Origin of the sequence: Lonepinella sp. BR2271 (genome assembly GCF_051851515.1) — a bacterium.
Lineage (GTDB): Bacteria > Pseudomonadota > Gammaproteobacteria > Enterobacterales > Pasteurellaceae > Lonepinella.
Genome location: NZ_JBPDVF010000002.1, coordinates 1 through 226,902 on the forward strand (window position 1 = coordinate 1; position 226,902 = coordinate 226,902).

Here is a 226,902-nt window from a genome sequence, read left to right on the forward strand (position 1 = left end):
CCGCTTCGATCACTTTCTCTTTTTCTTCTGGCGTTAAGTTTGCCGGATCTTTCACCGGTGTCGCGTCTGGATCGACAGGTGTTGTGTAGTCTGTGATCGACGCTTTGCTCACGGCTGTCGTGGCTGGAATTTTGTCAGTTGAGCCATCTGGATAGGTTACTGTTACTGTACCGTCAGTACCCACTTCGACTTTTGTACCTTCTGGGAAATCTGGGTTCGCTTTTTTAACAGCTTCTTCTACCGCAGTTTTTTCGTCTGGCGTTAAGTTTGCCGGATCTTTCACTGGTGTTGTTTCTGGATCTTTCGGCTCAGTGTAGTCTGTGATTGGCGCTTTGTCGGCTGCTTTCTCAGGCGCAATGGTATCCGTTGAACCATCTGGGTAAGTCACGGTGACTTCACCATTATCCGCAACGGTTACTGTTGTGCCTTCTGGGAAATCTGGGTTCGCTTTTTTAACTGCTTCTTCTACCGCTTTTTTCTCTTCTGGCGTTAAGTTTGCCGGATCTTTCACCGCAATGACTTCTGGCGGGTTCGGTTCTGTTTTTTCAGCAGTCGTCCCTGCCCCTGACCCATTTGGTGAGCTTGGGTTAGTTGATGAAGAAGAACCACTGCTACTACCACTGCTGGCTGCAATGGCAATGCCCGCAATGGCGGCCACGCCGGCGGCAATCCAGCCCCAATGTGGTAAATAACCGGCAACAATCGCCTCACCACCTAAGACTTCGGTGGCCAGCATGCTGTCATTTAGTGCAGCAATGGCGCTGGCGGATTCGCTGTTGGCGGGGATATAGGCGTAATATTGTCCGTTTTCGGCCAAGCCTTGAATTAAAGCCGGATCATTATAATAATCCGCGATAATTAAATCTTCATCTTGTGAATTTTGGAAAGTGATGTGTAAATCATCACCTACGCGTTTGGTCACAATTTGTTGTGGTGCCACGCCGGTATCTTGGTCAAGCAATTCATAAACGGCATTGCCACCAACATGTTGAATTTTCACCGCTTGATTGGCCACGTTTTTGGCCACTTCAACGGTCTGAGTATTACCTTGGGTTTTAACTTTAAGTAAAACGCTCATAAACATCTCCTGAATTTATTTGTTCATAAAGTAAAAGTGAGTAAAAAGGATTTCTTCAAGCATAATATTGATTGAAAAAAGGGAATAAAAAACGATCTTCGCCTAACAGGGAAGATTGTCGGCATATTTTCTGGCATAGAAAAAAGGTGAAATTTTTTGACAGACAAACCGAAAGCGTACTTGCCAATAAAGGAAGTGCCAGAAGTTGTGCTTGCTTGCTTGCTTGCTTGCTTGCTTGCTTGCTTGCTTGCTTGCTTGCTTGCTTGCTTGCTTAGAGTTTGCGTTCCGATCATAAAATGTGTCAAATGTTTTTCAGTTAAATTTTGCTAAAAAAAGAGTTAAACATCCGACCATTGTATACATATTCTCCAATTTCTCAAACTAATTTTTAACATTTCGTTTACTAAATGGTTAAATTTTAGACAATATAGAGGAGGGCAAGTTGTGTTCATTCAACACACAAAAAACGTGGTTTTTGTTAGGTTAATGCAAGTACTGTTCTATATGTGGCAGTTTAAAAGGGGGATGGGGCATAATGTCTATTAATGTGATTTGATTATCTTGTTTGATGTAATGAACCACAAATTCACTGACCCAATCGCCTTGGCTTGATTGGCGATAATAAGGAATACCGATATGGTAATGCCATAGATTATGTTGCTTGGCATAGCGGATTTTAGCTTTACGGTTTGGATCTGTGCTTGGCACTTGATCTGATGATTTATTGCGTCCTTGTAAGCCTGTGAAACCGTGTTGTTCTACATGTTTGGCAAAATCAAAGACTTTCTCACGATCTGTACGAATAAAATCTCTTAGCTTTTGTGAAAATGATGGGGCGAATGTTACGTTCATACGCTTTTTAACCATTCATCAAAAGATTCAAAATTTTCTAAAGCAGATGGTGGTACAGGTACGGCATTTTTGGCCGACGCCACTGCTTTTTTCATCCGTTCTAAATCGTAGTTAAAATCACCGTTAGCGTAGCTTGGTTGAGCAAGCACGGTCACAAAATTTTGTTGTTTATCCACAATGCTGAGCGGTTCGCCTTGTTTAATGGCATGTTGTACATTGCTCGGTAAGGTGGCGATATCTAGGTAAATCATGGCATTTCCTCTTATGTTGGTCATATTATGGACATTCTGTCAATTTTTTTAGGTTAATGCAAGTATCGTTCTCCTAATAGCACGTTCATTTAAACGCACCGCTTAACCATTGTTCAAAACTCGCTACATCCTGCAAAGCATGAGTTGGCATAATGGCTGATTTGGCATTGAGTGCGTGGTTCATGCTGTTGATGTCGTAATCAATCTGTGTTTCTTGTTGATTGATTGGTTTGCCATTTTGCAAAAAGCAGATATTTTCGCCGTGGGCAATAGCGTTTTGTACCTTGCTAGGTAAGGTGGCGATATCTAGATAAATCATGGCATTTCTCCTTATATTGGTCATATTATGGACATTCTGTCAATTTTTAGCGATTAAGTCAAGCGGATACTGGTTTTATTTACAAGAAAAATATTCAACCCACAAAAAACCGCGATTTTTCACCGCGGTTTTGGGGAGTTTGGCGGAAAGCCGATTTTATCGTTATTCCGTTTGCTGTTTCATAAAATCTTCGTTGATTTCAATTTTGGCTTTGGCGCGTAAGGATTTGAGTAAATTCACCTGTCCATCCGTGGCTTTATTACGCGCCACTTGCAGATCAAACTGACGGCGCACGGCCTCCTCAATTTGGGCATTTTCAATGTTATCTAACGCCACAATTACCACGTCACCGCTGTTGGTTTTGGCGGCTTGATAGGCTTTTTTACCGGCGTCGGCTTTCATGGCAAAAATCACGTCATTTAAGGCGGGATCTTTATTTTCCGCATAGACCCATGTTTCTTGCTCACCAAATTTCACGTTATCCGGCAAGGTGCCGTTCTCATTTAAGGCTTTCACGGCATGTTCAGCTTGGGCTAACACCGCTTGCTCCGCTTTTTGGCGTGTTAAGAAAGTGCTAATTTCCGCTTTGGCCTCGTCCAAGGTTTTGGTGCCTTGAGCTTTGTGGTCAAGCACGCGTACCACGATAGAATGTTGGTCGCCCACGTTCATGGGTTCAGAGTTCATGTTGCCTTGTGAAATTTCACCATCAAAAATCGCGCTGATCACCACAGGGAAATTCAATGCTTTGGGTAGCGCATTGCGTGGGAAATAATCGGTTTCTTGAATGTCTGCGCCAATCACGGCAGCCGCGGATTTCAATGAGCCTTGATCTTCAAAGGCTTTTTCCGCCACTTTTTTCTCTAGGGTATAGAATTGGGTGTTTAATAACTCTTGGCGTACTTGCGCGACCACTTTGTCTTTCACTTGTTCCAATGGCAACACCGTCGCAGCTTTGCGATCTTCGACTTTTACAATATGATAATTGCCGTCTACGTTAATCGGCGTGCTGTATTTACCTACGTCGACAAGGGTGGCGGCATCTTCAAATGCTTTTGGTAAATCGCCATTATTTAACCAACCTAAATCCCCGCCTTTTTCGCCGGTTAATTTATCGGTGGATTTGGCTTTCGCCAAGGTGGCAAAATCTTCGCCCTGTTGTAAGGCCTCATAGGCATCTAAGGCATCTTTTTCGTTGGCAAATTGGATATGTGCCAAATGTTGTTGCGCTTGGGTACTGAATTGATCTTTATTGTCTTGATAATATTGTTGAATTTCCGTATCCGTCACGCTAACACTTTTTTCTATGGTGGCTTTGGTTAAATCCACATATTGCACTTTGACCAATTCTGGCACAATAAAGGCGGATTTGTTGGCGTTGTAATAATCGGCCACTTCTTGTTCAGTCACCGTTTGTTTATTAAGTTCGTCCGCTAAAGATAAGTGAGCTAAACGCACTTGACGTTGTTGGAAAAATAATTGGGCAAAGTCTGCTTGGGTTTTAGGTAATAAAAATTCCGTTTCCGCCAAGCCACTTTGTAATTGTTCTAAACGCAAGGCTTCACGCAAATATTGGGCGTACATATCCGCCGTCATGCCGTTATTTCGCAATACTTGCTGATAGGCGTCATTGCTGAATTTGCCGTCAATTTGGAACATGGGGGTTTGGACGATTTCCTGTTTAATGCGGTCGTCACTGACGGTTAAATGTAAATCCGCCACATATTGACTTAATAATTGCTGATCAATTAAACGATTTAACACGTTGGTGCGTAAACCTTGGTTAAATTCTGGGGTGTCGGCCACCGCGGCGAATTCCGCGCCCAATTGATTACTCATGCGTTGATATTCATCATTATATTGCTGTTGGAACTGCTGTTGTGATACTTCTTCACCGTTTACTTTGACGGCGGAAGTGTCGGCGGTGGCACCGAGATAGCCATACATACCGGTAATCACAAATGACACGGCGATAAGCGCCATAATGGCTTTTGCCATACCACTGTTTGAGGCGTGGTGCATTTTTTCCATGAACATGGGCATTAATCCTATTGTTATCTAAAGTTATCTAAAAATATGATGAATTATAAACGAAACGGCGCGGAAAAAAAACGCCTAGAAAACACCGCACTTTACCCAAAGCGCGGTGTTTTCCGCGACAGATTAATTCACCGTTGGCGCAATTTTATTGGTGTTTCGGCTACGTGGCACCTTGACAACATTCACTGGCGACAGTTTAACCATTTCCACGCCCGCGGGTGGGTTTTGTAAGGCAATGGTTAACACTTCATCAATATTTTCCACCGCATGAATGGTCAAGCTGTCTTTTGCGTTGCTTGGAATTTCTTCCAAATCTTTCACGTTATCTTTCGGGATAATCACGGTTTTAATCCCACCACGGTGGGCCGCCAGTAATTTTTCTTTTAAGCCACCAATCGGCAAGACTTTGCCTCGCAAGCTGATTTCACCGGTCATGGCCACATCTGCGCGGACAGGGTTGCCGGTTAAGCAAGACACCAAGGCAGTACACATGGCAATGCCGGCGCTCGGGCCATCTTTCGGGGTGGCGCCGTCGGGGACGTGAATGTGCATATCGCGTTTTTCGTGGAAATCATTGGCAATGCCTAATTTTTCCGAACGCGAACGCACCACGGTCATGGCCGCTTGAATACTTTCTTTCATCACATCACCAAGCGAGCCAGTGAAAGTGAGTTTGCCTTTACCTAGCACGGAGGCGGTTTCAATGGTGAGTAAGTCACCGCCCACTTCTGTCCATGCAAGGCCGGTCACTTCGCCCACGCGGTTTTGCGTGTCGGCCAAACCGAAATCAAAGCGTTTGACGCCAAGATAATCATGTAAATTATCGGCGTTCACCGTCATGGATTTCAGTTTTTTATCCAGCAATAAATGTTTCACCGCTTTACGGCAAATTTTAGAAATTTCACGTTCCAAGCTACGCACACCGGCTTCACGGGTGTAATAACGGATAATATCTAAAATGGCGCTGTCCTCAATGACTAACTCACCCGCGTTTAAGCCGTTGCGTTCCATTTGTTTGGCGAGCAAATGCCCTTTGGCAATGTTCAGTTTTTCATCTTCGGTATAACCGGATAAACGAATCACTTCCATACGGTCTAACAACGGCGCCGGAATATTCATGGAATTGGAGGTGGCCACAAACATCACATCCGACAAATCATAATCCACTTCTAAATAGTGATCGTTGAATTTGGTGTTTTGTTCGGGATCCAATACTTCCAACAAGGCCGAGGCGGGATCGCCTCGGTTATCCATGGCCATTTTGTCAATTTCATCTAACAAAAACAGCGGATTTTTGACGCCCACTTTGGCCATTTTTTGAATCAATTTGCCCGGTAATGAGCCGATATAGGTTTTGCGGTGGCCGCGAATTTCCGCCTCATCACGTACGCCACCTAAGGCCATACGCACATATTTGCGCCCTGTGGCATTAGCAATAGATTGCCCGAGGGAGGTTTTTCCCACCCCCGGTGGCCCCACTAAACAAAGAATCGGGCCTTTTAATTTGTTCAAGCGCGTTTGTACTGCGAGATATTCTAAAATGCGCTCTTTCACGCGTTCCAAACCGAAATGATCCGCGTCTAACACTTGTTGCGCTTTGGCTAAATCTTTTGTCACTTTGCTGGTTTTATGCCAAGGCACTTGCAACATCCAGTCCACATAAGCGCGAATTACCGTGGCTTCGGCAGACATAGGCGACATCATTTTGAGTTTTTTCAGCTCGGCTTCCACTTTTTCTTTAGCCTCTTTCGGCAGTTTGGCCTCGTCTAATTGTTTGGTCAGCAAGTCAATTTCGCTGTCATCCGCACTTTCATCATCTTTGCCCAATTCTTTGCGAATGGCTTTGATTTGTTCGTTCAGATAATAATTGCGTTGCGTTTTTTCCATTTGCTCTTTGACTTTGGTGCGAATGCGTTTTTCCACTTGCATTAAGTCCGTTTCGCTTTCCATGGCACCAAGCAAATATTCCATCCGTGCTTGAATATTCGGCTGTTCTAACACCGCTTGTTTATGGCGTAAGGCAATGGGTAAATGGGCGGCTAAGGTGTCGGCAAAACGGTCAAATTCGGTAATCGCACTGAGTGCATTGACCATTTCTGGCTGAATTTTTCTATTTTGTTTGGCGAATTGATCAAACTCGCTTAGCATGACATCACGCAATACTTGCATGTCTTTTTCTTCGCCATAGCGCGTTTCGATTGGGTTAATGTAGGCGTAAAAATGCCCTTCGTCGGTAATTTTATTGATTTTGGCCCGTTGTTGTCCTTCAACCAACACTTTCACGGTGCCATCCGGCAGTCTTAATAATTGAATAATATTGACAATGGTGCCGACATCAAATAGATCTTCAATGTTGGGTTCTTCCACTTCCGGCTGTTTTTGTGATACCAATAATAATTGCTTGCCCGATTCCATGGCCAACTCGAGGCTGTGAATGGATTTTTCACGGCCGACAAATAATGGCATAACCATATAGGGGAAAATCACCACATCACGTAATGGAAGGGCGGGAATGCCACGTTGTTTATCCTGTTCTGCTTTCATTTTTTTCTCTTTATTCTTACCATGCGATTAGCGTTAATATAAGGCCGATCCGCCTGAAGTTCAAGGTGGAGAAGAAAAGCGCGGTCAATTTCACCGCACTTTTTGAGATTAAAGGCTACTGATAGACGAGTTTGGGTTTGCTATCGTCATTAATCACGCTTTCATCCACCACGACTTTCGCCAGATTGTCTAAAGACGGCAAATCGTACATGGTGTCTAATAACACCGCCTCCACAATGGTACGCAAGCCCCTTGCGCCAGTTTTGCGTTTTAAGGTTTTTTGCGCAATGGCGGTTAAGGCTTCGGGGGTAAATTCCAAGCCCACATGTTCTAAACTGAATAAGGCTTGATATTGTTTCACTAAGGCATTTTTTGGCTCGGTTAAGATTTGAATTAACGCGGTTTCGTCTAATTCACTTAATGGTGCCACTATCGGCAAACGGCCGACAAATTCGGGGATCATGCCGAATTTAATTAAATCTTCGGTTTCCACTTGTTGAAACAGTTCCGAGACACTTAACTCGTCTTGTTCGCCTTTGACGTCCGCACCAAAACCAATGCCACTGCCCACATGAACCCGTTTTTGCACGATTTTATCTAAGCCCGCAAAGGCGCCGCCACAAATAAACAGGATTTTAGAGGTGTCGACTTTTAACATATCCTGTTGCGGATGTTTGCGTCCGCCTTGCGGAGGCACGGAGGCAACGGTGCCTTCGATCAGTTTTAACAAGGCTTGTTGCACGCCTTCGCCAGACACATCACGGGTAATCGACGGATTTTCTGATTTACGGGTGATTTTATCGATTTCATCAATATAAATAATGCCTTGCTCGGCTTTTTCGGTGTTGTAATCGCAATTTTGTAATAGTTTTTGGATCACATTTTCCACGTCTTCGCCTACATAACCGGCCTCGGTTAAGGTGGTGGCGTCTGCCATGGCAAAAGGCACATTTAACATACGGGCCAAAGTTTGCGCCAACAGGGTTTTACCGCTTCCTGTTGGGCCGATTAATAACACATTACTTTTCGCCAATTCCACTTCATCGGTTTGATGATTGGAGCGTAACCGTTTGTAATGATTATATAATGCCACCGCTAACACTTTTTTGGCGTAATCTTGGCCAATTACATAATCATCTAAGTTAGCACGGATTTCATGTGGGGTGGGTAATTTGGTTTCTTCTGCCTTCTCCGTTTCTTGCGCTGCGTCAGCGGGGGCGCTTTCTTCTTGCAATAAATTGTGGCAAAGTTCTATGCAATCGCCACAAATATAGCCGGAAGTGCCTGCAATGAGTTTGCCGACTTCATCTTGTGCTTTACCACAAAAAGAACAGCAGTTTTCTTTTTCATTTGCCATGTTTACTTTCCAATTCTCTGTTCTTAACGTTTCACTAACACGCTGTCCACGAGACCATACTCTCTCGCTTGCTCCGCCGACATAAAATTATCACGGTCGGTGTCGCGTTCAATTTTTTCCAACGGTTGCCCCGTGTGAAAGGCTAAACGTTCATTTAAGGTATGTTTAATTTTCAAAATTTCTTGCGCATGAATTTGAATATCCGAGGCTTGCCCACGGAAACCGCCTAAGGGTTGGTGAATCATCACCCGCGCATTGGGCAATACCGCGCGCTTACCCGCGGTGCCACCCGCTAATAAAAAGGCGCCCATAGAACAAGCCTGTCCGATACATAAGGTGCGCACATCAGGCTTGATAAATTGCATGGTGTCATAAATTGCCATGCCTGCGGTGACGGAACCACCGGGGCTGTTAATATAGATGTTAATATCTTTATCGGGATTTTCGGATTCTAAAAATAATAATTGAGCCACAATCAAATTGGCCATATTGTCTTCTACTTCACCGCTTAAAAAAATCACACGTTCTTTTAATAAACGTGAGTAAATATCATAAGCACGCTCGCCTCGTGCACTTTGTTCAACCACCATAGGGATAACAGCCATAAGGTTCTCCAAAATATTTCAATACAATAATCTGTCTATTCTACCTGAAAAATGCCTTTAACTAAACTATTTAACAAGATAATAAAACAAAAAGTGCGGTCAATTTTTAGGGAATTTTAAAACTCGCCAGAAATTGACCGCACTTTAAACCCTCACCCCAACCCTCTCCCAAAGGGAGAGGGGGCTGATCGAGGGAAGAATTAAATTTGTCATTAACACAAAAACCATCCCCTCTCCCTCTGGGAGAGGGCTAGGGTGAGGGTAAAATTAAATTCGTCATTAACACAAAAACCGTCCCCTCTCCCTCTGGGAGAGGGCTAGGATGAGGGTAAAATTAAATTCGTCATTAACACAAAACTATCCCCTCTCCCTCTGGGAGAGGGCTAGGGTGAGGGTATTGAGGGTATTGAGGGTAAAATTACGCTTTCGGATTCATAATTTCATCAAAAGATGACACTTTTTCCGTCACTTGAGCTTTCGCTAACACGGCATCTACCGCTTGTTCTTCTAACACCACATTACGCACGTTATTCATTAATTCATTGTTTTTGCTGTAATATTCAACCACTTCCGCAGGTTGTTCATAAGCTGAAGCAATATCCGCAATCATGGCTTTCACACGATCTTCGTCGGCTTTTAACTCGTTTTCTTTGATGACTGCAGAGAATAATAAGCCTACTTGTACACGGCGTTTCGCTTGTTCTTCAAACAATTCACGTGGTAATTGTGCTGCTTGTTGCTCGTTGCCACCGAAACGTTGTGCCGCTTGTTTGCGTAACACTTCAATTTCTTCATCTACCGCTGATACTGGCACATCAATGGCATTTTCAGCAATTAAGCCGTCAATCACTTGTTGTTTCACTTTTGCAACTAAGGCATTTTTCAATTCACGTTGCATGTTTTTCTTAATTTCGGCACGTAAATCGGCGACGGTTTTGGTGTTTGGACCAAACTTCGCCACGAACTCATCCGTTAATTCTGGCAATACTTGAATTTCGACTTTTTTCAAGGTAATCGCAAATTTCGCTGCTTTGCCTTTTAAGTTTTCTGAATGATATTCCACAGGGAACGTCACATCAATATCAAATTGTTCGCCCGCTTTGTGACCGACGATACCCTCTTCAAAACCTGGGATCATACGACCTTGGCCCATGGCTAAAGCGAAATCAGTGGCTTTACCGCCCTCAAATTCTTCGCCGTCGACGGAACCCACAAAATCAATAGTCACACGATCTTCCGCTTTGGCAGCGGCTTTGCTTTCTGCCCAAGTGGCTTGTTGTTTACGTAATACGTTCACCATGTTATCTACATCAGCTTCGGTGATGTCAACAGTGGGTTTTTCAACCTTGATATTTTCTAAGCCTTTTAATGTCACTTCTGGATACACTTCAAAAGTCGCCGTGAACACTAAATCTTGGCCATCTTCAAATTTTTCAATGGCAAAGGTTGGGCGGCCGGCAAGGTTCACTTTTTCTTTGAACATTAAATCAAAGAAATGACGAGGTAATAAATCATTTAACACATCTTGACGAATAGAGGCACCAAAGCGTTTTTCTACGATTTGCGCTGGCACATGACCTTTACGGAAACCGTCTACACGGACATTTTTGGCGGCACGTTTGGTTTCTTCACGTACTGCGTTTTTTACTGTTTCTGCTGGCACCGTGATACTGACACGACGTTCTAAACCTTGCGTTGTTTCAATAGTTGACATTGTTCTTTTCCTTTAAATATGAATGAATACTTAGCCGTTCGCTAAGGCGAATAAAAATAAACTGGCGAATTATAACGAAATCCCCCAAGGTAGTCTAGCGGAAAATTTCTCCGCCCCGCTTGTTATTTCATCTTCGTACTATTATAATAGTGCAACTTTATTTTTGTAAGGATTTCCTCATGACAACACAAAAACAACCGTCCTTGTTAGGCGGTATAATGATTATCGCCGGTGGCACCATTGGTGCGGGCATGCTCGCCAACCCGATTTCCACTGCAGGTGTTTGGTTTACGGGTTCGCTATTAATCTTACTTTACACTTGGTTTTGTATGACTTCATCAGGTTTAATGTTATTAGAAGCCAATTTACACTACCCGACGGGATCGAGTTTTAATACCATTGTCAAAGACTTACTCGGCAATGGTTGGAACGTCCTCAATGGCTTATCCCTTGCCTTTGTCATGTACATTTTAACCTATGCCTACATTACCTCAGGCGGTGGTATTACCGAAGGCTTTATTAATCAGCTGTTAAGCAACGAACAAAGTGCGGTGGAAATTGGACGAACTTCGGGATCGTTAATCTTTGCTGTGGTATTAGCTTTGTTCGTCTGGTTCTCCACCAAAGCCGTGGATCGCTTTAGTACGGTATTAATCGCAGGTATGGCGATTGCGTTTTTCCTGTCTGTCGCCAGTTTAATTTCCTCCGCCAAAGCTGAAATTCTATTGGATCAACTTGCCCCAGCAGATACCGCTTATTTACCTTACGCTATGGTGGCGTTGCCTGTGTGTTTAGTGTCCTTTGGTTTTCATCAAAATGTACCTAGCCTTGTGAAATACTATGATCGCAACGCAGCTAAAGTGGTAAAATCCGTGGTGTTAGGCACCGCAACAGCGTTAGTGATTTATGTGTTGTGGCAATATGCGGTGCAAGGCAATTTACCTCGCAATGAATTTGCCCCTGTGATTGCAAAAGGTGGCGACATTGCAGCGTTACTCGATGCGTTACATCAATATATGCAAACCGATTACATTGCTCTCGCTCTGCGTTTCTTCGCTTATATGGCGATTGCCAGCTCCTTTTTGGGCGTGACCTTAGGCTTATTTGATTATATCGCTGACTTGTTTAAATTTGACGACAGCGGATTAGGGCGTGCCAAAACGGCATTAGTAGTGTTCCTACCGCCATTATTATTAAGCCTCCAATTCCCTTATGGTTTTGTGATCGCTATCGGTTATGCGGGTTTAGCCGCCACCGTATGGGCAGGGATTGTGCCAGCCTTATTAGCGAAAGCCAGCCGTAAACGATTTGGTCAAAGTAAATACACCGCATTCGGTGGTAACTTTATGATTTACTTTATTTTCCTATTTGCGATTTTAAATATCGTGGCTCAACTCGGTATGCAATTTGGCTGGATTGCGGATTTTAAAGGCTAATGAAAACCTCCGTTTACGATAAAGAAAACTTTTTTGAGTTTTATCAAAAACTTCGTGCCAATCCAATCAGTTTAAACAACATTGTGGAGAAACCCACAATGTTGTCTTTATTGCCTGATTTAACAGACAAAAAGCTGCTGGATCTCGGTTGTGGTACGGGCGAACATTTGGCGTTATATTTAGCTCGTAAAGCAGATTTTGTGGTTGGCATAGATCTGTCTTTGGCAATGTTACAACAGGCAGAAAAAAATCTTGCCGATTTTACACCGCACTTTTCCCTTTATCCATTAGCAATGGAACAATTAGATCAACTTAACGAAACCGATTTTGATGTGATTACCAGTTCCTTTGCCTTTCATTACGTGCAAGATTTTTGCCAACTATTAAGCCAGATTTATCGCAAATTAAAGCCCAATGGTCGGCTTATTTTTTCCCAAGAACACCCCATCGTCACCGCTTACCAAGGCGGTGAACGCTGGGAGAAAAATGAACAAAAAGAACAGGTTGCCTATCGGTTAAATTATTATCGAGATGAAGGTGAGCGAGATCGAAGCTGGTTTCAACAACCCTTTAAAACCTATCATAGAACCACCGCAACCATTATCAATGGGCTTATCGAAACAGGCTTTCAAATTGAACAAATGGCAGAACCCATGTTAGCCGATCAGCCTGAATGGCAAGCAGAATTTAAAGATTTACAACATCGCCCAGTGTTACTGTTCGTGAAAGCGAGAAAAATAGCATGATTGTAGGTCAAGGCATGATGGCAAAGGCATTTTCTGCTTATGCAGAAGATCCTAAGCATATTATTTTTGCCAGTGGCGTATCAAACTCACAAGAAAAAGACCGCACTTTATTTGCCAGAGAAAGCCAATTACTTGAACAAACGATTTTACACCATCCCGACAAAAAATTAGTTTATTTTAGCACTTGTAGTCTCTACGATCCGTCCCTACAAAATTCGCCTTATGTGCAACATAAACAGAATATGGAACAGCAAGTGCAACGATTAGCCCAGAAATACTTAATTGTGCGTTTACCACAAGTCGTGGGTAATGCCACTAGCCCAACTATCGTGAACTTCCTCTATCAAGCCATTATTCATCAGCAACCTTTTACCCTATGGCAAGAAAGTTATCGGAATTTAATTGACATTGATGACGTAGTCACGATTTTAAACGAAATCCTAGCCAATCCTTTATTTACCAATCAGATCATTAATGTTGCCACGGATAAGATGATCAATGTGCAAAATATTGTCATGATGTTAGAAAATATCACAAAAATCACCGCACTTTATCAATCTATTCCGAAAGGATCTTATTATTCCATTGATATTGCCCCTATTCGCTCAATTTTGGCGAAATTACACCTCAATTTTGCACAAGATTACGTTCAAAAAACCCTTGAAAAATATTATTCCCCCAAATAAAAGAAAAAATAAACAAAAAAACGCTTGCAAGATAAAGTAGATTTCAGTATGTTAAAAGGCAAGCAAAAATCCACTTTAGGAAAACACAATGAATTTTAACCGCACTTTTACGTTTCATCATCACCATCACCGAACCTAATCTTTCGGGCGGATGGTGCTACTCGGAAGATAAGACTTCCGAAACAGTGCGGTGAATCAGCAACATAAACCTTTCGGAAGTCAACTTCTGAAAGGTTTTTTTACTTTTATAGGAAATTAAATTATGTCAAATAACAACAGATTACGCATTGCATTACAAAAAAAAGGGCGTTTAAGCAAAGAATGTAACGAGTTGCTGAAACAATGTGGGGTAAAAATCAACTGGAACGAACAACGTTTAATTGCTTATTCGGAAAATATGCCGATTGATATTTTACGCGTGCGTGATGACGATATTCCAGGTTTAGTATTTGACGGCGTGGTAGATCTCGGTATTATCGGCGAAAATGTGTTGGAAGAAGAAGAACTGGGTCGTCAAAATGCAGGGGAAACGGTGGAATATAAAAAACTGCGTACCTTGGATTTTGGTGACTGCCGTTTATCTATTGCTGTGGATCGTGACGAGCAATATCACGGCGTGCAGGATTTGCACAATAAACGTATTGCTACTTCGTACCCGAATTTGCTGAAACGTTATATGGCTACAAAAGGTGTGTCTTACAAAAACTGTTTTTTAAATGGTTCGGTAGAAGTCGCCCCCACTGCCAATCTCGCCAATGCCATTTGTGATTTGGTATCATCAGGGGCAACCTTGGAAGCCAATGGGTTAAAAGAAGTGGAAGTTATTTATAAATCAAAGGCTTGCCTAATTCAACGTGCCGAACCCTTATCTGATGAAAAACAAGCACTGGTGGAAAAATTATTAACGCGTATTCAAGGGGTGCAACAGGCGGCGGAAAGCAAATATATTATGTTGCACGCCCCGAAAAATAAATTGGAAGAAATCACCGCACTTTTACCGGGGGTGGAAAATCCGACCATTCTGCCATTGGCTCACGATGACAGCAAAGTCGCCATGCACGTGGTCAGTCAGGAAAATTTATTTTGGGAAACCATGGAACAGTTGAAAGAAATGGGGGCAAGTTCCGTGCTGGTGTTACCGATAGAGAAAATGTTAGCTTAGGGGGAAATAACATGATGCAAACCTTAATTTGGAAAGATTTATCAGAAAGTGAGAAAAAACAAGCGCTCACTCGTCCAGCGATCAGTTCATCTGCCAATATTCAACAGGCAGTTAATGAGATTCGTGAAAATGTGTTAGCCAATGGCGATAAGGCATTATTTGAGTTAAGCGAGAAATTCGACAAGGTGAAATTGGACAGCTTAACGGTATCCAAATCGCAAATTGAGCAAGCCGCTGCTCGCTTGCCTGATGAACTCAAACAAGCCATTCAAAACGCCAAAGCCAATATTGAAAAATTCCATCAAGCACAAATTCCACAGCCCGTGGACATTGAAACGCAGGCAGGCGTGCGTTGTCAGGTAGTAACACGCCCGATTAATCGGGTTGGATTGTATATCCCAGGGGGTTCTGCTCCGCTATTTTCCACCGTGTTAATGCTTGCCATTCCTGCCAAAATCGCAGGCTGTAAAAAAATCGTGCTTTGTTCGCCACCGCCGATTGCCGATGCGATTTTATATGCGGCGGATCTTTGCGGAGTGGAAACGATTTATGCGGTAGGTGGTGCCCAAGCCATTGTGGCAATGGCATTTGGTACGGAAACAGTCGCCAAAGTGGATAAAATCTTCGGACCAGGTAACAGTTTTGTTACTGAAGCCAAACGCCAAGTAAGCCAAACTGTCAACGGTGTGGCGATCGATATGCAGGCTGGGCCCTCGGAAGTGCTGGTGTTAGCCGATGAAAATGCTGATCCTGAATTTGTGGCAAGCGATTTACTTTCTCAGGCAGAACATGGTGCGGATAGCCAAGTGATTTTAGTCACCAACAGTGAAACGCTGGCAGAACACACCCAACTTGCCATTGAACGTCAATTAAATCAATTACCTCGAGCAGAAACTGCACGTAAAGCGTTAAGCCATAGTCGCACCTTTATTGCAGAAAACATTACTCAAGCCATTGAAATCAGTAATGATTATGCTCCCGAGCATTTAGTGGTGCAAGTGGAAAATGCCCGTGATTTGCTCCCTCAATTAGACAATGCAGGATCGATTTTCTTGGGGGCTTACTCCCCCGAAAGCATGGGCGACTACGCCAGTGGCACCAACCACGTTTTACCGACCTATGGCTATACCAAAACCACATCAAGTTTGGGGCTGTCTGATTTTAGCAAACGTATGACTGTACAAGAACTCACCCCACAAGGATTTAAGGATTTAGCTAAAACGGTGGAGCTGATGGCACAAGCTGAACAGTTGGAAGCGCATAAAAAAGCGGTGAGTATAAGGTTAGCAAAATTGAAAAAACAAAAATAAATTTTAGTATACAGTATTTTTCAGTTTATTTATGTGATATAAATACAGTATCTATAAATTTAACAAGGAAAAAATTATGCAAAACCCGATTGAAATATACCAAACTAAAGATGGACAAACGCAAGTTGAAGTGCGGTTTGAACAAGATACGGTGTGGCTTACATTACAACAAATGGCAGATATTTTTAAAAGAGATAAATCTGTCATATCTCGCCATTTACGCAATATTTATGCAGATGGTGAACTTGTTCAAGAATTAACCGTTGCAAAAAATGCAACAGTTCAAATAGAGGGAGAAAGAACTATAACACGTCAAATTGATTACTATAATCTTGATGTGATCATCTCTGTTGGATACCGAGTAAATTCTAAAGCAGGAACACAATTTCGTATTTGGGCAACCCAACGCCTAAAAGACTACCTCGTCAAAGGCTATGCCATTAATCAAAAACGCTTACAGCAAAATGCGAATGAGCTAGAACAAGCGATTGCCCTGATTCAAAAAACCGCTCAATCTAGCGAATTGACCTTAGAAAGTGGGCGTGGATTAGTGGATATTGTCAGCCGTTATGCACAGACGTTTTTATGGTTGCAACAATATGACGAGGGTTTGCTGATTGAACCCAAAACCCAACAAGGTGGCACGTTGCCTACGCTTGAACAAGCTCGTTTAGGTTTGGCAGAATTTAAGCAACAACTTATGGCTCGAGGCGAGGCATCGGATTTATTCGGTCGTGAGCGTGAAGACGGTTTATCTGCCATTTTAGGCAACTTGGAACAAACCGTTTTTGGCGAACCCGCTTATCCGAGTATTGAAGCCAAAGCGGCACATTTGCTGTATTTTATTGTAAAAAATCATCCATTTTCAGACGGTAACAAACGCAGTGGGGCATTTTTATTTGTGGATTTTTTACATCGTAACGGACGTTTATATGATGAACTGGGACAACCCGTGCTCAATCAAACTGGATTAGCCGCCTTGACCTTGTTAGTGGCAGAATCTGATCCGAAACAAAAAGAAACGTTAATCCGCTTAATTATGCACATGCTGAAAAAAGAAAATTAAACAGGAACAAACCATGACAATTTCACCACTTTCCCGAAAAAATGTACAGGCACTTACGCCATATCAATCCGCTCGCCGTTTAGGGGGTAAGGGCGATGTCTGGCTGAATGCCAATGAATACCCGACTTCACCAAACTTTGATTTATTGCACCGCACTTTTAACCGCTATCCCGAACCACAACCAGAAGCCGTGATTAATGGTTATGCGAATTATGCGGGTGTGAAACCTGAAAATGTGATTGTCACCCGAGGGGGGGATGAAAGTATTGAGCTGATTATTCGGGCATTTTGTGAACCAGACGACCATGTTTTATATTGCCCACCGACCTACGGCATGTATTCTGTGAGTGCAGAAACTTGTGGCATTGCGTTAAAAACTGTCCCGTTAACTACCGATTTTCAACTGAATTTAGCCGAAATTGAGCGAAATCTTGCTGGGGTAAAAGTCGTGTTTGTATGTAGTCCGAACAACCCAACTGGAACGTTGGTTAACCGTACGGATCTACTCAAATTGCTCGACATCACCAGAAATAAAGCCATTGTGGTGGTGGATGAAGCCTATATTGAGTTTTGCCCACAAGCCAGCCTTGTGAATGAATTGGCCAATTATCCGCATTTAGCCATTATCCGCACGCTCTCCAAAGCCTTTGCGTTGGCAGGATTACGTTGTGGTTTTACCCTTGCCAATGCGGAATTAATCGGTATATTGCAAAAAGTGATCGCCCCCTATCCATTGCCTGTGCCTGTATCGGATATTGCTGCTCAAGCCTTGCAACCACAAGGTATTACACAAATGCAAGAACGGGTTAATGATGTGCTAAACAATCGTGCGTGGTTAATTGAACAATTAAGCAAAATCCCAACCGTGGTACAAATTTTTGAAACAGAAGCAAATTATGTTTTGGTGAAATTCCAAGATGGCGAAAAAGTGTTTAAATCCCTTTGGGAACAAGGCATTATTTTGCGTGATCAACATAAGGCATTGGCATTGCAGAATTGTATTCGGATTACTATTGGCACAAGGGAAGAATTAGAACGAACCGTGAGAGCGATTAAATTAATCTAATTTTCTTTCTACCTAGCACCACTGTGCTAGGTTTCTTGTCCATTAGTCGTTGTATGTTTCCGCCAATAATCGTTGAATCAATTTGGCATTCGCCGGCGGAAACAACCCCGCATCCAATTCACTTTGCGCCAACCAAAAGCCCTCTTGTCCCTCACGGCCAAAAGGCTCACCGACCCATTCTTCTACGAGATAAAAATAGAAATGAATAATTTTAGTCGGGTATTCAAATAAAAATTGCTCAAAAAGTACCGCACTTAACACATGCAAACCAATTTCTTCTTCGATTTCACGTTTTAAGGCTTGTTCTGGGGTTTCGCCTTTATCCACTTTGCCCCCTGGGAATTCCAAAGATTGCGCAAAATCTTGTCCCTCAAGGCGCTGTGTGAGATAAATTTGGCCAAATTCATTGCGGATAATACCCGCAGCAACCTGTACCGATTTTTTCTTCATCGCATGATGTTCCTATAAAAAAGAGTGCAGTTTTCACCGCACTCTGCTTGATTAAACCTGAGTCGCTCGATTTCCATGGCAATGCTTATATTTCTTGCCCGAACCACAAGGGCAAGGTTCATTACGACCGATTTTGCGTTCGCTTTCTGCCATGGCCACTTGTTCATTCACTTCTTCCGTGGCACCGTTGTATTCTCGGGCTTGGGCTTGCTGTTCGGCAGCTTGTTGTTGCTGTTGTTGCGCTTGTTCCACTTCTTCCGCAGAACGCACTTGTACTCGGCTGAGGGTTCTCACCACATTGAATTTTAACGCCTCGAGCATGTCCGTAAACATAGCAAAGGATTCTTTTTTGTACTCTTGTTTTGGATCTTTTTGCGCATAGCTGCGTAAGTGAATGCCTTGGCGTAATCTGTCCATGGCAGCTAAATGTTCTTTCCAAAGTTCATCAAGGGTTTGTAACATAATGCCTTTTTCAAAGTTACGCATGGTTTCTTCGCCGACCATTTCTTCTTTGCGTTGATATTCGCTGATGGCGGCCTCGACGACTCTTTCACGTAAAGTATCTTCGTTAAATTGATTATCTTCCTCTAACCAATGTTGAATCGGTAAGTCTAAAGCGAAATCTTGACGTAAACGGGTTTCTAAACTCGGGATATCCCATTGTTCTTCCAAAGATTGTGGCGGCACATATTCATCAATTACCGTATTAAACACATCGGTACGAATGGCTGCAATGGCCTCAGACACGTCGCCGTTATCCAATAATTCATTGCGTTGTGCATAAATCGCATGACGTTGATCGTTGGCCACGTCATCATATTGTAATAGGTTTTTACGACCATCAAAGTTATGCGCCTCCACTTTGGCTTGCGCCGAGGCAATCACTTTGGCCAATAATTTGGATTCCATGGCCTCGCCTGCGGTGCTAAAGGCTTTACGCATCATATTGAGCTTGCCTTCGTTTAAGTAAATACGCATTAACGCATCATCTAAAGAAAGATAAAAACGAGAGGAACCGGGGTCGCCTTGACGGCCAGAACGCCCACGCAACTGGTTGTCAATACGACGTGATTCATGGCGCTCGGTACCGATAATATGTAACCCGCCCGCTTGCATCACGATATCATGACGTGCTTGCCATGCAGATTTAATCGCCTCAATTTGTTCTGGCGTTGGGTTGTCTAACTTGTCAATTTCCGCTTTCCAGTTACCGCCTAACACAATATCTGTCCCACGGCCTGCCATATTGGTGGCAATGGTGACCGCCCCTGGATAACCCGCATTGGCCACAATTTCTGCCTCTTGGGCGTGGAATTTGGCATTTAATACATTATGTGGAATACCTGCTTTTTTCAGTTCATTGGAAAGCAATTCGGATTTTTCAATGGATACGGTTCCCACCAAAACAGGTTGATTGCGAGCCACGCAGTCTTTAATATCTTCAATAATCGCATCAAATTTATATTGCTCGGTTTCAAACATGACGTCTGTTCGGTCATCACGAATCATTGGACGATTGGTTGGGATCACCACGGTTTCTAAGCCATAAATTTGTTGAAATTCAAAGGCCTCGGTGTCCGCTGTCCCCGTCATACCGGCTAATTTTTCGTATAAACGGAAATAGTTTTGGTAGGTAATGGAGGCGACAGTTTGGTTTTCCCCTTGTATTTTCACGCCCTCTTTGGCCTCAATGGCTTGATGTAAACCATCTGACCAACGGCGCCCCGCCATGGTGCGTCCCGTGTGTTCATCCACGATCACAATTTCACCGTCTTTGACCACATAATCCACGTCTTTTTGGAATAAAGTATGCGCTCGCAAAGCGGCGTTAATATGATGAACCAACCCCAAACGTTGTGGCGAATACAGGCTTTCATTTTCACCCATCAAGCCTTGTTCAATCAACCATTGTTCGCATTTTTCTTGCCCCCGTTCGGTCATATTCACTTGCTTGTGTTTTAAATCTAAGGAATAATCGCCCTCACCTTGGAAATCCTCACTGTCCTCTTTTTCTTGTTCAATTAAAATTGGCGCTAACTTATTGATGGCAATATATAATTCTGAGCTGTCCTCGGCGGGTCCTGAAATAATTAACGGCGTACGTGCCTCATCAATTAAAATGGAATCCACTTCATCCACTAAGGCGTAATGCAACGGGCGTTGAAAGCGCTCCGCCGCTGAATGGGCTAAGTTATCCCGTAAATAGTCAAAGCCTAATTCACTGTTGGTGGCATAGGTGATGTCTGCTTGATAAGCCTCACGTTTCACTTCGGGCGGCAAGCCCGGTACGTTGACCGCAACGGTCATGCCTAAAAATTCAAATAATGGGCGGTTGGTTTCTGCATCACGGCGGGCCAAGTAGTCATTCACTGTCACCACATGCACGCCTTTACCGGTTAAGGCATTGAGATAACAAGGCAAGGTGGCGGTTAAGGTTTTCCCCTCACCGGTACGCATTTCGGCAATATTGCGGTTGGTCAGCACCATGCCACCTACGAGTTGCACATCAAAAGGACGCATGCCTAAGGTCCGTTTACTGGCCTCACGCACCGTGGCAAAAGCCTCGGGTAAAAGTTGTTCAAGGGTTTCGCCTTGCGTTAAACGTTGACGAAACTCGGCGGTTTTTGACCGCAGTTCATCATCAGTTAAGGCCTCAAAGGTGGGTTCAAGGGCATTGATTTTTTTAACTTGTTTATTTAAACGGCGTAATACACGGTCGTTACGACTACCAAAAATTTTGGTGGCAATGGTTGTTAACATAATATTGTTTCTCTTTATAAAAATAGATGGCGTTTTCGTCAAACACGAAAACAGGAAAATAAGAATAACGCAATATCATGCTAACGGACTGCCTCGAATCGGCGCATGTTCGGCCAAAATAGCGGCCACAAAGTGCGGTTGAAATTCCGCCTGTTTTATCGCCATCACCCCATGGGCAGGCGGATAATTAGCCGGCTGAATCTCTTGCTGACTCTGATAAATCGCACGCAATACCTGTTGTTGCATGGATTGGTTTTGATAGGCGGGCGGATAGTCCGCTGAACGCTCCACCACCTGAACATCGGGCAAGGCAAAGATCGCAATCATACTGACGAGTAATTGCGACCAGAAATTGTGCTTACCTTTTGTTAATGTCATTATTTTTAGTTATCTCAGAAAAAGTGATCGAATTATACCGAAAATCCGTTAGAATGTCGTTAAATATTGGGACGATTGACGAGAAAACAAGCGATGACACAAAAACGTTATGAAAAAGCCGTCAATATCAAGGATCTGTTAGCCAGATCAGAGCTGGCGAAGATCATGAAAAAAGGCTTATTAATTCATGAATTAAATGATAAATTAGGGAAGATTTTTCCGGCTCAATTTAAAGGTTTCTATCGCCTTGCCAATTTCAGCGAAAATAGCCTAAATATTGAAGTGGCCAATGCCATGGTGCGACAAAGTTTGTTATTTCATCAACAGACGTTGTTGAGTATGATTCAGCAAGACATGCCCCATATAACGAAATTGACGTTTAGGATTAATCCAGCATTGGGGCAAGGAAACTAAAAGTGCGGTGTGTTTAACGTCAGATTATTTTCACCGCACTTTTCCTTTGCATAACGTTTAGTGCTAAACATCAAACATGGTATACTGACGAATCTGATCAAAATCCGTGCGATTGTATAATTGCCCATTCTCAAAAATAAGCTGTAATTTATCATCACTGAAATCCGTGTCTGCGGTTAAGCCGTCAATGTAATGATCTAAATCCACCACTTTGACTCGTCCCTTTTGGGATTTTTTCAACCCGCTGTCTGTTTTCGGGGCTTTGAAAATCGCTTTCTCTACCCCGTTGATCGTAATCGAGGTGGCTTTTACCGCAAAACCGAGGGTATCTCTTGTATTGCTTTGGTAGGTACGGGAGCCGACACCAAACACGATATTACTGGAGGCAAACCCTTTTTCTTGTAATCCCTTGAGAATATTCACCATTTTCTCAAAGTTTACACCATCACCATAAATAACGCCGATATGCGGATCTAACACCTTATAGCCTTTACGATTGATCGTGCCACCAAAAATATCCCATAAACTTTCCACTAAGCCTTTGCGTTCTACCTCAGTTTCAGCTTGCGCATTGCCACACAAAATTGCCATGGCCTCGCCACTGTCAGGACGAATAACGACACGGGCATGTTCAGGGCGAGCCATAATTTCCGCTTTTAAAATCGGTAAATTGACCGCAATGTTATGCCAGAAATCCGTGGTATCTGCCACGATTGAAATCATATTATTCGGGAATTTCTGCATAAGATAACGAAAAGTGGGCAATTCATCCACACCGTGAGAACTCATGACGGAATGTTCACTGGCGGGAATTGAGGTACCGACTAAATTCTGGCTGCCGTAGTAATAATCCACATAAGAAATGGCCGGAATGGTATCGGTGCCTAAAAAGGCGGTTAAATGCCCTGCGCCTGAGGTTTCTGCACTTTCCAACGAACTCATGCCTCGCATAGAAAAATCGTGCGATTGAAAATTAATATGATCGTGGTTATCACAGGTTTGTTCGGCATATTGCAACAAGGTTCGACGATATACTCGGGCAATGGAGGCGGAGGTAATCGGTTGCCATAGAGACACATTAATCAAGGTTTCCACATAATTGGTCAGCCAGAAAAAATCTTTATGGGTATTTTCAATGGTCATCATTGGCACCCGCATGGCCACCGATTGCCCCTCTGGAATGGCTTTAATGCGGAGCGGTAAATAGCCTAAATCATGTAATTGTGCAATATGTTCGCCCGTAGTGTCCATACCTAACGTGCGCTGAATAAACGCCACATATTCCTTGACGACTTGCTGTTTTGGGCGAGCAAAAAAGTTCAGATTAAAATAGTTCAGTAAATATTTAATAATAAAGGCTTGAAAACCAAAGGAAACCGCTCGATCCAAATGGGGCGCTAAGTGATTGCTGCGAGGCGTGAACGTGCTGTAAATCATTTCGGCATGCTCAGGATATTGTTCTCGGTGAGAGACTTTATAAAAATCACATAACAGCATAGGAATGGCTGTTGTCGGTTGCGAATAAGGGGCTTGGGGTTGAGAATGTAGCATAAAACTTTCCTCACATGTCAATTCAGTGGTGAAAAGTTTAGCAAATTTCCATAAAAGAGGAAATATATATTACAAATTTATTTTATATTACAAAAATAGTCGCATTTTGTAATATTTATTTCACTTTAAACACGGCAATTAATTCCCCGACCTTAATACGGCGAGCGCCATGTTGGCTGATAGAACGCTGTACTCGGATTTTGCGAAATCTGGCGCCTTTGTAAATCTGACGAGTAAATTTCGTGTCGTGGTTGGAAATTAATACCGGAATATTCCGCTCTAATTGGGTTTGTTTCGCCAGTTCCGCCAACGCCTGTTGGTGTAATAAACCGAAATCATGACCGGAATATTGGGTGAAGTTGCTACTTTGCGTTAAAGGCGCATAAGGCGGATCGCAATAGATCACCGAATGTTCATCTGCCATGGCAAAGGTTTGCTGAAAATCGCCACAAATAAACACCGCACTTTGCGCTTTTTCGGCAAAATAACGCATTTCCTGTTCAGGGAAATAATGGTTTTTATAGGCACCAAAAGGCACATTAAATTCATTGTTGGCGTTGTAACGGCATAATCCGTTAAAGCCAAAACGGTTTAAATACACAAATAACACTGAACGGATAAAAGGATCCGTGGAACGGTTAAATTCTTCACGACGGGCGTAATAATAACTCGCTGAATTGGCCTCGGGGTGGAAGAAAATCGGTTTCAACGTATTGATATAATTTTCCACATCGGCTTTTATGGTATTAAATAGGTTTATCAGATCGGGATTGATATCCGCTAAAATATAGCGTTCAAACTGGCTATTCAAAAAAACCGAGCCAGCGCCCATAAAAGGTTCAACAAGGCATTGTTTCTGTTTTGGCAACAGTCGATTAATATCATCCGTTAAGCGAAATTTGCCCCCCGCCCATTTTAAAAAAGCGCGGTGTTTTTTTACGGATTTTTTCGCCTGTTTTGCCATGAGATAAAAAGCAACTAATCAGTTTGCGTACAAGCCATAATGGCGGATAACACCAAGGCTTTGTCAGTGTCGCTTGTGACATAGGCTTGCCCTAAATGGCGTAACAACACCAAACGCAATTTACCCGCTAACACTTTTTTATCACGCATCATGTGCGGCAAATAATCCTCGGGTTGCATGGTATCGGGACTGACCGTTGGCAAATTGGCTCGGGCTAATAATTTCTCTAAACGCCCGACGTCTGCTTGGCGGATATTGCCGAGTTGTTCCGATAACGCCGCCGCCATCATCATGCCTACGGCGACTGCCTCACCATGTAACCAGTTGCCATAACCCAAATGGGTTTCAATGGCATGACCGAAGGTATGCCCTAAATTTAATAAGGCACGGTCGCCTTTTTCGGTTTCATCACGGGCCACCACGTCCGCTTTAATCTGACAACAGCGAGCGATACAATATTGCAATTCCGCTTGTTTTAAGGCGACGAGCTGATCAATATGCTGTTCTAACCAATCAAAAAACGGCAAATCTAAAATCGCGCCGTATTTAATCACTTCCGCCAAACCCGCATTGACTTCCCGTTTCGGTAAACTGTTCAACGTCAAGGTGTCCACAATCACGGTGATGGGTTGATAAAACGCCCCGATCATGTTTTTACCTAACGGGTGATTAACGGCCGTTTTGCCGCCCACAGACGAATCCACTTGCGCCAATAAGGTCGTCGGGATTTGAATAAATTTGATGCCACGTTGATAGCTTGCTGCTGCATAGCCCGCCACATCACCAATCACACCGCCACCCAAGGCGATCAGCGTGGTATCTCGGCCGTGATTTTCTTTTAAAAGTGCGGTGAAAATTAAGTCTAAAGATGGCAAGGTTTTGTATTTTTCGCCATCCGGTAATAACACATGGCTCACTTGGCAACCGATTTGTTCAAGGGTTTGCGTGACCGTGGCTAAATACAAGGGTGCAACGGTTTCATTACTCACAATCATCACTTTATCGCCCGATTTCAAAGGATAAACAGCGGGATCTTTGAGTAAGTTTTCGCCAATGTAAATGGGGTAACGGCGTTCTTTTAATTCAACATTGACAGTTAACATATTGCACCTTTTAACCTTAATTCAGGGAGAGATTAATTTTGGAAGTTATCAATCAAATCAATAATTTGATTAGCCATTAATTTCGCACTTTGTTCATCTGTGGGTAACACGATATCCGCAATTTCTTCATATAACGGATTGCGCACTTTGGCTAAATCTTCCAACACTTGACGCACATCGTCCACGCCTTGCAAGAGTGGGCGTTTTTTATCACGCTGAGTGCGTTCGTATTGTTTATCCACGGTGGTTTTTAAGTAAATCACAATGCCCCGTGCGGATAAATGATTTCGGGTATCTTTTGACAACACTGCGCCACCGCCCGTGGACAGCACGATCCCTTGACGCTGAGTGAGCTCGCTAATAATACGTTCTTCACGCTTGCGAAAACCCGCCTCGCCCTCAATATCAAAAATCCAGCCAATATCGGCCCCTGCCCGAGATTCAATTTCATTATCGGAATCAACAAATTCCATGCTTAGTTGTTGGGCCAACTGGCGACCAATCGTGCTTTTGCCCGCCCCCATAGGTCCAACTAAAAAAATATTACGTTTTTCTGCCATTGTTATTATCTTTTCATTATTATTAAAGTAAAAAATTGACCCAATATCGTAAAAATTTCTCAACGATAAAAAAAGGATCACCAAAACGGCGGAATTATCTCAATAAATGCCCTATGTTTTCAACCTTAAATCGCAATTTATTTTGATTCTTCCACCAAATATCACTTATCCCCTTGGATGAAATTTCTCATGCAAGCGTTTTAAGCGTTCTTTTGCCACATGGGTGTAAATTTGCGTGGTGGATAAATCGCTATGCCCGAGTAACATTTGCACCACTCGCAAATCCGCCCCATGATTAACTAAATGGGTGGCAAAGGCATGGCGTAATACGTGCGGTGACAGACTTTCGGTATTAATTTCCGCTAAAATCGCATAATGTTTAATACGGTGCCAAAAGGTCTGTCTTGTCATTTGTACGGCTCTTTTGCTTGGAAACACCACATCTGAACTTTGCCCATTCAGCAACATCGGACGCCCATATAACACAAACTGATTGACCCAATAAGCCGCCTCCTCGCCCATTGGCACAATGCGTTCTTTATTGCCTTTACCAATCACCCGCACCACGCCTTGTTGTAAACTGATACTGTCCATGGTTAAGGACACCAATTCCGTTACCCGCAGCCCCGTGGCATATAACAGCTCCAACATGGCTTTATCCCGTAATTCGAGCGGTTCATCAGTACAAGGGCAATCAAGCAAATCGCCCACTTGTTCTTCGCTTAAATATTTCGGTAAGCGACTGGGTAATTTTGGCGAACTTAACACCGCACTGGGGTCATCTTGGCGGTATTGTTCCCGATACAAATATTGAAATAATTTGCGCATAGCACTAAGCAAGCGTGCCGTGCTGGTGGCTTTATAGCCTTTGTCGACACGCTCACCGAGAAATTGTTGTAAATGCACCGCATCCACTTCGATCAGGCTCAGCATTTGCTTGGCTGACCAGTCAGACAGAGCGGTGAGATCAAGGCGATAAGACTGAATCGTATTATCTGACAAGCCCTTTTCTAACCAGAGTTCATTTAAAAATAAATCAATCAGTGCGTTATCTTTCATGCTGCTTTACATTATAACCCAAAATCTTCAGGTAAATGTTTCAAAATATCCCCCCAAATGGCGGTACTGCGTTCACGGTGTAACGCCATACAAGCGGCCACTTGCTCGCTATCCTTCATTTCACAAGCCTGTTGCAAGGCTTGATAAAAGGCCAAGGCAATTTGACGTGACGTGGGATTCACAAAAAATAAATGGGCCACCTGATGATACATTTGCTTAAAGCTATTTAAAATCAAGCCATAAACGGGTTTATTGGCAATAAAGGTAAATTGACGGAATAAATAATAATCAAATTTTGCATAAGCCTGTGCGTCGTCAGAAAGTGCGGTTAAATTCTCGAATAATTTTAAGGATTCCTCTGGATTCAGACGAACCGCCTCAGGAATATAATATTCCGCCATTTTGGTACGCAGTGACACCACATTAGCAATAATGGTTGGCATAATGCCACGATCAAGCTGAATAATTTTACTGATAATATTCGGCCCGCCGGTTTCCCAAATATTGTTCACATGGGTCGGTTTACCATGTTGAATACTCAACCACCCCTCACGTGCCAAACGTTGTAGCACTTCACGTAAGGTGGTGCGAGTCACGCCGATTTTATCCGCCAATTCACGTTCTGCAGGCAAGTCGGTGCCAGCAGGAAAATGCTGATTCCAAATACTTTGCACAATATATTCCTCGGCTAAGGCCGCTGGGCTTTGTGCTTTTAATAATGGTTGTCGATTCGTCATATTTAGCTACTTTGTTTAATATAGATCAAAAAAATACTCAAAAAGAGCAAAGATGCTAGCAATTTTTTCATTTACAGGTAAGAATAGTAGCCTATTATCAGTTTAAAATAATAAATATGCAAAGCATATTTTTAAAGGGTGTATTTATATGACGTATGTTCAAGCATTTATGAATAACTTTTTGGGCAAAAGTCCCAATTGGTATAAAGTCACGATTGTGGCATTTTTATTGATTAACCCTGTTATTTTTTGGATCAACCCGTTTGTTGCTGGATGGTTATTGGTGGTCGAATTTATTTTCACTTTAGCCATGGCATTAAAATGCTATCCTTTACAGCCAGGTGGAATGTTAGCCATTGAGGCCATCACTATCGGCATGACCAGTACCGCCCATGTTAAAGCCGAAATTATGGCAAATTTTGAAGTGGTTCTGTTACTGATTTTTATGGTGGCAGGCATTTACTTTATGAAACAGTTATTGCTGTATGCGTTCACCAAATTATTGCTTCGTATTCATTCTAAAATTGTGTTATCCGTATCATTTTGTTTGAGCGCAGCGTTTCTTTCTGCGTTCTTAGATGCGTTAACGGTGATTGCGGTGATTATCAGTGTGGGCATGGGATTCTATGGGGTTTATCACAAAGTCGCCTCGGGTGCCTCCTTTGAAGATTCCACCGACATTACCAATGACGATAAAATTAATCATCACCAACAAACTTTAGAAGATTTTCGCGCATTCTTACGGAGCTTATTAATGCACGCTGCCGTCGGTACCGCCTTAGGTGGGGTGATGACCATGGTTGGTGAACCGCAAAACTTGATTATTGCCGAACAGTCAGGTTGGCAGTTTATTGAGTTTTTCTTCCGTATGTCACCAGTGACTATTCCTGTTTTATGTTTGGGTATCGCCACCTGTGTGTTGGTGGAAAAATTTAGCCTATTTGGCTACGGCACCAAGTTACCTCGTAAAGTCTGGTCTGTATTAGCCAAATTCGACCGTAACCAAGAAACCAAAATGACCGCACAAGATAAAGTCAAATTATGGGTACAGGTTTTTGTGGGCGTTTGGTTGATTATCGGGTTAGCGTTCCATTTAGCCTCAGTGGGATTAATTGGTTTAAGCGTGATTATTTTAACCACTTCCTATTGTGGCGTGACGAGCGAACATGAAATTGGTCGTTCGTTCCAAGAATCCTTGCCGTTCGCTGCCTTATTAGTGGTCTTTTTCTCCATTGTCGCCGTGATTATCGATCAACACTTATTTGCGCCATTAATTCACTTTGTCCTTAATGCAGCAGAAAATGTCCAACTTTTGCTGTTCTACGTGTTTAATGGCTTATTATCCGCCATTTCTGATAACGTATTTGTGGCCACAGTTTACATTAATGAGGCCAAACAAGCCTTAATGGAAAATTCTATTTCTGCACAACAATTTGAATTGCTTGCGGTAGCCATTAATACGGGGACCAACTTGCCATCCGTGGCCACACCAAACGGACAAGCGGCGTTCTTATTCTTGCTCACCTCTTCACTTGCGCCATTAATTCGTTTATCCTATGGCAGAATGGTCTATATGGCGTTGCCTTACACCATTGTATTAACCCTTGTTGGGTTGATTTCCGTAGAATTTATTCTCCCTGGTGCCACACAATGGTTAACTAATATGGGGTTAATCGGTAGTCCACATATTCCATTGGAATCAATGGTTGGTCATTAATTTGTTAAGAAAGGAACAAGCATGCTGAATAAAATTAAAGTGCTGTCAAGCCAACGAACAATCTGGTTATTATGCCTTATTTCTGCTTTGTGCTTAGAATTGACCGCACTTTATTTTCAGTATGGCATGGGATTAAAGCCGTGCGTCATGTGTATTTATGAACGTGTTGCTTTATTTGGTATTCTCTTTTCTGCCCTGATTGGTTGCATTGCGCCCCGTTTTATGATCATGCGTTTATTGGCCTTAGGGGTCGGATTATGGGGCGCCATAAAAGGGTTATTGCTATCCATTAAACACGTCGGCTATCAACTTAATCCTAATCCGTGGGATCAATGCCCCATCAACGTCGATTTTCCCTCGACGCTCCCCTTGGATAAATGGTTCCCTGCACTTTTTCACCCCACAGGGTTGTGCAGTGAAATCAGTTGGACCTTTTTAAATTTTACCATGGTGCAATGGTTGGTGTTTATTTTTGCGGTATACAGTTTGATTTTCGCATTCCTTTTATTAAGCCAATGCTTTGGTGGGCGAGTAAAAAATCAACGTCGTTTATTTCATTAACCTATCGACAGACAAAGTGCGGTTAAATTTAACCGCCTTTTTTATTTGAGGAAAAAACATGATTATCGGACCTTATATTAACGCCGCTTGTATCATTGTCGGCGGGCTAATTGGTGCCTATTTAGGGGGCAGAATACCCGAACGCTTACGCAATAACCTCACCTTGCTTTTCGGTTTATGTTCTATGGCCATGGGCGTCGTCATGCTTGCTCGAGTTGCTAACATGCCCGCTATGGTATTCGCCCTGTTAATCGGCACCATTATTGGGGAAATTCTGTCCGTTGAACATTTGATTAACCGCCTATCCAGTCAAGCCAAAAAAGGCGTTGAGCGCTTATTCCCACAGCCCAAAAACAGCCCCTCTCAAGAAGAATTTCTACAAAAATTTGTCGGCTTAATGGTGCTATTTAGTTTCAGTGGCACGGGTATTTTTGGTGCTATGCACGAGGGTTTAGTGGGCGATAGCAGTATTTTGATTATCAAATCTTCACTGGATTTTTTCACCGCCATTATCTTCGCCACCACCTTAGGTCTTTCCGTGTGTACAATCTGTCTACCACAAATGGGCTTACAACTGATTCTCGCCTATTTGGCCATCATTATTCTGCCATTAATTACCCCTGAAATGAAAGCAGATTTTGGCGGTGTCGGTGGTGCCATTATGATTGCTACGGGCTTACGCATTTGCAACATTAAACAATTCTCCGTGGCCAACATGCTACCGGCGTTGTTTATCGCCATGCCCGTTTCAGCATTGTGGTTACAGCTCATTGCAAAATAAAAAAGTGCGGTGTAAAAATCCTGTTTTTTACACCGCACTTCGCACATTTTCCGAATCTTTGTGGTTATTTGCCCTTTCCTTAGAACAATTCTTGCCGCTCCAACGGAGGTAAATGGCTATCGCCACTTGGTTTTGGCGAGAATCGCTCCGATACACCCGGTGGAACATAATAGCCTTTTTCTTGCACAAAGGCTTTTTGGGGTTCGGTACCCTGAATAAAATATTCCACCAAACCGCCATTTGAGGACAACAAACCGGTGGTCGCATCAATGCGTTTTTCAATAATATTGGCTGGCAAGACAAATTCACGTTCTGGAATATCTTGTAAGCTCATTTTCATATAAGCAATCCACGCTGGCATGGCACTGCTGGCGCCCGCCTCTCCAGAACCGAGATTACGTTTATTGTCATCAAAACCAATATACACGGTAGTGGTCACGTTCGCCCCAAATCCTGCATACCAAGCGACTTTGGAATTGTTGGTCGTACCGGTTTTCCCACCAATATCTTGACGTTTGAATTGGTTCGCCATGCGCCAGCTGGTCCCTTGCCAAGCGCCGCCTTTTTCACCAAAAATCGCTGTATTTAAGGCGCTACGGATTAAAAACGCCAATTCGCCACTGATCACACGAGGCGCATATTGTGGTGATGAATCTTGCGTTTTACTGTCGGTCATCACACTGATGTCACCCTCTTTTAATTTGCCGTCTTTACCGGCTAATTCAGGGTTGTCATCTTCTGCGGCCTCCGTTTCTTCCAATTCCTCATTTCCCTCATTATTTTGCGCCATTTGCCCCTTTTCAAGGGTGGCGGTATTTTCTTGGAAACCGTCCACTTTCTCCTTTGTGGTGCCATAAATCACCGGAATATCATCACATTGAAGGCAGGCAATTTTCGGATTGGCCACAAAAATCTCTTTGCCAGTATTATCTAACACTTTTTCCACCAAATACGGGTCGATCAAAAAACCCCCATTATCAAACACCGCATAGGCTCGAGCCATTTCTAACGGGGTAAAAGAGGCAGCCCCTAACGCCAAGGCTTCACTGGCAAAATACTGCTCACGTTTAAAGCCAAAACGTTCGAGAAACTCGGCGGTAAAAGGCACGCCCGCCATTTGAATGGTGCGAATCGCAATCATATTTTTGGATTGTCCTAACCCCACTCTCAAGCGTAAAGGACCGGCATACCTATTCGGTGAATTCTTTGGACGCCATTCTTTTTGACCCGGTTTTTTAATCACGATTTGCGTATCTTGCAAAATACTTGACAGCGTTAAGCCTTTTTCCAAGCCGGCGGCATAAATAAAGGGTTTAATGGTCGAACCCACTTGCACAAGAGATTGGGTCGCACGGTTAAACTTACTTTGTTCAAAGCTAAATCCCCCCACAATGGCCTCAATCGCCCCATTATCACTATTTAACGCCACTAAAGCCGAATTCACTTCTGGCAACTGTCCTAATGTCCAATTGCCATTCTCCTGTTTTTTTACCCAAATCTGCTGACCAGTTTTTGGCAACTTACTCCCCGCCCAACTCATGGCGGAATTCGCCAACGTGATATTATCACCAGAACTGAGTAATAATTGCGCACCCGCTTTTCCCGTCGCCAACACTGCGGCCGGCATTAAGGGTTCGGCATTCGGTAATTTACGTAATTCATCAATGATTTTTTCCGGTTCCCACGCGGTTTCCCCTTTTTTCCAAAGTGTCGCGCCACCACGATAACCATGTCGCTGATCATAGGCCATCACATTTTCTCGCACCGCTTTCTGTGCTTGATATTGATCCTGTGACAACACCGTGGTATACACTTTATAACCTCGATTATAGGACACATCTTCGCCATAGCGCTTGACCATTTCTTGACGCACCATTTCGGTCACGTAATCGGCTCGGAAATCCAACTGCGCCCCATGATACGAAGCCACCACGGGTTCATTCATGGCCTGCTGATATTCTTGTTGTGTAATAAATTGGGTTTCCAGCATACGCCCCAACACCACATTACGACGGTCAGTAGCACGTTTTAAGGAATACAATGGATTCATGGTGGACGGTGCTTTTGGCAAGCCGGCAATGACGGCCATTTCAGACAACGACAATTCATTTAAATTCTTACCAAAATAGGTTTTGGCCGCGGCTGCCACGCCATAGGAACGGTAGCCTAAATAAATTTTATTTAAATATAATTCTAAAATTTCATCTTTACTCAGTGCATTCTCAATTTCAATGGCTAACACCGCCTCTTTGGCCTTACGCATTAAGGTCTTTTCAGGGGTTAAAAAGAAATTACGCGCCAACTGTTGGGTAATGGTACTCGCCCCTTGTGAGGCGCCACCGTTGCTGATCGCCACCGACACCGCCCGCGCAATCCCCACCGGATCCACGCCATGATGTTCATAAAAACGGCTATCTTCCGTGGCAATCAAGGCATTAATCAACTGTTTTGGTACCTCGGCTAATTTCACCGGAATACGACGTTGCTCGCCCACTTCGCCAATCAATTTGCCATCAGCGGTATAAATTTGCATAGGCTGTTGCAGTTCCACCGTCTTTAAACTTTCCACATCAGGAAGCTGTGATTTGATGTGCATATAGCCCAATCCCACCACAACACAACCTAAAATGATCATGGTCAGTAAGCTACTTAATATTAATTTTGTGATCTTCATTCCAAAATTTACTCTTAATTAGTGCGTGAATTTGATTTCTCGTTCATACTTCATGTGAATAGTATAAAGATTAACACCCTTGAACGAAAGTAAAAATAAACAGAAAAGGACAACAAATGAAAAAATTCATCAAAAAAAATAGCGCCATTCAAGTGGGGATATGGTCAACCCCTCGTCATTTTGAATTCGTCTGGTTTACAGCGGATAATATGGCGCAAAAAACACCGCACTTTTGTCGAGTTGAAAGTAACGCGATCAATGAGATAAGCACCATTTTGTTTGAACAAGTTAGCCAACAGATGGAAATTCAACGACCGCTCTCTATTCAGTGGGTCACCGCCATATTGCCTCATAAAATATGGTTTAAAAGTCTACATTTACAAGAACAGTTAAATCAAAGCGAATGCGATCAACAATGCCGTTACACCTTGGAAAATGAATTACCGATTCCCCTTGACGAACTCTGGTTTGATTATACCACCACCCAACGCAAACAAGGGCTACGGTTGGATATTTTTGCGGTTCGACAAAGTGTGGCGCAAAGTTTATTAATCCACTTTTTACCCTTAAAAATAAAAGTATTAGACACCGTTGTCGGCTGTTTATATCGTGCCTTTAGTTACCTCTTAAAGCAAACACTCTCAAACCAAAGTTTGTGCTTATATCAAGATCAACAATGCACCATTTTATTTCGTCAAACCCAACAAGAATGGCAAATTCTATCACAACCACTACGTGCAGATTTAAACGCATTATATGCACAATTTGTCCAACGTTATGAACAACCCATCAAGGAGATTTTCTTATATACGGACAATGAAAAGGTTCAGTTTACCGAAAAATATCACGCGGTCAATTCAGACATTCCCTTAATTCCCTTAGGCGCGGCCCTGTGGCAAACCGATTGGAAAACCTACTAGCAAAGGGACTAAGCACAACATGAATAGCGCAATCAATTTATTACCTTGGCGACTTGAGCAACATCAACGACGAAGTCGCCAAGGTGTAAGCAAACTGGCTGTATTTAGCCTGTTGGTAAGTATCGGTTACCTGATTTTCAACCAATTCGCACAGGATTATCAACAGCGATATACAGAACAATTACAAACACAGCAATCTCTCCAACAGCAACTCAATCAAGTGGAGCAAAAACGCGTGCAATCTCAACAACGTTTACAGCAACAAGGCAAGCAAAGTGCGGTGGATATTTCGACGGATCTTGTCACCGCCTTATTTGATTTGCTTGCGGAGTTACCTTTGCAACAAGGCGAACTCACGGGGTTACAATTTTCCGCCCAACAATTTCGCCTGCAAGGGCTGGCTCAACAGCAAAGCGAATTTGAACAGATTCATCAATTTTTTAAACAATACCCACAAATCAAGCAATTAAAACTCGCGCAATTTTCACCGCAGTCTGATGGCAAACTGCACTTTGAATTTCAGTTACAATTCGTTAATATGGAGCACGCTCATGCCTTGGACGATATTGAATAACCCCGATAATTTATGGGGAAAATGGCTAAAACTCTCTCCACGACAACAAGGCTGTGGCCTCATTTTGCTCGCTGGCGCCTTGTTATATTGGCCACTCTTTCAGGGAGGATCCCATTATTATTTATTGCAACAAACGGCACAAAGCAATCAGCAAACACAACAAAATATAGTGGCCAAACAACAGCAATTACAACAGGTTAAGCAACAACTTGAACAGCATTTATTAACCCCTGAATTAGCCAATCAGGTCGCGCCAATTAATCAGGCCATTCAACAATTATCAGGCGCATTGCAACTTGAAAATCAGCAATGGATTTTTAATCAAAAACCGCAGTTGAATTTGCATATTCAAGGCTATTTTCAAGATCTTCAGCAATTTATCACCGCACTTTTAGCCCAACATCCCACCTTACATTTGGTATCACTGCAAATCCAGCAAGCCGATCAGGCGGAGTATTCCATTGAAAGTGATGTGATCTTTCAATTAACCCTTGCCACCCAAAACCCTCCACCAGAAAACCCTCAATAGGAAACCCATGATATGTATCGAAAAATTACTCTCCTTTTGTTAGCTTGCTACGGCATCACCGCCCTCGCCAAAGGCGATCCCTTTGATAAACAGCAACGCACGCAAGAGGCTGCCCCTGTTCAACAGGTTGCCAAAAGTAAAGCCAATCTATGCCCAGAAAAACAGGCAAATATTCTGCCAGACAGCCCTTTTGAGCAACTCACCTTTATCGGTATTCTTTTGTTCAAGGAGAAAAAACAAATTCTGCTCCAAAATAAAGCCGGTGAGGTAGAAAGTGCCACGGAACAAGATTTGATCGGCGTAGAGGCCTATCAATTACTCAGTATCAATAAAAGCCACGCTGAATTTCAACCTTGGAAAGCGGATTGTTCAGCCGGTGAAATCATTAAACGTAAATTATAGGAACATAGCAATGCAAACATGGATTTCTGTTATTAAATTTGGCCTAAAGTGCGGTGTAATTTTGGGGATTTTTTCAAGTATAAGTTATGCCGAAAACGAAGATCCCACATTTTCTATTCGCCTCAAACAAGCCCCTTTAGTAGCCACCTTGCAACAACTGGCGTTGGAGCAAAATACCAATTTAATGATCAATGATGAACTCAAAGGCACGCTATCCTTACAGCTCGAAAATACCACGCTCGATCATTTATTTCATGCGGTGGCCAAAATTAAGCATTTGTCTTTAGTCAAGGAAAAAGGTGTATATTACCTTAATCAAGAGGATAAGGCTCCTACCACCGATAAAGATAATATGCCCAATTTGACGAATTTACCCAATATACCGGCAACCGCACCGCTACAAACGGCCACCATCAAACTGCAGTTTGCCAAAGCCTCGGAAATTATCAAATCCTTAACCACGGGGAGCGGTTCTTTATTATCTGGCGAGGGAAGTATGAGTTTTGATGATCGCAGCAATGTACTTATCGTCAAAGATAATGCCCGCTCAATTAAGACTATTCGTCAACTGATCAAAGAATTAGATAAACCCATTGAGCAAATTGCCATTGAGGCCAGAATTGTCACTATTACCGATGAAAGTTTACAAGAACTCGGTGTCCGTTGGGGCTTATTTGATCCCACCAGCAGTTCTCACAAAGTGGCTGGTAGCCTTGCCGCCAACGGGTTTAGCAATGTCACCAACAATTTAAACGTCAATTTTGGCGCCGTCAACACGCCGGCGGGTTCACTGGCTTTACAAGTAGCCAAAATTAACGGCCGTTTATTGGATCTCGAACTCACCGCACTGGAACGAGAAAATAACGTAAAAATTATTGCCAGTCCCAAATTACTCACCACCAACAAAAAAGCCGCCAGTATCAAACAAGGTACAGAAATTCCTTATGTGTCCACCAACGAAAAAAGCGGATCACAAACCGTTGAATTCCGTGAGGCAGTGTTAGGCTTAGAAGTCACACCGCATATTTCCCAAGACAATGCTATTTTATTGGATTTGTTGGTCAGCCAAAATTCCCCAGGTACCGCCGTACAATCTGGCGAGGGCGAAGTGATCACCATTGATAAACAAGAAATTAACACCCAAGTGTTCGCCAAAGACGGGGAAACCATTGTGCTTGGTGGCGTATTTCAAGACACGCTCAGTAAAGGCGTAGATAAAGTGCCAGTGTTAGGTGATATTCCGGTAGTAAAACATTTATTCCGCAAGCAAAGTGATAAACATCAAAAACGGGAATTAGTGATTTTTGTCACACCGCATATTTTAAAACAGGGGCAATCGTTGCAGGAATTTGAAAAGGGTCGGAAAACGGAGTAACTAAATCCCCCCCTCTCCCTCTGGGAGAGGGTCGGGGTGAGGGTAAAAAATTTAGGCGGTGATAAACACCGCCTAAAATGAAATTATTGATTGTTTTGTACGTAATCAATCGCTGATTGAACAGTGGTGATTTTTTCTGCTTCTTCATCAGGAATTTCAATATCAAATTCTTCTTCTAAAGCCATCACTAATTCAACGGTATCTAAAGAATCTGCACCTAAATCTTCAATAAATGAAGCTTCTGGTTTTGCTTCTTCTTCTTTAACACCTAATTGTTCAACAATGATTTTTTTTACGCGTTCTTCAATGCTCATTTTTGTTTCCTATTGTAGTTTACCTAACTGGTTAGAATGATTAGTTTATGGATTTTTACAAAACTTGCAAGTGTTTTATTACAGGTCAAACCGCAAAAACCCTATACAATTGGGCTAATTCTACCATTTAGAAAGGCGTTTGGCTAGGCTAAATCGGTAATTTTCTTTGCTTTTATGCGCAATAATGCAATTGCTCATTAGACCAGCCAACGCCATCTATCCGATTGAATTTATTTTAGATCAAGGTTAAGATGAATGCCTATTCAACACCAAAAAAGGAGAAATATATGACAGATGTAGCAAAATCAACGGGAACAGGACTGATCGCTGGCATTATTAGTTGCGTATTAGCCATTTTAGGTATTTTATTTCTAGGCACGGTTTTTGTCCCATTAGCCGCCGTCACTGCGCTCATTGGCAGTATTATTGCCATCAAAAACAAAAACATCGGTGGTATCGGTGTCAATATACTGGCATGGGTTTTAACCATAATCGGCTTATTCACCTCCCCATTATTATTAGGCCTAATTGGATTAGGCAGTGCCACTGGCTCAATGTAATCTCCAAAAACAGAAAAAGCAGGCAAAGCCTGCTTTTTCATATTTATCACTATTTTACACCGCACTTTTACAACGCTCGCTCGAATCGGGGCCCCGTCTGAACCGCCTTGGCGACTTGAAATTTTTAGGTAAAATCGCCTTGTCTGAGCGAAGCGAGTTGGCGATTTTACCGTTAAGAAAATTTCAACCAAGCCAAGAAAAGCGGTGAAGTCGGGGTGTGTTTCTTTTGTTACTTTTCTTTGCACAAGCAAAGAAAAGTAAGCCCCTACGCCATGTACATCCCACCATTCACATGCAACGTATTTCCTGTAATATACCCCGCATCATCACTCGCCAAAAACGCCACCGCTTTGGCAATATCTTTCGCCTCACCTAAACGACCCGCAGGCACATTCGCAAGGGTTTGGGCTTTTTGTTCTTCCGTTAACGCCTCTGTCATATCCGTCGCAATAAAACCGGGTGCCACCACGTTCACGGTAATTCCACGGCTTGCCACTTCTTTGGCCAATGCTTTACTAAATCCAATTAACCCCGCTTTGGCCGCACAATAGTTAGCTTGACCTGGGTTACCCATCGAACCCACGACGGAACCAATGGTAATAATGCGCCCAAAACGTTTTTTCATCATTGAACGTAACATGGCTTTAGATAAATGGAATACGGAAGTTAAGTTGGTTTGAATAATATCAAACCATTCATCTTCTTTCATGCGCATTAACAGGTTATCACGGGTAATCCCTGCGTTATTGACTAAAATATCAATATCGCCATGATCTTCTTTGATTTTCGCCAAAACAGCGTCAATAGAACCTTGATCTGCCACATTTAACACTAAGCCTTTACCTTGTTGGCCCAAATAAGCAGAAATACTCTCCGCCCCTTTTTCCGAGGTGGCGGTACCGATAACAAAGGCCCCACGGCTGACTAATTCCTCGGCGATGGCCTTACCAATTCCACGAGTTGCGCCCGTGACTAATGCGATTTTACCTTGCATCATTTTTCCTTATAAATTTAAATAGTTGAACCTTGTGCTAATTCTATACAGTGAAAATTATATCTTTTCTTTTTTTGTTCATCTTGTTGAATAACCGCTTCAAAATTCGCTTTATTCTGCTGACATTGTTCCAATGTTTTAGATTGAACAACTGGGTTCATTCCCCAAGAAGAATGTTCTGAAACCAACGCATAATCAGCCATTACATTGTATGAAAGCGTAGTCAATAACACAAACAAATATTTTTTCATGGGCAATTCCTATAATAAAACGTCTTGTACGGCGTGCAATGATTTCACATCATTAACCGCCGTCGCAGTCAGTTCTTTGACAATACGGCCCGTTAAGCCGGTTAACACCTTACCTGGCCCCACTTCTACTAACGTTTCGACGCCTAATTTTGCCATTTTTTCTACACTTTCTGTCCAACGTACCGGACTATAAAGCTGGCGCACAAGTGCGGTACGAATGTCGGCACTTTCATTTTCGGTTTTCACATCCACATTGTTAATGACAGGCGTTGTCGGTGCTTTAATCGCAATGCTTTCTAACGCAACCGCTAATTGATCGGCTGCCGGTTTCATTAACGCACAATGTGAGGGTACACTCACCGCTAAAGGTAAGGCACGTTTTGCACCGGCCTCTTTACAAGCCACCGCCGCACGTTCCACCGCCGCTTTGGCACCCGCAATCACCACTTGACCTGGTGAGTTGAAATTCACCGCTGACACCACTTCGCCTTGTTCGGCTTGTTTGCAAGCGGCAATAATGCTTTCGTTGTCTAAGCCAATAATCGCATACATAGCGCCCGTACCCTCTGGCACCGCTTGTTGCATTAAACGACCACGTAATTCCACTAATTTAATCGCATCTTGAAAATCTATGGCACCAGAGCAAACTAAAGCCGAATATTCCCCTAAACTGTGGCCTGCCATCAGCGCAGGTTGCAAATCGGGATATTGTTGTTGCCAAACACGATAAATCGCCACAGAGGCGGCTAATAAGGCGGGTTGAGTTTGCCAAGTTTTATTTAATTCTTCGCTTGGGCCTTGTTGTACCAACTGCCATAAATCATAACCTAATACGTCAGAGGCTTGTTTAAACGTCTGTTCAACGATCGGAAATTCACTGGCTAGTTCGGCCAACATACCGACAGCTTGCGAACCTTGACCGGGGAAAACCATTGCAAATTTTTTCATTTTTTATTCCTTTTTTAAATGCTTATTTCTTCTCTCTCAATCTCTGGTTCCCTCTTTTCTAATCCCCTTTCCCTCTGGGAGAGGGCTAGGGTGAGGGAAAGGGATAGGGTGAGGGTTAGAATAAGGAGAAAGTTAATATTTAACTAACGCTGAACCCCATGTCCAGCCGCCACCAAAGGCTTCTAATAATAACAACTGTCCACGTTGAATACGTCCATCACGAATGGCTTCATCTAAGGCCACTGGCACCGTCGCCGCACTGGTATTCGCATATTTATCAAGGGTCACCACCACTTGCGACATATCCATCTCCAATTTTTTGGCGGTGGCCGCAATAATACGTAAATTCGCCTGATGTGGCACCAACCAATCCAGATCGGATTTATCTAAATTGTTTGCGGTCAAGGTTTCTTCCACCACATTGGCCAATTCACGCACGGCTAATTTAAAGGTTTCGTTGCCTTGCATTTGAATAAAGCCTGATTGCGTTTCGCCACGTTGGGATTGTGGCAATAACAGGGTTTCATTGCGATCAGGACTGGCGTGTAAATGGGTAGAAATAATGCCTTGCTGTTCACTGGCCTCTAAAATCACCGCGCCGGCGCCATCACCAAATAAAATCACCGTGCCACGGTCCGTTTCATCTAAATTGCGAGAATTAATATCCGCCCCAATCACTAAGGCTTTTTTCACTTGCCCTGTACGAATAAATTGATCGGCCACGGATAAGGCATACACAAAACCCGTACAAGCCGCCGCTACATCAAAAGCAATGGCATCATCAATATTTAACAAGGTTTGAATTTGACAGGCCGCACTTGGATAAGCATGGGAATTGGTGGTAGTGCCAACCACAATAAGATCAATATCATTCGGATCAATCTGCGCTTGCACAAAGGCTTTTTGTGCGGCTTGGTAGCCCATGGTTGCCACGGTTTCATCAGGGCGAGCAAGACGGCGTTCACGGATCCCTGAACGGGTGACAATCCATTCATCGGAAGTGTCCACCATTTTTTCCAAATCGGCATTGGTTCTTATTTGTTCAGGTAAATAGCTACCTGTGGCTAAAATTCGACTGTGCATAATGTTCTCATTATTTTTCTAATAGCGTGCTAATCCCGCTAAAATTTTCTGTGGAATTTGTTGACGGACTTGTAATGCCGCATCTTTAATTGCATTGCTAAACGCCTCCACGTTCGCACTGCCATGGCTTTTCACCACCACGGAGGTCAATCCAATTAAAGATGCCCCATTGTATTTATCCGGATTAATGTTTTTTAAACGCTGATAACTACTAGGCAATAATTGACGCCCAAACCAACGCAATAACGGTTGGCATAATACATGCTGACGTGAATGACCTTTGAGCATATCAATGATATTCTTCGCCACGCCCTCTAAGGTTTTCAGCGCAATATTGCCCGCAAACCCATCACTCACAATCACATCCGCTTTGCCATTGAGCAAATCATTGCCCTCAATAAACCCGATATAATTAAGTGCGGTGTCTTTTTGCAACATTTCTGCCGCCGAACGAATGGACTGATGCCCTTTGATTTCTTCTACCCCAATATTCAGCAATGCCACTCGAGGATACACCAAATTTAATTGATGTTCAGCGAAAATCGCCCCCATCAAAGCAAATTGATACAGATTTTCCGCATCACAATCAATATTGGCGCCCAGATCTAACATCACCGAACATTGCCCCTCAATGGTCGGCAAGAGGGCCAACAAGGCAGGGCGTTGAATCCCTTTCAGCGGTTGCAAAATCACTTTTGACAATCCCATTAATGCGCCCGTATTGCCCGCACTGACACAGCCTTGCGCCTCACCTTTTTGCACCGCCTCAATAGCTAAACGCATGGACGTCCCTTTACTGTGACGTAAGGCATAGGCTAAACCTTGATTATTTTCAATTTGATGGGAAGTATGACAAAGGGTCAGACGTTTGGTGAGGTTTTCAGGTACATTTGCCAGCAAAGGCGAAATCTGTTGGCTATCGCCAAACAATAGCAAAGACAACATTGGATCAGCTTCCAATGCTTTTAACGATGCGGGGATAGTAATACGGGGACCTACGTCCCCGCCCATCACATCTAACGCTAGGGTTAGACGGCTCAAGTTATTACCTTATAACAGCAATTACTTATTGATCACTTTACGACCACGGTAAAAACCGTCAGCAGTAACATGATGACGTAAATGTGTTTCACCACTTGCTTTATCCACAGATACGGCAGCAGTAGTTAAGGCATCGTGTGAACGACGCATATCACGACGTGAACGAGATTTTTTATTTTGTTGAACAGCCACGGGCTTATCTCCTAAATTTTACTTTTGCTTTAAACTAGCTAATACAGAAAACGGGTTTGGTTTTTTTGCCAATTCCTCTGGCAATTCGCCGAAAACCTGTTCCACTACGGACACTTCACAGTGTTCAGATGAATGCATGGGTGCGATAGGCAAAGATAAAATAAATTCATCTTCAATCACGCCCAGTAAATCTATTTCGCCAAATTCATTAAATTCAATCGGCTCATAAATTTCGGGTAATTCATCAGTTTGATCCAAGTTTTTCACTGGGCTATAACAAAATTCACAGCGCAATGTTTGTACAAAAGGCGACTCACAACGCTGACATTCCAGTTCAACGTCCACCGTTGCCTCACCTTTTATCACCACCAACTTCTGTGGATCAATAAAAAACGATAATCTAACCTGTGCATCGTTAAGCACATTCAGCACAGACTGCCCAAGACGCTCAAGCTGACTGACAGCATAATAACCGTCATAATCCAACCGCCGTTGCGCATCTTTCACAGGATCTGTGGTTAGGGGTAGTTTTACCTTTTGCATAGGATGCGAATATTACCTGTTGGGGGCGAATTAGTCAAAGGAAATTATCATTTTTTGCGGAAATTTATGAAAAACCAATAAATTCGCCACATGGTAATAACAGTGTTAGACAAAGAAAAACCAACAACATTCTGTGGAACATTGTTGGTTAGGTTAAAATCAAGAGAACATCGCACCGCACTTTCCCCCAGTCGCATCTGGTTTTGGCAAAAGTGCGGTTATTTTTGGGGGAGATTATTCTTCTACCACCAATTTTTTGCCGTCATAGCTTACGGTACGCACTTCAGTTAATGCTTTACCGCCATCGGTTTCACCACCTACGAATAACACTTTGTTGTCATACGGTAAAGCGACACCGTAAGCGATGTTGTGCGGATAGTTACCAATGATTTTCCATGTGCCGTGTTTTGCATCTAACGCATAGAAATCGCTATGATAGGTTTTTTTCAAGCCACCAGTACGGTGTGCATCATTGATGCCTTTGGCATAGTTTGCACGAGCACCTGGGAAGTTTGCACCACCTGTTACGATGAAGTGACCATTGGTGTAGCCGCCCATACCGCCTGCGATACCGTCTTGTTGTTCATAACCTTTCGGTGCCGGTAAGTTGCCCAATTTTTTCCAGTCTTTCACGCCGTCTTTGGCAATGGTACCTTGTGCGGTGCCGTCTGTACGTAAGCCCGCTTTAATTTCACCGTTCACCACTAACAATTTGCCGTTGTTAATGCCCACTGACGCACCTGCACGGCCTGAGTATGGGAAGTAACCTTCGTTACGCCATGTGTTAGTGGCAGGTTCATAGCTGACGATTTCTGATGAGAAGAAAAAGTCTTGCGCACGTAAGTTGAAGTACGCATCAAAGATTGGTTTAGTTGCTGCGCCAATTTTTTCTTTATCTTTTTCTTTGTCTAAACCTGCAGAGGCTTTTTTCACATCTTGGAATAAGCCGTTCCAGATTTCTTGGTTAATACCACCGACAAAGTAAACTTTGCCGTTATTTGTTACACCTGTTGCACCCACGGCTGCACGTGGTGAACGTGTGTCTAATTTTGTCCAAGTGTTGCTGGCTGGATCATAAGAATAAGCATCGTTGATCACTTGGTTGTCGGCGACATCGTTATTTTGGAAACCACCGAATACATAAAGTTTGCCGTCAATGCCTGCAGCCACTGGTTGGTTACGTGAACCACCTGGGAATGCGGCTAATTCTTGCCATTGAGCGCCTTTTTCTTTTAAGTTAAGGGAGTAGAATTTGTCACCGCCTGAACCTAAGCCCACATAAACGGTGTCGCCAATTAAGGCACCGGCACCACTTTTAATACCCACCGGTAAATCTGGATATTGTGCAGCTTGGGCTGCGAAAGCAGTTAAACCTAATACGGATACAGCTAATAAAGATTTAGTGAATTTCATAGTAGAACTCCTTATGTGTGTTTAAATGTTAGCCATTTGGCATTAATAAATTCGGAATAAAGGTTATAATTTCTGGGAAAATCGTGATCAATATCAAGGTCACAAAGATTGGCACCAAGAATGGTAACACCCCTTTGGTAACGGTAGATACGGACATATTTCCCACACGAGCCACCACGAACAACGCCATGCCCATTGGTGGAGTTAAGATACCGATCATCATGTTCAATAAGGTCATCACCCCAAAGAAAATTAAGTCGATACCAAAATGTTGTGCAATTGGAATTAACATTGGCAATACTAAGAATTGCAATGCTAACGCATCAATAAACATACCCAAGAATAATAACAGTAAGTTAATCATCACTAACACGGTTAATGGAGAATCAGCCACCGCCATAAACATTTCCGCTAAACGCATGGCCACTTGTTCACGAGCAATCATGTCGCCAAAGAATGTCACGGTCATCACCATTAACACGGTTACACCGGTAATCGCTACGGCTTCGACACAGCTTTTGAACAATAATTGTACGGTTAATTCTTTGTACACAAAACGGCTGACAATAATGGAGTATGCCACGGCGACCACCGCCGCTTCGGTTGGGGTAAACAAGCCAGAGAAGATACCGCCGATAATCAAGATTGGGGTTAAAATGGCCCAGATACTGGATTTAAATGCGGCACAGAGTTCTGGCATGGTGGCTTTTGGTGTTCTTGGATAACCCCGTTTTTTACACACGAAGTAATTCATGATCATTAACGCAATGGTAATCAATATACCTGGTACGAAACCTGCCACGAACAATTTGGCAATGGATTGGTTGGCAATCACCCCATAAATAATCATGGAAATACTTGGTGGAACCAATGGACCGATAATACAAGAGGCTGCGGTAATACCACCACTGATGTCATCATCATAGCCCGCATCACGCATGGCTTTAATTTCTAATTGACCTAACCCACCCGCATCAGCAATAGCAGAGCCTGACATACCAGAGAACAGTAAACTTGCCCCGATATTCACATGGCCCATACCGCCAGTGTAGTGACCTAATAAGGATTTGGCGAAGTTAAAGATTCGTTCAGTGATACCACCACCGTTCATTAAAATACCGGTTAAAATAAAGAACGGCACACTTAATAATGAGAAACTGTTTAAACTGTCCACCAATTTATTGGCAGCACTGTTAACAACGTTCCAACGCGTCATGGAGAAATACAGCAAAGTGGCAATAAATAATGACCAACCCACTGGCGTGCCTAAGAACATAATCACGAGCCACACTACTAGCACCACATACACGGCATTGTCGCCCAGTTTTGCATATTGTGAAATACGTAACACTTTAAACACATCAGGGGAGAAGTATAAAAGTGCTAATAAAACCACCGCACCTATAGCAAACACCGTGGCAGATAAATAGGAGGTTTGATTAGTAAAGTTTTCGGTTTGTGCTTGTAAGAAACGAATGAGCACGAGCAAGGAAATAAAGGCTTGTGCGGCATATAACCATTTATCACTGATTTCTAACGCTACCAATTCAAAAGAGGCACCAATCCAGACTTTAAAACCCAAATGGATGAAAATAATGATACAAGCAAAAATCAACAGTTGCACAAAAGTATTGACCGCTCTTTTGACTTTGGGTGGCATGAGGTTGGTGATAAAGTCGAGATAAATATGTTGTTGGCTACGTACGGCCATACTGATCCCGAACATACTCACATAAATAAATAGCAATCTGGCTAATTCTTCTGACCAAATTAATGGCGAATTAAAGATTTGACGTGCGATAACTTGGGTAAGAAGAATTAAGAAAATAACGAACAACAACGTTCCGCCGACCCATTCTTCTAGTTTGTTAAAAAATTTCATAATCAACCTCGATAGTCGAGTAAAACAAAGAAACTTGATAAAACGCCTTACCCTCATAAGAGGAAGATGAGAGTAAGGCGAGAACGTGTTAATTATTTAATTTTTGAAAATTCATCAAAGGCATCTTGACCCACTTTGCCAACTTTTTTCAAGTATTCGTCATAGTAAGGTTTTAATGCAGCTTTGAATGGGGCTAGATCTGGTTTAGTCACGGTTACACCTTTGCTTTCAAAGAACGCAATGGCATTGGCTTCACCATCTTTAAATAATTTGGTGTGATATTCTGCTGCTTTTTCGGCCGCATCTTTCACCACTTTTTGTAAATCTTCCGGTAAATCCGCTAAGGTTTCATTACTGACTAAATAAAGTTGGTCATTTAAGATATGGTTAGTTAACGCTAAATATTTTTGTACTTCATAGAATTTTTGGTCTTTGATGGTTGGTAATGGGTTTTCTTGACCATCTACGGAGTTAGTTTGTAAAGCAAGATACACTTCAGAGAATGCCATTGGTGTTGGTGCTGCACCCACATATTTAGCAAAGGCTAAGTTAGTCGCCGCGTTTGGTACACGAAGTTTTAAGCCTTTCATGTCTTCAATGCTATTAATTGGGCGGTTAGAGGAGGTTTGACGTGTACCGTTATAGGCCACAGATAATAAGGTCATCCCTTGTTCATCATGTACTTTACGGAGTAATTCTTTACCGAAGTTGGTTTCTAATAAGGCTTTTTTGCTGAATTCAATGCTTGGTACCACATAAGGTAAAGCAAAGATTTCTGCTTCAGGGTAGAAAATTTGGAAACGCGCAGATTCCGCAAACGTGAAGTCTAAACCACCGTCTTTTAATTGTTTCATCATGGCGCGGTCGTCACCTAATTGGCTAGATGGGAACAATTTCACTTCAATTTTGCCCGCAGATTTTTCTTTCACTTCTTTTGCGAAGAATTCAGCCGCTTTATATTCATTTTGGCTAGTCCCTGCATTCATACCGAATTTTAAATCATAGTCTGCTGCGAAAGCAGAAGTTGCAAATGCAGAGGCTGCCACGCCAGCACAAAATGTAGCTAATAATAGTTTGTTGAATTTCATAGTACGCTCCTGTTTAAAAGATTGTCGGAATTTCTAGGGTTGAGATTAATTAAACCTATGTGGTTTTAATATGCTTTGCATTTTGGATCAAAAAAATCAAAAAAGAAATAGTTTTTTGAAGTAAAATTTCAAAAATGTGACAGAGATCACAAATTTGAAAAATTCTTGGTTTGATTTTGAATTTTTACTCCACTTTTTATTTTTTTTCGTCCTATAATAAGTGCCATATTTCACCAGCTTTTGCTTGATTGCTATAAATTTCAGCAAAGGAAAGATAAAAGGTCTTGCCATTTTTGTTGTTAGGGCGTAACCTAGCGAAAAAATGAAGTATTAATTCTTAATTATAAAAATATATGGAGTATATATGTCAAAAGTAGCTCATGCCGACGTGCTTACTCGAATCAAAAAAGGGTTTATTTCTTCTTGCCAACCTGTTGATGACGGCCCGATGGATAAACCTGAAATTGTGGCAGCCATGGCCCTTGCGTCACAACATGGCGGTGCGTCTGGTTTACGAATTGAGGGTGTGGAAAATCTAAAAGCAACCCGTCCTTTGGTTAACATTCCAATTATTGGCATTAAAAAACGGGATTTACCCGACAGCCCTGTGCGCATCACTCCGTTCTTACATGATATTGAGGACTTAGCGGCGGCAGGGGCGGACATTATTGCGGTGGACGGTACCAATCGCCCACGCCCAGTGGATATTGAAACTGCGGTGAAAAAAATCCATGAATGTGGCTGTTTAGCCATGGCGGACTGTTCTAATTTAGAAGAGGGTCTATATTGCCAAAGCCTCGGTTTTGATATTGTAGGCAGCACCATGTCAGGCTACACCGGCGGTGAAATTCCGAAAGAACCGGATTATCAATTAGTTAAAGATTTAAAAGCAGCCGGCTGTTTTGTGATGGCCGAAGGTCGTTATAACACCCCTGAATTAGCCAAAAGTGCCATTGAAAATGGCGCAGATGCCGTGACGGTTGGTTCGGCGTTAACCCGATTAGAACATATTGTGAGCTGGTTTGCGAATGCGGTGAAATCGGCAAGATAACCCTCATCCTATTTACCCTCACCCTAGCCCTCTCCCAGAGGGAGAGGGGACGGAAATAGGGGGTATTGGGTGCTGGGAATAAATAAAAGTAAATTAAATTTTATACTCCCTCATAACAATCCCCTCTCCCCTTGGGAGAGGGCTAGGGTGAGGGTAAAAAAGGAGCTTATATGCGTTGTTTAGCCCTCGATATTGGTGGCACAAAAATTGCAGCAGCGTTAGTGGAAAATAACCAAATCCAACAACGTCAGCAAATTGTCACCCCACAAGATGATGCCGTGAATGCCATGCACGAGGCCTTAGGCTCGTTGGTGCAACAATATGCTGGCCAATTTGATTTCGTCTCAGTGGCCTCCACAGGCATTATTAATCACGGTATTTTAACCGCACTTAATCCGAAAAATTTAGGCGGATTAGCGGAATTTCCGTTAAAAGACAGCATTGCTCGTCATACCGATAAACCAATTTTCTTGCTCAATGATGTACAAGCAGCGGCTTGTGCAGAATATCAAGAATTGGATCCGAAAAAAGTGCCAAATTTTGCCTTTATTGTGGTTTCTACTGGTGTCGGTGGCGGTATCATCTTAAACGGTGAATTGCAAACGGGGCCAAATGGCGTGGTGGGGCATATTGGCCATAGTTTGGCCGATCCCCATGGTGAAATGTGCGGTTGTGGCCGTCGTGGTTGCGTGGAGGCGGTAGCGGCAGGACGTGCCATTGAGCGTGATGCGCAAAAATGGGATAACCCTTGTTCACCAAAAGAAGTGTTTGAACGTTTTAGAAAAAATGACGAAAAAGCCACCGCACTCATACATCGTTCCGCCAACGCTATTGCCAATTTAGTGGCAGACTTGGTGATTTCATTGGATATTCAACAAGTGGTGATTGGTGGTAGTGTCGGGTTAGCGGAAGGCTATTTGCCTTTGGTCAAACACTACGTGCAAGCCATGCCGCATTTTTATCACTGTGAGTTAACCAACGCAAAATATGCCGGTGATGCAGGTTTAATTGGTGCAGCCTACTGGGGCGAATTGGAATTAGCGAAACAACCTTAATCTAGGGAGAACATATTATGGTTCAATCTAATGACGGTCGAAAAATTCTTGATACTATCGGGGCGTTACAAAATAGTCTCACCAAAACGGAAAAGCGGATTGCGGAACAAATTTTGGCCACGCCAGAATTATTGGTGCAATCTTCTTTATCGGAAATTGCACGCACCTTAAGCGTTGGTGAGGCGACCTTTATTCGCTTTTGTCGGAGTCTTGGCTTTAAGGGCTTTAGTGATTTTAAATTGGATTTTGCCATTGAAATTGCGACCCAAAGCCAACAACCCGTGGCTTTATTAGACACCAATATTGGGCAGAAAGACAAACCCAGACAAATTGCCACCAAGTTGCAAAATGTGATTAATCGAGTGGTTGGTGAAACCATTAATTTGTTAGATTTTGACGAATTGAATAAAGTGGTGAAAGCCATGCGTCAAGCCAAACGGATTTTCTTATTTGGTGTTGGCTCCTCAGGTGTAATTGCCGAGGGGGCAAAAAATAAATTAATGCGGATTGGTTTTCAGGTAGACGCCGAAAACAACAATCATTTTATGTATATGCAAGCCTCGCTGATGCACAAAGGCGATGTGGTCATCGGGATCAGCCATTCAGGCACTTCACCCGAAACCACCAAAGCCTTGGAAATTGCAAAAGAGGCGGGGGCAATAACGGTGGCGATTACCCATAATTTGCGTTCACCGATTACCAAAGTGTCTGATTATGTACTCAACAACGGCAATCGCCAAGGGCAGTTGCAGGGCGACTCTGTCGGTACACAAATCACCCAATTATTCGTGCTTGACCTAATTTATGCACTTTTAGTGCAAGCCGAACAAGAAAAAGCAACACAATCTAAACAAAAAACTGTTGATGTCATTGTGCAACAACGTGATAAATAATATAGGAGAAATTTCTTTATGAAAAACTTAAAAGGTATTTTCAGTGCGTTATTGGTGTCTTTTAACGAAGACGGTTCTGTGAATGAAAAAGGCTTACGCCAAATCATTCGCCACAACATTGATAAAATGAAAGTGGACGGCTTATATGTCGGCGGTTCTACCGGTGAAAACTTTATGCTTTCTACCGAAGAGAAAAAACAAATCTTCCGCATTGCGAAAGATGAAGCCAAAGACCAAATTGCGTTAATTGCCCAAGTGGGTAGCGTCAACTTAAAAGAAGCGGTGGAATTAGGTAAATACGCCACTGAATTAGGTTATGACAGTTTATCTGCGGTCACGCCGTTCTACTACAAATTCAATTTCACAGAAATCAAACATTACTACGAAACTATTATTGCAGAAACCGGCAATAACATGATCGTGTACAGCATTCCGTTCTTAACTGGGGTGAATTTGGGCGTAGAACAATTCGGCGAACTTTACCAAAATCCAAAAGTTATTGGGGTGAAATTCACCGCAGGCGACTTCTACTTACTTGAACGTGTGAAAAAAGCCTATCCAAATCATTTAATTTGGGCAGGTTTTGATGAAATGATGTTACCAGCCTCAAGCCTTGGTGTAGACGGTGCGATTGGTTCAACCTTTAACGTGAATGGTATCCGTGCAAGACAAATTTTTGAATTAACCAAAGCGGGCAAAATTGAAGAGGCGTTGAAAGTTCAACATGTGACTAACGATTTAATCGAAGGTATTTTAGGCAACGGTTTATACTTAACCATCAAAGAAATCTTGAAATTACAAGGTGTGGATGCAGGTTACTGCCGTGAACCGATGACATCGAAAGCCACTGCGGCTCAAGAGGCTCGTGCGAAAGAATTGTATGAGCAATTTCTTAAATAAGTCAAAAAATAATTAAAAAACACCGCAGTTACAACCCCCTCTCCCTCTGGGAGAGGGTTGGGGTGAGGGTGACATCTCTCACTATTTCGTTTTACCCTCACCCTAGCCCTCTCCCAGAGGGAGAGGGGACACTGGACAGATGATAAACTGCGGTGTAAAAATTGAAACTATTTCAAGGAGATAATATGCGTTTAATTCCCTTACAAAATACCGCTCAGGTAGCAAAATGGTCTGCACGTCATATTGTTGATCGCATTAATCAATTTAAACCCACTGAAAATCGTCCTTTCGTGCTTGGTTTGCCAACCGGTGGCACACCGCTACAAACTTACAAAGAACTTATTGCATTATATCAAGCGGGCGAAGTGAGCTTTAAGCACGTGGTGACATTTAATATGGATGAATATGTCGGCTTACCAGAAGAACATCCTGAAAGTTACCACAGCTTTATGTATAACAATTTCTTCAATCATATTGATATTCAAAAGGAAAATATCAATATCTTGAACGGCAATGCAGAAAATCCCGATGAAGAATGCCACCGTTACGAAGAAAAAATTAAATCTTACGGCAAAATTAACCTATTTATGGGTGGCGTTGGCGTTGATGGTCATATTGCATTCAACGAACCTGCCTCCTCTTTGGCCTCTCGTACCCGTATTAAAACCTTAACACCCGATACCATTATTGCGAATTCCCGTTTCTTTGATAACGATGTGAATAAAGTACCAAAATATGCCTTAACCATCGGGGTTGGCACCTTGTTAGACGCAGAAGAAGTGATGATTCTTGCCACTGGACATAACAAAGCCCTTGCAGTACAAGCAGGTGTGGAGGGTTCAATCAACCATTTCTGGACCATCAGTGCGTTACAGCAACATCGTCATTATATTTTGGTGTGTGACGAACCGGCCACTCAAGAGCTTAAAGTAAAAACCGTGAAATATTTTACGGAATTAGAATCTCGTGCCATTCATTCCGTGGTGAATGATTAACTAAGGAAACGAAAATGAAATATGCACTGACCAATGCGGTAATTTATACGGGCCATGACGTACTTTATGGCCATGCGGTGATTGTCGAAAATGACAAAATCGTTGATATTATTCGTCAAGAACAGGTGCCTACTGACATTCAACATCTTGATTTAAAAGGTAATAACCTCACTGCTGGATTTATTGATCTGCAACTTAATGGTTGCGGTGGGGTCATGTTTAATGACCAAACCAGCGTGGAAACCTTGGAAATCATGCAAGAAACCAATGTACGTTCTGGTACCACCAGCTTTTTACCGACCTTTATCACCTCACCGGATGAGGACATGAAAAGTGCGGTGAAAATTATGCGAGAATATTTGGCTAAACACCAAAACCAAGCCCTCGGCTTGCATTTGGAGGGGCCGTATATTAGCGTAGCGAAAAAAGGCACCCATCAGCCAGAATATATCCGTGAAATTTCGCCAGAAATGAAAGATTTCTTGTGTCAAAATGCGGATGTGATCACCAAATTAACCTTAGCGGCTGACAATCCAACGGTGGAACATGTGCCTGATTTTGTGAAGGCGGGGATCATTGTGTCCTTGGGGCATTCCAATGCCACTTATGAGCAAGCGAAAGATTCGTTCAAAAAAGGCATTACATTTGCCACGCACTTACACAACGCCATGTCGCCGGTCAGTTCTGGACGAGATATGGGCGTGGTCGGTGCGGTGTTAGACAGTGATGACATTTACACGGGCGTGATCGTCGACGGCTTACACGTGGCGTTCGGCAACGTCAAAATTGCGAAACGGGCCAAAGGCGATAAACTCTGTATCGTCACCGACGCTATTGCGCCAGCGGGATCGGACATTAAAGAATTTACCTTTGTGGGTAAAACCATTTATGTGCGTGACGGCAAATGTGTGGATGCCAACGGCATTTTAAGCGGCGCCTCCATTACCATGATTGAAAGCGTGGAAAATGCAGTGAAAGAAGTGGGTATTCCCTTAGAAGAAAGCCTCAGAATGTGTAACCTTTACCCTGCTCGAGCCATTGGCGTGGCGGATAAGTTAGGGTCCATTGAAGTGGGCAAAATTGCCAACTTGACTGTGTTTACCCATGATTTCAACGTGGTGAATACTGCGGTGAATGGGGTTTGGCAGTTGGATTAAATGCTATCGGGCGGACACATCGGTCCGCCCTACATTTTTATAGCACGGCTAATGCTTTTTCATAGTTTGGTTCACTTTTGGTTTCGCTGACCAATTCGGCATGTAGCACCTTGTTATTTTCATCTAACACGATCACCGAACGTGCAGTTAAGCCCGCTAACCCGCTGCTAGTAATATTCACGCCCAATTTTTCATGTAACGATTTATCACGGAACGTAGACAGGGTTTGCACATTCTCAATCCCCTCTGCGCCACAAAAACGAGCATGAGCAAAAGGCAAATCGGCGGAAATACACAACACCACGGTATTATTTAAATCTGCGGCCTGTTGATTAAATTTACGTACCGACGTCGCACAAATCCCCGTATCAATGCTCGGGAAAATATTCAGAATTTTACGTTTTCCGGCAAAATCCGCCAAGGAAACATTGTCTAATTGACTGTTGGCAAACACCAGATTTTCAACTGTTTCGCCTACCTGTGGGAAATGACCCGCGACATCAATGGGCTGACCGGCTAAAGTGACTTGTGTCATATTTTTCTCCTTAATTTATCAATAACACTTAACCCGAGGGCTAATTTCATTCATAATAATGGAATATTATTAGCAAGAGTTCAAGGATTTTATATGGATTTCGCCCATTTCAAGCATACAATTAAAATTGTGTTTTTCGATATTGATGAAACATTGATCGTCAAAGATAAGGATTTTTTACCTCACTCGGTGTTGCCCGCCATTCAACAATTACAGCAAAAAGGCATTATTCCCGCCATTGCCACCGGTCGCTCGCCTTGCAGTTTTCCACCGAAAATTAAAGCATTAGTGCAACAAGCCGGCCTGAATACCTTTGTCACCATGAACGGGCAATATGTGGTACATCAGGGTCAAGTGGTGGATAAATTACCCATTCCGACGCAAAAGATTGCCGAGGTCGTCGCCTTTTTTGAGCAACAACAGATTGATTATGCCTTTGTGTCTAATGAACATTTGGCGGTATCTCGCATTACGGATCAAGTGCGAAGTGCGGTGGATCCGTTGAAAACCGCTTATCATATTGACAAAGACTACTATCAACATCATGAAGTGTTCCAAATTCTACCATTTTATGATGAAAGCCAAGATGAATTGGTGCAAAATTCTGGCATTTTAAATGGCTTAAAAACCGTACGTTGGCACGAGCAATCGGTGGATTTATTTGATGTACAAGGTTCCAAAGCGCGGGGCATTTTGCATTTGTTAAACCATTTGGGCTTGTCAGTAGAAAATGCGATGGCCTTTGGTGACGGCTTAAATGATTTGGAAATGTTAAGTACCGTTGGGGTTGGCGTAGCCATGGGTAACGCTTGTGATGAATTAAAAGCGGTGGCGGATTTTGTGACCGATCATATTGAGCAAGATGGCATTGCGCATTTTCTGCAAAAAGCCGGATTAATCAAAGCATAACCCCCAAAAGGTGAGCGGCGCGAGAAATTTAGGTTTGCACTCAAAATTAAATAAATGTAAACTATTCTCATTATACTATGTTAAGGATTGACAAATGAAACCTAAATTATTTTCTCCTTCTCTCTTTTCTCGTTCCGCATTAGCACTTGCTTTAATTAGCATTTTTCCCACCGCACTTTGGGCGGCTGAAGACACCACCGCACAAGGACAGCGTGAGATTAATCGCCATTTTGAAGATCAACGCATGAATGGCAAAAACACCGATAACCCGCTACAATCTCAACGAATTCAACCACACAGACCGCAAAGCGTGGCCGCACCCCAAACGCATTCATTATCCATCAGCAAAGAAGAACTGGCGCACCAACCAGAATTAGTGATCCGCGCCCTATTACCTGCCGTCGCGCAAGGCAATGCGGATACGGTGGCGATTTTATACCCGATTTATCAGAAAATTGACGCTAAATGGCAAGATCCCTTGCTAACCCAATGGCAACAAGCCATTTTAGCGCGCAAAGAACAAAATTACAGCCAATCTATCCGCCTCTATCGTGCTATTTTGGCTCAACATAATGATGTGTTCCCCGTGCGCCTGCAATTGGCCGTCACCTTATTTGAAAACAAAGAATATGACGCGTCCGAGGGACAATTCGAGAAATTACGCAGTGAAAAAATGGCACCAGAAGTGGCGCGTTTAATTGATACGTATATCAACGCCATTCATCAACAAGATCGTTGGAGTTTTGGCGGTGGGTTTACCTATTTACATGATCCAAACATTAATAATGCCCCCAAATCAGGCACCACCTATGGCAACTGGACACCGCCTAAACGTCAATCGGCACAAGGTTTTGGTTATAATCTGGACGCCAGCAAAAAATGGTCGTGGGGCAATGGTTTTTACCACCAGTTAGACCTTTCCCTGTACGGCAAATATTACTGGAACAATAAAAAATACAATGAAATGACCCTGCACGGTGGCTTTGGCTTAGGTTATCAAACTGGACGTACTGATCTCAGTTTAATTCCTTTTTGGGAACAAACCCTTTACGCCGGCGGCCGTGAAAGCAGCGAAAGTCTAAAACGTTTCTCTAAATCAGGCGGGGCCGATCTGGCCTTTAGTTATTGGATCAATCCAAAATGGCAATGGCGTGCCAATTATCAATATAGCGAACAACGCTACACCGAGCGTAAACACTTAAACGGCAACACCCATTATATTTCCAGCGGATTAAGTTATTTACGCAACGCTCAACAATATTGGTATGTCAACCTCAGCTATAACCGTACTGGCACGCGAGATGCGGATGACAGCTATATCCGCCGAGCAATCAATCTCGGTTGGGTGCAAGAATGGGGCAAAGGCCTTTCCACGCGGGTGAATTTAAGCTATGGGCAAAAACATTACAAAGGCCCAATGCCGATTTTTAATATTACCCAACGTAATAAAGAATACGGCGCGGCCCTTTCCGTTTGGCACCGCGCCATTCATTACAAAGGCATTACGCCACGCTTAACATACAGTTACCACAAAACCAAAAGTAACCATGTGTTCTATACCTATGATAAACATCAGGTATATTTAGAATTGAGTAAACGCTTTTAATTGGCTTTATTTTCACCGCACTTTACTCGTTTTCTTTTAAAAGAAATAAGACCTAATAACAATCCGCACGTTTTACGTGCGGATTGTTATTGCCTTTCGTCTATTTTTTAAAACAAAATTGCTCAAAAAAAAAACAATGTTAGAATACCTTGTCTTTTTAAGACAAAATTAGCCATCCTTTGATTTTACTGACATTGAAAAGAGAGTAACAAAATGAGCGACAAAATAACGAAAGCGATTGAATTATTTGCCAATAAACGATTTGTAAAAATCTATAAAATCATATTACTCATACCTATATTTTCCAGCTTACTTTGGTTATTTGGTGCTATTTCAGGGGACACGGTTTTATTTATATGGCTTATCACCTTTCTTTTACCTATGGCATTTACAGAGTTCAACACAAATGCCCGATGTGAAAATTGTAAAGCATTAATTATCCCAACGGGTCTTAAAGTGATTGGAACAGAAATAACAGGGCAAAGCGAACCTAGGATTGAATTTCAAACCAAAAAAAATGCTTACGGAGATATAACGAAACTTGTGGAAGTGAGAAAAGTAACTCGTTATTATAATCAAACTTGTCAATGTCCCAAATGCGGTCATATTACTCACAGACAGTATTCAAAAACCGTAGAAATATAATCAACATTTTCCAAAAACCAGCCTTTAAGCTGGTTTTTTTATAAATAAGTAGACAAATTGATTGGCATAAATTTAGACACTACGCCCTATTAGAAAAAAACAAGGCGAATCCATTTGATTCGCCCTACTCTATTTTAGTCAAAGCAGTAAAAAATTAATAGACACCTTGTGCCAACATGGCATCAGCAACTTTAACGAAACCAGCCACGTTTGCCCCCACCACATAGTTAATATTTTTGCCCTCACCTGAACCATATTTTTTACAGTTGGCATGAATATCTAACATAATGCTGTGTAATTTAGCATCGACTTCTTCACGGCTCCAGTATAAACGTTGTGAACCTTGTGCCATTTCTAAACCAGATGTCGCTACCCCACCGGCATTGGCAGCTTTACCTGGTCCAAATAATACATCAGCCGCTAAGAACGCATCAGTCGCTTCAATAGTGGTTGGCATATTAGCCCCCTCAGCCACTAATTGTACGCCATTGGCAATGAGTTTTTGTGCATCAGCTAATTCAATTTCATTTTGGGTTGCACAAGGCAATGCAATATCCACTTTTACTCCCCAAGGACGTTGACCTGCATGATATTCTAAGCCGAATTGTTCCGCATAATCTTTCACACGACCACGTTTCACTTCTTTAATTTCGATTAAGGCAGCTAATTTTTCTGCGGTGAAACCGTCTTTATCATAAACATAGCCCGATGAATCTGAACAGGTAACCACTTTTGCACCAAGTTGTAACGCTTTTTCAATCGCATATTGTGCAACATTACCTGAACCTGAAACAGAAACAGTTTTACCTTGGAAAGATTGACCTTTTTCCGCTAACATGGCTTGTGCAAAATAAACTAAGCCGTAACCTGTGGCTTCAGGGCGAATTAAGCTCCCACCAAAGGAAAGCCCACGACCCGTAAATACGCAAGCAGCTTGGTTAGATAATTTTTTCATATACCCTGCAAGATAGCCCACTTCACGACCACCTACACCAATGTCGCCTGCTGGCACGTCAGTATCTGGACCAATATGACGATATAATTCTGCAATTAATGCTTGGCAGAAACGCATCACTTCCGCATCAGATTTACCTTTTGGATCGAAGTCGGAACCGCCTTTCGCCCCCCCCATTGGCAAGGTTGTTAAGGCATTTTTGAAGATTTGTTCAAAACCTAAGAATTTTAGGATAGATAAGTTAACTGATGGGTGAAAACGCATACCGCCTTTAAATGGACCAATCGCACTATTGAACTGCACACGGAAAGCACGGTTGACTTGGGTTTGACCTTTGTCATCAGTCCATGCGACACGGAATTGGAATGCACGTTCAGGTTCAACTAAACGTTCTAATAACGCTTGTGAGCGGTATTTTGGATTTTTTTCAATAAAAGGCCAAATGGATGTCAGAACCTCACGCACGGCTTGTAAAAATTCAGGTTGATGACCGTCACGTTGTGCCACGTAAGCTAAAAATTGTTCTAATGATGAGACTGTGTTAGACATAATATGTTTCCTTTTTTAATATGAGTAATAGGTTTGTTTGCAATCGCTGTTTGAACAGCTCGGGTTCTACTATGCAAAAACGCCATTCAAAATGCAATGCTTTTTTTCATCTTCTCAAAAGATAAATCAACACCACTAAATGGAAATTATTTTCATTCATTAAAAAGCGATAAAAATTATATTTTTTCTAAATAAATGACAAAATCGTCAATTTTTGTTTAAAATAACATTCAAATAATCATGAAATTATATAGATACAATTATCCACTCATATAAAATTAGATAAGATTTAAAATAAACAACATTTATTTATATTTAATTTAATCATTAAGGCGTTTATATAAATATAATGTTTGATATATTTACACAAACCCTTATTCAATCTAAGATGAATTTTACCTATATAACGAAATAACAAAGTGCGGTGTAAAATCGCTTGTTTTTCCCACTTTGTTAGCTAAAACGATTTTACTTTTACTCTATTTGCAGGAAGACAACTTATGACAACGCTATATGATCGCAGTGAAGTGCGTGAAAACTGCGGTTTTGGGCTGATCGCCAATATTGACGGCGTGCAGAGCCACAAAGTCGTACGTAATGCCATTTTAGGCTTATCTCGGATGCAACATCGTGGAGCGATTTTATCAGACGGTAAAACTGGCGATGGTTGCGGTTTATCTATTCAAATGCCAGAAACCTTTTTTCGCCATATCGCCGATGAGAATGGCTTTTCCTTAGCCAAAAATTTTGCGGTGGGTCAGATTTTTTTACCGCAAGATGAGAAATTAATAGCCGAATTTATTGAGATTATTAATCAAGAACTGACCGAAGAAACCTTAGGCATTGCCTATTGGCGTGATGTGCCAACCAATCCATCGGTTTTAGGCTCAATCGCTCTTGCAGATATGCCAGCGATCAAACAGGTGTTTATTAATGCACCGAGCGGTTGGCGAAATCAAGACTTGCAACGCCGTTTATTTGTGGCTCGTCGTCGTATTGAAAAACGTATCAGCCATGATGATTTTTATATTTGTAGTTTTTCTAATCAAACTGTGATTTATAAAGGTTTGTGTATGCCGAAAGATTTGCCGAAATTCTATACAGATTTAGCCGATCTACGCATGCAATCTGCGATTTGTTTATTCCACCAACGTTTTTCCACCAATACCCAACCCCGTTGGAAATTAGCTCAACCATTCCGCTATTTAGCCCATAATGGTGAGATTAATACCATTTCAGGCAACCGAGCTTGGGCGAGAGCAAGGGGTTATAAATATCGCACGCCGTTAATTCCAGATTTACAAACTGCTGCACCGTTCGTCAATGAAAGTGGCTCGGATTCTAGCTCGTTGGATAATATGCTGGAGCTGTTTGTGTGTGGCGGTATGGATTTATTCCGTGCCATGCGTTTATTAGTACCGCCTGCGTGGCAACATAACCCTGACATGGACGATAATCTGCGAGCTTTTTATGATTTTAACTCTATACACATGGAACCTTGGGACGGTCCTGCTGGAATTGTGCTGTCTGACGGTCGTTATGCTGCTTGTAACCTAGACCGTAATGGTTTACGCCCAGCTCGTTATGTGATCACCGAAGATCGCTTAATTACTATCGCATCAGAAATCGGTATTTGGGATTATGCACCTGATGAAGTGGTAGAAAAAGGACGGGTTGGACCGGGGCAATTATTAGTGATTGATACCAAAAAAGGGCGTTTAGTGCATTCCGATGAAATTGATAATGAAGTTCGCTCCAGACACCCTTATCGCCAATGGCTAGATAAAAACGTCAAACGCTTAGTACCATTTGATCAAGTAGATGATAGCCAAATTGGTGCGACAACGTTAAGCGAACAAGAGTTATTGGTGTATCAAAAACAATTCTTATACGATAACGAAGAAATTGAGAATATCATTCGTGTACTGGGTGAGAACGGACAAGAAGCGGTCGGTTCGATGGGTGATGATACGCCATTTGCGGTGCTATCTGAACGTCCACGAGTAATTTTTGATTATTTCCGTCAATATTTTGCACAGGTAACAAACCCACCGATTGACCCATTACGTGAAGCTCATGTGATGTCATTAAACACGAGTATCGGACGTGAAATGAGCGTGTTCTTTGAAGCGGAAGGAATGAGCCATCGAGTCAGTTTTAAATCACCGATTTTGGTCTATTCCGATATGCAACAAATTTTGGATTTGCCACAACAATATTATAAACACCAAATTTTAGACGCAACCTATAACCCCGATGAAATGAGCTTAAAACAAGCCATTGAAAATCTGTGTGAAGAAGCCAAAAGTGCGGTGCAAAATGGTGCAGTTTTATTAACCGTATCCGATCGCAATATTAGTAAATTCTATCAACCGATTCCAACTGCCTTGTCAGTAGGGGCATTACAAAATCAATTAGTGTCTGCCAATTTACGTTGTGATACCAATATTTTAGTCGAAACTGCCGAAGCTCGCAGTCCGCATCATTTTGCGGTGTTACTTGGTTTAGGGGCAACTGCTATTTATCCGTATCTTGCCTATGAAACCTTAGGGCAAATGGTGAAAACAGGTTCAATCAAAAAATCCTTACGTCAAGTGACGGCAAATTTCCGTTATGGCATTGATAAAGGCTTGTACAAAATTATGTCAAAAATGGGGATTTCCACCATTTCATCTTATCGTTGTGCCAGATTATTTGAGTTAGTGGGTATGAGTTCAGAAATTACTGATCTTTGTTTCCCTGGGATTACTAGTCGAATTGAGGGTGCCAGCTTTGCGGATTTTGACCAGCAACTTAGTCAATTACGCAAACGGGCATGGCGACCAAGTCAAGATTTGGATATGGGCGGATTCTTGAAATTCAAACCGCAAGGGGAATATCACGCCTATAACCCAGATGTGGTGATGAACTTGCAAAAAGCCGTCAATAGCGGTGATTATGAGCAATACAAAGCCTATCGTGATGCCGTGAATCATCGTCCTGTGGCGACCATTCGTGATATGTTAAAGCTCAAAACAGACCCCAATAATGCGATTGATGTTGCACAAGTTGAGCCAGCGGAAAATCTATATAAACGCTTTGACAGTGCCGCCATGTCTATCGGTGCATTAAGTCCAGAAGCACACGAAGCCTTAGCCACGGCAATGAACCGTTTAGGTGGTTATTCAAATTCAGGTGAGGGCGGTGAAGATCCGAAACGCTATGGCACGGAAAAAGTGTCTAAAATCAAACAGGTCGCCTCTGGTCGCTTTGGGGTAACGCCTGCTTATTTAATGAGTGCGGAAGTGATTCAAATTAAAGTGGCACAAGGAGCAAAACCCGGTGAGGGCGGTCAATTACCAGGAGATAAAGTGACCCCTTATATTGCACAATTACGCTATGCGGTGCCGGGGTCAACCTTGATTTCACCACCACCGCACCATGATATTTATTCCATTGAAGATTTAGCTCAATTAATTTTCGATCTCAAACAAATTAACCCGAAAGCGTTAATTTCGGTGAAATTAGTGTCTTTACCAGGTGTGGGAACGATTGCCACTGGCGTCGCCAAAGCCTATGCCGATCTGATCACCATTGCAGGTTATGACGGTGGTACTGGGGCAAGTCCATTATCCAGCGTGAAATACGCAGGTTCGCCGTGGGAATTAGGTTTAGCTGAAGCACAACAGGCGTTAGTGGAAAATAATTTGCGTCATAAAGTGCGGTTGCAAGTGGATGGCGGTTTAAAAACTGGTTTAGATATTGTCAAAGCCGCTATTTTAGGGGCAGAAAGTTTTGGTTTCGGTACAGGTCCAATGGTGGCATTAGGTTGTAAATACTTGCGTATTTGTCACTTAAATAACTGTGCCACTGGTATTGCGACCCAAGACGAAACCTTACGCAGTAAACATTATACTGGCTTGCCAGAAAAAGCCATGAATTACTTTAAATTTATTGCACAAGATGTGCGTGAGATTTTAGCCCAATTAGGCGTAGAAAAACTCACCGACTTAATCGGTCGCACCGATTTATTGGAAATTATTGATGGTCATACGGGTAAACAACGTGGTTTAGATTTAACTAAATTACTCTATTCGCCACAAGTGCCAGCTGGCAGTGCAAGATATTGTACGCAACACAATCCACCATTTGACAAAGGTTTGTTAAACAAAGCGATTGTAGAACAAGCGCAAGAGGCGTTAGAAAGTGGCTTGAATAGTGAAATGAATTTTGACGTGAGCAACCTAGATCGTTCTATTGGAGCAACGCTTTCTGGTATTTTGGCAGCACGTTACGGCAATCGTGGTAATCCATTGCAAGAATTTAATATTAATTTAACGGGTACCGCTGGACAAAGTTTAGGGGTATGGCTAGCAGGTGGCGTGAATCTGACCTTAACAGGTGATACTAACGACTACGTGGGTAAAGGTATGGCTGGCGGTCGTATAGTGATCAAACCGCACGCAGGTGTTTCATTCAAGGCGGAAGATGCCACCATTGCGGGCAACACTTGTTTATATGGTGCCACTGGCGGTGAATTATTTGCCTCAGGACGTGCTGGCGAACGTTTTGCGGTGCGTAATTCTGGTGCATCCGCCGTAGTGGAAGGTATCGGCGATAACGGTTGTGAATATATGACTGGCGGTATCGTCACCGTGTTAGGCAAAACGGGGATTAACTTTGGTGCTGGCATGACGGGTGGATTCGCTTATGTGCTTGATACAGATGGCGGTTTTAAACAACGGCTTAACCCTGAATTAGTAGAGGGTTTAAGCATTGTGGATTTACCAACTCATCAAGAGCATTTACGTGGCTTAATTTCTCGCCATGTGGAATTAACCCATAGTGGTATTGGTGAACGTATTTTGGCTAACTGGGAACAATATGTTTCGCAATTTGTGTTAATTAAACCGAAAGCCAATGATGTCAATGGGTTATTAGGGCATAAACGCCGTACCGTGAATGAATTAGGTGCGTTAGCTCAGTAATAAAAATTTGTGGGATTTTCACCGCACTTTATTTAAGCCAAAGTGCGGTGGAAAAAGAAAAAGTTTTTAAAGATTTGAAGGAATAAACTATGGGTCGTGGAAACGTCTATCAATTTATCGACTTGCAACGTGTGGATCCACCGAAAATTCCACTTAACGTAAGAAAAACCGAGTTTGTGGAAATTTACAATGTATTTAGCGATACACAGGCACAATCTCAAGCGGATCGCTGTTTGGAGTGTGGCAATCCTTATTGTCAAAACAAATGTCCGTTACATAATAATATTCCGAACTGGCTACGTTTAGCCCATGAGGGACGTATTATTGAAGCGGCAGAATTAGCTCATTCCACCAACAGTTTGCCAGAAGTCTGTGGTCGTGTTTGTCCACAAGATCGCTTATGCGAGGGGTCATGTACCTTAAATGACGGATTTGGTGCCGTCACCATTGGTAATGTGGAAAAATATATCACTGAAAAGGCCTTTGAAATGGGCTGGAAACCAACTATTAATGCCGTTCCAACGGGTAAAAAAGTGGCTATTATCGGTGCTGGACCTGCTGGCTTAGGTTGTGCCGATGTATTACTTCGTAACGGTGTAGAAGTCAGTATTTACGAACGCCAACAAGAAATTGGGGGCTTGCTCACCTTTGGTATTCCTGCATTCAAACTGGAAAAAAGCGTGATGACACGTCGCCGTGAGCTATTTACCGAATTAGGCGTAAAATTCCACTTAGGAGTAGAAATTGGCAAAGATATCACACTAGACGAACTGGTCGCACAGTATGATGCAGTATTCTTAGGTGTCGGTACCTATCAAGGCATGAAAGCAGATATTCCCAATGAAAATGCCACTGGCGTTTATTCCGCCTTACCATTTCTCATCGGCAATACGCAACATTTACTCGGCTTTGATGCCCCTGATTTTGTGAATATGCAGGGTAAACGTGTGGTGGTACTGGGTGGCGGTGATACTGCTATGGACTGCGTGCGTACTTCGGTTAGACAAGGTGCGGTGGAAGTCACCTGTGTTTATCGCCGTGACGCTGCCAATATGCCTGGTTCGAAAAAAGAATATCATAACGCGAAAGAAGAGGGTGTTGATTTTGAATTTAACGCTCAACCGGTAGAAATCGAAGCCGATCCACTGGAAATTCAAACCGACGCCTCTGGCAAAGTGACTGGCATTAAAATTGTCCGCACCCAAATGGGCGAACCTGACAACAACGGCCGTCGCCGTGCGGAAGTCATTCCAAACAGTGAAGAAGTGGTGGCATGTGATGCGGTGGTTGTGGCATTCGGTTTCGCCCCCCATGCCATGCCATGGCTTGATACGGTGGGTGTGGAAGTGGATCAACGTGGCCGTATTAAAGCCAACGGCGAACTCACCCAACAAACCGCTAACCCAAAAATCTTCGCCGGTGGCGACATTACCCGAGGATCGGACTTAGTGGTAACCGCCATTGCCGAGGGACGCCGTGCCGCAGAGGGAATAATGGAGTATTTGGAGGTATAAGCGCGAAATATAGCGTATTTTTCCTCAGATTTGCTCAATCCCGCACACCTGTGCGGGATTTATTTTTGTGTTTTTTTCGTCTAATTGCTAGCACATTGCCAAAAAGTTCCCGCAAAAAATGTGATCTAGCTCACATTTTTGAAAAAAACTTTCTTAATTCTCTTTATTTCTGAATTTTTACTTTAATAAAAAATGATAGATTAAATTTATTCCTTATAAATCATTGTGTTATAAAAACCAAAAAAGAGAAAAATAAAAACTTTCTTTCAAATTTGTGATCTAGATCTCATTTTTAACCACAATATGCGTTAGCATAACGCATTGATTTATATATAAATCCGCTTTTTTAGCTAAAATCTCACCGCATTGACATAAAAAAATAATTCATTTAAATTTCACATCAAGAAGTAAAACTTCAAAAGCAAAGCAATTTGCTAAACTCTAGTCGAAAATGATCGATTTGTTACTTAACCAAAATAAGGAAACATTATTATGAAAAAAACACTTATCGCTCTAGCCGTCGCAGCCTTAGCTTCTAGCGCTGCAAATGCAACTGTGGTTTATCAACAAGATGGCACAAAAATTGATATTGATGGACGTGTTTCATTACAAATCCGTAATGATACCGGCAAACGTTCCGATTTAGTAGATAAAGGCTCTCGTTTACGTGTTCGTGCATATCAAGATATCGCAAATGGTTTTCAAGCCTTAGCTAACTATGAGTTACGTTTCACTTCAAAAGACATTGGTGATAGTATTCATTCTAAACGTATGTTCGGTGGGATTTCACATCCTGACATCGGTACATTGACATTCGGTCGTCAATTATTGACTGGTGATGCTATCGGTGTTGCTGACTTCACTTATGAACGTAGTTCAATCACCAAAATGGTAGACCAAGCAAACAAAGCCATTCACTTTGAATCTGCAGTTTGGGGCGGTTTCCATTTCAGTGCAGACTATGTATTTGGTGATGCTGCGAAAGAAAGAACTTCTTATAAAGATGATGATGGTAATACAATCAAGAAAAAAGGTTATTCTGCAGATGATGGACGCACCTATCAAGTTGGTGCTTATTACAATGGTAAATTCGGTGATTTTGGTTTAGATATTGAAGCTGGTTACAGTGAAGCCTTGAATGGTAATTATGCCGATGATGAGTATAAAACAAAAGCAGGTGGTGCTGGTATCCGTGTTTCCTATGATAAATTCGCTTTAGGTTTTGACTGGGCAGGTATCAAAGCTGACAGAACAGGAAATGACATTAACAACAAAAATGCCTTTACTAAATTCCGTGTAGGTAATATCACACACGAAAAATTAAATCAATATGAAATCGGTTTGAAATATCAAATCACACCACAAAATAAAGTTTATGCTGAATACTTATTTGGTACAGGTAAAAATCCTAAGCTAACTAATACTGAAGATACTAAATTCCGTGGTTGGTTCTTAGGTGCAGACCATCAATTCAACAAAAACGTTGTGGTTTATGTTGAAGGTGGTTCATTCAAAACCAAACAATCTGGAAAAGAAATTGAGAAAAATAAAGAAATTGCTTTAGGTGCTCGAGTCTTCTTCTAGTTTTACCCCTATACACTAATGTTTTTATTTTGCCCCATTATTTAATGGGGCTTTTTTGTGAATATGAAACGATCCTAAACAAAAAGTGCGGTGAAAAAATAAAAGATTTTTCACCGCACTATTTATGTCACTATCTGTGAGGGTAATGCCCCCCACACCGGCGTATGGGGTTAAGCATGGCCATGCCACGCTGTGGCTAGAGAGTGTAGCGGGAAATATCAATTCATCAACTTTTTAACTTCGTCAACAGGCAAGCCCAAAACTTCCGAAATTAATTGAACGTCAAGGCCACGAGCAAGCATATTTCGGGCCCCATCTTTTAGTCCCTCTAACCGCCCTTGTTGTAATCCTTGTTCTAATCCTTGTTGTAATCCTTGCCGTATTCCTCTTGTTTCTGCAGAGGTAAGCAAGGAATATTCATCCCATTTGCGTTTTAAACTGACGTCGTACATTTATCTTCCTCCTTTAACATAGTGGCCTGTCAATACAGGCCACTTTGAAACAAAATTAATGCTGTAACTTTCGAACATCTTCTATGGGTAAGTTCAAATACTGAGAAATGGTCGCCACATCAACCCCAAGGTTAAGCATATTTCTAGCGCTTTCCTTAAGCGTATCCAAACGCCCTTGATGTAATCCTTGTTCTAATCCTTGCCGTATTCCTCTTGTTTCTGCAGAGGTAAGCAAGGAATACTCATCCCATTTGCGTTTTAAACTCACATCGTACATGTTTTTTTCCTCTTTATTGAGTCTGGTATATTCAGCAATGCTAAATAACTTTTCGAAGATTGGTTTACGTAAATAAGGCTAAAAACACAGTATTTTTAGCCCTATTTGAAACCACATCAATTCATCAAACTCTTAATTTCATCTACAGATAAACCCAAAACTTCCGAAATTAATTGAACATCAAACCCACGATTAAGCATATTTCTAGCGTTTTCTTTAAGTGTATTCAAACGCCCTTGCTGTAATCCTTGTGCTATCCCCTCTTTTTTGGCAGTTGTAAGTATGGCATATTCATCCCATTTGCGTTTTAAACTCACATCGTACATATCTTTTTCCTCTTTATTGAGTCTGGTATATTCAGCAATGCTAAATAACTTTTCGAAGATTGGTTTGCGTAAATAGGGCGAGAGTTTGTCTAATTTTGCCATATTTTTTAATACAAATAACCAACGTTCTAAGTCAGTGGTTAACTGCTCTTCAGGTTTGTTGAAATTTAGCAATTCTAGATAAATAAAGCCCAGTTTATCATAAAAAATTTCGCCTGTCTTTCGATGGCATAGGCAAATATCGTGCAGATAATCGGGTTTATCGGAAAAGTGAAAACCGTCCATTATGGCGATCACATAGACTTCAGTAATATCATAGCCCCAGTCACTGCGATGACCTTTTGGGGCTTGGTCACTGATAAGTTTGGCGCCATAATAAATAGTACGTTGTTTAAACAGTTCTTGATGGCGTCGTTGTACTTCGATAATAAATTGGCTATCGTCATCGGCGGTACAAGTCAGGTCAAAAATAACGGTACCTTGTTCGGGGATGTCGCCTGAGTGTTCATTTTTGTTATACACCAAATCCTTGATCACTTTGCGGCCTTGAAATAGCTCATTGAGAAATGACATTAATAAATCTTTGTTGGTTTCTCGCCCAAAAATGCGTTTAAAGCCGTAGTCAGTGGTGAGATCGATATAGCGTGAATGTTGTTGCATGTGGATACCTTATTTTGTTAATCAGGTATCCAGTGTAGGTTGAATATGCGGAAAATAACAAGAAATGATGATCAGTTTTGGAATGAAGATCACAAAAATAGGTTTTATTATGCTTAAAACCGACTATTTTGCTCTATTGAATATCTTTATCAAGAAGTACGCTTTACAAAGTAAAAGCAGTTGATTTTATGTATTGAAAACATTACAATATACTATACAAAGGAGTATAAATGAATGTAATAAAACAAACTGATAATTTTAAAAAATGGTTTAAATCCATGAAAGATCCCATTGCAAAAATTTTAGTCACCAAACGGATTGAAAGAGCAATATCTGGGAACTTTGGCGATCATAAATTGATTAATGATGGTGTGTATGAAATGCGTATTGATACAGGGAAAGGCTATCGAATTTACTATGCCAAAGCTGGAAATATTGTTTACATATTGCTTAATGGTGGGGATAAATCAACACAGCAATCGGATATTGAAAAAGCAAAAACAATCTGGACAGAAATTAAAACCGGTAAATTAATAATATAGAGGATAACTTAAATGACAGTTGAACATATTGATATTTCTCCCGAAATGATTGAAAAATATGGTATTACAGATTTTGATGTGGCAGAATACTTAGATAGCGATGAACTCATTGCTTTATATCTTTCTGAAACCTTAAAAACAGGCAATGATGAAGAATTTATACAAGCACTAAATACAGTCGCAAGAGCAAAGGGAATGAATGAATTAGCCAAAAAAGCGGGGATTGGCAGAGAGAGTTTATATCAAACCTTATCTTCCAGTAAACCTCGCTTTGAAACGGTGAGAAAAATTCTTGCTGCTTTAAATATTGAACTGATTCCAACCGTGAAAGCAGCGTAATACCACATCAAGACATTGCTTGATATAACATATATAACCCCATACGCCAGTATGGGGAAATATCACTTCCCAATACAAAACGAACTAAAAATATTCCCCAATAAATCATCTGAAGTAAATTGGCCCGTGATTTCGCTTAAATGAGTTTGCACAAGGCGGAGTTCTTCGGCCAGTAATTCACCGGCGTAGAATTGTGTCAGTTGAATATGACCTTGTTGTAAATGTTCGGCTGCTTTTTCTAGGGCCTCTAAATGACGGCGACGGGCTAAGAATCCGCCCTCGGTACTGGTTTGGTAGCCCATGGCTTGTTTTAAATGTTCACGCAGTAAATCAATGCCTTGTTGATTGCGGGCAGAAAGGCGAATGACCGTATAGCCGTTTTCTTCGCTTAAACCAGTGATTTCACCGCTTAAATCGGTTTTATTGCGAATTAAGGTCACGGGAATATTGGGCGGTAATTTCTGTAAAAATGCCGACCGCACTTTGTCGAGATCTGTCTGTTCGGTGCTATCTAACATCAAAAGAATACGGTCAGCCTGTTCCATTTCGGTCCAAGCTCGGTGAATCCCGATACGTTCCACTTCATCCGTGGCGTCACGTAACCCCGCCGTATCAATAATATGTAATGGCATGCCGTCAATATGAATATGCTCTCGTAATACATCTCTTGTGGTGCCGGCAATATCGGTCACAATCGCTGCCTCACGGCCTGCTAAGGCATTGAGCAAACTGGATTTACCCGCATTAGGACGCCCTGCGATCACCACTTTCATGCCCTCACGTAAAATCGATCCTTGCTTGGCCTCGGCTCGCACGTCGGCGAGTTGTGCAATGATTGCATTGAGTTTGTTCTCAATTTTGCCGTCGGCTAGAAAATCAATTTCTTCATCAGGAAAATCAATGGCGGCCTCGACGTAAGTACGTAGATAGATCACGTCATCCACTAATTGATTCACCTTATTGGAAAATTCCCCTTGTAGGGATTTTAAAGCGGAACGTGCAGCTTGTTCCGAAGTGGCATCAATGAGATCCGCAATGGCCTCGGCTTGGGCGAGATCGAGTTTATCGTTTAAAAAGGCTTGTTCAGAAAATTCCCCTGGGCGAGCTAAACGTACACCAGACACTTGTAAAATCCGTTTCAGCAAGAGATCCAACACGACTTGCCCACCATGGCCTTGCAGTTCCAAGACATCTTCACCCGTAAAGGAATTCGGGGATTGGAAAAATAAGGCAATGCCCTGATCTAATACCGTGCCGTCCTCGTCTTTAAAAGGCAGATAATTGGCGTAGCGAGCTTTGAGCGTTTTGCCCAACACGGCTTGCGCCACATTCATGGCTAAGGGACCGGATATACGCAAAATCCCTACGCCACCACGCCCAATGGGGGTAGCCTGAGCGACAATGGTGTCTTTAAGTGCGGTGTTTTTTAGATTATTTTCAGTGGTCATGCTCTTTTCCCTAAAATAAAAGGTATCTCTCGATACCTTTTATCGTCATTTCAATACGGATTACTTACGAGAATGTAACCCTTTTTTCTCTAATCCACGATAAATCAACTGTTGTTGTACAATGGTGATCAAGTTTGATACTAACCAATATAACACCAAGCCTGATGGGAACCAGAGGAAGAATACGGTGAAGATCACTGGCATAAAGGTCATTACTTTTTGCTGCATTGGATCGGCCACAGGGGTTGGCGACATTTTTTGCAATAGGAACATAGAGGCGCCCATTAACAATGGCAAAATGTAATAGGGATCTTGTGCCGATAAGTCTTGAATCCAACCGAAGAATGGTGCATGGCGGAGTTCTACCGCCTCCATAAAGGTCCAGTATAAGGCAATGAAAATTGGCATTTGTACAAGAATCGGTAAGCAACCGCCCATTGGGTTTACTTTTTCTTCTTTATACAATTTCATCATTTCTTGGCTCATACGTTGACGATCGTCGCCAAAACGCTCACGCATTTCTTGCATTTTCGGTTGCAACATACGCATTTTTGCCATGGAGGTGTATTGTGCTTTGGTAAGCGGATATAACAAGCCTTTTACAATAAGGGTTACGCACATAATGGCCACGCCCCAGTTCACCACAATACTTTGAATAAAGGTGAGTAATTTGAACAATGGTTTGGCAATAAACCATGCCCAACCGTAGTCTACGGTTAAGTCAAGGTGGTTTGCTACGTCGCCCATTTTATTTTGTAATTTTGGACCGGTCCAAAGTTTGCTCGTAATGGTATTGCTTTCGCCTGCTGGGATAGTGACCACTGGACCACGGTAGCCAATAAAGCCCATGCCATTATTAGTGCTGGTGTAAAGTTGATTATCCGCATCTTGATTTGGGACCCAAGCGGAGACGAAGTAATGTTGTAACACAGCAACCCAACCCGCTTTGGTGTTAATCGCAAGGTTGTTTTTACCCATTTCTTCAAAGCTGTATTTTTTATAGTTAGTTTCAGAAGAAGAATAAGCGCCGCCAGTATACGTTGGCATGGCCATATTGCCTGAATTTTCCACTAAGGTGTGTTTTAACTGCCCGTAAGGTTGTACTTCAATCGCACTATCGCTGTTATTTTGAATGTCATAATTCACTTCTACATCATATTCGCCACGTTTTAATACGAATACTTTACGATAAATCACGCCATTTTGCTCAAAGGTTAATGGTACACGCAATTCATTTTGCCCCTCGGCTAAAGTGAAGTTATCCCCCGCCACTTGGTAAGCTGCACGGCCCGCTGCACTGTCAATACCATTTTTCCCCACTAAGCCACTTTGTGCGACATAGGTTTTGTTGGCATTATTTTCTAACAACACTAAACGATCTTGGCTATTTAATTCAGCAGCATAATCCAATAGGCTACTGGCCACCACATCACCGCCCAGCGTATCCACTTTTAAGCTGAATACGTCATTGGTTAAGGTGATCACACGACCTTGAGCGGCCACATCCACCGTAGAAGATGAGGCAGTGGCACTGCTAGGCGTATCATGAGATACGGCAGAAACGGTGGTTTGTTGGGCCACGGGTTTAGGTGCTTTGTCGATTTCCCATTGTTGGTAAACAAGGAACGAAATAAACAATAGAGCAAGGGCTAATAAGCTACGACTAGAATTCATCAGTTGTTCTCTTTATGGTTATTGTTATCATTTTTTGGTGGAACAGGATCGAATCCACCAGCATGTAAAGGATGACATTTTAATATACGTTTGAGCGTAAGCCAACCCCCTTTTGCAGCGCCGTGCGTTTTTATTGCCTCAATGCCATAGCAAGAACAGGTTGGCACAAAACGACAACGGGGTCCCAACAGCGGACTGATCACGATTTGATAAACACGAATCAGTTTGATGAGAATTTTTTCGCCAAACGAATGTGACGCTGCCATAATTTATCCAAAGTGTGGGTTAAGGTTGGATTATCCAATTTGCCAATGCCTGCTTTAGCCACAATCACAAAATCATAATCTGGTAAGCTATGTTGCAACAAACGAAAACTTTCACGGCTTAAACGTTTAATCCGATTACGATCATGGGCACGTTTCAAATGTTTTTTTGGCACAGCCAGACCTAAACGGGGATGTTGTAAGCTATTTTTGCGAGCAAGAATGGTGATTTCAGGTGCAGAGGCACGTAGCGGCTCTTGAAAGACGTATTTGAAATGTTCGGGAGTTAACAAACGTAACTCCCTAGAAAAGTTTAGCTTAATCACGCAATAGCGTCAGAATTAAGCTGATAAACTTTTACGACCTTTAGCACGACGACGGGCTAAAACTTGACGGCCGTTTTTCGTTGCCATACGTGAACGGAAACCGTGCGTACGACTACGTTTTAATACAGAAGGTTGAAATGTACGTTTCATATTAAAATTTACCTAAATCAAAAATGGTTATTGATCGCTTTATTCACAAATGCGTAGCAAAAGCGAACAAAACACAAATTACTTGAAAACAAGGTTGTTCAAAGTTATCTAAAATAAGGAACGAGATTTTACTCATAAAATCAGCGTTCGTCAAATGGAAATCAAGTCACGCTTGGTTAAAGTTGCATCCATTGTCGGTTTTATTTCTGCAACCACTTGATTTCTCGCTATAAAAAGCCCCTAAAAAAGAGTAGGCAAATTATACGGATTTTCATAAAAATCTCAAGCAATTTTTTTGATCCTTTTATGAAGATCTTTGTGCGTTTTTATTGTAGAATTAAGCTAATTTGAACCGCACTTTTCCGCTAGCATCTTAGCATTAGAATATAATTAACTGATATTAAAACAAAAATGAAAACCGACTTATCCACTTTATGGCCACAATGCCTTTTGCAATTACAGGATCAAATTTCCTCCAATGACTTTAATATGTGGTTGCGTCCGTTGCAAGCGGATATCAATCAGGATAATTCCGTCACTTTATATGCCTCCAATGTGTTTATTAAAAATTGGGTGGAAAGCCATTATATGGAAAAAATTATCCCGCTTATGCAACAGTTAAGCCAAAATGCGCAGTTAGTGGTGAAATTACAAGAGGGTTCACGCCCGACACCTAAATCGCAGACGGCGAATACCCATGGTTCGGCACAAAGTGCGGTGGAAAATGCCGGTGTTTCTGAACAAGGCGGTTTTCGTTCGAATTTAAATCCGCATTATGTATTTGAAAATTTTGTTGGCGGTAAATCCAATCAATTAGCCCGTTCAGCGGGTTTAAAGGTGTCCAAACAGCCGGGGGATTCCTTAACCAATCCATTATTTTTATACGGCAGTACAGGCTTGGGCAAAACCCACTTATTGCACGCTATCGGTAATGCTATTTTGGCGGATAACCCTAATACTCGCATTGTGTATATCCATTCCGAGCGCTATGTGCAAGAAATGGTAAAAGCCTTAAAAACGGAACGTTTAGAACAATTTAAGAAATTTTACCGCTCTTTAGATGTATTATTAATTGATGATATTCAATTTTTCGCAGGCAAAAGCGGCACGCAAGAAGAATTTTTCCACACCTTTAACTCTTTATTTGAGGGCGGTCGACAAATTATTTTAACCTCTGATCGCTTACCAAAAGGCATTGAGAACTTTACCGAACGCTTAACTTCTCGCTTTGGTGTCGGACTGACCTTACAAATTCAACCGCCGGAATTGGAAACCCGTATTGCGATTTTGCTGAAAAAAGCCGAGGAGAAAAAACTTAATTTACCCGAAGAAGTGGCATTTTTTATTGCGGAAAGATTACGCACCAATGTGCGTGATTTAGAGGGCGCCTTAAACCGAGTGCAAGCCTATGCCGAATTTACTGGCAAACCGATTACACGTGATTTTGCCGAAGAAACCTTAAAAGATATTTTGGCATTGCAAGAAAAATTGGTCACCATTGAAAATATTCAAAAAGTGGTGGCGGAATATTACCGCATTAAAGTGTCGGATTTAAAATCCAAGAATCGTGCACGTTCGGTCGCTCGACCACGCCAATTAGCCATGGCGTTAGCCAAAGAATTAACCAACCGAAGTTTGCCAGAAATCGGCAAAGCCTTTGGTGATCGGGATCACACAACCGTATTACATGCCTGTCGTAAAACCGTTGAATTACGGGAAACCGACAGCAATATTGAAGAAGATTGGGTCAATTTAAACCGCACGTTATCGGCCTAAAAAAGGGAGAATCACTATGCAACTGATTATTTCACGAGAAGAGTTATTAAAACCATTGCAACAAGTTTGTGGTGTGTTAAGCAATCGCCCGAATATTCCGGTGTTGAACAATGTGTTACTGCAAATTAACGACAACCGCCTCACCATTACGGGGACGGATCTTGAAGTGGAGCTGTCCACGCAAGCGGTTCTACAACATCAGGCGGAGGGCGATTTCACCATTCCCGCCCGAAAATTCTTAGACATTTGTCGCAGTTTGCCAGAGGGTGCAACCATTACCGTGGATTTTGAAGAAGATCGTGCGTTAGTCCGTTCTGGGCGCAGTAAATTTAATTTAACCACTTTCCCCGCAGAGGAATACCCGAATTTAACCAACTGGCAATCGGAAGTGGAATTTACCGTGACCCAAAGCATTGTGCGTCGTTTAATTGATGCCACCCAATTTTCCATGGCGAACAATGACGCCCGTTATGCCTTAAACGGCATGAAATTGGAAACCGAGGGCAATTTGTTGCGCACCGTGTCTACCGACGGCCACCGTTTAGCGGTTTGCACCATTCCATTGGAGCAAGAACTGCAAAATCATGCGGTGATTGTGCCACGTAAAGGTGTGCAAGAGTTGGCAAAATTACTCGAACCGAATAGCGAAGAACCCGCTCATTTGCAAATTGGCACCAATAATTTACGGGTACAATTAGGCAATGTGATCTTCACCACCAAATTAATTGATGGCCGTTTCCCTGATTACCGCCGTGTGTTGCCACGCAATGCGGATCGCATTTTAGAGGGCGATTGGGAAACCTTAAAACAGTCTTTTGTGCGTGCCGCCATTTTGTCGACAGAACGGGTTCGCACTGTGCGCTTACAACTAAGCGAAAATCAATTACGCATTTTGGCCTCCAATCCAGAACACGAAGAAGTGGAAGAAATCTTAGATGTGTCCTATCAAAGCGAAGAGATGGAAGTGGGATTCAATGCGAGCTATATTTTAGACGTATTGAATGCGTTGAAATGTAAACGGGTGCGCATGCGGTTAATTGATGCCTCATCAAGCTGTTTAATTGAAGATTGCGAAAACAGCCAAGCAGAATACGTGATTATGCCAATGCGGCTGTAAAAATGCCGGAAAAATAGACCGCACTTTATGGCTATCTCTCGTCTGATTATTGAAAACTTTCGTAATTTTAGCGCCGTGGATCTGGAATTTGACCACGGCTTTAACTTTTTGATCGGCAATAATGGCAGCGGTAAAACTAACTTATTAGAAAGCCTGTTTTATTTAGGGCATGGTCGTTCGTTCAAAAGCAATGTCACCACACGCATTATCCGCTATGATCAACCGCATTTCACCTTACACGGGCGCATTCAAGAACAGCAACATCAATGGTCGGTAGGGTTACAAAAGCAGCGCAAAGAGGGCAATACCATTGTCAAAATTAACGGCGAGGACGGCAATAAAATTGCCGATCTGGCCCATTTATTGCCCATGCAAATTATCACGCCCGAGGGATTAACCCTGTTAAATGGTGGGCCAAGTTATCGCCGAGCGTTTTTAGATTGGGGCTTGTTCCACCACCAAGCAAGTTTTCATGCAGCTTGGTCAGCCTTAAATCGGTTACTGAAACAACGCAATGCAGCGTTGCAACAAACCTACAATTATCAAGCCTTAAAAATTTGGGACATTGAACTATCAAAACTTGCCCATCAAGTGACCCAATGGCGAGCCGAATACGCCCAAGCCTTAACCCCCGCCATTGAACAAACTTGCCAATTATTTCTGCCAGAATTGGACATTCAACTGAGTTTTCATCAAGGTTGGGAAAAAGACAAGGATTATGCTGAGACATTAAGCGAGAATTTTGCCCGAGATAAGCAAATCGGTTACACCGTTTCCGGCCCGCAAAAAGCGGATTTTCGTTTCAAAGCAAACAGCTTGCCGGTGGAAGATGTGCTTTCTCGTGGCCAACTGAAATTATTGATGTGTGCCTTGCGATTGGCGCAAGGCGAGCATTTAATGCAACAGAAAAACCGCCATTGTATTTTCCTGATTGATGATTTCGCCTCGGAACTGGACGAAATTAAGCGATCCTTATTAGCGCAACGCTTACAACAAAGCCAATCACAAGTGTTTATCACCGCCATCACCGCCGATCAACTGGCTCAAATGCAAGTAGAAAAATACCGCAGTTTTGGGGTGAATGAGGGGAACATCCGTCTGTTAAACGCCTAAACTGCGGTGATTTTTTTCCTCTTTTTTCGCTATTCTTCCCGTTGCAAAATCTGCTGAATTTCCACCATGGTTTCTTGATCGTGTTCCAAGGTAATTTTGACCATTTCTTTATTTTGGAATTTATGTTTAAAGCTCGGATCGTAAACTTCGGCCATTAAACGAGTACGGTGGCGATCACGGTGGTAATAGCAATCGCTGATTTCTCGGGCTTTTTCTTCCTCCACACCCAATTCTTCTAGCGCATAACGGCCGATACGCACGGCGGAATCAAAGACTTCACGGATTTGGCGATCAGCGCCTTGTTGATAGAGTTCATACACATGGAAGAGGTCATTCGCTCGAGCCAAAATGCGAATCGTCGGGTTCATTTTGCGTGCCAATTCCACCACGTGTGAGGCTTTTTCTCGATTGCCCGAGGTCACAATCAACATTTCCGCATTCTCAACGCCAGCATGGTGCAAAATCTCGGGGCGTTCGGCATTGCCATAATAGGCCTTAATGCCCAATTTTCGCATGCCAGAAATAATTTCTTCATCACGATCAATCACGGTGACCGCATAGCCTGACATGGTTAACATGCTGTTGACCACTTGCCCGACTCGACCGAATCCGACCAAAATAATCGGGTGTTTTTCATCAATCTGATCATGCTCCCGTTCTTCTTGCGAACCGATAAAGCGAGGCTCTATATATTTCTTATGCAACAAAATCAATAGCGGACTGAGCACCATAGACAACACCACAATGGCCACGCCATTGGCCTGTTGCTCTGGGGTGATAACATGTTGGTTGGCGGCAGCAGCAAACACGACGAAAGCAAATTCACCGCCTAAGGCCATAATAAAAGCACGTTCCAACGCCACCGCATTGCTACTTCGGGTGAAACGTGCAGCGAGATAAATACCTAGGCCGTTCACGGACATCAAGGCGACCACACTCAATAAAATAAAGCCAAAATTATGCAACACCAAATCTAAATCTAACGACATGCCGACGCCCAAGAAGAACAGCCCTAATAATAGGCCACGAAAAGGTTCAATATCGGCTTCAAGTTGATGGCGAAAACTGGAGTTAGATAATAACACGCCTGCAATAAAAGCACCCATGGCAGCAGACAGTCCACTGGCCTCCATTAATAGGGCGGCGCCTAACACCACAAGCAAGGCAGCAGCCGTCATCATTTCACGTAATTTGGTGCGAGCGAGAATGCGGAATAAAGGGTTCAACAGCCACACACCAGCGACCACTAACATGGTAAGAGAACCCGTACCAATCGCCAGATTTTCCCACAGTGGCTTGCTGACGTGTTTATCAATAGGGGATAAAAATGCCACAATCGCTAGGATTGGCACAATTAAGAGATCTTCAAACAACAAAATGGAAATCATTTTCTGGCCACTTTGGCTGCTCATTTGGCCACGTTCGGCGAGAACCTGCATAATGATTGCGGTGGAATTCAGCACAAACCCTGCGCCAATCACAAAGGCGGTTTGCCAAGCGAAATCTAATAAGTAAATTCCCACCAACATCAGCAACGCCCCACACAGGCTGACTTGTAACGTCCCTAAGCAAAAGATTTGGCGGCGCAAGCCCCAGAGATGGGAGGGTTTCATTTCTAAGCCGATAATAAACAGGAACATCACCACGCCCAGTTCTGCTACGTGAATAATCGAATTAGGATCGCTAAATAACTGTAAACCAAAGGGGCCTATCGCCAGCCCTGCGGCCAAATAACCGAGTACAGAGCCTAATCCTAGCCGTTTAAATAAAGGCACCGCCAACACAGCTGCGCTCAATAACACCACGACCTGAACTAATTGATTGGCACTTTCTGCTGCCGCCATCATTTCCCCCATCATCAATTATATAAAAAAGCCGAGCATAATAGCGCTCGCTTAACATCACTACGGACTATCATACAAAAAAGTGCGGTGAAATTCACCGCACTTTTCGATCTTTTTGGCGTTTTTGCCGAAAATCGGTTTATTTTTGGCTACATACCGCAATAAAATTCAGTTTCTTTTCTGGATCGTTAAACACTTTGAACATTTTTTTAAAGGTTTCCCGATTTTCTGACTTCATGGCATTCGACACAATGCGTAATGCCCCCAATAAGCCCTCATCATGAATCATGCCTTTCGGGGATAACAAACTCATGTCACCATGGAAACTGTCCACATTGCGGAAACCGCTGTCTTTAAATAACTGCGTCCAATCCTCACGGGTCAGCGGTGTGACAGTAATATTAATCGCCTCTCGCAACTGCTTAATAACAGGTTCGGCCTCGGTAGTCGTCAGCATGACATCATGGGTTAATAAAAATCCATTTGGTTTAAGCACACGAAAATATTCTTCTACCGCTTTCATTTTCGCTTGCACTGGCAACATGGTGAGCATGGCCTCATTAATCACAATATCAAAGGTATTATCTTCAAAAGGTAACTTCATAGCATTGGCACGTTGCACGTGGATTTTATCCTGTAAGCCATTGGCCTCAATATTCTTTTGAGCTTTTTCCAAGGCCACTTCGTCTAAATCCACGCCCTCAATCTGACAACCAAATTGTTTGGCCAATCCAATAGCGGTGGTCCCCATATTACAAGCCACTTCAAGCACTTTTTTATTCGCATCAAAATCGCCATTGGCAATCAACCAATCGGTGGCTTTCTTGCCACCTGGGCGCAGGCGGGTTTTACCTAAACGTGCTAAGAAATTATGTCCAACTTCGTCTTTTTTCATGTGAAGATCCTCAATTAAAATACTTGACTTAATATATCAGATTTTAGCCGATTATCCATAAAAAAATGCGGTGAAAAACACCGCACTTTAAACCTTCTTAAATCACTGTATGTGTTCACCATACACCACAATGGTTTTACCATGGGCGGTAATCAAATGTTCATCTTCTAACATTTTCAAAATACGGCCCACCGTTTCTCGGGAACAACCCACCATTTGTCCGATTTCTTGGCGGGTAATTTTAATCTGCATGCCCTCGGGGTGCGTCATGGCCTCGGGCATTTTGGCGAGATTTAACAGGGTTTGTGCAATGCGGCCGGTCACGTCTAAGAATGCTAAATTTTTCACTTGTTGTGAGGTGGTTCTCAAACGTTTGGCCAATTGTCCGGCTAAAATCATCAAGACTTCCGGATTGACTTGCACTAACTGACGGAATTTTTTATAAGAAATTTCTGCCACTTCGCAGGTGGTTTTAGCTCTAATCCAAGCAGAACGGACTTCATCTTCTTTAAATAATCCTGCCTCACCAAAAAAATCCCCTGAGCTTAAATAGGTCAATAACATTTCTTTGCCGTCTTCATCTTTCGTTGATACTGAGGCGGATCCCCGAATCAAATAATATAAGGTTTCGGCTTTTTCTCCCGCATAAATCATGGTGGTTTTCATTGAATATTTATGAATATGGCAATGAGAAACGAACCACTCTACCGTGGGATCGAGTCGATGTGTAATTTTCTTTTCTTGTTGGGGTTCAACTGGCTGTACTACTTGTTCTGACATAAATAACCTCTTTGTCCTAATCGTTGCTAGGCTTTGCTATCTCCCCTGCCGTGCCTTGAGATAAACAAACCTAACGCAGAAAATCCTTTTTATTTTTAATATCAATGGTTTCATGTAACTCCGACCAAACAATGACCGCTTTTTCTTGTCGAATTTGATCGAGTAAATTTTCTGTTTTTTGTGCTAAAGATAGCTCCTCAATACCGTAATCGGTTCCCTCTCGCAAAATAAAACTCTCAACGATATTGATTAACGTATCTTCCTCAATCTCTTGCCAAGGAATAATCATGCCAATATCCTAGGCGAATAATGGCTCGATTAATTGCCATTGTTGTTCAAAACTTTGATTGACGCCACGCCGGAAATTGGTCCGCACATAACGCATAAATTGTCCCTCGCAAAAGGTCACTAAATAACTTGCGATAGTACGTTCATCTACCGCAAAAACACGCCCCTCGCGCAATTTCCGCATTTGTAAAATATTCACAAATTGCAATTCAAGACGGTCAAAAAATTGGGCAACACGCGCCTGTAATTGGGCATCTTCAAACATCAGTGCATGACCAGTTAACACGCGTGTCATGCCGGGATTTTTACGTGCAAAATCTAAGATCATCTGTAAAATATCACGCACACGATTCAGCGTGTTCGTTTCCAATTTAGTAGATTGCGAAATACGGATAAATAAATTCTGTTCGATATTTTCAATTAACGCCTCAAACATTTTGGTTTTACTTGGGAAATAACGATATAACGCGGCCTCCGACACGCCCACCGCCTCGGCAAGACGAGCTGTGGTCATGCGTTCCATGCCTCGTTCAGAATGCAACATGCTGGCCAACACGGCTAATACCTGTTGGCGACGCTCTTTGACGCTGCGTTTTTCGATTTTGGGTGCCGATTTTTCCACCACAACGGGTTCAAGATCGGCAATTTCCAACTGTTCTACCATTATTGCTTACCTGAATGTCCAAAACCACCTTGGCCTCGGTCAGTTTGAATGAAGTCTTCTACAAGATTAAATTCCGCTTGCACCACTGGCACAAACACGAGTTGCGCAATGCGATCGCCCACTTCAATTTTAAACGGTTGATCGCCTCGATTCCACATGGAAACCATTAACGGGCCTTGATAATCGCTGTCGATCAAGCCGACTAAATTACCCAAGACAATCCCATGTTTATGGCCTAAGCCAGAACGTGGCAAAATCACCGCGGCTAAATTAGGATCGGCAATATAAATGGACAAACCTGTTGGAATCAGTTTGGTTTCACCCGGCTGAAGTTCAAAGCCCTGCTCCATCAATGCACGTAAGTCTAAGCCCGCTGATCCGGTGGTCGCATAGGTAGGTAGCGGAAATTCGCTGCCAATGCGACTATCTAAAATTTTAACATCAATTTTTTTCATCTTATTTTGCCTTATATCTTTCGACGATTTTATTTACTAACTGGATGGCTAATTGTGTTTTAGTGGTTTTTGCCAAGCTGGCTGAACCCTGTGGCCAAAATAACATTAACGCATTCTGCTCCGCCCCAAAAACCTGTCCGTTAGACACATCATTGGCACAAATCATATCCAATTTTTTGCGGGCTAACTTATCTTGTGCATATTGCTCAACTTGTTGTGTTTCCGCGGCAAACCCCACGGTAAATGGACGATTTTCGGCTAAATGCCCCACATCCGACACAATATCAGGATTTTTGACTAAGCGAAGTTGCATTTCATCACCTGATTTTTTAATTTTCTGCGCTGCCACTTCCGCCACGCGATAATCCGCTACCGCGGCACAAGCAATAAATATATGATTTTTCACCGCACTTTCAAGGGCGATTTGCCACATTTCTTGTGCCGACAGCACATCAATACGCGTCACTTGGTGAGGTGTGGCTAAATTTACTGGGCCACTAATTAACGTTACCTTGGCCCCCCGTTGTGCAAAAGCCGCCGCAATAGCAAAGCCCATTTTGCCCGAGCTATGATTACTAATATAACGGACCGGATCAATGGCCTCTTGGGTTGGCCCTGCGGTAATCGCCACATTCAAACCCACTAAATCCTGCGTAACGGAGAAATGTTGTAAAAGCGCGCTAAAAATTTCTTGCGGTTCGGACATGCGACCTAGCCCAACATCACCACAAGCCTGTTCCCCCGAGTTCGGACCAATTAACTGGATACCACGTTGCTGTAAGGATTGGATATTGTGTTGCGTAACAGATTGCGCATACATTTGCTGATTCATGGCGGGCGCGAGGAAAATCGGTGCTGACGTGGCTAAACAAAGGGTAGCAAGCAAATCATTGGCCATGCCCACATTCAGTCGTGCGATAAAATCCGCACTGGCGGGGGCAATCACAACTAGTTCCGCCCATTTGGCTAATTCAATATGCCCCATGGCTAATTCGGCTTGCGGATCCAGTAACGATTGCGACACAGGATTGCCAGAAATGGCTTGCAAGGTTAATGGCGTGACAAATTCAGCGGCTGCCGGCGTTAAAACGGTTCTAACCTCCGCCCCTGCTTTACGCAATAAACGAATCAATTCAATGGTTTTATAGGCGGCAATACCCCCTGTTATGCCCATCACAATACGTTTATTTTGCAATGTTGTCATTGTTAGTCCCCTTTCACATCATTAGACGCCCATTCTACTTCAATTTCCGCAAATAAAAAACTGTATTTTGTGATCTGCATTCCAAAATTGAACAAAATTTCTCGCTTTCTCGCCAAAATAATTGCAAAGTGCGGTGCAAATAAACCCCATTTTTAGGAATGATAAATGGAAAACACTGTTTTAATGCCCCGAGAAAAATTACTCCAATTTGGCGCAACCGCTTTAAGCGACGCAGAATTGTTGGCGATTTTCTTACGCACGGGTATCAAAGGTTGCCCCGTTACACAACTTTCCCATGCGGTAATTCAACATTTTGGGTCATTGCGAGGTCTCATTTCTGCCTCTCAACAACAATTTTGTGCATTCAAAGGCATTGGCATTACCCAATTTATCCAACTGCAAGCCTGCACCGAAATGACCAAACGCTATTTATTAGCCGAAATAAAACAACGACATCTGTTCGATCAATCTGACATTGTACGAATGTATTTGCAAACGGAAATGGAACAATATGAACGCGAAGTCTTTTTGGTGCTTTTTCTGGACGCCCAACACCGTCTCATTAAACAAGAAGAAATGTTTTTCGGCACCGTCAACGCCGCCACCATTCATCCACGAGAAATCATTAAAACCGCCTTATTTTGTAATGCGGTAGGACTTATTTTGGCACATAACCACCCTTCTGGTTTGGCTAAACCCAGTGCGTCCGATATTCAAGTCACGAAACAAATTCAACAAGCGGCCCAATTCCTGGATATTCAAGTTGTCGATCATTTTATTATTGGCAAGGGGTGCTATTTTTCTTTTATGGAAAATGACTATTTACAGGATCCAAAACAGGATCTTTTTCACCCGTAAGTAAAAATCTCACGACTTTTTCGCATGAAAATGTATTTTTTCCTTGAGAAAGTCGAATTATGTGAGTATAATTCACAGCCTTTAATATAGTAAGCGGGTCGGTAACGAGCGACCTGACGAGGTGGCTATCAAGGCTTTCCTTGAAATTGTATCCGAACCGTAAGCTCGAGCTTATATTTAATTATTGGAGTTTTATTATGTCTAGAGTCTGTCAAGTAACAGGCAAGCGTCCAGCCGTTGGTAACAACCGCTCGCACGCATTGAATGCGACTCGTCGTCGTTTTCTACCAAACTTACACACTCACCGTTTCTGGGTTGAGAGTGAAAACCGTTTCGTAACTTTACGCTTAACAGCGAAAGGTATGCGTATTATTGATAAAAAAGGCATTGATGCAGTATTAGCTGAAATCCGTGCTCGTGGCGAGAAAATCTAAGGAGCTAAAACATGGCAGCTAAAGGTGCTCGTGAGAAAATTAAATTAGTTTCAACCGCTGAAACTGGTCATTTCTACACAACAACTAAAAACAAACGTAATATGCCTGAAAAAATGGAAATCAAAAAATTTGATCCAGTCGTGCGTAAACACGTTGTTTATAAAGAAGCGAAAATCAAATAATTTCGTTTTGTACAGAATCAAAAACCCGACTTGTTCGGGTTTTTTTATAACCCTCACACCCTCACCCTAGCCCTCTCCCAAAGGGAGAGGGAATAGTTTAAAGAACTTTATTTTTGTTCATCTAAAATTGTCCCCTCTCCCCTTGGGAGAGGGCTAGGGTGAGGGTAAAAGGAATACAATATGCCCGAATTACCCGAAGTGGAAACCGCTAAAAATGGTATTGCTCCTTACCTGACTGGTTTTACTATTGAAAAAATTATTGTTCGCCAAGCTAAATTACGCTGGCCAATTTCGCCTGAACTCGGCCAACTTTCTCAAGTAAAAATCACCGCACTTTCACGCCGTGCTAAATACCTGATTATTCACACGGAAAAAGGCTTTATTATTGGGCATTTAGGTATGTCAGGATCAGTTCGTATTGTGCAAAAAAATGATCCGATAGAAAAACACGATCATCTGGATATGGTGATAAACAACGGCAAAATTATGCGTTATAACGATCCACGTCGTTTTGGGGCATGGCTTTGGACGGATAATTTAGATGAGTTTTATCTTTTTATGAAACTCGGGCCTGAACCGCTTTCGGAGCAATTTACTGCCGATTATTTGTTTAAAAAATCTCGCAAAAAATCCACCGCACTTAAAATCTTTCTGATGGATAATGCGGTTGTGGTCGGCGTTGGCAATATTTATGCCAACGAAGTGTTATTTCAATGTGGACTTCATCCGCAAAAATTAGCTAGCACAATTACAAAAAAACAAGCCGAATTGCTAGTGACGACCATTAAAAAAGAGCTACAACGTGCCATTGAACAAGGTGGCACCACGCTAAAAGATTTTCTGCAACCTGACGGCAAACCCGGTTATTTTGCTCAAGAACTTCAAATTTACGGCAAGGCGGGGAAAAACTGCCCAAACTGCGGTGCAAAAATTGACAGTTTAGTGATTGGGCAGCGAAATAGTTTCTTCTGCCCGAAGTGTCAGCGAAAATAGGTGATTGTTATTCTTTTACTTTTTGATTAAAATACCCTTAATTTCTAAAGGAATATAGGACAGATTATGGCGAACTGGAACGGCAAGTACATCAGCCCTTATGCAGAACACGGTAAAAAAAGCGAGCAAGTTAAAAAAATCACGGTATCTATTCCGATTAAAGTATTGGAAATTCTAACCAATGAACGCACTCGTCGCCAAATTAAAAACCTACGTCATGCCACTAACAGCGAATTATTGTGCGAGGCCTTTCTACACGCTTTTACTGGGCAGCCCTTACCCACCGACGAAGATTTACTGAAAGATCGCAATAATGAAATCCCAGAACACGCCAAAGCAATTATGCGTGAATTGGGGATTGAGCCGGATGAATGGGAATATTAGAACCAAAAATTAACCCCAAAATTGGGGGTTAATTTATTTTTTAGCATACTACGCCAAACTGTTCACGATACGCTCGCATTGCAGGCAAATACTCGCTATATTCTGGATCATTTTCAATAAACATCATCAAATCATCTAAATCCACAATCGACAACACATCACATTGATAATCTCGTTCTACTTCTTGAATCGCCGACAATTCGCCTTTGCCTTTTTCCTTTCGGTTTAATGCAATCACCACCGCACTGAGGCTTGCACCATTAGCCGCAATAATATCCATGGCCTCTCGAATGGCGGTTCCCGCTGTAATGACATCATCTACCAACAACACCTTGCCTTGTAATGGGGAGCCGATCAGATTTCCGCCCTCACCGTGATCTTTGGCTTCTTTGCGGTTAAAACACACTGGTTTATCTAAGCCGAATTGATTAAATAACGCCACGGATACGGTTGTGCCAATAGGGATCCCTTTGTAAGCTGGTCCAAAAATCACATCATAAGTTAAGCCACTGGCTTGAATAGCTTGTGCATAAAATTCGCCTAATTTGGCGAGATCGGCTCCGGTATTAAATAAACCTGCATTAAAAAAATATGGGCTTTTTCTGCCGGATTTTAAGGTAAATTCGCCAAAACGTAACACATTGCGACTTAAAGCAAATTGGATAAATTGTTGTTTGTAATCTTGCATAATATTCTTCTCAAAATTTCACATCTAAGCTCCCTCTCCCTCTGGGAGAGGGTTGGGGTGAGGGTAAAATTTAATCTGAACCCAACCCTCACCCTAGCCCTCTCCCAAAGGGAGAGGGGATTTTCATTTAATTTGCTAACGCTGCTCTTTGTGCCACAAAAATCTGTTCACAACCTTGTTTGGCTAAATCTAACAACGTCAACAGTTCGTCGTGGGAAAATGGCTCGCCCTCTGCCGTGCCTTGCACTTCTATCATTCGCCCATCTTCCATCATCACCACATTCATGTCCGTTTCGGCATTAGAATCTTCCACATATTCTAAGTCACATACGGCGTCACCGTTCACAATGCCAACGGAAATGGCAGAGACTAACCCTTTGATTGGATTGGTTTTTAACACGCCTTTGGCAATCAATCCATTCACCGCATCAATTAATGCCACACAAGCCCCTGTAATTGAGGCGGTACGTGTGCCGCCGTCAGCTTGAATCACATCACAATCTAACGTAATCGTCCGCTCACCTAATGCTGTTAAATCGATCACCGCACGCAATGAACGTGCAATTAAACGCTGAATTTCCATGGTGCGACCACTTTGCTTGCCTTTGGCAGACTCACGTTGCATACGGCTATGGGTAGAACGAGGTAACATGCCGTATTCTGCCGTCACCCAACCTTGGCCTTGGCCTTTTAAAAAACGAGGGACGGATTCATCTACACTGGCAGTACAAATGACTTTGGTTTCACCAAATTCCACCAGCACCGATCCCTCGGCGTGTTTGGTGTAATGGCGAGTCATTTTAATGGGGCGTGGGGCGTGATTGGCTCGGTTATCTGGACGCATAATAAATTCCTTATTCAAAAAAAGTGCGGTTATTTTAGCACGCAAAATGACAGAAACGAAATTTAACGTTAGAATAAGGACGGTAAATAGATATCACAAAGGATAAAAATATGATTTACAGCATGACCGCTTTCGCCCGAATTGAAATCAAAAAAGACTGGGGCGACGCTGTGTGGGAAATCCGCTCGGTGAACCAACGTTATTTAGAAAATTTCTTCCGTTTGCCTGAACAATTTCGAGGCTTAGAAAACACCTTGCGTGAAAAACTTCGCCAAAATCTCACCCGCGGCAAAATTGAATGTAGTTTGCGAATTGATAGCAAAAAACAAACGGCCACCAGCCTAAACTTAAATCAAGCCTTAGCGGAACAAGTGATTCAAACCTTGAAATGGATTAAAACTCAAGCGGGTGAGGGCGAAATTAATTTGACCGACGTGTTGCGTTACCCCGGTGTGGTCGAAACGCCTGAGCAAGATGTGGATGTGATTAGCCAAGATTTATTGGCGGGTTTTGATCAACTATTGCAAGACTTTATTGCCATGCGTGGACGTGAGGGCGATAAACTTAAAGAGGTGATTGAGCAACGTTTACAAGCCATTGGCGTGGAGGCTGATAAAGTGCGGTCGAAAATGCCGGAGATTTTACAATGGCAGCGAGATCGCTTATTGCAACGTTTTGAAGAAATCCAGTTACAACCCGACCCAATGCGTTTAGAACAAGAAATGATCCTGTTGGCACAACGTGTGGATGTGGCAGAAGAGTTGGATCGCTTGCAAATGCACATCAAAGAAACCCATTCAATTTTGAAAAAAGGCGGGGCAGTTGGGCGTAAATTAGATTTTATGATGCAAGAACTGAACCGAGAATCCAATACACTCGCCTCCAAATCCATTAATGCGGAAACCACGGCGTCAGCGGTGGAACTCAAAGTGTTAATTGAGCAAATGCGTGAACAAATTCAGAATTTGGAATAGGGGGACGTTATGGCTGTTATTTCGCTTGAACCTTATCGTCTGCTGGATATTACTGGCGTAGACGCAGAAAAATATTTACAAGGGCAACTTACCTGTGATGTCAGCAAATTAGCTGTTGGTGATAGCACAATCACCGCACATTGCGATCCCAAAGGGAAAATCATGTCGGTGTTCCGTTTAATTCGGGTGGCAGAAACACAATTTTATGCTGTTATTCACCATTCTTTGGTGGAAATTGGCCTTGCTCAATTAAAAAAATATGCGGTATTTTCTAAAGTCACCTTTACCTTATTGAATGCCGAGATTATCGGCTTGATTAACGAAGATAACGACATTTCAGCACAAATTAGCGTCGTCTTTGCCAACCGAAAAATGTTCATTAATCCTGAAAGTGCGGTGCAAATTAATGCCGATTTTACCCAATGGCAGCTCGCCGATATTCAACAAGGCTATCCCTTGCTCACCGACAAAACCCAAGGGGAATTTATTCCGCAAGCGGTGAATTTGCAAGCCTTAGAACAAGCCATCTCATTCCAAAAAGGCTGTTATATCGGACAAGAAACCATTGCTCGTGCCAAATATCGGGGGGCTAATAAACGGGCTATGTTTGCCTTTCAAGCCGATACGGATTTAGCCCCAGAAATCGGTGGTGAAATTGAAATGCAACTGGAAAGTGGTTGGCGAGCCACTGGCACCATTTTAAGTGCGGTGAATATTGACGGCGTTTTGTGGTTGCAAGTGGTATTGAATAATGATATTACGCCTGAACAGGTGTTTCGTTTGCCGAATTCGGAGGTGCGTTTGGTGTTGCAGGCGTTGCCTTATGAACTAAATTAAGACCATTTTATCTCCAAGAAAAAGCACGCAATAGACATCATTGCGTGCTTTTTTGTTATGGAGAAAGCTCAATATTTGAGCGATTGAATTATATCGAATTGTGCAAAAAAAAAACAATGGTAGTATTCTTTTTATTCAATCATAAAAAAGGAAAATCCTATGTTAAATAAATCTAAAGTTATCATTTCTGGCCTGCTTGCAATGGGGGTTATTCATCCAAGTTATGCAGAATCCGCATCTTATTCTGATGTCATTGATTGTGCTAAAGAGGGTAATTTGCTCTGTCAAACTGCGGTTGGTAAGGCTTACGAAGAAGGAAATGGAGTAAAACAAGACTATGTGAAAGCAAAAGAATGGTATCTCAAATCAGCAAAGAAAGGAGAGAATATTGCCCAATACCGATTAGGAGGCCTTTATTTTACGGGGCGTGGAGTAAAGCTAGATAATGTTAAAGCGAGTGAATGGTTTATTAAATCTGCCAATCAGGGGAATATTAATGCTGCATTTAGTCTAGCATCAATGTACTATTCAGGTAAAGGAGTAAAACAAAATACAACCAAAGCAAAAGAATGGCTTACAAAAGCTTGCCAAGGTGGAAACGATGTCTCTTGCCAGATCTTAAAGGAAAAATTCTAATTAATAAACTATATAAGGAGTTTTTATGTTAACTATCTTGGAGTTTATAGTAATATTCTTGGGTGTTTGTTGGTACGCTGAGGTCCCCCCTTTTTCCAACCGGGTTAAAAAGAAAGAAATTAATAATAATCCAGAAATAGAGAAAAATGAGAAATATAGGGTGATTATTCCTGTTGTGCTTATTTTCCTATTTACTGTCATACAGCTATGTATCATTACTTATATAGAAGAATTTTGTCCCACAAATAGCGTATTGGTATGCTTGTCAGCATGTTTATTGCTAATATTGATGGCAAATGTCATTTTGATTTTTCATGTTTATATGAAAAGCCGACAAAAGTATGCTGATTGGTACAAAATTAACATTATTTTAGCTATGATACAATGTGCCATTTCAATGATTATTAGTAATTTAGATTTCGTCAGAATGGAAACGATATTGGTATCGACTTTAGCCTATATTTTTATTCCTGGGTTTATCTTTTTTGAATTACAAAAAGATAAAAATAAAACAGAGAATACAAAAAATACTGAGAATACTGAGAATACTGAGAATACTGAGAATACTGAGAATACTGAGAATACTGAAAAAATATCTCATTAATTCTAAAAAAAGTGCGGTGTTTTTCACCGCACTTTTTTCCTATTTTGCTTTACGCTGACTAAACAACCATTCCTTAATAGCATCAATATTATACGCCACTTGCCACGTTCCCATATGAGCTGCCCCTTTGCTTTGTGAGTTTTGCTCCATTGGCAAGGTGCCACCAGTGAAACTGGCGTAATGAATATTGCCACCTTGGGCAAGCAACGCATTTACTTTTTCATTTAATTCCGTCACGGGGGCTTGTGCATTCCAACCGTGGCTTTCTTTCACCGTTGCCCCATTTTCTGCCAACACTTTCATGATTTCATTTTCCGTTGGAAAGGCTTTGGCATCATTTTCTGACACTAACACAAAAATATTATTTTTCGCCATAGGTGCGGTAACACTCGGTTCCCACTGCCCTGCCACAATATAACTCGCTGCAAAGAAATCAGGGTGTTTGATGTTCATGGCAATAGACATCATGGCACCGCCGGATTGCCCTGTGGTGTAAAGGCGGTTTGGGTCGATATTGTATTGTTTTGCCAAGGATTTAATTAAATTAATCGTTGGTTCAAGATCGGCCGGATCTTCTGATTTATCATTCACAATGGCGTGATCAAATTGCGGTGCTAACACAAAAGCAGGATGTTTTGCTTGCCATTCTGGACCAGCAAAAGAAGTGGCACCATTGCCTTGTAATAAAGTATGTTTCACATTGCTGTTGGTGGAACCAGCATCATGAATAAACATCACCAACGGATAGGCTTTTTTCGGGTCATAATTTTTCGGTACAAATAAATTATATTTCACCACCACACCGCTTTCATCTTTAAATTCCGCTTGTTGGAAATCGTCCACCACTTGATTAATCACCTTGCTACTGGTGAATTCGCTCGGTTTTACTTGACCAGATTGACTGGCTAATGAATTGACTTGTTTCACGGTTAAGCTGATGTGACGTTCGGTGTAAGGGGCGGAGCGATCATTGCCTAATTTTTCCGTCGTGGCCGCATCGGCATCTTGTGGATCCAGTGCTAATACAAGCTGATTAACACATTTGGCGTCATTTAACGTTACGCCAGTAATGGTTCGGTTTTCAACCGAAAAATCCGTTTTTTGCACCGCAGTTAGGCAGGTGTTTTCTGGATAATTCACCACGGCTTGGGTGACTCGTTGACCTAAACCATTGGGTGTTGTGACGGCTGTTACGCTTTCAATTTGGGCATAAGCGGTGCTTGCCATGGCACAAGTAAGGCCAGTTAAGATTAATTTTTTCATTTGCTTTCCTATTTGGTTAAATTTAAACGTTTTAACGCATCCATTGCCGGTTGCGAAACATGATCGCCACGAGCGGCGGATTTTTCATACCATTGTATAGCGGTAGTGAGGTTTTTTTCAACGCCAATACCATTTTCATACAGATAACCGAGCCAATATTGAGAAGTAATATCGCCACGATTGGCGGCGGTGGTAAAGGCAGCAAAGGCTTTGCTTGGCGATTTAGTGACACCTTCGCCATTAAGATACATCAAGCCGATATAGCGTGACGCTTTCATATCGCCTTGTTCCGTGGCTTGTTGTAATAAAGGCATGGCTTGGGTGTAAGATTGTTGTTTGTAGAGTTCTACGCCTTGTAGCATGATGGCTCTAGCTTGCTCTTGTGCTAGCTGGTGTTGATTTGTTGTGGATGTAGCACTGCTGCAAGCTGCCAGTAAAAGAGGTAAAATCAGATAACTGTATTTTTTCATTGTAAGATTGACTCAAAAGTTAAATTATGGATTTAACTAAGACGTTTAATTTAATCAAAAGTTCTATGATTATTTCACGATCTTGAATTGAATTACACCGCACTTTCTTGTACAATGTTTTTCCGTCCTGATACAGCGTATCGCATTTATTTTTCACTATCAAAACAAGATCTCACTTATGACAACCAATTATATTTTCGTAACAGGCGGTGTGGTTTCATCGTTAGGTAAAGGCATTGCAGCAGCGTCCTTAGCGGCCCTTTTAGAAGCTCGTGGCTTAAATGTCACCATTATGAAACTCGATCCTTATATTAATGTTGACCCCGGTACCATGTCGCCAACCCAACATGGCGAAGTGTTTGTGACCCAAGACGGTGCAGAAACCGATTTAGATTTAGGTCACTACGAACGTTTTATTCGTACCAAAATGACCAAACGCAACAATTTCACTACCGGTAAAATTTATTCCGAAGTATTACGCAAAGAGCGTCGTGGTGATTATTTGGGTGCGACAATTCAGGTGATTCCACATATTACCAATGAAATCAAAGCACGTGTGATTGACGGTGCAGCAGGTCATGATGTGGCGATTATTGAAGTGGGCGGCACCGTGGGGGATATTGAATCGCTGCCATTCTTGGAATCTTTACGTCAGCTTGCGGCACAAGTGGGGCGTGAACGCACCATGTTTATGCACTTAACCCTTGTGCCTTATATTCCAACTGCCGGCGAGGTGAAAACCAAACCGACCCAACATTCGGTGAAAGAATTATTGTCTATCGGGATTCAGCCTGATGTGTTAATTTGCCGTTCAGACCGCATGGTACCAAGTAATGAGCGAGCGAAAATTGCCTTGTTCTGTAATGTACCAGAAAAAGCAGTGATTTCCCTAAAAGATGTGGATTCTATCTATCAAATTCCTGCCTTATTGCAATCACAAGGGCTAGATAATTTTGTGTGCCAACGTTTCCATTTAGATTGCAAACCGGCGGATCTTTCCGAATGGGAGCAAGTGTTATATCGTCAAGCCAACCCAACCGGCGAAGTGACTATCGGTATGGTGGGCAAATATGTCGAATTGCCTGATGCCTATAAATCGGTGAACGAGGCCTTAAAACATGCTGGATTAACCAATCGCTTAACAGTGCATATTAAATATATCGACTCGCAAGATGTGGAAACCAAAGGCGTTGAGATTTTAAAAGGTGTGGACGGTATTTTAGTGCCGGGGGGCTTTGGTTATCGTGGTGTAGAGGGTAAAATTCTCACTGCACAATATGCTCGAGAAAATAATATTCCTTACTTAGGCATTTGCTTAGGTATGCAAGTGGCCTTGATTGAATACGCTCGTCATGTGGCAGGGTTAACGCAAGCAAATTCTTCTGAATTTGATAAAGCCTGCCCACAACCTGTGGTCGGTTTAATCACCGAATGGCAAGATGCCACAGGCCAAGTGGAAACTCGCACCGATAAATCCGATTTAGGTGGCACCATGCGTTTGGGCGCACAACAATGTCATCTCGTGGATGGCTCGAAAGCACGTGAACTGTATGGCAAAGAAACCATTGAAGAACGTCACCGTCACCGTTATGAAGTGAACAATACCTTGTTGCCACAAATTGAGCAAGCCGGCTTAAAAGTCACTGGATTAAGTGCGGATAAAAAATTAGTGGAAATTATTGAAGTACCAAATCACCCTTGGTTTGTGGCTTGTCAATTCCACCCTGAATTTACGTCCACACCAAGGGACGGACATCCATTATTTGCTGGATTTGTCAAAGCAGCGAAAGAAAATCAGGGCAAATAAGGGCAAAACCCGATGTTAGATCAAAATATGGTGATTTTTTACAAGACAAAAGGCACAAAGATCTATACCATATCGGGATAGTTTTAAAACACGAATTTTAGATTAACTTAAATAGAAGGAAAACAAAAAATGGCAAAAATCGTTAAAGTCATCGGCCGTGAAATCATTGACTCACGTGGTAACCCAACCGTTGAAGCAGAAGTGCATTTAGAAGGCGGTTATGTTGGTTTAGCAGCAGCCCCATCAGGTGCATCAACAGGTTCTCGTGAAGCATTAGAATTACGTGATGGTGATAAAGCACGTTTCTTAGGTAAAGGTGTATTAAAAGCCGTTTCTGCAGTAAACAACGAAATCGCCAAAGCGGTTGTGGGTAAAGATGCGTTAAACCAAGCTGAAATCGACCAAATCATGATCGACTTAGATGGCACAGAAAACAAATCAAAATTCGGTGCAAACGCTATTTTAGCGGTATCTTTAGCCAATGCTAAAGCTGCAGCCGCAGCGAAAGGTTTACCACTTTACGCTCACATTGCTGAATTAAACGGCACACCAGGTCAATACTCTATGCCATTACCAATGATGAACATCATCAACGGTGGTGAACACGCAGACAACAACGTAGACATCCAAGAATTTATGATTCAACCAGTGGGTGCAAAAACCTTACGTGAAGCATTACGTATCGGTGCGGAAGTGTTCCACAACTTGGCTAAAGTATTAAAAGCGAAAGGCTTAAGCACCGCAGTGGGTGACGAGGGTGGTTTCGCACCTAACTTAGAATCTAATGCTGCTGCATTGGCTTGTATCAAAGAAGCCGTTGAAAAAGCCGGTTATGTGTTAGGTAAAGATGTGACTTTAGCTATGGACTGTGCGTCTTCTGAGTTCTACAACAAAGACAACGGTTTATACGAAATGAAAGGCGAAGGTAAAACCTTTACTTCTCAAGAATTTACACACTATCTTGAAAACTTAACCAAAGAATACCCAATCGTGTCTATCGAAGATGGTCAAGATGAATCTGACTGGGAAGGTTTCGCCTACCAAACTAAAGTATTGGGCGACCGTGTTCAATTAGTGGGTGATGACTTGTTCGTAACCAACACCAAAATCTTAAAAGAAGGTATCGAAAAAGGTATCGCAAATTCTATCTTAATCAAATTCAACCAAATCGGTTCATTAACTGAAACCTTGGCAGCGATTAAAATGGCGAAAGATGCAGGTTACACCGCAGTAATTTCTCACCGTTCAGGTGAAACCGAAGATGCAACTATCGCAGATTTAGCAGTGGGTACCGCAGCAGGTCAAATCAAAACCGGTTCAATGAGCCGTTCTGACCGTATTGCGAAATACAACCAATTAATCCGTATCGAAGAAGCATTAGGCGACAAAGCTCCGTTCTTAGGCTTAAAAGCGGTGAAAGGTCAAGCGTAATCTGAGTTGAATTAGATTAAAAAAATCTTAAAATTCGTACCGCACTTTGGCTCTAAAGAGAAAAAGTGCGGTATTTTTTTACAACGTTTTTGAGAATAACACCATGTTACATTTAGTATTAGAAGATAAACACCTTATCGGTCAGAAAAAACATTTTGGAGCCCATTCCACGGTGCATGATCATTTGGTCGTGATGTTTGAAGATGACGGTGAAACCGGTTATTTTTATGCCATGGATTTAACCAACAAAGAGCAACCGATTGTGGATAGTTTATATGTTTACGGCGTGGACAGCATTGAGGGACGGCACGAGGCACGTCAATTTCAAATTTGTTGGTCGGAAGATGGTAATCAAGCCTTTTTACTCGTGAATGGTTATCCCCACGCAAGTTTTGATTACACCCGATTAGTCGGCTACAATCACAGTAAATTCCCGATGCCTGAAATCACCAGTATGTGGTCGCATGAAGAAATTACGGATAAATTAGTGGCAGAATGGTTAAAGGTTTAATTCAAATTTGAGCGTTATATATTGATAAAACCGATTAGAATAATTTATGTAATCAGGTTGCTTATTAGGCGATTTTTAGCCAGAATGACCCGATTATTCCCCCTTAGAAAATGAAAGGAAAGCACTTATGACAAAACATTATGATTATTTAGCTATCGGTGGCGGTAGTGGCGGTATTGCATCCATTAACCGTGCAGCCAGTTATGGTAAAAAATGTGCCATTATTGAGGCAAAACACTTAGGCGGTACTTGCGTCAATGTGGGTTGTGTACCGAAGAAAGTCATGTTCTATGGTGCACAAGTGGCCGAGGCGATTAATCATTATGCCCCAGATTATGGCTTTGATGTCAGCGTCAATAAATTCGATTTTTCAAAATTAGTGGAAAGCCGTCAAGCCTATATTGGACGTATTCACACATCTTATGGCAATGTGTTAGGTAAAAATAATGTGGATGTGTTAAACGGTTTTGCGAAATTTGTTGACGCAAAAACCATTGAAGTGAGCTATGCTGACGGCTCAACAGAACAAGTGACGGCGGATCATATTTTAATTGCCACGGGTGGTCGTCCGAGTATTCCTAAAGTGAAAGGGGCGGAATACGGCATAACGTCTGACGGCGTATTTGCATTGAACGAATTACCAAAATCTGTTGCCATTGTGGGAGCGGGTTATATTGCCGTTGAGTTGGCTGGCGTCTTTAACAGCTTTGGTGTCGAAAGCCATTTATTTGTGCGTCAACATGCACCGTTGCGTAATCAAGATCCTTTAATCGTGGATACCTTGTTGGAAGTATTAGCACAAGACGGTATTCAATTACATACCCAAGCCACTCCAGAAGAAGTGGTGAAAAATGCGGACGGTACATTAACCTTAAAACTTAAAGACGGACGTGAAACCACGGTAGAAAGTCTGGTATGGGCGATTGGTCGTGAGCCGGCAACAGATGTGATTAACTTACAAGCCACTGGTGTTGCCACTAACGAACGTGGGTTTATCAAAGTGGATAAATTCCAAAATACCAATGTACCCAACATCTATGCCGTCGGTGATATTATCGAGGGCGGTATTGAATTAACCCCTGTGGCCGTAGCCGCCGGTCGCCGTTTGTCCGAACGTTTATTCAACAACAAACCGAACGAGCATTTAGATTATAATTTAGTGCCAACAGTGGTGTTCAGCCACCCGCCTATCGGCACCATTGGCTTAACCGAGCCACAAGCTATCGCTCAATACGGCGAAGAAAATGTGAAAGTCTATAAATCATCTTTCACCGCAATGTACACCGCTGTTACCCAACATCGTCAACCTTGCCGCATGAAATTAGTCTGTGTGGGAAAAGATGAAAAAGTGGTGGGTTTACACGGTATTGGTTTTGGTGTCGATGAAATGATTCAAGGTTTTGCAGTCGCCATTAAAATGGGTGCAACCAAAGCAGACTTTGATAACACCGTCGCCATTCATCCGACAGGTTCCGAAGAATTTGTCACCATGCGTTAACTGATATAAGAAGGAATTTATTATGTTTACAGATTGGAAAGCCCATACTTCCCATGTGAAAAAATCTTTTGGTGAATTAGGTAAAAAACAACCGAAAATGTTACAAGCCTATGCAGCGTTAGGAGCAGCAGCGGCAGAGGGTAATGTATTAGATGCGAAAACCAGAGAGTTAATCGCCTTAGCGGTTGCAGTGACTACTCGTTGCGAGAGCTGTATTTCAGTGCATGCGGCTGATGCTGTAAAAGCAGGGGCAACGGAAGAAGAAGTTTCTGCGGCGTTAGCCATGGCCATTGCCTTAAATGCCGGTGCGGCTTATACCTATTCGTTACGTGCTTTAGAAGCCTTTAACGAGCAGAAATAGCGCTAAAAAAATAAAAAATGCACCTTGATTTTATATTAAGGTGCATTTGTTTTTTATTGCCATTGCGTTTGAATAAACGGAATAATCTCTCGCAAACAATCCGAAATCGGAATCACCGTCAAATTCTTCTCTACCTCTTTTCTAAACGGTGGACAAAAGGCAATATGGTGTTCTGCTTGATTAATCGGCCGCCAACGGCGTGGAATGGCGGATAAACGGCTTGGATAAAATCCAATGGTTGGAATATTCAACGCCCCACAAATATGCAACGGCCCCGTGGAACCCGCTATAAATAAATCGGCACAAGCTAAAGAATAAGTGAAATCTTGTAGACCATTATTTTTATCATAAATAACCACATGATCATCATTAACCATGCTAGCCAGTTGGTGCGCTTTTTCACTTTCATTTGGGCCAGCAGTTAACACAATATGGCAATCAAACTCGGCTAAAATGCCCTTGATTAACGCCTCATACTGATTCAACGATAAACTGTTTGCCGACCCCCCCGTGCCACTATGCACAAATAGCCATTTTTTATTGAGGTCAAGATTGAATTGTTTGCTTAATAAAACTCGCTGATTTTGCACCGCAGTTTGATCTAAGGTTAAATAAGGCGGTTGAGGCTCGATTGGGGAAAGGTGATGATCGGCCAAAAATTGGCGAGCCAAATCCAAATTATATTCAAACTCAGCCTTTTCCGAACGGGAACGACGTTGGGTAAGGCGATGATTATACAAAAATTGAAATAATTTCGTGGCGGGTGCAAGGCGATATTTAATGCCAGATTGCCAAGTGAGTTTGGCGTTATACCAGTCTGATACAAAACTAATCACCGAATCAAATTTGGCAGCCTTAATTTGATTCAAAGTGCGGTGAAAATCGGCGGCGTTTTTTTTATTTTGACTGTCAATGATGACATCATCAATATAAGGACAAAGTTCCGCTAACGGAGCGGTGTAATGTGGGACTAAAGCGGTAATGTTGATATCTGGATCAGATTGTTTGATTAACGCTAACGCAGGGAAAATCAGCATAAAATCACCGATTTTATCATTACGAATGACAAGTAAATTTTGCATAGGATTTTCCTAAAATAGTTTTGAAGCATAGGATTTTTGAACTATTACTACTTGCTTATCTTTCATTTTTTATCGTACCTTTTTGCATCTATTTGCCTTTGTTTTCATAACTCGTTATGTTATAATTATTTTATATGGATCTGTCAATAAAAAAAAACAATGAATGCTCAACACTCAACACTCAACACTCAACACTCAACACTCAACACTCAACACTCAACACTCAACACACTTATTTATCTGTCTAACCCCCCTTCATTTACTTATCGCTGAAAAAATAATTGAACAACAAAAATTATACAATGTAGATTTGATAACATTAACTTGTACAGATAATGATAAATACCGCTATTATTATCAACGTGTGACTAAATTATGCCAAAATAGTGTATATGTTAATCTAGGTAGAGCTCAAACTTGCAAATCAAAATATAAAATAACAGAACTTCGTAAGGCTCTGAAAAAACTTAGAAAAAATTATAGTCTTTGTTATCTTGCTAATTTAAAACATAAAGAAACACACTTTATTACGAGTCATGTAGGGGCAAAAAATTATCATACTTTTGATGATGGCATCGCTAATATTTCTCATCGTAAAGTAGATGATTTTGCCGGAAAGAAAAAAAATTATTTGAAAAAAATTCGTTATTATTTACGTGGTATAAAACATGATGCTTACACATACCTAAATAATACATCAAGACATTACACATTGTTTCCCCATCAGAAAAATATATTAAAAAACACATATCCAATTCAGTTAATCAATAGTGATAAATCCATAAAACAAGATCTTGGTAACAAAGTATTAAAGATATTTGTTGGTCAGCCCTTGCATGAAATTGGCGTAGATGAAAGCATATTAAAAAATATTATACAAAGCAATAATATCAAGTTTTATTTTCCCCACCCACGAGAAATAAATATTATTCAAGGGTTAACATATATTCATAGTAATAGAATTCTGGAAGATTATATATTACATGAAATTCAGAAAGATCCAAGCATAAGGATAGAACTTCACTCATTTTTCAGCACATCATTAATATTATTAAAAGAATTAGAAAATGTTGATATGACGGCCTACAGTTATAATAATGTTCCAAAATCTTTTGAAAATATTTGGAATATTTTTAAAGAAAATGGAATTAAAGTGATACATATTAATGAAAATATTTATCCCTAATATAGCTTAATAATTTTTCATTTGAGAATATACTAAAATGTGTATAAATATCTATTTTAACTTATCATATAAAATAAAGTATTTATACTTTATCTTTTGTGGAAAATATTTTTTATAAGGATGATAATATGAAAAAAATTGCAATTATTACCGCTCGTTCAGGTTCTAAAGGGTTACCAAATAAGAATGTATTACTAGCCAATGGAAAACCATTAATTGCATATAGTATAGAAGCGGCTATTGAATATAGTGGTTTTGAGAAAATTATTGTGACTACAGATTCTCAAGAATATATTGATTTACTGTCAGATTATCCTATAGAATTTATCAAACGGGCAGGGCATTTATCTAGAGATAATTCAAGTTCATTTGTTGTGATTGAAGATGTACTTCAGCAATATAAAGGACTAGATTTTGATTATTTTGTTTTATTACAACCGACCTCCCCCTTACGTACGGCAACACATATTAAAGAATCTTGTGATAAATTTGAGCAAAATATAGATAGATTTAATTTCTGTGTTTCTGTTTCTGAATCTCATAAACCGACGACATTAACTCGCTTAATAGATAAAGATGAAAGTTTGAAAAATTTTACTTTAGATTATTCAAATTATGCTCGACAACACTACCACCCTGAATTTTCACCTAATGGCGCAATTTTTATTGCAAAACCAGATGCTTACTTAAAACAAAAACATTTCTATGGTGAGAAATCTTTAGCTTATTTTATGGATAAATGTGATTCTATTGATATTGATGATCGCTTAGATTTTGAATATTTTTATTTTATTATGCAACAGCGTAATAAAAATATCACACTATTAAATTCAATTAAACAGCAAATCTTATACAAAACAGAGCTTTTTCAACAACAGAAAGATATTACTTTTATTGGTCATTCTATTTTAGAACAGTGGAATATTAATTTTATAAATGGGAAATCGGTAACCAATCTAGCTATATCAGGAATTTCAGCAAGTGAATATTTGCAATTAATTCTTGATAAAGGGATGATTCAATCATTGGGTAAAACAGTTATATTAATGATAGGGACTAATGATATTGTTAAAGATAATTGGTCAAAGCAGTCAATTTGCAATGATATTCAATTATTGATAAATCATCTTAAAAAGATTAGAACTGATATTAGAATATTATTTTTAGAAATCACACCTACCGCGTTAAGAATAGATCGTAGTAATAAAGATATTAATGAATTAAATACCTATTTAAAAGAAAAAATAACGGGTGTAGAATGGGTTGAACTGAATGCATTATTTAGCGATCAGTATGGGAAACTTAACCTTGAATATACTAATGATGGATTGCATTTTAATGCTCGAGGCTATGAATTATTACAATCTATTTTAGAAAAAAGAATAAAGTAAATTCGTATTACCTATGTTATCAGATTATACCAACCCCCGAATAGTACCATGTAGGATTGTTAGTAAAATATTACAAGCATTTTAATTTTAGTAGAGATAACACCGTAACTATCCTTGTTTATCCTTCAGTTATCCCTTGCTTTTTCCCAAAAAAAATGTATAATCCTTGGGCTTTTTGTCTATATATACAGAGAAAAAAGTAAGTATTCCGTGCCTTCGATACGGAATTTCTTTTATTATTAAACATTAGAGGAAGGTTATGGTAACCATTCGTTTATCTCGTGGCGGAGCTAAAAAACGCCCATTTTATCAAATCGTTGTCGCTGACAGCCGTTCACCACGTGACGGTCGTTTTATTGAGCGTGTAGGCTTTTTCAACCCATTAGCAACTGGTAACGCTGAACGTTTACGTTTAGATTTAGACCGTGTTAATGCGTGGTTAGAAAAAGGTGCAAGCCTGTCTGATCGTGTTTCTTCTTTAGTAAAAGAAGCACAAAAAGCAGCGTAATTAAACGATTTGAGTATAGGTGATAAATATGACACAACACACTGAACAGCGTATTGAAGTAGTCGGAAAACTCGGCTCGACTTACGGTATTCGTGGTTGGTTGCGTATTTATTCCTCCACCGAATCCGCTGAAAACATTTTTAGCTATCAACCTTGGTATTTAAAAATCAAGGGGCAATGGCAACCTACCGAATTAGAAAGTTGGAAACATCATAATCATGAATTGATCGTGAAATTGAAAAATATTGACGATCGAGAAATGGCGCAAACCTTGGCGAATGTGGAAATTGGCGTAGATTTGTCTGTTTTTCCTGAATTGGAAGATGGCGATTATTATTGGCACGATTTGATCGGTTGCCAAGTGGTCAATTTACAAGGTTACGCCATGGGGGCCGTGACAGAAATGATGGAGACCGGTTCTAATGATGTGTTGGTGGTCCGAGCGAATAGCAAAGATGCGTTCGGCAAACAAGAACGGTTAATCCCGTTTTTGTATGAACAAGTAGTTAAAAGAGTCGATCTCACCACAAAGACGATAGAAGTGGATTGGGACGCAGGTTTCTAATCTCAGGTATGCTGTGGCGCTTTTAAGTAGTAACTCTCGGGGAAATTTATGTTTATAGGGATCGTCACCCTGTTTCCCGACATGTTTAAAGCAATTACAGAATTTGGGGTAACAGGTCGAGCAGTCAAACAACATTTACTGGATGTGCAATGTGTGAATCCAAGGGATTTTACTTGGGATAAACACCATACCGTAGACGACCGCCCTTATGGCGGTGGGCCGGGTATGTTGATGATGGTGCAGCCTTTACGGGATGCCATTCATCAAGCCAAACAACAGGCGAAAGCACATCACAAGAGCGGTCACAAGGCAAAAGTGATTTACTTGTCACCGCAAGGACGTAAATTGGATCAAGCTGGCGTAAAAGAACTGGCACAAAATGAACAACTCATTTTAGTGTGTGGTCGTTACGAGGGCATTGATGAACGATTGATTCAAACCGAAATTGATGAAGAATGGTCAATCGGCGATTATGTTCTTACTGGCGGGGAATTGCCTGCAATGACATTAATTGATGCCGTTGCAAGATTTATTCCCGGAGTATTAGGCAAACAAGCCTCCGCAGAGGAAGATTCCTTTGCCACAGGGTTATTGGATTGCCCACATTATACTCGGCCAGAGGTGTTAGACGGGCTTACTGTACCACCCATACTGATGTCGGGTCACCACGAAGAAATTCGCAAATGGCGATTGAAACAATCCCTTGAGCGAACGTGGTTAAGACGCCCTGAGCTACTGGAAGAACTAGCTCTGACTGACGAACAAAAAAAATTGCTCGCTCAAATTAAAAAAGAGCAGGCTTAATCAGTTAATTCTAGTATTAAAAAAGGTTTAAAAAATGAGCAACATCATTAAACAACTTGAAGATGAACAATTAAAACAAAACATCCCTAGCTTCCGTCCTGGTGACACATTAGAAGTAAAAGTATGGGTTGTTGAAGGTTCTAAAAAACGTTTGCAAGCATTCGAAGGCGTGGTTATTGCAATTCGTAACCGTGGCTTGCACAGTGCATTTACCTTACGTAAAGTATCAAACGGTACTGGCGTTGAACGTGTTTTCCAAACTCACTCACCAGCGATTGACAGCATTGCTGTGAAACGTAAAGGTGCGGTACGTAAAGCGAAACTTTACTACTTACGTGAACGTTCAGGTAAATCTGCACGTATTAAAGAACGTTTGGGTGCTTAATTTCAGATCAAGATTAATGAGCAATAAAAGGCTTGGAAATCTGATCTGATACCCAATATTTAAAGGACTGAGGACGATAATCTATCGAACTCAGTCCTTTTAATTTTAGCTGACATTCTTCATGGTAGTGGCGAACAGATTCATTCTGTCTATTCGCATGATTGATGCTGATTGTCCAAATACAACCATTCAGCCACTTGTTTAGCAAAATACGTCAAAATCCCATCAGCACCCGCCCGCTTAAAGCACAACAAGCCCTCCATGATACACTCTTTTTCTTTTAACCAACCATTTTCAATGGCAGCCAAGTGCATGGCATATTCGCCGGACACTTGATAGGCAAAGGTCGGCACACCAAATTGGTGTTTGACACGATAAACCATGTCTAAATACGGCATACCGGGTTTTACCATGACCATATCGGCACCTTCTTGAATATCCAGTGCCACTTCTTGCAAGCCCTCATCACTGTTGGCAGGATCCACTTGATAGGTTTTCTTATCGCCACCTTTTAAGTTAGCTGATGACCCCACTGCATCACGGAAAGGGCCATAATAATTGGATGCGTATTTTGCGGCATAGGCCATAATTAAGGTATGAATCAAGCCTTTCTGTTCAAGTGCGGTGCGAATTTTGCCAATTCTGCCATCCATCATATCGCTTGGTGCCACAATATCTGCACCGGCTTCAGCGTGGGAAAGGGCTTGTTTAACCAGAACAGCACAGGTTTCTTCATTTAACACATAGCCGGAGTCATCAATAATACCGTCTTGACCATGCACCGTATAAGGATCTAACGCCACATCCGTTAATACGCCTAATTCTGGATAAGCGGATTTTAAGGTTCGTACCGCACGTTGCACCAAGCCGTTAGGGTTATAGCTTTCTTCCGCTAACAAGGATTTTTTATCTTGTTCAACCACTGGAAACAAGGCGATCACTGGCACGCCGTATTTCACCAACAAACCAGCCTCAATCAGTAATTGATCGATGGTTAAACGTTCCACTTTTGGCATAGACGGCACGGGTTCACGTTGGTTTTCGCCCTCCATGATAAACACTGGATAGATCAAATCATCCACGGTTAATTTATTTTCCGCCATTAAACGGCGGCTAAAATCATGTTTACGCATACGGCGTAAACGGCGTTCAGGGTAACCTGTAAAAATTTGTATTGTCATTGTTTACTCCAAAACTTATAAAATTCTTGATTTTTTACCGCACTTTACCCTCACCCTCTCCCAAAGGGAGAGGGAATGTTAGGATTCAGTTTCGGCAGTATCTTCTTTTGGGCGGTAGAATCTGGCACAGATTACACCCACTTCAAACAGCAAACACATAGGAATGGCCAATAAGGTTTGGGAAAAAATATCGGGTGGTGTGAGCAACATCCCGACCACAAAAGCCGTCACAATAATATAAGGGCGTTTCGCTTTGAGATCTTCTGGCGTGGTGACGCCTGCCCAACAAAGTAAAATAATCGCCACAGGCACTTCAAAGCAAACACCAAAGGCTAAAAATAGGGTCAATACAAAATCTAAATAACTGCTAATATCCGTTGCCATGGCAACGCCGTCAGGGGTGGTTTTGGTGAGAAAGCTAAATACCAAGGGGAACACCACATAATAGGCAAAGGCGACGCCTACATAAAACAATAACGTACTGGAAAATAACAAAGGATAGACTAAGCGTTTTTCGTGGCTGTATAAGGCTGGAGCGACAAATGCCCAAAGTTGATACAGCAAAAAAGGCACCGAAATAAACACGGCTGAAAGTGCGGTTAATTTTATCGGGGTAAAAAACGGTGCAGCCACATTGGTGGCAATCATGGTTGAGCCAGCAGGCATAGCATCCAATAAGGGGGTCGCAATTAAATGATAAATATCATTAGAAAAATAGACTAACGCCAGAAAAACCACGGCAACAAAAATGAATGAGCGTAATAAACGATTACGTAATTCGATTAAATGTGAGATTAAAGGCTGTGTTTCTTCGACATTACTCATGATTTGTTCTCCTGTTGGCTAACAGGTTGAGCATCTTCAGCAGGGTGATATTGATCGATATATTGTGCCAACTGTTCGTCTAAAGACAATTCATGTTCAATATTTTCCGCCAGCTCGTCATCAACTGTTTCCGCATTATCAAGTGCGGTGGAATTTTCCGCTGTTTCTGATGTATTTTGTTGATTCGCTTGATAATTCTCGTTACGCACAATCTCAATTTGTTCTTGCAACGAATGATTGGCTACACTGGCTTGTTTATCCAACTCTGCTTTCATTTTTTCCGCAGATTGTTTCAAATCTTGCACAGTTTCCGCTAATTCAGGCGATAAAGCATTTAAATTTAAATGCTCGGCTTTTTTGATACTCTCTTGTAATTCTTGCAATTTTAATTCTTGAGCCAATTCATTTTGCACATTAGCCGCTAACCCACGAACGGTCCGCACCCATTTCATCACGGTACGAATGGCCACAGGCATACGTTGCGGCCCTAATACCACTAAGCCCACAATAAAAATCAACAGTAATTCAGAAAAACCTATATCAAACACGGATTATGCCTGTTCTTTTTGTTTTGCCGTCTCTTCTGTTTTTGCGTTGTCGCCATTGTCTAGAGATTTAAATTCCGCCTCTTTCGGTTCATCTGCCATGGCTTTTTTAAAACCTTTCACGGATTCGCCTAAATCAGAACCTAAGGTTCTTAATTTTTTTGTACCGAATAATAACACCACGATAGCGACAATAATGAGAAGTTGCCAAATGCTAATACCACCCATAAAATACCTCTTAATTTTCAATCATTCATGTTGCTGAATATACCCTTTTTCCGCTAGTTAAGCAATAGCTACAACAGGTTAAGCCGTAGCGTTTAGGTCACAGGATATGCTATAATTTTGCTTATTTTACGCATATTTACTCTAAATGGCAAAATCAAACTACATCACTCGCTCAGGCTGGAATGCCTTAGACAAAGAATTAAAGTATCTCTGGAAAGAAGAACGCCCAAAAGTTACGCAAGCCGTTTCAGAAGCAGCAGCCATGGGCGATCGCAGTGAAAACGCCGAATATATTTACGGCAAACGACGCTTACGTGAAATTGATCGGCGTGTACGATTTTTAATGAAACGGTTGGAAGTGTTGCAAATCGTGGATTATCACCCCCAACAAGAGGGCAAAGTCTTTTTCGGTGCGTGGGTAGAATTAGAAACAGAAAACGGCGAATTAAAACAATATCGTATCGTGGGTTGTGATGAATTTGATCCCGCTAAAAATTGGATCTCCATTGATTCCCCAGTAGCTCGTGCTTTGATTGGTAAACAGTTAGATGACGAAGTGCGGGTGAACACGCCATCGGGTAATATGCTGTTTTTTATTAATCGGATTTGGTATGAAAAAAGTTAACGGCATTTCTGGACAACCCATAAACGATCAATTAAAATCACACACAAGGTAGTTTTTAACTATTCTGAGGTGTGCAGCTACCATCAAGTGCGAGATTTAAAACCGAAAAAAGGGGAGCTTATGCTCCCCTTTTCGTTACGTCTTTGATACCATGTAATACATAAATCTTTTCCCCAAATTCTTCTGTTGTTAAATTTCCGTCAATCCAATCTTGGGAGAAAGCCAGAAATTCATCACTCGGTTCTAATCCTTCTAATCTGTTGTTATCGATAGCAAATTGCACCGCAGATTGTCGTTCACTTTTTTCTAAATCACCCATTTTTCACCTCTTATCTATGAATTTTCTCACCACACTTTGCGAATAAATTGATGGCTAAAACTAGCGGTATTTATCCAAAAACTTATAATAAGGAATACCAATTTTTAAGGCGAGATTTTTAATTAATTTTCCGCCATAGACAGATGGGATTCTGAGCTTTTCAAACACCTGTAAACGGTGATCATCCCCTAAAATACTTTCCGCAATAATCCGTCCAGCCAAGCCGGTTAACGCAATGCCATGACCAGAATAACCATAAGCAAAATACACATTCGGTGTAATGCGACCCAAATAAGGTTGTGAATTTAAGGTCATATCAATCGGGCCACCCCAACCATAATCAATTTTTACCTGTTCTAATTGCGGAAATACCTTGAGCATATTTTTCCGCATTACTTGTACCATATCTTTATTAGAACTGCTATCACTGCCAAATAACAAACGATTATCTGCACTTAAGCGATAATAATCGAGCAATAAATTATTATCACACACTGACATGCCATTATTAATCAGGCTATCTGCGGTGGCTTGATCGAGCGGTTCTGTGGCGATAATAAAACTTTCCACAGGTAAAATTTTCCGAGCGGTACCGTGATGAATAGACTTAGGTAAATTGGCAATATAGGCATTGGTGGCTAACACCACATGTTGAGCAGATACTTGGGCTTTATCGGTGGTTAAAACTACTTGATTGCCTTGCGTTTGCATATCCAACACAGGCGATTGCTCAAAAATCTGTACCCCCAATGCTAAACAGGCTTTGGCTAAACCTAAGCAGTAGTTTAACGGATGTAAATGCCCTGAATTGCTATCAAATAAACCGCCCACATAAATATCTGATCCCAAATGCTGTTGTAATTGGTGCTTATCCCACAATTGCATATGGGGATAGCCAAAAGTTTCACGGCTGGCTTTTTCAATGGCGACTAAATCGTCCATACGGCGATGGTTTAATGCCAAAGTGGCGTAACCTTTTTTCCAGTCACATGAAATTTGGTATTTATTAACTCGCTCATCAATAATATCAATGGCCTCTAACGACATTTCCCACAAACTTTTGGCTTGTTCAAAACCAAATTGTTCAATATATTCATCAATGCCATCTTCAAAACCATTAATGGCTTGTCCACCACTGCGTCCCGAGGCACCAAAGCCAATTCTTGCCCCATCTAGCACAATCACCTTTTTGCCTTGTTCTGCCAGTTCTAAGGCCGTAGATAAACCGCATAATCCAGCACCAATGACACAAACATCCGCAGACAAATTTTCCGCCAAGTGCGGTTGTTTTAAGTCAAGATTTCGGCTGTCGTAATAGTAGGTGTTGATATGTTCTTGATGTGCAAAGTTCAGCATAAAATTGCCTTTTTCAATTATTTCCGCCGATCTTACAAGGATAAAAAAATATGTCAATGTACAAAATATGTTATACTTTATTTGCTTAAATAAAGCACAAAACTTTTAATTTTTTAACCGCACTTTTGGAGAATCTAAACGTAAATGAAAAAATCCTTTTCTCGTTCAATGAAAACTTTCATGCTTTCCGCCACCACTTTTTTTGCTAGCCAAGTTTGGGCGGAGGATCTGTATATTTATAACTGGACGGACTATATTCCGTCAGATTTAGTGGCCGAGTTCACGAAAGAAACAGGCATAAATGTCAATTATTCGACCTTTGAAAGCAACGAAGAAATGTATTCAAAATTGAAGTTAATGGATAAAGCCGGCTATGATTTAGTGTTTCCGTCAAGCTATTACATTGGCAAAATGGCCAAAGACGGTATGTTAGAAAAAATCGACCACAGCAAATTAAGCAATTTGTCACAAATTCCACAAAATTTATTAAATAAAGAATTTGATCCCAATAACCAATATTCCTTACCTTATGTTTATGGATTAACAGGCATTGCGGTAAACACCAGCCAAATTGATCCGGCTAAAGTGACCAGTTGGGGAGATTTATGGAATCCCGAATTTAAAGGCAAAGTGTTATTAACCGCTGACGCACGAGAAGTGTTTCATATTGCGTTATTGCTAGACGGCAAATCGCCGAATACCACCAAGGAAGAGGAGATTAAGGCGGCCTATGAGCGTTTAGTTAAACTGTTGCCTAATGTGGGGGCGTTCAATTCAGATACGCCAGAATTGCCTTATATTCAAGGCGAAGTGGATTTGGGGATGATTTGGAACGGATCCGCTTATATGGCTGCCAAAGAAAATCCGGATATTAAATTTGTGTATCCGAAAGAGGGGGCGATTTTCTGGATGGATAACTACGCCATTCCGAAAGGGGCGAAAAATATTGAGGCGGCCCACAAGTTTATTGACTTTATGCTCCGCCCTGAACATGCGAAAAGTATTATTGAACGCATGGGCTTTTCAATGCCGAATACTGGGGCGAAAGCCTTGTTAAAAGCGGAAGATGCGGCAAATCCATTATTGTTCCCACCGGAGGAAGAAGTGGAAAAAGGCGTATTCCAAGGCGACGTGGGCGACGCTGTGGATATTTATGAGAAATATTGGAATAAATTGAAAACCAATAATTAGACCTGTCTAAGTATAATCTGCACCCGAAATTTAAGCTAATTACTTGCGTATTTGGGTGCAGATTTTATTTAGTCATTTTCCATTCCTCAATTTGTCGTGTTATAGCATAAAATTTTTCTACTTCTTCGTCACTTTTTTGGCTTGTTTGCCAAGTTTGCTGATAGTTTCTAAATAGGCCACTTCCACATCATCAAGCGTTCTCGCCTTATATTTACGATATTCCATTTTGGCTTTTTCTATGGCTTGATCATGCGAGATACTGCCTGAATGGGTTAAAACTTTGCGATTAGTGGACATTAAAATCCGATCTAATTCCTGTACAAAATCTGTCATTTTCATAGGACGTTCTTCAATCGCATTTAATTCAGCAAAATCAAAATAAGCCGATACGATATTATTCAACACTCGCAATTCATGCTCACTCAAATAATTTTTAGCAATCATTGCTTCGGCTTGAGTAGGCTGACTACCTTTAAAATGAGATAACCCAGCAAAGGGTTTGTCGCTATCCACTCTAAAATAAATCACTTCACTGGCGGTGTTGCCGTGAGCAGCGTAGTGTAATTTGTTTTGCACAATTTTAAAGAACTTAATACTAGTTTCACTCTTCGCATCATAATCTATTGCGGTAGCATATAAATCCAACACTTGCCGATACATCACTTTTTCGCTTGAACGGATTTCACGGATACGGTCTAATAATTCCTTGAAATAATGACCTCCACCTAGATTTTTCAGACGTTCATCATCCATGGTGAAACCTTTGATCAGATATTCCTTAAGCCGCTCGGTTGCCCAAATGCGGAATTTAGTTGCCGAACTGGATTTGACACGATAGCCCACAGAAATAATGGCATCAAGATTAAAATGCTTGATTTGACGTTGTACTTGACGTTTACCTTCTTGGCGAACGACTAAGAAATCCTTAGTAGTTGCATCTTCATCAAGCTCCCCTTCGGCAAAAATATTTTTTAAGTGCATAATAATATTTTCACTTGTTGTGTCAAATAGCGTTGCCATTTGGGCCTGACTCAGCCACACTGTTTCTTGCTCAAACCACACATCGACTTTAGTTGTACCATCAATAGATTGGTAAATCTGGATTGGATTACTTTTATTGCTCATCTTACAAATGCCCTCTAATTTTCAGCCCGATATATCACTCATATTGTGTAATAATCAATATACCTGTATAAATTACCACACTTTATTGTCATTATCAACAATATTTTGAAAATAGATTCCTTGCGAACACATCGGTCCGTTTAAATGACAATTAAACACTGACTAGCGATAACGAAAAAAAGGACGAACATCTGTTCGCCCTTTATATTCAATACATTATACCGTTAAATCGACCACAACAAGATCGCCAATAACTGCGGTGAAATTATCCGTAAAAACATGGTGAGTGGATAAACCGTGGCATAAGCTAAGGGTGCGGCCCCATGATCTTCTTTAATTGCATTGGCAAAGGCCAAAGCAGGAGGATCGGTCATGGAACCGGCGAGCAAACCACAAATAGAAAGATAATTCAGTTTGGCATACAGGCGAGCAATAATGCCGACTAGCACCAACGGTACAAAGGTAATTAAGATACCATACCCCATCCATTCTAGCCCATTCCCCTCGGTTAAGGTGCTAACGAAATTGCCCCCCGATTTTAAGCCGACCACCGACAAGAACAACACGATCCCAATTTCACGTAACGCCATATTGGCACTTGGTGGCATAAACCAGTAGAGTTTGCCGATAGAACCAATTCGAGCCAAAATTAACGCCACCACTAATGGGCCACCGGCTAAGCCGAGTTTTAACGCCACAGGGAAACCTGGAATATGGAATGGGATAGACCCGACCAATACCCCTAAACCGATACCGATAAACACAGGTAACATTTGCACATGTTGCAGTTTGGATTGCATGTTACCAAGATCCGACATCACTTTACCAATCACGTCATCACCACCGACAACATGCACCACGTCACCAAATTGCAATGTTGTGTTAGCGGTTGGCACAAGTTCGATCCCTGAACGGTTTAAACGAGAAATCACCACGCCGTATTTTTGATGATAAGCAAGGGTACGAATACTTTTCCCTAACACTTTTTCATTGGTAATCACCACACGTTCAGAGCGTAAGTTGCCTTTAATGGTCGAGGCCTCAATATCCACTAACTCGCCCATAATTAACCGCACTTTATTTAAAGCTCGGCCCTCGCCCACTAAATGCAACACATCATCTAAGTGAATTTCCGTTTCGCCTTTTGGCACCACGATTTCTTCGCCTCGTTTTAAGCGAGTACAAAGCACCGCTTGTCCCTCAAAACCGGGGATTTCTTTGAGCAATAAACCATGTAAATTCGGGTTGGTCACTTTCAGATTGGCTTTTTCTAACGCCTCTTTGTCTTTGCCGGTTTCTCGATTAAAGGCCTCCGCCTCCTCGTCCACTTTAATACGGAAGAATAAACGAATTAACCACATGCTTAACAAAATACCGCAGATCCCGAACGGATAAGCCATGGCATAAGACATCCCCATTTTTTCGGTGATGTTGGTCATGCCTAACTCCACCAGAATTTGCTGTCCTGCCCCGAGAGATGGCGTATTCGTCACCGCCCCCGAATAGATCCCAAGCAACACTTCCAATGGCACGTCGGCAAGATGATAAACCCCCACCACCGTTAATGAACCTAACAACACAATTAATGCCGCCAAGCCATTGAGTTTCATACCCGATTCACGCAAAGAGGCAAAAAAGCCGGGGCCTACTTGAATACCAATGGTATAAACAAACAGAATCAAACCAAACTCTTGCACAAAATGCAAGGTATGCGGATCCAACATTAACCCATTTTGATGGGTAAAATGGGAAACAATAATACCGCCGAATAACACACCGCCGATACCCAGTCCCACACCTTTAATTTTCCAATGACCAATCCATAACCCCACTACCGCCACCAGCGAAAGTAGGCTTATCGTGATCGCAATATCAGACATAACGCCCCCTAAATTAAAATTAACTGGCCACAATTATAATGTAAGCCACACAAGATAAAATAAGCAAAATGAAAAAATTTGACGTTTATCACATTTTTCCTTGCTAAATTGCATTATTTGCTGAAAAATAACGCATTATTTTAACATTTATTGCTGAATTATTATATGGATTATACCCAAGAATTAATCACCTCGCTATTTTGGATCTTAAAAGCCATTGGGATCACGGCGATTGTGTTCACTGCTGTACTCTGGTTTTTAGTCAAAACCACCCATTGGGGACAACAATTTTGGTCATTGGCGAAAGATTATCTGTCGCCCAAACGCAGTGTTAAACCCCTAGCTTATTTTATTGTGATTGTGTTTTTTAACCTATTTTCCGTCCGCTTAGATATTCTGTTTTCCGAATGGTACAAGGCCATGTATGACGCCTTGCAAAATAGCAATGAAAACGTTTTCTGGATTCAAATGGTGGTGTTCTCCGTGTTGGCCACCATTAACATCAGCAATGTGTTATTGCTTTATTATCTCGGACAACGTTTCACCATTCAATGGCGAACTGAACTCAACCAAGAAATGGTGGATAAATGGCTCGGTGAACAGGCCTATTACAAAACACAATATATTTATAATCAACTAGATAACCCCGATCAACGGATCCAACAAGATATTCAATCCTATGTGTCTAGCTCCTTAAGTTTTGCCACCGGCGTGATTTCTTCCGTGGTATCTATTGTGGCCTTTACCCAAATTTTATGGAATCTGTCCGGCCCAATGGAAGTCGGTTCTTTTACCATACCGCATGCCATGGTATTTTTGGTGTTTATTTATGTGCTCGTCACCAGTGTGTTTGCGTTCCGTATTGGACGACCGTTAATTCAGTTAAATTTTGCTAACGAACGCTTAAATGCGAACTACCGTTACTCGCTGATTCGGATTAAAGAATATGCCGAAAGCATTGCCTTTTTCCGTGGCGAAAAAATGGAACGCAATATCTTATTTAAACAGTTTGATAAAGTGATTGGCAACGTGTGGAAAATGGTTCACATGACCTTAAAACTATCCGGCTTTAACTTAATGGTATCGCAAGTATCCGTGGTGTTTCCGTTTATTATTCAAGCCAGCCGATTCTTTAGTAAACAAATTCAATTAGGCGATTTAATTCAAACCTCGCAATCCTTTGGCCGTGTCCAATCGGCGTTATCTTATTTCCGTAACGCTTATGATGAATTTGCTAGCTATCGAGCCGTGTTAGATCGTTTAACCGGTTTCCATTCCGCCATTGATCAGGCCAATCAACCGAATGAAGTACGCTTACATCACACCGAAAGTGCGGTGCGTTTTGAGCAAGTTTCGGTGAAAAAACCCACCGGCGAAACCCTGATTGCGGATTTAACTTTCGATCTGCCACAAGGTTCATCGCTATTAATTAAAGGCCCATCAGGGGCGGGCAAAACCACCTTATTACGCACCATTGCGGGCCTTTGGTCGCATGCCAACGGCGATATTTATTTACCCCAACAGAACGCCCTGTTCTTACCGCAAAAACCGTATTTACCGCAAGGGCGTTTAATTGATGCGTTATTTTATCCCAATCTTGCCCCTGATAATGTGGATTTCGCCCAAGCGGCAGACACCATGCGAGCGGTGCAACTTGGCCATTTAAGTGATAAATTGGAACAAGAAAATGACTGGACAAGGGTGCTTTCACTGGGTGAACAGCAGCGGTTAGCGTTCGCTCGGTTATTGATTACCCAACCGAAAATTGCTTTCTTAGATGAAGCCTCTGCCAGTATGGATGAGGGATTAGAAGATGCCATGTATCGTTTATTACATGAACGTTTGCCGAACACCACGATTATCAGTGTTGGACACCGTTCAACCCTGAATGTGCATCATCAGCAACAATTAGAAATTGATCCTGTTAATCATTGTTGGCAGTTAATCGTTGGCAGTTAATGGTAGGACATTAAATGAAAAAAACGTTGTTTATTGCCGATTTACATTTAAGCGAAAATCGCCCCGATTTAACCGCACTTTTTGTGGATTTTATGCAACAGCAAGCCCCAAAAGCCGAGGCGTTGTATATTCTGGGCGACCTGTTCGATTTTTGGATTGGCGATGATGAACGTTCAGATTTAATTCGCTTAGTGCAAGACCACATTCGAGCGATGACGCAACAAGGTATTCCCTGCTATTTTATCTGCGGTAATCGGGACTTTTTGCTCGGGCAACAATTTGCGGCAACTTGCGGATTACAGCTTTTACCTGATTATCAAGTAATTGATTTATATGGCACGCAAACCCTAATTTGTCACGGTGATACCCTGTGTATTGATGATGAAAAATACCAACAATTCCGCCGTAAAGTGCATCAAAAATGGCGACAACGTTTGTTTTTATGCTTACCCTTAAAACTGCGGTTAAAAATTGCTGAGAATATTCGTGCTAAAAGCAAAGCAGATAAGCAACAAAAGCCCATTGAGATAATGGACGTGAACCCAGAATTTACCTTGCAAATCATGCAACAATTTGCGGTGACAAGATTAATTCACGGCCATACCCATAAACAACATATTCATCAAATCACACCGCAGTATGAGCGAATTGTGTTAGGGGATTGGGGCAAAACGGCCTCGGTATTGGAAGTGAGCGAGCTTGGGGCAAAATTTATTGCGTCATCATCTTAACAGGTGTTGGCAGTGAGGCCTAAAACGCAGTATAATGCAAGACGAATTTCAATTTTCTTAGGAGATGATATGATGAAAAACACATTATTAAACAGTTTATTGTTCGGGCTTTTAATGGTAAGTGGTCTAGGATTTAGTGGTAAATCTTTTGCATTATATGATGATGGAAGTTGTGATGTGTTTGGCAGAATAACTTTAATGGAAAAATTAAAAACAGAACAACGTAATTATATGTGCAAAGATAAAAGGCTAATTTATCAAACTGTTACAGAAGAATTTAAAAAAGCAAAATATGTTTTTGATGGAAAAGAATACAATTATAAAAACATGGCAAAACCATTAACTTTAGAACATCAAAAAGAAACAAATAACTTTGAAAAAAAAATATCAAATTATGAAAATAGATTAATTCAATCAATTAAAAACAAAACTTTCTTAAATAATGAGAACGTATTTACATCATTATCTAATGAAAAGAAATCCTTATATAAAGAAATGTTTGAAAAAAAATATTATAATTATCCAATTATTGAAACTGTTTATGGAATTGATGATTTATTAAAAAGTGTTTGCCCACCAAGCATAAAAGATTTTTATGAAAAAAACATCCAAGAAAGAGAAAAATTTTTGAAATTATTAAATGCTTCATATCATTAATAAAAATGCTGGAAAATTTCCAGCATTTTTATTAAGAACAAAAGCCCGTTTTCAAATTAAGTTCATCTTGGATTTTAACAATATCTCCTTTTTCAATTATTCTTTCTTCACCATATTCTTTGTTTTCATAACTTGAAATGTTTTCCTATTCTATCGCTCAAGCAATGGGGTTTTTCCCTTGCATTCAGCGCAGCAGAGTGTCAAACTAACCCTATCCGATTTTTACCAGATAACCGCAGAGAGATAACATGACAACCACTAAAAAAACCAAAAAAAACACCGCACTTGTGGATCCCAATCGCCAACAAGAACAAGAAAAATACGAAAACCCCATCCCAAGCCGTGACTTTATTATTCAAATTATCCGAGAACATAACGCCCCCATGAGCCGTGAAGAAATCGTGGCGACTTTTGGCTTACGTCATGAAGATGAACTGGAGGGCATTCGTCGCCGTTTGCGTGCTATGGAAAATGATGGCCAGTTGGTGTTCACCAAACGGAAACGCTATGCTTTGCCGGAAAAGTTAGATTTAATCAAAGGCACCGTGATTGGACACCGTGATGGCTACGGCTTTTTAGAAATCGAAAGCCCCGCCAAAAATGTGGTGGCCAATAAAGATTTATTTATCCCCAATAACCAAATGCAACGGGTCATGCACGGCGATTTTGTGTTGGCACAGCCAGCGGGATTTGACCGCCGAGGTCGCCAAGAAGTGCGGATTGTGCGTGTGTTAGAAAGCCGTAAAAAACACGTGGTCGGTCGCTTTTTCCTCGAGGACGGCATTGGTTATGTGGTGCCGGATGATAGCCGTATTGGACGAGATATTTTAATTCCTAATGAATTTCGCCAAGGGGCGAGAATGGGGCAAGTGGTGGTGGTCGAACTGAAACCCCGCACCGCTAGCTTTAGTCAGCCGGTGGGCATGATCAGCGAAATTTTAGGCGACAATATGGCCAAGGGCATGGAAGTGGAAATTGCCTTACGCAATCACGATATTCCGCATACGTTCCCTGACGCTGTCCAAAAAGCGGTGAAAAAACTGAGTGAAGACGTGCCAGAAGAAGCGAAAAAAGGGCGTATCAATTTACGTGATTTGCCGTTAGTCACCATTGACGGCGAAGATGCTCGAGATTTTGATGATGCCGTACATTGTCGCAAAGAAAAAAATGGCTGGCGGTTATGGGTGGCCATTGCGGATGTCAGCTATTACGTGCGGTTACGCACCGCCTTAGATACCGAGGCTCGCAATCGGGGGAATTCTGTTTATTTTCCGAACCGAGTGGTGCCGATGTTGCCTGAAATTTTGTCGAATGGCTTATGTTCACTCAATCCGCAGGTAGATCGCCTGTGTATGGTGTGCGAAATGGAGGTGTCCCATAAAGGCGAATTAAAAGGTTATCAATTCTATGAGGCGGTAATGAACTCACACGCTCGTTTAACCTACAACAAAGTCGCACGCATTTTAGAGGGCGACGAGGCACTTTGCCAACGTTATCACGCTTTGGTGCCGCATTTGAAAGAATTGCACGTCATGTATCAAGCCTTGTTAGAGGCCCGTCATTTACGGGGAGCCATTGATTTTGAAACCATTGAAAGCAAGTTTATTTTTAATGAAATGGGCCGCATTGAGCGAATCGAAAAAGTGGAACGCAATGACGCTCACAAAATCATTGAAGAATGTATGATTTTGGCCAATATTGCCTCAGCAAATTTGATGGAACGTCACCAAGAACCGGCCTTATATCGGATTCATGCTGGCCCAAGTGAAGAAAAATTGACCGCATTTCGTGCGTTCCTCAGTGAATGTGGCTTATCCTTACGTGGCGGCAACAAACCCACCACCGCCGATTATGCCGAATTATTAAGCCAAGTAAAACAACGCCCCGATCAAGAACTGATTCAAACCATGTTGTTACGCAGTTTAAGCCAAGCGGTGTATCACCCTGATAATATTGGCCATTTTGGATTAGCCTTAGATGAATACGCCCATTTTACTTCGCCAATTCGCCGTTACCCTGATTTAACCTTACACCGTGCCATTAAATATTTGATTGCCAAAGAAAAAGGGGCAAAACGCAAAACCACACCAAGTGGCGGTTATCATTACAGCTTAGAGGAAATGGACGTCCTAGGCGATCAATGTTCCATGACCGAACGCCGTGCAGATGACGCCACAAGAGAAGTCGCCGACTGGTTAAAATGCGAATTTATGCAGGATCACGTGGGGGATGAATTTGACGGTGTGATTTCCTCTGTCACGGGTTTTGGCTTATTTGTTCGCCTTGATGATTTGTTTATTGACGGCTTGGTGCATATTTCCACCCTCGATAATGACTACTACCAATTTGACAGCGCCGGCCAACGCTTAATCGGCGAAAACAGCGGTATGCTATATCGTTTAGGAGATAAAGTTAGAATCAAAGTAGAAGCCGTCAGCCTTGAACAACGCCAAGTGGATTTCTCTCTAGTATCAAGCGAACGCCAACCACGCCGAGTGGGTAAAACCGCAAAAACCAAAGCGAAAAAGGCAGAAAACGGGGTGAAAAAGCACCGCAGTTTGAAAACCGAAAAAGCGAAAAACAGCGGAAAAGAGAAGAAATCAAGCAGTAAAAAACGCAAAGCTCGCTAACTAGCTGTTGTACAAATGCAAAGCGACATCGATTTAGATTGACGTCGCTTTATTCTTACCCTTGCGTCGCCAAATAAAGTACCGTCGCTGCCACACGAGAATGCACATTGAGCTTACGTAGCAAATTGCGAATATGGACTTTGACCGTTTCTTCCGAAATAAATAATTGCGACGCAATTTGTTTATTGGACAGACCCGTGGCAATCAGACGCAACACGTCCAATTCTCGCTCGGTTAAAGAATGAATAGGATCGGCATCGGCCACATGGCGTTCTCGCAACAGTGCTTGAATACTGTCACTCAACATCACTTCACCGCAAGCCACTTGTTTCAGTTGGGCAAGCAAGGTATCAGGTTCAGTGTCTTTTAACAAATAACCATCCGCCCCCGCATCAATGAGCGCAAACACATCATTTTTGGCATCCGATACTGTTAAAATCACAATGCGGGCATCCACTCCCTCAGCACGCAAGGCCTTTAAGGTATCTAGGCCTGACAACCCTTTCATATTCAAATCTAAGATAATTAAATCTGGCGCCAATTTGAGCGCCAGAGAAATGCCATCATTGCCATTACTGGCCTCGCCAACAACCCTGAAATCATCTTCTAATTCAATCAGTTGTTGAATACCTCGACGCATAAGGGGGTGATCATCAATAATCAGGATCTTAATTTTATCTTTCATTACACACTCTCTATATCTGAATGCTACGCATTATAGAATAAATCGTTATATATTGTCTTAATTAGCGGTGAACCGCAGTAAAAGGCACAATTTTTCGGCCCTCTCGATCAAACACTAATTGATAAAATTGAGGATAATTAAAATCACGTTGAATAATATGATATAAATTGTTGCCCGAGCTATCGGCTTGGTGATAGATATGATTGATTTCTTTTATTTTATCTTCTTTTTCGCCATCACAATGACGATAAATTTCAATGTGATTTTGTTCATCTAAAATGTATACATTAAAGGTGCCGTCCGCATTGTCTTTAAAGAAAAATTGCAAAAATCCCTCACTCGCAAAAGCGTCAATTTCCACTGGATAGCTACGATTATGTTGCTGTGCTGAAAGTTGATGTGGAAAGTGCGGGGCTTTTTCATCAAATTTTGCAGTATGCGCCAGTTCCTCAATATTGGCCACTTGGACATCCGGAATTTCCAGCCAACGTATGCCCCGATTTTCGAAGAAAAACTGCCAGTTTTTACCGGCAATCCGTAACATATTCGGGCTGTTCGCCGAAGAAATGGTGCCGACTTGAATACCAATACATTTATTCACCAAGGTTAACACTAAATCATGTAACGCTCGCTGATAGTTCTCACTGTAACAAAACACCTCAACGGATTTAGGCGAATCTGAACCTCGATGAATTTTATTGGTTAACACTTTTAACGCCAATAAAATGGCATTCTGGCCGTCAAAATGCAACGTCCGAATTTCATTCCAGACATTGCGGTAAATCAGATCGATACTGCCGACCAAACTTTCTTCATTTTGACCAAAACTAAATAAATCCGCTTGTTGAATATTGATCCGAGGTTGCACCAAATTTTGCGTTGGGTCCGAGGCTAAATTGACAAAAACCGCTAAATGCCGAATTTCACAAGGGTGGTGTAATTCTTCATTGGTGGCGGGCGGCACTTGCACAGGGAAGAACTGCGTTAAATCTGCCACAAAGGTTTTGAGCTTGTTTAACGATACCGTCTGGCTAAAAATATGCAACTGAGTTTTCTTGGTTAACAAGCCATTAAAATACGCCCAAGACACCAGTTTATGCAAATTCGGGTTGTATTCCACATGACGATTATAAGAGGCAAGCTCAGAGGCCTCTGGCGCTTGATTGACCACATACCATCCCGCTCGGGTATCGTGCTTGGTGCGTGGCACTTCAATAAACGTCAGATGTTCTTCCGATAAATCATTAGAAATTAAGGGGTTAACCAATGACACTTTGCCTGGTAATTCCTCAAAGGCACTGTATAATTTTCTTGACAGAATACTAATATCCTGCGGCATAATGGTGGCGTCCACATGATTTTTACGGGCAAATTTAATCAGATTACGATAACTCATCATTAACATCTGCACTAAATCATCATAAGATCGTTTGACCATTTTTATTTTCCAAAATGGTCGCTGATTAAGCTCCTCTACGGTATCTTGGCTCCAGCCCCATTGTTTCACCATTTCCGATAATAAACAAAAACGCCACCCCTCGGCTTTGGTGTACCATAAATCTTCCGTCGCCTTAATATAAAAGCAACGACGCACAAAGTTTAACCGTTTAAAATCGCCCAAATAAGTCAAATAACTGGTTACCCGATCTAACATGGCGAGATAAGGATCAAAATGATGATCTTCGGTACGATCCGTTAATAAATGAAACTTGAAATCGGATGAAATTAAATAGGTGTTTGGATATTCCCAAGAATAGGCCTCGAGCAATAAAATCTTGATGGTGGATTTATACGGCGCATCAATACCTTTATAAAGATGCCACAAACTGGCGCCAAAATATTCATTGGCGGAAAATGCCCCAAGGCCACCAAAATCCACCCAATCTTGCGGATCAATCTCTTTATTTAAAATTAATTGTTCAACTTCGGTTTCGTATTCTTTCTCATCTTCCACCAATAAATGCAACCATAATAAGGGTTTACCGGCTAAACGAATCGCAGAACGGTAAAACTCATCAAGTAGCAACATATATTGGGCAGAACCACAATTTTCTGATGTCATGGGATCGGAATAACGAAAACAGCGAAAACGTTCTTGATCCATCAGGAAAAAATTCACATCCACTTCAAATTGTTTCGCCCAATATTGGATAGCCAAAGTTTTTTGAGTTAACAATTCTCGTTCATGTTGATTCAGATCTTCACGATGACAGACCCAAATATCTAGATCAGAAGATGCCGTTTGTGAAATAGAGGCAATGCTCCCCATCACATACACGCCATAAATTGCATCAAAAGTGCGGTGAGAAAATCCATTAATTTGTGAATATGACAACTCTGGCATAACCCGAGTTAAGTATTCTTGCTGATAATCCGATAATTGAAATTGACTAATCCCCGCCGGAGAACCCACGACAAAACCAGGCAAACTGGGGTGGTTAACCTGTAATAATAATGTCACTAGTTTAAAGATATGCTGAAACTCGTTGGAGGCACCCGACAACGCTCGTACCACCCGAAAATGCTCTAGATCAGCCACTTGCTTTTTGGCAAATTCAATATCGTACTTCAAGAAAACACCTAATTTTTTCAATAGGTAACGTTTGTTACTTTATCATTTCGGGGCGGAGAAAGCAAATAATGAGGAGAGAAAGTCGGTGGTCAGAAAAGTGCGGTGGGAAAATGGGGGATTTTTGGAAATAATAAACCATTGGCATTATCTTTCCAAACTTGCCAGATCACCATAAAAACGACGCAACGATTCCAACGGCATTAACGATTGTTCGTGTTCACCTTGCCATAACTTTTCAGCTTTAAAATCAATCTCCTTTAACTTTTGAGCTAAGTTAGAACAATCCTTAAATTGTGTTTTAAATTCCTTTTTACTTTTTGTCTTGAAAATAGCATTGATATTTCGGCAATTTGAGCTTTTAACTAGCTCGTCTTCTAGGTTTAATGTTTGTTGCAAAAGAAAAACAGTCAATTTGTAATCTTTTAGTTGCTGAATATTTTGACAAAAACGCACACTATTTGTCGTGACGTCTGTATCATACACGATATAAATCTCACTAGCCCTTAAGCGAGGGATTAACTTATAAATATCCTGATTCCAACAATTAAACTTCTGCACTTTACCTAATAATTTCAATGTCTTTATCAATTTCTCTTCTGTTTCACCTTCCACAAGAAAAAGTACCGTTTTATTTTGACCTTTCTGTTTCCGCACGGTTTACTCCTTACTTGGAAAAAAGTAATTCATCTATTAAACTGGTGTCAGGAATCGTATAAAAGATGTTATTCTGAATATAATTTAATAGTGAACGATCATTCTTTTTGAATAATGTTTCAGGTTGTACAAATTCAGCGCTATCGTCTTCTTTGCGTACAAACAAGAAACTATGCACTGGCAAGTTCATATCTAAAACATCATAATTATGCGTAGTATAAATAAATTGCGAATAACGTCCCATGGTTTGAATAATCAAATTTACCATTGCTTGTTCTAACTCAGAATGGCTATATGCCATTTTTTCATCCAAGAAATAAGTTGCACAGGTTTGCTTATCAAATTTCTGGTTAAAACTCGCCATTTCTTTAATAAAAGCAAAAAATTCAGCGACCTGAATAGCATCAAAAGTCCCTTTAGATAAACGTTCTTGATTAACAATTTCCCCTGTTTTATTGATAATCACACTATCTTTATTTTTAAAACGAATCACATAGGCTTCTAGTTCATCTTTATCCATTAACTCATTCACTGAACTGATTGATGGATCAAAATTTTTCAAGATATTTTCAAGAATCTCTTTATTTAGATGACTATTTTTTTTAATAGTAATCTCGCTTTTGTCATTATCTTGTGTATTTGAAAACATATAATAAAAGCAAAGATGATCCGAAATAATCGGTTTAATATCTTCGAACAAATAAGGTGCATTCGTATTTTGATGATAAATCGCCCCCTCAATTTTTGTCTCTCCACATTTCTCAACTAAACTCATTAAACGCTTACGAGCTGAGTGGGCTGTATCATTTGGGCGAATAGGTAAAGCTGCATACACAATATGTGGATAATTTTTAATATCTTCCGCAGTCTGTTTAATTTCTAAATAATGAATGGTATTGGTTGCAGGCAATACAAACTCAACTCGGATGATCGCTTCTTTCTCTTTATGATTGATTTTATTTAATAAATTGCTATTTGGGAAAAGGATAAAATGCTGAATATAGCGTAAAATTCTACCTAGTGATGTTTTCCCACTAGCATTTGCACCTGAAACAATACAAACTCGTTTAAAGCGAAAATTGGGGCGTTCTGCTAAATATTCGTCCGCAACACTCGAATTCAGGATCTTGCGTTTGAGCGTAAAATCAATACTTGTATTGTGAAAATTGTATAGATTGTCAATATAAAGATGAGTAAATAGCATAATATATCCATTTTTTGGAAATTAAAACCTATTTAATTGTGCCATAAAGTATGAATAAGTGCAATTTTATTCTTGTTCTGCACAAAAAAGCCCCTAGTTTAAATACTTGGGGCTTTACTATCAATAGTTAATACTTACTCATCATCCATCTGATTCAAGATTTCAGACAAACTGGCTGTTTCGTTAGCGATAAGGTTGTTAAATTCTGTGTCAATTTATCTAATCAAGCCGTAAAACATTGCCCTTTAGGGCGATGATATAAGGCACGATTAGATAAAAAAGGCTCCATTACTCAACAAAGTTCATTTAATCATACTTTCTTCTATCCAACCATTATTCATTAAGTACAATCTCGTTTTATATTCTAAATTAGTATATTTATAATCTTTAGCCCAATCAGCTAAATCAGTATATCCCAATTCATAAACAACATTAACAAAACTCTGCCCTTCTCTAGTTGTTAAAACTGGACTTGATTGTACAATACGATTTACTTTACTTTTTCCTGAACAAAATCCATAGGTTTTATATAGAGCAGGAGCTTTAATAAGATACGCTTTTCCTTTTTCAGTAACAATATCAAAAATAGATAATTCTATATTTTCAATAACACGCTCTGAATAATCAATCATAAAATCCCCTGTTTCTCTATTTGTGATAACAAAACTATGTACTAATTGATTAATTGGCATTTCCTTTTCAACCAAGCAAACAAAGGACCAATTTCCTTCCGAAATTTCGGTAATAATTAATCCTTTTTTTGTCAATCTTTCAGCAACATCATCAATATTATCACCAGGTACAAAAAAATGTTCTATCTGGTTTCCTTGTATTTGTACCTCTACCGAAAACATCTTTACCATATTAGTTTTCATATTATCTTCCCTAAAAAATAAGAATGAGAGTTTTTAAATAATTTTATCTCTATAAATCTTTGTTAGTTATGTCAATAACTAACAAAGAGAGTATACTCTCTTGCAAAAATCATGATTTTTCCACCGCACTTTTTCCCAATAAAAAAGCCCTAAATATCACTATTCAGGGCTTTTAGCCGTTAATTAACTATTGATGACTAACTACTCATCATCCACCATATTCAACATTTCTGTCAAACTAGCAGTTGGGTCATCCGCAACCATATTGTTGAATTCCGCTTCAATCTCTGCTTCATCTGCAGCAGAGAATTTAACCACAGGTTCTTCAATTTGAATGCCTGCATGGCGGTTTTTCACGCGGTTTTGGTGATACGCAAAACCCGTACCGGCTGGGATTAAGCGACCGACAATCACGTTCTCTTTCAAGCCACGTAATTCATCACGTTTACCAGCAACTGCCGCTTCCGTTAACACACGAGTGGTTTCTTGGAACGACGCTGCGGAGATGAAAGATTCCGTTGCCAATGAGGCTTTAGTGATACCCAACAATTCACGTTGGTATTCCACTAACGGTTTGCCCTCTTCTTCACGTTTGCGGTTCACGATCTTAATGCGTGCCACTTCCACTTGCTCGCCCTCTAAGAATTCAGAATCATAGGCTTTGGTGATAATGGCTTTACGCAACATTTGACGAACGATGACTTCAATGTGCTTGTCGTTGATTTTTACCCCTTGTAAGCGGTAAACTTCTTGCACTTCGTTGACGATATATTCCGTCACGGCGTGAACACCACGCAAGCGTAAAATATCGTGTGGGGTTTCGGCACCGTCCGAAATTAAATCGCCACGTTCCACCATTTCGCCCTCAAATACGTTGAGTTGACGCCATTTTGGAATCATTTCTTCGTACGCATCGGAGCCATCTGTTGGGGTAATCAATAAGCGGCGTTTGCCTTTGGTTTCTTTACCGAATGACACAATACCTGAAATTTCAGCTAAAATCGCTGGCTCTTTCGGTTTGCGCGCTTCAAATAAGTCGGCTACCCGTGGAAGACCACCGGTAATATCTTTGGTTCCCACCGATTCTTGTGGAATACGAGCTAATGGATCACCGATATTGATTTCTGCACCGTCATCCAGCGTCACAATCGCTTTACCTGGTAAGAAGTATTGTGCCGCTACGTCTGTGCCTGCAATTAAAATATCGTTACCTTTGGCATCCACTAATTTAATCGCTGGACGTAAGTCTTTACCTGCGGTGGCACGTTCACCCACATCTTGCACTAAGATAGAAGATAAACCCGTCAATTCATCGGTTTGACGGCTTACGGTTAAGCCATCAATAATATCCACGAATTTCACGAAACCTGCTACTTCCGAGATGATCGGCATAGTATGCGGATCCCAGTTGGCAATGGTTTCGCCTGCTTCGACATCGCTGCCGTCTGCTTTGTTTAAAATGGTACCATAAGGCAATTTATAATGCTCTTTGGTACGACCGAATGCGTCAATCACGGTTAATTCGGTGTTACGAGAAGTTAAGACTAATTTACCCTCGTTGTTATTGACGAATTTCACGTTGGCTAAACGAATCGTCCCGTTGTTTTTCACTTGAACGCTAGACTCTTTGGCTGCTGCAGATGCCGCACCACCGATATGGAACGTACGCATCGTCAACTGTGTACCTGGCTCACCGATAGATTGGGCAGCGATAACACCCACTGCTTCACCTTGGTTAATCAAGTGACCACGTGCCAAGTCACGTCCGTAACATTTGGCACACACACCAAAGTCGGTGTTACAGGTTACCACAGAACGCACTTTCACGGTATCTACGGAGTTTTCGTCTAATACATTACAGAGTTTTTCGTCTAATAAGGTATTACGAGCGATTAACACTTCGTCTGTACCTGGTTTTAACACATCTTCGGCAGCCACACGACCTAACACTAATTCACGCAATGGCACTTTTTCATCACCACCTTCAATTAATGGTGCCATTACGATACCCTCGTGGGTACCACAGTCATCTTCAGTGATCACTAAGTCTTGTGCCACGTCAACTAAACGACGAGTCAAATAACCTGAGTTCGCTGTTTTTAATGCGGTATCCGCCAAACCTTTACGTGCACCGTGGGTAGAAATAAAGTATTGTAATACGTTCAAACCCTCACGGAAGTTTGCGGTAATCGGGGTTTCAATAATTGAACCGTCTGGACGTGCCATCAAACCACGCATACCGGCTAACTGACGAATCTGAGCCGCAGAACCACGTGCCCCAGAGTCAGCCATCATAAAGATGCTGTTGAAAGACGCTTGTTTTTCTGGATTGCCGTCACGGTTGATCACTTCTTCCGTGGACAAGTTTTCCATCATCACTTTCGCCACACGTTCGTTAGCTGCCGCCCAAATATCGATCACTTTATTATAACGTTCGCCAGCAGTCACAAGACCGGATTGGAATTGCTCTTGAATTTCTGCTACTTCATCTTCTGCTGCCGAAATAATTTCGTATTTCTTCTCTGGGATCACCATATCATCGATACCGACAGATGAACCAGAACGAGCAGCGTAAGCAAAGCCTGTGTACATAATATGGTCAGCGAATAACACGCTTGGTTTCATACCCAAACGGCGATAGCTTTCGTTGATCAATTTTGAAATGGCTTTTTTACCTAAGGTTTGGTTAAACAAGCTAAATGGCATTCCTTTTGGTGCGATCATCCATAAAATGGCACGACCAATGGTGGTATCCACTAAGTTGGTTTGTGGTTCAAATTCACCATCCGCATTTTTGCTGTATTCGGTGATACGCACTTTGACACGAGAATGTAATTCCGCCTGTCCTGTACGGTAGGCTTTTTCCGCTTCTCTCGGGTCTTGCAACAACATACCCTCGCCTTTGCCGTTGACTTTATCACGGGTCATATAGTACAGACCCAATACCACGTCTTGTGATGGCACGATAATCGGATCACCACTGGCAGGGGATAAAATGTTGTTGGTTGACATCATTAACGCACGAGCTTCTAATTGTGCTTCGAGTGTCAATGGTACGTGTACCGCCATTTGGTCACCATCGAAGTCCGCATTGAATGCCGCACACACTAATGGGTGCAACTGAATCGCTTTCCCCTCAATTAATAACGGTTCAAAGGCTTGAATACCCAAACGGTGCAAGGTTGGTGCACGGTTTAATAAGATTGGGTGTTCGCGAATCACGTCCGCTAAAATATCCCATACGATCGCATCTTCACGCTCCACCATTTTTTTGGCAGCTTTAATGGTTGATGCGTAACCACGGCTTTCTAATTTAGCGTAAATAAATGGACGGAATAATTCCAACGCCATTTTTTTCGGTAAACCACATTGATGTAGGTGTAAGTATGGACCTACGGTGATAACTGAACGACCTGAATAGTCAACACGTTTACCTAATAAGTTTTGACGGAAACGACCTTGTTTACCTTTGATCATATCTGCCAACGATTTCAATGGACGGCGGTTTGAACCGGTGATCGCACGACCACGGCGACCGTTATCTAATAAGGCATCGACCGATTCTTGTAACATCCGTTTTTCGTTACGCACAATAATATCTGGTGCGATTAAATCTAATAAACGTTTTAAACGGTTGTTACGGTTGATCACACGACGATAGAGATCGTTCAAGTCAGAGGTCGCAAAACGACCACCGTCTAACGGCACTAATGGGCGTAAATCAGGTGGTAACACTGGCAATACGGTCATCACCATCCATTCTGGTTTGTTGCCAGACTGAATAAAGGCCTCGATTAATTTCAAGCGTTTAGTGATTTTTTTGCGTTTGGTTTCAGAATTGGTTTCTTGCAATTCTTCACGCAACACTTCACATTCATGTGGAAGATCCATTTCACGCAAAATCGCTTGAATGGCCTCTGCCCCCATTTTCGCTTCAAATTCATCTTGGAAACGATCTTCGGCCTCTAAATATTGCTCTTCGGTGAGTAATTGACCTTTTTCAAGATCCGTCATCCCCGGTTCGATCACAATGTAGCTTTCGAAATAAAGCACTCGTTCAATATCACGCAATGGCATATCTAATAATAAACCAATGCGAGACGGTAATGATTTTAAGAACCAAATATGTGCCACAGGTGAGGCTAACTCAATGTGTCCCATGCGTTCACGGCGAACTTTGGTTTGGGTCACTTCGACGCCACATTTTTCACAGATCACGCCACGGTGTTTTAAGCGTTTATATTTACCACATAAACATTCGTAATCTTTCACTGGCCCGAAAATTCTGGCACAGAAAAGACCGTCACGTTCTGGTTTGAATGTACGGTAGTTAATGGTTTCTGGTTTTTTCACTTCACCAAATGACCAAGAACGGATCATATCAGGGGAAGCTAGACCGATTTTAATCACATCAAAATCTTCTGCAGTTTTTGATTGTGCTTTTAAAAATTTAACTAAATCTTTCACAGATTTTGCTCCTATCGGAGTTAAACGTATTCAAAGTGCGGTGTAAAAAATTAGATTTTTTTAACCGCACTTTAGCGGATAATTTGCCTGTCGGCTTACTCTTCGTCTAAATCAATGTTAAGACCAAGCGAGCGAATTTCTTTCATAATAACGTTGAAAGATTCTGGTGTGCCTGGTTCCATATAATGTGTGCCGCCGACGATGTTTTTATACATCTTCGTACGACCGTTCACATCATCGGATTTCACTGTCAACATTTCTTGTAAGGTGTAAGCAGCACCGTAGGCTTCTAATGCCCAGACCTCCATTTCACCGAAACGCTGACCACCGAATTGAGCTTTACCACCCAACGGTTGTTGTGTAACAAGACTATAAGAACCGGTTGAACGAGCGTGCATTTTGTCGTCAACTAAGTGGTTCAATTTGAGCATATACATGTAACCCACGGTGACAGGACGTTCAAATTTTTCCCCAGTACGACCATCGTATAAGGTAATTTGACCTGAAGTCGGCAAGCCACCTAATTGTAGTAACTCTTTGATTTCACGCTCTTCCGCACCGTCAAATACTGGTGTGGCCAATGGCATACCTTTACGTAAGTTTTCCGCTAAACGTAACACTTCTTCATCAGTAAAGGTGGTTAAATCCACTTGTTGTGAACCACCGCCAAGATCGTAGGCTTTTTGGATATAGCCACGCAATTTTTCCACGTCTTGTTTTTGTTTCAACATGGCATTGATTTGGTCACCAATCCCTTTGGCCGCTAAACCTAAGTGAGTTTCCAAAATCTGACCGATGTTCATACGAGATGGTACGCCCAATGGGTTCAACACGATTTCCACAGGTTGACCGTTTTCATCGTACGGCATATCTTCCACAGGGTTAATTTTTGAGATGACCCCTTTGTTACCGTGACGACCCGCCATTTTATCACCTGGTTGGATATGGCGTTTCACCGCGAGATAGACTTTCACTACTTTTAACACGCCTGGGGCTAAATCATCACCTTGAATGATTTTGCCACGTTTCACTTCAAGTTTGTGTTCAAAGTCTTTGCGTAATTCTTCATATTGTTCGGCAAGTTGTTCTAATTGGTTTTGTTTCGCTTCATCGCTCAAGGTTTGTTCTAACCATTTTGCACGATCCATTTTATCCAATTCTTTTTCGCTTACGCCACCGTCAATTAATAGGTTACGCACACGAGAGAACAAGCCTGCTTCTAAAATTTCCAACTCTTCCACAAGGTCTTTTTTCGCTTGTTTGAGTTGCATTTCTTCGATTTCTAAGGCACGTTTGTCTTTCTCTACGCCATCACGAGTAAAGACTTGTACATCAATAATCGTACCTGATGTGCCATTTGGTACACGAAGTGAGCTGTCTTTCACATCAGAGGCTTTTTCACCGAAAATCGCACGCAATAATTTTTCTTCTGGGGTTAATTGAGTTTCACCTTTTGGTGTCACTTTACCGACCAGAATATCGCCGCCTTTCACTTCCGCACCGACATACACAATACCTGATTCATCCAGTTTGCTTAACGCCGCTTCACCCACATTTGGAATATCAGCAGTGATTTCTTCCGAACCGAGTTTGGTATCACGTGCCACACAAGATAATTCTTGAATGTGAATGGTGGTAAAACGATCTTGTTGCACCACACGCTCAGACACTAACATTGAGTCTTCAAAGTTATAACCGTTCCAAGGCATAAATGCCACACGGATATTTTGACCTAATGCCAATTCACCTAAGTCGGTTGATGGACCATCGGCAAGAATTTCACCACGACCGACTGGTTCGCCCAAGTTCACACAAGGAATTTGGTTGATACAGGTATTTTGGTTAGAGCGGGTGTATTTAATTAAGTTATAAATATCAATCCCTGCTTCACCTGGAATGGTTTCATCTTCGTTGACTTTCACCACGATACGAGAGGCGTCCACATATTGGATTGTCCCACCACGTTTTGCTACCACAGCCACACCGGAGTCAAGGGCGATTGGTTTTTCCATTCCTGTACCGACTAATGGTTTATCGGAGCGTAACGTTGGAACGGCTTGACGTTGCATGTTCGCACCCATTAAGGCACGGTTCGCATCGTCGTGTTCCAAGAATGGAATTAACGCTGCTGCCACCGACACCACTTGTTGGGTGGAAACGTCCATATAATGAATATCTTCTGGGCGATATAACCCTGATTCACCGTGTTCACCACGAGCGGTGACGAACGCATCAGTAAAGCGGAAATTTTCATCCAAGTTAGAGTTCGCCTGTGCGATCACATATTTACCTTCTTCAATGGCAGATAAATATTCAATTTCTTCGGTCACTTGACCATCGACCACTTTACGATATGGGGTTTCTAAGAAACCGTAGTCGTTAGTACGAGCATATACGGAAAGCGAGTTAATCAAGCCGATATTCGGACCTTCAGGGGTTTCGATTGGACACACACGACCATAGTGGGTGGTATGTACGTCACGCACTTCAAAGCCTGCACGTTCACGGGTTAAACCACCTGGTCCTAAGGCAGAAATACGGCGTTTATGGGTCACTTCCGACAATGGGTTGTTTTGATCCATAAATTGCGATAATTGTGATGAACCAAAGAATTCTTTCACGGCGGCGGAAATTGGTTTGGCATTAATTAAATCTTGTGGTGTTACCGCATCTAAATCGCCTAAAGATAAACGCTCACGTACCGCACGTTCCACACGCACTAAACCAATACGGAATTGGTTTTCTGCCATTTCACCTACAGAACGAATACGACGGTTACCCAAGTGGTCAATATCATCCACTTCGCCACGACCGTTACGAATGTCGATGAGTTTTTTCATCACATTCACGATGTCTTCTTTGCTTAATACGCCGCTGCCGTGTTCTTCTTCAATGCCTAAAGAACGGTTGAATTTCATCCGACCCACAGCCGATAAGTCATAACGATCTTGTGAGAAGAACAAGTTATCAAATAAACCTTCTGCCGCTTCTTTTGTTGGTGGCTCACCCGGACGCATCATGCGATAGATTTCCACTAACGCACTTAAACGATCATAAGACGGATCCACTCGTAAGGTTTCAGAAATATAAGGGCCGAAATCTAAATCGTTGGTAAACAACGTTTCAATGTCGTGATAGCCTGCTTGAGCTAATTTTGCTAATAGCTCTAAAGACAATTCCATATTAGCAGGACAAATAATTTCGCCACTTTCTAAATCCACATAATCTTTGGCAGCGACTTTACCGATAATATATTCAGTTGGCACTTCCACTTTATCAATGTTATCTTTTTCTAAGGCACGAATATGACGAGCCGTAATGCGACGACCACGTTCTACATACACTTTACCATTGGCTTCAATATCAAAGCTGGCGGTTTCACCACGCAAACGCTCTGGCACTAAGGCCATGAATAATTTATTGTCTTGAATTTCAAATTGCACTTTTTCGAAGAATAAATCCAAAATTTCTTCGGTTGTGTAGTTTAACGCACGTAAAATAATGGTCGCTGGTAATTTACGGCGACGGTCAATACGAGCGAATAAGTTATCTTTCGGATCGAATTCAAAGTCTAACCAAGAACCACGGTAAGGAATAATACGTGCGTTATACAGCACTTTACCTGATGAGTGGGTTTTACCTTTGTCAGAATCAAAGAATACACCTGGACTGCGGTGTAATTGTGACACGATAACACGTTCTGTCCCGTTGATCACAAAGGTACCATTTTCCGTCATCAATGGGATTTCACCCATGTAAACATCTTGTTCTTTAATATCTTTGATGGTACCCGGTGCGGCATCACGGTCATAGCTGATTAAACGCAATTTAACACGTAATGGTGCGGAGAATGTGGTACCACGAATTTGACATTCACGTACGTCAAATACCGGTTCGCCTAGTTTATAGCTCACATATTGTAATTCTGTGGCACCGTTGTTGCTCACAATCGGGAATACAGAACGAAATGCGGCTTCTAAGCCTTGTTGTCCCTCTGGATCGCTTTGGATAAATTTATCAAAAGAATCTAATTGGATAGTTAATAAATAAGGTACATTTAAAACTTGCGGACGTTTGCCGAAGTTTTTACGAATACGTTTTTTCTCGGTATAGGAGTAAACCATTGGGGTTCCTCTGTAATTTTTTAGTGTGACCGAATTGCAACAGTTTAAAAGTGCGGTGAAAAAATAAAAATTTTTACCGACCTGTTACAATGAGTTGAATCCGTTTGTTAGATACCGCACTCTGAACCTTACTTCTGATGAGCGGATTGTCATTAAGCTAACAGCTTGATTTAACTTAATTTATCGACAATGAAACGGTGGTTTTATTTATGCTATCTTGATAGCACAAAATGGCTGACGGAATACCGTCAGCCACTTTCCCAGAAAATCTGGTTTCCGAAGTGGAAAAAGTGTCAATCAAAATTATTTGATATCGACTTTTGCACCCGCTTCTTCTAATTCTTTTTTCAATGCTTCAGCTTCTGCTTTAGAGATGCCTTCTTTTAAGTTAGCTGGTGCAGATTCAACTAAGTCTTTCGCTTCTTTCAAGCCTAAACCTGTTGCACCACGTACTGCTTTGATCACAGCAACTTTGTTTGCACCCACTTCAGCAAGAACTACGTCGAATTCTGTTTTTTCTTCTGCTGCTGCACCTGCTGCACCTGCGGCTGGAGCGGCTGCAGCTACTGCTGCTGAAACACCGAATTTTTCTTCCATCGCTGCGATTAATTCAACGATTTCTGATACTGATTTTGAAGCAATCGCTTCGATTAGTTGTTCGTTAGTTAATGACATAACAATCAATTCCTAAAGTAAATAAGTTGATAAACGATTTAAGAAGTGCTTTTAAAATTAAGCGGCTTCTTGTAATTTGTCGCGTAATGCTGCAAAAGTGCGAACAAGTTTGCCTGCCGCAGCTTCTTTCATTGTACCCATTAAACGTGCAATCGCTTCTTCGTAAGTTGGTAATGTTGCCAAGAAATTAACATCTTGGATTTTACCTTCAAAGGCGGCACCTTTAACTTCAAACTCTTTGTTTGCTTTCGCAAATTCAGCAAATAAACGTGCTGCTGCACCTGGATGCTCATTTGAAAATGCAATCAGAGTTGGACCAGTAAACGCATCTTTTAAACATTCGAATTCTGTCCCTTCAACGGCACGGCGTAATAAAGTATTACGAACCACACGCATTGAAACGCCAGCTTCACGAGCTGTTTTACGTAACTCAGTCATTTTATCCACAGTCACACCACGGCTGTCCGCGATCACTGCTGATAGGGCACCTTTGGCTGCTTCATTTACTTCAGCAACAATTGCTTGTTTGTCTTGAAGATTTAATGCCATTGGCTTTTAGCTCCTGAATACACTCCGATTTCTCGGAATTAAACTCCCTAATAAACTATTTCAATATAGCCACTAGGACGACTTCGGTGTACAGAAGCAGAAAATTCTTTTTCTGTTCACCATCTACGTTGGATATTAAGGTGACCAATTTTACGCCACCACCGACGGTCTTGGATGGGGCTTGAATAGGCAAGCACCATCAATTATTTTGCTATAAATAGCAAAATTAGGTCGGTTATTATAGACGACTTTTTCCTATTGGTAAAGCCATTTCTATAAAAAAGTGCGGTAAAAAAACCGCACTTTTCTAAACCAAATAATCAATTAAAGTGAAGACTGATCAACAGCTACACCTGCACCCATCGTGGTAGACAGGCTGACTTTCTTGATAAAGATACCTTTTGCACTGGTTGGTTTTGCTTTCGTTAAAGCCGCCAACAAGGCTTGTAGATTTTCTTTTAATTGTTCTGGCGCAAAGTCTGCTTTACCGATAGTAGAATGGATAATACCATTTTTATCATTACGGTAACGAACCTGACCAGATTTCGCATTTTTCACTGCTTCAGCAACGTTTGGTGTCACAGTACCCACTTTCGGGTTTGGCATTAAGCCACGTGGACCTAATACTTGACCTAATTGACCCACAACACGCATTGCATCTGGCGATGCGATAACCACGTCGAAGTTCATTTCGCCTTTTTTCACTTGCTCAGCAAGATCTTCCATGCCGACTAAGTCTGCACCAGCGGCTTTCGCTGCGTCTGCATTAGCACCTTGGGTAAATACAGCAACACGTACTTCACGACCTGTACCATGTGGTAACACAGTAGCACCACGTACGTTTTGGTCTGATTTACGTGGATCGATACCAAGATTTACTGCCACATCAACGCTTTCTTTGAATTTAGCGGTTGCAAATTGTTTTAACACTGCAATGGCTTCGTTGATTTCATACGCTTTAGTAGAATCTACGCCAGCTTTGATTGCTTTCATTTTTTTAGTCAATTTAGCCATCGTATTATTCCTCCACCACTAAGCCCATTGAACGAGCAGTACCAGCGATTGATTTCATTTTCGTTTCAATAGTTGCACCCGTCATATCTGCTGCTTTGGTTTCAGCGATTTGACGAACTTGTTCTAAAGTGACTTTACCCACTTTATCTTTGTTCGGTTTACCTGAACCAGATTTGATACCCGCTGCTTTTTTCAATAAAACGGCTGCTGGTGGGGTTTTAGTAATGAACGTGAATGAACGGTCTGCATATACCGTGATAACCACTGGAATTGGTAAACCTTTTTCTAAGCTCTCAGTACGAGCGTTGAATGCTTTACAGAATTCCATGATGTTCACACCTTGTTGACCTAATGCAGGACCAACTGGTGGTGATGGGTTAGCCATACCCGCTGCAACTTGCAACTTAACGTATGCTTGGACTTTTTTTGCCATTTTTAAGTTTCCTTATATTTGGGTGATAACGCCGCCAGACTTTACTTAAGCAGCTCCCCTGTTTATTTCCTTGCGAATGCAAGATTTCTATTTACCCCCACACAAGGCGAGGACGTTAAAAGGGCTGTATTTTAATCAAATTTTAGGGCGTATGCAATACGCCCCGACTATTTTTTATCAAATACAATCCATTAATGGGCTTTTTCTACTTGGCCAAATTCCAACTCAACTGGTGTTGCACGACCAAAGATAGAAACAGAGACTTTTACCCGACCTTTTTCGTAATCCACTTCTTCCACGGTACCATTAAAGTCAGCAAAAGGTCCTTCGGTAACACGGACTTCTTCGCCTGGCATAAAGGTATTTTTCGGACGTGGTTTATCGGCATTTTGTTCCACACGATTTAAAATTAAATCCGCTTCACGTTGACTAATTGGTAACGGTTTATCGGCAGTTCCACCAATAAAGCCTAATACTCTCGGCACGCTACGTACCAACTGCCAAGTATAATCATTCATTTCCATTTGGACGAGCACGTAGCCTGGGAAAAATTTACGTTCGCTTTTACGGCGTTTACCCGCCACGTTTTCAATCACTTCTTCGGTCGGCACCAGCACTTCACCAAACTGATCTTCCATGTGGTTTAATTTAATATATTCACGTAATGTTGTCGCTACTCGCCCCTCAAAACCAGAGAAAGCCTGTAATACATACCAACGTTTTTTTGCTGTTGTTGTTTCTGTCATAGGATTAGAATCTCAAATTGGTTAAGAAATCAAGGACGCTAATAATAATGCTGTCAAACGCCCATAAAATTAAGGAAACTGCCACGGTTACACCGGCCACAATCAATGTAGTTTGTGTGGCTTCTGAACGAGTTGGCCACACCACTCGACGCATTTCGACACGAGCGTCACTAAAGAAAGAAAGTGCTTTCGCCCCTTGATTCGTGATCGCTGCCAAGCCTAAAGCAATGGCAATTAACACCACAATACCCACTACTCGAACAGCCGTTGAATATTGATCGACAAAATAAACATTCCCCACCGCTGCAACAATAATCACAACGATAGCTAATAACCACAATAAACGGTTTAAACCAACGGATTTTTGCCCTGCTGTTTGCTCAGGTGCATTTTTCTTTTTCTCAGTGACAAGAGCCATAAATTAACCTATCAATAAAATTATAAAATTCGGGACATTTTTAAGAACGTGGGATTGTAGCACTTTCTTTGACATTTTCATATCAAATTTTTAATTGTCCCGAATTTTTCTGTATTTTGCACCGCAGTTGTGTTAAGCCGGAATGTTCGCTAACACCGCTGTTAACACTTTCCAATAAGTTTGCACTGCTGGAATATGCACTTTCTCATCTGGCGAGTGAGCATTACGAATCGTCGGTCCAAAAGACACAATTTCCATATGCGGATACACTTGTTTAATCAAACCACATTCTAATCCGGCATGAATTACTTTGATTTCCGCAGGATGTCCTAGCACGTCGGCATAATGTTTTTCGGTTAAACGCAAAATATCGGTATCAGGGTGCGGTTGCCAACCGGGATAATTGCCTGAGAATTTCACGCTCGCACCACATAATGCGGTGATCGAATGCAATAAATTTTCACTGTATTGTTTACCACTTTCTACCAAAGAACGCATTAATACCAAACCAGTGACCGCTTGTTCTTCGGTGGTTAACACGCCAATACTGCTTGAGGTTTCCACCACGCCTGCCACCACATCACTGTGACGAATCACACCATTAGGCAACGCATTTAATAAGTGCACAGCGTTATGAGTGGATAGCTGATTAAAGGCTGTTTTTTCGTTCTCCACCGCTTGTAAACTGATGACTGCATTCGGTTCCGCAATCGCCAATTCCTGTTGTAAAAAATCTTGGAAATTTTGCACCGCAGTTTGTAGTGCCGTTTCATCATTCAGACACAAGGTCGCACTGGCCTCACGTGGAATTGCATTACGCACCGAACCACCACGGATTTCCGCTAAAGCAAAGGAAAAGGCTTGTGTTTGTTGTACATTGGCTAAAAAACGAGCCAATAATTTAATCGCATTAACACGGTTGGTATGAATATCACAACCTGAATGACCACCACGTAACCCTTTTAATAACACTCGATAGGTTTTAGTAAACGGATTTTGCTCACGTTCAACAGGTAAGGTGATTTTGGCATCTTCACCACCAGCACAACCAATATAAATCTCGCCCACTTCTTCCGTGTCGGTATTAATCATCAAACTGGATTGCAACCAGTTGGCTTTTAAATGATGTGCCCCATCCATACCGGCCTCTTCGGTCATGGTGCATAATACTTCTAATTCAGAGTGAGCCACATCTTCACTGTCTAACACCGCCAACGCAGAGGCTAAGCCAATACCATTATCTGCCCCCAAGGTTGTCCCTGTGGCCGTCACCCATTCGCCATCAATATAAGGTAAAATTGGATCGGTTAAGAAATCATGAGTCGTCCCCTCATTGGCTTGTGGCACCATATCTAAGTGTGCTTGCAACGCCACTTTTTGACGATTTTCCATGCCTTTGCTAGCCGGTTTACGAATTAAAATATTGCCAATCTGATCACGCTCAACAAATAACCCTTTTTCTTTCGCCCAATTTACAATAAATTCTGCCACTTTTTCTTCATGATGTGACGGACGTGGGATCGCACACAAGCGATCAAACCATTGCCATAATAACGTTGGTTGTAATGTTTGAATCTCTGACATAATAAATTCTCCTTAAAAAACCTGCTAATTATGGATCAATTTCCGATTTAGTACAAATATTCCTGATATTTCTATTATTTTTCGTAAAAAGTGCGGTGCAAAAAACAAAATTTCTGGCATTCACCTTATGGAAAATGGTATCCTTACGCAATTTTTAAATTTCTCTCAAATCAAGTTAAGGGTAAAATTATGAGTGAAAAGTATATTGTCACTTGGGATATGTTCCAAATGCACGCACGCAAACTAGCTGAGCGTTTATTACCAGCCACACAATGGAAAGGCATTATTGCCGTCAGCCGTGGCGGTTTATTTCCTGCTGCTGTATTAGCACGTGAGTTGGGGCTACGTCATGTTGAAACTGTGTGTATTTCAAGTTACGATCATGATCAACAAGGTGAATTAAAAGTCTTACATGCCGCTCAAACCGACGGTGAGGGCTTTATCGTGGTGGACGATTTAGTGGATACCGGCAACACCGCACGTGAAATTCGTAAAATGTATCCAAAAGCTAAATTTGTGACCGTTTTTGCTAAACCAGCAGGGGCACCATTGGTCGATGATTACGTGGTCGATATTCCACAAAATACGTGGATTGAACAGCCATGGGATTTAGGTTTAGGCTTTGTGCCACCGATTGTCCGTAAATAATGACATAAAATATTTGTAGGGGCGGATCTGTGTATCCGCCCTTGTAACAAGCAAACTCGCTATATGATTGACTATATAAAACTCTCACCCTCGGAAATTAACGCCATTATTTTAAGCCTAAAAGTCGCCTTTTGGGCGAATATTTGGGCCTTGCCATTCGCTATCGCTATTGCATGGTTACTGGCTCGCAAACAATTCTGGGGCAAATCCTTACTGAACGGCATTGTGCATTTACCGCTTGTGTTACCGCCTGTGGTTATCGGTTACTTACTGCTGATTTCCATGGGACGCAATGGCTTTATTGGTAAATATATTTCGCAATGGTTTGGCTTTACCTTTGGGTTTAGCCTTAACGGTGCAATTTTAGCCTCCGCCGTAGTGGCATTTCCCTTGGTAGTACGTTCTATCCGATTAGCCATTGAAAGCATTGATATGCGTCTTGAACAAGCCGCCCTGACACTCGGATCTTCCCCATGGCGAACCTTTTACACCATCACTTTACCTTTAGCTTTCCCTGGTATTTTGGCCGGTATGATTTTAGGCTTTGCACGTTCCCTTGGTGAATTTGGGGCCACCATTACTTTTGTGTCGAACATTCCCAATGTTACGCAAACCATACCGCTCGCCATGTATTCCTTTATTGAAACCCCGAACGCCGAGGGGGCTGCGGCTCGCCTTTGTTTAATTTCCATTATTATTGCGTTACTCTCGCTGATTATTTCCGAATGGCTCGCCAAACGGACACAACAAAAATTGGGGCAATCTGATGCTAGACATTAATGTAAGTAAACGTTTAGGGAATTTTGAATTACAACTTAACGCCCAAATTCCAAGCCAAAATGTCACCGCACTTTTTGGCTTGTCAGGTTCGGGTAAATCCAGTGTAATTAATTTAATCAGTGGCTTAATCCACCCCGATCAAGGCCATATCAAGTTAGACGATAAAATATTAGTCGATACCGCAAAAGGGATTTGTCTGCCCCCGAATAAACGCCACATGGGCTATGTCTTCCAAGACGGACGTTTATTTCCGCATTATTCCGTCAAAGGCAATTTACGCTATGCCATGCAAGCCAAAAACGGAAAAAGTGCGGTGGAATTTGACCGAATTGTGCAACTCCTCGGCATTGAACATTTACTCAATCGTTACCCCATCAGCCTGTCTGGCGGGGAAAAACAACGAGTCGCTATTGGGCGAGCCTTATTAAGTCAACCTGAAATGTTGCTGATGGACGAACCCTTATCTGCCCTAGATTTACCGCGTAAACAAGAGCTATTAAGCTATTTAGAAAATCTCGCTCAACAAATTGCAATTCCAATTTTGTATGTCACGCATAGCGTTGATGAACTCACGACGTTGGCAGAGCAAGTGATTTTGATGGAAAATGGTAAAATGATTGCCTTTGATTATGTCAGTAATGTCGTTGAAAGCGCCTTGTTTGAACAGTGGAAACGATAGTCTATTTTTATTAACCACCATGCCGTCGATCAGTCGAGCACGGCTACCAAAGTGCGGCCTTTTTAAATCAGATTTTATCTACTCCACTAACGCTATTTCCGCATCACCTTTTACAGCATAATCAAAATTCTGTTGATAAATTTGCTTAGCGAGCGGTTGGAAATAATTGATCGGCAGGCTAACAATCATTTCCCAGTTTAAACTTTGGTAAAAATCAAATAAATTATTGCCAAAAAATACATTAGTTCGCATATCGGTAAAAATGCTGTGATAATCAAAATAATCGCAATAATCTAAGCGTATCCAAGGTTTATATTGAATAGAAAAATGCAACACTTTAGGGAAGATAAATTGCTTTTTATTTTGTTCGAGAAGTTGGGTTATATCGCGATATAAATAAATCACTTGGTAATTGTAGCTATCATCTAATACTAAATAATTTTCTCGGATAAAATAATTTAATATATCTTGATCGGGGTAGCTTAAATCAGGATTTTGTAAGGTTTCATTTACGAGATCTTGTTCATCAAGATCATATAAATCCGAATTAAAAAACATCACGCCTGCGTTAAAATAATGGGGAATATTGCTCGGAATATGCACCGATGAGTCATAAACTGCAGCCACAGCCTGTTGATGTTCTGCCATTTGCTCAAACACATTTTCTAAATTCGCATTCACTACTAAATCAATATCCAAATAACACCAGCGATTGTCGTTTTGATATTGAAATAATCGTGGGATAAAATAGCGGGCAAAGGTAAGGTTGGTTATATAATTTTGATGATTGAATTGCGGTAAATCTTCTTCTTTTAAGTGATAGTAATAAAAATGGCTGTTGCGGCGTTTTAGAAATGATCCGATGTGGGCAATAAACTCTTCGCTCAATATTTCGCTGTGAAATAGAAAAATATTCACATTTTCGTGATAACACATTACCGATTTCAACACGGTTTCAAAGTGCGGTAAGTAGTTTTTATCGGCAGCAAAAACAAAGTTCATTTTAGGGGTCTCTTACGATTAAAGATAATTAAATGGCACGCTAATTAAATTTTCTGCCAGCCATATTTTTTGTGGATACTGGCTAATAATTGTGCCGTGAGCAATAGTAAATTCAGATTGCGGTAGCGATTTATGCAAAATATCAAATGCCGTTGCCAGTTTTTTATTTGGGTTGGCTGTGGTTTTGATTTCTAGCGGATAAAGCGTGCGATCGTATTCAATAATTAAATCAATCTCTTTTTGGTTGCTATCCCGATAAAAATACAATGGCGGTTCAATGCCTTGATTTGTAAAAGATTTAATAATTTCGCTTACGACAAAGGTTTCAAAAAACTGTCCGCTTTTTGCCCCGTTTTGAATGGTTTCAGGGCTAAGCCATTTGGTTAAATACGCCATTAAACCCGTATTTAAAAAATAGATTTTTGGCGTTTTAATCGCACGTTTTAGGTGGTTATTGCTATAAGGTTGCAATAAATACACAATGCCAGAAGTGTGCAACACCGCCAGCCAGCGTTTCACCGTATCTACGGAAATGCCGACATCTTGGGCAACGCTACTATAATTGAGCAACTCGCCACTGCGAGCGGCAATTGCCACCATAAAACGGCTAAAACTGTCTATATCGCTCACATTTAACAGTTGGCGAACATCACGCTCAATATAAGTCGCTACATAAGACGCATAATAAATTTGCCAGTCGGTTTCAGGCTGCTCATATAATCTTGGCATATCACCACGATGAATAAGTTGCCAAATATTTTGCTCGCCTAAATCAATTAAATTTTTGGATCTTTCATTTAAATAATCTTGGCTTGGAATAAAGGGCAAATTAAAGGTATTTTGCGTAATTTCTCGTAGCGATAAACCGTGCAATTTTAAAATTGCCACACGCCCTGCCAAACTTTCGCTGACATTTTTCATCAATTCAAACGCCTGCGAACCCGATAAGACATATAATCCATTTTGTTTACGTTGGTCTACATTGAGTTTTATGAGCGAAAAAATTTCAGGGGCATATTGCACTTCGTCAATCGCAGTAAAGTTGGGGTGATTGAGAAAAAACAGGTGCGGATCGTTTTTCGCTTGGCTGAGAAACAGTGGATCGTCCAAACTTACATAATCGTAGTTGGGCAATAATTGCTGAATTAGGGTAGATTTGCCCACTTGTCTTGCCCCAGTGAGTAACACGGCAGGGAATTGTTGCAATAAGCGTTGCAAAACTGGGGATAGCTGGCGTTCGTAGTAATTTTTCATATAAAATCTAGTTTAATTTAAGATTGTATCGTAGATTAAACTAGATTTTGTGGTTTTTCAAGCTATTTTGGATGATATTTAACCAATGGGTGCGGTGATTTTTAAGGATCTTTGCAAAAGTTTTTATGGTTACAACCCTAAAAACTTACAAAAACCGCCAATTTTTTCTGGGTATAACCCTAAAAACTTTGATTATATTTTAAGCTAAACCAATGTGCGGTGATTTTTTTAGGTCTTTTGCAAAAGTTAATCCAGCCACTCAATATCCGCATCGCCTTTCACTACATAATCAAAATTCTGTTTATAAATTTGTTTCGCAAGTGGTTGAAAATAATTCAATGGCATTTCAACAATTAAATCCCAAGGTAAACTGCGATAAAACGCAAATAGATTGAAACCATATAGAAAGGAAGATGTGAATTTTATGATTTCCTGTTCCATATAAATATCATCGGTCAGCTCTTTTTTGCTATTTGGCGTAATCCAAGGTTTAACTTTCCCTATATAGTGCAATATAGATGGAAAGCAAAACTGATGAGTTTTGCCTTGGCTAAATTGCAAAATATCGCCATATAATTTGTTAATAAAATAATTGTAGCCTTTATCTAAATGGCAATATTGATCGCCGATAAAATAATTTAAAACATCCTGATCAGGATAGGTAAGATTCGGATTATCTAGGGTTGCCTGTATGAGCGTGGCTTCATCCAAATCCCATAAATTGGAATCCAAAAATAAAACGCCAGCATTAAAATAATCAGGGCATTCTGGCACGGGTAAAACATCTTTTACCGCAGCAACGGCATAAGGTTTTTCTGCTTGTTGCATTAGGTCAAAAATGTGATTTAAATTACGATTTACCACTAAATCTACATCCAAATAACACCAATGATTATTTTTTTGATAGGGAAATAGACGCGGGATAAAATATCGCGCATACGTCATTACTGAAAAATTGGTTATTTTGTTTAATTTTTCAAATTCCTGTTCATTTAATTGATAATGGAAAAGTTTAGATTGCCGTTTAGATAAATAAGCACCGATATTTTCTAGCCAGTCAATATCAATTTGATTGGTGTAAAATAGAAAAATATTCACATTTTCGTGATAACACATTACCGATTTTAAGACGGTTTCAAAATGGGGGAGATAATTGTTGTCGGCGGCAAACACAAAGTTCATTTGGGTATTCTCATATAATTTGCTTTTATTTCAAATCCATGTTCATAGCACATTAATCAAACATTTCACTATCGCGTAAAATATGTACGTTGCCTTTTCGCCGTAATAATCCGCAACGGTCAAAATATTCGATTAATTGCACCGTCAATTTACGTCCGAACTGTAATTCATCACGCAATTGATTTACTGAAATATCACCTTGTTTTTTAATGTAATTTTTTATGACTCGAGCATAAGTATAAAGTGTTTCCGTTAAGAAAAAACGATCGGGGATGATCGGCGTTAAATAACCTAATTTTCCGGCTTTATACAAAAAATTCCGCATTGAAGTTTCATCATAAGATAACGCATTAGCGACATCTCGCACCCATAAAGGTTGTCCATTTTGGCGTACAAATTCGCCTAAAACCTGTTTCCACAAGGCTTGTTCCTGAACATTAAATTCAATTTTATGTTCCGGTAAATGCAACCAACCACGACGCTGTTGTAACTTACCTTGCACTAACAGATCTTGCATAAAATGATAAATTAATTTTTCTGGCTGATTAAGCGTCGCCATTCGGTATAAACGCGCTTTGCCTAAACCCACTTGATCAGGGTGCTGTTGGTGGTAATTCGACAGTGCGGTGAGAATTTGCTGATTTTTTTCGGTTTGATAAGATGCACTAAAACACCAATCCTGAAAACGTACGGCTTGAATTTGGCTTAATAGCTCAGTCAATGTCTCCTCATTCAACTGCTCTAACCACAACAAATTGTTAACTTTCCAGGCTTTTTCTTGTAAATACAAGGCAATGCGCGCAGTGACGTTTTCTGCTTGCTGTAAATTCTGTAAGTATTTTAACCGCACTTCACTGCGTTTATGGCGTTTCGGGGAATGAATTTCCAACACTTTTGCCCCCGCAATAAGCTGTTTATTGTCGCCCCCGCGTAAAATAAGTTTATCTGCAAAGCACAATAATAACGGTTTATCTAAGATCACTTCCGCCAATGCCTGACCTTGTGGCGATAAGGTTTTGCTGGTTAATAGGGACAATTTGCCCAAACTGTGATTCGTGGCATGGTAAAGATGTACCGCTTGATTTTCCAGTAATGGCACTTCTGCATTGAGAACAATCGTTATGCGATCGGTGGGGGATGATGGTGGTTGATTAAATAACCAATCGCCACGTTGAATAGCCTCTTTCGCTAAAGATGAATGGAGGTTTAAGGCCAAGCGTTGTCCTGCCAAGCCTTGCATATTTGGCTGATTTTGGGCATGAATATTTTTTACCCTCACTTTTTCACCATTGGATAAATACAGCTCATCATCTTGCTTAACCGTACCACTAAAGGCGGTCCCAGTGACGACAATGCCGGCGCCTTTTACCGTAAAAACACGGTCAATGGCATAACGGAAAGGCTTGTTTGGATCAGCAATATTGGGAAGTGCGGTTAAAAATTCGCGTAATTCATTTATTCCCTGTTGTGTTGTCGCCGACGTGACAAAAATCGGACTTTCTTGTAAAAACGGATAATTTGCTATGATTTTCTGTATTAACGCCTCAATCTGCGTTGATGTTGCACGATCCGCTTTGGTAATGACGAGCAGGATTTTTTCCAATTGCAATTGACGCAAAATGGCTAAATGTTCCACCGTTTGTGCTTGAATCCCCTCATCTGCGGCCACCATCAACATGGCATAATGAATGCCCCCCAACCCCGCCAACATATTGGTAAGAAATTTTTCATGCCCCGGCACATCAATAAAGCCCAAAATCTTATCGCCAACGGGTAAATAGGCATAACCCAGATCGATAGTCATACCCCGTTTTTTTTCTTCCGGTAAATGGGCGGTATGGGTGCCCGTTAAGGCCTGCAATAAAGCGGTTTTGCCATGGTCAACATGTCCAGAGGTGACAATAATCATAAGCGAGGCAAGCTCCCTAAAGTGACGAGAAATTGTTCAAGATTCGCTAAAGAACGCATATCTAACCAGATTTTATCCCGCTCAACTCGAGCAATCACCGGCATTGGGAGCTGTTTAAAGGCTTGTAAAAGTGCGGTTAATTTTCCGCTCGTTTGGCTTGAAATAGTTACCGCTACCGACGGAATTGTCGCTAATGGTTGCGAACCACTGCCGATTTGAGCAGAACTGGTTTCGATTTGCAGCGAAAAACTCGCAAGTTGCTGAGATAACTGCTGTTTCACTTTTTCGGCTTTTTCAGTTAATTGTGTCATAGATTGGGTGAGTAAATGCAAGGTTGGCAAGGTTTCAGTTAATTTTTCTGGCTGCAAATACAAACGCAATGTTGCCTCTAAACCGGCCAAAATCACTTTGTCACAACGCAATGCACGTTTAAGCGGGTGAGCTTGTAGTTGGTCAATTAAGTTTTTTTTGCCCACGATAATGCCCGCTTGTACGCCCCCGAGTAATTTATCCCCCGAAAATGAAATTAAATCCACCCCTTGAGCCAATTTTTCTTGCACGGTCGGCTCTTTCGGTAAGCCATATTGGCTTAAATCAATTAATGCCCCACTGCCCAGATCGCTGATCACAGGAATATGAAATTCTGCCCCTAATTCGGCTAATTGTTGCTCTTCGACAGCATGCGTAAAACCACAGATCTGATAATTACTGCTGTGAACTTTCATCAAAAAGGCGGTATTTTCGTTAATTGCGTGGCGATAATCTTTTAAATGGGTACGATTTGTAGTACCTACTTCCACTAATTGACAACCCGCTTGTGCCATAATATCTGGAATGCGGAATGCGCCCCCAATTTCAATTAATTCCCCTCGAGAAATAATCACTTCCTTGCCTTTTGCAAAGGTCGCTAACATTAATAATACGGCCGCCGCATTATTATTCACCACACAAGCTGCCTCGGCCCCCGTCAGTTGGGCGATCAATTCACTGATATAATGATCTCGATGGCTCCGTTGACCCGCCTCTAAATCATATTCTAACGCCACATTGCCAGACATGGCATTGACTGCAGCTTGCTGCGCCGTATTTGACCACAAAGCTCGGCCTAAATTGGTGTGTAAAATTGTGCCGGTCAAATTATGCACGGATTGGATTTGCACTTGGCTTTGTTGAATAAGTTGTTGCTCAATTTCGCAGATCGTGCAAGCAAGATCCTGAAAATAGTCAGGAAGTTGCTGCGTTTGTTTGATTTGCTCTCGTGCTTGTTGCAACAGTTGGCGACAAACATTTGCCACGGCAGTATGGCCAAATTGTGCCACGAGTTTTTCACCCTGTGGCGTTTTGAGTAACTTATCGACGGCGGGTAATTGTTGAAAAAGTGCGGTCATTTTACACCCTGTTTTATCTGCTGTTGGCTAAGGAATACGGTTATTATACAACAATTTTATCCTAGACTTGAATTAAAAGGGGAATTACGTTAAAGTGGCTACCCGTTGGAAGGTCGTCATTTCTGGTGAAGTGGCAGGACTTCAAATCCTGTTAGGGCTGCCAGCAGTCCTGGGTGGGTTCGACTCCCATGACCTTCCGCCAATTTTGCTTATTCGTTGAAATCCATACCCGAACCAAGATAATCCGCAAATTCTTCCGCATAAAACCCATGGGAAAGCATATAACGCCAAATTTTCTGTTTTGTTTTGATATCTAATTTATCTTGATAATGTGGAAATTTTCGGCTTAACACGTCCAATGCCATCGCAGACCAATCGATTTCGCTTTGTTCCACCACGGCCTGAATCACTTCTGAACTGACACCTTTTAGTTGGCGTAATTCTTGTTTAATTCGATTCACCCCAAAACCACGGTTAGCACGATAATTCAGGTAATTCTCCGTAAACCGTTGATCACTTTGCCAATTTCGTTGTTGGCAATGTTCAAGAGCTTGATCAATATCTTCTTCACTAAAGGCTTTTTCTTGCATTTTACAGCGCACTTCATATTCACTGTAATCACGGCGAGCCAGTAGATTAATCAGATAATTTAAGGCAAGAGATGACATGAGGCGATCCTTATGGGAAAAAGTGCGGTCTTTCTCACCGCACTTTTGGACGTGTTAAACAATTAACCGATTTTTGGATTAAAAATCGACATCATTTGTTTCATCAATGACCTCATCATTTTGATCTTTGTCATCCTCATTTGGCAACAAGGCTTGTTCTGGATTTTCTGATAAGGCTTTTCTGATTTTCGCCTCTAATGCCGCCGTGGCCTCAGGATTGGCTTCTAACCATTTCATCGCATTTGCCTTACCTTGACCAATTTTTTCACCCTCATAAGAATACCAAGCACCCGATTTATTGACTAATTTCTGTTTCACACCGAGTTCAATTAATTCGCCATTTTTTGAGATCCCTGCGCCATAGAGAATTTGGAATTCCGCTTGACGGAACGGTGCGGCCAATTTGTTTTTCACCACTTTCACACGGGTATCATTACCAATAATTTCATCACCGTCTTTTACTGCACCAATACGGCGAATATCTAAACGCACAGAAGAATAGAATTTTAACGCATTACCGCCGGTGGTGGTTTCTGGGTTACCAAACATCACACCAATTTTCATTCTAATTTGGTTGATAAACACCACTAAACAGTTGGAATTTTTAATTTGACCCGTGAGCTTACGCAAGGCTTGTGACATCAAACGTGCTTGTAAACCCACATGGGAATCCCCCATGTCACCCTCAATTTCCGCTTTCGGGGTTAAGGCAGCCACAGAGTCCACAATAATCACATCAATGGCACCAGAACGCACTAAGGCGTCACAGATTTCTAAGGCTTGTTCACCGTTATCAGGTTGAGAAATAAAGAGTTCTTTCACATCAACGCCCAATTTGGCCGCATAAATCGGATCTAAAGCATGCTCCGCATCAATAAACGCACAGACTTTGCCCGCTTTTTGGGCTTGGGCAATCACTGACAGGGTTAATGTGGTTTTACCCGAAGATTCAGGGCCATAAATTTCCACAATCCGCCCCATTGGCAAACCACCAATTCCCAAGGCCACATCTAAGCCAATGGAGCCAGTAGAAATAGACTCAATATCAAGGGTTTGTGAATCCCCTAATTTCATAATAGAGCCTTTACCAAATTGTTTTTCAATTTGACCCAGTGCCGCAGCAAGGGCTTTGGCTTTGTCCTCTTTAGAAGAATTTTCTTTTGCGGTGGGTTTTGCTTTTTTGTCGTCTTTTGCCATGGTGTTAACCTTAATAGTTGTTAAGCTGTAAATTTGCGCATATATTATCTGTTCTTAAAAACAGTATCAAGTGTTTTTTTGATCTTTTTATCAAAAATGTGATCTGGATTCCAATTTTAGAGTAATATTCGCTACTATTCTGACAGGAGATAATGAAAAAACATACTTTGTCAGCCTCCTAGGTCAGTAAAATAAAAAACCTTGCCATTATAAATGATTCGGCTAAACTTGAATCTATTTATTCCCCATTGGAATGATCTTTTATCTCATTTAATGCACTTATTACCCTAAATCCGGTGAATGGATTAGCATAAAGGAGTACCTATGGATTTACACAATATTCGAGAAGATTACAGCAAACAGGCCTTATCACGTAAACAATGCCTTGCAGATCCGCTAAAACAGTTTGAACGTTGGTTAAATGAGGCAATCACTGCCAAGGTTTGTGAACCGACGGCCATGAATTTAGCCACGGTCAACGAGCAAGGTAAACCGAGCAGCCGTGTGGTGCTGCTTAAAGAAGTAAATGCACAAGGGTTTGTTTTCTTTACTAATTATCACAGCCAAAAAGGGCAAGCATTAGCCCATATGCCCTTTGCCGCGTTAAATTTCTTTTGGGGCGAATTGGAACGGCAAGTGAGAATTGAGGGCCGTGTGGAAAAATTATCCCCTGAACAATCCGATGCTTATTTTGCTACTCGCCCTTATACCAGCCAAGTAGGTGCATGGGCCAGTGAGCAAAGTGCGGTGATTTCAAGCAAAAATCAACTCCTAACCAAAGCTGCCATGATTGCCGCTAAACATCCTTTAAAGATACCACGCCCACCACATTGGGGGGGTTATGTGGTGATCCCTGAAATGGTCGAATTTTGGCAAGGGCGACCAAGTCGCTTACATGATCGGATCCGCTATCGTTTAGTCAATGGCAGTTGGGTCATAGAAAGATTATCACCGTAGCTAATTAGCGAAATTTAGCGCCTTTGTGAGAGGACTATTACAACCTCCGTTTATAGAGTCCTCGTTCACATTCAATCAACTCCTCCAGTTCCAAAGCCAATAATTGACCAAGTAACACATCAACAGCCACCTTTGATTGCTCCGCTAATTCATCAATGCTGATCGGATGATAACCAATTAACGCATAAAGTTCAGGGTGGCTCGGTTCAATCTGATCAAAAGGCAATTCTGCATGGCCTGTGGCAGCCGTTGTTTGCGCCATAGGCAAAGAATAAGGGGCGAGATTTTCAATAATATCTTGCACGCTTTCAGTGAGTGTGGCCCCTTGCTTGAGGAGATGATGGCAACCTTGGCTAAATGGATTATGCAAATTACCCGGCAAAGCAAACACATCTCGGTTTTGTTCTAGCGCATAGCGAGCGGTAATCAATGAACCGCTTTTTAAATTCGCCTCCACCACGAGTACCCCTTGCGACATGCCACTGATAATGCGATTCCGTCGAGGAAAATTATTAGCCACTGGCGGCTGCATGGGCAAAAATTCAGACACTAATGTACCATTATTGGCGAGAATTTGTTCGGCTAGTTTCTTGTGTCTACTCGGGTAAATATGGTTGAGCCCACTGCCTAACACTGCAATAGTTTTACCTTGTCGCTCCACCACAGCTTGATGCGCAAAGCCGTCAATGCCAATAGCCAAGCCACTGGTGATAATAAACCCCGCATTACAGAGTTCACGAGCAAAATATTTCGCCCAATATTCACCATAATGAGAACAATCTCGACTACCCACAATAGATAATTGCGCTTGATTAAGATTTTCCACCGCCCCTTTGACAAACAACAAGGGCGGTGCGCTGTTAATTTGCTTTAACAACGAGGGATATTCAGGTTGATTAAAGGCCAGAATATGATGTTCATCACTGGCTTGTTGCCAAGCTAACGCTGGCTCGATATATTTCTGTTCAGGGTGAAACCAACGCTGAATTTGCTTGTCTTGCCACCCCATATGCTGAAAGGCAGCGCTATCATAATTCAGCAACGTTTGTAACGAAATCTGGGTTAACAATGTTTGAATCGCATTGGGTCCAAGATAGGGGATTTGCATAAGACGTAATAAAGGTTCAATATTTTTCATGGGTATAAAGTGCGGTTAATTTTTCAGGAATTTTAGGCTACGGGGAATATGAAAAAAAAGCGAGATCTTTTTCTTCGTTTTGGAATCAAGATCACAAAAATTTCATTTTTGACTAACCAATGTTTTTCTCTTATTATGCGTATATCTTACAACAGAAGGACAGTTTATGAACATTTTTGAAATTGCACGTAACAGTGCCGGCCAATCTTTTGGTATCAACGCTAAAATGGCCAATCGCCACGGCCTCATTGCCGGCGCCACCGGAACCGGGAAAACCGTCACCTTGCGCAAATTAGCGGAATCCTTAAGTGACAACGGTGTACCCGTATTTTTGGTAGATGTAAAAGGTGATCTCTCGGGCATGACCGTCAAAGGTGCCATGCAAGGCAAAATTGCCGAACGAATTACACAATTTGATTTAGGGGGAGAAGATTATCTCAACGGCTACCCTGTATCATTCTGGGATGTATTCGGTGAAACGGGTATTCCTTTGCGCACCACGATTTCCGAAATGGGGCCAATGTTGCTTTCTCGCCTATTAAATCTCAACCCAACCCAAGAGGGCTTGCTGAATATTTTATTCCGAGTGGCGGATGACAAAGGCTTACTGTTAATTGATTTAAAAGACTTACGTGCCATGTTGAAATATTTAGCCGATAACGCCAAAACATTCCAACTGCAATACGGCAACATCTCTGCGGCCAGCGTGGGGGCAATTCAACGTGCCTTGTTAACCCTTGAAAACGAGGGCGCTGATAAACTGTTTGGCGAACCTGCGTTAAATTTGGAAGATTGGCTACAAACCCGTGATGGACGAGGCGTGATCAATGTTCTGAATTCAGAAAAATTAATTAACTCTAGCCGCATGTACAGCGCCTTCTTGCTGTGGTTAATGGCGGAATTATTTGAGCAATTACCCGAAGTAGGCGATCCTGATAAACCGAAATTTGTGATGTTCTTTGATGAGGCGCATTTGTTATTCGATAATGCACCAAGTGCGTTAATTGAGAAAGTTGAGCAAGTGGTTCGTTTAATCCGTTCAAAAGGCGTTGGCATTTATTTTGTCACCCAAAACCCATTAGACTTACCTGAAACCGTATTAGGCCAGTTAGGAAACCGTGTGCAACATGCCTTACGTGCGTTTACGCCACGTGACCAAAAAGCCGTGAAAACCGCCGCAGAAACGTTCCGAGCAAATAAAGGCGTGGATGTGGTCGACGCCATTACCACCTTGGGCGTGGGCGAGGCGTTAGTGTCGTTCTTAGATGAAAAAGGCATGCCAACGCCCGTTGAACGAGCCACCATTTATCCGCCGAAAAGCCAACTCACCCCACTCAGTGCTGAACAACGTCAAACTTGGGTGAAAGATGATGAGCTGTTTGCTTACTACAATAATTATGTGGATAACGAATCCGCTTTTGAAATGTTAGCCGAGCAAGCGAATCTTGACCAAGTGGCAGAACAACAAGCACAGCAGGCAGAAAAGGAAGAAAGCGAGGGCTTATTCGGTTCTTTAAGTCGCATGATTTTTGGCACCAAAAAACGTGGTGAGAAATTAACGGTGACAGAAGAATTGGTCAGTGGATTGAGTAAATCCGTAGGACGCAGCATTCGCTCACAAATTACACGGGAAATTACCCGTGGGATTTTAGGGGCGCTGAAGAAATAAGGCAGGAGGTGTTAGAGTTTGCAATGTGAGGCTTTAACACCCTTTTTCAAATATCTTTCTGAAAATTACCCATTTTGTCAGAAATTGATCATGGTAAAGTTTACAGCTAAAAACAACATTCAAGGCGATTAAAAATATGATCAAGATCACATTTTGAAGCTATTTATATCATCAATCGTATTAATTTGCCTTTTATCACGAAAAATCAGGTAAAATAGCAATCAGTTTATATTCATTCAATCTCATTAATCAGGAGTAAACAATGGCAACGCAAAAACAACTTGCAAATGCAATCCGTTTTTTAAGTATGGATGCGGTTCAAAAAGCAAAATCGGGTCACCCCGGTGCCCCAATGGGAATGGCAGATATTGCTGAAGTATTATGGCGTGGTTTCTTAAAACATAACCCAACCAATCCAAAATGGGCAGATCGTGACCGTTTTGTATTATCTAACGGACATGGTTCGATGTTAATTTACAGCTTGTTACATTTAACAGGCTACGACCTTTCTATCGACGATTTAAAAAATTTCCGTCAATTACATTCTAAAACCCCAGGTCACCCTGAATATGGTTATGCTCCAGGTGTCGAAACCACCACGGGTCCATTAGGTCAAGGTATCACCAATGCAGTGGGTATGGCGATTGCCGAAAAAACGCTTGCGGGTCAATTTAACCGTGCAGGTCACGATATTGTGGATCACTTTACTTATGTGTTCTTAGGTGATGGCTGTTTAATGGAAGGGGTTTCACACGAAGCATGTTCATTAGCAGGAACCTTAGGTTTAGGCAAATTAATCGCATTCTATGACGACAACAATATTTCCATTGATGGTCATGTTGACGGTTGGTTCACTGATGATACCCAAAAACGTTTTGAAGCCTACGGTTGGCAAGTGATCCCAGCCATTGATGGTCACAACCCAGAGCAAATCGCTGAAGCAGTGAAAAAAGCCCAAGCAGAAACTGGCAAACCAACCTTAATTATCTGTAAAACCATTATCGGTTACGGTTCACCAAACAAATCTGCATCGCACGATTGCCATGGAGCACCATTAGGCGATGACGAAATTGCCTTAACTCGTAAAGCATTAGAATGGGATTATGCCCCATTTGAAATCCCAGCCGATATTTATGCAGAATGGGATGCGAAAGCCAAAGGTCAAACAGCGGAAGCGGCATGGAACGAAAAATTTGCGGCTTATGCAAAAGCCTATCCTGAATTAGCCGCTGAATTTAAACGTCGTGTGAGTGGTGAATTACCAGCCAACTGGGCAGCCGAAAGCCAAGCCTTTGTGGAAAAATTACAAGCTAACCCTGCTTCCATTGCGAGCCGTAAAGCGTCTCAAAATGCCATCGAAGCCTACGCACACTTATTACCAGAATTCTTAGGCGGTTCAGCAGACTTAGCTAGTTCAAACTTAACCCTATGGTCAGGTTCAAAACCGATTCGTGCAACCACCAATGTTGATGGCAACTATCTCAACTACGGTGTGCGTGAGTTCGGTATGTCAGCCATTATGAACGGTATTGCCTTACACGGTGGATTCATTCCTTATGGCGCAACATTCTTAATGTTCTTTGAATACGCTCACAATGCCGTGCGTATGGCAGCATTAATGAAACAACGTGCGTTATTCGTTTACACCCATGACTCTATCGGTTTAGGCGAAGACGGTCCAACTCATCAACCAGTGGAACAAACTGCTGCATTACGTTTAATTCCAAACTTAGAAACATGGCGACCTGCGGATCAAGTAGAATCAGCCGTGGCGTGGAAATCTGCGGTAGAACGTAAAGATGGTCCGAGTGCCTTAATCTTCACTCGTCAAAATTTGGCACAACAACCACGCACAGCAGAGCAATTAGCTAACGTGGCTCGTGGTGGTTACATCTTAGTAGATTGCGGTTGCAACAACCCTGATGTGATCTTAATTGCCACAGGTTCTGAAGTGGAATTAGCGGTTAAAGCGGCGGAAGTGTTGAAAGCCGAAGGCAAAAAAGTGCGTGTGGTTTCTATGCCAAGCACCAACGTGTTCGACAAACAAGACGAAGCCTATCGTGAAAGCGTGTTACCAAAACACATTACCAAACGTGTAGCGATTGAAGCACAAACCGCAGACTTCTGGTACAAATATGTGGGCTTTGAAGGTCGCATCGTGGCAATGCACGGCTTCGGTGAATCTGCCCCAGCAGACCAATTATTCAAATTATTTGGTTTCACCGTGGAAAACGTGGTGGCAAAAGCGAAAGAGATTTTGTAATAGTCTAACTATTTGATTAATCTTAGTAAAGTGCGGTGAAAATTATTCTAGTTTTCACTGCACTTTCTTGTTTTAGGTGGATATTTCAGCCATAAATCCCAATTCTTTTGAAATCAATAAGGCTGTTTTCCGAATTTCACTTAATAAAAAATCTACGCCCATTTGTCTAAGCCGATAGATGGATGTAGAAATCGACACCGCATATTCCACTTTATTAAACGCATCAAAAACTGGACAAGCCACACAAACGACGCCTAGCTCATTTTCTTCCTTATCCATGGCAAATTGAATTTGGCGAATTTCCGCTAATTCCTGTTGCATTAAGTGTAAATCGGTAATGGTGTTTTTGGTTAATTGTTGAATGGTATCTTGGTGCGATTGCCAATAATGAGTCACATAGCTTTGATTATGTTCATAAGCTAAATACAGTTTTCCCATGGCAGAACAATATAGTTGTAAATATTGACCAATATACGCTCGGGTTTTTAACATGCCTGTTGTCGGTTCGAGCTTATAGATCATAATGGCGTGGTCGTCTTCTCGTTTGGAAAAATTCACCGTTTCGCCAAGGGTTAAGTTAAGTTGTTCTAAATAAGGCGATGCCAAATTGATGATGTTAAAGGAAGAAAGCGTTTTCTGACCGAGATTAAGGCATTTAGTAGTTAAGCGATAACTGCCTTGAGTGTTGGTTTGTTTAATATAGCCCTCTGCTTGCAAACCTTGCAATAAACGGTGTACCGTGCTTTTATTCAGTTGCGATAATTCGGCTAATTTGGCTAATGGACAACCGTTAGGATAATCACTCAATAGATCCAATAGTTTTAGTCCACGAATAAGGCTTTGATTCCCTGTGTTTTTTTCTTCATTTTGCATAATTTCCCCCACATCCTTGTTATCGTTTCACTATGTGAAATACTTTTCTATAAAAATGAGATCTAGCTCACAAATTTAAAAAATAATATATAACCTATTGATTTATAGATATTTATATTTTATTGCTTAAATTGACTTTTATGATTGATAAGTGTACTTTATGGAACGTGATTTTACAATTTGAAATTTAAAAAAACTTGGAGCAAAAAATGAAAGTATCTTATCAAGAACTTAAAGCCGAATTTAAACGTGTCTTACTCGCTCGCAATGTGCGTGAAGATATTGCGGAAGAATGTGCCACTGTGTTTGCTGACACGACACAAGCTGGGGCATATTCCCACGGGGTAAACCGTTTTCCACGTTTTATTCAACAATTGGAAAATGGCGATGTAAAACCAGAAGCTGAACCAACGAAAGTGATGGGCTTAGGGGCTATTGAACAATGGGATGCTCACCAAGCCATTGGTAACTTAACCGCGAAAAAAATGATGGATCGTGCTATTGAATTGGCGAAACAAAACGGTATCGGTGTGGTGGCGTTACGCAATGCAAACCACTGGATGCGTGGCGGTTCTTATGGCTGGCAAGCAGCGGAACAAGGTTATATCGGCGTATGTTGGACTAACGCTCTTGCAGTTATGCCACCTTGGGGAGCAAAAGAATGCCGTGTGGGGACTAACCCATTAATTATTGCGGTGCCAACTTCACCAATTACTATGGTGGATATGTCTTGTTCTATGTATTCTTACGGTATGTTGGAAGTGCATCGCTTGCAAGGTCGTCAAACTTTCGTGGACGCAGGGTTTGATGATGACAATAACCCAACTCGCGATCCTGCGACAGTGGAGAAAAACCGCCGCTTAATGCCAATGGGCTTCTGGAAAGGGTCTGGCTTGTCTATCGTGTTAGATATGATTGCAACACTTTTATCTAACGGGGAATCTACTGCCGCCGTGACAGAAGATAAAGACGATGAATACTGTGTATCCCAAGTGTTTATCGCTATCGAAGTGGATCGTTTAATTGATGGCAAAACCAAAGATGAAAAACTCAATCGCATTATGGATTATGTGCGTACCGCAGAACCTGTTGATCCGAACCAACCTGTGCGTTTACCAGGACATGAGTTCACGGCGATTTTAGCGGACAACAAAGCGAACGGTATCCCAGTAGACGATACTGTTTGGGCGAAGTTAAAATCTCTGTAATTTTACACCGCACTTTGGCAAATCAGCCCAAAGTGCGGTTAATTTTATGTTCATTTTTTGAGGATTAAAAATATGTTTTTCGGACACATTAATAAAATTGAACGCAATCGCTATCCTGAAGCGATTTTGCGTGCTTTTGATTATTTAAAAAATACAGATATTGACTCCCTTGAAGCAGGGCGTTATCCGTTGCATGGCGATTCTTATGTGCAAGTGCTTGATTTGCAAACCAAAGAAAAATCTAACTATTTGCCCGAAGTGCATCGCAAATATTTAGATGTGCAATATTGGCATCGTGGTTCTGAGCGTATGGCGGTCGCTGTTGATTTAGGCAATAATCCTGTGGCGGAAGATTATAGTGACGAAAACGACATTCTGTTTTATCAATCGGCAGAAAATGAACAAGAATTTGTGTTTAAAGACGGCAATTTTGCGGTGTATTTCCCAGAAGATATTCACCGCGGTGCGTGCCGTGCAGATGAAACGGGTTTGATTCGTAAAGTGGTGGTGAAAGTCGCCTTGAGTGAATTGGAGGAATAAACATGAAATCCTTTGCGTTATTAGTCGGAAAAGCCATTGAGGCATTGGTGGTGATTATTCTTGCCACCATGTCGGTGTTGGTTTTCCTTAACGTGGTGTTGCGATATGGCTTTAATAGCAGCATCAATGTGACCGAAGAAGTTTCTCGCTACATGTTCGTTTGGTTAGCGTTCTTGGGGGCAATTCTTGCCTTTAGCGAGAATCAACACGTTAACGTGACCATTCTGACTCAAAAGTTATCCGAAAAAGGGCAAAATATTTTAGGTATTGTGACGGATTCAGCCATGCTATTTTGCTGTTATTTGATTTTGGATGGCGGTTGGCAACAGTTTGAATTAAACCTTTCTAACCTTGCACCGATTTCAGGTTTGCCTCAAGGTATTACTTATTTGGCTGCTACCGTAGCAGGAGCGTTAATTGGAGTGTTAATTATCGCTCGCTTGGTGGCTCGTATTGGTATTTTAGTTAAAGGGGAAGCCAAATGACCGTTGTAATTTTCCTTTCCGCCTTATTAGGGGCGATTATTCTGGGCATTCCTGTTGCGTTTTCCCTACTTATCTGTGGCATCGCGTTGATGTTACATTTGGATTTATTTGATTCCCAAATTTTGGCTCAACAAATTGTGAGTGGAGCGGATAGCTTTTCTTTAATGGCAATCCCGTTCTTTATTTTAGCTGGTGAAATCATGAATGAAGGCGGTTTATCTAAACGCATTATTGATTTGCCAATGAAATTAGTAGGTCACAAACGTGGCGGTTTGGGCTTTGTGGCGATTATTGCTGCCATGATTATGGCGAGTCTTTCAGGTTCTGCCGTAGCCGATACCGCAGCCGTGGCAGCGATGTTGTTACCAATGATGAAAACCACAGGCTATCCACTTGATAAATCTGCAGGTTTGATCGGTACAGCAGGGATTATTGCACCGATTATTCCACCAAGCATTCCGTTTATCGTATTTGGGGTAGCAAGTGGCGTATCTATTACGAAATTATTCCTTGCAGGGATTTTCCCTGGGATTATGATGGGGGTCGCGTTAGGTTTATTATGGTGGTGGCAAGCAAAACGTCTTAACTTAATGACGTTCTCCAAAGCCACTAAACAAGAACTTTGCCTTTCCTTCAAAAGCAGTATTTGGGCGTTATTGTTACCTGTGATTATTATCGGCGGTTTCCGCTCAGGTATGTTCACACCGACAGAAGCAGGGGCAGTAGCCGCATTTTACGCTTTAGTTGTTTCCCTCTTCGTTTACCGTGAATTAAAAATCAAAGATTTATACCGTGTGATTTTAGCAGCAGGTAAAACCACGGCTGTGGTGATGTTCTTAGTGGCAGCAGCAAACGTCACAGGTTGGTTAATTACCGTGGCTGAATTACCACAGATGATGACTGAATTACTTGAGCCATTAATTGACAGCCCAACCTTGTTGTTAATTGTGATTATGTTTGCGGTATTTATTATCGGTATGGTGATGGACTTAACTCCAACCGTATTAATCTTAACCCCAGTGTTAATGCCATTAGTGCAAGAAGCAGGTATTGATCCTGTGTATTTCGGCGTGTTATTCATTTTAAATACCTCAATTGGCTTAATTACCCCACCTGTGGGTAACGTATTAAACGTGATTACGGGCGTTTCAAAATTACCATTTGACCAAGCAGCCAAAGGCATCATGCCTTACTTGCTGATGATGATTGTGGTGTTGTTCTTATTTGTGTTCTTCCCGTCACTAATTTTAGTGCCATTGGGTTGGATGATGTAACTGATTTTTTAACTTAACTCTTTAATGGAGAAATTGTATGAAACTATTTAATATGAAAACCTTAGCGACTTTTGTAGCAGCTGCCACGATGTTTGCTACCAGCAATGTCAGTGCAAAAACCACGTTGCGTTTTGGTTATGAAGCACCGCGTAATGACAGCCAACATATTGCAGCAGAAAAATTTAATGAATTGTTACAAGAAAAAGCCAAAGGGGAGATTGAGTTAAAATTATTCCCAGACAGCACCTTGGGCAACTCTCAAACCATGATTTCAGGTGTGCGTACGGGTACGATTGATATTGAAATGTCAGGTTCACCAAACTTCACTGGGTTAGAGCAAAAACTGAATGTGATTGATATTCCGTTTATTTTCAAAGATCGTGAACATGCTTTTAAAGTATTGGACGGTGAAATTGGTCAAGGTTTATTAAAAGAGTTAGAAAGCAAAAATATCAAAGCATTAGCGTTCTGGGATGTGGGTTTCCGTGCTTTATCTAACTCTAAACACACTGTGACGAAACCAGAAGATATTAGTGGTTTGAAAGTGCGTACTAACCAAAATCCAATGTACATTGAAGCCTTTACTTTATTAGGCGGTAACCCAGTACCAATGCCATTGGCAGAACTTTATACCGCCTTGGAAACTCGTGCAGTAGATGCGCAAGAACACCCAATCGGTATTTTCTGGTCAAACAAATTATTTGAAGTACAAAAATTCTTAAGTTTAACCAACCACGGCTACACCCCGTTAATCGTGGCGATGAACAAAAAGAAATTTGATAAATTAAGTCCAGAATTACAAACTGCCTTATTGGAAGCTGCCAAAGAAGCAGGACAATTCCAACGTGAACTTAACATCAAAAATGAAAAAGAAATCGTAGAAAACTTGCGTAAAGAAGGCGTTGAAGTCACTGAAACTATCGATCAAGCTCCATTCAAAGCGGTGATTGAAGCCAAAGTTCGTCAATCCTTTATTGATAAAAATGGCGATGAATTAATTAAAGCCATTGATGCCTTACAATAATGTTGTTATCCCGTTCCGTTGGGAATGGGGTTTTTATTCGATTTTTTACAAGAGGAATATCCATGAAATTATTTAATTTGAAAACCTTAGCCAGCCTTATCGCTGCCACCTGTGTTTTTTCTGCGAATACGCAAGCTGCCACTAATTTACGTTTTGGCTACGAAGCCCCACGCAGTGACAGCCAACATATTGCCGCAGAAAAATTTGAAGCATTACTCAACGAAAAAACCAACGGGGAAATCAAATTAAAATTATTCCCAGACAGCACCTTGGGTAACGCTCAAGCCATGATCGCAGGTGTGCGTGGTGGAACAATTGATATTGAAATGTCCAGCTCATCAAATTTCACAGGCTTAGAGCCAAAAATCAATGTGATTGATATTCCGTTTATTTTTAAAGATCGCCAACATGTGGTGAAAGTGTTAGATGGTGAAATCGGACAAGGTTTATTAGATGCCCTTGAAGCAAAAGGCTTAAAAGGTTTAGCTTTCTGGGATGTGGGTTTCCGTGCGTTCTCTAACTCTAAACACACCGTCACCACCCCTGATGACATTAAAGGTTTGAAAGTGCGTACGAACCAAAACCCAATGTACATTGAAACCTTTAGTTTGTTAGGTACTAACCCAGTTCCAATGCCTTTAGCTGAGCTTTACACTGCCTTGGAAACTCGTGCGGTAGATGCTCAAGAACATCCAATCGGTATTTTCTGGTCAAATAAATTATTTGAAGTGCAAAAATACTTGAGCTTAACCAACCATGGTTACACACCGTTAATTGTGGTCATGAACAAAGCTAAATTTGACAAATTAAGCCCAGAATTGCAAACCGCATTATTGGAAGCAGCCAAAGAAGCAGGGCAATTCCAACGTGATTTGAACGAAAAAGGCGAACAAGAAATTATTGCAGGTTTACGCCAAGCAGGTGTCGAAGTCACCGAAACCATCGATCAAGCACCGTTTAAAGCCATCATTGAAGAAAAAGTGCGTAAATCTTTTATCGACAAAAATGGTGATGAATTGATTAAAGCCATTGATGAACTAGCAAAATAAAACGTTACATCAAAGTGCGGTGCAAAAATATCGTTATTTTTCACCGCACTTTCATTCAAAAGGAATAAAACAATGAATTACTACTTAGGCATAGATTGCGGTGGCACTTTTGTTAAAGCCGCCTTATTTGACCAAACAGGCAAACTTTACGGCGTTCAGCGTAAAAACGTTTCTGTGATCAGCGAGCAAGCAGGTTACGCTGAACGAGATATGTCGCAATTATGGCAAATCTGTGCCGAAGTAGTACGTCAAACCATTCAACAAAGCGGTGTTGAACCTAATCAGATTAAAGGCGTTGGTATTTCCGCACAAGGCAAAGGGGCATTTTTGTTAGATAAACAAAAGCAACCTTTGGGACGTGCTATCTTATCTTCTGACCAACGCTCTTTGGATATTGTTAAACAATGGCAAGCCGATGGTATTCCACAAAAACTCTATCCAATCACTCGCCAAACCTTATGGACAGGCCACCCTGTGTCGATTTTACGTTGGGTAAAAGAAAATCAGCCTGAACGTTATGCCAATATCGGGGCAGTGTTAATGTCCCATGACTATTTGCGTTTTTGCTTAACAGGTGAGCTACATTGTGAAGAATCAAATATTTCTGAATCTAACTTGTACAATATGCAAGCTGGTGAATATGATATTGAGCTAGCAAAATTACTGGGCATTGAAGAAGTATTTGCTCAATTACCACCAATTATCAAATCCAATGAAATTGCAGGCTATGTGACCAAACAAGCTGCCGAACTTTCCGGCTTAGCAGAGGGAACGCCAGTGGTTGGTGGATTATTTGATGTGGTTTCCACCGCACTTTGTGCTAAATTAGATGATGAAAGCAAGCTCAACGCCGTACTTGGCACTTGGTCAGTGGTGAGCGGTATCACGGAAACCATTGATGATAGTCAACAAATTCCATTCGTGTACGGCCGCTACGCCAAAGCCAACCAATTTATCGTACACGAAGCCAGCCCAACGTCATCAGGCAATTTGGAATGGTTTGTGAAACAGTTTGGCAACCTAGATTACGCCGAAATTAACCAAGGCATTAGCCAACTTCCGCCAGCTAGTAGCTCGGTATTATTTGTGCCGTTTTTATATGGCTCCAATGCCGGCTTAGGCATGCAAGCAGGGTTCTATGGTATGCAGGCTCACCATACGCAAATGAACTTATTGCAAGCGGTGTATGAGGGCGTATTATTTAGCTTAATGTCTCATTTAGAACGCATGCTACAACGTTTTCCACAAGCGGATGTATTAAGAGTCACAGGTGGGCCGACAAAATCGGCCGTATGGATGCAAATGTTAGCCGATCTCAGCGGCATGCGGTTAGAAGTACCAAATGTGGAGGAAACCGGTTGTTTAGGTGCCGCATTAATGGCCATGCAAGCCGATGGATTGACGGAACAGCCTGCAGTATTGCAAGCTGATATGCAAGTGTATCAACCGAATCCACAGCATCAATCTGCTTATCAGCAAAAATATCAGCGTTATCAGCAGTTTGTTAGTGCATTGAAAACGTTATTATAAACCATAAAATCTTGCCGAAATTGATCTGCACCCTAAAAGTTGGATGAGTCCCTCTATAAGGTGCAGATTTTTATATCCCCAAATTGTCAAACGAAGCACAACACCTACTCTGCCAAAAATCCCCCGCTCTGATGTTGCCATAACTTCGCATACAAGCCATTTTTAGCCAACAATTCGGCGTGGGTGCCTTGTTCTACAATTTGCCCTTGATCTAACACAATCAACCGATCCATGGCGGCAATGGTGGATAAACGGTGGGCGATGGCGATCACCGTTTTGTTTTCCATCATTTTATCCAGACTTTGTTGAATCGCCGCTTCCACTTCGCTGTCTAATGCACTAGTGGCTTCATCAAGCAATAAAATCGGCGCATCTTTTAACATCACACGAGCAATGGCAATACGTTGGCGTTGTCCGCCTGACAGTTTTACACCACGTTCACCCACATGTGCATCATAGCCTCGGCGACCGTTTGCATCACTTAATAACGGAATGAAATCTGCTGCTTCGGCACGCTGGGCGGCATTCAGCATATCTTGTTCGGTGGCGTTGGGGCGACCATAGATAATATTTTCACGTACAGAACGGTGTAACAATGAAGTGTCTTGCGTCACCAAGCCAATTTGGCTACGTAGACTTTCTTGCTGTACATCAAGGACATTTTGACCGTCAATGGTAATGGTGCCTTGTTGCGGTTCGTAAAAACGTAAGAGTAAATTGACGATGGTGGATTTCCCTGCACCTGAACGGCCAATTAAACCGACTTTTTCCCCTGCCTTAATGGTTAAATCAAAGTGTTGAAGTAGCTGTTTTTCAGGGGAATAAGCGAAACTCACATGATCAAAATGAATTTCCCCTTTGCTCACTTGCAATGCCGTGGCATTCGGTTTGTCGACAATCGTATGGGGTTTGGACAAGGTTTCCATACCATCATTCACCGTACCAATATTTTCAAATAAGCGGGCGGATTCCCACATAATCCAATGCGCTAAACCATTGACTCGTAATGCCATGGCGGTGGAAGTTGCAATGGCACCGACACCAACGGCACCCTGTTGCCAAAGTACCACACCTAAAACGGCGGTGCTGAGAGTTAGGAAGATATTGCTCGCATAAGTTAATACATCTAGGCTTGTGCCTAACCGCATTTGGGCGTGAACCGTGACCATAAATTCTTCCATAGAACGTTTGGCATAGGCCGCCTCACGCTCACCGTGCGAAAATAATTTTACGGTGGCGATATTGGAATACGCATCGGTAACCCGTCCTGTCATCAGTGAGCGAGCATCCGCTTGATGTTCGGCGGTTTTGGCTAATTTAGGAATCAGATAATATAAAATACCGCCGAAAATTACGGCCCAAACCAAAAACGGCACAAGGAACCAGCTATCAAAGGCCACCAAGACCACGCCAGAGGTAATAAAATACACGCCCACATAAATGACCATGTTTGCTACCGTTAATACGGTATCACGCACAGCCAATGCGGTTTGCATCACTTTGGCAGACACTCGTCCAGCAAATTCATCTTGGTAAAAAGTGAGGCTTTGCCCAAGCATAAGACGGTGGAAATTCCAGCGTAACCGCATGGGGAAAACCCCTTGTAGGGTTTGCAAGCGAACTGTGGAAGTGAGGAATGTCCAGCCGATACTTAAAATGAGAATCAGCAACATACCGATTAAGTAAGGGCCTTTTTCTGCCCATAATGTTGTCGGGGTATAAGTACCAAGCCAATCAACTAATTTCCCCATAAATTGAAACATCAAGGCTTCCATTACCCCAATGCCAATGGTTAAAAATGAGAAAAATGCAATCCACGCCTTTGTTCCCTCTAAATTTGACCATAAAAAACGCCATAGCCCTTTTTCGGGTGTTTTAGGGGGACTGTCAGGATAGGCGTTAATGCGGTTTTCAAACCAAGAAAATATTTTATTAAACATCGTGCTTTCCTTATAAAACAAAAGGCAACGAGGAAAGTTGCCTTAATCTGGTGATATTATAACGCAAAACGTGATAAAAAAGCACCGCACTTTTAAACAGATTAAACCCAATTATCCAACAATAAATTGGGAATACGGCAAAATTCTTTGGTATTGTTGGTCACTAAGGGAACGTTTAGGCTTAATGCTTGAGCGGCAATCAACATATCTAATGAACCGATAATTGTCCCCTGTTGTTGTAAATCATTTCTCAGTTTCGCATAATGCCAAATGGCGTTTGTATTAAAGGGAAGAATATCTAAGGGAACCAGAAATTTATTTAGAGCCTCTTTGTTGCGTAACGACCCTGATTTTTCCACCCCAAATGCCAATTCGGCAGCAGTTATGCTAGAAATTGCCAGATCGCCTAATTCATATTGTGCAAAGCGTTCAAACACTTGTGGCGGTTTGTGGTTAATAATATAAATGCAAATATTGGTGTCTAACAGATACTTCATAAAATCTCTGCCCTAATTTGCTCCCCTTGCTCGGCTCGCTCAAGCGGGGTATCAAATTCATACACGGCTTCTTGCATGGCTTGCCATGGATTTTTTTTCGGCATAAGCAAAATCCCTTGCCCATATTTTTGAATGATGACTTCACTTTCATCATTAAAGGCAAAGGCTTTAGGTAATCTGACCGCTTGAGAACGCCCAGACATAAATAATTTGGCGGTTTGCATATTGGCCCTCATGAGTTGATATATCACATTGAGATATATCATAGCAAAGGTGTTTGATGTATTCAATAAAAAGGGATAAAAAAGCACCGCAGTTTTTTCTGAGGTGCTTAACATGAATTTACGTCTTATCTAGCAGGTGTGGAAACATGCTCCGCCGCTTTCTGATTAGCATAACTTACCGCAGATTTGAGTGTTTCACCGTTGATTAAACTGGCACATAAATGCCCCACGAAACAATCGCCTGCTCCGAGCGTGCTGATTAATTTTACTTTTATGGCTGGCATTGAGCCTTGTTCCTGTTGATTGGCAAATGCCACACCATCGCTACCAGCGGTTACGACCACTTGCGGAAAATCTTGCTGCAAGCGTTGAGCGGCTTTTAAGGCAGAAGTTAAATCCGTGACTGCGATGCCACACATGGCTTCGGCTTCAACGGCGTTGACGATAAGACAATCAATTAACTGTACCAATTCAGGGGATAATGCTTTTGCGGGGGCAGCGTTAATACATACAGGAATATGCCGTTGATGAGCTTGTTGGGCAGCTTTTAGATTAATTTCATCGCTGACTTCATTTTGTAAAATTAACATTCTGGCATTTTGCCAAAGGGAATCTTGTTCTAATACGGCTGACTCAATGGCAAGATTCGCCCCTGATACGACCACCGCACCATAATCCCCTTCGCTGTCCATAATGGCGACACTCATGCCTGACCCGAATTTATCAGTTTGTTGAACAAAGTCGGTATTGATCTGATGTTGTTTTAAATGTTCAAGTAAAAATGGAGCAAAATTATCTTTGCCTACACAGCTCACCATAAAGACATCGCAATCTGCTTTGGCACAGCCTACGGCTTGGTTGCCCCCTTTGCCACCAAATTTGGCGAACCATTTTTTACCTAATACCGTTTCGCCTTTGACTGGACGATGGGAAGATTGCACCACAATATCATAATGTAAGCTACCAACTACAACGACTTTATTCATAACTTTTTCCTTTATTTTATTCGTTTACTTTCTACCGCGGCTCTCGTTTTGGCTAGATAATTTTCAGCACGATTCAAATGGCGTTTTGCGACAGCCACGTAAAGTGCATCTAAAATATTTAATTGTGCCACCCGAGATGCTGCATTTTCGCCCAATAATAATGAACCTTGGGAAGTGGAGGTTAATACCACATCGGCGTATTGGGTAATCGGTGAAATGGCGTAATTAGTGATCACAATAGTTTTCGCCCCATTTTTGCGAGCCAGTTGTACGGGTTCAATTACATCAATGGTGGTGCCTGAATGGCTAATCGCTATCACACAACTTTGATCATTACATACCGCACTAGACATTAACATCATGTGCGAATCATCATAAACCGAGGTTTTAATCCCAATACGCAAAAATTTATGTGCCATATCTTTGGCAATTTGAGCTGAACCACCAATCCCAAGTAAATCAATATGTTGAGCATTGGCTACAATCTCTACACAACGATCAAAGGCTTCAATATCCAAAATCGCCATGGTTTCTTCTAATGCTTGAATGGAGGTTTCAAACACTTTTTTGATCAACTGTGCAGAGGTATCCTGTTCAGAAATTTCATTGTGCAAATTTGCCACTTCTAATTGTTTGTAATATGCCAACCCCGAGCGGAAATCCCGAAAACCTGAAAATTCTAATTTTTTCGCAATTTTTACAATCATGGCTTCAGAAACCTGATTTTCTTCTGCCACTTCTTTTAACGGGGTTGTTTCAGAAAAATCTGGCTTCGCGAGTATCCTATCCAACACTTTCAATTCTAACGGGGTAAGTTGTTGTCTGCGAGTGCGGATATGTGCACCAATGGATTTCGGATCTAGCTGTGCCATCGTATTATTTTCCTCTGGTTGCTCTATCAATTAACATGGCGACAATAATGATGATACCCGTGGCGAGTAATTGATAGAAGGCTTGAATATTTAGCAATGTTAACCCGTTGCGTAATGCCCCGAGAATAATTGCCCCTAAAATAGTGCCTATAATACTCCCTTTTCCGCCCATAAGCGATGCCCCACCGATGGCTGCCGCCGCAATGGCATCTAATTCCCATAAATTACCCAACGTTGGATCGGCTGCCCCTAAACGTCCAACTAAAATTAATCCAGCCACAGCGCTCAAGAAACCTGAAAGCACATAAACCGTCACTTTAGTTTTTGCCACAGGCACACTACATACCCGAGCCGCTTCTTCATTGCCACCCACTGCAAATATATATTCACCCAATGGGGTTTTGGTCAATACAATCCAGAGAACTAAGGCAATCACAGTCACAATAATCACCGAGCTTGGAATCCCCAATAATGTGCCGTTCATTAGGCTACGGAAGTCTGCAGGAATCCCAAAAATCGGATTGCCCCCCGTGTAAATTAACGATAATGCACGGTAGAGTGATAATGCACCTAAGGTGACAATGAAAGGTTGTAAACCAGCGTAAGCAATTAATGCCCCGTTAAATAATCCCGTTAAGCAGCCTACTAACAACGCCCCCAGTATGGCTAACGGTACTGGCACACCAGCCACCATTAAACTTGCTCCCACTACGGCAGAAATTGCCGCCGTTGGTCCCACTGATAAATCAATTCCAGCGGTAATAATCACCAATGTCATACCCAGTGCAATAATTGCATTAAGTGATGATTGTTGCAAAATATTCAATAAGTTAGGTGTGGTGAAAAATACGGGTGATAAAAAAGAGAAAACCGCAAAGATGATGATCAATCCCACCAATGTTCCCATATCACGCACATTTAATTTAATTGCTGACATAATTCATTCCTTTTTATGATTAATGTGTTTTATTGTTACCAATAGAGTAACGACCAATATTGTCTTCATTGATGTCCGAACCACGCAGTTCCGCTTTGATTTCACCTTCTTTCATGACCAGCACCCGATCCGATACCCGAATAATTTCAGGCATTTCCGATGAAACCACCAGCACCACATTGCCTGCTTTGGCAAGATTTTCAATTAAATGATAAATTTCCGATTTGGTGCCAATATCAATGCCTCTGGTCGGTTCATCAAATAAATAGATTTTGGTACCTGCTGCCAGCCAGCGTCCGATAATGACTTTTTGCTGATTACCGCCACTAAATGTGCCAACGGTTTTATCTAAATCGAGTGGTTTTAAATTTAAATCCATCATTAATTGATGAGAAATCGCGTTTAAATAATCTTTGCGAAGAAAACCAGCCTGACTAAATCTCTCCATAGATGGCATGGCAATATTGATAGACACACTGCGATCTTTCAAAATGCCTTCTTTTTTGCGATCTTCTGGCACCAGTCCAATGCCCATTTTGATGGATTCTTTCACGCTATTGAGTTTTAACGGCTGCCCATTAATGAGTATTTCCCCCGATGTGGGCTTATCTAAACCAGCGATTAAACGAAATAATTCTGTTCGTCCCGCTCCCACGAGTCCTGCAATGCCCACCACTTCGCCTTTATTAGCAAAAAAATTGATATTTTTTACCGCACTTTCACGGCTTAAATTTTTCACTTCTAGCATTTTTTCATCCGTGGCATAACTCTGATGCGACAATTTTTCTACTTTCCGCCCCACCATTTTGGTGACGATGCTTTCTTCGTTTTCATCGGCAATATTGACACAATCAATAAAATGCCCATCTCGCAAAATCGTTGCTCGATCGCAGACTTTGAAAATTTCGTCCATTTTGTGCGACACATAAATAATGGACACGCCTTGGGCGGTGAGCTGTTTAATCAATGCTGATAAGCGTTCAAATTCGCTCGGCGTTAAACTGGATGTCGGTTCGTCCATGGCAATAATTTTGGCGTTATCCAATAAGGCACGGGCGATTTCCACAATTTGTTGCTGTGCCACTTTTAATTCCTTAATCGGCACATTGGGATCAATGCTTGGGTCAAGATCTTTTAAAATGTCTAATGCCATTGCACGTTCTTTGGCTTTATCCACAAACAAGCCAAAATGCTTTCTGACCGAACGCCCCAAAAACATATTTTGAAAAACAGAGAGTTCTGGAATGTTTTGTAATTCTTGGTGAATCATTGCAATTCCGCTTTCTTTGGCAGCACGGGGGGAATGAATGGACACTTTTTGCTCATCAATATAGATCTCGCCTGCAGTGGCTTCTCGCACGCCTGAAAGCAGGTTGAGAAGCGTGGATTTCCCCGCTCCATTTTCACCAATTAATGCGTGGGTTTCGCCCGCTCTGACGTTGAAAGAAACATTTTCTAACACCGTCACTTGCCCATATTTTTTTGTCATTCCACGCATACTTAATCTATCTGAACACATAGAACTCTCCTTTTTTTCAATGTTATTTGGCTAACACTTTACGCAATTCTTCAGGATTCGCATTAAAGTAAGTTTTCGCATTATCTTGAGTAATTAACGCTTGTGGCGTAGTGACCACACGAGAAATTTGTTGTCCTGCAGTTAAACGCAACACCACTTCCATTGCCACTTCGCCTGTTAATACAGGGAAACTATCCACCGTACCCGTTAATTCACCTGCGAGAATGGATTTATAAGCATCAGAAATCCCGTCTGTACCAAACACAGCCACTTGTTTTTGTAAATTCAACGCTTTGACCGCTTCCACTACACCTAACGCCATACCGTCATTGTTGACATAGAAACCGATTAAATCAGGATTACGTTGTAAAATGGTGGTTGCCACATTATAGGCTTGTTCACGACTCCAGTTAGCTGGCACACTTGCCACTACATTGAATTTGCCTGATTTGTTAATGGTTTCAGTAAATCCTTCGGTTCGTTGTTTAGCCGCAAATACGCCTGGAGGACCTTCTACTACCGCCACTTTTCCGCCATCAGGACGATTATCAATAAACCATTGTGCGACTCGTACACCGTTATCTTTTTGCACATTCCCCACATAATGGGTTGCTGTTGGCATCACCGCATCATTCACATTCACGACAGGAATATTTTTTGATTGGGCGACTTCTGCCGCTGGTTGTAAATTCACGTCCGTTTGTGGCGAGAAAAGTAATGCACTATAACCTTCCGTGATCATGGTTTCGGCAATGGAAAGTTGTCCTAATTGATCACCTTCGTTTGCCGCTGCTTGATAGGCGACAAAGACCTTGTATTTGGTAGCAAAACTTTTATAGCCATCGCCTAATGAACGCCAATATTCATTGGTTAAGGTTTTGGATACGCCACCAATTTTGACTCCGCTTTGAATGGCAGGAAATGCACCAAATTTAGCATCTAATTCCGTCCAATTAACCCGATCTTGTTCCGTATCCGAATTGAGTGGTGCAAGATTGGCATAGGCGGAGCTACCGATCACCGCAGAAAGTGCGGTGGAAATAAGCATGGTTTTTAGAAATTTACGCATAACATTTTCCTTTTTAGTTGGATTAACGATAGAAATAACGAATTATTTCCCTAGTAAAAATTGATTGACAATGGCTTGGCTTGACACCGCATCTTGCTGATTAATGGCTTGTTGTAATTCATCAATGGAATTAAGTTGGTCAGCAATGGCAATGAGTTTACGCACCGTTTGAATATTCACTTCACATTCATGCACAGGGTCAAGTCCGCTGGCATCAGGGAAGGTGTCAAAATAATAGGCCCCATTAAAACCTTCTTTGCGTAATTGCCAAATCAGTTCTAAGGTCGCTCGTGGATTGACCGAAGCCACCATTAAGCCATCATCACGCTTGTGATAACCATCATTTAAATGCAAGCCCATAATTTTGGTGCGGCGAGCAATCTGGGCTGCCGCATAAGCAGGAATTTCATCGGCATATAGCACATGGGCAAAATCCAGTGTTACGCCCACATTTTTTGCACCGATGTCGGAAATAGCGAGTAGTGTGGTGGCGACATCAGGTAAGATACTAAAGGAACGAGGTTCGTTTGGTTTATATTCAATACTAATATCGCAATCTGGAGCGTAAGTCGCCACTTCTTGAAAAGCGGTAATTAAATCGTCCCACATTTTGTTGTAATTGGCTTGGAAACTGTAATCAAAACCGTCTTGTCCAAGCCAAATGGTCATTAAATTAGTGCCTAATTCCCGACCGCAATCAATGCCACGTTTGGTTAATTCAATGGCTTCACGGCGAACCTTGGCATCGGGGTGAGTAAATGCTCCTAATTGAAATTCAGGGTTGGTGCTATACCGCATCGCCATGCCATTGACATTCAAGCCTTGATCTTTGATAAATGCCCCTAAAGATTTCGGGTCTTCGTTTAAATGCTGCGGATAATTCAAATCCACATCGGTCAAACCTTTCGCTGTGGCGGCTCGTTCAATCATTTGCCGAATAGTGGGTTTTCCTTTAAGATCAGGCCAGTAAGAATGGGCTTTAGAAGCAAAAGAATTTAATCGAGTAGCAAAACGTAAATTGTTCATGTTGTATTCCTTTATGTGTTAATTGATTTATGTAAAGTAAAATACAACTTTATATTTTATTGTAAAGTATTAAATTTAAAATTTGTGAAGTAGATCACATTTTTTATTAATAGAAGTGTTGGGTTAAAGCAAAACAGAAGGAGTAAAGCAATAAAAAGGGCGAATCAATATTCGCCCCAGAAATGAATAATTATATCTTTGTGAATTGTTTTTTATTCCAACGCCTTACCCTTCAATTCAGGAATCAAGAAAAGTGTCGCCAGCATATCCAATACATAAATGGTTGCCAAGAACGCAATGGCGATTTGGAAAGAGTAAGCGGAAACCACTGCACCCACGACAATTGGGCCAAAACCGCCCACGGCACGTCCAAGGTTGAATAACACATTTTGTGCGGTGGCTCTTGCCTCGGTGGGATAGGCTTCAGACATTAATGCGCCATAACCGCCCATCATGCCGTTCACAAAGGCACCTAATAATGCGCCTGCAAACAACATCGCCGTTGGGTCAGTTAATTGAGAATAAACCACAATACTAATCACAGCCCCTAATTGGAAAATCAGGAAACTTGGCTTACGTCCAATAGCGTCCGCTAACCGGCCAAAAATCCAAATGCCCGCCATCATGCCACAAATGGTGACGGCGGTCCAAAGACCAGACTTGGTTAAACTAAAACCGAGTTGTTTGGATAAAAAGTTAGGTAACCAAATCATAATGCCGTAATAACCGAAGTTTTGTACTGAAGTTAAAACCACAATACCGAGGCTGACTTTGGCGGTATTTTTGTCTTTCACCAATAATGTAAATGGCGATTTTTTGGGTTTATTCGTGATGGCTTGTTGTTTCACAAAAACGTCGGGTTCATGTAATTTAGCACGTAAATACCACGCCACAAAAGCAGGGAAAATGCCCACTAAGAACATACCTCGCCAACCAATAACAGGCAATAATAACGGGGTCAATAATGCCGCAGCGAGTACGCCAATTTGCCAGCCTAATGCCACATAGGAGGAGGCTTTGGCTCGATGGCGAGCGGGCCATGTTTCAGCGGCTAATGCCATGCCAATCCCAAATTCGCCACCTAAACCGATACCGGCAATGGTGCGATAAATCAGTAAATCCCAATAACCTTGCGCAAAGGCACAAAGTCCTGTGAACACGGCAAATAGCACGATTGTCCATGTCAGCACTCGCACACGGCCATATTTATCACTTAATGCACCAAAAATCAGCCCGCCAGCCACGGCACCAATAAGGGTCCAAGTGACTAATGAGCCACCTTGTGCGGGTGTTAAGGCTAAATCAGCCGAAATGGCCGTGAGCATAAAACCAAGAATAAGTAAATCAAAACCGTCCATGGCATAACCGACGGCCGATCCGAATAAGGCTTTCCAGCCATATTTATCAACATGATGTGTTGTCATAATGTACGTCCTTTTGTTGCTCACAGGCAACATTTAAAGTTAAAAAGGAGGGTGTTTTTCATTTCCAGCATGGAAATTGGCGCTATTTTAGGGCGTCTTACCTAATTTGGCAACTGGATTTTGCTTTACCCTTTCTTATTTTCTTTCAACGCCGCAAAATGCGCCCCTTTGGCGATCATACGAAGTTGTAAAATGACTCGTTCTTTTAATTCCGCCCGATCTTTTTCATCCATATCCAAGGCCTTGGACATGGCACTAAAGGTGAGCGTCACACTGGCGTCGGCTTGCATATAACCAATATATCTTGAATAATGAAAGCGATAGGTAATAAACTCGCCCAATTCTTCGATAAAGTGTTTAATTTCACGGGAAACTGCGGTGCGAAAAAGCAAAGATGTGCCGGCGCTTTCTCGTAATAACAAACGAAAAACATTTGGATCGTTTTCAATAAATTCAAAAAAGGTTGCAATGGAAACTTCGATCACACTGCCACCATTCCGCAAGCGTTTCTGGGCCTGTCGCATCAGTTGACGTAAGGTTAAACCCGCCTCATCAACCATGGTCAACCCCAATTCTTCCATATCTTTAAAATGGCGATAAAAAGAGGTCGGTGCAATGCCCGCCTCTCGGGAAACCTCACGCAAGCTCAAATTGGCAAAACTTTTTTCAGCGGTAAGCTGATTAAACGCCGCATTAATGAGTGCCTGACGTGTTTTTTCCTTTTGTAATGCTCGAATGCCGGCCATAGGATTACTCAACTAAAATCGGTTTAATGGCATTCGCAATCACTTTTGCAATACGTTCATAACGTTGACGCAACGGCGAACCTGGGCGATAAATTAAGGTAATCGCACGGGTGGGTTCGGGGTTCACACAAGGAATATATTTGACCCCTTGACGCTCGCCCTCATTATGTACAGCCAATTCTGGCATCAAGGTAATGCCGGCGTTGGCGGCCACCATATTACGCAAGGTTTCTAAACTGGTGGCTTGAAAATGCGCATTTTCTCTGGCGCCGGCGGCAAAACAATAGCCGAGCGCTTGCTCCCTTAAACAATGCCCGTCATCTAACATTAAGATTTCTTTATTATTTAATGAGGACAGGGAAAGCTGTTTTTCCGTTGACCAAGGATGTTTATCAGACACCGCCACTAACATTTTTTCATGGAAAATCGGCACTTCAATAAAAGGCTGGGTTTCTTCCACAGAGGCCACAATCGCACAATCTAAATGCCCCGTTTCGAGTTGGTCAATTAAATTCGCCGTTTGCTGTTCGTATAAAAACAGCTCCAATTCAGGAAATTCATGGGTTAAAACCGGCATAATATGCGGTAATAAGTAAGGCCCCACGGTGGGGATCACACCAATATGTAATGGGCCCGTCATATCTTTGCCTTGATTGCTCGCCATTTCTTTCAGCAATTTCACTTCACGCAACACGGTTTTCGCTTGATCGACTAACAATAACCCCGACTGGGTAAACAGGACTTTGCGACTGGTACGTTCCAATAACACAATCCCTAATTCATCTTCCAACTTACGGATTTGTCCGCTCAACGTTGGCTGACTCACATGGCAAGCATCCGCTGCACGCCGAAAATGTTTATATTCAGCCAAAGCAACAAGATATTCCAAATCACGGATATTCATAAAAAAATTCCTTATAGGTATGAACAATTAAAAGGATAGAATTAATTGATTGTAACTATACCACAAAATTGCCTATAATCCACCCCGTTAAATAAACAATCACTCAAATCGGAGAAAAAATTATGTCAAATATGGAAGGAAAAAAAGTTCCTCAAGTTACATTCCATACTCGCCAAGGCGACGCATGGGTTGATGTAACTTCAGCAGAATTATTCGACAACAAAACTGTCGTGATGTTCGCTTTACCAGGTGCATTCACGCCAACTTGTTCATCTACTCACTTACCACGTTATAACGAATTAGCTTGCGAATTCAAAGCATTAGGCGTAGACGACATCATCTGTATGTCAGTTAACGACACTTTCGTGATGAACGCATGGAAAGCAGACCAAGAATCTGAAAACGTGACTGTCATTCCAGATGGTAACGGTGAATTTGCAGCGGGCATGGGTATGCTTGTTGACAAAGATGACTTAGGTTTCGGCAAACGTTCATGGCGTTATTCTGCGTTAATCCGCAACGGCGTAGTAGAGAAAATCTTCTCTGAACCAAACGAACCAGGCGACCCGTTCAAAGTATCTGATGCAGACACTATGATCAAATACTTAAATCCAAAATGGGAAGCAAAACCATCCGTCACCGTATTTACTAAACCAGGTTGCCCATTCTGTGCAAAAGCCAAAGGTTTATTGAAAGTGAAAGGTTACACATTTGAAGAAATCGTATTAGGTCGTGATGCGTCAACTATCTCTGTTCGTGCAATCACTGGCAAAACTTCTGTTCCACAAGTCTTCATCGGTGGTGAATATATCGGTGGCAGCGACGATTTAGAGAAATATTTCGCTTAATTTAAGCTGAAAAATTTAGAAAAAATGAACCGCACTTTGAAAGTGCGGTTTTTTTACGCTAATTTTTCGCTAATAAGGTTTTATGTTCTTGAATAATCGCCATAAACGGCTGTGCAAATCTTTCCCATTTAATCGCTCCCACCCCATTAATTTGCAACATTTCTACTTTGCTAGTCGGCAAATACAGCGACATTTCTTGTAAGGTGGCATCACTAAACACAATATAAGGCGGGATATTTTCTCGGTCGGCAATTTGTTTGCGTAAGAAACGTAATCGGGCGAAGAGATCTTTGTCGTAATGGCTCACGGCGTGGCGTTGTGGTGCTGCCACCGTGGCAATAGCGGATAGTCTTGGGGTCGCTAATTCAAGCGGTACTTCACCACGCAAAATGGGTCTAGCACTTTCGGTGAGTTGCAGTTGCACGCCCACGTCGTTCATAACTTGGTGAATAAAGCCGAGATGAATTAATTGGCGGATCACCGATTGCCAATATTCTTTGCTTTTGTCCTTACCGATACCGTATACACTTAATTGTTCATGTCGGTGATCACGGATTTTTTGGTTGTTCATGCCACGCATCACGCCAATCACATATTGCATACCGAAACGTTGCCCCGTGCGATAAATGGTGGACAGGATTTTTTGGGCATCAATTAAGCCATCGTATTTTTTCGGCGGATCGAGGCAAATATCGCAGTTTTTACATGGTGTTTGGCGATTTTCGCCGAAATAATTCAACAACACCAAACGCCGACAAGTTTGACTTTCGGCAAATTCACCAATGGCCTCTAGCTTATGTTGTTTGATCTCTCGCTGTGGCGTTTCGGGTTCTTCCATAAGCATTTTATGCAACCAACCGTAATCCGCAGGCTCATAAAACAGCACGGCCTCCGCAGGCAAATCATCTCGTCCGGCTCGTCCTGTTTCTTGATAATAGGCTTCAATGCTGCGAGAAAGATCAAAATGTGCCACAAATCGCACGTTGGATTTGTTGATCCCCATGCCAAAAGCAATGGTCGCCACCACCACTTGAATATTGTCCCGTTGAAATGCCCGTTGCACCCGTTCCCGCTCGGCAAATTCCATGCCCGCATGATAAAACGCCGCCGACACGCCCCGTTTTTGCAACGCCTCGGCGACTTTTTCCGATTTATTGCGACTGTTGCAATACACAATGCCACTTTTGCCTTTTTGTGCCACCACAAACTGACAAAGTTGCTCCATGGGTTTAAATTTTTCTACTAGCGTATAGCGAATATTCGGGCGGTCAAAACTGCCGATATAGACGTGCGGTGCGTTTAAGCGGAGATTTTGCCAAATGTCTTGTCTGGTGGTACTGTCGGCAGTGGCGGTCAACGCCATCACTGGCACATCGGGAAACGTGCCTTTCAAACCGCCAAGCTGTTGATATTCAGGGCGAAAATCATGTCCCCATTGGGAAATACAATGTGCCTCATCAATGGCAATAAAGCTCACTTTGCAATGGGAAATAAAGGCAAAAAAACTGTTGGTCATCACCTTTTCAGGGGAAAGATAAAGCAATTTCAGTTCACCCGAAATGGCTTTATTTTGCACCTGTTGCTGTTGCTCATAGGTTTGTGTGGAGTTGAGATAATCCGCCGCAATGCCGTTGGCTAACAGTTGATCCACCTGATCTTTCATCAATGAAATCAACGGCGAAATAACCAAGGTTAGTCCCGAAAAACACAAGGCAGGGATTTGATAACACAGGGATTTTCCGTTGCCCGTTGCCATCACCACAAGGCTGTCTTGCCCACGCAAAGCGGATTGAATCACCTCTTCCTGCCCTGTGCGGAAAGATTGATAACCGAACACGTCCTTTAACATTTGTAAAGGATCACTCTGTAACGGCTCAGAAACTGCTGTGGAAAAATCTTGCATTTTTTGCACCGCACTTTTTTGTTCAATTTCGCCAGACAAGGTCATTAAGCAAAGCTCACTTCTTCACCATGCGCTGTACAGGCCTCACTTAAACAATCGTAAAAACGTTTGCCATCATGGTTAATCCAATCGTTATCTTTCCAAGCAAAATGCAACCCGCCTAAACGGCTGGCTAACCAAAGCTCCAACATGGATTCTTGTTTATTAATCACAATTTGCGTACGATTTCCAAAGGTCATGGTAAACACCGACCCTTGACGTTCAAAATCCACATCTACATCTTGCTCATCACATTGTTCTTCAATGTGATCCCACACTTGTTCAATATTTTGATGAAATTCAACTAGGTTCATTTTTGTTCTCTCACTAAAATCGTTAGGGTGAATTATAGAGAGTTTCAGCGAGTAAGGATAGAGGAAATATTGATTTAGTTGGCGTGAGTCATCAGGAATGTGTGAAAATTGGAATGGAGATCACAAAATTGTCGATCAATTTCACTTTCAAATCATCGGAATTATGATACACTTTTCAGAAATTGATGGGAGGCTGTATGGAATTGAGCAAAGAACAAGAACGCTATCTGACAGAATTATGGCAAGAGGGCATAGATAATGATGGTTTTGAAGAAATAACGCTCGCACAAATTAAGGCAAAACGGATTGAACGAGCAGAATATTTAGAAAATAAAAAAGCCATTGATGAGGTATTTTATAGTGAAGTGGCGTACGCTTAAAGGTTCAAAAATCAATGAATTTATGGCGTTGCTTTCCGATGAGGCTTTATTCTATGTGGAAACTGTGCTAGACAATTTTGAACCGGTAAAATCGCCTTTTTCTATTGAAATCAATAGCTTTACTTCTTTGCAGTGTATTGTAAATAATAATATCGCTTATATTCTTTCTTTCAATTATGGGCGTTTTTCCAATATTAATACAGGGAGAACCTCTCGAGAAGTCAATTTTATTCAACTATTGAAAGAAAAATATTTTTCTTGCAATCAGTTCATTCATCTTTCTCCAAAACAACAAAGACGTTTAACTCGTCTGATAAAAAATAATTATTAATCAAGTTCTTATATACGGACGGATAATCATCATGAAAAAACACATTTCTCTTATTATTTTCACCGCACTTTGTGCCAGTCTTGTCGGCTGTGGCGTAAAAGGGCCGTTATATTATCCACAAGACAATACCCAACAAGCTCAACAAAAATAGGATACTGAGATGGATCATTTCCAATATAAAAACGATCGCCTTTTTGCGGAAGATCTTGCTGTGACCGCTTTGGCAGAGCAGTTTGGTACGCCGCTTTATATTTATTCGAAAGCCACCTTGGAACGTCATTGGCATGCTTTTGATAAAGCATTTGGCGAACACCCGCATTTAATTTGTTTTGCGGTGAAAGCTAATTCCAATATTGCAGTGTTACAAACCATGGCAAGACTCGGTTCAGGTTTTGATATTGTATCTCAAGGGGAACTTGAACGGGTGTTAAAAGCAGGCGGTGAGCCGTCTAAAGTGGTGTTTTCGGGCGTGGCAAAAACGGCGGTGGAAATTGAGCGAGCGTTGCAGGTGGGGATTCGTTGTTTTAATGTGGAAAGTGTACCAGAATTGTATCGCATTAATGAGGTAGCGAAAAAGTTAGGCAAAATCGCCCCCATTTCTTTGCGAGTCAATCCTGATGTGGACGCCCATACGCACCCTTATATTTCCACGGGATTAAAAGAAAATAAATTTGGCGTGAGTGTGGAACAGGCTCGTGATGTGTATCGTCAAGCCCGTCAATTAGATCATATTGAAATTGTCGGCATGGATTGCCATATTGGGTCACAACTCACTGAATTACAACCTTTTTTAGATGCGGCAGATCGGTTGATTGTGTTAATCGAACAGTTAAAACAAGATGGTATTCAGTTGAAACATTTGGATTTAGGCGGCGGTTTAGGTGTGCCTTACACAGACGAAACCCCACCCCATCCAAGCGAATATGCCAAGGCGTTGTTAGAAAAATTGCAAGGGCTGAATTTGGAAATTGTGCTAGAACCGGGGCGTGCGATTACGGCCAATGCGGGAATTTTGGTGACCAAGGTGGAATATATTAAAACCAATGAAAGCCGAAACTTTGCCATCGTAGACGCCGGCATGAACGATATGATTCGCCCTGCCTTGTATCAAGCCTATATGGCGATTATTGAGGCGGATCGGACCTTAGGACGTGAAAAAGCCCTGTATGATGTGGTGGGGCCGGTGTGTGAAACCTCGGATTTTCTGGGTAAACAACGTGAATTGGCGGTAGCAGAGGGCGATTATTTAGTACAACGTTCCGCTGGCGCCTATGGGGCGACCATGAGTTCTAACTATAATTCTCGCCCACGCACGGCGGAAGTGTTAGTAGACGGTTCGCAAGTGCATGTCATTCGTCAGCGTGAAAGCTATGAAAATTTATGGCAGTTGGAAACCTTATTGCCTTAACAGAAAGATAAAAAGGAGTATGAAGATGAAATTATATTATTTAAAAGGATCTTGTTCTACGGTGCCACATATTGCATTGGAATGGATTGGTCAACCTTATCAAGCCGTTGAAGTCAGTCGAGAGGCCATTAAACAAGCGGATTATTTAGCCTTAAATCCACAGGGTTCAGTGCCATTGTTGGTGGACGGTGATTTTGCCTTATCACAAAATGTGGCTATTTTAACCTACTTGGATAATTTACATCCCGAGGCCAAAATTTTCGGCAGTAAAACGGTGCAAGATAAAGCCAAAGCCACCAAATGGTTAGCCTTTTGTAATGCAGATATTCACCCTCTCTTTAGTCGCATTTTTAATGTGCCAGTCTACTTGAAAGAGAATGAGGACTTAGTGAAACAATATCGTCAAGAATTGGCAGAAAAATTATTGCGTTTATATGCCATTGCGGACGATTATTTGAGCCAACATCAGTATTTTGGCGAACAAATTTCCGTGGCGGATGTGTATTTTTATATTACGTTACGCTGGTGCCAAGTCATTGGCTTGGATTACAGCCATTTACGCCATGTGACCGCACATTATCAACGTGTTGGGCAAAATGCCGGCGTGCAATCGGTGCTTAAACAACAAGGATTACCTGCCTAATGCCAAGTTTACGTCATTATCATACCTTTGCTATTGACGCACAGGCAAAAAGTATTGTAGAAATCACCGCACTTGAGCAATTTTCACCTGCTTGGGCAGCAGCAAAAGCGGAAGATCAGCCCGTCTTGTTATTAGGCGAAGGCAGCAATGTGCTGTTTGTTCAAGATTTTAACGGCACCCTGTTAGTCAATCGGTTAACAGGCATTGAACATAAACAGGATAATGACTTTCATTATTTACACGTTGCGGGTGGGGAAAATTGGCACAAATTGGTGCAGTGGTCGTTACAACAAGGGATTCAAGGGCTAGAAAATTTAGCCTTAATTCCAGGCTGTGCGGGTTCGGCACCGGTGCAGAATATCGGCGCCTATGGTGTGGAATTTAAAGATGTGTGCGATTATGTCGACGTGTTGGACTTGGCGCAAAATCAGGTATTTCGTTTAAGCGTCGCAGACTGTGGTTTTGGCTATCGTCATTCCGTCTTTAAACAACAATATGCCAAGGGTTTTGTGGTGGTGGCTGTGGGATTAAAATTGGCGAAAAACTGGCAACCTGTCTTGAAATATGGTTCTTTAGCCAATCTTGATGTGAACAGGGTGACGGCACAACAGATTTTTGACGAAGTGTGTGCGGTGCGTCAAGCCAAGTTACCCGACCCAAAACAAACGGGTAATGCTGGCAGTTTCTTTAAAAACCCGGTGGTCACCGCACGTCAGTTCCAAGATTTACAAGCAGAATACCCTACCATTCCTCATTACCCACAAGCCGATGGTTTTGTGAAATTAGCGGCGGGTTGGTTGATCGATCAAGCGGGGTTAAAAGGTTATCAAATCGGTGGCGCCATGGTACATCAACAGCAAGCCTTGGTGTTAGTGAATACGGGGAACGCCACCAGTTCAGATGTGGTGGAATTAGCCCATCATATTCGTCAAGCGGTGGCGGCTAAATTTGATGTGTATCTTTCGCCAGAAGTGCGTTTTATCGGAGAAAATGGCGAAGTCAATGCGGATAATGTGATTAGTTAGGCACCGTCGGATTACCCATGAAAAACCCTGTCAATTTGACAGGGTTTTTTTGAAGAAAGCATATTATTCGCAATTAAGCATTTACTTCATCTTTTAATGCTTTACCGGCAACGAATGCAGGTACTTTTGAGGCTTTGATTTTGATTTCCGCACCAGTTTGTGGGTTGCGACCTGTACGAGCTTTACGTGCGTTTACTTTGAATGTACCAAAACCAATTAATTGTACTGGGTCGCCTGCTTTTAAACTACCAGAAATGGCTGCTAAAGTTGCTTCTAATGCAGCTTTGGCATCTTTTTTAGTTAATTTGGCTTCTGTTGCAATTGCATCGATTAAATCTGTTTTGTTCATGATTGAATACCTTATTAATGTTTTATTAAATGTTTCGGTAAAGCCTTTGTTTACCAGATTCAGTAACTGTAAGTACAGCACGCATAGAGTAAACAAAGTTTGCCCGAAAGCAAAGCACTATTTTACAAATTTGTGGCAAAGATCACATTATTGAGTGATTTCTATACCAATATTTGAGATTTTACTGCTTCGAATCTCGTTTTTGAGGTCTAAAATGAGATCAACATCCCGTTCTTCGCATTCTTTCAAGGTGCGGAAGATCTGCCATTGCACATCTAATTCTTGCTCAATTTCCACCGCACTTTTTAATTCTGTTTCGGATAATTCTCGCTCTTGTTCAGTTTCTAACAGGGTGGCGACGGTTTGCAAAGATAATTGGCTGATTTTGATACTTTGTTCTAAATTTTCACCGGCAATAATGGCGTGCAACAAATCGCCCAATCCCTCCGCTGCGTCCAAGGCAGGCACTACGCCAAAAAAGTCATAATCGTTGACATCAGGAATAATTTCTTCCAACTTTTCTAATTGGTTTTCAAAATTGATTTTCGCCCCTTTGACGGTTAAATATTCCCAGACTAAATTGAGGATATTTTGATAGGTTTTTGCCTTGTCCGGTTGTTCGGTCACTTGGCAAAACAACTGAAAATTCGGCCACATGCGTTCACATAAGCACGCCATAAAGGTTAAATGTTGCCAAGTTTCAAAGTGTTCAAGGCGTTTTTGAATGGGGTTTCGCATAACCGTTCCTTTTATTGGTGATAAGGTTTGGAATACTGATGAATGGCGTCCACCAGCACTTTTGGGCTTTCTACCGGTACATCTTGATGAATGCCGTGCCCGAGATTAAATACGTGTCCAGAACCCTGTCCAAAGTCGGCCAAAATAGACCGCACTTCTTGCTCAATCCGTTCGGGTGAGGCATAAAGCACGCTAGGGTCAATATTGCCTTGCAACGCCACTTTATGCCCTACTTGGGCTTTGGCTTTGGCAAGATCTACTGTCCAATCTAAGCCAATGGCATCACAGCCTGTATTTGCAATTTGTTCTAACCACAAGCCGCCACCTTTGGTAAACAAGGTTACCGGCACTTTGCGACCGTCATTTTCTCGAATCAGACCGTCTACGATTTTGTGCATATACTGCAAGGAAAAATCCACATAATCCCGATGAGCGAGTACGCCGCCCCAAGTGTCAAACACCATAACTGATTGTGCGCCAGCTTTGATTTGGGCGTTTAAATAGAGAATAACGCTGTCCGCGACTTTATCCAATAGTTGATGTAATAATTGCGGTTCGGTATACAACATTTTTTTGATTTTAGTAAAGGCTTTGCTTGAACCGCCCTCTACCATATAGGTTGCTAACGTCCACGGGCTGCCCGAGAAACCAATTAACGGTACCTCGCCTTTCAGCTCACGGCGAATAGTTCGCACGGCATTCATCACATATTGTAATTCCACTTCTGGATCAGGAATTGGCAAATTTTGCACCGCACTTTGGCTGTCAATCGGGCGGGAAAATTTCGGCCCTTCGCCAACGCCAAAACTTAACCCTAAGCCCATGGCATCAGGGATAGTCAAAATATCGGAAAACAAAATCGCTGCATCTAAATCATAACGGCGCAAGGGTTGTAAGGTCACTTCGCAGGCTAAATCTGCATTACGGCAGAGTGACATAAAATCCCCCGCCTCTGCTCGAGTGGCTTTGTATTCGGGTAAATATCGCCCCGCTTGGCGCATGAGCCACACGGGGGTGTAATCCACGGGTTCACGCAATAGAGCTTTTAAATAACGGTCATTTTTTAATGTTGACATGGATTATTCCTAATTATAAATTCGTTTTGGTTCTCACCCACAAATCCGCATATTTCACAAAGGTAGAATGGGCGGATAACACCGCTAATAAAAAGCCTTGTTTGCCGTCTAAGAAACCAGCTTTGAGCAAATACATTTTCACAAAGCAACCTAAAGCGTGGGTTACGCCATCAAACAGACTGGCGGTTTTGCCTTGGGCTTGACGTTGTTCCGCCCAGGCTTTGGCGTAGCCGGCGGATTTAACTAAATAATGATGCACATTTTTGTAGGTGAAATGGGCTAAATCGCCGTTGAGTTTTTCGACTTTGGCGGCGGCGGGGTAATGCACACGTTCATGCACTAACTCATCGCCATATTTGGCGTAGGCCGTTTGATATAAGCGTACCACATAATCGGGATACCAACCTGAATGGCGGATTTCACGACCGAACACAGTACTTAAACGGTTAATTTGATACACCGTATTTTCTGCATTATTTTGCACCGCAGTTTGAATGGATTGCGCTAATTCGGGGCTAACTCGTTCATCAGCATCCAACCATAATACATAGTCGCAGGTAACATATTGTTGGGCGATTTGGCGTTGTTTGCCAAAACCTTGCCAATCGGTATTAGAATAAAATTTTGCGCCGTAGGATTGGGCAATTTCTTGCGTATTGTCCGTGCTACCGCTATCCAAAATCACAATTTCATCCGCCCAATCTTTGACGGTGTCTAAACATTGTGCCAAATCTTGGCTTTCATTTTTCACAATCATGGCAACAGCGATCGTCGGCATAAGCATTCTCTTGTTATCGATAAAAAATTTTCATTATTCTAACCGCACTTTCTAGCAAAACCAACTAAATATCGCTATAATCGGTGTGTTTATTTATATTCATTTAACAAAAGGAAGATTAACATGGGCTTAGAAAGCGTTCCAGCAGGTAAAGCGCTACCTGACGATATTTATGTAGTAATTGAAATTCCGGCAAATTCCGATCCAATCAAATACGAAGTGGACAAAGAAACGGGGACATTATTTGTTGACCGTTTTATGGCAACCGCCATGTTCTACCCCGCCAACTATGGCTATGTGAACAACACCTTATCTTCTGACGGCGATCCAGTAGATGTGTTAGTGCCAACACCATATCCATTACAACCGGGTTCGGTGATTCGTTGCCGTCCAGTGGGTGTGTTAAAAATGACTGATGAGGCGGGTGGTGATGCGAAAGTCGTTGCCGTGCCACATACCAAATTAAGCAAAGAATACGATCACATTCAAGATGTGGGTGACTTACCGGCGTTATTAAAAGCCCAAATCCAACACTTCTTCGAAAGCTATAAAGCACTTGAAGCAGGAAAATGGGTGAAAGTCGAAGGCTGGGGCGATGTGAACGAGGCTCGCCAAGAGATTTTAGACTCCTTTGAGCGTGCGAAAAAATAATCCAATAGAGATGCCGTCTTACCTGGGTAAGGCGGTATTTTTTTATCAGATCAGTGGGGAATTTTATGCTAAAACGTAAATTGATCGTGACTTGCCTTGCGACCACTATGTTAGTGAGTTGCGCCACCAGTACGGAAATAAACCAACAATCTGAAACTCAATATGCACAAATCCTTGCACAAGCGAAACAAAAAGGCATATTGGATACCAGTTCAACCACCTCTAAACGGGTACACAAGATTTTTCGTGTAATGCAACCCTATGCGGAACGAGAAAATAACACCGGCACCAAATTTAACTGGCAAATTGCGGTGGTGAAAAATACTGAGCTGAATGCTTGGGCAATGCCTGGTGGAAAAATGATGTTCTATACGGGATTGGTGGATAAATTAGCTTTAACTGATGATGAAATTGCCACCGTGATGGGGCATGAAATGGCCCATGCGTTAAAAGAACATGGTAAATCCTCACGGAATTTTGGCGTATTTACTGCCGTATTAGGCACCGCAGTCGAACTTGGGGCGAGCGCTGCACTGGGTGTTGACTTGCAAGGTTTAGGGAGCGGCACAGTAGATTTAATCACCAACAAGCCTTATTCCCGTAGCCATGAAACGGAAGCTGATGAAGTCGGTATTATGCTGATGGCAAAATCCGGTTATAATCCACAAGCAGCGCCAAAACTTTGGCAAAAAATGCAGGCACAAGGCGGTTCAAGTAAAGTCGCCAGTCTGTTCTCCACTCACCCAAGTGATGAAGAACGTCAAGCGAACTTACAACGTTTATTGCCACAAGCCATGGAAGTGTATAAACAGAAAAAATAACCGACGGTATGTTGACAGGGCTAATGTGAGTTAGCCCTCGTTATTCTGTTTTTTCCTCTTTTTTCACTTCGTCCCATAAAATATCCATTTCTATTAAATTACTTTGCGCAAAAGTTTTGCCTTGCTGTGTTAGTTTTTGTTCCACTGCTCGAAAACGTCGTTCAAATTTATGGTTAGCTTGACGTAGGCTTTCTTCCGCCTGACATTTCAAATGACGGCTCAAATTGACCGTGGCAAATAACAGATCACCTACTTCTTCTTGGATTTTCGTCTGATCTAAGTGCGGTTGATTTAATTCTTGTTTTACTTCTTCTAACTCTTCTTGCACTTTGTTGAGTACATCCTGAAGTTCCGTCCAATCAAAGCCCACTTTGGCGCATTTTTTCTGTAATTTTTCCGCACGCAACAAGGCTGGAAAGGCATGAGGGACATTATCCAAAATGGACTGCTGTTTTCCCTCGGCTGATTTTTCTTGTGCTTTCATGGCATTCCAATTCGCCAGTGCCTCTTGTTCATTGCGAGCCGATTGATCACCAAAGACATGTGGGTGACGGCGGATAATTTTCTGGCAAACCTCATTAACCACATCTTCAAAGGTGAATTTCCCGTCCTCTTTGGCGAGTTGGCTAAAAAACACCACTTGCAATAATAAATCCCCTAATTCTTCCCGTAGATTGGTCACATCCCCTTGCTCAATGGCCTCCACAGTTTCATAGGTTTCCTCAAGTAAACAAGGGATCATAGAATGGTAATTTTGTTTAAGATCCCATGGGCAACCGCCATGAGGATTGCGTAATTTAGCGATAAGTTGTACAAAATCATCAATAGTATGGGACATAGTTTTTCCTTATTGGCGGATAGATTGGCATATCATAATAAAATTTTGATCTTTTTTCAAAATTGTGATCTAGTACACATTTTTTGTTTAAAAGAGATGTTAATATACGCCTAAATAATCCATTTAACCCGAGAAATTAAGGAGGGAATTATGTATAAACATATTTTAGTTGCCGTCGATCTTTCAGATGAAAGCCCAAGATTGGTGAAAAAAGCCGCCTCTATTGCAGAGCGCCACAATGCTAAATTGTCGATTATTCACGTTGATGTCAATTTCTCCGATCTTTATACGGGGTTAATTGATGTAAATATGACTTCTATGCAAGATCGTATTTCCAGTGAAACACAGCAAGCCTTGCTACAACTCGCCGATCAAGCGGGCTATCCAATTGGTGAAAAATTAAGTGGCAGCGGTGATTTAGGTCAAGTGCTCGCTGATGCGATTGAACAATATGATGTGGATTTGCTCGTCACGGGTCATCACCAAGATTTCTGGAGTAAATTAATGTCCTCTACGCGTCAATTAATGAATACCGTTACCATTGATATGTTAGTGGTGCCGTTAAAAGAAGATTAATTTAACCAGTTGAAATAATTCAACATAAATGAAATCTGCAATATGTCGAGTTTTATATGTAAACTCGTAGTGTTGCAGATTTTGTCTTTTCACAATACATTTCCGCACAAATATCAAAAAAGTGCGGTGATTTTTCGATAAATTTTCCCAACAACATTTATATGGAGATTATGCTTATCCATACACAATGTCTAATTCGTATGGATAACCCTATTCCATACTGGTTTGCTGTTGGTTGTATCTCTCTGCAATAAATCTATAATACGCTTTATTGAAAGCACAACGCTTTCACATTCATTAGCAACGTTAACAATACTCACAGGAGAGCAAAATATGTCAAACATTCGTACCCTTATTAACGGTCAAGAAATCAGTGAAATTGAATTATTACGCAAAGAATTAGAGCGTGCTTATATTGCCTTAGATTTAATCAAAACCAAACTCGGACACGAGGGCGTGGATAAAATCTTACAAGAAGAAATGCACGAGATGGACGTGAAATTCCAACAATTCGCTGACACTTGCGATGGCGAATTAGTGTTAAGCCAAGCCTTAATGCAAGTGGATGGTTTAAAAGCGGAAGATTTCTTAAAATGTTTCCGTACATTCAGCGAACAAACCAACTGGAAAGCGAATCCAGAACATTATATGATTAAAGACACCGAGGGCGGTAACCGTCGCATTATTGAAACTGTCGGTTGTTGGGATAAGCCAGTGAATTTAATCGGTAAATTCTATCCGAATATTGACAACGCCCCCGCACAGGCAAAAGCCATTCGTGATGAGGCAAAATATCCCTATGTGAACTATATTTCTTGTCCAATTCGTGAGGGCGATCATTCAACCGCAGTCGCCGCATTCCACCAGTTCCGCAACACGGAAACAGGTTGTGAAGTGTTGTTAGGTGTATTTATGCCAAAAGGCGTGGATCAAGAAATGATTGAGGGACACAAATGGCATTTAGGCATTGAATGGCGTAACTGGGCAAGAATGGCGTTAGAGCAAGTCGCGAAAGAACAGGCCTAATAGATGAAATGATCGTACTAAAGTGCGGTCATTTTTTCACAAGATTTTATAAACGAGGATACATAATGAAATTCACCAAAACTTTTGCAATTTTAACCGCACTTTTCACCGCATCCAGCGCCATGGCGGCGCCAGCCTATGTGATCGGGGAAGTCAATGTGACCAACCAAGCGGGCATGAAAGAATACCGTGCAGGTTTTATGGATAGCTTAAAACCTTACGGCGGTAAAGTGATCGTCAAAGCGACCAAACCTGAAATGATGGAAGGCGATGCCAACGGTGTGATGAGCATTATCGAATTTGAAAGTGCGGAACAAGCCCGAGCTTGGTACAACTCTGATTTCTACCAAAAAATTAACAAAAGTCGCAAAGCGAGTAGCACATCTCGTGTGTTAATCGTAGAAGCGGTAGAGGCAAAATAAGGAGTACATCATGATGAATTTTTACCGTCACAACTGGTATAACGTGGGTATGGTGTTGTTTATTTTACTCGCCTATTACCTCGCCCTTTGGGGACACAGTCAACTAAGTGAAATCCAAGTGATTTTAACCCTGAGTTGGATGGCAATGTTAGTGCATCAGTTTGAAGAATATGCGTATCCAGGTGGTTTCCCAAGTATTTTTAATATCGGCCTGCTCGGCAATCACGGCGACGATTACAACCGTTACCCCACCAATGCAAATTTGGTGATGATTAATAACGTGTTCCTTTGCTATACGTTCTACATTATTGCCATCATTTTCCCAGATTGTATTTGGTACGGGTTAATCCAAGTGTTGCAGGCTTGCTTGCAAGTGACTAATCACGGCGTGACATCATACAAATTAAAACGTTGGTACAACCCAGGTTTCGGTTCAATCTTCTTATTGAACATTCCAGTGATGATTTACTACATCTACTACATTGAAAGCCACAATTTGGTGACAAGTACAGATTATATTATCGGGATTATCGGTGGATTTGCGTCGTTGTTCGTGCTTTGGATTGGCCCAATTATGGTGCTAAAAGATCGCAACAGCCCATACCCCTATCGTGAAGATCGTATTTGGGGTTATGCTAAAGAGCGTGTGTTAGACATCAAAAACGGCAAATAACGTTTCGGGCGAATGGACAGTCTCCATTCGCTTTTTTACATTGACAGGAGAAAAAATATGGCAAAAATTAGTATTTTCGGCGGAAAAGGCATGATTGGTGCTGAAATCGCTAAATTATTTGAACGTTGTGGCAACGATGTGGACATTATCGGGCGAGATTATGACGGACATGAATTAGGCGATATTATCGTTTTAGCGGTAAAATTCCCTGATCTTGCGCCGTTAGTAGAAACGCACGGCACACATTTTGCCGGTAAAATCGTGATTGATATTGCAAACCCGATCAGCTTTGCCAATTTAGATAGCTTGCTTGTTCCACAAGGCACATCCAGTGCAGAAATCGTAGCAGAGAAACTGCCAAACAGCCAAGTTGTCAAAGGCTTTAATATCAACTTTTCAGATAGCCTTGCCAGTTGCCAAGTAAAAGGCAATCCAGCCAGTTTACTGTTTGCCAGTGACAGCGAGGAGGCCAAGCAACGGATTTTTACCGCCTTAGCGAATAGTGGTGCAAAATTGGTTGATGTCGGCAAATTACAAAAAGCCAGACTGTTGGAAAATGCGGGACTGCTATTAATTAATCTCGCTGTGAGCGGGCAAATTCAGCGAGACGGCGGATTGGTCATTCTTTAAATATCGGAAAAAAGCAACGCACTTTTAAAGGTGCGTTTCTTTTTTATTTTCTTTCTACCGCAATATCCAAGGTATTTTGCCACAAATCCATAATTTTCTTTGCATCTGGTTTTTGATTTTTTTCAAAGAAAAAACGGATCGCCGTTAAAAAGGAGTGAGCGAAAAGTAAGGATTGTAACGGCAAATCGGTTTCACTGATACTTTTCCCCTCAGCCAACTGGACAAAGGATTTTTGGAACATTTTTATCATATCCTCAAACAAATGATGACGAGGCGTATGCACTTTCCAGAGCGCAAGCAATACATGGCGTAGTTCATACCATTTCGGCATGGCGGTTTCAAAAAATTGAGTTAAATCGTTCGCTTGTTGACGCAGTTCAATGAGTTGTTTAATTTCTGCTTTTAAATCATCCATCATTTTTCCAACCAAATCATCTTTACCTGAATAATAGGTGTAAAAGGTAGAACGATTCACCATGGCAAGATCTAAAATATCTTGCACATTAATGTCATGGTAATTCTTTTGATTCAGTAATTCGATAAGCGCATTACGGATTAATTTATGGCTACGAATAATGCGTAAATCGGTTTTTGGATGGGCCATTACATTCTTTCCTTAAGCTAAGATAATAAAATAATACTCCAAAATTCCCATTTTAAACAAGGTAAAATAAAAATATTCTCTCTTGATTATTTCACCATTTTCATTATTTCCTCATACACCAAAGGCAATTCCGTCACCCCTTGTCTATCCAAAAAATGGCGATAATCTGACACTTCAATATAATCCGCTTGTAAATTTTTCGCTAAATTTCGTGTAAATTGGACATTTACTACATCATCATCCTCCGATGCTATCACCACACGTTTTGGGATTTGCTGAATAAGTGCGGTGAAATCTAGCGGAGTTTTATTGAAATCGTCGAGTTCGGGTAAATTCGGTAATTTTTCCACAAAACCAGAGACTAAAATAATGCCCCCAATTTGCGTTTTTGCTTGTTGCAGAAAACGTAAGGTCGCAATACAACCCAAACTATGCCCGATAAAATAGCAATGTTGATCAAGCTGAGGAATATGTTGTTGATGAAATTCAAGCCATTGTTGTGGATCGGGTTCGGTTGAATTGGGCATATCAAAAATGTGCGTAAAAATTTTCTGATTTTCTAACCGCACTTTGAGCCATGGAAACCAATGTTTTTGTGAATGGGCGGTGTAACCATGAGTAATATAGATTTTTTCTAGCATAAAACACCTACTTTTAAGATAAGAATTCGCATTTTTTTAGATTTTTACCTATTTTTTGTTGACTAAACAGCATTTTCGTTTATATTTCGAGTTGTTGTTTAATTCACATTAATTATAAGGGGGTAGAATGAGTAATTCTACAAAACGTGAAACTTTTTCTGGACGCAGAGCGTTCATTCTTGCCGCCATTGGTTCGGCGGTTGGCTTGGGAAACATTTGGCGTTTCCCGTACACAACTTATGAAAACGGGGGCGGTGCGTTCATTATACCTTATTTGATCGCTTTATTAACCGCAGGTATTCCATTATTATTCTTAGACTATGCCATTGGTCATCGCCATCGTGGTGGTGCGCCATTGTCTTATCGCCGTTTCAGTAAACATTTTGAAACTTTCGGTTGGTGGCAAGTGATGGTCAACGTCATTATCGGGATCTACTATGCGGTAGTACTCGGTTGGGCAGCAACCTATACCTACTTCTCATTCACCAAAGCCTGGGGCGAAAAACCCGTTGATTTCTTCGTGGGTGAATTCCTCAAAATGGGGGATGTCGCACAAGGGGTAAGTTTTGAATTTGTCGGCATGGTCGTTGGGCCGTTAATTGCGGTTTGGATTGTTGCCTTGTTAGTCCTTGCTTTAGGCGTACAAAAAGGGATTGCGAAAAGTTCTTCTATTTTAATGCCAATACTGGTGGTGATGTTCTTGGTGTTAGTGGTTTCAGCGTTATTCCTACCGGGGGCAACAAAAGGTTTAGATGCGTTATTTACGCCTGATTGGTCAAAACTTTCCGACCCGAGTGTGTGGATTGCGGCCTATGGACAAATCTTCTTCTCGTTATCTATCTGTTTCGGGATCATGATTACTTACGCCTCTTACTTGAAAAAAGATTCCGACCTTACGGGTTCAGGTTTAGTGGTGGGTTTTGCTAACTCAAGTTTTGAACTTCTAGCCGGTATCGGGGTGTTTGCAGCATTGGGCTTTATGGCGACCGCAGAAGGTCAACAAGTGAGTGAAGTGGCGAAAGGCGGGATTGGTTTAGCGTTCTTTGCGTTCCCAACCATTATTAATGAGGCGCCATTTGGTCAAGTGATTGGGGTGTTATTCTTTGGTTCCTTAACCTTTGCAGCGTTAACCTCTTTTATCTCCGTTATTGAAGTTATTATCTCCGCCGTACAAGATAAATTACGCATTGGCCGTGCCAAAGTCACATTTATTGTGGGTTTACCAATGATGGTGGTATCCGTCGTCTTATTCGGTACCACAACAGGCTTACCAATGCTGGATGTGATGGATAAATTTGTGAACTACTTCGGTATTGTGGCCGTTGCCTTTGTGTCATTAATTGCTATTGTAGCCAATGAAAAATTAGGCGTGCTAGGTAATCATTTAAATGAAACCTCTTCATTCAAAGTGGGCTTTGTATGGCGTCTTTGTATCGTGATCACCACAGGTATTTTGGCCTTTATGTTGTTAAGTGAAGGGGCTAAAGTATTCAGTGAGGGGTACGAGGGTTATCCAAGTTGGTTCGTGAATACCTTTGGTTGGGGGATGGCGATTTTGTTAGTCGTCGTGTCTATCTTGCTTTCTCGCTTAAAATGGAAAGATGAAGTCTTAGCCGAACACCACTCACAAGAGGGAGAATAAAAATGAGTACAAGTGCAATTTTAATGATGATTGTCGCCCTGAGCATTATTTGGGGTGGCTTATTGGTAGCGCTTTATATTTTACCAAAAGATTAATCTATCACAGTTAAAAGAAAGCACCGCACTGAGATTAAAGTGCGGTGCTTTTTTGTTGAAGAGTTAAATAATCCGTGAAAATTGCTGTCTTCTGGCTTGTTGGCGAGAATAGGTGTCAAAACAGAGGCAAATATTCCGAATTAGCAAGCGGCCTGTAGACGACACTTGAATGCCTTGTTCAGTAATTTGTACTAAGTGATCTTCTACTAATGGGGCTAATAATGCCAAATCTTCGGCAAAATGCGTTTTGAAGTCAATGTGATATTGTTGCTCAATCGTCGCAAAATCCAGTTTGAAATTACAGATCAAGGCTTTAATTACATCTCGACGTAAGCAATCTTCTTGGCTTAAGACTAAGCCTTTATGTAAGGCAATGCCGGTGCTATCCACATCGGCATAATAACGTTTAATTTCCTTTTGGTTTTGCGCATAAGTATCGCCTAACAAACTGATGGCGGACACGCCTAAGCCTAACAAATCACATTCTTCTTGGGTGGTGTAGCCCTGAAAATTGCGGTGTAAAATACCGTTATTTTGGGCTATGGCTAATTCATCATCGGGTTTGGCGAAGTGATCCATACCAATAAATTTATAGCCTGCATTGCCTAAGGTTTCAATGGTTTTTTGTAAAATCTGGAGTTTGGTTTCTGGCGCCGGTAATTGGTGATCTTTAATTTTCGCTTGGCCCGCAAAGCGTGCGGGTAAGTGCGCATAATTAAACACGCTTAAACGATCAGGATTGAGTTCAATCACTTTTTGCAAGGTGAACATAAAACTGTCCACGTTTTGCAACGGTAGACCATAAATCAAATCTAAGTTAGTAGACTGAAAACCCAGTTCTCTGGCTCGCTCCAATAACGCACGAATGAAGTCTTCATCTTGTTCACGATTCACCGCTTTTTGCACGTCTTTATTGAAATCTTGCACGCCCATACTAATGCGGTTAAAACCGATTTTACGCAAATGGGCCAACATGGCGAGCTCGATTTCACGAGGATCCATTTCAATCGAAATTTCCGCATTGTCGGCGATCTTGAAGTGATCTTGCAGCATTTGCATTAAACGTGCCGATTGTTCCTCACTTAAATATGTCGGTGTGCCACCGCCCCAGTGAATTTGGGTCACTAAACGGTGCTGAAATAAGGCCGCACGGGTTTTGATTTCCTGTTCCACATAATCTAAGTAAATATCCGCTTTGTGCTGATGGCGAGTAATCACTTTATTACAGCCACAGAAATAGCACAGCTTGTGACAGAATGGAATATGCACATACAACGACAAGGGGCGTTCTGGATAACGCGCCGCTGCCGCCTGAAAATCTTCCTCAGTATAGCTTTCACTAAATTCCAATGCCGTTGGATAGGAGGTGTAACGTGGTCCGGAATGGTTATATTTTTGGATGAGATCCTGATCCCAAGTAATGTCACTCATGGCTATTTTATGTCTTCCAATAATTGTGCTAAATCGGTTTTGATTTGCGTTTCTAATTCCACTTCTTTACTTTCACGTTGTAAATCTAAACGCATACGTTCATTCTTTTTCAAGGTTTTGCGAGCCTCATGGGTGGGCATATCCTGTACGATTTCATACAGTTGCCACATGGCAGCATAATCCACCAAGCGTTTTTGGCCGAGCGGATCGAGCAACATTTTTAACCGAATGACGCCCTCGGAATGATTGCAGTCGCCGTTTAACATGGCTTTTGCGATAATGGTAATGCTGTCTTTCAAGCGTCGCATACGAGCTTGCTTGGCTTGCGCAAATAAACGTTTTTGTTGGCGTAATTGTCGTAGCAAATGCACCGTGTAAATGGCCATGGCAATTACAATGGCCGCACCAATAATCAGTAAAATCGTTGTCATTATCTAAACTGGTTAATATCCATTTTCTCAAAAGTGCGGTATAAATCTTCCTCACTTTCCTCTTCTTCATCAAGGCCGAGTTCAGCCATTAATTGTGCGATACGATCTAGGCATTCATCGACAAATTTTTGATCTTCTGCATGTAATACTTTACCCGCCTCCAGTTGATCCAATAACTCATTCAGACATTCGTTATTTTCCAACTGTTCCAGTTCTAACATCGGGTCAAGCGCGGTGATTTTTTGCTCTGTTTTTAACGGTGGAATCACTTTCCCTTGTTCTGGCTTGTTCACAAATTCCACAATTAATGGCACTTTTTTACGGCTGCCAATACGAGGATCTTTTGCTGTTTGGCTTTGTGCTGTGTTGTTGTTTTCCGTTGCGCTATGACGAGAACCTGTCGCTAAACCTTTGTGCTTGCGTTTACGTTTTTCATCACGGGCTTTGGCATCCAGTTCATAACGGGATAATTTCTTGCCAAACAACGGTTTTTCCGGTTTTTTATCGGATTTACGAATTGGCATAGCGTCCGTCACTCGACGGGATTTCTTTTCTCTTGACATCGTTTTTTCTTCATAAAATAAAATTTGTGCGATTGTACCATAAAAAGCGAAAGGGCGTTGAAAAACGCCCAAAAAGCACCGCACTTTTGTGATTTACAACCAACCTTTGCGTTTAAAATACAAATAGGGCGAAATGGCGGCGACGATCATCATACCGATTGCCATCGGATAACCATATTCAAAATGTAACTCTGGCATAAATTCAAAGTTCATACCGTAAGTGGAGGCAACCAGCGTAGCGGGTAAGAACATCACGGACACCACCGAGAAGAATTTCATGATTTTATTCTGCTCAATATTGATATAACCCATGGCCGCTTGCATTAAGAAGTTGACCTTTTGAAATAAAGATTCATTATGCGGTTGCAAGGATTCAATATCTCGTAAAATCTCCCGAGCCTGTTCTAACTGAGTGGCAGGCAAGCGTGTTTTTCGTACCAAAAAACTCAAGGCACGTTGCGTATCCATTAAGCACAAACGCACTTTGGAACTGGTATCTTCTTGCTCTGTCAAGGTGCCTAAGGCTTCATCAAAGGCTTTGCCTTGCTTGCCCTCTAAGATCACCCGACTTAATCGTTCTAACTCGGAATAAACGGTTTCAATCACGTCCGCTAATTGCTCAATTTTGGTTTCGATTAAATCGAGCAGCACTTCGTAAGCGTTACATTCTTCTAAGCGTTGATAACGGGAACGCATACGATAAAGTCGGAATGCAGGCAGTTCACGATCTCGCAAGGTGAACAAACGGCCGTCACGAATGGTAAAGGCCACGGAGGCGAGATCCGCATAATCATCTTCATCTTCACAATAGAAGAATGAGTGCAAATGCAAGCCGTCCTCATCTTCAAAAAAACGGGCGGACGCCTCAATGTCTTCTAATTCCAAGAAACTCGCCAAATTTTGATCGAGGCTTTGCTGCAAGGTTTCACGTTCCTCAATCGACGGTTCAAGCAAGTCGATCCAGATGGCCGTGTTAAGTGCAGCGTTATCTTCGTCCTCTAAACGGGTCAAACGGGCGTTTTCAAGGGAAAATGCGTTAATCATGTTGTCATACTCCTTGTGGGATATGAACAAACGCAATGAACAAAACGATTGATTAACCTAAAACACCGATAAAGTGCGGTTAAAAAAACCATAAAAAGATACCAAAATGGTGGAAAACTTATCCACGAACTTGTCGCCGATAAGCCCAGAGAGAGGGGAAAGGCGACACTAAATGAAAATATAAAGTCGGTATCGACTGTGACTGTCCAAAGTGTGTTGCTCCAAAGTAATAAAATCGGGGCGAATGTTACCCCTGAAAGGGCATTTCGTCAAGGGTTCGTGCAAAAAATATCTAGGTGACAGTCAGTTTTTTTGTTCACAAAAGGCGAATTTTTTCAATATGGATTTGCATTCATGACTTAAGGGTTTTAATATGGGGTTGTTGAATAATGTTTTATGGAAGAAATAATATGAATAACACAAAATATTATGTTGCCCCTTTGCTGTTACTCAGCCTGACAGGCCAAGTGTGGGCCGCAGAAACAGAAAGTGATGAAAACTGGGTAGACAGTTCACATAAAACCGTTAGACAATATTTAAAAGCATGGTCGAATGATATCGACAGTTGGTTTGGTGACACCGATCCCAATAACCCGTCCAGTGCAACCTTGCGTTTGATGTTGGATAATCGTTGGAATCGTTACGATGGTTACAGCATTAAGCCACGGGTTCGTGGGAAAATTAAATTGCCCACGTTGAAACGCCGTTGGAGTTTGGTGTTTGGAGATGAATCTATTGATAATACCATGGATGATTCGGTCAACCCTGAACGTAAAGATCCACTACAAACTAAAAAATTAGATCGCAAATCCAGTCGTAATGATAACGCATCGGTGGCGTTACGTTTTTCAAAAGAGCTGAAAAACTGGGGCGGCATTGATACTGATCTTGATTTGGGGATTCGTCATGGGGCGGATATTTTCTTACGTGCCAAAGTGGGGAAAGATTGGAACTGGACAGAAACCCTGAGTTCAAGACTGGAACAAATTTACCGTTATGGCATTAATAGTAAACATTTTTTACGTTCCAACTTTGATGTTAAACATCATGAAAGTGCGCAAATCTCTAATATCAGCAGCCTTTTCCTTGAATACACACATGATAACGATGAAGAAACCTATTGGGGAAACAGTATATACCGCCAACATCGTTTTAGCGGTAATCGGGAACTTAATTATGGCATTTTTACTGGTGGTCCAATAATACATAAAAAAGCCGATTTAACCGTTTATGGACCGTTTATTAGCTGGCGTCAACCTATTTATAAACAATGGGTTTTCCTCAAACCCGAGGCGCAATACTATAATGACCGTAAGGCAGAACGTACTCACTTTGTGAATCTCTTCTTACGTTTAGAGGCGGTGTTTTAAACAAAAAATAGGGCTTGTTTGGCCCTATTTTAGTTATCGATTTTTTTCATGCTTATTTGGTTGGAAATTCCCACCAAATATCAAATAATTCACTGATTTCCACTTGTTGTAAACCGTTGCTTTCTAGCCAGTTTTTGACTAAAGTGCGGTGATTTTCATCACATTTTCCGATTTTTTCTAAACAAACTAAGCCTTCCCAATGTAAATAGCCACTGCCCTCATAAGCTAAACCATTGGCTTGAATCACTTCACGAATAAAGCGATCAACGATTTCATCCACTTTCTCAATAGCGGTTCCCTCAGCAAATTGCCAGTTGACTAAAAAGCCTAATTCTTGGAATTCTGCTAAGTGCATTTTTTTACGCTGACGTGCGTTACGTTGAATAGCCATATTTTTCTCCTATGCTATGCGAGCCTGTTAGCTCTTACTCTTTAATAAAATATAAATCCCAAACACCGTGACCAAGTTTGTGACCACGCTGTTCAAATTTCGTTAATGGGCGGAAATCGGGGCGTTCAATATAATCATTCGTCGCCGAAACATTGCGAATTCCCACCGCACTTTGCATGGATTGTAACACATCTAGCATGTGTTCGGCATAATTTTCCCAGTCGGTGGCAAAATGAATAAAGCCACCGCAGTGTAATTTAGTTGCCACGGTTTCTACAAAAGCGGCTTGAACAATGCGACGTTTATGGTGTTTCGCTTTTTGCCAAGGATCAGGGAAAAAGAGTTGTAATCCGCCCAACGAATTTTCCGCAATGCAATCACGCAAGATTTCCGTAGCGTCATGACACATGACACGTAAATTTTTCACGCCTTTTTCTAACGCATAAGCCAAACAAGCCCCCACACCGGGGGTGTGAACTTCAATGCCAAGGTAATTTTTATCGGGATTTTGAGCAGCCATTTCCACTAAAGATTTCCCCATGCCAAAGCCGATTTCTAGCACCACGGGATGATCATTGCCATAAATTTCAGCAAAATCAAAGGGCGTTTCTTGATAATCCAAGCCATAATTGGCCCAGTTATCGTTCATCATTTGGCGTTGATATTCGCTTAATCGGCCGGTGCGTAACACAAAGCTCCGCACTTTGCGTTTATAGCGTCCGTCTTCAGTAAATTCAGCGGTTTCTACGGTTTTACGTTTTTGATCGGCAAAGGTGTTTTTCTGTTCTGTCATACGGTGTTATTGAAAATAAATTTTCGGCAATTATACGGATTTAAAAGTGCGGTGCAAATTTTGATGATTTTTATGCTAAAATTCTTTTCTTTTTTACCGCACTTTAAACGAGTATGACCGCACAATCTTGTTCCACAGCTCCTTTTGCGCAAGCTGTACTGAATTGGTATCACCGATTTGGGCGCAAGCATTTGCCTTGGCAGCAGGATAAAACGCTCTACGGCGTGTGGTTGTCGGAAGTGATGTTGCAACAAACCCAAGTGGCAACGGTCATCCCTTATTTTGAGCGGTTTATCAAAACGTTCCCCACCATTACCGCACTGGCTAATGCGCCTCTTGATGAAGTGTTGCATTTGTGGACAGGCTTAGGCTATTACGCTCGTGCTAGAAATTTACACAAGGCGGCACAGCACATTCGTGATGAATATCAGGGGGAATTCCCTACCCAATTTGAGCAAGTGTTGGCTTTGTCGGGGATTGGACGAAGTACGGCGGGAGCGGTTTTATCTTCCGTTTTGAATCAGCCCTATGCGATTTTAGATGGCAATGTAAAACGTGTTTTATCTCGCTTTTTTCTTGTTGAGGGCTGGGCTGGTGATAAGAAAGTGGAAGATAAATTGTGGACGTTAAGCGAACAAGTGACACCACAAGATCAGGGGGCGGATTTTAATCAAGCCATGATGGATTTGGGGGCAATGGTTTGTACTCGTTCAAAACCGAAGTGTGATTTGTGTCCAATTAGCCAGAAGTGCGGTGCAAATTTAACAGATTCTTGGCGAGATTATCCCAATAAAAAACCGAAAAAAGCCTTGCCAGAAAAAAACAGTTATTTTTTAATTTTGGCTGACCAAGGCAAGGTATTATTAGAACCTCGAGAACTTTCAGGCCTGTGGGGTGGGTTATATTGCTTTCCACAATTTGCGACGAAAGACGATTTATTAGGTTATTTACACAAGCGGGGGATTACACAATATCAAGAATGGACGGCATTTCGGCATACGTTTAGCCATTTTCATTTAGATATTTATCCAATTTATGCGGAACTTCAGGACAAAAAATGTGACGAAGATCGCACAGATTGGAAAAAAATAGCAGAAAGTCAGGAAGAATATCAATCTTCTCTATCCAGTCGGGGGAAATATTGGTATGATCCGACCAATCCCGATCAAATTGGACTTGCTACGCCAGTCAAAAATTTATTAACCGAATTTCATAAGAGAAAATTATAATGGCTAGAACAGTATTTTGTGCTTATTTAAACCAATCAGCCGAGGGCTTAGATTTCCAGCTTTACCCTGGGGAATTAGGGAAACGTATTTTTGATAACATTAGCAAGCAAGCATGGGGCGAATGGATGAAAAAGCAAACCATGCTCGTCAATGAGAAAAAATTAAATATGATGAACGCCGAGCATCGTCAACTGCTAGAGCAAGAAATGGTGAATTTTTTGTTTGAGGGCAAAGAGGTGCATATTGAAGGCTATGTTCCACAAGCTGAATAAATGAATTATGATGAAGATTTCCTTAAAAAAATTAGCCGTGTTGGCGCTTATTCCCTTTTTGTATGCCTGTTCCTCAAGTAAAGAACGTAGCTATGACGAAACCTTGGCGAAAGATACCCATGGGTTGGATTTATTAACGGGCCAGTTTTCGCAAAATATCGACCAAATTTGGGGCGTGAAAGAGTTATTGGTGGCCAGTCGTAAAGACTATGTGAAATATACGGACAGTTATTATACTCGTAGCCATATTAGCTTTGATGAGGGGCAAATTAATATTGAAACCTTGTCTGATTTAAATCGTTTGCATAACGCCATTGTGCATACGTTGCTGATGGGATCTGATGCGAAAGGAATTGACTTATTTGCCTCGGGCGATACGCCGATCAGTACTCGCCCGTTCTTAGTAGGACAGGTCGTGAATAATTTGGGACAGCCGATTAAAGACCTGAACACGGCGAACAATTTTGCGACTTACTTGATTCAAAATAAACTGCAAAAACGCAAATTAAGCAATGGCCGTGCGGTGCAATTTGTCAGCATTCAAATGATTGCTAACCACGTTAATGTGCGGGCGAGAGCTTATATGTCCTTTATCCGTAAATCTTCACGTCAATATGGTATTGATGAAAGTCTGATTTTGGGGATCATGCAAACGGAATCCAGTTTCAACCCTTATGCGATCAGCTATGCGAATGCGTTAGGCTTAATGCAAGTGGTGCCACATACGGCGGGACGTGATATTTTCAAAATGAAAGGCTTGTCAGGTCAACCGAATAAAAGTTATTTATTCGACCCGGCGAAAAACATTGATGCGGGTACGGCTTATTTGTGGTTGTTGAAGAATGAATATCTTGCGGGTATTCAAAACCCAACTTCCATGCGTTATGCCATGATTTCTGCTTATAACAGTGGCGCAGGTGCCGTGTTGCGAGTGTTTAGCCGTGATAAAGACGAGGCGATTTACCAAATTAACCGTATGCAACCGGAACAGGTATACCGTATTCTCACCACGGCACATCCATCATCACAAGCACGTAATTACTTGCTGAAAGTGGATAAAGCGCAACAAAGTTACCGCCGTGTGAAATAATCTTAGCCCCGTACGAAGTGCGGGGTTTTTTCTAACCATTTTTGCATATTAAACAAGCAAACAGATAAAATTTAGATTTTTTTGTAAAATAACAGTTGACCGAAAGGCCTAAATACGGTTTAATACGCCCCGTGTTGACGCATAAGCGTTACGCCTCGATAGCTCAGTCGGTAGAGCAGGGGATTGAAAATCCCCGTGTCGGTGGTTCGATTCCGCCTCGAGGCACCATCTTTTCCTCCTTAGTTCAGTCGGTAGAACGGTGGACTGTTAATCCATATGTCGCAGGTTCGAGTCCCGCAGGAGGAGCCATATTTAGAAACCCTGATGATTGTAAAAGTCATCAGGGTTTTCGCTTATTTAGCGAAAATTAAAAATCAAGAAGGGTATCCCATGTTAAGCTATCGCCATAGTTTTCACGCCGGCAATCACGCCGATGTTCTCAAACATCTTGTGCAAATGTTGATCATTGAAAATCTGCAACAAAAGGACAAAGGGTTTTATTATTTAGACACCCATGCAGGCGTGGGGAAATACCGTTTATTTAGCGAACAATCGGAAAAAACCGCTGAATATTTAGAGGGCATTGCCAGACTTTGGGAACAACAAGAGTTGCCTGAAGAAGTCCAACGCTATATTAATTTGATTAAAAAACTCAACTACGGTGGCAAAGAGTTACGTTATTATGCGGGTTCTCCGTTTATTGCGGCCTTAATGTTACGTCCACAAGATCGGGCATTATTCACCGAATTACACCCCGCTGATTATCCGTTATTGCGTAATACATTCAAAAATGACGACAATATTGCGACCAAGCGAGATGATGGTTTCCAACAACTGAAAGCGACCTTGCCACCCAAAGAACGTCGTGGTTTAGTCTTAATCGACCCACCTTATGAATTAAAAGAAGATTATGATCTGGTAGTGCAAGCCATTGTAGAAGGCTATAAACGTTTTGCCACCGGTATTTATGCCATTTGGTATCCTGTGGTGTTGCGCCAACAAAGCAAACGCATGATTAAAGGATTGGAGGCCACCGGCATTCGTAAAATTTTACAAATTGAACTCGCCGTGCGTCCCGATAGTGATCAACGTGGCATGACCGCCAGTGGCATGATTGTCATCAATCCACCATGGCAATTAGAAAGCCAAATGAAAAACGTCTTACCGTATTTGGTCAAGACTTTGGTACCTGAGGGAACGGGGAGCTACAAGGTGACTTGGATTACGCCAGAGTAAACATTTTCTTCCGATTTTGCCTTAAAATCGCTATACTATAAGGCATTTAATCGTTTACTTTTAGGCATAACCTTATGCTCCGTTGGCTCTATACGTTGGCAATGTATGTGTTGCAACCGTTTCTGTTACTTTTTATGTGGGGGCGCAGTATCAAATCCCCTAATTACCGCAAGCGTCTTTGGGAACGCTACGGGTTATTTTATGCGCCATCAAGCCAACCACGTCCGCATGGAATTGTGATTCATGCCGCCTCGGTGGGTGAGGTGATTGCCGCCACGCCGTTGGTTCGTCAAATTCAAGCAGAATACCCGCAGTTACCCATTACCATGACCACGGTGACCCCCACCGGATCCGCCCGAGTGAAAGCCGCCTTTGGGGACAGTGTACGCCATTTTTATTTACCCTATGATTTACCTGGTGCGGTAAAACGTTTTATTCAGTTTGTGCAACCCAAAGCCTGCATTGTGATTGAAACGGAAATTTGGCCAACCTTAATTCATCAACTCAAATTACGCCATATTCCCTTTATTGTGGCTAATGCACGCTTATCTGCCCGCTCTGCCAGACGTTATGCTTGGGCAAAGAATCGGATTAAAAATGTGTTAAATGAAATTAGCCTGATTGCGCCGCAAGACAGCATTAGCGGACAGCGTTATACGGAATTAGGCTACCGAGGCCGCTTAGAATTAACGGGCAATATTAAATATGATTTAGTAATTTCCGAAGAATTGTTAAATAATATCCAACAATTACAAACAGACTGGATTGGTCAACGGCCCGTTTGGATTGCGGGCAGCACCCATGAGGGTGAAGAAGAAATCGTGTTGCAAGCGCACCGCACTTTATTACAACAATTCCCAGATTTATTGTTAATTTTAGCGCCTCGTCACCCCGAACGCTTTAATTCCGTGGCTAATCTAATTGAAAAACATGATTTTCGTTATTGTCGTCGCAGCAATCAAGTCGCACCAAGTTCACAAATTCAAATTTTATTAGGCGACACCATGGGCGAATTGATGTTGATGTATGGCGTGTCTGATGTGGCTTTTGTGGGCGGCAGTTTAGTTAAACATGGCGGACATAATCCGCTCGAACCTTTGGCGTTTAAATTGCCTGTGATTAGTGGTGTGCATGTGTTTAATTTTCCTGAAGTGTTTTTGAAATTGGAATATGTGCTAGGTGTACTCAAAGTGAAGTCAGAACCTAAAATATTGGCTCGGGCCGTGAGTAAATTTTTACGTTCCCCAAAATTACGTCAACGTTTTGGTCAGGCGGGTTATGAAGTGTTAGTGGAAAATCGAGGCGCCTTAAAACGGCTGATTGGCTTATTGCGCCCGTATTTAGAACAGCAATCTGACACTGCAACACAACAAACGGAGAAATAAAATGGCTCGAGTGATTTACCCTGGCACCTTTGATCCAATTACTAACGGGCATGTGGATATTATTGAGCGAAGTGCGGTGCTTTTTTCCGAGGTTATTGTGGCCGTGGCTGCCAGCCCCTCTAAAAAACCGTTATTTGAGTTGGAGCAACGTGTTCAATTAGCGCAACAATCCGTCGCCCACGTGCCGAATGTTCGAGTGATTGGGTTTGCCGATTTATTGGCCAATGTGGTGCAACAACAGGCTATTCAAGCCATTATTCGAGGTGTACGCAGTACCACGGATTTTGAATATGAATTGCAATTAGCCCATTTAAATAAAACGCTGGCTAACGGCGTAGAAAGCCTGTTTTTACCGCCAAGTGAGCAATGGGCCTATGTTTCTTCGACTATCGTACGAGAAATTTATTTGCATGGTGGCAATGTGGAGAAATTTGTTCCTGCGCCAGTTCTTTCGGCATTATTAAAAACTGTGAAAAAATAAGCACAAAAGTCATTCAATAAAAGTAAAATTTGTGCCACAATAGCAGTAATTTATTGACATTCAACAACGATTAACGAGTTATGAAAACAACAGCAGAAATTAGACAGTCCTTTTTAGATTTTTTCCACAGCAAAGGCCATCAAGTGGTGGACAGCAGTTCCCTTGTGCCTGAAAACGATCCCACCCTACTTTTTACCAATGCAGGGATGAACCAATTTAAAGATGTTTTTCTTGGTTTAGAAAAACGGGCTTATACTCGAGCTACCACGGCACAACGTTGTGTGCGAGCAGGAGGTAAACACAATGACTTAGAAAACGTCGGTTATACCGCACGCCATCATACATTCTTTGAGATGATGGGAAATTTTAGCTTTGGCGATTATTTTAAACAAGATGCGATTGCTTTCGGTTGGGAATATTTAACCTCACCACAATGGTTAGGTTTACCGAAAGAAAAACTCTACGTTACCGTGTATGAAACCGATGACGAAGCCTATAATATTTGGCATCAACAAATGGGTGTGCCTGAAAATCATATTATTCGTATTGGTGACAACAAAGGCGCACCTTACGCCTCCGATAACTTCTGGGCCATGGGTGACACTGGGCCTTGTGGTCCATGTACGGAAATTTTCTACGATCACGGTGAGCAACATTGGGGTGGTTTACCGGGTAGTCCAGAAGAAGACGGCGATCGCTATATTGAAGTGTGGAATATTGTATTTATGCAGTTCAACCGCTTGGCAGACGGTACAATGGAGAAATTACCGAAACCGTCCGTTGATACCGGTATGGGCCTAGAGCGTATGACCGCCGTGATGCAACATGTAAATTCCAACTATGAAATTGATATTTTCCAAACCTTAATCCGCAAAGTGGCGGACGTGGTGGGCGTGCAAGATTTAAACAATAAATCGTTGCGTGTAATTGCCGACCATATTCGTTCTTGTGCGTATTTAATTGCTGACGGCGTGATTCCATCTAATGAGGGACGAGGTTATGTATTACGCCGTATTATTCGCCGAGCGGTTCGCCACGGACATTTATTAGGGGCAAAACAAACATTCTTCTATAAATTGGTGCCGACGTTAATTGACGTCATGGCAGATGCGGCGAAAATCGTGAAAGAAAAACAAGCCAACGTTGAAAAACTGTTACGTTTGGAAGAAGAACAATTTGCTCGCACCTTAGAGCGTGGGTTAACGTTATTAGATGATGCCTTAGCCAATGTGAAAGACGGCGTATTGTCTGGTGAAGTGGCCTTTAAATTATATGATACTTACGGTTTCCCATTGGATTTAACCGCTGATGTGTGCCGTGAACGTGATATTCAAATTGATGAAGTCGGCTTTGATAAAGAAATGGAGGCGCAACGTTTGCGAGCGCAGTCTGCTAGCCAGTTCGGTATGGATTATAATAATGTGATTCGTGTGGACGGCACCACGCAATTTGAGGGGTATAACAAAGCAGAAAGTCAGGCAAAAGTCACCGCACTTTTCCAAGATGGTAAAGCCGTAGAACGTATTGAGGCGGGCCAAGGTGCCGTCGTCATTTTAGAAAATACCCCATTCTATGCCGAAATGGGCGGACAAATTGGCGACAGTGGCGTGTTAAGCCATGAACATGGCCAATTTGAGGTAAAAGACACCCAAAAATACGGCCAAGTGTTTGGTCATTTAGGTGAATTGCAAGTCGGCAGTTTAAGCGTGGGGGATGTGGTTGAGGCTAGCGTAGATAATGTGCGTCGTCAACATACCCGATTAAATCACAGTGCGACCCATTTATTGCATTCTGCTTTACGTCAAGTGTTAGGCGAACATGTGGCGCAGAAAGGATCGTTAGTCTCTGATGTGGGTTTACGTTTTGACTTTGTGCAACCTGAGGCGATTACCAAAGCGCAGTTGGCTGAAGTCGAACGTATTGTGAACTTCCATATTCGAGCCAATCACCCGGTATTAACCGAAGAAATGGGCATTGAACAAGCGAAAGCCAAAGGAGCTATGGCGCTGTTCGGTGAAAAATATGGCGACGTGGTGCGTGTCGTGACCATGAGTCCATTCTCCATTGAACTTTGTGGTGGATTACATGCGGAACGTACTGGTGATATTGGTTTATTTAAATTGGTTTCTGAGGGTGCCGTGGCCGCCGGTATTCGCCGTGTAGAGGCTGTAACGGGCGAGGGCGCTATTGCTTGGTTGCATCAACAACAAGCCATTTTAGATAGGGTCACCGAGGCGTTAAAATCTGATGTGGCGTCATTGCCAGAGAAAATTAATCTATTGCAAGAAAAAGCCAAGAAAACAGAAAAAGAATTACAACAGTTAAAAGAGAAAGCCGCTATGCAAGCTGGCTCGAATTTGGCACAAAGTGCGGTGAAAATTAATGGAATTTCGGTCATTGTTCAACAGTTGGACGGTGTCGATAGCAAAGCATTGCGAGTGATGGTCGACGATTTGAAAAATCAACTCGGTTCTGCCGTGGTGGCGTTTGCCTCGGCTGTTGAGGGCAAAGTCAATTTAATTGTCGGCGTAACAGCGGACCTCACAAGCAAAGTGAAAGCAGGTGAATTAGTCAATCTTATGGCTCAGCAAGTGGGCGGAAAAGGTGGTGGTCGTCCAGATATGGCCATGGCCGGCGGTTCCCAACCCGAAAATGTGGCTAACGCATTGGATGTGGCATCTGATTGGTTAAAAGGAAATTTGTAAGTGTTATATCGTAATATCTTGTTGTGATTTACAAGATTTGTTATCAATAAGGAAGTTGTTAACACAAACAAATATAATCATATAAAGAGGAGACGTATATGCTAGTTTTAACCAGAAAACTGGGCGAGAGCTTACTCATTGGTGATGATATTGAAATCACAGTGTTAAATGTCCGTGGTAATCAAGTTAAATTAGGTGTGAAAGCACCCAAAGACGTTTCCGTTCATCGGGAAGAAATCTATCAACGTATCAAACAATCTCAAGATGACGAACATTCAGAGATTAGTTAAGGAGAATCTATGAGTAAATTAACGTGTTTTAAAGCCTATGATATTCGTGGCCGTTTAGGGGATGAACTCAATGTCGATATTGCCTATCGCATTGGTCGTGCCTTTGGTCAATTCTTAAAGCCGAAAAATATTGTAGTGGGTGGTGACGTACGTTTAACCAGTAAAGAGTTGAAAAGTGCTGTGACAAATGGCTTATTAGATTCTGGTGTTGATGTGATTGACTTAGGTGAAGTGGGTACTGAAGAAGTTTATTTCGCTACTTCATTCTTAAAAGCGGATGGTGGTATTGAAGTCACTGCTAGCCATAACCCAATGGATTATAACGGCATGAAATTAGTGCGTGAAGGATCTCGTCCAATTAGTGCAGACACAGGACTCGCTGATATTCAACGTTTAGCGGAGGAAAATAATTTCCCTGCGGTAACTCAACGTGGTCAATATAAACAACAATCGGTGATTGGTGATTATGTTGAACGTTTACTTTCTTATGTAAACCTAGATAATATCAAACCATTAAAATTAGTGATTAACTCAGGTAATGGTGCGGCAGGTCATGTAGTGGATGCGATTGAAGCACAATTTAAAGCTCGCCGTGTGCCAGTGGAATTTATTAAGGTGCATAATAATCCAGACGGTACTTTCCCACATGGTATTCCTAACCCAATTTTACACGAAAACCGCCAAGACACCATTGATGCGGTATTAAAACACAAAGCCGATATGGGGATTGCCTTTGATGGCGACTTCGACCGTTGTTTCTTCTTTGATGAAAACGGTGGTTTCATTGAGGGTTATTATGTGGTCGGTCTATTAGGTCAGGCTTTCACCCAAAAACAAAAAGGGGCGAAGATTATCTACGATCCTCGTTTAATCTGGAATACGGAAAAATTAGTATCCGCTAACGGTGGAGAACCTGTCATGTCGAAATCAGGTCATTCTTTCATTAAGGAAAAAATGCGTGAAGTGGATGCGGTTTACGGTGGCGAAATGTCAGCACACCATTATTTCCGTGATTTCTACTATTGTGATAGTGGTATGGTGCCTTGGTTATTAGTGATGGAATTAGTGAGCACAACAGGTAAATCCTTAGGTCAATTAGTGACAGAAAGCATTAATACTTATCCATCACCAGGTGAAATCAACAGCAAATTAACCGATGCCAAAGCATCCATTGCTCGTGTACGTGCTGCCTATGAAAAAGATGCAGTGAGTGTCAATGAAATTGACGGTATTAGCATTGAATATCCAAACTGGCGTTTCAATTTACGGAGCTCAAATACGGAACCTGTGGTGCGTTTGAACCTTGAAACCCGTGGGGATAAAGTGTTGATGCAAGAGAAGACGGATGAGATTTTGGCGTTGTTGCGTCAATAAAAAATCTTGTTAATATTGACCGCACTTTAAAAAAGTGCGGTTATTTTATAATTAATATCGTGTTTCGCCGATGGCGACTTACTTTTTCTTTACTCGCTACGCTCGCACTTCGTGCCGTTGGCAAAGCCAACGTTCAAAATCCTGTGGATTTTGTGCTCGTGCAAAGCAAAAGTAAGCAAAAAGAAACACGCCCCGATTTTGCCTTGTTTCCCGAAAATCATTCAATTTGCTTAACGGAAAAATTGTAAACTCGCTACGCTCAAACAGTACAATTTTTCCTACAAATTAAATGATTTTCAGGCGGCAAAGACGGGGACTACATTTAGAAAAGGACAAAAAATGAAAGTCATTATTCCTGTGGCTGGCTTAGGTACACGAATGTTACCTGCCACCAAAGCCATTCCAAAAGAAATGCTTACTTTAGTCGATAAACCATTAATTCAATATGTCGTCAACGAATGTGTCAATGCAGGTGTAAAAGAAATCGTGTTAGTCACCCATTCCTCCAAAAATGCCATTGAAAACCACTTCGACACCTCTTTTGAATTGGAAACCATGTTAGAAAAACGGGTGAAACGTCAGCTATTGGAAGAAGTGCGCTCCATTTGTCCGAAAGATGTGACCATTATGCACGTCCGTCAAGGTAACGCCAAAGGCTTGGGACACGCTGTTTTATGTGGTCGTCCTGTGGTGGGCAATGAGCCTTTTGCTGTGGTGTTACCTGATGTGCTATTAGCGGATTTTACAGCGAATCAAAAAACTGAAAATCTTGCTGCCATGATCAAACGCTTTAAAGAAACGGGCAATAGTCAAATTATGGTTGCCCCAGTGGATCCAAAAGATGTGAGTAGTTACGGTATTGCAGACTGTAACGGTGTGGAATTTGCGGGTGGTGAAAGTGCCAAAATTGCGCGTATGGTAGAAAAACCAAGTGTAGAAAAAGCACCGTCTAATCTTGCCGTAGTTGGTCGCTATGTGTTTTCTGCTGAAATTTGGCATTTACTCGAAAAAACCCCCGTTGGCGTGGGTGATGAAATTCAATTAACGGATGCCATTGATATGCTTATCGAAAAAGAAACCGTGGAGGCTTTCCACATGACGGGAGAATCTTTCGACTGCGGTGATAAAATTGGTTATATGCAAGCCTTTGTAGAATATGGTTTACAACATGAAAAATTAGGCAAACCGTTCAAAGACTATTTGAAAAAATTAGCGAAAACCTTGTAATTTGCCTAAAATTCCCTCTCCCTTTGGGAGAGGGCTAGGGTGAGGGTAACCATTTCCGCATTTCATTCACCACATCTTTCACTTCAATTTCCGCCATCAAATTTTTACCCGATAATTTGGTTGCCCATGGTAATTCACTAGTTGGCTTATGAAATTCTTTTAACGCATTTTGCTCATAGACCGAAATCACATTATCTAAATTATGATAAGGACCTGTTCGCCAAGGATTATGATAAGCATACAGACCGATAACAGGTGTTCCCACCATGGTGGCAATATGAGCAGGACCACTATCGGGTGCGATCACTAAATCTGCTTGTTGGATTAAAGCGGTCAATTCAGCTAAACTCGTTTTTCCGCACGCATTGGTTATCTGATTATCACAAAGTGCGGTGATTTTTTGGCAAATTTCCATTTCTCGTGAAGCAGGAGAACCACATAAAATCACGTTAATACCTTGTTGAGTGGCAACATTGGCGAGCTCCGCATAGCGTTCAATCAACCAATCTTTTTCCGTTTTGCTGGAGCAAGGGGAAATAATCAGATTGCGTTGGTTTGGTTGAATAAAGGTTTTTGCCTTTTGTTGTGCTGGCAAAGAAAGGTTTAATTGCCAATGAGGGGTAAATTTTGCTACGCCAATTTTTTCGGCAAATGCCATAAAACCGTCTAACACATGAGGATTTTCAGGATCATTAACACATTGATTAACAAAAAAATGTTGCCCTTCTCTGGTACGCTTTTTCCCAAAACCGATTTTATATTTGGCTTTAATACCTAAAGATAAAATAGATGCACGGAAAGCGGTTTGCATATTTAATAACGCATCAAATGATTGATTTCTTAGCTGTTTCCATAAAGCAAAAACGCCTCGCCAACCTGTTTTCTTATCAAAAATCACCAAGTTAATTTGTGGGTTTTCAGGCATCACCTGTGATAATAACGCATACTCCACCTTTCCTACAATCCAAGTGATTTGACAAGCAGGATAAAAACGAGCAATTTCTTGTACCACGGCTAAAGCATGCGTAATATCACCAATAGCGGAAAGGCGAAGAACGCATAGGGATTTTGGCGGATTTTGGGGATTAAACAAAGGCATAAATTATCCTCATTCCTCCCCCTCTCCCTCTGGGAGAGGGTTGGGGTGAGGGTAAAATGATGTTTATTAAATAAACCCTCACCCTAGCCCTCTCCCAGAGGGAGAGGGAATAGTGTTGAGGGGAATTGGAAATAATACTATTTTAAAGTAGAATGATGCGAACGCCAACAAGGAATATAAAATGATTGAACGACAAGATCAAAATTGCTTTTTTTTATTAGCGAATGACAGTTATGCTGAGCTCAATTATCGTCAATTTTTTAGTCCAGATTACTGGTTAAAAAAAGAGCGAGTTTCAGGCACCGCCAAAGGACGTGGCACCACTTATTTTTTACAAACCGCTGATCTGTTCGGTGTTAATACCAGCTTACGTCATTACTATCGTGGCGGATTATGGGGCAAAATTATTCGAGATCGCTACCGTTTTATCGCACTTTCACAAACACGCAGTTTTGCCGAATTACGTTTGTTGCAAAAATTATACGTGGCTGGTTTACCTGTGCCGAAGCCGATTATGGCGGTCGTTGAAAAAGGCAAGTTAGGTATTTGTTATCGTGCTGATATTTTGATGGAAAAGATCGAAAATGCTCAAGATTTAACCGCACTTTTACAGCATCAAACCTTGCCCTCAGAAATTTGGCAACAGATTGGCGGCTTAATTCGCCAGTTGCACGATTTACAAATTTGCCATACGGATTTAAACGCCCATAATATTTTGCTCCAACAGACAGAAACAGGGCAAAAATGTTGGTTGTTAGATTTTGATAAGTGCGGTGAAAAATCAGGGGATTTTTGGAAACAAGGCAATCTTGAACGATTACAGCGTTCTTTTCATAAGGAAATTGAACGGATGAAAATTCAATTTAGCACGCAAAATTGGCAAGATTTATTAAGCGGTTATCATATGATGGGATAATCTTTCGTCACTTTCGGCTCCCGTGAGCCTATTCCTCATTTAGGTATAGGCTCAAGAATTATTTACAAAAATAAATACCAACTCTTTTATCTACTATTCCTGATGTCCCCCACTCGGTTTACGCCGTTTCCCAATATTCTTCGTATCTTTATGACGCACTTTGACTTTTTTCTTCTGCTCGTCTTTTTTCTTCTCTTCTCGTTTCGCTTTGATACGAGCTTTGGCTTTTTTACTCACGGTTTTTACTTCACCGTCTTTCGGGGCTTTAGTGCGAGGTTCTAATCCCTCAATAATTCTTGGTTTAAGCAATTCTTCGGTATAACGTTTAATCTTACCGAGTAAGCCGTAGTCATGCGCCTCTACAAAAGACACAGCGGTGCCTTTTTTACCCGCTCTTGCTGTACGGCCGATACGGTGTAAATAGGTGTCTGCACTATAAGGCAGATCGAAATTCATAATATGGCTGACATCCTCAATATCAATGCCTCGTGCAGCGACATCCGTTGCCACTAACACAGTCACCACGCCATTTTTGAGTTTATCAATGGCATTATTCCGTTGGGTTTGCGCCATTTCACCCTCTAAATAGGTGCTACGAATATTGCGTTTGCGCAAGGTTTCCGACAGCTCACGCACATCTTCACGACGACGTACAAACACAATGCCACGAGTCACTTGTTCATTTTCAATAAAGCGCACCAGTAACTTGGTTTTATGTTCCACGTTATCCGCATGATAATACCATTGGTTAATTTTCTTGCGTTCACGGCGACTTGGCTCCGCGTCTACTTGTAGCGGATCTTGCAATAAACGCTCGGCAAAATCGGTTAATAATTCGCCCTCTAAAGTCGCAGAAAATAACATAGTTTGTTCACGCCAACGGGTTTCCGCCGCAATTTTTTCCGCATCTTGTCCAAAGCCCATTTGTAACATGCGATCGGCCTCATCAAAGATCAGAATTTCGACCGAACGACAGTCAAAATTTTCTTCTTTGATATATTGCAATAACCGACCAGGAGTGGCAACCACTAAATCTTGGTTCTTATTAAACACTTCACCGTGATTTTGATAGGCCACGCCGCCGGTAATAGTGGCAATGTTTAAATGGGTAAACTGCGCCAATTCTTCCGCTTGTTCGGCCACTTGCATGGCTAATTCACGGGTGGGAGTAAGTACTAAAATCCGTGGCGGCCCAGGTTGGCGGCGTGGGTTGTCTAATAAATGCTGAATGGCGGGCAATAAAAAGGCCGCCGTTTTGCCGGTGCCCGTTGGCGCGGAGCCTAATACATCTCGCAGTTCCATGGCCGCCGGAATGGTTTCTTGCTGAATCGCCGTTGGGCGAGTATAGCCTTTTTTCGCTAAGGCTTTCAGCAATAGCGGGGAAAGGTCAAGTTCTTCAAAAGTCAGTTGTGACATCATTTTCTCTAGTTTATTGTCAAAATTATGCTAAATTATACCGCACTTTCAGGCAATCGGGGGATTTATGTCGGGGTTTCGTTTTAAACAATTTCAGATTCAGCATGATCGCTGTGCCATGAAAGTGGGTACGGACGGTATTTTACTCGGTGCTTGGGCCGACATTCAACAGGCGACGCATATTTGTGACCTTGGTACGGGATCGGGATTGGTGGCGTTAATGCTCGCACAACGTACACATCCACACGTGCAAATTGTCGGGGTGGAAATCGATCCTGATGCGGCTCAACAGGCCCAAGATAATGTTAATCAATCGCCATGGAAAAATCGGGTACAAATTCTTCAGCAAGATATCAGGGAATTTGCGCTAAACTGCGGTGAAAAAAGGCCTAAATTTGATTTAATCGTGGCTAATCCACCTTATTTTGCGCAAGGCGTGGATTGCCGAGATGCCGCACGCAATACCGCCCGTTATACCCAGCAACAAACCCATATAGATTGGCTCCATGTGGCTGAACAATGCCTCACCGAGCAAGGCAAAATTCAATTTATTTTACCGTTTGAACAAGCAGAAACGCTGATTAAAAACACCGCACTTTTTTGCAATCGGCGTTGTGAAATCATCACCAAACAAGGCAAGTCGCCACATAGAATGTTAGTTTCCTTTGAAAAGAGAAAAACCGCACCTCAAATCGAGCAATTAATGATTTATGATGAAAATCATCAATATACGGCCGAATTTGTGGCATTAACTGCGGCGTTTTATTTAAATCTCTAAAAGCCACCGTTGGGTGTACTTTTAGAGATTAGGTGGCTAAACTACTCAATACGCTCGCCGTGTAACACCAAGTCTAATCCTTTACGTTCATCATCATAGTCGACACGTAAGCCAAGGGTTTTATCAATGATCTTGAGAATAATGAAACTGCCCATGGCGCTGTAAGCGATGGTAATAATGACACTTTCAATTTGTAACCACAACGTGGTGTCGGTGCCTGAAATATCCGTCGACACAAAAACGCCTGTTAAAATCGCCCCGACAATGCCACCCAGACCGTGAATGCCAAAGGCATCGAGCGTATCGTCATAGCCAAGCCAATATTTTAATTTGGTGGCGCCCACAAAACAGATCGCACTGGTGATCACGCCAATAAATAAGGCACTTTGTACGCTGACAAACCCTGCTGCAGGGGTAATCCCCACCAAACCCGCAATGGCACCAGAGGCCAAACCTAAAGCAGAGGGTTTATGTTTTAAGCAAACTTCAATGAGAATCCAAGTTAAGGCCGCCGCCACCGCCGCCACTTGGGTGGTGGCTAACGCCATGCCGGCACGAGCATCTGCGGCTAATGCCGAACCGGCATTAAATCCAAACCAGCCGACCCATAACATCGCCATCCCAATTAAGGTTAACACTAAGTTGTGTGGCGCCATCACTTCACGTCCGTAGCCAACACGTTTGCCGATCATGATGGAAGCCACTAAACCCGCCACGCCCGCATTAATATGGATCACGGTGCCGCCCGCATAATCTAGCACCCCATCAGAGGCCAGCCAGCCATCAAGCCCCCACACCCAATGGGCGGTTGGAATATAAATACACAATGACCAACATCCCACGAATAAAAGTAACGCAGAAAATTTCATGCGTTCCGCAAAGGCGCCCGTGATAATGGCACCCGCAATAATTGCAAAGGCCATTTGGAAAAGCATAAACACGGATTCAGGAATGGTACTCGCCCCGGGGTAAATAGTCCCCAAGCCTTTTTCTGATAATAAATCTAAACCTTGTAAGAAAAAGCGATCCGTTCCCCCGAGCAAACCATTTCCCTCGGTAAAGGCAAGGCTATAACCAAAGCATATCCAAATCACGCCGATTAAACAGGCGACAGTTAAACTTTGCATCATGGTGGCCAATACGTTTTTCTTACGCACCATGCCGGCATAAAACAAAGCCAATCCCGGCAAGGTCATAAATAATACCAAAATCGCTGACACCATCACCCAAGTGGTATCGCCAGAGTTAAGTTCAGACAGGGGTTTTAACCATTCTGCTGTACTTGCCGTGGCGAGCATAGGAAAACTCGCCAATCCCATTGTTAATAACCATTTACACATATTTTGATCTCCGAAAAATAAGAAAAATTACACCGCACTTTCATCCACTTCGCCAGTACGAATGCGGATCACACGCTCGACGGGTTTAATAAAAATTTTGCCATCACCGATTTTGCCCGATTGTGCCGCACTGCAAATAGCCTCCACCACTTGCTCGACAAGCTCGTCGGTAATCACAATATCCAGTTGAATTTTAGGGATAAAATCAATCATGTATTCTGCCCCCCGATAAAGTTCGGTATGCCCTTTTTGACGCCCCACTCCTTTTACTTCGAGTACGGTCATGCCATGGATCCCCATGTCATTGAGCGCATCTCGCACATCGTCTAAACGAAAAGGTTGAATAATGGCTGTGATTTGTTTCATTTTGCTTTCTCCTGTGTTGTTAAAAAATGTTGACGTAAAATTTAGGTAAAACAGGGCCACCTCTAGCCAGATTGTCAACATGACAAACTGCCACTAAAGTGAGAAAGAAAACAGATAATTATCGGAAAAGAGAGATCTTTAGAGATAAATCTGTTCCCTTGCGGCGTCCACCGCTAAGGAACAGACCTTAGCGGAAAGATTAACCTAAATTAAAATTATCGCTATTCATTGAATTAAATGCCTAATTAAAGAATATTTTTAAATTCAGCCAAGACATCTTTTGGCCATACGCTTGATTGTACTTCGCCAATGTGATGTTTTTGCAACAACAACATAGCTAAACGAGATTGCCCAATCCCACCACCAATAGACAATGGCATACGTCCGTTAATTAAATCTTGGTGCCAATCAAATTTTAAACGATCTTCATCATGCGTAATGGCTAACTGCTTACGCAATGCGGTTTCATCCACTCGAATACCCATGGAAGAAAGCTCAAAAGCACGTTCCAATACAGGGTTCCAAACGAGAATATCACCGTTTAAACCTTTGTATTCACCCTCAGAAACCGTTGTCCAGTCATCATAGTCTGGCGCACGACCGTCATGTGGTTTACCGTCAGATAACACGCCACCGATACCGATTAAGAACACCGCACCATATTTTTTACAAATTTCGTTTTCACGTTCTTTGTCTGTCATGCCTGGATAGGCTTGCACCAAATCTTCTGAATGTACAAAGGTGATTTCTTTCGGTAAGAACGATTTCAAGCCGTATTTTTCATCCACCGCTTGCTCGGTTTCTAAAATTGCGGAATAAATTGAACGTACGGTTTCTTTTAAGTAAGCTAAGTTACGTTGACCGGCCGGAATCACTTTTTCCCAGTCCCATTGGTCCACATAAATTGAGTGCGTTTGGTCTAAGCTGTCCTCATCTGGACGTAAGGCTTTCATGTGAACAAATAAGCCCTCGCCCTCGGCGAAACCAAAACGGGCTAACGTATGACGTTTCCATTTTGCTAATGAATGTACCACTTCAAATCTGGCATCTTCAATCATTTTTACATTCACTTGAACCGCTTTTTCTTTACCTGATAAATTATCTTGAATCCCATTACCCACTTGACTTAAGATGGGACCTTGAACTTCAACCAGTCCCAAATGTTGCGCTAATTTTTCAGTAAACGTGTTTTTGGCAAAGCTAATTTCTTGTTGTTGTAAAATAAATGATTTTTTCATGGTTAAATACCTTTGTTCTTGTCAATTAAAATAGGTGTTTCGCTTGTTGCGTAACGCTTGTTGCATATTATTTAACATTACAAGCATATTTTTCAATACTTTTTATAAAAGTTTCGATATAATACAGAAAATATTCAAAATACACATAATAATTTTAGATAAATTCTAATAACGAGGTAGCTATGCAAACTATTGACAACTTAGATCAGCAAATTTTACGTGTTTTAACCAAAGATGCTCGCACACCTTATGCTGAAATGGCCAAAAAATTTGGCGTTAGTCCAGGGACAATTCATGTGCGAGTCGAAAAAATGCGTCAATCCGGCATTATTGAGGGTACCAAAGTGCGAATTAACGAACGCAAATTGGGCTATGATGTATGCTGTTTTATTGGGATTATCCTCAAATCCGCCAAAGATTACGACAAAGTGATCCACCGCCTTGAAAGTTTTGACGAAGTGGTCGAGGCCTATTACACCACGGGCAACTATTCGATTTTTATCAAAGTCATGACCCACACCATTGAAGAACTACATCATGTGTTGGCCACCAAAATTCAGTTGATTGATGAAATTCAGTCCACAGAAACCCTGATTTCTATGCAAAATCCGATTTTGCGGGATATTCGGCCTTAGCAAAACCAAAAGTGCGTGGGGGAAAATGATCTACCCCAAAAAAGTTTGACACTTACATCAAGGACTGACGACGATATTGTATCGGACTCAGTTCTTTTAATTTCATCAACAGTCTTAAAGGATTTCCCATAAAAACGTTCCGTTTTCTTGTAGAATATACTGATATGTCTCACCCTAATGGTTAGGTAGTTAAGGGGGAAGGAAATAGTAAAACAACTGCCATTTATCTAACACAAAAGCAATCAATCATGCAGAGGAGATTACAAGAAATCAGTGACCTGATGCTAAGATACATGGTGTTGATGGTAAAATCCGATGGGGAATAGCTATAGCAATGACCCTTGTCCACCAAAATAAAATTCTTTAATCTACTAGTGATTAGAGACGGTAAACTTGTATTATCATCAGTCAGCCATTTCAAGTGGTTGTGTATTAAAATGGTTTGTTGTAGTTTGGTATATCCGTCTATTCATACGGAAAAAAGTGTGCTAATAAAGCCCCAAAAGCACAAACAATATACCAAAACAAAATCAGACTTCATATCTACTTCATATCTGGGGCTATTTGGCGTGCTAATATGATGGAGCATGATTTACAGTCAGGCAGCCTGAAACCTATGGAATACAAATCTACAAGCTCAAAATTGAGCCGTTTGACGAAATCCAGCGCGTCCAAGCATTGTGTTTGAAATAAATGACTAGGCTAGTGCTAACGAAGGGTGTATTATGGTACGGGCAAATTCGCCATATCTTTATTTTTTGAGGTGTGTAGTTATTATGTCTTTTCCAGAACCGCCAGAACCATTCTTAGAAGTTAGAGTTCACGATTTTACTAATAATCCATTAGTACCAGTTTGTGCATTATGCGTTGGTTATGAAGGCGGAGAATGGCGGGCATCTAGCTTTGCAAGTCATGTCATGGAGTGGCTGCCAGAATTCTGTTTGCCTATTGATAAATTAAATAATTTTTCCTCAAGCAATGGTTTAAGATTAATAAGAGAGGCTGCTCGCTTGGTTTACCAAACAGATAAATACCAAACAAGAGGAGAGTTTGGAGAGTTATTTCTCCATATGGTACTACGACAAATCTATAAATCCATCCCTGTAATTAGCAAAATTTACTTTAAAGATTCTGCTAATAACACAGTCAAAGGTTACGATGCTGTTCATGCAATTGAAATTAATGAGAAATTAGAGCTCTGGCTTGGTGAAGTGAAGTTTTATAAGGATAAAAATAAAGCTATAAAAGATGTAATTGATGAAATTAAAGACCATATAAAAATCGACTATATGAAAAATGAAAAAATGTTCATTTTAAATAAGATGGATAAAAGTATTCCGTATTATGACAAATTATCTAAACTTCTTAATACGAATACATCTCTGGATAAACTTTTTGATTGTGTTTGTATACCAATATTAATTACATATGAAAGTAGTGTTTTAACAAAATACGATAAAAGTACAGATGATTTCAAAAAAGATTGTGTAAATGAAGTTATGGATATTAGGAAAGATTTAGAGAGTAAGTTAAGAGATTTAAATTTACCCGTCAAAATCTATCTTTTTCTAATACCATTGCAAAATAAATCTATATTATTATCGCGGTTAAATGATGAATTAAAGAGGTTGCAATAATGCTTTCATATCAAGAATTAGAGAGTAAATTAAAATCTAAGGATGAAATAGGAGCTGATAATGCTTTTGTGATATTGCAATCCGTCTGCAATCTAGTTAATCAAAGTCCAGAGGATATTCGTAATCAGTATTTGGTTTTGAGGGTATTGGATAGAAAAGAAGAATTTGAACCATTTTTAGAAATTATAAATGGCTTGGTTAGTCATTTTGGTCTATATCCTTATTTGGACACAGATGTTATTACTATCAAGGATGCTATAGCTAGAGAAATGCATAGGCCAGCACTAATTAGTAATAGCTTTGATATGGAGAAAGACAATGAGAAAGAATCTGATAATATAGAAAATGAAGGGATTGTGTTTCATCGAGTGCAAGCGGAGATATTTCAATATCTCATTAATAGGGAAAATGTTATATTAAGTGCTCCGACAAGTTTTGGGAAAAGTGCTTTGATTGATTCTCTTGTGCAAACCAATATTTTTAATAACATTATTCTCATTGTCCCAACAATTGCTTTAATTGATGAAACAAGAAGACGCCTATCTAGATTTAAGAATGATTATAAAATAATCACTCATGCGTCTCAGACTCATACAGATAGAAACATTTTTATTTTGACTCAGGAAAGAGCAATAGATTTCCCTGAGCTTCCTCAGATGGATATTCTTATCTTGGATGAATTTTATAAGCTAGATCCGCGAGAAGATACAGATAGAGCAATGACATTAAATCATGCTTTTTATAAATTGAAAAAACAATCTAAGCAGTTTTATCTATTGGGTCCAAATATTCAAAATATACCAGAAGGGCTGCCAGAAGAATTCAAATGTCGATTTATTAGAACTGACTATGCCACAGTAGTTACCGAATTAATTCGTGTAACTCCAGAGAAAAATGATAAAAAACATAGATATGATAAGTTATTAAGTTTATGTAAGAGCGTTAATGAGCCTACTCTTATATTTTGTTCATCACCCCAAAAAGCAAGGGAGATCACTCAACTACTTGTGGATAATTGTATAAAAAAGGGGATGGGTTTACTAGAAGCGGCTCACTGGGTTGGGGAAAATTATCATCCTGAATGGATATTTGTTAAAGGCCTTAATGCTGGGATAGGGATGCATCATGGAAGAATTCCTAGAGCGTTGGCACATTTATGTGTAAAAGGATTCAATGAAGGTAAGTTGCCATTTTTAGTGTGCACATCCACTTTGATCGAAGGAGTCAATACCAAGGCTAAAAATATTATTATATTTGATAACATGATAGCCAAAAGGAAATATGATTTCTTTACATTTAATAATATCAGGGGGCGATCAGGGAGAATGTTTCAATATTTTATTGGTAATGTTTATATTTTTAACGATCCCCCTGAAGAAGAACTTCCTCTAGTTGAGATTCCTATCTTTTCTCAAGAAGATAACTCTTCGGAAAGTTTACTCATCCAGATAGAAAAAGAAGATATTAAAGATAATGCTTGGAATAGAATTAAGAAATATTATCAGCAAGATATTTTGAGCGTTGATGTGATACGTAGTAACTCAGGCGTAAATCCAGATAATCAATTAGAATTAGCTAAATACTTAATTCAAAACAATGAGAAAAATTTATCGCTTGCTTGGAGCAGTTGGCCTAATTATAAGCAATTAGAGTTGTTGTGTGAATTAATATGGGACTATTTAGTTAATGCTTCAGAAAGATTTGCAGAAATAAGGTCAGGGAAACAGTTAGCATTTAAAATAAATCAGATTAAAAATAACACCATTAAAGATATTATAAAAAATAAAATTGATGAAGGTGCCAAGGCAGATGATGCTATAGAATCAGAGTTGAATTTTACACGGCAGTGGATGCAGTTTCATTTTCCCAGATTTGCTATGGCGGTTTGCCGTATACAAAATGAAATTGCTGATAGATTTAATGCAAAAAAAGCAGATTATAGTTTTTTCTGTGGGCAGGTTGAAAATATGTTTTCTGATCCTGCTTTAATAGCATTGGATGAATATGGCTTACCTTTCCCCTTGGCGAAAAAAATAGAAAATCAGTTAAATGCAAATGGATCATTGGATCAAGCAATTAGTAATCTGTCTAAAATAAAAATAAATGAATTAGAGCTTACGCCATTTGAGGAGGAAGTTATAAAGGATGTGAGAGAAACGATTTGAAGTACTGTTTTAATTCATTCTATGTTAGTTTTATATAGGTCTCAAATTTGGATGTTTGGGTATCTACCCCACATTTTGTGTAAACACCAATTTCACTTAAAGGTGATCATTTAAGCGATCACCAAATTCTAGCACAAAATGGTTCAATGCTGCTCGCCAATTTCGGATTGGCATTGACCATTTTTTAGATGTATCTCTAATCGCAAGCCAGACTATTTTAATCACGGATTCGTCAGTCGGAAAAACATTTCGTTTTTTAATCACTCGCCGAATCACGCTATTTAACGATTCTATCGCATTGGTCGTGTAAATTGCCTTGCGAATATCGTCAGGATAGCTGAAAATCGTGGCTAAATTCGCCCAACGAGTCTGCCAGCTTTTGGCGATTAAGGGGTATTTTGCTTGCCATTTTTGCTCAAAATTAGCCAGTGCCTGTAGGGCTACCTGTTCCGTAGGTGCTTGATAAATCAGCTTTAAATCCCCTGTCACGGCTTTGTAATCTTTCCAAGTGACATATTTCAAACTATTACGAACCATATGCACGATACACAGCTGAATTTTCGTTTCAGGAAAAACAGTATTAATCGCATCAGGAAAGCCTTTTAAACCATCAATACAAGCAATCAGAATATCCTGTACGCCACGATTTTTAAGCTCGGTTAGTACGTTTAACCAAAATTTTGACCCTTCATTTTCGGCAATCCAAAGCCCCAAAAGCTCTTTACGCCCTTCCAAATTCACGCCAAGAGCGATAAACACGGCTTTATTGATAATGCGTCCGTCTTGGCGAACTTTCACCACGATACAATCCAAATAAACAATGGCATACACCGCATTAAGGGGTTCATTTTGCCACTCAATAATGCGTTCTTTGACTGAATCAGTCACCCGAGAAATTAGGCTAGGTGAAACATCGGCATCATAAAATTCCTTAAACGAATCAACAATCTCTTGATTACTTAACCCTTTGGCATATAAGGCAATAATTTGCTCATCCATACCCGTGATGCGAGTCTGATTCTTCTTAATAATCTGGGGTTCAAAGGTGCTTTCACGATCTCGTGGAATGTTGAGTTCAATATCCCCCTCATCGGTGAGCAAGGTTTTTTGACTATAACCATTTCGGCTATTTTTAGCCTTTCTTGGCTGATTTTTCTTATAACCGAGATGTGAGGTCAACTCAGTATTGAGAGCAGCTTCCACGGTGATTTTTTTCAGCATTCGAGAAAGCTGATTGAGATCTTCTGGCGTTTTGAGGTTTTTAGCTAATTCATTAGCCAATGCTTTAATTTGTTATTCGTTCATCATAAAAATACCTGTTTTTGGTTATTATCTCAGAAACAGGTATTTACACAAATTTTTGTATAGGCTCTACCTGTGTGAATGACTCGCAAGAACAGGTATCTCCATCAATTTTGTTATAGGATTAGTTTTCCTATTTAGATATTACTTAAATTGTTCTTCATATTCTTCAAGCTGTTTTCTCAACATCATAAAACTAGCCCCAACTCGCTCAGCTGAACAGCCGGAGGGAAAACACCAGAGAGATGTTCGAAATACCACGTTATCATCATATAGTACAGCATTACGATATATTTTAGCGGCATTAAACCGAGTAATTTTTGAAACAGTAGACTTATAGTCCGTAAGTAACTGCCAATAAAATTCATTTCCATCGTGACTACCAACCGCTCCGAAGTGCCCATTATAGCGAAAATATAAAACTGTATCTTCTACACCTTCTATGGATATATTAATATCTGCATTTCCGCTCGCTATCACCATCAGCAATCTTTTTATCTCAGGAATAGTCCAGTTTTCATCTACCTCAACCATCTTAGAAGAAGCAAAGCCACTCATCCCAATTAGCAATAAAATAAATAAGAAAGATTTACAAAAAAATTTCGTTACCATAGATACCGCCTTAGTCATCTAAAATACCACCGCCAGCCATTTCCGTCTGTTGATTAAGAAAATGAAGCGGATTAACCGATAATTTATCTCGAGTTTGAGCTAAAATATCTATCTCATATTGTTTACGTTCGGCTGGATTTGAGAGATCATATTGATATTTCGCCCCATTCGCAGCTTGATAAAATGATCGACCATTTTCGAATTTCTTAAATAACATATTCCGTTACCTCATTATTTTAATTTTCTTGCAAGTATTGTTTATATAGATTTTGCTGACAAGCAAAATCTATAAGGAGTATACTCCTTTGAAAATCGATTATTTTTCGACCAACAAAAATAACAAAACCCCAGCTACTTTCATAACTGGGGTTCTCTTGATAATAAAAAACCTGATGGTGACCTACTCTCACATTGGGAAACCCAACACTACCATCGGCATTACAGCATTTCACTTCTGAGTTCGGCATGGAGTCAGGTGGGGCTACTGCATTATGACCATCAGAATATTCTTTGATGATTTTTCTGTTCTTTTTTGTTTTACTTTTTCTAAAAAGTGCGGTGTCTTTTTCCTCACTTTTTTCTTCTTAATTTGAAACAAGCTGTCTGAAGTCTTCGGTTTCTTTGTCTTCTCAAGGTTTCGCAAAACACTTGAGGTTGTATAGTTAAGCCTCTCGGGCAATTAGTATGTGTTAGCTCAACGGCTCGCACCGCTTACACACCACACCTATCTACGTCTTCGTCTTAAACAACCCTTACAATCTCTAAGATTGGGAGAACTCATCTCAAGGCAAGTTTCGTGCTTAGATGCTTTCAGCACTTATCTCTCCCGCATGTAGCTACCCAGCAATGCGTCTGGCGACACAACTGGAAC

Annotated in this window: 224 protein-coding genes, 3 tRNA genes, 2 rRNA genes, 2 pseudogenes and 1 other annotated feature; of the genes and pseudogenes, 109 read left to right on the forward strand and 122 right to left on the reverse strand. The window is 41.6% G+C overall.

Annotated elements, in window-relative coordinates; genetic code table 11:
• The 10 genes and pseudogenes from ACTG7X_RS01970 to tig form a co-directional block, all read right to left on the reverse strand.
• A partial coding sequence (locus tag ACTG7X_RS01970; RefSeq protein WP_439256876.1) for a Rib/alpha-like domain-containing protein occupies window positions 1-1,078 on the reverse strand: 1,078 nt, incomplete at its 3' end.
• A 210-nt stretch (window positions 1,079-1,288) separates the two neighbouring features.
• Window positions 1,289-1,354 (reverse strand): annotated as a pseudogene (locus ACTG7X_RS01975) (adhesin); the annotation flags it as partial.
• A gap of 207 nt (window positions 1,355-1,561) precedes the next feature.
• Complete coding sequence (locus ACTG7X_RS01980) at window positions 1,562-1,930, reverse strand: hypothetical protein (RefSeq protein WP_439256877.1); 369 nt, start codon at window positions 1,928-1,930, stop codon at window positions 1,562-1,564.
• Entirely contained in the window at window positions 1,927-2,181 is a 255-nt protein-coding gene (locus ACTG7X_RS01985; RefSeq protein ID WP_439256878.1) for a hypothetical protein, read from the reverse strand. The genes ACTG7X_RS01980 and ACTG7X_RS01985 overlap by 4 nt, the downstream gene beginning before the upstream one ends.
• Before the next feature lie 85 nt (window positions 2,182-2,266).
• Complete coding sequence (locus tag ACTG7X_RS01990) at window positions 2,267-2,500, reverse strand: hypothetical protein (protein ID WP_439256879.1); 234 nt, start codon at window positions 2,498-2,500, stop codon at window positions 2,267-2,269.
• Between the two features lie 162 nt (window positions 2,501-2,662).
• The gene (ppiD, locus tag ACTG7X_RS01995; RefSeq protein WP_439256880.1) at window positions 2,663-4,534 is read right to left on the reverse strand and encodes a peptidylprolyl isomerase; all 1,872 of its coding nucleotides are present in this window, start codon (window positions 4,532-4,534) and stop codon (window positions 2,663-2,665) included.
• A gap of 126 nt (window positions 4,535-4,660) precedes the next feature.
• Complete coding sequence (gene lon, locus ACTG7X_RS02000) at window positions 4,661-7,081, reverse strand: endopeptidase La (RefSeq protein ID WP_439256881.1); 2,421 nt, start codon at window positions 7,079-7,081, stop codon at window positions 4,661-4,663.
• Window positions 7,082-7,196: 115 nt separating this feature from the next.
• Window positions 7,197-8,438, reverse strand: coding sequence for an ATP-dependent protease ATP-binding subunit ClpX (gene clpX / locus ACTG7X_RS02005; protein WP_439256882.1), 1,242 nt, complete (start codon window positions 8,436-8,438; stop codon window positions 7,197-7,199).
• Window positions 8,439-8,461: 23 nt separating this feature from the next.
• Window positions 8,462-9,043 (reverse strand): ATP-dependent Clp endopeptidase proteolytic subunit ClpP, encoded by a 582-nt coding sequence (gene clpP, locus ACTG7X_RS02010; protein ID WP_439256883.1) that lies wholly within the window; start codon window positions 9,041-9,043, stop codon window positions 8,462-8,464.
• Window positions 9,044-9,461: 418 nt separating this feature from the next.
• Window positions 9,462-10,757 carry a trigger factor gene (gene tig / locus ACTG7X_RS02015; RefSeq protein WP_439256884.1) on the reverse strand — a complete coding sequence of 432 codons (1,296 nt, stop codon included), beginning with the start codon at window positions 10,755-10,757 and terminating at the stop codon, window positions 9,462-9,464.
• A 179-nt stretch (window positions 10,758-10,936) separates the two neighbouring features.
• Here tig and ACTG7X_RS02020 point away from each other — a divergent pair, with 179 nt between their 5' ends.
• From ACTG7X_RS02020 to hisC, 7 genes are all read left to right on the forward strand, one after another.
• On the forward strand, window positions 10,937-12,193 hold the full coding sequence (locus ACTG7X_RS02020; protein WP_439256885.1) for an aromatic amino acid transporter: 1,257 nt from the start codon (window positions 10,937-10,939) through the stop codon (window positions 12,191-12,193).
• On the forward strand, window positions 12,193-12,939 hold the full coding sequence (locus ACTG7X_RS02025; protein WP_439256886.1) for a class I SAM-dependent methyltransferase: 747 nt from the start codon (window positions 12,193-12,195) through the stop codon (window positions 12,937-12,939). The genes ACTG7X_RS02020 and ACTG7X_RS02025 overlap by 1 nt, the downstream gene beginning before the upstream one ends.
• Window positions 12,936-13,625, forward strand: coding sequence for an NAD-dependent epimerase/dehydratase family protein (locus ACTG7X_RS02030; protein ID WP_439256887.1), 690 nt, complete (start codon window positions 12,936-12,938; stop codon window positions 13,623-13,625). The genes ACTG7X_RS02025 and ACTG7X_RS02030 overlap by 4 nt, the downstream gene beginning before the upstream one ends.
• Before the next feature lie 114 nt (window positions 13,626-13,739).
• Window positions 13,740-13,867: a sequence feature (His leader region), on the forward strand.
• 20 nt (window positions 13,868-13,887) lie between these two features.
• Window positions 13,888-14,787 (forward strand): ATP phosphoribosyltransferase, encoded by a 900-nt coding sequence (gene hisG, locus ACTG7X_RS02035; protein WP_439256888.1) that lies wholly within the window; start codon window positions 13,888-13,890, stop codon window positions 14,785-14,787.
• Between the two features lie 14 nt (window positions 14,788-14,801).
• Window positions 14,802-16,097: a histidinol dehydrogenase gene (gene hisD / locus ACTG7X_RS02040; protein ID WP_439257074.1), complete on the forward strand. Its 1,296-nt coding sequence runs from the start codon at window positions 14,802-14,804 to the stop codon at window positions 16,095-16,097.
• A gap of 76 nt (window positions 16,098-16,173) precedes the next feature.
• The gene (gene rhuM / locus ACTG7X_RS02045) at window positions 16,174-17,163 is read left to right on the forward strand and encodes a RhuM family protein (RefSeq protein ID WP_439256889.1); all 990 of its coding nucleotides are present in this window, start codon (window positions 16,174-16,176) and stop codon (window positions 17,161-17,163) included.
• A gap of 13 nt (window positions 17,164-17,176) precedes the next feature.
• Window positions 17,177-18,229, forward strand: coding sequence for a histidinol-phosphate transaminase (hisC, locus tag ACTG7X_RS02050; protein ID WP_439256890.1), 1,053 nt, complete (start codon window positions 17,177-17,179; stop codon window positions 18,227-18,229).
• Window positions 18,230-18,271: 42 nt separating this feature from the next.
• Here the strand turns inward: hisC and mutT are convergent, their stop codons facing one another.
• The 3 genes from mutT to secM form a co-directional block, all read right to left on the reverse strand.
• Entirely contained in the window at window positions 18,272-18,679 is a 408-nt protein-coding gene (gene mutT / locus ACTG7X_RS02055; protein WP_439256891.1) for an 8-oxo-dGTP diphosphatase MutT, read from the reverse strand.
• Window positions 18,680-18,730: 51 nt separating this feature from the next.
• The gene (secA, locus tag ACTG7X_RS02060; protein WP_439256892.1) at window positions 18,731-21,439 is read right to left on the reverse strand and encodes a preprotein translocase subunit SecA; all 2,709 of its coding nucleotides are present in this window, start codon (window positions 21,437-21,439) and stop codon (window positions 18,731-18,733) included.
• A 75-nt stretch (window positions 21,440-21,514) separates the two neighbouring features.
• Complete coding sequence (secM, locus tag ACTG7X_RS02065; protein ID WP_439241416.1) at window positions 21,515-21,817, reverse strand: secA translation cis-regulator SecM; 303 nt, start codon at window positions 21,815-21,817, stop codon at window positions 21,515-21,517.
• A gap of 93 nt (window positions 21,818-21,910) precedes the next feature.
• Between secM and ACTG7X_RS02070 the strand changes: the two genes are divergently transcribed.
• Window positions 21,911-22,231, forward strand: a complete 321-nt coding sequence (locus tag ACTG7X_RS02070) for a DciA family protein (RefSeq protein ID WP_439256893.1) — start codon at window positions 21,911-21,913, stop codon at window positions 22,229-22,231.
• Between the two features lie 63 nt (window positions 22,232-22,294).
• Here ACTG7X_RS02070 and ACTG7X_RS02075 read toward each other — a convergent pair whose 3' ends face one another.
• From ACTG7X_RS02075 to fadR, 6 genes are all read right to left on the reverse strand, one after another.
• A complete protein-coding gene (locus ACTG7X_RS02075; RefSeq protein WP_439256894.1) occupies window positions 22,295-23,782 on the reverse strand; it encodes a nicotinate phosphoribosyltransferase in 1,488 nt (495 codons plus the stop codon).
• Window positions 23,783-23,897: 115 nt separating this feature from the next.
• The gene (locus ACTG7X_RS02080; protein ID WP_439256895.1) at window positions 23,898-24,746 is read right to left on the reverse strand and encodes a Dam family site-specific DNA-(adenine-N6)-methyltransferase; all 849 of its coding nucleotides are present in this window, start codon (window positions 24,744-24,746) and stop codon (window positions 23,898-23,900) included.
• Window positions 24,747-24,760: 14 nt separating this feature from the next.
• Window positions 24,761-25,849, reverse strand: coding sequence for a 3-dehydroquinate synthase (gene aroB / locus ACTG7X_RS02085; protein ID WP_439256896.1), 1,089 nt, complete (start codon window positions 25,847-25,849; stop codon window positions 24,761-24,763).
• A gap of 32 nt (window positions 25,850-25,881) precedes the next feature.
• Window positions 25,882-26,409 (reverse strand): shikimate kinase AroK, encoded by a 528-nt coding sequence (gene aroK, locus ACTG7X_RS02090; RefSeq protein WP_439241426.1) that lies wholly within the window; start codon window positions 26,407-26,409, stop codon window positions 25,882-25,884.
• Between the two features lie 165 nt (window positions 26,410-26,574).
• Complete coding sequence (xerD, locus tag ACTG7X_RS02095; protein WP_439241428.1) at window positions 26,575-27,468, reverse strand: site-specific tyrosine recombinase XerD; 894 nt, start codon at window positions 27,466-27,468, stop codon at window positions 26,575-26,577.
• A gap of 11 nt (window positions 27,469-27,479) precedes the next feature.
• Window positions 27,480-28,205 (reverse strand): fatty acid metabolism transcriptional regulator FadR, encoded by a 726-nt coding sequence (gene fadR, locus ACTG7X_RS02100; RefSeq protein WP_439241430.1) that lies wholly within the window; start codon window positions 28,203-28,205, stop codon window positions 27,480-27,482.
• A gap of 148 nt (window positions 28,206-28,353) precedes the next feature.
• Between fadR and nhaB the strand changes: the two genes are divergently transcribed.
• From nhaB to ACTG7X_RS02115, 3 genes are read left to right on the forward strand one after another with little or no spacing between them, the layout of a single operon-like run.
• On the forward strand, window positions 28,354-29,922 hold the full coding sequence (gene nhaB, locus ACTG7X_RS02105) for a sodium/proton antiporter NhaB (protein ID WP_439256897.1): 1,569 nt from the start codon (window positions 28,354-28,356) through the stop codon (window positions 29,920-29,922).
• Between the two features lie 21 nt (window positions 29,923-29,943).
• Window positions 29,944-30,483 (forward strand): disulfide bond formation protein DsbB, encoded by a 540-nt coding sequence (gene dsbB / locus ACTG7X_RS02110; protein ID WP_439256898.1) that lies wholly within the window; start codon window positions 29,944-29,946, stop codon window positions 30,481-30,483.
• Between the two features lie 58 nt (window positions 30,484-30,541).
• Window positions 30,542-31,264: a DUF554 domain-containing protein gene (locus ACTG7X_RS02115; RefSeq protein ID WP_439256899.1), complete on the forward strand. Its 723-nt coding sequence runs from the start codon at window positions 30,542-30,544 to the stop codon at window positions 31,262-31,264.
• Window positions 31,265-31,343: 79 nt separating this feature from the next.
• Here ACTG7X_RS02115 and ACTG7X_RS02120 read toward each other — a convergent pair whose 3' ends face one another.
• A complete protein-coding gene (locus tag ACTG7X_RS02120) occupies window positions 31,344-33,938 on the reverse strand; it encodes a penicillin-binding protein 1A (RefSeq protein ID WP_439256900.1) in 2,595 nt (864 codons plus the stop codon).
• A gap of 116 nt (window positions 33,939-34,054) precedes the next feature.
• Here ACTG7X_RS02120 and ACTG7X_RS02125 point away from each other — a divergent pair, with 116 nt between their 5' ends.
• From ACTG7X_RS02125 to ACTG7X_RS02145, 5 genes are read left to right on the forward strand one after another with little or no spacing between them, the layout of a single operon-like run.
• Window positions 34,055-34,858 (forward strand): competence protein ComA, encoded by an 804-nt coding sequence (locus ACTG7X_RS02125; protein WP_439256901.1) that lies wholly within the window; start codon window positions 34,055-34,057, stop codon window positions 34,856-34,858.
• A 19-nt stretch (window positions 34,859-34,877) separates the two neighbouring features.
• Window positions 34,878-35,432 (forward strand): competence protein ComB, encoded by a 555-nt coding sequence (locus ACTG7X_RS02130; RefSeq protein ID WP_439256902.1) that lies wholly within the window; start codon window positions 34,878-34,880, stop codon window positions 35,430-35,432.
• Window positions 35,410-35,961 (forward strand): competence protein, encoded by a 552-nt coding sequence (locus tag ACTG7X_RS02135; protein WP_439256903.1) that lies wholly within the window; start codon window positions 35,410-35,412, stop codon window positions 35,959-35,961. Before ACTG7X_RS02130 ends, ACTG7X_RS02135 begins: the two co-directional genes overlap by 23 nt.
• A gap of 12 nt (window positions 35,962-35,973) precedes the next feature.
• On the forward strand, window positions 35,974-36,363 hold the full coding sequence (locus ACTG7X_RS02140) for a hypothetical protein (protein ID WP_439256904.1): 390 nt from the start codon (window positions 35,974-35,976) through the stop codon (window positions 36,361-36,363).
• 10 nt (window positions 36,364-36,373) lie between these two features.
• Window positions 36,374-37,738, forward strand: a complete 1,365-nt coding sequence (locus ACTG7X_RS02145; RefSeq protein WP_439256905.1) for a type IV pilus secretin PilQ — start codon at window positions 36,374-36,376, stop codon at window positions 37,736-37,738.
• 83 nt (window positions 37,739-37,821) lie between these two features.
• Here ACTG7X_RS02145 and acpP read toward each other — a convergent pair whose 3' ends face one another.
• A complete protein-coding gene (gene acpP / locus ACTG7X_RS02150; protein WP_132302013.1) occupies window positions 37,822-38,052 on the reverse strand; it encodes an acyl carrier protein in 231 nt (76 codons plus the stop codon).
• A gap of 287 nt (window positions 38,053-38,339) precedes the next feature.
• Here acpP and ACTG7X_RS02155 point away from each other — a divergent pair, with 287 nt between their 5' ends.
• Window positions 38,340-38,612 carry a hypothetical protein gene (locus ACTG7X_RS02155; protein WP_439256906.1) on the forward strand — a complete coding sequence of 91 codons (273 nt, stop codon included), beginning with the start codon at window positions 38,340-38,342 and terminating at the stop codon, window positions 38,610-38,612.
• 265 nt (window positions 38,613-38,877) lie between these two features.
• Here the strand turns inward: ACTG7X_RS02155 and fabG are convergent, their stop codons facing one another.
• The 10 genes from fabG to ACTG7X_RS02205 all read right to left on the reverse strand — a co-directional run bounded on the left by fabG (window position 38,878) and on the right by ACTG7X_RS02205 (window position 48,047).
• Window positions 38,878-39,606: a 3-oxoacyl-ACP reductase FabG gene (gene fabG / locus ACTG7X_RS02160; protein ID WP_439241452.1), complete on the reverse strand. Its 729-nt coding sequence runs from the start codon at window positions 39,604-39,606 to the stop codon at window positions 38,878-38,880.
• Window positions 39,607-39,623: 17 nt separating this feature from the next.
• Window positions 39,624-39,857: a hypothetical protein gene (locus ACTG7X_RS02165; RefSeq protein WP_439256907.1), complete on the reverse strand. Its 234-nt coding sequence runs from the start codon at window positions 39,855-39,857 to the stop codon at window positions 39,624-39,626.
• A 9-nt stretch (window positions 39,858-39,866) separates the two neighbouring features.
• Entirely contained in the window at window positions 39,867-40,805 is a 939-nt protein-coding gene (gene fabD, locus ACTG7X_RS02170) for an ACP S-malonyltransferase (RefSeq protein ID WP_439256908.1), read from the reverse strand.
• Window positions 40,806-40,937: 132 nt separating this feature from the next.
• Window positions 40,938-41,888, reverse strand: a complete 951-nt coding sequence (locus ACTG7X_RS02175) for a beta-ketoacyl-ACP synthase III (protein ID WP_439256909.1) — start codon at window positions 41,886-41,888, stop codon at window positions 40,938-40,940.
• An 18-nt stretch (window positions 41,889-41,906) separates the two neighbouring features.
• Complete coding sequence (gene plsX, locus ACTG7X_RS02180; RefSeq protein WP_439241460.1) at window positions 41,907-42,929, reverse strand: phosphate acyltransferase PlsX; 1,023 nt, start codon at window positions 42,927-42,929, stop codon at window positions 41,907-41,909.
• A 21-nt stretch (window positions 42,930-42,950) separates the two neighbouring features.
• Complete coding sequence (gene rpmF, locus ACTG7X_RS02185) at window positions 42,951-43,121, reverse strand: 50S ribosomal protein L32 (RefSeq protein WP_132302023.1); 171 nt, start codon at window positions 43,119-43,121, stop codon at window positions 42,951-42,953.
• 18 nt (window positions 43,122-43,139) lie between these two features.
• Window positions 43,140-43,664 carry a 23S rRNA accumulation protein YceD gene (yceD, locus tag ACTG7X_RS02190; RefSeq protein ID WP_439241462.1) on the reverse strand — a complete coding sequence of 175 codons (525 nt, stop codon included), beginning with the start codon at window positions 43,662-43,664 and terminating at the stop codon, window positions 43,140-43,142.
• Between the two features lie 234 nt (window positions 43,665-43,898).
• Window positions 43,899-45,077, reverse strand: coding sequence for an N-acetylneuraminate epimerase (locus ACTG7X_RS02195; RefSeq protein ID WP_439256910.1), 1,179 nt, complete (start codon window positions 45,075-45,077; stop codon window positions 43,899-43,901).
• A gap of 28 nt (window positions 45,078-45,105) precedes the next feature.
• Complete coding sequence (locus tag ACTG7X_RS02200; RefSeq protein WP_439256911.1) at window positions 45,106-46,959, reverse strand: TRAP transporter large permease; 1,854 nt, start codon at window positions 46,957-46,959, stop codon at window positions 45,106-45,108.
• Window positions 46,960-47,051: 92 nt separating this feature from the next.
• A complete protein-coding gene (locus tag ACTG7X_RS02205) occupies window positions 47,052-48,047 on the reverse strand; it encodes a sialic acid TRAP transporter substrate-binding protein SiaP (RefSeq protein ID WP_439256912.1) in 996 nt (331 codons plus the stop codon).
• A 364-nt stretch (window positions 48,048-48,411) separates the two neighbouring features.
• On the opposite strand from ACTG7X_RS02205, the gene ACTG7X_RS02210 reads away from it, so the two are divergent.
• From ACTG7X_RS02210 to nagA, 6 genes are all read left to right on the forward strand, one after another.
• Entirely contained in the window at window positions 48,412-49,098 is a 687-nt protein-coding gene (locus ACTG7X_RS02210; RefSeq protein WP_439256913.1) for an N-acetylmannosamine-6-phosphate 2-epimerase, read from the forward strand.
• Window positions 49,099-49,268: 170 nt separating this feature from the next.
• Window positions 49,269-50,153, forward strand: coding sequence for an N-acetylmannosamine kinase (locus ACTG7X_RS02215; RefSeq protein WP_439256914.1), 885 nt, complete (start codon window positions 49,269-49,271; stop codon window positions 50,151-50,153).
• A 17-nt stretch (window positions 50,154-50,170) separates the two neighbouring features.
• A complete protein-coding gene (locus tag ACTG7X_RS02220; RefSeq protein WP_439256915.1) occupies window positions 50,171-51,046 on the forward strand; it encodes a MurR/RpiR family transcriptional regulator in 876 nt (291 codons plus the stop codon).
• 18 nt (window positions 51,047-51,064) lie between these two features.
• Window positions 51,065-51,946: an N-acetylneuraminate lyase gene (nanA, locus tag ACTG7X_RS02225; RefSeq protein WP_439256916.1), complete on the forward strand. Its 882-nt coding sequence runs from the start codon at window positions 51,065-51,067 to the stop codon at window positions 51,944-51,946.
• Window positions 51,947-52,131: 185 nt separating this feature from the next.
• Window positions 52,132-52,941 (forward strand): glucosamine-6-phosphate deaminase, encoded by an 810-nt coding sequence (gene nagB, locus ACTG7X_RS02230; protein WP_439256917.1) that lies wholly within the window; start codon window positions 52,132-52,134, stop codon window positions 52,939-52,941.
• A 14-nt stretch (window positions 52,942-52,955) separates the two neighbouring features.
• On the forward strand, window positions 52,956-54,098 hold the full coding sequence (nagA, locus tag ACTG7X_RS02235; protein WP_439256918.1) for an N-acetylglucosamine-6-phosphate deacetylase: 1,143 nt from the start codon (window positions 52,956-52,958) through the stop codon (window positions 54,096-54,098).
• A 37-nt stretch (window positions 54,099-54,135) separates the two neighbouring features.
• Here nagA and tpx read toward each other — a convergent pair whose 3' ends face one another.
• On the reverse strand, window positions 54,136-54,633 hold the full coding sequence (gene tpx, locus ACTG7X_RS02240; RefSeq protein ID WP_439256919.1) for a thiol peroxidase: 498 nt from the start codon (window positions 54,631-54,633) through the stop codon (window positions 54,136-54,138).
• A 93-nt stretch (window positions 54,634-54,726) separates the two neighbouring features.
• On the opposite strand from tpx, the gene ACTG7X_RS02245 reads away from it, so the two are divergent.
• The 3 genes from ACTG7X_RS02245 to ACTG7X_RS02255 all read left to right on the forward strand — a co-directional run bounded on the left by ACTG7X_RS02245 (window position 54,727) and on the right by ACTG7X_RS02255 (window position 57,793).
• Entirely contained in the window at window positions 54,727-55,542 is an 816-nt protein-coding gene (locus ACTG7X_RS02245) for a Cof-type HAD-IIB family hydrolase (RefSeq protein WP_439256920.1), read from the forward strand.
• Between the two features lie 94 nt (window positions 55,543-55,636).
• Complete coding sequence (locus ACTG7X_RS02250; RefSeq protein WP_439256921.1) at window positions 55,637-57,148, forward strand: surface lipoprotein assembly modifier; 1,512 nt, start codon at window positions 55,637-55,639, stop codon at window positions 57,146-57,148.
• Between the two features lie 213 nt (window positions 57,149-57,361).
• Entirely contained in the window at window positions 57,362-57,793 is a 432-nt protein-coding gene (locus tag ACTG7X_RS02255; RefSeq protein ID WP_439256922.1) for a hypothetical protein, read from the forward strand.
• Window positions 57,794-57,947: 154 nt separating this feature from the next.
• On the opposite strand, the gene gdhA is transcribed toward ACTG7X_RS02255, so the two are convergent.
• On the reverse strand, window positions 57,948-59,297 hold the full coding sequence (gdhA, locus tag ACTG7X_RS02260; RefSeq protein WP_439256923.1) for an NADP-specific glutamate dehydrogenase: 1,350 nt from the start codon (window positions 59,295-59,297) through the stop codon (window positions 57,948-57,950).
• Window positions 59,298-59,797: 500 nt separating this feature from the next.
• Between gdhA and gltB the strand changes: the two genes are divergently transcribed.
• From gltB to ACTG7X_RS02275, 3 genes are all read left to right on the forward strand, one after another.
• Complete coding sequence (gene gltB, locus ACTG7X_RS02265; protein WP_439256924.1) at window positions 59,798-64,264, forward strand: glutamate synthase large subunit; 4,467 nt, start codon at window positions 59,798-59,800, stop codon at window positions 64,262-64,264.
• An 89-nt stretch (window positions 64,265-64,353) separates the two neighbouring features.
• The gene (locus tag ACTG7X_RS02270) at window positions 64,354-65,778 is read left to right on the forward strand and encodes an FAD-dependent oxidoreductase (RefSeq protein WP_439256925.1); all 1,425 of its coding nucleotides are present in this window, start codon (window positions 64,354-64,356) and stop codon (window positions 65,776-65,778) included.
• Window positions 65,779-66,270: 492 nt separating this feature from the next.
• A complete protein-coding gene (locus ACTG7X_RS02275) occupies window positions 66,271-67,362 on the forward strand; it encodes a porin (RefSeq protein ID WP_439256926.1) in 1,092 nt (363 codons plus the stop codon).
• 218 nt (window positions 67,363-67,580) lie between these two features.
• Here the strand turns inward: ACTG7X_RS02275 and ACTG7X_RS02280 are convergent, their stop codons facing one another.
• From ACTG7X_RS02280 to ACTG7X_RS02290, 3 genes are all read right to left on the reverse strand, one after another.
• Complete coding sequence (locus tag ACTG7X_RS02280; RefSeq protein ID WP_439256927.1) at window positions 67,581-67,814, reverse strand: hypothetical protein; 234 nt, start codon at window positions 67,812-67,814, stop codon at window positions 67,581-67,583.
• Window positions 67,815-67,869: 55 nt separating this feature from the next.
• A complete protein-coding gene (locus ACTG7X_RS02285) occupies window positions 67,870-68,091 on the reverse strand; it encodes a hypothetical protein (RefSeq protein ID WP_439256928.1) in 222 nt (73 codons plus the stop codon).
• A 116-nt stretch (window positions 68,092-68,207) separates the two neighbouring features.
• The gene (locus tag ACTG7X_RS02290; RefSeq protein ID WP_439256929.1) at window positions 68,208-69,077 is read right to left on the reverse strand and encodes an Rpn family recombination-promoting nuclease/putative transposase; all 870 of its coding nucleotides are present in this window, start codon (window positions 69,075-69,077) and stop codon (window positions 68,208-68,210) included.
• A gap of 230 nt (window positions 69,078-69,307) precedes the next feature.
• Here ACTG7X_RS02290 and ACTG7X_RS02295 point away from each other — a divergent pair, with 230 nt between their 5' ends.
• Both ACTG7X_RS02295 and ACTG7X_RS02300 read left to right on the forward strand, forming a co-directional pair.
• Window positions 69,308-69,619, forward strand: a complete 312-nt coding sequence (locus ACTG7X_RS02295) for a type II toxin-antitoxin system RelE/ParE family toxin (protein ID WP_439256930.1) — start codon at window positions 69,308-69,310, stop codon at window positions 69,617-69,619.
• Between the two features lie 12 nt (window positions 69,620-69,631).
• Entirely contained in the window at window positions 69,632-69,958 is a 327-nt protein-coding gene (locus ACTG7X_RS02300) for an addiction module antidote protein (protein WP_439256931.1), read from the forward strand.
• Between the two features lie 62 nt (window positions 69,959-70,020).
• Here ACTG7X_RS02300 and mnmE read toward each other — a convergent pair whose 3' ends face one another.
• Genes mnmE through rpmH form a run of 5 tightly spaced genes read right to left on the reverse strand, consistent with a single transcriptional unit; the run spans window position 70,021 to window position 73,819 of the window.
• Entirely contained in the window at window positions 70,021-71,406 is a 1,386-nt protein-coding gene (gene mnmE / locus ACTG7X_RS02305) for a tRNA uridine-5-carboxymethylaminomethyl(34) synthesis GTPase MnmE (RefSeq protein ID WP_439256932.1), read from the reverse strand.
• A 60-nt stretch (window positions 71,407-71,466) separates the two neighbouring features.
• Window positions 71,467-73,080 carry a membrane protein insertase YidC gene (yidC, locus tag ACTG7X_RS02310; RefSeq protein ID WP_439256933.1) on the reverse strand — a complete coding sequence of 538 codons (1,614 nt, stop codon included), beginning with the start codon at window positions 73,078-73,080 and terminating at the stop codon, window positions 71,467-71,469.
• Window positions 73,080-73,346 carry a membrane protein insertion efficiency factor YidD gene (yidD, locus tag ACTG7X_RS02315; protein WP_439256934.1) on the reverse strand — a complete coding sequence of 89 codons (267 nt, stop codon included), beginning with the start codon at window positions 73,344-73,346 and terminating at the stop codon, window positions 73,080-73,082. Before yidD ends, yidC begins: the two co-directional genes overlap by 1 nt.
• On the reverse strand, window positions 73,301-73,669 hold the full coding sequence (gene rnpA / locus ACTG7X_RS02320) for a ribonuclease P protein component (RefSeq protein ID WP_439242831.1): 369 nt from the start codon (window positions 73,667-73,669) through the stop codon (window positions 73,301-73,303). Before rnpA ends, yidD begins: the two co-directional genes overlap by 46 nt.
• Window positions 73,670-73,684: 15 nt before the next feature.
• On the reverse strand, window positions 73,685-73,819 hold the full coding sequence (gene rpmH, locus ACTG7X_RS02325; RefSeq protein ID WP_439242829.1) for a 50S ribosomal protein L34: 135 nt from the start codon (window positions 73,817-73,819) through the stop codon (window positions 73,685-73,687).
• A 411-nt stretch (window positions 73,820-74,230) separates the two neighbouring features.
• Between rpmH and dnaA the strand changes: the two genes are divergently transcribed.
• The 3 genes from dnaA to recF are packed head-to-tail and all read left to right on the forward strand — an operon-like array spanning window position 74,231 to window position 77,825.
• Window positions 74,231-75,595: a chromosomal replication initiator protein DnaA gene (gene dnaA / locus ACTG7X_RS02330; protein WP_439256935.1), complete on the forward strand. Its 1,365-nt coding sequence runs from the start codon at window positions 74,231-74,233 to the stop codon at window positions 75,593-75,595.
• A 16-nt stretch (window positions 75,596-75,611) separates the two neighbouring features.
• A complete protein-coding gene (dnaN, locus tag ACTG7X_RS02335; protein ID WP_439256936.1) occupies window positions 75,612-76,712 on the forward strand; it encodes a DNA polymerase III subunit beta in 1,101 nt (366 codons plus the stop codon).
• A 27-nt stretch (window positions 76,713-76,739) separates the two neighbouring features.
• Complete coding sequence (recF, locus tag ACTG7X_RS02340; RefSeq protein ID WP_439256937.1) at window positions 76,740-77,825, forward strand: DNA replication/repair protein RecF; 1,086 nt, start codon at window positions 76,740-76,742, stop codon at window positions 77,823-77,825.
• A 29-nt stretch (window positions 77,826-77,854) separates the two neighbouring features.
• On the opposite strand, the gene ACTG7X_RS02345 is transcribed toward recF, so the two are convergent.
• The 7 genes from ACTG7X_RS02345 to coaBC form a co-directional block, all read right to left on the reverse strand.
• Window positions 77,855-79,669, reverse strand: a complete 1,815-nt coding sequence (locus ACTG7X_RS02345) for a monovalent cation:proton antiporter-2 (CPA2) family protein (protein WP_439256938.1) — start codon at window positions 79,667-79,669, stop codon at window positions 77,855-77,857.
• Between the two features lie 139 nt (window positions 79,670-79,808).
• Window positions 79,809-80,564, reverse strand: coding sequence for a class I SAM-dependent methyltransferase (locus ACTG7X_RS02350; RefSeq protein ID WP_439242819.1), 756 nt, complete (start codon window positions 80,562-80,564; stop codon window positions 79,809-79,811).
• Window positions 80,565-80,666: 102 nt separating this feature from the next.
• Window positions 80,667-81,344: a cAMP-activated global transcriptional regulator CRP gene (gene crp / locus ACTG7X_RS02355; protein WP_439256939.1), complete on the reverse strand. Its 678-nt coding sequence runs from the start codon at window positions 81,342-81,344 to the stop codon at window positions 80,667-80,669.
• Between the two features lie 70 nt (window positions 81,345-81,414).
• Entirely contained in the window at window positions 81,415-81,633 is a 219-nt protein-coding gene (locus ACTG7X_RS02360; protein WP_439256940.1) for a YheU family protein, read from the reverse strand.
• A gap of 9 nt (window positions 81,634-81,642) precedes the next feature.
• Entirely contained in the window at window positions 81,643-82,299 is a 657-nt protein-coding gene (slmA, locus tag ACTG7X_RS02365) for a nucleoid occlusion factor SlmA (RefSeq protein ID WP_439257075.1), read from the reverse strand.
• Window positions 82,296-82,751, reverse strand: coding sequence for a dUTP diphosphatase (gene dut, locus ACTG7X_RS02370; RefSeq protein WP_439256941.1), 456 nt, complete (start codon window positions 82,749-82,751; stop codon window positions 82,296-82,298). The genes slmA and dut overlap by 4 nt, the downstream gene beginning before the upstream one ends.
• Before the next feature lies 1 nt (window position 82,752).
• Entirely contained in the window at window positions 82,753-83,955 is a 1,203-nt protein-coding gene (gene coaBC / locus ACTG7X_RS02375) for a bifunctional phosphopantothenoylcysteine decarboxylase/phosphopantothenate--cysteine ligase CoaBC (protein WP_439256942.1), read from the reverse strand.
• A gap of 165 nt (window positions 83,956-84,120) precedes the next feature.
• Here coaBC and radC point away from each other — a divergent pair, with 165 nt between their 5' ends.
• From radC to metJ, 5 genes are all read left to right on the forward strand, one after another.
• Complete coding sequence (radC, locus tag ACTG7X_RS02380) at window positions 84,121-84,813, forward strand: RadC family protein (RefSeq protein WP_439256943.1); 693 nt, start codon at window positions 84,121-84,123, stop codon at window positions 84,811-84,813.
• A 197-nt stretch (window positions 84,814-85,010) separates the two neighbouring features.
• Window positions 85,011-85,247 carry a 50S ribosomal protein L28 gene (gene rpmB, locus ACTG7X_RS02385; RefSeq protein ID WP_005599762.1) on the forward strand — a complete coding sequence of 79 codons (237 nt, stop codon included), beginning with the start codon at window positions 85,011-85,013 and terminating at the stop codon, window positions 85,245-85,247.
• Window positions 85,248-85,258: 11 nt separating this feature from the next.
• A complete protein-coding gene (rpmG, locus tag ACTG7X_RS02390; protein WP_077464092.1) occupies window positions 85,259-85,429 on the forward strand; it encodes a 50S ribosomal protein L33 in 171 nt (56 codons plus the stop codon).
• Between the two features lie 180 nt (window positions 85,430-85,609).
• Complete coding sequence (gene mutM, locus ACTG7X_RS02395; RefSeq protein WP_439256944.1) at window positions 85,610-86,422, forward strand: bifunctional DNA-formamidopyrimidine glycosylase/DNA-(apurinic or apyrimidinic site) lyase; 813 nt, start codon at window positions 85,610-85,612, stop codon at window positions 86,420-86,422.
• A 66-nt stretch (window positions 86,423-86,488) separates the two neighbouring features.
• Entirely contained in the window at window positions 86,489-86,806 is a 318-nt protein-coding gene (gene metJ, locus ACTG7X_RS02400; protein WP_439256945.1) for a met regulon transcriptional regulator MetJ, read from the forward strand.
• A 40-nt stretch (window positions 86,807-86,846) separates the two neighbouring features.
• Here metJ and pyrE read toward each other — a convergent pair whose 3' ends face one another.
• Both pyrE and rph read right to left on the reverse strand, forming a co-directional pair.
• On the reverse strand, window positions 86,847-87,494 hold the full coding sequence (pyrE, locus tag ACTG7X_RS02405; RefSeq protein ID WP_439256946.1) for an orotate phosphoribosyltransferase: 648 nt from the start codon (window positions 87,492-87,494) through the stop codon (window positions 86,847-86,849).
• Window positions 87,495-87,621: 127 nt separating this feature from the next.
• The gene (gene rph, locus ACTG7X_RS02410; protein WP_439256947.1) at window positions 87,622-88,338 is read right to left on the reverse strand and encodes a ribonuclease PH; all 717 of its coding nucleotides are present in this window, start codon (window positions 88,336-88,338) and stop codon (window positions 87,622-87,624) included.
• Between the two features lie 110 nt (window positions 88,339-88,448).
• Here rph and ACTG7X_RS02415 point away from each other — a divergent pair, with 110 nt between their 5' ends.
• The 4 genes from ACTG7X_RS02415 (at window position 88,449) to ACTG7X_RS02430 (ending at window position 91,389) form a co-directional block, all read left to right on the forward strand.
• Entirely contained in the window at window positions 88,449-89,312 is an 864-nt protein-coding gene (locus ACTG7X_RS02415; protein WP_439256948.1) for a YicC/YloC family endoribonuclease, read from the forward strand.
• Between the two features lie 9 nt (window positions 89,313-89,321).
• Window positions 89,322-90,149, forward strand: coding sequence for a CAF17-like 4Fe-4S cluster assembly/insertion protein YgfZ (ygfZ, locus tag ACTG7X_RS02420; protein ID WP_439256949.1), 828 nt, complete (start codon window positions 89,322-89,324; stop codon window positions 90,147-90,149).
• 159 nt (window positions 90,150-90,308) lie between these two features.
• Window positions 90,309-90,785 carry a tetratricopeptide repeat protein gene (locus tag ACTG7X_RS02425; RefSeq protein WP_439256950.1) on the forward strand — a complete coding sequence of 159 codons (477 nt, stop codon included), beginning with the start codon at window positions 90,309-90,311 and terminating at the stop codon, window positions 90,783-90,785.
• A gap of 25 nt (window positions 90,786-90,810) precedes the next feature.
• Window positions 90,811-91,389 carry a hypothetical protein gene (locus ACTG7X_RS02430; protein ID WP_439256951.1) on the forward strand — a complete coding sequence of 193 codons (579 nt, stop codon included), beginning with the start codon at window positions 90,811-90,813 and terminating at the stop codon, window positions 91,387-91,389.
• 39 nt (window positions 91,390-91,428) lie between these two features.
• Here the strand turns inward: ACTG7X_RS02430 and ACTG7X_RS02435 are convergent, their stop codons facing one another.
• Both ACTG7X_RS02435 and ACTG7X_RS02440 read right to left on the reverse strand, forming a co-directional pair.
• Entirely contained in the window at window positions 91,429-92,652 is a 1,224-nt protein-coding gene (locus ACTG7X_RS02435) for a prolyl oligopeptidase family serine peptidase (protein ID WP_439256952.1), read from the reverse strand.
• Between the two features lie 8 nt (window positions 92,653-92,660).
• The gene (locus tag ACTG7X_RS02440; protein WP_439256953.1) at window positions 92,661-93,122 is read right to left on the reverse strand and encodes a tetratricopeptide repeat protein; all 462 of its coding nucleotides are present in this window, start codon (window positions 93,120-93,122) and stop codon (window positions 92,661-92,663) included.
• A gap of 178 nt (window positions 93,123-93,300) precedes the next feature.
• Between ACTG7X_RS02440 and pyrG the strand changes: the two genes are divergently transcribed.
• The 5 genes from pyrG (at window position 93,301) to ACTG7X_RS02465 (ending at window position 98,730) form a co-directional block, all read left to right on the forward strand.
• Window positions 93,301-94,929: a glutamine hydrolyzing CTP synthase gene (pyrG, locus tag ACTG7X_RS02445; protein WP_439256954.1), complete on the forward strand. Its 1,629-nt coding sequence runs from the start codon at window positions 93,301-93,303 to the stop codon at window positions 94,927-94,929.
• Window positions 94,930-95,058: 129 nt separating this feature from the next.
• Window positions 95,059-96,360, forward strand: a complete 1,302-nt coding sequence (eno, locus tag ACTG7X_RS02450; RefSeq protein WP_439256955.1) for a phosphopyruvate hydratase — start codon at window positions 95,059-95,061, stop codon at window positions 96,358-96,360.
• Between the two features lie 103 nt (window positions 96,361-96,463).
• Complete coding sequence (locus tag ACTG7X_RS02455; protein ID WP_439242784.1) at window positions 96,464-96,871, forward strand: DUF2251 domain-containing protein; 408 nt, start codon at window positions 96,464-96,466, stop codon at window positions 96,869-96,871.
• Between the two features lie 127 nt (window positions 96,872-96,998).
• Window positions 96,999-98,369, forward strand: a complete 1,371-nt coding sequence (gene gorA, locus ACTG7X_RS02460) for a glutathione-disulfide reductase (protein ID WP_439242782.1) — start codon at window positions 96,999-97,001, stop codon at window positions 98,367-98,369.
• 22 nt (window positions 98,370-98,391) lie between these two features.
• The gene (locus ACTG7X_RS02465) at window positions 98,392-98,730 is read left to right on the forward strand and encodes a carboxymuconolactone decarboxylase family protein (protein ID WP_439242780.1); all 339 of its coding nucleotides are present in this window, start codon (window positions 98,392-98,394) and stop codon (window positions 98,728-98,730) included.
• Window positions 98,731-98,783: 53 nt separating this feature from the next.
• On the opposite strand, the gene ACTG7X_RS02470 is transcribed toward ACTG7X_RS02465, so the two are convergent.
• A complete protein-coding gene (locus tag ACTG7X_RS02470; RefSeq protein ID WP_439256956.1) occupies window positions 98,784-99,812 on the reverse strand; it encodes a glycosyltransferase family 9 protein in 1,029 nt (342 codons plus the stop codon).
• A 163-nt stretch (window positions 99,813-99,975) separates the two neighbouring features.
• On the opposite strand from ACTG7X_RS02470, the gene ACTG7X_RS02475 reads away from it, so the two are divergent.
• The 6 genes from ACTG7X_RS02475 to rplS all read left to right on the forward strand — a co-directional run bounded on the left by ACTG7X_RS02475 (window position 99,976) and on the right by rplS (window position 104,651).
• Window positions 99,976-100,998 (forward strand): glycosyltransferase family 52, encoded by a 1,023-nt coding sequence (locus tag ACTG7X_RS02475; protein ID WP_439256957.1) that lies wholly within the window; start codon window positions 99,976-99,978, stop codon window positions 100,996-100,998.
• Between the two features lie 128 nt (window positions 100,999-101,126).
• Complete coding sequence (locus ACTG7X_RS02480; RefSeq protein WP_439256958.1) at window positions 101,127-102,389, forward strand: cytidylyltransferase domain-containing protein; 1,263 nt, start codon at window positions 101,127-101,129, stop codon at window positions 102,387-102,389.
• Between the two features lie 259 nt (window positions 102,390-102,648).
• Complete coding sequence (gene rpsP / locus ACTG7X_RS02485) at window positions 102,649-102,897, forward strand: 30S ribosomal protein S16 (RefSeq protein WP_439239524.1); 249 nt, start codon at window positions 102,649-102,651, stop codon at window positions 102,895-102,897.
• A 28-nt stretch (window positions 102,898-102,925) separates the two neighbouring features.
• Window positions 102,926-103,462, forward strand: coding sequence for a ribosome maturation factor RimM (gene rimM, locus ACTG7X_RS02490; protein ID WP_439256959.1), 537 nt, complete (start codon window positions 102,926-102,928; stop codon window positions 103,460-103,462).
• A gap of 48 nt (window positions 103,463-103,510) precedes the next feature.
• On the forward strand, window positions 103,511-104,266 hold the full coding sequence (gene trmD / locus ACTG7X_RS02495; protein WP_439256960.1) for a tRNA (guanosine(37)-N1)-methyltransferase TrmD: 756 nt from the start codon (window positions 103,511-103,513) through the stop codon (window positions 104,264-104,266).
• Between the two features lie 34 nt (window positions 104,267-104,300).
• Complete coding sequence (gene rplS, locus ACTG7X_RS02500) at window positions 104,301-104,651, forward strand: 50S ribosomal protein L19 (RefSeq protein ID WP_386692374.1); 351 nt, start codon at window positions 104,301-104,303, stop codon at window positions 104,649-104,651.
• 149 nt (window positions 104,652-104,800) lie between these two features.
• Here rplS and hemB read toward each other — a convergent pair whose 3' ends face one another.
• From hemB to tatA, 4 genes are all read right to left on the reverse strand, one after another.
• On the reverse strand, window positions 104,801-105,832 hold the full coding sequence (gene hemB, locus ACTG7X_RS02505; protein WP_439256961.1) for a porphobilinogen synthase: 1,032 nt from the start codon (window positions 105,830-105,832) through the stop codon (window positions 104,801-104,803).
• A gap of 78 nt (window positions 105,833-105,910) precedes the next feature.
• Complete coding sequence (gene tatC / locus ACTG7X_RS02510; RefSeq protein ID WP_439256962.1) at window positions 105,911-106,657, reverse strand: twin-arginine translocase subunit TatC; 747 nt, start codon at window positions 106,655-106,657, stop codon at window positions 105,911-105,913.
• The gene (gene tatB / locus ACTG7X_RS02515; RefSeq protein WP_439256963.1) at window positions 106,654-107,205 is read right to left on the reverse strand and encodes a Sec-independent protein translocase protein TatB; all 552 of its coding nucleotides are present in this window, start codon (window positions 107,203-107,205) and stop codon (window positions 106,654-106,656) included. Before tatB ends, tatC begins: the two co-directional genes overlap by 4 nt.
• Window positions 107,206-107,208: 3 nt before the next feature.
• Entirely contained in the window at window positions 107,209-107,430 is a 222-nt protein-coding gene (gene tatA / locus ACTG7X_RS02520; RefSeq protein ID WP_439256964.1) for a Sec-independent protein translocase subunit TatA, read from the reverse strand.
• Window positions 107,431-107,575: 145 nt separating this feature from the next.
• On the opposite strand from tatA, the gene greB reads away from it, so the two are divergent.
• Window positions 107,576-108,055 (forward strand): transcription elongation factor GreB, encoded by a 480-nt coding sequence (gene greB / locus ACTG7X_RS02525; RefSeq protein ID WP_439256965.1) that lies wholly within the window; start codon window positions 107,576-107,578, stop codon window positions 108,053-108,055.
• A 118-nt stretch (window positions 108,056-108,173) separates the two neighbouring features.
• On the opposite strand, the gene ACTG7X_RS02530 is transcribed toward greB, so the two are convergent.
• Together ACTG7X_RS02530 and ACTG7X_RS02535 are read right to left on the reverse strand one after the other, a co-directional pair.
• Window positions 108,174-108,374 carry an antitoxin VbhA family protein gene (locus ACTG7X_RS02530; RefSeq protein WP_439256966.1) on the reverse strand — a complete coding sequence of 67 codons (201 nt, stop codon included), beginning with the start codon at window positions 108,372-108,374 and terminating at the stop codon, window positions 108,174-108,176.
• Window positions 108,375-108,434: 60 nt separating this feature from the next.
• On the reverse strand, window positions 108,435-109,730 hold the full coding sequence (locus tag ACTG7X_RS02535; RefSeq protein WP_439256967.1) for an NAD(P)/FAD-dependent oxidoreductase: 1,296 nt from the start codon (window positions 109,728-109,730) through the stop codon (window positions 108,435-108,437).
• A 144-nt stretch (window positions 109,731-109,874) separates the two neighbouring features.
• Here ACTG7X_RS02535 and ACTG7X_RS02540 point away from each other — a divergent pair, with 144 nt between their 5' ends.
• Window positions 109,875-110,921 (forward strand): extracellular solute-binding protein, encoded by a 1,047-nt coding sequence (locus tag ACTG7X_RS02540; RefSeq protein ID WP_439256968.1) that lies wholly within the window; start codon window positions 109,875-109,877, stop codon window positions 110,919-110,921.
• Between the two features lie 117 nt (window positions 110,922-111,038).
• On the opposite strand, the gene ACTG7X_RS02545 is transcribed toward ACTG7X_RS02540, so the two are convergent.
• On the reverse strand, window positions 111,039-112,046 hold the full coding sequence (locus tag ACTG7X_RS02545) for a virulence RhuM family protein (RefSeq protein WP_439256969.1): 1,008 nt from the start codon (window positions 112,044-112,046) through the stop codon (window positions 111,039-111,041).
• Window positions 112,047-112,270: 224 nt separating this feature from the next.
• Window positions 112,271-113,926, reverse strand: a complete 1,656-nt coding sequence (locus tag ACTG7X_RS02550; protein WP_439256970.1) for a putative transporter — start codon at window positions 113,924-113,926, stop codon at window positions 112,271-112,273.
• A gap of 165 nt (window positions 113,927-114,091) precedes the next feature.
• On the opposite strand from ACTG7X_RS02550, the gene ACTG7X_RS02555 reads away from it, so the two are divergent.
• The 4 genes from ACTG7X_RS02555 (at window position 114,092) to rnr (ending at window position 119,903) form a co-directional block, all read left to right on the forward strand.
• Entirely contained in the window at window positions 114,092-115,885 is a 1,794-nt protein-coding gene (locus ACTG7X_RS02555; protein WP_439256971.1) for an ABC transporter ATP-binding protein/permease, read from the forward strand.
• A gap of 14 nt (window positions 115,886-115,899) precedes the next feature.
• Window positions 115,900-116,616, forward strand: coding sequence for a UDP-2,3-diacylglucosamine diphosphatase (gene lpxH / locus ACTG7X_RS02560; protein WP_439256972.1), 717 nt, complete (start codon window positions 115,900-115,902; stop codon window positions 116,614-116,616).
• 69 nt (window positions 116,617-116,685) lie between these two features.
• A complete protein-coding gene (locus ACTG7X_RS02565) occupies window positions 116,686-117,273 on the forward strand; it encodes a hypothetical protein (RefSeq protein WP_439256973.1) in 588 nt (195 codons plus the stop codon).
• Window positions 117,274-117,521: 248 nt separating this feature from the next.
• The gene (rnr, locus tag ACTG7X_RS02570) at window positions 117,522-119,903 is read left to right on the forward strand and encodes a ribonuclease R (protein ID WP_439256974.1); all 2,382 of its coding nucleotides are present in this window, start codon (window positions 117,522-117,524) and stop codon (window positions 119,901-119,903) included.
• 55 nt (window positions 119,904-119,958) lie between these two features.
• Here the strand turns inward: rnr and narL are convergent, their stop codons facing one another.
• The 14 genes from narL to ACTG7X_RS02640 form a co-directional block, all read right to left on the reverse strand.
• On the reverse strand, window positions 119,959-120,588 hold the full coding sequence (gene narL / locus ACTG7X_RS02575; protein ID WP_439240060.1) for a two-component system response regulator NarL: 630 nt from the start codon (window positions 120,586-120,588) through the stop codon (window positions 119,959-119,961).
• A 61-nt stretch (window positions 120,589-120,649) separates the two neighbouring features.
• Entirely contained in the window at window positions 120,650-123,160 is a 2,511-nt protein-coding gene (locus tag ACTG7X_RS02580) for a class I adenylate cyclase (RefSeq protein ID WP_439256975.1), read from the reverse strand.
• A gap of 144 nt (window positions 123,161-123,304) precedes the next feature.
• Complete coding sequence (locus tag ACTG7X_RS02585) at window positions 123,305-123,814, reverse strand: hypothetical protein (RefSeq protein ID WP_439256976.1); 510 nt, start codon at window positions 123,812-123,814, stop codon at window positions 123,305-123,307.
• 10 nt (window positions 123,815-123,824) lie between these two features.
• Complete coding sequence (locus ACTG7X_RS02590; protein WP_439256977.1) at window positions 123,825-125,018, reverse strand: hypothetical protein; 1,194 nt, start codon at window positions 125,016-125,018, stop codon at window positions 123,825-123,827.
• A 302-nt stretch (window positions 125,019-125,320) separates the two neighbouring features.
• A complete protein-coding gene (locus tag ACTG7X_RS02595; protein ID WP_439256978.1) occupies window positions 125,321-125,893 on the reverse strand; it encodes a hypothetical protein in 573 nt (190 codons plus the stop codon).
• Window positions 125,894-126,094: 201 nt separating this feature from the next.
• Window positions 126,095-130,360: a DNA-directed RNA polymerase subunit beta' gene (gene rpoC / locus ACTG7X_RS02600; RefSeq protein WP_439256979.1), complete on the reverse strand. Its 4,266-nt coding sequence runs from the start codon at window positions 130,358-130,360 to the stop codon at window positions 126,095-126,097.
• A gap of 95 nt (window positions 130,361-130,455) precedes the next feature.
• A complete protein-coding gene (rpoB, locus tag ACTG7X_RS02605; RefSeq protein WP_439256980.1) occupies window positions 130,456-134,484 on the reverse strand; it encodes a DNA-directed RNA polymerase subunit beta in 4,029 nt (1,342 codons plus the stop codon).
• 303 nt (window positions 134,485-134,787) lie between these two features.
• A complete protein-coding gene (rplL, locus tag ACTG7X_RS02610; RefSeq protein ID WP_439240014.1) occupies window positions 134,788-135,159 on the reverse strand; it encodes a 50S ribosomal protein L7/L12 in 372 nt (123 codons plus the stop codon).
• A gap of 57 nt (window positions 135,160-135,216) precedes the next feature.
• Entirely contained in the window at window positions 135,217-135,708 is a 492-nt protein-coding gene (gene rplJ / locus ACTG7X_RS02615; RefSeq protein WP_386689169.1) for a 50S ribosomal protein L10, read from the reverse strand.
• A 324-nt stretch (window positions 135,709-136,032) separates the two neighbouring features.
• On the reverse strand, window positions 136,033-136,722 hold the full coding sequence (gene rplA, locus ACTG7X_RS02620; protein ID WP_439240016.1) for a 50S ribosomal protein L1: 690 nt from the start codon (window positions 136,720-136,722) through the stop codon (window positions 136,033-136,035).
• A 4-nt stretch (window positions 136,723-136,726) separates the two neighbouring features.
• The gene (gene rplK / locus ACTG7X_RS02625) at window positions 136,727-137,155 is read right to left on the reverse strand and encodes a 50S ribosomal protein L11 (RefSeq protein WP_132302850.1); all 429 of its coding nucleotides are present in this window, start codon (window positions 137,153-137,155) and stop codon (window positions 136,727-136,729) included.
• Between the two features lie 191 nt (window positions 137,156-137,346).
• On the reverse strand, window positions 137,347-137,901 hold the full coding sequence (gene nusG / locus ACTG7X_RS02630) for a transcription termination/antitermination protein NusG (protein WP_439240018.1): 555 nt from the start codon (window positions 137,899-137,901) through the stop codon (window positions 137,347-137,349).
• Window positions 137,902-137,905: 4 nt separating this feature from the next.
• Window positions 137,906-138,319 carry a preprotein translocase subunit SecE gene (gene secE / locus ACTG7X_RS02635; protein WP_439240020.1) on the reverse strand — a complete coding sequence of 138 codons (414 nt, stop codon included), beginning with the start codon at window positions 138,317-138,319 and terminating at the stop codon, window positions 137,906-137,908.
• A gap of 132 nt (window positions 138,320-138,451) precedes the next feature.
• Complete coding sequence (locus tag ACTG7X_RS02640) at window positions 138,452-139,903, reverse strand: aminoacyl-histidine dipeptidase (RefSeq protein ID WP_439256981.1); 1,452 nt, start codon at window positions 139,901-139,903, stop codon at window positions 138,452-138,454.
• A 189-nt stretch (window positions 139,904-140,092) separates the two neighbouring features.
• On the opposite strand from ACTG7X_RS02640, the gene gpt reads away from it, so the two are divergent.
• The 3 genes and pseudogenes from gpt to modC form a co-directional block, all read left to right on the forward strand.
• Window positions 140,093-140,551: a xanthine phosphoribosyltransferase gene (gpt, locus tag ACTG7X_RS02645; RefSeq protein WP_439256983.1), complete on the forward strand. Its 459-nt coding sequence runs from the start codon at window positions 140,093-140,095 to the stop codon at window positions 140,549-140,551.
• A gap of 63 nt (window positions 140,552-140,614) precedes the next feature.
• A complete protein-coding gene (gene modB, locus ACTG7X_RS02650; RefSeq protein WP_439256984.1) occupies window positions 140,615-141,331 on the forward strand; it encodes a molybdate ABC transporter permease subunit in 717 nt (238 codons plus the stop codon).
• A pseudogene (gene modC, locus ACTG7X_RS02655) lies at window positions 141,318-142,007 on the forward strand (molybdenum ABC transporter ATP-binding protein); the annotation flags it as partial. The gene modB and the pseudogene modC, both read left to right, overlap by 14 nt.
• Window positions 142,008-142,088: 81 nt before the next feature.
• Here modC and ACTG7X_RS02660 read toward each other — a convergent pair.
• The 5 genes from ACTG7X_RS02660 to selA all read right to left on the reverse strand — a co-directional run bounded on the left by ACTG7X_RS02660 (window position 142,089) and on the right by selA (window position 148,745).
• Window positions 142,089-143,012, reverse strand: coding sequence for a glycosyltransferase (locus tag ACTG7X_RS02660; RefSeq protein WP_439256985.1), 924 nt, complete (start codon window positions 143,010-143,012; stop codon window positions 142,089-142,091).
• Between the two features lie 18 nt (window positions 143,013-143,030).
• Complete coding sequence (locus ACTG7X_RS02665) at window positions 143,031-144,266, reverse strand: ATP-binding protein (protein WP_439256986.1); 1,236 nt, start codon at window positions 144,264-144,266, stop codon at window positions 143,031-143,033.
• Between the two features lie 246 nt (window positions 144,267-144,512).
• Window positions 144,513-145,448 carry a glycosyltransferase gene (locus tag ACTG7X_RS02670; protein ID WP_439256987.1) on the reverse strand — a complete coding sequence of 312 codons (936 nt, stop codon included), beginning with the start codon at window positions 145,446-145,448 and terminating at the stop codon, window positions 144,513-144,515.
• Between the two features lie 52 nt (window positions 145,449-145,500).
• Entirely contained in the window at window positions 145,501-147,357 is a 1,857-nt protein-coding gene (gene selB / locus ACTG7X_RS02675) for a selenocysteine-specific translation elongation factor (protein ID WP_439256989.1), read from the reverse strand.
• Window positions 147,354-148,745, reverse strand: coding sequence for an L-seryl-tRNA(Sec) selenium transferase (gene selA, locus ACTG7X_RS02680; RefSeq protein ID WP_439256990.1), 1,392 nt, complete (start codon window positions 148,743-148,745; stop codon window positions 147,354-147,356). The genes selB and selA overlap by 4 nt, the downstream gene beginning before the upstream one ends.
• Window positions 148,746-148,852: 107 nt before the next feature.
• Between selA and ACTG7X_RS02685 the strand changes: the two genes are divergently transcribed.
• Window positions 148,853-148,947 (forward strand) — tRNA-Sec (locus ACTG7X_RS02685).
• Window positions 148,948-148,954: 7 nt separating this feature from the next.
• Here ACTG7X_RS02685 and recX read toward each other — a convergent pair.
• Both recX and recA read right to left on the reverse strand, forming a co-directional pair.
• Complete coding sequence (gene recX, locus ACTG7X_RS02690) at window positions 148,955-149,413, reverse strand: recombination regulator RecX (RefSeq protein WP_439256991.1); 459 nt, start codon at window positions 149,411-149,413, stop codon at window positions 148,955-148,957.
• A 78-nt stretch (window positions 149,414-149,491) separates the two neighbouring features.
• Window positions 149,492-150,610 (reverse strand): recombinase RecA, encoded by a 1,119-nt coding sequence (gene recA / locus ACTG7X_RS02695; RefSeq protein ID WP_439256992.1) that lies wholly within the window; start codon window positions 150,608-150,610, stop codon window positions 149,492-149,494.
• 324 nt (window positions 150,611-150,934) lie between these two features.
• Here recA and pdxH point away from each other — a divergent pair, with 324 nt between their 5' ends.
• Window positions 150,935-151,567 (forward strand): pyridoxamine 5'-phosphate oxidase, encoded by a 633-nt coding sequence (gene pdxH / locus ACTG7X_RS02700; RefSeq protein WP_439256993.1) that lies wholly within the window; start codon window positions 150,935-150,937, stop codon window positions 151,565-151,567.
• 37 nt (window positions 151,568-151,604) lie between these two features.
• On the opposite strand, the gene dprA is transcribed toward pdxH, so the two are convergent.
• Entirely contained in the window at window positions 151,605-152,705 is a 1,101-nt protein-coding gene (dprA, locus tag ACTG7X_RS02705) for a DNA-processing protein DprA (RefSeq protein ID WP_439256994.1), read from the reverse strand.
• Window positions 152,706-152,871: 166 nt separating this feature from the next.
• Between dprA and ACTG7X_RS02710 the strand changes: the two genes are divergently transcribed.
• Both ACTG7X_RS02710 and tkt read left to right on the forward strand, forming a co-directional pair.
• Window positions 152,872-154,374: a helicase HerA-like C-terminal domain-containing protein gene (locus tag ACTG7X_RS02710; protein ID WP_439256995.1), complete on the forward strand. Its 1,503-nt coding sequence runs from the start codon at window positions 152,872-152,874 to the stop codon at window positions 154,372-154,374.
• A 262-nt stretch (window positions 154,375-154,636) separates the two neighbouring features.
• Complete coding sequence (tkt, locus tag ACTG7X_RS02715) at window positions 154,637-156,637, forward strand: transketolase (protein ID WP_439256997.1); 2,001 nt, start codon at window positions 154,637-154,639, stop codon at window positions 156,635-156,637.
• A 72-nt stretch (window positions 156,638-156,709) separates the two neighbouring features.
• On the opposite strand, the gene ACTG7X_RS02720 is transcribed toward tkt, so the two are convergent.
• Entirely contained in the window at window positions 156,710-157,510 is an 801-nt protein-coding gene (locus ACTG7X_RS02720) for an IclR family transcriptional regulator (RefSeq protein WP_439256998.1), read from the reverse strand.
• A gap of 209 nt (window positions 157,511-157,719) precedes the next feature.
• On the opposite strand from ACTG7X_RS02720, the gene yiaK reads away from it, so the two are divergent.
• The 7 genes from yiaK to ACTG7X_RS02755 all read left to right on the forward strand — a co-directional run bounded on the left by yiaK (window position 157,720) and on the right by ACTG7X_RS02755 (window position 164,620).
• Entirely contained in the window at window positions 157,720-158,718 is a 999-nt protein-coding gene (yiaK, locus tag ACTG7X_RS02725) for a 3-dehydro-L-gulonate 2-dehydrogenase (RefSeq protein ID WP_439256999.1), read from the forward strand.
• 72 nt (window positions 158,719-158,790) lie between these two features.
• Complete coding sequence (locus ACTG7X_RS02730) at window positions 158,791-159,258, forward strand: YhcH/YjgK/YiaL family protein (RefSeq protein WP_439257000.1); 468 nt, start codon at window positions 158,791-158,793, stop codon at window positions 159,256-159,258.
• 2 nt (window positions 159,259-159,260) lie between these two features.
• Window positions 159,261-159,743, forward strand: a complete 483-nt coding sequence (locus ACTG7X_RS02735) for a TRAP transporter small permease subunit (protein WP_439257001.1) — start codon at window positions 159,261-159,263, stop codon at window positions 159,741-159,743.
• The gene (locus ACTG7X_RS02740; protein ID WP_439257002.1) at window positions 159,740-161,017 is read left to right on the forward strand and encodes a TRAP transporter large permease subunit; all 1,278 of its coding nucleotides are present in this window, start codon (window positions 159,740-159,742) and stop codon (window positions 161,015-161,017) included. The genes ACTG7X_RS02735 and ACTG7X_RS02740 overlap by 4 nt, the downstream gene beginning before the upstream one ends.
• Before the next feature lie 37 nt (window positions 161,018-161,054).
• On the forward strand, window positions 161,055-162,041 hold the full coding sequence (locus ACTG7X_RS02745) for a TRAP transporter substrate-binding protein (protein ID WP_439257003.1): 987 nt from the start codon (window positions 161,055-161,057) through the stop codon (window positions 162,039-162,041).
• A gap of 62 nt (window positions 162,042-162,103) precedes the next feature.
• Window positions 162,104-163,090 carry a TRAP transporter substrate-binding protein gene (locus ACTG7X_RS02750; RefSeq protein WP_439257004.1) on the forward strand — a complete coding sequence of 329 codons (987 nt, stop codon included), beginning with the start codon at window positions 162,104-162,106 and terminating at the stop codon, window positions 163,088-163,090.
• Between the two features lie 72 nt (window positions 163,091-163,162).
• Entirely contained in the window at window positions 163,163-164,620 is a 1,458-nt protein-coding gene (locus tag ACTG7X_RS02755; RefSeq protein WP_439257005.1) for an FGGY-family carbohydrate kinase, read from the forward strand.
• 104 nt (window positions 164,621-164,724) lie between these two features.
• Here the strand turns inward: ACTG7X_RS02755 and ACTG7X_RS02760 are convergent, their stop codons facing one another.
• The 12 genes from ACTG7X_RS02760 to oxyR form a co-directional block, all read right to left on the reverse strand.
• Window positions 164,725-166,560 carry an ABC transporter ATP-binding protein gene (locus ACTG7X_RS02760; protein ID WP_439257006.1) on the reverse strand — a complete coding sequence of 612 codons (1,836 nt, stop codon included), beginning with the start codon at window positions 166,558-166,560 and terminating at the stop codon, window positions 164,725-164,727.
• Window positions 166,561-166,661: 101 nt separating this feature from the next.
• Window positions 166,662-167,057, reverse strand: a complete 396-nt coding sequence (vapC, locus tag ACTG7X_RS02765) for a type II toxin-antitoxin system tRNA(fMet)-specific endonuclease VapC (RefSeq protein ID WP_439257008.1) — start codon at window positions 167,055-167,057, stop codon at window positions 166,662-166,664.
• Entirely contained in the window at window positions 167,054-167,281 is a 228-nt protein-coding gene (locus ACTG7X_RS02770) for an antitoxin (protein ID WP_439257009.1), read from the reverse strand. The genes vapC and ACTG7X_RS02770 overlap by 4 nt, the downstream gene beginning before the upstream one ends.
• Before the next feature lie 125 nt (window positions 167,282-167,406).
• Window positions 167,407-168,267, reverse strand: coding sequence for a ribokinase (locus ACTG7X_RS02775; RefSeq protein WP_439257010.1), 861 nt, complete (start codon window positions 168,265-168,267; stop codon window positions 167,407-167,409).
• 11 nt (window positions 168,268-168,278) lie between these two features.
• Window positions 168,279-169,139, reverse strand: coding sequence for a MurR/RpiR family transcriptional regulator (locus tag ACTG7X_RS02780; protein ID WP_439257011.1), 861 nt, complete (start codon window positions 169,137-169,139; stop codon window positions 168,279-168,281).
• Between the two features lie 4 nt (window positions 169,140-169,143).
• Window positions 169,144-170,076, reverse strand: a complete 933-nt coding sequence (locus ACTG7X_RS02785) for an ABC transporter permease (RefSeq protein WP_439257012.1) — start codon at window positions 170,074-170,076, stop codon at window positions 169,144-169,146.
• 19 nt (window positions 170,077-170,095) lie between these two features.
• Complete coding sequence (locus ACTG7X_RS02790) at window positions 170,096-171,595, reverse strand: sugar ABC transporter ATP-binding protein (RefSeq protein WP_439257013.1); 1,500 nt, start codon at window positions 171,593-171,595, stop codon at window positions 170,096-170,098.
• 22 nt (window positions 171,596-171,617) lie between these two features.
• Window positions 171,618-172,664: a sugar ABC transporter substrate-binding protein gene (locus ACTG7X_RS02795; protein ID WP_439257014.1), complete on the reverse strand. Its 1,047-nt coding sequence runs from the start codon at window positions 172,662-172,664 to the stop codon at window positions 171,618-171,620.
• Between the two features lie 42 nt (window positions 172,665-172,706).
• Window positions 172,707-173,690 (reverse strand): sugar phosphate isomerase/epimerase family protein, encoded by a 984-nt coding sequence (locus tag ACTG7X_RS02800; protein WP_439257015.1) that lies wholly within the window; start codon window positions 173,688-173,690, stop codon window positions 172,707-172,709.
• Window positions 173,691-173,902: 212 nt separating this feature from the next.
• On the reverse strand, window positions 173,903-175,114 hold the full coding sequence (locus ACTG7X_RS02805; RefSeq protein ID WP_439257016.1) for an MFS transporter: 1,212 nt from the start codon (window positions 175,112-175,114) through the stop codon (window positions 173,903-173,905).
• 125 nt (window positions 175,115-175,239) lie between these two features.
• Window positions 175,240-175,860 carry an HTH-type transcriptional repressor FabR gene (gene fabR, locus ACTG7X_RS02810; protein ID WP_439257017.1) on the reverse strand — a complete coding sequence of 207 codons (621 nt, stop codon included), beginning with the start codon at window positions 175,858-175,860 and terminating at the stop codon, window positions 175,240-175,242.
• A 4-nt stretch (window positions 175,861-175,864) separates the two neighbouring features.
• A complete protein-coding gene (gene oxyR / locus ACTG7X_RS02815; protein ID WP_439257018.1) occupies window positions 175,865-176,764 on the reverse strand; it encodes a DNA-binding transcriptional regulator OxyR in 900 nt (299 codons plus the stop codon).
• A 122-nt stretch (window positions 176,765-176,886) separates the two neighbouring features.
• Between oxyR and ACTG7X_RS02820 the strand changes: the two genes are divergently transcribed.
• Entirely contained in the window at window positions 176,887-177,612 is a 726-nt protein-coding gene (locus tag ACTG7X_RS02820) for a glutathione peroxidase (protein WP_439240042.1), read from the forward strand.
• A gap of 58 nt (window positions 177,613-177,670) precedes the next feature.
• Here ACTG7X_RS02820 and recQ read toward each other — a convergent pair whose 3' ends face one another.
• The gene (gene recQ / locus ACTG7X_RS02825) at window positions 177,671-179,560 is read right to left on the reverse strand and encodes a DNA helicase RecQ (RefSeq protein ID WP_439257019.1); all 1,890 of its coding nucleotides are present in this window, start codon (window positions 179,558-179,560) and stop codon (window positions 177,671-177,673) included.
• Window positions 179,560-179,868 (reverse strand): iron donor protein CyaY, encoded by a 309-nt coding sequence (gene cyaY, locus ACTG7X_RS02830; protein ID WP_439257020.1) that lies wholly within the window; start codon window positions 179,866-179,868, stop codon window positions 179,560-179,562. Before cyaY ends, recQ begins: the two co-directional genes overlap by 1 nt.
• 197 nt (window positions 179,869-180,065) lie before the next feature.
• Here cyaY and ACTG7X_RS02835 point away from each other — a divergent pair, with 197 nt between their 5' ends.
• The 6 genes from ACTG7X_RS02835 to murB are packed head-to-tail and all read left to right on the forward strand — an operon-like array spanning window position 180,066 to window position 183,655.
• Entirely contained in the window at window positions 180,066-180,248 is a 183-nt protein-coding gene (locus ACTG7X_RS02835) for a hypothetical protein (protein WP_439257021.1), read from the forward strand.
• Entirely contained in the window at window positions 180,229-180,579 is a 351-nt protein-coding gene (locus ACTG7X_RS02840; protein WP_439257022.1) for a hypothetical protein, read from the forward strand. The genes ACTG7X_RS02835 and ACTG7X_RS02840 overlap by 20 nt, the downstream gene beginning before the upstream one ends.
• A 31-nt stretch (window positions 180,580-180,610) precedes the next feature.
• Entirely contained in the window at window positions 180,611-180,730 is a 120-nt protein-coding gene (lptM, locus tag ACTG7X_RS02845; protein WP_439240034.1) for an LPS translocon maturation chaperone LptM, read from the forward strand.
• A gap of 9 nt (window positions 180,731-180,739) precedes the next feature.
• On the forward strand, window positions 180,740-181,987 hold the full coding sequence (gene lysA / locus ACTG7X_RS02850) for a diaminopimelate decarboxylase (RefSeq protein WP_439257023.1): 1,248 nt from the start codon (window positions 180,740-180,742) through the stop codon (window positions 181,985-181,987).
• Between the two features lie 25 nt (window positions 181,988-182,012).
• A complete protein-coding gene (locus tag ACTG7X_RS02855; RefSeq protein WP_439257024.1) occupies window positions 182,013-182,630 on the forward strand; it encodes a glutathione S-transferase family protein in 618 nt (205 codons plus the stop codon).
• Window positions 182,630-183,655, forward strand: coding sequence for a UDP-N-acetylmuramate dehydrogenase (gene murB / locus ACTG7X_RS02860; RefSeq protein ID WP_439257025.1), 1,026 nt, complete (start codon window positions 182,630-182,632; stop codon window positions 183,653-183,655). Before ACTG7X_RS02855 ends, murB begins: the two co-directional genes overlap by 1 nt.
• A gap of 73 nt (window positions 183,656-183,728) precedes the next feature.
• Here murB and ACTG7X_RS02865 read toward each other — a convergent pair whose 3' ends face one another.
• The 4 genes from ACTG7X_RS02865 to ACTG7X_RS02880 form a co-directional block, all read right to left on the reverse strand.
• Window positions 183,729-184,061: an HU family DNA-binding protein gene (locus tag ACTG7X_RS02865; RefSeq protein WP_439257076.1), complete on the reverse strand. Its 333-nt coding sequence runs from the start codon at window positions 184,059-184,061 to the stop codon at window positions 183,729-183,731.
• Window positions 184,062-184,151: 90 nt separating this feature from the next.
• Window positions 184,152-184,742, reverse strand: coding sequence for a YjaG family protein (locus ACTG7X_RS02870; protein WP_439257026.1), 591 nt, complete (start codon window positions 184,740-184,742; stop codon window positions 184,152-184,154).
• 11 nt (window positions 184,743-184,753) lie between these two features.
• Entirely contained in the window at window positions 184,754-185,818 is a 1,065-nt protein-coding gene (hemE, locus tag ACTG7X_RS02875; RefSeq protein ID WP_439257027.1) for a uroporphyrinogen decarboxylase, read from the reverse strand.
• A 13-nt stretch (window positions 185,819-185,831) separates the two neighbouring features.
• A complete protein-coding gene (locus tag ACTG7X_RS02880; RefSeq protein ID WP_439257029.1) occupies window positions 185,832-186,596 on the reverse strand; it encodes a glycosyltransferase family 2 protein in 765 nt (254 codons plus the stop codon).
• 123 nt (window positions 186,597-186,719) lie between these two features.
• Here ACTG7X_RS02880 and ppa point away from each other — a divergent pair, with 123 nt between their 5' ends.
• Together ppa and ACTG7X_RS02890 are read left to right on the forward strand one after the other, a co-directional pair.
• Window positions 186,720-187,247, forward strand: coding sequence for an inorganic diphosphatase (ppa, locus tag ACTG7X_RS02885; RefSeq protein ID WP_439243264.1), 528 nt, complete (start codon window positions 186,720-186,722; stop codon window positions 187,245-187,247).
• Window positions 187,248-187,312: 65 nt separating this feature from the next.
• Window positions 187,313-188,068 carry a M48 family metallopeptidase gene (locus ACTG7X_RS02890; RefSeq protein WP_439257030.1) on the forward strand — a complete coding sequence of 252 codons (756 nt, stop codon included), beginning with the start codon at window positions 187,313-187,315 and terminating at the stop codon, window positions 188,066-188,068.
• Between the two features lie 40 nt (window positions 188,069-188,108).
• Here ACTG7X_RS02890 and mazG read toward each other — a convergent pair whose 3' ends face one another.
• The gene (mazG, locus tag ACTG7X_RS02895; protein WP_439257031.1) at window positions 188,109-188,906 is read right to left on the reverse strand and encodes a nucleoside triphosphate pyrophosphohydrolase; all 798 of its coding nucleotides are present in this window, start codon (window positions 188,904-188,906) and stop codon (window positions 188,109-188,111) included.
• A 150-nt stretch (window positions 188,907-189,056) separates the two neighbouring features.
• On the opposite strand from mazG, the gene uspA reads away from it, so the two are divergent.
• The 5 genes from uspA (at window position 189,057) to ACTG7X_RS02920 (ending at window position 192,233) form a co-directional block, all read left to right on the forward strand.
• Entirely contained in the window at window positions 189,057-189,482 is a 426-nt protein-coding gene (uspA, locus tag ACTG7X_RS02900) for a universal stress protein UspA (protein WP_439243258.1), read from the forward strand.
• A 333-nt stretch (window positions 189,483-189,815) separates the two neighbouring features.
• Window positions 189,816-190,508 carry a hypothetical protein gene (locus ACTG7X_RS02905; protein ID WP_439257033.1) on the forward strand — a complete coding sequence of 231 codons (693 nt, stop codon included), beginning with the start codon at window positions 189,816-189,818 and terminating at the stop codon, window positions 190,506-190,508.
• Between the two features lie 65 nt (window positions 190,509-190,573).
• Window positions 190,574-190,930: a DUF1330 domain-containing protein gene (locus tag ACTG7X_RS02910; RefSeq protein WP_439257034.1), complete on the forward strand. Its 357-nt coding sequence runs from the start codon at window positions 190,574-190,576 to the stop codon at window positions 190,928-190,930.
• Between the two features lie 10 nt (window positions 190,931-190,940).
• Entirely contained in the window at window positions 190,941-191,603 is a 663-nt protein-coding gene (locus ACTG7X_RS02915; protein ID WP_439243252.1) for an HXXEE domain-containing protein, read from the forward strand.
• 57 nt (window positions 191,604-191,660) lie between these two features.
• Window positions 191,661-192,233 (forward strand): NADPH-dependent F420 reductase, encoded by a 573-nt coding sequence (locus ACTG7X_RS02920; protein WP_439257035.1) that lies wholly within the window; start codon window positions 191,661-191,663, stop codon window positions 192,231-192,233.
• 43 nt (window positions 192,234-192,276) lie between these two features.
• Here ACTG7X_RS02920 and ACTG7X_RS02925 read toward each other — a convergent pair whose 3' ends face one another.
• The gene (locus ACTG7X_RS02925; RefSeq protein WP_439257036.1) at window positions 192,277-192,837 is read right to left on the reverse strand and encodes a TetR/AcrR family transcriptional regulator; all 561 of its coding nucleotides are present in this window, start codon (window positions 192,835-192,837) and stop codon (window positions 192,277-192,279) included.
• Window positions 192,838-192,923: 86 nt separating this feature from the next.
• Window positions 192,924-193,478 carry an RBBP9/YdeN family alpha/beta hydrolase gene (locus ACTG7X_RS02930; RefSeq protein WP_439257037.1) on the reverse strand — a complete coding sequence of 185 codons (555 nt, stop codon included), beginning with the start codon at window positions 193,476-193,478 and terminating at the stop codon, window positions 192,924-192,926.
• A 127-nt stretch (window positions 193,479-193,605) separates the two neighbouring features.
• Here ACTG7X_RS02930 and ACTG7X_RS02935 point away from each other — a divergent pair, with 127 nt between their 5' ends.
• Both ACTG7X_RS02935 and ACTG7X_RS02940 read left to right on the forward strand, forming a co-directional pair.
• Complete coding sequence (locus ACTG7X_RS02935; RefSeq protein ID WP_439243244.1) at window positions 193,606-195,120, forward strand: sodium-dependent transporter; 1,515 nt, start codon at window positions 193,606-193,608, stop codon at window positions 195,118-195,120.
• A 2-nt stretch (window positions 195,121-195,122) separates the two neighbouring features.
• Window positions 195,123-195,215 carry a methionine/alanine import family NSS transporter small subunit gene (locus tag ACTG7X_RS02940; protein ID WP_439243242.1) on the forward strand — a complete coding sequence of 31 codons (93 nt, stop codon included), beginning with the start codon at window positions 195,123-195,125 and terminating at the stop codon, window positions 195,213-195,215.
• A gap of 63 nt (window positions 195,216-195,278) precedes the next feature.
• On the opposite strand, the gene hemN is transcribed toward ACTG7X_RS02940, so the two are convergent.
• The 4 genes from hemN to corA form a co-directional block, all read right to left on the reverse strand.
• Window positions 195,279-196,646, reverse strand: coding sequence for an oxygen-independent coproporphyrinogen III oxidase (hemN, locus tag ACTG7X_RS02945; protein WP_439257038.1), 1,368 nt, complete (start codon window positions 196,644-196,646; stop codon window positions 195,279-195,281).
• 2 nt (window positions 196,647-196,648) lie between these two features.
• Window positions 196,649-197,080 carry a DUF2489 domain-containing protein gene (locus ACTG7X_RS02950; RefSeq protein ID WP_439243296.1) on the reverse strand — a complete coding sequence of 144 codons (432 nt, stop codon included), beginning with the start codon at window positions 197,078-197,080 and terminating at the stop codon, window positions 196,649-196,651.
• On the reverse strand, window positions 197,077-197,640 hold the full coding sequence (gene yihI, locus ACTG7X_RS02955; RefSeq protein WP_439257039.1) for a Der GTPase-activating protein YihI: 564 nt from the start codon (window positions 197,638-197,640) through the stop codon (window positions 197,077-197,079). The genes ACTG7X_RS02950 and yihI overlap by 4 nt, the downstream gene beginning before the upstream one ends.
• Window positions 197,641-197,733: 93 nt before the next feature.
• Window positions 197,734-198,684, reverse strand: a complete 951-nt coding sequence (gene corA / locus ACTG7X_RS02960; RefSeq protein ID WP_439243235.1) for a magnesium/cobalt transporter CorA — start codon at window positions 198,682-198,684, stop codon at window positions 197,734-197,736.
• Between the two features lie 410 nt (window positions 198,685-199,094).
• Here corA and ACTG7X_RS02965 point away from each other — a divergent pair, with 410 nt between their 5' ends.
• Complete coding sequence (locus ACTG7X_RS02965; protein ID WP_439257040.1) at window positions 199,095-200,054, forward strand: hypothetical protein; 960 nt, start codon at window positions 199,095-199,097, stop codon at window positions 200,052-200,054.
• Window positions 200,055-200,106: 52 nt separating this feature from the next.
• Here ACTG7X_RS02965 and ACTG7X_RS02970 read toward each other — a convergent pair whose 3' ends face one another.
• On the reverse strand, window positions 200,107-200,445 hold the full coding sequence (locus ACTG7X_RS02970; RefSeq protein WP_439243231.1) for a YggL family protein: 339 nt from the start codon (window positions 200,443-200,445) through the stop codon (window positions 200,107-200,109).
• 34 nt (window positions 200,446-200,479) lie between these two features.
• A complete protein-coding gene (trmB, locus tag ACTG7X_RS02975) occupies window positions 200,480-201,238 on the reverse strand; it encodes a tRNA (guanosine(46)-N7)-methyltransferase TrmB (RefSeq protein ID WP_439257041.1) in 759 nt (252 codons plus the stop codon).
• A gap of 113 nt (window positions 201,239-201,351) precedes the next feature.
• On the opposite strand from trmB, the gene mutY reads away from it, so the two are divergent.
• From mutY to galU, 13 genes are all read left to right on the forward strand, one after another.
• A complete protein-coding gene (mutY, locus tag ACTG7X_RS02980; RefSeq protein WP_439257043.1) occupies window positions 201,352-202,467 on the forward strand; it encodes an A/G-specific adenine glycosylase in 1,116 nt (371 codons plus the stop codon).
• A complete protein-coding gene (locus ACTG7X_RS02985) occupies window positions 202,467-202,739 on the forward strand; it encodes an oxidative damage protection protein (protein WP_439257045.1) in 273 nt (90 codons plus the stop codon). Before mutY ends, ACTG7X_RS02985 begins: the two co-directional genes overlap by 1 nt.
• Window positions 202,740-202,749: 10 nt before the next feature.
• Window positions 202,750-203,829, forward strand: a complete 1,080-nt coding sequence (mltC, locus tag ACTG7X_RS02990) for a membrane-bound lytic murein transglycosylase MltC (RefSeq protein ID WP_439257047.1) — start codon at window positions 202,750-202,752, stop codon at window positions 203,827-203,829.
• A 152-nt stretch (window positions 203,830-203,981) separates the two neighbouring features.
• Window positions 203,982-204,057: transfer RNA gene (locus ACTG7X_RS02995), tRNA-Phe, on the forward strand.
• 5 nt (window positions 204,058-204,062) lie between these two features.
• Window positions 204,063-204,138: transfer RNA gene (locus ACTG7X_RS03000), tRNA-Asn, on the forward strand.
• Between the two features lie 81 nt (window positions 204,139-204,219).
• Window positions 204,220-205,065: a 23S rRNA (adenine(2030)-N(6))-methyltransferase RlmJ gene (locus ACTG7X_RS03005; RefSeq protein ID WP_439257077.1), complete on the forward strand. Its 846-nt coding sequence runs from the start codon at window positions 204,220-204,222 to the stop codon at window positions 205,063-205,065.
• A 74-nt stretch (window positions 205,066-205,139) separates the two neighbouring features.
• Entirely contained in the window at window positions 205,140-206,450 is a 1,311-nt protein-coding gene (gene waaA, locus ACTG7X_RS03010) for a lipid IV(A) 3-deoxy-D-manno-octulosonic acid transferase (RefSeq protein WP_439257049.1), read from the forward strand.
• A gap of 1 nt (window position 206,451) precedes the next feature.
• Entirely contained in the window at window positions 206,452-206,931 is a 480-nt protein-coding gene (coaD, locus tag ACTG7X_RS03015; RefSeq protein WP_439243217.1) for a pantetheine-phosphate adenylyltransferase, read from the forward strand.
• A gap of 80 nt (window positions 206,932-207,011) precedes the next feature.
• Window positions 207,012-209,636, forward strand: coding sequence for an alanine--tRNA ligase (alaS, locus tag ACTG7X_RS03020; protein ID WP_439257051.1), 2,625 nt, complete (start codon window positions 207,012-207,014; stop codon window positions 209,634-209,636).
• 98 nt (window positions 209,637-209,734) lie between these two features.
• Complete coding sequence (gene csrA, locus ACTG7X_RS03025) at window positions 209,735-209,926, forward strand: carbon storage regulator CsrA (protein WP_439257053.1); 192 nt, start codon at window positions 209,735-209,737, stop codon at window positions 209,924-209,926.
• A 9-nt stretch (window positions 209,927-209,935) separates the two neighbouring features.
• Complete coding sequence (locus ACTG7X_RS03030) at window positions 209,936-211,300, forward strand: phosphomannomutase CpsG (protein WP_386689141.1); 1,365 nt, start codon at window positions 209,936-209,938, stop codon at window positions 211,298-211,300.
• Between the two features lie 59 nt (window positions 211,301-211,359).
• Window positions 211,360-211,548, forward strand: a complete 189-nt coding sequence (locus ACTG7X_RS03035; protein ID WP_439257055.1) for a hypothetical protein — start codon at window positions 211,360-211,362, stop codon at window positions 211,546-211,548.
• A 91-nt stretch (window positions 211,549-211,639) separates the two neighbouring features.
• Complete coding sequence (galU, locus tag ACTG7X_RS03040) at window positions 211,640-212,527, forward strand: UTP--glucose-1-phosphate uridylyltransferase GalU (RefSeq protein WP_439257057.1); 888 nt, start codon at window positions 211,640-211,642, stop codon at window positions 212,525-212,527.
• A gap of 34 nt (window positions 212,528-212,561) precedes the next feature.
• Here galU and ACTG7X_RS03045 read toward each other — a convergent pair whose 3' ends face one another.
• On the reverse strand, window positions 212,562-213,626 hold the full coding sequence (locus ACTG7X_RS03045; protein ID WP_439257059.1) for a glycosyltransferase family 9 protein: 1,065 nt from the start codon (window positions 213,624-213,626) through the stop codon (window positions 212,562-212,564).
• 181 nt (window positions 213,627-213,807) lie between these two features.
• On the opposite strand from ACTG7X_RS03045, the gene ACTG7X_RS03050 reads away from it, so the two are divergent.
• A complete protein-coding gene (locus ACTG7X_RS03050) occupies window positions 213,808-214,542 on the forward strand; it encodes a 3-deoxy-D-manno-octulosonic acid kinase (protein WP_439257061.1) in 735 nt (244 codons plus the stop codon).
• Window positions 214,543-214,635: 93 nt separating this feature from the next.
• On the opposite strand, the gene srmB is transcribed toward ACTG7X_RS03050, so the two are convergent.
• A complete protein-coding gene (gene srmB / locus ACTG7X_RS03055) occupies window positions 214,636-215,958 on the reverse strand; it encodes an ATP-dependent RNA helicase SrmB (RefSeq protein WP_439257078.1) in 1,323 nt (440 codons plus the stop codon).
• Between the two features lie 67 nt (window positions 215,959-216,025).
• Here srmB and ACTG7X_RS03060 point away from each other — a divergent pair, with 67 nt between their 5' ends.
• A complete protein-coding gene (locus ACTG7X_RS03060) occupies window positions 216,026-216,736 on the forward strand; it encodes a tRNA1(Val) (adenine(37)-N6)-methyltransferase (protein WP_439257063.1) in 711 nt (236 codons plus the stop codon).
• 41 nt (window positions 216,737-216,777) lie between these two features.
• Here ACTG7X_RS03060 and ACTG7X_RS03065 read toward each other — a convergent pair whose 3' ends face one another.
• The 3 genes from ACTG7X_RS03065 to asnA form a co-directional block, all read right to left on the reverse strand.
• Window positions 216,778-218,076, reverse strand: a complete 1,299-nt coding sequence (locus ACTG7X_RS03065) for an ammonium transporter (RefSeq protein WP_439257065.1) — start codon at window positions 218,074-218,076, stop codon at window positions 216,778-216,780.
• A gap of 27 nt (window positions 218,077-218,103) precedes the next feature.
• Window positions 218,104-218,442 carry a P-II family nitrogen regulator gene (locus ACTG7X_RS03070; RefSeq protein WP_439257067.1) on the reverse strand — a complete coding sequence of 113 codons (339 nt, stop codon included), beginning with the start codon at window positions 218,440-218,442 and terminating at the stop codon, window positions 218,104-218,106.
• Between the two features lie 245 nt (window positions 218,443-218,687).
• Complete coding sequence (gene asnA, locus ACTG7X_RS03075; protein WP_439239973.1) at window positions 218,688-219,680, reverse strand: aspartate--ammonia ligase; 993 nt, start codon at window positions 219,678-219,680, stop codon at window positions 218,688-218,690.
• Between the two features lie 182 nt (window positions 219,681-219,862).
• On the opposite strand from asnA, the gene asnC reads away from it, so the two are divergent.
• Window positions 219,863-220,315: a transcriptional regulator AsnC gene (asnC, locus tag ACTG7X_RS03080; protein WP_439239971.1), complete on the forward strand. Its 453-nt coding sequence runs from the start codon at window positions 219,863-219,865 to the stop codon at window positions 220,313-220,315.
• 52 nt (window positions 220,316-220,367) lie between these two features.
• On the opposite strand, the gene ACTG7X_RS03085 is transcribed toward asnC, so the two are convergent.
• On the reverse strand, window positions 220,368-220,445 hold the full coding sequence (locus tag ACTG7X_RS03085) for an IS3 family transposase (RefSeq protein ID WP_439257079.1): 78 nt from the start codon (window positions 220,443-220,445) through the stop codon (window positions 220,368-220,370).
• Window positions 220,446-221,091: 646 nt separating this feature from the next.
• Between ACTG7X_RS03085 and ACTG7X_RS03090 the strand changes: the two genes are divergently transcribed.
• On the forward strand, window positions 221,092-221,952 hold the full coding sequence (locus tag ACTG7X_RS03090; RefSeq protein WP_439257069.1) for a HamA C-terminal domain-containing protein: 861 nt from the start codon (window positions 221,092-221,094) through the stop codon (window positions 221,950-221,952).
• Window positions 221,952-224,117, forward strand: a complete 2,166-nt coding sequence (locus ACTG7X_RS03095) for a DEAD/DEAH box helicase (protein WP_439257070.1) — start codon at window positions 221,952-221,954, stop codon at window positions 224,115-224,117. Before ACTG7X_RS03090 ends, ACTG7X_RS03095 begins: the two co-directional genes overlap by 1 nt.
• 96 nt (window positions 224,118-224,213) lie before the next feature.
• On the opposite strand, the gene ACTG7X_RS03100 is transcribed toward ACTG7X_RS03095, so the two are convergent.
• The 5 genes from ACTG7X_RS03100 to ACTG7X_RS03120 form a co-directional block, all read right to left on the reverse strand.
• Window positions 224,214-225,407 carry an IS256 family transposase gene (locus ACTG7X_RS03100; protein ID WP_439257080.1) on the reverse strand — a complete coding sequence of 398 codons (1,194 nt, stop codon included), beginning with the start codon at window positions 225,405-225,407 and terminating at the stop codon, window positions 224,214-224,216.
• 156 nt (window positions 225,408-225,563) lie between these two features.
• Complete coding sequence (locus ACTG7X_RS03105) at window positions 225,564-226,031, reverse strand: hypothetical protein (protein ID WP_439257071.1); 468 nt, start codon at window positions 226,029-226,031, stop codon at window positions 225,564-225,566.
• 10 nt (window positions 226,032-226,041) lie between these two features.
• A complete protein-coding gene (locus tag ACTG7X_RS03110; protein WP_439257073.1) occupies window positions 226,042-226,248 on the reverse strand; it encodes a hypothetical protein in 207 nt (68 codons plus the stop codon).
• Between the two features lie 170 nt (window positions 226,249-226,418).
• A 5S ribosomal RNA gene (rrf, locus tag ACTG7X_RS03115) occupies window positions 226,419-226,534 on the reverse strand.
• 155 nt (window positions 226,535-226,689) lie between these two features.
• Window positions 226,690-226,902: ribosomal RNA gene (locus ACTG7X_RS03120) — 23S ribosomal RNA — on the reverse strand; the annotation flags it as partial.

Coding starts and splice junctions, on each gene's coding strand:
- ACTG7X_RS01980 (WP_439256877.1), bottom strand. CDS start 1,930: ATGAACGTAACATTCGCCCCATCATTTTCACAAAAGCTAAGAGATTTT.
- ACTG7X_RS01985 (WP_439256878.1), bottom strand. CDS start 2,181: ATGATTTACCTAGATATCGCCACCTTACCGAGCAATGTACAACATGCC.
- ACTG7X_RS01990 (WP_439256879.1), bottom strand. CDS start 2,500: ATGATTTATCTAGATATCGCCACCTTACCTAGCAAGGTACAAAACGCT.
- ppiD (WP_439256880.1), bottom strand. CDS start 4,534: ATGTTCATGGAAAAAATGCACCACGCCTCAAACAGTGGTATGGCAAAA.
- lon (WP_439256881.1), bottom strand. CDS start 7,081: ATGAAAGCAGAACAGGATAAACAACGTGGCATTCCCGCCCTTCCATTA.
- clpX (WP_439256882.1), bottom strand. CDS start 8,438: ATGGCAAATGAAAAAGAAAACTGCTGTTCTTTTTGTGGTAAAGCACAA.
- clpP (WP_439256883.1), bottom strand. CDS start 9,043: ATGGCTGTTATCCCTATGGTGGTTGAACAAAGTGCACGAGGCGAGCGT.
- tig (WP_439256884.1), bottom strand. CDS start 10,757: ATGTCAACTATTGAAACAACGCAAGGTTTAGAACGTCGTGTCAGTATC.
- ACTG7X_RS02020 (WP_439256885.1), top strand. CDS start 10,937: ATGACAACACAAAAACAACCGTCCTTGTTAGGCGGTATAATGATTATC.
- ACTG7X_RS02025 (WP_439256886.1), top strand. CDS start 12,193: ATGAAAACCTCCGTTTACGATAAAGAAAACTTTTTTGAGTTTTATCAA.
- ACTG7X_RS02030 (WP_439256887.1), top strand. CDS start 12,936: ATGATTGTAGGTCAAGGCATGATGGCAAAGGCATTTTCTGCTTATGCA.
- hisG (WP_439256888.1), top strand. CDS start 13,888: ATGTCAAATAACAACAGATTACGCATTGCATTACAAAAAAAAGGGCGT.
- hisD (WP_439257074.1), top strand. CDS start 14,802: ATGCAAACCTTAATTTGGAAAGATTTATCAGAAAGTGAGAAAAAACAA.
- rhuM (WP_439256889.1), top strand. CDS start 16,174: ATGCAAAACCCGATTGAAATATACCAAACTAAAGATGGACAAACGCAA.
- hisC (WP_439256890.1), top strand. CDS start 17,177: ATGACAATTTCACCACTTTCCCGAAAAAATGTACAGGCACTTACGCCA.
- mutT (WP_439256891.1), bottom strand. CDS start 18,679: ATGAAGAAAAAATCGGTACAGGTTGCTGCGGGTATTATCCGCAATGAA.
- secA (WP_439256892.1), bottom strand. CDS start 21,439: ATGTTAACAACCATTGCCACCAAAATTTTTGGTAGTCGTAACGACCGT.
- secM (WP_439241416.1), bottom strand. CDS start 21,817: ATGACATTAACAAAAGGTAAGCACAATTTCTGGTCGCAATTACTCGTC.
- ACTG7X_RS02070 (WP_439256893.1), top strand. CDS start 21,911: ATGACACAAAAACGTTATGAAAAAGCCGTCAATATCAAGGATCTGTTA.
- ACTG7X_RS02075 (WP_439256894.1), bottom strand. CDS start 23,782: ATGCTACATTCTCAACCCCAAGCCCCTTATTCGCAACCGACAACAGCC.
- ACTG7X_RS02080 (WP_439256895.1), bottom strand. CDS start 24,746: ATGGCAAAACAGGCGAAAAAATCCGTAAAAAAACACCGCGCTTTTTTA.
- aroB (WP_439256896.1), bottom strand. CDS start 25,849: ATGTTAACTGTCAATGTTGAATTAAAAGAACGCCGTTACCCCATTTAC.
- aroK (WP_439241426.1), bottom strand. CDS start 26,409: ATGGCAGAAAAACGTAATATTTTTTTAGTTGGACCTATGGGGGCGGGC.
- xerD (WP_439241428.1), bottom strand. CDS start 27,468: ATGAAAGATAACGCACTGATTGATTTATTTTTAAATGAACTCTGGTTA.
- fadR (WP_439241430.1), bottom strand. CDS start 28,205: ATGACGAATCGACAACCATTATTAAAAGCACAAAGCCCAGCGGCCTTA.
- nhaB (WP_439256897.1), top strand. CDS start 28,354: ATGACGTATGTTCAAGCATTTATGAATAACTTTTTGGGCAAAAGTCCC.
- dsbB (WP_439256898.1), top strand. CDS start 29,944: ATGCTGAATAAAATTAAAGTGCTGTCAAGCCAACGAACAATCTGGTTA.
- ACTG7X_RS02115 (WP_439256899.1), top strand. CDS start 30,542: ATGATTATCGGACCTTATATTAACGCCGCTTGTATCATTGTCGGCGGG.
- ACTG7X_RS02120 (WP_439256900.1), bottom strand. CDS start 33,938: ATGAAGATCACAAAATTAATATTAAGTAGCTTACTGACCATGATCATT.
- ACTG7X_RS02125 (WP_439256901.1), top strand. CDS start 34,055: ATGAAAAAATTCATCAAAAAAAATAGCGCCATTCAAGTGGGGATATGG.
- ACTG7X_RS02130 (WP_439256902.1), top strand. CDS start 34,878: ATGAATAGCGCAATCAATTTATTACCTTGGCGACTTGAGCAACATCAA.
- ACTG7X_RS02135 (WP_439256903.1), top strand. CDS start 35,410: ATGCCTTGGACGATATTGAATAACCCCGATAATTTATGGGGAAAATGG.
- ACTG7X_RS02140 (WP_439256904.1), top strand. CDS start 35,974: ATGTATCGAAAAATTACTCTCCTTTTGTTAGCTTGCTACGGCATCACC.
- ACTG7X_RS02145 (WP_439256905.1), top strand. CDS start 36,374: ATGCAAACATGGATTTCTGTTATTAAATTTGGCCTAAAGTGCGGTGTA.
- acpP (WP_132302013.1), bottom strand. CDS start 38,052: ATGAGCATTGAAGAACGCGTAAAAAAAATCATTGTTGAACAATTAGGT.
- ACTG7X_RS02155 (WP_439256906.1), top strand. CDS start 38,340: ATGACAGATGTAGCAAAATCAACGGGAACAGGACTGATCGCTGGCATT.
- fabG (WP_439241452.1), bottom strand. CDS start 39,606: ATGCAAGGTAAAATCGCATTAGTCACGGGCGCAACTCGTGGAATTGGT.
- ACTG7X_RS02165 (WP_439256907.1), bottom strand. CDS start 39,857: ATGAAAAAATATTTGTTTGTGTTATTGACTACGCTTTCATACAATGTA.
- fabD (WP_439256908.1), bottom strand. CDS start 40,805: ATGAAAAAATTTGCAATGGTTTTCCCCGGTCAAGGTTCGCAAGCTGTC.
- ACTG7X_RS02175 (WP_439256909.1), bottom strand. CDS start 41,888: ATGCACAGTCGAATTTTAGCCACAGGTAGCTATTTACCTGAACAAATA.
- yceD (WP_439241462.1), bottom strand. CDS start 43,664: ATGCAAAAGGTAAAACTACCCCTAACCACAGATCCTGTGAAAGATGCG.
- ACTG7X_RS02195 (WP_439256910.1), bottom strand. CDS start 45,077: ATGAAATTCACTAAATCTTTATTAGCTGTATCCGTATTAGGTTTAACT.
- ACTG7X_RS02200 (WP_439256911.1), bottom strand. CDS start 46,959: ATGAAATTTTTTAACAAACTAGAAGAATGGGTCGGCGGAACGTTGTTG.
- ACTG7X_RS02205 (WP_439256912.1), bottom strand. CDS start 48,047: ATGAAATTCAACAAACTATTATTAGCTACATTTTGTGCTGGCGTGGCA.
- ACTG7X_RS02210 (WP_439256913.1), top strand. CDS start 48,412: ATGTCAAAAGTAGCTCATGCCGACGTGCTTACTCGAATCAAAAAAGGG.
- ACTG7X_RS02215 (WP_439256914.1), top strand. CDS start 49,269: ATGCGTTGTTTAGCCCTCGATATTGGTGGCACAAAAATTGCAGCAGCG.
- ACTG7X_RS02220 (WP_439256915.1), top strand. CDS start 50,171: ATGGTTCAATCTAATGACGGTCGAAAAATTCTTGATACTATCGGGGCG.
- nanA (WP_439256916.1), top strand. CDS start 51,065: ATGAAAAACTTAAAAGGTATTTTCAGTGCGTTATTGGTGTCTTTTAAC.
- nagB (WP_439256917.1), top strand. CDS start 52,132: ATGCGTTTAATTCCCTTACAAAATACCGCTCAGGTAGCAAAATGGTCT.
- nagA (WP_439256918.1), top strand. CDS start 52,956: ATGAAATATGCACTGACCAATGCGGTAATTTATACGGGCCATGACGTA.
- tpx (WP_439256919.1), bottom strand. CDS start 54,633: ATGACACAAGTCACTTTAGCCGGTCAGCCCATTGATGTCGCGGGTCAT.
- ACTG7X_RS02245 (WP_439256920.1), top strand. CDS start 54,727: ATGGATTTCGCCCATTTCAAGCATACAATTAAAATTGTGTTTTTCGAT.
- ACTG7X_RS02250 (WP_439256921.1), top strand. CDS start 55,637: ATGAAACCTAAATTATTTTCTCCTTCTCTCTTTTCTCGTTCCGCATTA.
- ACTG7X_RS02255 (WP_439256922.1), top strand. CDS start 57,362: ATGAGCGACAAAATAACGAAAGCGATTGAATTATTTGCCAATAAACGA.
- gdhA (WP_439256923.1), bottom strand. CDS start 59,297: ATGTCTAACACAGTCTCATCATTAGAACAATTTTTAGCTTACGTGGCA.
- gltB (WP_439256924.1), top strand. CDS start 59,798: ATGACAACGCTATATGATCGCAGTGAAGTGCGTGAAAACTGCGGTTTT.
- ACTG7X_RS02270 (WP_439256925.1), top strand. CDS start 64,354: ATGGGTCGTGGAAACGTCTATCAATTTATCGACTTGCAACGTGTGGAT.
- ACTG7X_RS02275 (WP_439256926.1), top strand. CDS start 66,271: ATGAAAAAAACACTTATCGCTCTAGCCGTCGCAGCCTTAGCTTCTAGC.
- ACTG7X_RS02280 (WP_439256927.1), bottom strand. CDS start 67,814: ATGTACGACGTCAGTTTAAAACGCAAATGGGATGAATATTCCTTGCTT.
- ACTG7X_RS02285 (WP_439256928.1), bottom strand. CDS start 68,091: ATGTACGATGTGAGTTTAAAACGCAAATGGGATGAGTATTCCTTGCTT.
- ACTG7X_RS02290 (WP_439256929.1), bottom strand. CDS start 69,077: ATGCAACAACATTCACGCTATATCGATCTCACCACTGACTACGGCTTT.
- ACTG7X_RS02295 (WP_439256930.1), top strand. CDS start 69,308: ATGAATGTAATAAAACAAACTGATAATTTTAAAAAATGGTTTAAATCC.
- ACTG7X_RS02300 (WP_439256931.1), top strand. CDS start 69,632: ATGACAGTTGAACATATTGATATTTCTCCCGAAATGATTGAAAAATAT.
- mnmE (WP_439256932.1), bottom strand. CDS start 71,406: ATGACCACTGAAAATAATCTAAAAAACACCGCACTTAAAGACACCATT.
- yidC (WP_439256933.1), bottom strand. CDS start 73,080: ATGAATTCTAGTCGTAGCTTATTAGCCCTTGCTCTATTGTTTATTTCG.
- yidD (WP_439256934.1), bottom strand. CDS start 73,346: ATGGCAGCGTCACATTCGTTTGGCGAAAAAATTCTCATCAAACTGATT.
- rpmH (WP_439242829.1), bottom strand. CDS start 73,819: ATGAAACGTACATTTCAACCTTCTGTATTAAAACGTAGTCGTACGCAC.
- dnaA (WP_439256935.1), top strand. CDS start 74,231: ATGAAAACCGACTTATCCACTTTATGGCCACAATGCCTTTTGCAATTA.
- dnaN (WP_439256936.1), top strand. CDS start 75,612: ATGCAACTGATTATTTCACGAGAAGAGTTATTAAAACCATTGCAACAA.
- recF (WP_439256937.1), top strand. CDS start 76,740: ATGGCTATCTCTCGTCTGATTATTGAAAACTTTCGTAATTTTAGCGCC.
- ACTG7X_RS02345 (WP_439256938.1), bottom strand. CDS start 79,669: ATGGCGGCAGCAGAAAGTGCCAATCAATTAGTTCAGGTCGTGGTGTTA.
- ACTG7X_RS02350 (WP_439242819.1), bottom strand. CDS start 80,564: ATGAAAAAAGACGAAGTTGGACATAATTTCTTAGCACGTTTAGGTAAA.
- crp (WP_439256939.1), bottom strand. CDS start 81,344: ATGTCAGAACAAGTAGTACAGCCAGTTGAACCCCAACAAGAAAAGAAA.
- ACTG7X_RS02360 (WP_439256940.1), bottom strand. CDS start 81,633: ATGATTATTCCTTGGCAAGAGATTGAGGAAGATACGTTAATCAATATC.
- dut (WP_439256941.1), bottom strand. CDS start 82,751: ATGAAAAAAATTGATGTTAAAATTTTAGATAGTCGCATTGGCAGCGAA.
- coaBC (WP_439256942.1), bottom strand. CDS start 83,955: ATGACAACATTGCAAAATAAACGTATTGTGATGGGCATAACAGGGGGT.
- radC (WP_439256943.1), top strand. CDS start 84,121: ATGGAAAACACTGTTTTAATGCCCCGAGAAAAATTACTCCAATTTGGC.
- rpmB (WP_005599762.1), top strand. CDS start 85,011: ATGTCTAGAGTCTGTCAAGTAACAGGCAAGCGTCCAGCCGTTGGTAAC.
- rpmG (WP_077464092.1), top strand. CDS start 85,259: ATGGCAGCTAAAGGTGCTCGTGAGAAAATTAAATTAGTTTCAACCGCT.
- mutM (WP_439256944.1), top strand. CDS start 85,610: ATGCCCGAATTACCCGAAGTGGAAACCGCTAAAAATGGTATTGCTCCT.
- metJ (WP_439256945.1), top strand. CDS start 86,489: ATGGCGAACTGGAACGGCAAGTACATCAGCCCTTATGCAGAACACGGT.
- pyrE (WP_439256946.1), bottom strand. CDS start 87,494: ATGCAAGATTACAAACAACAATTTATCCAATTTGCTTTAAGTCGCAAT.
- rph (WP_439256947.1), bottom strand. CDS start 88,338: ATGCGTCCAGATAACCGAGCCAATCACGCCCCACGCCCCATTAAAATG.
- ACTG7X_RS02415 (WP_439256948.1), top strand. CDS start 88,449: ATGATTTACAGCATGACCGCTTTCGCCCGAATTGAAATCAAAAAAGAC.
- ygfZ (WP_439256949.1), top strand. CDS start 89,322: ATGGCTGTTATTTCGCTTGAACCTTATCGTCTGCTGGATATTACTGGC.
- ACTG7X_RS02425 (WP_439256950.1), top strand. CDS start 90,309: ATGTTAAATAAATCTAAAGTTATCATTTCTGGCCTGCTTGCAATGGGG.
- ACTG7X_RS02430 (WP_439256951.1), top strand. CDS start 90,811: ATGTTAACTATCTTGGAGTTTATAGTAATATTCTTGGGTGTTTGTTGG.
- ACTG7X_RS02435 (WP_439256952.1), bottom strand. CDS start 92,652: ATGAAAAAATTAATCTTAACTGGCCTTACTTGTGCCATGGCAAGCACC.
- ACTG7X_RS02440 (WP_439256953.1), bottom strand. CDS start 93,122: ATGAAAAAATACAGTTATCTGATTTTACCTCTTTTACTGGCAGCTTGC.
- pyrG (WP_439256954.1), top strand. CDS start 93,301: ATGACAACCAATTATATTTTCGTAACAGGCGGTGTGGTTTCATCGTTA.
- eno (WP_439256955.1), top strand. CDS start 95,059: ATGGCAAAAATCGTTAAAGTCATCGGCCGTGAAATCATTGACTCACGT.
- ACTG7X_RS02455 (WP_439242784.1), top strand. CDS start 96,464: ATGTTACATTTAGTATTAGAAGATAAACACCTTATCGGTCAGAAAAAA.
- gorA (WP_439242782.1), top strand. CDS start 96,999: ATGACAAAACATTATGATTATTTAGCTATCGGTGGCGGTAGTGGCGGT.
- ACTG7X_RS02465 (WP_439242780.1), top strand. CDS start 98,392: ATGTTTACAGATTGGAAAGCCCATACTTCCCATGTGAAAAAATCTTTT.
- ACTG7X_RS02470 (WP_439256956.1), bottom strand. CDS start 99,812: ATGCAAAATTTACTTGTCATTCGTAATGATAAAATCGGTGATTTTATG.
- ACTG7X_RS02475 (WP_439256957.1), top strand. CDS start 99,976: ATGCTCAACACTCAACACTCAACACTCAACACTCAACACTCAACACTC.
- ACTG7X_RS02480 (WP_439256958.1), top strand. CDS start 101,127: ATGAAAAAAATTGCAATTATTACCGCTCGTTCAGGTTCTAAAGGGTTA.
- rpsP (WP_439239524.1), top strand. CDS start 102,649: ATGGTAACCATTCGTTTATCTCGTGGCGGAGCTAAAAAACGCCCATTT.
- rimM (WP_439256959.1), top strand. CDS start 102,926: ATGACACAACACACTGAACAGCGTATTGAAGTAGTCGGAAAACTCGGC.
- trmD (WP_439256960.1), top strand. CDS start 103,511: ATGTTTATAGGGATCGTCACCCTGTTTCCCGACATGTTTAAAGCAATT.
- rplS (WP_386692374.1), top strand. CDS start 104,301: ATGAGCAACATCATTAAACAACTTGAAGATGAACAATTAAAACAAAAC.
- hemB (WP_439256961.1), bottom strand. CDS start 105,832: ATGACAATACAAATTTTTACAGGTTACCCTGAACGCCGTTTACGCCGT.
- tatC (WP_439256962.1), bottom strand. CDS start 106,657: ATGAGTAATGTCGAAGAAACACAGCCTTTAATCTCACATTTAATCGAA.
- tatA (WP_439256964.1), bottom strand. CDS start 107,430: ATGGGTGGTATTAGCATTTGGCAACTTCTCATTATTGTCGCTATCGTG.
- greB (WP_439256965.1), top strand. CDS start 107,576: ATGGCAAAATCAAACTACATCACTCGCTCAGGCTGGAATGCCTTAGAC.
- ACTG7X_RS02530 (WP_439256966.1), bottom strand. CDS start 108,374: ATGGGTGATTTAGAAAAAAGTGAACGACAATCTGCGGTGCAATTTGCT.
- ACTG7X_RS02535 (WP_439256967.1), bottom strand. CDS start 109,730: ATGCTGAACTTTGCACATCAAGAACATATCAACACCTACTATTACGAC.
- ACTG7X_RS02540 (WP_439256968.1), top strand. CDS start 109,875: ATGAAAAAATCCTTTTCTCGTTCAATGAAAACTTTCATGCTTTCCGCC.
- ACTG7X_RS02545 (WP_439256969.1), bottom strand. CDS start 112,046: ATGAGCAATAAAAGTAATCCAATCCAGATTTACCAATCTATTGATGGT.
- ACTG7X_RS02550 (WP_439256970.1), bottom strand. CDS start 113,926: ATGTCTGATATTGCGATCACGATAAGCCTACTTTCGCTGGTGGCGGTA.
- ACTG7X_RS02555 (WP_439256971.1), top strand. CDS start 114,092: ATGGATTATACCCAAGAATTAATCACCTCGCTATTTTGGATCTTAAAA.
- lpxH (WP_439256972.1), top strand. CDS start 115,900: ATGAAAAAAACGTTGTTTATTGCCGATTTACATTTAAGCGAAAATCGC.
- ACTG7X_RS02565 (WP_439256973.1), top strand. CDS start 116,686: ATGATGAAAAACACATTATTAAACAGTTTATTGTTCGGGCTTTTAATG.
- rnr (WP_439256974.1), top strand. CDS start 117,522: ATGACAACCACTAAAAAAACCAAAAAAAACACCGCACTTGTGGATCCC.
- narL (WP_439240060.1), bottom strand. CDS start 120,588: ATGAAAGATAAAATTAAGATCCTGATTATTGATGATCACCCCCTTATG.
- ACTG7X_RS02590 (WP_439256977.1), bottom strand. CDS start 125,018: ATGCTATTTACTCATCTTTATATTGACAATCTATACAATTTTCACAAT.
- ACTG7X_RS02595 (WP_439256978.1), bottom strand. CDS start 125,893: ATGAAAACTAATATGGTAAAGATGTTTTCGGTAGAGGTACAAATACAA.
- rpoB (WP_439256980.1), bottom strand. CDS start 134,484: ATGGTTTACTCCTATACCGAGAAAAAACGTATTCGTAAAAACTTCGGC.
- rplL (WP_439240014.1), bottom strand. CDS start 135,159: ATGTCATTAACTAACGAACAACTAATCGAAGCGATTGCTTCAAAATCA.
- rplJ (WP_386689169.1), bottom strand. CDS start 135,708: ATGGCATTAAATCTTCAAGACAAACAAGCAATTGTTGCTGAAGTAAAT.
- rplA (WP_439240016.1), bottom strand. CDS start 136,722: ATGGCTAAATTGACTAAAAAAATGAAAGCAATCAAAGCTGGCGTAGAT.
- rplK (WP_132302850.1), bottom strand. CDS start 137,155: ATGGCAAAAAAAGTCCAAGCATACGTTAAGTTGCAAGTTGCAGCGGGT.
- nusG (WP_439240018.1), bottom strand. CDS start 137,901: ATGACAGAAACAACAACAGCAAAAAAACGTTGGTATGTATTACAGGCT.
- secE (WP_439240020.1), bottom strand. CDS start 138,319: ATGGCTCTTGTCACTGAGAAAAAGAAAAATGCACCTGAGCAAACAGCA.
- ACTG7X_RS02640 (WP_439256981.1), bottom strand. CDS start 139,903: ATGTCAGAGATTCAAACATTACAACCAACGTTATTATGGCAATGGTTT.
- gpt (WP_439256983.1), top strand. CDS start 140,093: ATGAGTGAAAAGTATATTGTCACTTGGGATATGTTCCAAATGCACGCA.
- modB (WP_439256984.1), top strand. CDS start 140,615: ATGATTGACTATATAAAACTCTCACCCTCGGAAATTAACGCCATTATT.
- ACTG7X_RS02660 (WP_439256985.1), bottom strand. CDS start 143,012: ATGAACTTTGTTTTTGCTGCCGATAAAAACTACTTACCGCACTTTGAA.
- ACTG7X_RS02665 (WP_439256986.1), bottom strand. CDS start 144,266: ATGAAAAATTACTACGAACGCCAGCTATCCCCAGTTTTGCAACGCTTA.
- ACTG7X_RS02670 (WP_439256987.1), bottom strand. CDS start 145,448: ATGAACTTTGTGTTTGCCGCCGACAACAATTATCTCCCCCATTTTGAA.
- selB (WP_439256989.1), bottom strand. CDS start 147,357: ATGATTATTGTCACCTCTGGACATGTTGACCATGGCAAAACCGCTTTA.
- selA (WP_439256990.1), bottom strand. CDS start 148,745: ATGACCGCACTTTTTCAACAATTACCCGCCGTCGATAAGTTACTCAAA.
- recX (WP_439256991.1), bottom strand. CDS start 149,413: ATGTCATCTCTTGCCTTAAATTATCTGATTAATCTACTGGCTCGCCGT.
- recA (WP_439256992.1), bottom strand. CDS start 150,610: ATGGCAAAAGACGACAAAAAAGCAAAACCCACCGCAAAAGAAAATTCT.
- pdxH (WP_439256993.1), top strand. CDS start 150,935: ATGGATTTACACAATATTCGAGAAGATTACAGCAAACAGGCCTTATCA.
- dprA (WP_439256994.1), bottom strand. CDS start 152,705: ATGAAAAATATTGAACCTTTATTACGTCTTATGCAAATCCCCTATCTT.
- ACTG7X_RS02710 (WP_439256995.1), top strand. CDS start 152,872: ATGAACATTTTTGAAATTGCACGTAACAGTGCCGGCCAATCTTTTGGT.
- tkt (WP_439256997.1), top strand. CDS start 154,637: ATGGCAACGCAAAAACAACTTGCAAATGCAATCCGTTTTTTAAGTATG.
- ACTG7X_RS02720 (WP_439256998.1), bottom strand. CDS start 157,510: ATGCAAAATGAAGAAAAAAACACAGGGAATCAAAGCCTTATTCGTGGA.
- yiaK (WP_439256999.1), top strand. CDS start 157,720: ATGAAAGTATCTTATCAAGAACTTAAAGCCGAATTTAAACGTGTCTTA.
- ACTG7X_RS02730 (WP_439257000.1), top strand. CDS start 158,791: ATGTTTTTCGGACACATTAATAAAATTGAACGCAATCGCTATCCTGAA.
- ACTG7X_RS02735 (WP_439257001.1), top strand. CDS start 159,261: ATGAAATCCTTTGCGTTATTAGTCGGAAAAGCCATTGAGGCATTGGTG.
- ACTG7X_RS02740 (WP_439257002.1), top strand. CDS start 159,740: ATGACCGTTGTAATTTTCCTTTCCGCCTTATTAGGGGCGATTATTCTG.
- ACTG7X_RS02745 (WP_439257003.1), top strand. CDS start 161,055: ATGAAACTATTTAATATGAAAACCTTAGCGACTTTTGTAGCAGCTGCC.
- ACTG7X_RS02750 (WP_439257004.1), top strand. CDS start 162,104: ATGAAATTATTTAATTTGAAAACCTTAGCCAGCCTTATCGCTGCCACC.
- ACTG7X_RS02755 (WP_439257005.1), top strand. CDS start 163,163: ATGAATTACTACTTAGGCATAGATTGCGGTGGCACTTTTGTTAAAGCC.
- ACTG7X_RS02760 (WP_439257006.1), bottom strand. CDS start 166,560: ATGTTTAATAAAATATTTTCTTGGTTTGAAAACCGCATTAACGCCTAT.
- vapC (WP_439257008.1), bottom strand. CDS start 167,057: ATGAAGTATCTGTTAGACACCAATATTTGCATTTATATTATTAACCAC.
- ACTG7X_RS02770 (WP_439257009.1), bottom strand. CDS start 167,281: ATGCAAACCGCCAAATTATTTATGTCTGGGCGTTCTCAAGCGGTCAGA.
- ACTG7X_RS02775 (WP_439257010.1), bottom strand. CDS start 168,267: ATGAATAAAGTCGTTGTAGTTGGTAGCTTACATTATGATATTGTGGTG.
- ACTG7X_RS02780 (WP_439257011.1), bottom strand. CDS start 169,139: ATGGCACAGCTAGATCCGAAATCCATTGGTGCACATATCCGCACTCGC.
- ACTG7X_RS02785 (WP_439257012.1), bottom strand. CDS start 170,076: ATGTCAGCAATTAAATTAAATGTGCGTGATATGGGAACATTGGTGGGA.
- ACTG7X_RS02790 (WP_439257013.1), bottom strand. CDS start 171,595: ATGTGTTCAGATAGATTAAGTATGCGTGGAATGACAAAAAAATATGGG.
- ACTG7X_RS02795 (WP_439257014.1), bottom strand. CDS start 172,664: ATGCGTAAATTTCTAAAAACCATGCTTATTTCCACCGCACTTTCTGCG.
- ACTG7X_RS02800 (WP_439257015.1), bottom strand. CDS start 173,690: ATGAACAATTTACGTTTTGCTACTCGATTAAATTCTTTTGCTTCTAAA.
- ACTG7X_RS02805 (WP_439257016.1), bottom strand. CDS start 175,114: ATGACAACACATCATGTTGATAAATATGGCTGGAAAGCCTTATTCGGA.
- fabR (WP_439257017.1), bottom strand. CDS start 175,860: ATGGCCGGCATTCGAGCATTACAAAAGGAAAAAACACGTCAGGCACTC.
- oxyR (WP_439257018.1), bottom strand. CDS start 176,764: ATGAATATCCGTGATTTGGAATATCTTGTTGCTTTGGCTGAATATAAA.
- ACTG7X_RS02820 (WP_439240042.1), top strand. CDS start 176,887: ATGTCAAATATGGAAGGAAAAAAAGTTCCTCAAGTTACATTCCATACT.
- recQ (WP_439257019.1), bottom strand. CDS start 179,560: ATGACCTTGTCTGGCGAAATTGAACAAAAAAGTGCGGTGCAAAAAATG.
- cyaY (WP_439257020.1), bottom strand. CDS start 179,868: ATGAACCTAGTTGAATTTCATCAAAATATTGAACAAGTGTGGGATCAC.
- ACTG7X_RS02835 (WP_439257021.1), top strand. CDS start 180,066: ATGGAATTGAGCAAAGAACAAGAACGCTATCTGACAGAATTATGGCAA.
- lptM (WP_439240034.1), top strand. CDS start 180,611: ATGAAAAAACACATTTCTCTTATTATTTTCACCGCACTTTGTGCCAGT.
- lysA (WP_439257023.1), top strand. CDS start 180,740: ATGGATCATTTCCAATATAAAAACGATCGCCTTTTTGCGGAAGATCTT.
- ACTG7X_RS02855 (WP_439257024.1), top strand. CDS start 182,013: ATGAAATTATATTATTTAAAAGGATCTTGTTCTACGGTGCCACATATT.
- murB (WP_439257025.1), top strand. CDS start 182,630: ATGCCAAGTTTACGTCATTATCATACCTTTGCTATTGACGCACAGGCA.
- ACTG7X_RS02870 (WP_439257026.1), bottom strand. CDS start 184,742: ATGCGAAACCCCATTCAAAAACGCCTTGAACACTTTGAAACTTGGCAA.
- hemE (WP_439257027.1), bottom strand. CDS start 185,818: ATGTCAACATTAAAAAATGACCGTTATTTAAAAGCTCTATTGCGTGAA.
- ACTG7X_RS02880 (WP_439257029.1), bottom strand. CDS start 186,596: ATGCCGACGATCGCTGTTGCCATGATTGTGAAAAATGAAAGCCAAGAT.
- ppa (WP_439243264.1), top strand. CDS start 186,720: ATGGGCTTAGAAAGCGTTCCAGCAGGTAAAGCGCTACCTGACGATATT.
- ACTG7X_RS02890 (WP_439257030.1), top strand. CDS start 187,313: ATGCTAAAACGTAAATTGATCGTGACTTGCCTTGCGACCACTATGTTA.
- mazG (WP_439257031.1), bottom strand. CDS start 188,906: ATGTCCCATACTATTGATGATTTTGTACAACTTATCGCTAAATTACGC.
- uspA (WP_439243258.1), top strand. CDS start 189,057: ATGTATAAACATATTTTAGTTGCCGTCGATCTTTCAGATGAAAGCCCA.
- ACTG7X_RS02905 (WP_439257033.1), top strand. CDS start 189,816: ATGTCAAACATTCGTACCCTTATTAACGGTCAAGAAATCAGTGAAATT.
- ACTG7X_RS02910 (WP_439257034.1), top strand. CDS start 190,574: ATGAAATTCACCAAAACTTTTGCAATTTTAACCGCACTTTTCACCGCA.
- ACTG7X_RS02915 (WP_439243252.1), top strand. CDS start 190,941: ATGATGAATTTTTACCGTCACAACTGGTATAACGTGGGTATGGTGTTG.
- ACTG7X_RS02920 (WP_439257035.1), top strand. CDS start 191,661: ATGGCAAAAATTAGTATTTTCGGCGGAAAAGGCATGATTGGTGCTGAA.
- ACTG7X_RS02925 (WP_439257036.1), bottom strand. CDS start 192,837: ATGGCCCATCCAAAAACCGATTTACGCATTATTCGTAGCCATAAATTA.
- ACTG7X_RS02930 (WP_439257037.1), bottom strand. CDS start 193,478: ATGCTAGAAAAAATCTATATTACTCATGGTTACACCGCCCATTCACAA.
- ACTG7X_RS02935 (WP_439243244.1), top strand. CDS start 193,606: ATGAGTAATTCTACAAAACGTGAAACTTTTTCTGGACGCAGAGCGTTC.
- ACTG7X_RS02940 (WP_439243242.1), top strand. CDS start 195,123: ATGAGTACAAGTGCAATTTTAATGATGATTGTCGCCCTGAGCATTATT.
- hemN (WP_439257038.1), bottom strand. CDS start 196,646: ATGAGTGACATTACTTGGGATCAGGATCTCATCCAAAAATATAACCAT.
- yihI (WP_439257039.1), bottom strand. CDS start 197,640: ATGTCAAGAGAAAAGAAATCCCGTCGAGTGACGGACGCTATGCCAATT.
- corA (WP_439243235.1), bottom strand. CDS start 198,684: ATGATTAACGCATTTTCCCTTGAAAACGCCCGTTTGACCCGTTTAGAG.
- ACTG7X_RS02965 (WP_439257040.1), top strand. CDS start 199,095: ATGAATAACACAAAATATTATGTTGCCCCTTTGCTGTTACTCAGCCTG.
- ACTG7X_RS02970 (WP_439243231.1), bottom strand. CDS start 200,445: ATGGCTATTCAACGTAACGCACGTCAGCGTAAAAAAATGCACTTAGCA.
- trmB (WP_439257041.1), bottom strand. CDS start 201,238: ATGACAGAACAGAAAAACACCTTTGCCGATCAAAAACGTAAAACCGTA.
- mutY (WP_439257043.1), top strand. CDS start 201,352: ATGACCGCACAATCTTGTTCCACAGCTCCTTTTGCGCAAGCTGTACTG.
- ACTG7X_RS02985 (WP_439257045.1), top strand. CDS start 202,467: ATGGCTAGAACAGTATTTTGTGCTTATTTAAACCAATCAGCCGAGGGC.
- mltC (WP_439257047.1), top strand. CDS start 202,750: ATGAAGATTTCCTTAAAAAAATTAGCCGTGTTGGCGCTTATTCCCTTT.
- ACTG7X_RS03005 (WP_439257077.1), top strand. CDS start 204,220: ATGTTAAGCTATCGCCATAGTTTTCACGCCGGCAATCACGCCGATGTT.
- waaA (WP_439257049.1), top strand. CDS start 205,140: ATGCTCCGTTGGCTCTATACGTTGGCAATGTATGTGTTGCAACCGTTT.
- coaD (WP_439243217.1), top strand. CDS start 206,452: ATGGCTCGAGTGATTTACCCTGGCACCTTTGATCCAATTACTAACGGG.
- alaS (WP_439257051.1), top strand. CDS start 207,012: ATGAAAACAACAGCAGAAATTAGACAGTCCTTTTTAGATTTTTTCCAC.
- csrA (WP_439257053.1), top strand. CDS start 209,735: ATGCTAGTTTTAACCAGAAAACTGGGCGAGAGCTTACTCATTGGTGAT.
- ACTG7X_RS03030 (WP_386689141.1), top strand. CDS start 209,936: ATGAGTAAATTAACGTGTTTTAAAGCCTATGATATTCGTGGCCGTTTA.
- galU (WP_439257057.1), top strand. CDS start 211,640: ATGAAAGTCATTATTCCTGTGGCTGGCTTAGGTACACGAATGTTACCT.
- ACTG7X_RS03045 (WP_439257059.1), bottom strand. CDS start 213,626: ATGCCTTTGTTTAATCCCCAAAATCCGCCAAAATCCCTATGCGTTCTT.
- ACTG7X_RS03050 (WP_439257061.1), top strand. CDS start 213,808: ATGATTGAACGACAAGATCAAAATTGCTTTTTTTTATTAGCGAATGAC.
- srmB (WP_439257078.1), bottom strand. CDS start 215,958: ATGTCACAACTGACTTTTGAAGAACTTGACCTTTCCCCGCTATTGCTG.
- ACTG7X_RS03060 (WP_439257063.1), top strand. CDS start 216,026: ATGTCGGGGTTTCGTTTTAAACAATTTCAGATTCAGCATGATCGCTGT.
- ACTG7X_RS03065 (WP_439257065.1), bottom strand. CDS start 218,076: ATGTGTAAATGGTTATTAACAATGGGATTGGCGAGTTTTCCTATGCTC.
- ACTG7X_RS03070 (WP_439257067.1), bottom strand. CDS start 218,442: ATGAAACAAATCACAGCCATTATTCAACCTTTTCGTTTAGACGATGTG.
- asnA (WP_439239973.1), bottom strand. CDS start 219,680: ATGAAAAAATCATTTATTTTACAACAACAAGAAATTAGCTTTGCCAAA.
- asnC (WP_439239971.1), top strand. CDS start 219,863: ATGCAAACTATTGACAACTTAGATCAGCAAATTTTACGTGTTTTAACC.
- ACTG7X_RS03085 (WP_439257079.1), bottom strand. CDS start 220,445: ATGGGAAATCCTTTAAGACTGTTGATGAAATTAAAAGAACTGAGTCCG.
- ACTG7X_RS03090 (WP_439257069.1), top strand. CDS start 221,092: ATGTCTTTTCCAGAACCGCCAGAACCATTCTTAGAAGTTAGAGTTCAC.
- ACTG7X_RS03095 (WP_439257070.1), top strand. CDS start 221,952: ATGCTTTCATATCAAGAATTAGAGAGTAAATTAAAATCTAAGGATGAA.
- ACTG7X_RS03105 (WP_439257071.1), bottom strand. CDS start 226,031: ATGGTAACGAAATTTTTTTGTAAATCTTTCTTATTTATTTTATTGCTA.
- ACTG7X_RS03110 (WP_439257073.1), bottom strand. CDS start 226,248: ATGTTATTTAAGAAATTCGAAAATGGTCGATCATTTTATCAAGCTGCG.